189 protein-coding genes, 1 tRNA gene and 1 pseudogene (1 of these 191 cut by a window edge) are annotated in these 230,686 nt (G+C 65.7%); 99 read left to right on the top strand and 92 right to left on the bottom strand.

The window, feature by feature from the left end:
- From CFE35_RS08295 to CFE35_RS08320, 6 genes are all read left to right on the top strand, one after another.
- Nucleotides 1-3,099 (top strand): enoyl-CoA hydratase-related protein (locus CFE35_RS08295; RefSeq protein ID WP_292929922.1); only part of this gene is annotated, 3,099 nt, incomplete at its 5' end.
- Between the two features lie 108 nt (nucleotides 3,100-3,207).
- Entirely contained in the window at nucleotides 3,208-6,906 is a 3,699-nt protein-coding gene (locus CFE35_RS08300) for an SDR family NAD(P)-dependent oxidoreductase (protein WP_292929924.1), read from the top strand.
- Complete coding sequence (locus CFE35_RS08305; protein WP_292929926.1) at nucleotides 6,903-7,850, top strand: acetyl-CoA carboxylase carboxyltransferase subunit alpha; 948 nt, start codon at nucleotides 6,903-6,905, stop codon at nucleotides 7,848-7,850. Before CFE35_RS08300 ends, CFE35_RS08305 begins: the two co-directional genes overlap by 4 nt.
- A gap of 1 nt (nucleotide 7,851) precedes the next feature.
- Nucleotides 7,852-8,283 (top strand): cupin domain-containing protein, encoded by a 432-nt coding sequence (locus tag CFE35_RS08310; RefSeq protein ID WP_292929928.1) that lies wholly within the window; start codon nucleotides 7,852-7,854, stop codon nucleotides 8,281-8,283.
- A gap of 63 nt (nucleotides 8,284-8,346) precedes the next feature.
- Entirely contained in the window at nucleotides 8,347-9,423 is a 1,077-nt protein-coding gene (locus CFE35_RS08315) for a PLP-dependent cysteine synthase family protein (protein WP_292929930.1), read from the top strand.
- Nucleotides 9,420-13,010 carry a hydantoinase B/oxoprolinase family protein gene (locus CFE35_RS08320; RefSeq protein WP_292929932.1) on the top strand — a complete coding sequence of 1,197 codons (3,591 nt, stop codon included), beginning with the start codon at nucleotides 9,420-9,422 and terminating at the stop codon, nucleotides 13,008-13,010. The genes CFE35_RS08315 and CFE35_RS08320 overlap by 4 nt, the downstream gene beginning before the upstream one ends.
- Here CFE35_RS08320 and CFE35_RS08325 read toward each other — a convergent pair.
- Nucleotides 12,997-13,521, bottom strand: a complete 525-nt coding sequence (locus CFE35_RS08325; protein WP_292929934.1) for a VOC family protein — start codon at nucleotides 13,519-13,521, stop codon at nucleotides 12,997-12,999. The two genes, CFE35_RS08320 and CFE35_RS08325, sit on opposite strands and share 14 nt — an antisense overlap.
- A gap of 157 nt (nucleotides 13,522-13,678) precedes the next feature.
- Between CFE35_RS08325 and CFE35_RS08330 the strand changes: the two genes are divergently transcribed.
- The 9 genes from CFE35_RS08330 to CFE35_RS08370 all read left to right on the top strand — a co-directional run bounded on the left by CFE35_RS08330 (nucleotide 13,679) and on the right by CFE35_RS08370 (nucleotide 24,162).
- Nucleotides 13,679-14,623 (top strand): alpha/beta hydrolase, encoded by a 945-nt coding sequence (locus CFE35_RS08330; RefSeq protein ID WP_292929936.1) that lies wholly within the window; start codon nucleotides 13,679-13,681, stop codon nucleotides 14,621-14,623.
- Nucleotides 14,624-14,737: 114 nt separating this feature from the next.
- Complete coding sequence (locus CFE35_RS08335) at nucleotides 14,738-15,628, top strand: 3-keto-5-aminohexanoate cleavage protein (RefSeq protein WP_292929938.1); 891 nt, start codon at nucleotides 14,738-14,740, stop codon at nucleotides 15,626-15,628.
- Between the two features lie 13 nt (nucleotides 15,629-15,641).
- Complete coding sequence (locus tag CFE35_RS08340; protein ID WP_292929940.1) at nucleotides 15,642-17,129, top strand: carnitine 3-dehydrogenase; 1,488 nt, start codon at nucleotides 15,642-15,644, stop codon at nucleotides 17,127-17,129.
- A 34-nt stretch (nucleotides 17,130-17,163) separates the two neighbouring features.
- Nucleotides 17,164-18,570, top strand: a complete 1,407-nt coding sequence (locus CFE35_RS08345) for a cytosine permease (protein WP_292929942.1) — start codon at nucleotides 17,164-17,166, stop codon at nucleotides 18,568-18,570.
- A complete protein-coding gene (locus CFE35_RS08350) occupies nucleotides 18,567-19,622 on the top strand; it encodes an alpha/beta hydrolase (protein ID WP_292929944.1) in 1,056 nt (351 codons plus the stop codon). Before CFE35_RS08345 ends, CFE35_RS08350 begins: the two co-directional genes overlap by 4 nt.
- Nucleotides 19,606-20,172 carry a thioesterase family protein gene (locus CFE35_RS08355; protein WP_292929946.1) on the top strand — a complete coding sequence of 189 codons (567 nt, stop codon included), beginning with the start codon at nucleotides 19,606-19,608 and terminating at the stop codon, nucleotides 20,170-20,172. Before CFE35_RS08350 ends, CFE35_RS08355 begins: the two co-directional genes overlap by 17 nt.
- Nucleotides 20,172-21,320 (top strand): acyl-CoA dehydrogenase family protein, encoded by a 1,149-nt coding sequence (locus tag CFE35_RS08360; RefSeq protein ID WP_292929948.1) that lies wholly within the window; start codon nucleotides 20,172-20,174, stop codon nucleotides 21,318-21,320. Before CFE35_RS08355 ends, CFE35_RS08360 begins: the two co-directional genes overlap by 1 nt.
- Nucleotides 21,317-23,386, top strand: a complete 2,070-nt coding sequence (locus tag CFE35_RS08365) for an acetate--CoA ligase family protein (RefSeq protein WP_292929950.1) — start codon at nucleotides 21,317-21,319, stop codon at nucleotides 23,384-23,386. The genes CFE35_RS08360 and CFE35_RS08365 overlap by 4 nt, the downstream gene beginning before the upstream one ends.
- Complete coding sequence (locus tag CFE35_RS08370; RefSeq protein ID WP_292929952.1) at nucleotides 23,383-24,162, top strand: enoyl-CoA hydratase-related protein; 780 nt, start codon at nucleotides 23,383-23,385, stop codon at nucleotides 24,160-24,162. The genes CFE35_RS08365 and CFE35_RS08370 overlap by 4 nt, the downstream gene beginning before the upstream one ends.
- Nucleotides 24,163-24,289: 127 nt before the next feature.
- On the opposite strand, the gene CFE35_RS08375 is transcribed toward CFE35_RS08370, so the two are convergent.
- From CFE35_RS08375 to CFE35_RS08395, 5 genes are all read right to left on the bottom strand, one after another.
- Nucleotides 24,290-25,654 carry a peptide MFS transporter gene (locus tag CFE35_RS08375; protein ID WP_292929954.1) on the bottom strand — a complete coding sequence of 455 codons (1,365 nt, stop codon included), beginning with the start codon at nucleotides 25,652-25,654 and terminating at the stop codon, nucleotides 24,290-24,292.
- Nucleotides 25,655-25,722: 68 nt separating this feature from the next.
- On the bottom strand, nucleotides 25,723-26,706 hold the full coding sequence (locus CFE35_RS08380; protein WP_292929956.1) for an NADPH:quinone reductase: 984 nt from the start codon (nucleotides 26,704-26,706) through the stop codon (nucleotides 25,723-25,725).
- 38 nt (nucleotides 26,707-26,744) lie between these two features.
- Nucleotides 26,745-26,861 carry a cytochrome bd-I oxidase subunit CydX gene (gene cydX / locus CFE35_RS08385; RefSeq protein WP_292929958.1) on the bottom strand — a complete coding sequence of 39 codons (117 nt, stop codon included), beginning with the start codon at nucleotides 26,859-26,861 and terminating at the stop codon, nucleotides 26,745-26,747.
- A 15-nt stretch (nucleotides 26,862-26,876) separates the two neighbouring features.
- Nucleotides 26,877-28,025: a cytochrome d ubiquinol oxidase subunit II gene (cydB, locus tag CFE35_RS08390; RefSeq protein ID WP_292929960.1), complete on the bottom strand. Its 1,149-nt coding sequence runs from the start codon at nucleotides 28,023-28,025 to the stop codon at nucleotides 26,877-26,879.
- Between the two features lie 12 nt (nucleotides 28,026-28,037).
- The gene (locus CFE35_RS08395; RefSeq protein WP_292929961.1) at nucleotides 28,038-29,627 is read right to left on the bottom strand and encodes a cytochrome ubiquinol oxidase subunit I; all 1,590 of its coding nucleotides are present in this window, start codon (nucleotides 29,625-29,627) and stop codon (nucleotides 28,038-28,040) included.
- A 108-nt stretch (nucleotides 29,628-29,735) separates the two neighbouring features.
- Here CFE35_RS08395 and CFE35_RS08400 point away from each other — a divergent pair, with 108 nt between their 5' ends.
- From CFE35_RS08400 to CFE35_RS08415, 4 genes are all read left to right on the top strand, one after another.
- Complete coding sequence (locus CFE35_RS08400) at nucleotides 29,736-31,250, top strand: ATP-binding cassette domain-containing protein (RefSeq protein WP_292929963.1); 1,515 nt, start codon at nucleotides 29,736-29,738, stop codon at nucleotides 31,248-31,250.
- A gap of 35 nt (nucleotides 31,251-31,285) precedes the next feature.
- Nucleotides 31,286-32,854, top strand: coding sequence for an ATP-binding cassette domain-containing protein (locus CFE35_RS08405; protein ID WP_292929965.1), 1,569 nt, complete (start codon nucleotides 31,286-31,288; stop codon nucleotides 32,852-32,854).
- Nucleotides 32,855-33,251: 397 nt separating this feature from the next.
- A complete protein-coding gene (locus CFE35_RS08410; protein ID WP_292929967.1) occupies nucleotides 33,252-37,310 on the top strand; it encodes a cadherin-like domain-containing protein in 4,059 nt (1,352 codons plus the stop codon).
- Between the two features lie 50 nt (nucleotides 37,311-37,360).
- Entirely contained in the window at nucleotides 37,361-39,703 is a 2,343-nt protein-coding gene (locus CFE35_RS08415) for a hypothetical protein (protein ID WP_292929969.1), read from the top strand.
- Nucleotides 39,704-39,725: 22 nt separating this feature from the next.
- On the opposite strand, the gene CFE35_RS08420 is transcribed toward CFE35_RS08415, so the two are convergent.
- Together CFE35_RS08420 and CFE35_RS08425 are read right to left on the bottom strand one after the other, a co-directional pair.
- Nucleotides 39,726-40,316 carry a TetR/AcrR family transcriptional regulator gene (locus tag CFE35_RS08420; RefSeq protein WP_292929971.1) on the bottom strand — a complete coding sequence of 197 codons (591 nt, stop codon included), beginning with the start codon at nucleotides 40,314-40,316 and terminating at the stop codon, nucleotides 39,726-39,728.
- A complete protein-coding gene (locus CFE35_RS08425; RefSeq protein WP_292929973.1) occupies nucleotides 40,301-41,560 on the bottom strand; it encodes an aromatic ring-hydroxylating dioxygenase subunit alpha in 1,260 nt (419 codons plus the stop codon). The genes CFE35_RS08420 and CFE35_RS08425 overlap by 16 nt, the downstream gene beginning before the upstream one ends.
- 190 nt (nucleotides 41,561-41,750) lie before the next feature.
- Here CFE35_RS08425 and CFE35_RS08430 point away from each other — a divergent pair, with 190 nt between their 5' ends.
- From CFE35_RS08430 to CFE35_RS08440, 3 genes are read left to right on the top strand one after another with little or no spacing between them, the layout of a single operon-like run.
- On the top strand, nucleotides 41,751-42,101 hold the full coding sequence (locus tag CFE35_RS08430; protein ID WP_292929975.1) for a Rieske (2Fe-2S) protein: 351 nt from the start codon (nucleotides 41,751-41,753) through the stop codon (nucleotides 42,099-42,101).
- Nucleotides 42,102-42,114: 13 nt separating this feature from the next.
- Entirely contained in the window at nucleotides 42,115-43,305 is a 1,191-nt protein-coding gene (locus CFE35_RS08435) for an SRPBCC family protein (protein WP_292929977.1), read from the top strand.
- A 2-nt stretch (nucleotides 43,306-43,307) separates the two neighbouring features.
- On the top strand, nucleotides 43,308-43,667 hold the full coding sequence (locus tag CFE35_RS08440) for an EthD domain-containing protein (RefSeq protein ID WP_292929979.1): 360 nt from the start codon (nucleotides 43,308-43,310) through the stop codon (nucleotides 43,665-43,667).
- 9 nt (nucleotides 43,668-43,676) lie between these two features.
- Here CFE35_RS08440 and CFE35_RS08445 read toward each other — a convergent pair whose 3' ends face one another.
- Both CFE35_RS08445 and CFE35_RS08450 read right to left on the bottom strand, forming a co-directional pair.
- Nucleotides 43,677-44,111 (bottom strand): nuclear transport factor 2 family protein, encoded by a 435-nt coding sequence (locus CFE35_RS08445; protein WP_292929981.1) that lies wholly within the window; start codon nucleotides 44,109-44,111, stop codon nucleotides 43,677-43,679.
- Nucleotides 44,112-44,221: 110 nt separating this feature from the next.
- Nucleotides 44,222-44,884 (bottom strand): TetR/AcrR family transcriptional regulator, encoded by a 663-nt coding sequence (locus tag CFE35_RS08450; protein WP_292929983.1) that lies wholly within the window; start codon nucleotides 44,882-44,884, stop codon nucleotides 44,222-44,224.
- Nucleotides 44,885-45,143: 259 nt separating this feature from the next.
- Between CFE35_RS08450 and CFE35_RS08455 the strand changes: the two genes are divergently transcribed.
- The 9 genes from CFE35_RS08455 to CFE35_RS08495 all read left to right on the top strand — a co-directional run bounded on the left by CFE35_RS08455 (nucleotide 45,144) and on the right by CFE35_RS08495 (nucleotide 54,732).
- Complete coding sequence (locus tag CFE35_RS08455) at nucleotides 45,144-47,438, top strand: TonB-dependent receptor (protein ID WP_292929985.1); 2,295 nt, start codon at nucleotides 45,144-45,146, stop codon at nucleotides 47,436-47,438.
- A 73-nt stretch (nucleotides 47,439-47,511) separates the two neighbouring features.
- The gene (locus CFE35_RS08460) at nucleotides 47,512-48,585 is read left to right on the top strand and encodes a nuclear transport factor 2 family protein (RefSeq protein WP_292929987.1); all 1,074 of its coding nucleotides are present in this window, start codon (nucleotides 47,512-47,514) and stop codon (nucleotides 48,583-48,585) included.
- Between the two features lie 10 nt (nucleotides 48,586-48,595).
- Entirely contained in the window at nucleotides 48,596-49,342 is a 747-nt protein-coding gene (locus tag CFE35_RS08465; protein ID WP_292929989.1) for an SDR family oxidoreductase, read from the top strand.
- A gap of 102 nt (nucleotides 49,343-49,444) precedes the next feature.
- Nucleotides 49,445-50,872 carry an aromatic ring-hydroxylating dioxygenase subunit alpha gene (locus CFE35_RS08470; protein WP_292929991.1) on the top strand — a complete coding sequence of 476 codons (1,428 nt, stop codon included), beginning with the start codon at nucleotides 49,445-49,447 and terminating at the stop codon, nucleotides 50,870-50,872.
- 5 nt (nucleotides 50,873-50,877) lie between these two features.
- Complete coding sequence (locus tag CFE35_RS08475) at nucleotides 50,878-51,396, top strand: nuclear transport factor 2 family protein (protein WP_292929993.1); 519 nt, start codon at nucleotides 50,878-50,880, stop codon at nucleotides 51,394-51,396.
- Nucleotides 51,397-51,407: 11 nt separating this feature from the next.
- Nucleotides 51,408-51,962, top strand: coding sequence for a VOC family protein (locus CFE35_RS08480; RefSeq protein ID WP_292929995.1), 555 nt, complete (start codon nucleotides 51,408-51,410; stop codon nucleotides 51,960-51,962).
- Nucleotides 51,963-51,979: 17 nt separating this feature from the next.
- Nucleotides 51,980-52,420, top strand: coding sequence for a nuclear transport factor 2 family protein (locus CFE35_RS08485; RefSeq protein ID WP_292929997.1), 441 nt, complete (start codon nucleotides 51,980-51,982; stop codon nucleotides 52,418-52,420).
- 15 nt (nucleotides 52,421-52,435) lie between these two features.
- Complete coding sequence (locus tag CFE35_RS08490) at nucleotides 52,436-53,779, top strand: aromatic ring-hydroxylating dioxygenase subunit alpha (RefSeq protein ID WP_292929999.1); 1,344 nt, start codon at nucleotides 52,436-52,438, stop codon at nucleotides 53,777-53,779.
- 83 nt (nucleotides 53,780-53,862) lie between these two features.
- A complete protein-coding gene (locus CFE35_RS08495) occupies nucleotides 53,863-54,732 on the top strand; it encodes a LuxR C-terminal-related transcriptional regulator (RefSeq protein ID WP_292930001.1) in 870 nt (289 codons plus the stop codon).
- Here the strand turns inward: CFE35_RS08495 and CFE35_RS08500 are convergent.
- Entirely contained in the window at nucleotides 54,711-56,609 is a 1,899-nt protein-coding gene (locus tag CFE35_RS08500; protein WP_292930003.1) for a beta-galactosidase, read from the bottom strand. The two genes, CFE35_RS08495 and CFE35_RS08500, sit on opposite strands and share 22 nt — an antisense overlap.
- 68 nt (nucleotides 56,610-56,677) lie before the next feature.
- Between CFE35_RS08500 and CFE35_RS08505 the strand changes: the two genes are divergently transcribed.
- Nucleotides 56,678-58,087 carry an SLC5 family protein gene (locus tag CFE35_RS08505; protein ID WP_292930005.1) on the top strand — a complete coding sequence of 470 codons (1,410 nt, stop codon included), beginning with the start codon at nucleotides 56,678-56,680 and terminating at the stop codon, nucleotides 58,085-58,087.
- 439 nt (nucleotides 58,088-58,526) lie between these two features.
- On the opposite strand, the gene CFE35_RS08510 is transcribed toward CFE35_RS08505, so the two are convergent.
- Nucleotides 58,527-61,469 carry a TonB-dependent receptor gene (locus CFE35_RS08510; RefSeq protein WP_366557132.1) on the bottom strand — a complete coding sequence of 981 codons (2,943 nt, stop codon included), beginning with the start codon at nucleotides 61,467-61,469 and terminating at the stop codon, nucleotides 58,527-58,529.
- Between the two features lie 289 nt (nucleotides 61,470-61,758).
- Between CFE35_RS08510 and ribB the strand changes: the two genes are divergently transcribed.
- From ribB to CFE35_RS08550, 8 genes are all read left to right on the top strand, one after another.
- Nucleotides 61,759-63,027: a 3,4-dihydroxy-2-butanone-4-phosphate synthase gene (ribB, locus tag CFE35_RS08515; RefSeq protein WP_292930009.1), complete on the top strand. Its 1,269-nt coding sequence runs from the start codon at nucleotides 61,759-61,761 to the stop codon at nucleotides 63,025-63,027.
- A gap of 6 nt (nucleotides 63,028-63,033) precedes the next feature.
- Nucleotides 63,034-63,453 carry a 6,7-dimethyl-8-ribityllumazine synthase gene (gene ribH, locus CFE35_RS08520; protein ID WP_292930011.1) on the top strand — a complete coding sequence of 140 codons (420 nt, stop codon included), beginning with the start codon at nucleotides 63,034-63,036 and terminating at the stop codon, nucleotides 63,451-63,453.
- Between the two features lie 213 nt (nucleotides 63,454-63,666).
- Complete coding sequence (locus CFE35_RS08525; RefSeq protein ID WP_292930013.1) at nucleotides 63,667-65,418, top strand: methyl-accepting chemotaxis protein; 1,752 nt, start codon at nucleotides 63,667-63,669, stop codon at nucleotides 65,416-65,418.
- 222 nt (nucleotides 65,419-65,640) lie between these two features.
- Complete coding sequence (rpsA, locus tag CFE35_RS08530; protein ID WP_292930015.1) at nucleotides 65,641-67,347, top strand: 30S ribosomal protein S1; 1,707 nt, start codon at nucleotides 65,641-65,643, stop codon at nucleotides 67,345-67,347.
- Between the two features lie 114 nt (nucleotides 67,348-67,461).
- Nucleotides 67,462-68,226, top strand: coding sequence for a hydroxyacylglutathione hydrolase (gene gloB, locus CFE35_RS08535; RefSeq protein WP_292930017.1), 765 nt, complete (start codon nucleotides 67,462-67,464; stop codon nucleotides 68,224-68,226).
- Nucleotides 68,227-69,279 (top strand): LacI family DNA-binding transcriptional regulator, encoded by a 1,053-nt coding sequence (locus CFE35_RS08540; protein WP_292930019.1) that lies wholly within the window; start codon nucleotides 68,227-68,229, stop codon nucleotides 69,277-69,279. It begins immediately after the preceding gene.
- 37 nt (nucleotides 69,280-69,316) lie between these two features.
- Entirely contained in the window at nucleotides 69,317-69,571 is a 255-nt protein-coding gene (locus CFE35_RS08545; protein WP_292930021.1) for a hypothetical protein, read from the top strand.
- Between the two features lie 31 nt (nucleotides 69,572-69,602).
- Nucleotides 69,603-70,496, top strand: coding sequence for a hypothetical protein (locus CFE35_RS08550; protein ID WP_292930023.1), 894 nt, complete (start codon nucleotides 69,603-69,605; stop codon nucleotides 70,494-70,496).
- Here the strand turns inward: CFE35_RS08550 and CFE35_RS08555 are convergent.
- The 9 genes from CFE35_RS08555 to CFE35_RS08595 form a co-directional block, all read right to left on the bottom strand.
- Nucleotides 70,477-72,375 carry a hypothetical protein gene (locus CFE35_RS08555; RefSeq protein WP_292930025.1) on the bottom strand — a complete coding sequence of 633 codons (1,899 nt, stop codon included), beginning with the start codon at nucleotides 72,373-72,375 and terminating at the stop codon, nucleotides 70,477-70,479. The two genes, CFE35_RS08550 and CFE35_RS08555, sit on opposite strands and share 20 nt — an antisense overlap.
- Before the next feature lie 88 nt (nucleotides 72,376-72,463).
- Nucleotides 72,464-73,024: a hypothetical protein gene (locus CFE35_RS08560; RefSeq protein ID WP_292930026.1), complete on the bottom strand. Its 561-nt coding sequence runs from the start codon at nucleotides 73,022-73,024 to the stop codon at nucleotides 72,464-72,466.
- Complete coding sequence (locus tag CFE35_RS08565) at nucleotides 73,017-73,508, bottom strand: ATPase (RefSeq protein WP_292930028.1); 492 nt, start codon at nucleotides 73,506-73,508, stop codon at nucleotides 73,017-73,019. Before CFE35_RS08565 ends, CFE35_RS08560 begins: the two co-directional genes overlap by 8 nt.
- Nucleotides 73,509-73,618: 110 nt before the next feature.
- A complete protein-coding gene (locus tag CFE35_RS08570) occupies nucleotides 73,619-73,846 on the bottom strand; it encodes a F0F1 ATP synthase subunit C (protein WP_054122335.1) in 228 nt (75 codons plus the stop codon).
- Between the two features lie 70 nt (nucleotides 73,847-73,916).
- Nucleotides 73,917-74,702 carry a F0F1 ATP synthase subunit A gene (locus tag CFE35_RS08575; RefSeq protein WP_292930030.1) on the bottom strand — a complete coding sequence of 262 codons (786 nt, stop codon included), beginning with the start codon at nucleotides 74,700-74,702 and terminating at the stop codon, nucleotides 73,917-73,919.
- Nucleotides 74,703-74,786: 84 nt separating this feature from the next.
- Nucleotides 74,787-75,104, bottom strand: a complete 318-nt coding sequence (locus CFE35_RS08580) for an AtpZ/AtpI family protein (RefSeq protein ID WP_292930032.1) — start codon at nucleotides 75,102-75,104, stop codon at nucleotides 74,787-74,789.
- Between the two features lie 202 nt (nucleotides 75,105-75,306).
- Complete coding sequence (locus CFE35_RS08585) at nucleotides 75,307-75,696, bottom strand: DUF1318 domain-containing protein (protein ID WP_292930034.1); 390 nt, start codon at nucleotides 75,694-75,696, stop codon at nucleotides 75,307-75,309.
- Between the two features lies 1 nt (nucleotide 75,697).
- Nucleotides 75,698-75,964, bottom strand: coding sequence for a YnbE family lipoprotein (locus tag CFE35_RS08590; protein WP_292930036.1), 267 nt, complete (start codon nucleotides 75,962-75,964; stop codon nucleotides 75,698-75,700).
- 11 nt (nucleotides 75,965-75,975) lie between these two features.
- On the bottom strand, nucleotides 75,976-79,161 hold the full coding sequence (locus tag CFE35_RS08595) for a YdbH domain-containing protein (protein WP_292930038.1): 3,186 nt from the start codon (nucleotides 79,159-79,161) through the stop codon (nucleotides 75,976-75,978).
- A gap of 85 nt (nucleotides 79,162-79,246) precedes the next feature.
- Between CFE35_RS08595 and radC the strand changes: the two genes are divergently transcribed.
- The 12 genes from radC to CFE35_RS08655 all read left to right on the top strand — a co-directional run bounded on the left by radC (nucleotide 79,247) and on the right by CFE35_RS08655 (nucleotide 89,588).
- Entirely contained in the window at nucleotides 79,247-79,999 is a 753-nt protein-coding gene (gene radC, locus CFE35_RS08600; protein ID WP_292930415.1) for a DNA repair protein RadC, read from the top strand.
- 1 nt (nucleotide 80,000) lies between these two features.
- A complete protein-coding gene (locus CFE35_RS08605; protein WP_292930040.1) occupies nucleotides 80,001-80,705 on the top strand; it encodes an NRDE family protein in 705 nt (234 codons plus the stop codon).
- Between the two features lie 74 nt (nucleotides 80,706-80,779).
- On the top strand, nucleotides 80,780-82,093 hold the full coding sequence (gene purB, locus CFE35_RS08610) for an adenylosuccinate lyase (RefSeq protein WP_292930042.1): 1,314 nt from the start codon (nucleotides 80,780-80,782) through the stop codon (nucleotides 82,091-82,093).
- Nucleotides 82,094-82,158: 65 nt separating this feature from the next.
- A complete protein-coding gene (locus tag CFE35_RS08615) occupies nucleotides 82,159-82,455 on the top strand; it encodes a DUF1049 domain-containing protein (RefSeq protein ID WP_292930044.1) in 297 nt (98 codons plus the stop codon).
- Nucleotides 82,452-83,126, top strand: a complete 675-nt coding sequence (gene pyrF, locus CFE35_RS08620; RefSeq protein WP_292930046.1) for an orotidine-5'-phosphate decarboxylase — start codon at nucleotides 82,452-82,454, stop codon at nucleotides 83,124-83,126. The genes CFE35_RS08615 and pyrF overlap by 4 nt, the downstream gene beginning before the upstream one ends.
- An 8-nt stretch (nucleotides 83,127-83,134) precedes the next feature.
- Nucleotides 83,135-83,641 carry a GNAT family N-acetyltransferase gene (locus CFE35_RS08625; protein WP_292930048.1) on the top strand — a complete coding sequence of 169 codons (507 nt, stop codon included), beginning with the start codon at nucleotides 83,135-83,137 and terminating at the stop codon, nucleotides 83,639-83,641.
- Nucleotides 83,642-83,720: 79 nt separating this feature from the next.
- Nucleotides 83,721-84,476 (top strand): SIMPL domain-containing protein, encoded by a 756-nt coding sequence (locus CFE35_RS08630; protein ID WP_292930050.1) that lies wholly within the window; start codon nucleotides 83,721-83,723, stop codon nucleotides 84,474-84,476.
- A 94-nt stretch (nucleotides 84,477-84,570) separates the two neighbouring features.
- Nucleotides 84,571-85,215, top strand: coding sequence for a phosphoribosylanthranilate isomerase (locus tag CFE35_RS08635; RefSeq protein WP_292930052.1), 645 nt, complete (start codon nucleotides 84,571-84,573; stop codon nucleotides 85,213-85,215).
- A 58-nt stretch (nucleotides 85,216-85,273) separates the two neighbouring features.
- On the top strand, nucleotides 85,274-86,488 hold the full coding sequence (gene trpB / locus CFE35_RS08640; RefSeq protein WP_292930054.1) for a tryptophan synthase subunit beta: 1,215 nt from the start codon (nucleotides 85,274-85,276) through the stop codon (nucleotides 86,486-86,488).
- A complete protein-coding gene (gene trpA / locus CFE35_RS08645) occupies nucleotides 86,485-87,285 on the top strand; it encodes a tryptophan synthase subunit alpha (protein WP_292930056.1) in 801 nt (266 codons plus the stop codon). The genes trpB and trpA overlap by 4 nt, the downstream gene beginning before the upstream one ends.
- The gene (accD, locus tag CFE35_RS08650) at nucleotides 87,282-88,130 is read left to right on the top strand and encodes an acetyl-CoA carboxylase, carboxyltransferase subunit beta (RefSeq protein ID WP_292930058.1); all 849 of its coding nucleotides are present in this window, start codon (nucleotides 87,282-87,284) and stop codon (nucleotides 88,128-88,130) included. Before trpA ends, accD begins: the two co-directional genes overlap by 4 nt.
- Before the next feature lie 150 nt (nucleotides 88,131-88,280).
- Complete coding sequence (locus tag CFE35_RS08655) at nucleotides 88,281-89,588, top strand: folylpolyglutamate synthase/dihydrofolate synthase family protein (RefSeq protein WP_292930060.1); 1,308 nt, start codon at nucleotides 88,281-88,283, stop codon at nucleotides 89,586-89,588.
- Here the strand turns inward: CFE35_RS08655 and CFE35_RS08660 are convergent.
- Complete coding sequence (locus CFE35_RS08660) at nucleotides 89,585-91,297, bottom strand: MFS transporter (RefSeq protein WP_292930062.1); 1,713 nt, start codon at nucleotides 91,295-91,297, stop codon at nucleotides 89,585-89,587. The two genes, CFE35_RS08655 and CFE35_RS08660, sit on opposite strands and share 4 nt — an antisense overlap.
- Nucleotides 91,298-91,396: 99 nt before the next feature.
- On the opposite strand from CFE35_RS08660, the gene CFE35_RS08665 reads away from it, so the two are divergent.
- The 3 genes and pseudogenes from CFE35_RS08665 (at nucleotide 91,397) to rsmD (ending at nucleotide 94,457) form a co-directional block, all read left to right on the top strand.
- On the top strand, nucleotides 91,397-92,569 hold the full coding sequence (locus CFE35_RS08665; protein ID WP_292930064.1) for an aromatic ring-hydroxylating dioxygenase subunit alpha: 1,173 nt from the start codon (nucleotides 91,397-91,399) through the stop codon (nucleotides 92,567-92,569).
- Between the two features lie 32 nt (nucleotides 92,570-92,601).
- Nucleotides 92,602-93,522, top strand: a pseudogene (locus CFE35_RS08670) (pseudouridine synthase); the annotation flags it as partial.
- Between the two features lie 386 nt (nucleotides 93,523-93,908).
- A complete protein-coding gene (gene rsmD, locus CFE35_RS08675; RefSeq protein WP_292930066.1) occupies nucleotides 93,909-94,457 on the top strand; it encodes a 16S rRNA (guanine(966)-N(2))-methyltransferase RsmD in 549 nt (182 codons plus the stop codon).
- 151 nt (nucleotides 94,458-94,608) lie between these two features.
- Here rsmD and CFE35_RS08680 read toward each other — a convergent pair whose 3' ends face one another.
- On the bottom strand, nucleotides 94,609-95,880 hold the full coding sequence (locus tag CFE35_RS08680; RefSeq protein WP_292930068.1) for an MFS transporter: 1,272 nt from the start codon (nucleotides 95,878-95,880) through the stop codon (nucleotides 94,609-94,611).
- A gap of 149 nt (nucleotides 95,881-96,029) precedes the next feature.
- On the opposite strand from CFE35_RS08680, the gene CFE35_RS08685 reads away from it, so the two are divergent.
- The 3 genes from CFE35_RS08685 to CFE35_RS08695 all read left to right on the top strand — a co-directional run bounded on the left by CFE35_RS08685 (nucleotide 96,030) and on the right by CFE35_RS08695 (nucleotide 100,271).
- Complete coding sequence (locus tag CFE35_RS08685) at nucleotides 96,030-97,424, top strand: methyl-accepting chemotaxis protein (RefSeq protein WP_292930070.1); 1,395 nt, start codon at nucleotides 96,030-96,032, stop codon at nucleotides 97,422-97,424.
- A 66-nt stretch (nucleotides 97,425-97,490) separates the two neighbouring features.
- Nucleotides 97,491-97,925, top strand: a complete 435-nt coding sequence (locus tag CFE35_RS08690; RefSeq protein WP_292930072.1) for a hypothetical protein — start codon at nucleotides 97,491-97,493, stop codon at nucleotides 97,923-97,925.
- 63 nt (nucleotides 97,926-97,988) lie between these two features.
- On the top strand, nucleotides 97,989-100,271 hold the full coding sequence (locus tag CFE35_RS08695) for an ATP-dependent helicase (protein ID WP_292930074.1): 2,283 nt from the start codon (nucleotides 97,989-97,991) through the stop codon (nucleotides 100,269-100,271).
- Nucleotides 100,272-101,043: 772 nt separating this feature from the next.
- Here CFE35_RS08695 and CFE35_RS08700 read toward each other — a convergent pair.
- On the bottom strand, nucleotides 101,044-102,459 hold the full coding sequence (locus CFE35_RS08700; RefSeq protein WP_292930076.1) for a DEAD/DEAH box helicase: 1,416 nt from the start codon (nucleotides 102,457-102,459) through the stop codon (nucleotides 101,044-101,046).
- 150 nt (nucleotides 102,460-102,609) lie between these two features.
- Nucleotides 102,610-103,242, bottom strand: a complete 633-nt coding sequence (locus tag CFE35_RS08705; RefSeq protein WP_292930078.1) for a hypothetical protein — start codon at nucleotides 103,240-103,242, stop codon at nucleotides 102,610-102,612.
- A 186-nt stretch (nucleotides 103,243-103,428) separates the two neighbouring features.
- Between CFE35_RS08705 and CFE35_RS08710 the strand changes: the two genes are divergently transcribed.
- Entirely contained in the window at nucleotides 103,429-104,859 is a 1,431-nt protein-coding gene (locus tag CFE35_RS08710; RefSeq protein ID WP_292930080.1) for an FAD-binding oxidoreductase, read from the top strand.
- 151 nt (nucleotides 104,860-105,010) lie between these two features.
- A complete protein-coding gene (locus CFE35_RS08715; protein WP_292930081.1) occupies nucleotides 105,011-105,781 on the top strand; it encodes a SapC family protein in 771 nt (256 codons plus the stop codon).
- A 239-nt stretch (nucleotides 105,782-106,020) separates the two neighbouring features.
- Here CFE35_RS08715 and CFE35_RS08720 read toward each other — a convergent pair whose 3' ends face one another.
- Nucleotides 106,021-106,995 carry an N-formylglutamate amidohydrolase gene (locus CFE35_RS08720; protein WP_292930082.1) on the bottom strand — a complete coding sequence of 325 codons (975 nt, stop codon included), beginning with the start codon at nucleotides 106,993-106,995 and terminating at the stop codon, nucleotides 106,021-106,023.
- 183 nt (nucleotides 106,996-107,178) lie between these two features.
- On the opposite strand from CFE35_RS08720, the gene cpdR reads away from it, so the two are divergent.
- Together cpdR and CFE35_RS08730 are read left to right on the top strand one after the other, a co-directional pair.
- The gene (cpdR, locus tag CFE35_RS08725) at nucleotides 107,179-107,559 is read left to right on the top strand and encodes a cell cycle two-component system response regulator CpdR (RefSeq protein ID WP_292930083.1); all 381 of its coding nucleotides are present in this window, start codon (nucleotides 107,179-107,181) and stop codon (nucleotides 107,557-107,559) included.
- Nucleotides 107,560-107,651: 92 nt separating this feature from the next.
- Nucleotides 107,652-107,726: transfer RNA gene (locus CFE35_RS08730), tRNA-Val, on the top strand.
- Nucleotides 107,727-107,759: 33 nt separating this feature from the next.
- On the opposite strand, the gene CFE35_RS08735 is transcribed toward CFE35_RS08730, so the two are convergent.
- Nucleotides 107,760-108,119: a hypothetical protein gene (locus tag CFE35_RS08735; RefSeq protein ID WP_292930084.1), complete on the bottom strand. Its 360-nt coding sequence runs from the start codon at nucleotides 108,117-108,119 to the stop codon at nucleotides 107,760-107,762.
- A 256-nt stretch (nucleotides 108,120-108,375) separates the two neighbouring features.
- On the opposite strand from CFE35_RS08735, the gene CFE35_RS08740 reads away from it, so the two are divergent.
- The gene (locus CFE35_RS08740; protein ID WP_292930085.1) at nucleotides 108,376-108,930 is read left to right on the top strand and encodes a hypothetical protein; all 555 of its coding nucleotides are present in this window, start codon (nucleotides 108,376-108,378) and stop codon (nucleotides 108,928-108,930) included.
- Between the two features lie 391 nt (nucleotides 108,931-109,321).
- Here the strand turns inward: CFE35_RS08740 and CFE35_RS08745 are convergent, their stop codons facing one another.
- Both CFE35_RS08745 and CFE35_RS08750 read right to left on the bottom strand, forming a co-directional pair.
- Nucleotides 109,322-110,320 (bottom strand): hypothetical protein, encoded by a 999-nt coding sequence (locus CFE35_RS08745; protein WP_292930086.1) that lies wholly within the window; start codon nucleotides 110,318-110,320, stop codon nucleotides 109,322-109,324.
- Nucleotides 110,321-110,397: 77 nt separating this feature from the next.
- Nucleotides 110,398-111,165, bottom strand: a complete 768-nt coding sequence (locus CFE35_RS08750; RefSeq protein ID WP_292930087.1) for a crotonase/enoyl-CoA hydratase family protein — start codon at nucleotides 111,163-111,165, stop codon at nucleotides 110,398-110,400.
- 192 nt (nucleotides 111,166-111,357) lie between these two features.
- Between CFE35_RS08750 and CFE35_RS08755 the strand changes: the two genes are divergently transcribed.
- Together CFE35_RS08755 and CFE35_RS08760 are read left to right on the top strand one after the other, a co-directional pair.
- Nucleotides 111,358-112,581, top strand: a complete 1,224-nt coding sequence (locus CFE35_RS08755; RefSeq protein ID WP_292930088.1) for an NADP-dependent isocitrate dehydrogenase — start codon at nucleotides 111,358-111,360, stop codon at nucleotides 112,579-112,581.
- Nucleotides 112,582-112,708: 127 nt separating this feature from the next.
- The gene (locus CFE35_RS08760; protein ID WP_292930089.1) at nucleotides 112,709-114,244 is read left to right on the top strand and encodes a DUF1963 domain-containing protein; all 1,536 of its coding nucleotides are present in this window, start codon (nucleotides 112,709-112,711) and stop codon (nucleotides 114,242-114,244) included.
- A gap of 434 nt (nucleotides 114,245-114,678) precedes the next feature.
- On the opposite strand, the gene CFE35_RS08765 is transcribed toward CFE35_RS08760, so the two are convergent.
- Entirely contained in the window at nucleotides 114,679-115,461 is a 783-nt protein-coding gene (locus CFE35_RS08765; RefSeq protein ID WP_292930090.1) for a tyrosine-protein phosphatase, read from the bottom strand.
- 41 nt (nucleotides 115,462-115,502) lie between these two features.
- On the bottom strand, nucleotides 115,503-116,702 hold the full coding sequence (locus tag CFE35_RS08770; protein ID WP_292930091.1) for a M20 family metallopeptidase: 1,200 nt from the start codon (nucleotides 116,700-116,702) through the stop codon (nucleotides 115,503-115,505).
- 125 nt (nucleotides 116,703-116,827) lie between these two features.
- On the opposite strand from CFE35_RS08770, the gene CFE35_RS08775 reads away from it, so the two are divergent.
- From CFE35_RS08775 to CFE35_RS08785, 3 genes are all read left to right on the top strand, one after another.
- On the top strand, nucleotides 116,828-118,078 hold the full coding sequence (locus CFE35_RS08775; protein ID WP_292930092.1) for an acetyl-CoA C-acetyltransferase: 1,251 nt from the start codon (nucleotides 116,828-116,830) through the stop codon (nucleotides 118,076-118,078).
- Between the two features lie 119 nt (nucleotides 118,079-118,197).
- Nucleotides 118,198-119,871 carry an energy-dependent translational throttle protein EttA gene (ettA, locus tag CFE35_RS08780; protein WP_292930093.1) on the top strand — a complete coding sequence of 558 codons (1,674 nt, stop codon included), beginning with the start codon at nucleotides 118,198-118,200 and terminating at the stop codon, nucleotides 119,869-119,871.
- 146 nt (nucleotides 119,872-120,017) lie between these two features.
- On the top strand, nucleotides 120,018-121,166 hold the full coding sequence (locus CFE35_RS08785) for an RcnB family protein (RefSeq protein ID WP_292930094.1): 1,149 nt from the start codon (nucleotides 120,018-120,020) through the stop codon (nucleotides 121,164-121,166).
- Nucleotides 121,167-121,191: 25 nt separating this feature from the next.
- Here CFE35_RS08785 and CFE35_RS08790 read toward each other — a convergent pair whose 3' ends face one another.
- Nucleotides 121,192-122,715, bottom strand: coding sequence for a M28 family peptidase (locus CFE35_RS08790; RefSeq protein WP_292930095.1), 1,524 nt, complete (start codon nucleotides 122,713-122,715; stop codon nucleotides 121,192-121,194).
- A gap of 113 nt (nucleotides 122,716-122,828) precedes the next feature.
- Here CFE35_RS08790 and CFE35_RS08795 point away from each other — a divergent pair, with 113 nt between their 5' ends.
- The gene (locus tag CFE35_RS08795) at nucleotides 122,829-124,202 is read left to right on the top strand and encodes an SRPBCC family protein (RefSeq protein ID WP_292930096.1); all 1,374 of its coding nucleotides are present in this window, start codon (nucleotides 122,829-122,831) and stop codon (nucleotides 124,200-124,202) included.
- 231 nt (nucleotides 124,203-124,433) lie between these two features.
- Here the strand turns inward: CFE35_RS08795 and CFE35_RS08800 are convergent, their stop codons facing one another.
- Together CFE35_RS08800 and CFE35_RS08805 are read right to left on the bottom strand one after the other, a co-directional pair.
- Nucleotides 124,434-124,778 carry a hypothetical protein gene (locus tag CFE35_RS08800; protein ID WP_292930097.1) on the bottom strand — a complete coding sequence of 115 codons (345 nt, stop codon included), beginning with the start codon at nucleotides 124,776-124,778 and terminating at the stop codon, nucleotides 124,434-124,436.
- 77 nt (nucleotides 124,779-124,855) lie between these two features.
- Complete coding sequence (locus CFE35_RS08805) at nucleotides 124,856-126,946, bottom strand: bifunctional (p)ppGpp synthetase/guanosine-3',5'-bis(diphosphate) 3'-pyrophosphohydrolase (protein ID WP_292930098.1); 2,091 nt, start codon at nucleotides 126,944-126,946, stop codon at nucleotides 124,856-124,858.
- Nucleotides 126,947-127,060: 114 nt separating this feature from the next.
- On the opposite strand from CFE35_RS08805, the gene CFE35_RS08810 reads away from it, so the two are divergent.
- Nucleotides 127,061-128,257 (top strand): glycosyltransferase family 87 protein, encoded by a 1,197-nt coding sequence (locus tag CFE35_RS08810; protein ID WP_292930099.1) that lies wholly within the window; start codon nucleotides 127,061-127,063, stop codon nucleotides 128,255-128,257.
- A gap of 81 nt (nucleotides 128,258-128,338) precedes the next feature.
- On the opposite strand, the gene hemF is transcribed toward CFE35_RS08810, so the two are convergent.
- A complete protein-coding gene (gene hemF, locus CFE35_RS08815; protein ID WP_292930100.1) occupies nucleotides 128,339-129,238 on the bottom strand; it encodes an oxygen-dependent coproporphyrinogen oxidase in 900 nt (299 codons plus the stop codon).
- A 44-nt stretch (nucleotides 129,239-129,282) separates the two neighbouring features.
- On the opposite strand from hemF, the gene pdeM reads away from it, so the two are divergent.
- From pdeM to CFE35_RS08845, 6 genes are all read left to right on the top strand, one after another.
- On the top strand, nucleotides 129,283-129,990 hold the full coding sequence (gene pdeM / locus CFE35_RS08820; protein WP_292930101.1) for a ligase-associated DNA damage response endonuclease PdeM: 708 nt from the start codon (nucleotides 129,283-129,285) through the stop codon (nucleotides 129,988-129,990).
- 126 nt (nucleotides 129,991-130,116) lie between these two features.
- Nucleotides 130,117-130,638, top strand: a complete 522-nt coding sequence (gene infC / locus CFE35_RS08825) for a translation initiation factor IF-3 (RefSeq protein ID WP_292930102.1) — start codon at nucleotides 130,117-130,119, stop codon at nucleotides 130,636-130,638.
- A 300-nt stretch (nucleotides 130,639-130,938) separates the two neighbouring features.
- Nucleotides 130,939-132,174 (top strand): calcium-binding protein, encoded by a 1,236-nt coding sequence (locus CFE35_RS08830; protein ID WP_292930104.1) that lies wholly within the window; start codon nucleotides 130,939-130,941, stop codon nucleotides 132,172-132,174.
- 314 nt (nucleotides 132,175-132,488) lie between these two features.
- Nucleotides 132,489-133,880 carry a calcium-binding protein gene (locus CFE35_RS08835; RefSeq protein ID WP_292930106.1) on the top strand — a complete coding sequence of 464 codons (1,392 nt, stop codon included), beginning with the start codon at nucleotides 132,489-132,491 and terminating at the stop codon, nucleotides 133,878-133,880.
- Nucleotides 133,881-134,098: 218 nt separating this feature from the next.
- Nucleotides 134,099-135,517 (top strand): DASS family sodium-coupled anion symporter, encoded by a 1,419-nt coding sequence (locus tag CFE35_RS08840; protein WP_292930108.1) that lies wholly within the window; start codon nucleotides 134,099-134,101, stop codon nucleotides 135,515-135,517.
- A gap of 9 nt (nucleotides 135,518-135,526) precedes the next feature.
- The gene (locus tag CFE35_RS08845) at nucleotides 135,527-136,627 is read left to right on the top strand and encodes a TrkA family potassium uptake protein (RefSeq protein ID WP_292930110.1); all 1,101 of its coding nucleotides are present in this window, start codon (nucleotides 135,527-135,529) and stop codon (nucleotides 136,625-136,627) included.
- 12 nt (nucleotides 136,628-136,639) lie between these two features.
- Here CFE35_RS08845 and CFE35_RS08850 read toward each other — a convergent pair whose 3' ends face one another.
- From CFE35_RS08850 to ccoN, 12 genes are all read right to left on the bottom strand, one after another.
- The gene (locus CFE35_RS08850; RefSeq protein WP_292930112.1) at nucleotides 136,640-139,444 is read right to left on the bottom strand and encodes a phosphoenolpyruvate carboxylase; all 2,805 of its coding nucleotides are present in this window, start codon (nucleotides 139,442-139,444) and stop codon (nucleotides 136,640-136,642) included.
- A gap of 40 nt (nucleotides 139,445-139,484) precedes the next feature.
- Nucleotides 139,485-140,114, bottom strand: coding sequence for a bifunctional 4-hydroxy-2-oxoglutarate aldolase/2-dehydro-3-deoxy-phosphogluconate aldolase (eda, locus tag CFE35_RS08855; RefSeq protein WP_292930114.1), 630 nt, complete (start codon nucleotides 140,112-140,114; stop codon nucleotides 139,485-139,487).
- Between the two features lie 116 nt (nucleotides 140,115-140,230).
- Nucleotides 140,231-141,574 (bottom strand): oxygen-independent coproporphyrinogen III oxidase, encoded by a 1,344-nt coding sequence (hemN, locus tag CFE35_RS08860; RefSeq protein ID WP_292930116.1) that lies wholly within the window; start codon nucleotides 141,572-141,574, stop codon nucleotides 140,231-140,233.
- Nucleotides 141,571-141,813, bottom strand: coding sequence for a hypothetical protein (locus tag CFE35_RS08865; protein ID WP_292930118.1), 243 nt, complete (start codon nucleotides 141,811-141,813; stop codon nucleotides 141,571-141,573). Before CFE35_RS08865 ends, hemN begins: the two co-directional genes overlap by 4 nt.
- Nucleotides 141,810-141,959 carry a cbb3-type cytochrome oxidase assembly protein CcoS gene (gene ccoS, locus CFE35_RS08870; RefSeq protein WP_292930120.1) on the bottom strand — a complete coding sequence of 50 codons (150 nt, stop codon included), beginning with the start codon at nucleotides 141,957-141,959 and terminating at the stop codon, nucleotides 141,810-141,812. Before ccoS ends, CFE35_RS08865 begins: the two co-directional genes overlap by 4 nt.
- Nucleotides 141,956-144,037, bottom strand: coding sequence for a heavy metal translocating P-type ATPase (locus CFE35_RS08875; RefSeq protein ID WP_292930416.1), 2,082 nt, complete (start codon nucleotides 144,035-144,037; stop codon nucleotides 141,956-141,958). The genes ccoS and CFE35_RS08875 overlap by 4 nt, the downstream gene beginning before the upstream one ends.
- Before the next feature lie 32 nt (nucleotides 144,038-144,069).
- On the bottom strand, nucleotides 144,070-144,543 hold the full coding sequence (locus tag CFE35_RS08880; protein ID WP_292930122.1) for a FixH family protein: 474 nt from the start codon (nucleotides 144,541-144,543) through the stop codon (nucleotides 144,070-144,072).
- Nucleotides 144,543-146,012: a cytochrome c oxidase accessory protein CcoG gene (ccoG, locus tag CFE35_RS08885; protein WP_292930124.1), complete on the bottom strand. Its 1,470-nt coding sequence runs from the start codon at nucleotides 146,010-146,012 to the stop codon at nucleotides 144,543-144,545. The genes CFE35_RS08880 and ccoG overlap by 1 nt, the downstream gene beginning before the upstream one ends.
- A 5-nt stretch (nucleotides 146,013-146,017) precedes the next feature.
- A complete protein-coding gene (ccoP, locus tag CFE35_RS08890) occupies nucleotides 146,018-146,950 on the bottom strand; it encodes a cytochrome-c oxidase, cbb3-type subunit III (protein WP_292930126.1) in 933 nt (310 codons plus the stop codon).
- Nucleotides 146,940-147,128 (bottom strand): cbb3-type cytochrome c oxidase subunit 3, encoded by a 189-nt coding sequence (locus CFE35_RS08895; protein ID WP_292930128.1) that lies wholly within the window; start codon nucleotides 147,126-147,128, stop codon nucleotides 146,940-146,942. The genes ccoP and CFE35_RS08895 overlap by 11 nt, the downstream gene beginning before the upstream one ends.
- Entirely contained in the window at nucleotides 147,125-147,874 is a 750-nt protein-coding gene (gene ccoO, locus CFE35_RS08900; RefSeq protein WP_292930130.1) for a cytochrome-c oxidase, cbb3-type subunit II, read from the bottom strand. The genes CFE35_RS08895 and ccoO overlap by 4 nt, the downstream gene beginning before the upstream one ends.
- 24 nt (nucleotides 147,875-147,898) lie before the next feature.
- On the bottom strand, nucleotides 147,899-149,542 hold the full coding sequence (gene ccoN, locus CFE35_RS08905; RefSeq protein WP_292930132.1) for a cytochrome-c oxidase, cbb3-type subunit I: 1,644 nt from the start codon (nucleotides 149,540-149,542) through the stop codon (nucleotides 147,899-147,901).
- Between the two features lie 262 nt (nucleotides 149,543-149,804).
- On the opposite strand from ccoN, the gene CFE35_RS08910 reads away from it, so the two are divergent.
- Nucleotides 149,805-150,497 (top strand): OmpW family outer membrane protein, encoded by a 693-nt coding sequence (locus CFE35_RS08910; RefSeq protein ID WP_366557134.1) that lies wholly within the window; start codon nucleotides 149,805-149,807, stop codon nucleotides 150,495-150,497.
- A 46-nt stretch (nucleotides 150,498-150,543) separates the two neighbouring features.
- Entirely contained in the window at nucleotides 150,544-151,548 is a 1,005-nt protein-coding gene (locus CFE35_RS08915) for a proline iminopeptidase-family hydrolase (protein WP_292930134.1), read from the top strand.
- Nucleotides 151,549-151,551: 3 nt separating this feature from the next.
- Here the strand turns inward: CFE35_RS08915 and CFE35_RS08920 are convergent, their stop codons facing one another.
- The 6 genes from CFE35_RS08920 to CFE35_RS08945 form a co-directional block, all read right to left on the bottom strand.
- Nucleotides 151,552-152,247, bottom strand: a complete 696-nt coding sequence (locus tag CFE35_RS08920) for a Crp/Fnr family transcriptional regulator (RefSeq protein WP_292930136.1) — start codon at nucleotides 152,245-152,247, stop codon at nucleotides 151,552-151,554.
- Nucleotides 152,248-152,668: 421 nt separating this feature from the next.
- Nucleotides 152,669-153,154: a flavin reductase family protein gene (locus tag CFE35_RS08925; RefSeq protein ID WP_292930138.1), complete on the bottom strand. Its 486-nt coding sequence runs from the start codon at nucleotides 153,152-153,154 to the stop codon at nucleotides 152,669-152,671.
- A gap of 31 nt (nucleotides 153,155-153,185) precedes the next feature.
- Nucleotides 153,186-153,935: a 3'(2'),5'-bisphosphate nucleotidase CysQ gene (locus tag CFE35_RS08930; RefSeq protein WP_292930140.1), complete on the bottom strand. Its 750-nt coding sequence runs from the start codon at nucleotides 153,933-153,935 to the stop codon at nucleotides 153,186-153,188.
- 64 nt (nucleotides 153,936-153,999) lie between these two features.
- Nucleotides 154,000-154,908, bottom strand: coding sequence for a CmcJ/NvfI family oxidoreductase (locus tag CFE35_RS08935; protein WP_292930142.1), 909 nt, complete (start codon nucleotides 154,906-154,908; stop codon nucleotides 154,000-154,002).
- Between the two features lie 31 nt (nucleotides 154,909-154,939).
- Nucleotides 154,940-156,235, bottom strand: coding sequence for an MFS transporter (locus CFE35_RS08940; protein ID WP_292930144.1), 1,296 nt, complete (start codon nucleotides 156,233-156,235; stop codon nucleotides 154,940-154,942).
- A 65-nt stretch (nucleotides 156,236-156,300) separates the two neighbouring features.
- On the bottom strand, nucleotides 156,301-156,591 hold the full coding sequence (locus tag CFE35_RS08945) for a DUF1330 domain-containing protein (protein ID WP_292930146.1): 291 nt from the start codon (nucleotides 156,589-156,591) through the stop codon (nucleotides 156,301-156,303).
- Between the two features lie 193 nt (nucleotides 156,592-156,784).
- On the opposite strand from CFE35_RS08945, the gene CFE35_RS08950 reads away from it, so the two are divergent.
- Nucleotides 156,785-157,558 (top strand): glucose 1-dehydrogenase, encoded by a 774-nt coding sequence (locus CFE35_RS08950; protein ID WP_292930148.1) that lies wholly within the window; start codon nucleotides 156,785-156,787, stop codon nucleotides 157,556-157,558.
- A gap of 179 nt (nucleotides 157,559-157,737) precedes the next feature.
- Entirely contained in the window at nucleotides 157,738-158,439 is a 702-nt protein-coding gene (locus CFE35_RS08955; protein ID WP_292930150.1) for a hypothetical protein, read from the top strand.
- A gap of 109 nt (nucleotides 158,440-158,548) precedes the next feature.
- Here the strand turns inward: CFE35_RS08955 and CFE35_RS08960 are convergent, their stop codons facing one another.
- From CFE35_RS08960 to lepA, 3 genes are all read right to left on the bottom strand, one after another.
- Complete coding sequence (locus CFE35_RS08960) at nucleotides 158,549-158,917, bottom strand: endonuclease domain-containing protein (protein ID WP_292930418.1); 369 nt, start codon at nucleotides 158,915-158,917, stop codon at nucleotides 158,549-158,551.
- Between the two features lie 218 nt (nucleotides 158,918-159,135).
- Nucleotides 159,136-160,008: an HNH endonuclease gene (locus tag CFE35_RS08965; protein ID WP_292930152.1), complete on the bottom strand. Its 873-nt coding sequence runs from the start codon at nucleotides 160,006-160,008 to the stop codon at nucleotides 159,136-159,138.
- A gap of 322 nt (nucleotides 160,009-160,330) precedes the next feature.
- The gene (lepA, locus tag CFE35_RS08970) at nucleotides 160,331-162,133 is read right to left on the bottom strand and encodes a translation elongation factor 4 (RefSeq protein WP_292930154.1); all 1,803 of its coding nucleotides are present in this window, start codon (nucleotides 162,131-162,133) and stop codon (nucleotides 160,331-160,333) included.
- Nucleotides 162,134-162,481: 348 nt separating this feature from the next.
- On the opposite strand from lepA, the gene CFE35_RS08975 reads away from it, so the two are divergent.
- On the top strand, nucleotides 162,482-164,728 hold the full coding sequence (locus CFE35_RS08975) for a TonB-dependent receptor (protein ID WP_292930156.1): 2,247 nt from the start codon (nucleotides 162,482-162,484) through the stop codon (nucleotides 164,726-164,728).
- Nucleotides 164,729-164,795: 67 nt separating this feature from the next.
- On the opposite strand, the gene CFE35_RS08980 is transcribed toward CFE35_RS08975, so the two are convergent.
- On the bottom strand, nucleotides 164,796-165,419 hold the full coding sequence (locus tag CFE35_RS08980; RefSeq protein WP_292930158.1) for a glutathione S-transferase family protein: 624 nt from the start codon (nucleotides 165,417-165,419) through the stop codon (nucleotides 164,796-164,798).
- A gap of 4 nt (nucleotides 165,420-165,423) precedes the next feature.
- A complete protein-coding gene (locus CFE35_RS08985) occupies nucleotides 165,424-167,298 on the bottom strand; it encodes an NAD(P)-binding protein (protein ID WP_292930160.1) in 1,875 nt (624 codons plus the stop codon).
- Between the two features lie 113 nt (nucleotides 167,299-167,411).
- Here CFE35_RS08985 and CFE35_RS08990 point away from each other — a divergent pair, with 113 nt between their 5' ends.
- The 3 genes from CFE35_RS08990 (at nucleotide 167,412) to CFE35_RS09000 (ending at nucleotide 171,190) form a co-directional block, all read left to right on the top strand.
- Entirely contained in the window at nucleotides 167,412-167,924 is a 513-nt protein-coding gene (locus CFE35_RS08990; protein WP_292930162.1) for a hypothetical protein, read from the top strand.
- A gap of 124 nt (nucleotides 167,925-168,048) precedes the next feature.
- Nucleotides 168,049-169,500 (top strand): M20/M25/M40 family metallo-hydrolase, encoded by a 1,452-nt coding sequence (locus tag CFE35_RS08995; RefSeq protein ID WP_292930164.1) that lies wholly within the window; start codon nucleotides 168,049-168,051, stop codon nucleotides 169,498-169,500.
- Between the two features lie 232 nt (nucleotides 169,501-169,732).
- The gene (locus CFE35_RS09000) at nucleotides 169,733-171,190 is read left to right on the top strand and encodes a M20/M25/M40 family metallo-hydrolase (protein WP_292930166.1); all 1,458 of its coding nucleotides are present in this window, start codon (nucleotides 169,733-169,735) and stop codon (nucleotides 171,188-171,190) included.
- A gap of 50 nt (nucleotides 171,191-171,240) precedes the next feature.
- On the opposite strand, the gene CFE35_RS09005 is transcribed toward CFE35_RS09000, so the two are convergent.
- Entirely contained in the window at nucleotides 171,241-172,248 is a 1,008-nt protein-coding gene (locus tag CFE35_RS09005) for an NADP-dependent oxidoreductase (protein ID WP_292930168.1), read from the bottom strand.
- A gap of 217 nt (nucleotides 172,249-172,465) precedes the next feature.
- On the opposite strand from CFE35_RS09005, the gene CFE35_RS09010 reads away from it, so the two are divergent.
- Nucleotides 172,466-173,245, top strand: a complete 780-nt coding sequence (locus CFE35_RS09010; protein WP_292930170.1) for a DUF4197 domain-containing protein — start codon at nucleotides 172,466-172,468, stop codon at nucleotides 173,243-173,245.
- 3 nt (nucleotides 173,246-173,248) lie between these two features.
- Here CFE35_RS09010 and CFE35_RS09015 read toward each other — a convergent pair whose 3' ends face one another.
- Nucleotides 173,249-175,951: an EAL domain-containing protein gene (locus tag CFE35_RS09015; protein ID WP_292930172.1), complete on the bottom strand. Its 2,703-nt coding sequence runs from the start codon at nucleotides 175,949-175,951 to the stop codon at nucleotides 173,249-173,251.
- A 158-nt stretch (nucleotides 175,952-176,109) separates the two neighbouring features.
- Here CFE35_RS09015 and CFE35_RS09020 point away from each other — a divergent pair, with 158 nt between their 5' ends.
- The 3 genes from CFE35_RS09020 to CFE35_RS09030 all read left to right on the top strand — a co-directional run bounded on the left by CFE35_RS09020 (nucleotide 176,110) and on the right by CFE35_RS09030 (nucleotide 179,806).
- Complete coding sequence (locus tag CFE35_RS09020; RefSeq protein WP_292930174.1) at nucleotides 176,110-176,931, top strand: alpha/beta hydrolase; 822 nt, start codon at nucleotides 176,110-176,112, stop codon at nucleotides 176,929-176,931.
- 116 nt (nucleotides 176,932-177,047) lie between these two features.
- Entirely contained in the window at nucleotides 177,048-178,796 is a 1,749-nt protein-coding gene (locus CFE35_RS09025) for a D-aminoacylase (RefSeq protein ID WP_292930176.1), read from the top strand.
- Nucleotides 178,793-179,806, top strand: a complete 1,014-nt coding sequence (locus CFE35_RS09030) for an NAD(P)-dependent alcohol dehydrogenase (protein ID WP_292930178.1) — start codon at nucleotides 178,793-178,795, stop codon at nucleotides 179,804-179,806. Before CFE35_RS09025 ends, CFE35_RS09030 begins: the two co-directional genes overlap by 4 nt.
- Before the next feature lie 3 nt (nucleotides 179,807-179,809).
- On the opposite strand, the gene CFE35_RS09035 is transcribed toward CFE35_RS09030, so the two are convergent.
- The 6 genes from CFE35_RS09035 to CFE35_RS09060 all read right to left on the bottom strand — a co-directional run bounded on the left by CFE35_RS09035 (nucleotide 179,810) and on the right by CFE35_RS09060 (nucleotide 185,967).
- Nucleotides 179,810-181,225, bottom strand: coding sequence for a methyl-accepting chemotaxis protein (locus CFE35_RS09035; protein WP_292930180.1), 1,416 nt, complete (start codon nucleotides 181,223-181,225; stop codon nucleotides 179,810-179,812).
- Nucleotides 181,226-181,526: 301 nt separating this feature from the next.
- Entirely contained in the window at nucleotides 181,527-182,654 is a 1,128-nt protein-coding gene (dnaN, locus tag CFE35_RS09040; RefSeq protein ID WP_292930182.1) for a DNA polymerase III subunit beta, read from the bottom strand.
- A 216-nt stretch (nucleotides 182,655-182,870) separates the two neighbouring features.
- A complete protein-coding gene (locus CFE35_RS09045) occupies nucleotides 182,871-183,392 on the bottom strand; it encodes a hypothetical protein (RefSeq protein WP_292930184.1) in 522 nt (173 codons plus the stop codon).
- 5 nt (nucleotides 183,393-183,397) lie between these two features.
- On the bottom strand, nucleotides 183,398-184,162 hold the full coding sequence (gene fabG, locus CFE35_RS09050) for a 3-oxoacyl-[acyl-carrier-protein] reductase (RefSeq protein WP_292930186.1): 765 nt from the start codon (nucleotides 184,160-184,162) through the stop codon (nucleotides 183,398-183,400).
- A 3-nt stretch (nucleotides 184,163-184,165) separates the two neighbouring features.
- Complete coding sequence (fabD, locus tag CFE35_RS09055) at nucleotides 184,166-185,101, bottom strand: ACP S-malonyltransferase (RefSeq protein ID WP_292930188.1); 936 nt, start codon at nucleotides 185,099-185,101, stop codon at nucleotides 184,166-184,168.
- Between the two features lie 29 nt (nucleotides 185,102-185,130).
- On the bottom strand, nucleotides 185,131-185,967 hold the full coding sequence (locus tag CFE35_RS09060; RefSeq protein ID WP_292930190.1) for an LD-carboxypeptidase: 837 nt from the start codon (nucleotides 185,965-185,967) through the stop codon (nucleotides 185,131-185,133).
- Between the two features lie 60 nt (nucleotides 185,968-186,027).
- On the opposite strand from CFE35_RS09060, the gene CFE35_RS09065 reads away from it, so the two are divergent.
- On the top strand, nucleotides 186,028-187,452 hold the full coding sequence (locus tag CFE35_RS09065) for a Mur ligase family protein (protein ID WP_292930419.1): 1,425 nt from the start codon (nucleotides 186,028-186,030) through the stop codon (nucleotides 187,450-187,452).
- Between the two features lie 23 nt (nucleotides 187,453-187,475).
- Here CFE35_RS09065 and CFE35_RS09070 read toward each other — a convergent pair whose 3' ends face one another.
- Nucleotides 187,476-187,838 carry a winged helix DNA-binding protein gene (locus CFE35_RS09070; RefSeq protein WP_292930192.1) on the bottom strand — a complete coding sequence of 121 codons (363 nt, stop codon included), beginning with the start codon at nucleotides 187,836-187,838 and terminating at the stop codon, nucleotides 187,476-187,478.
- 356 nt (nucleotides 187,839-188,194) lie between these two features.
- Between CFE35_RS09070 and CFE35_RS09075 the strand changes: the two genes are divergently transcribed.
- The gene (locus CFE35_RS09075) at nucleotides 188,195-188,869 is read left to right on the top strand and encodes a 2OG-Fe(II) oxygenase (protein WP_292930194.1); all 675 of its coding nucleotides are present in this window, start codon (nucleotides 188,195-188,197) and stop codon (nucleotides 188,867-188,869) included.
- Nucleotides 188,870-189,508: 639 nt separating this feature from the next.
- On the opposite strand, the gene CFE35_RS09080 is transcribed toward CFE35_RS09075, so the two are convergent.
- A complete protein-coding gene (locus CFE35_RS09080; RefSeq protein WP_292930196.1) occupies nucleotides 189,509-191,167 on the bottom strand; it encodes a lysine--tRNA ligase in 1,659 nt (552 codons plus the stop codon).
- A gap of 103 nt (nucleotides 191,168-191,270) precedes the next feature.
- Here CFE35_RS09080 and CFE35_RS09085 point away from each other — a divergent pair, with 103 nt between their 5' ends.
- Complete coding sequence (locus CFE35_RS09085; RefSeq protein WP_292930198.1) at nucleotides 191,271-191,951, top strand: nitroreductase; 681 nt, start codon at nucleotides 191,271-191,273, stop codon at nucleotides 191,949-191,951.
- A 34-nt stretch (nucleotides 191,952-191,985) separates the two neighbouring features.
- Entirely contained in the window at nucleotides 191,986-192,567 is a 582-nt protein-coding gene (locus CFE35_RS09090; RefSeq protein WP_292930200.1) for a hypothetical protein, read from the top strand.
- A 39-nt stretch (nucleotides 192,568-192,606) separates the two neighbouring features.
- Here CFE35_RS09090 and CFE35_RS09095 read toward each other — a convergent pair whose 3' ends face one another.
- Nucleotides 192,607-193,488 carry a flagellin gene (locus tag CFE35_RS09095; RefSeq protein WP_292930202.1) on the bottom strand — a complete coding sequence of 294 codons (882 nt, stop codon included), beginning with the start codon at nucleotides 193,486-193,488 and terminating at the stop codon, nucleotides 192,607-192,609.
- 178 nt (nucleotides 193,489-193,666) lie between these two features.
- Here CFE35_RS09095 and CFE35_RS09100 point away from each other — a divergent pair, with 178 nt between their 5' ends.
- Nucleotides 193,667-196,444, top strand: a complete 2,778-nt coding sequence (locus CFE35_RS09100) for an ATP-dependent DNA helicase (RefSeq protein WP_292930204.1) — start codon at nucleotides 193,667-193,669, stop codon at nucleotides 196,442-196,444.
- Nucleotides 196,441-196,986, top strand: coding sequence for a histidine phosphatase family protein (locus CFE35_RS09105; RefSeq protein WP_292930206.1), 546 nt, complete (start codon nucleotides 196,441-196,443; stop codon nucleotides 196,984-196,986). The genes CFE35_RS09100 and CFE35_RS09105 overlap by 4 nt, the downstream gene beginning before the upstream one ends.
- A gap of 44 nt (nucleotides 196,987-197,030) precedes the next feature.
- On the opposite strand, the gene CFE35_RS09110 is transcribed toward CFE35_RS09105, so the two are convergent.
- The 6 genes from CFE35_RS09110 to rpmF all read right to left on the bottom strand — a co-directional run bounded on the left by CFE35_RS09110 (nucleotide 197,031) and on the right by rpmF (nucleotide 201,249).
- On the bottom strand, nucleotides 197,031-197,921 hold the full coding sequence (locus CFE35_RS09110; RefSeq protein ID WP_292930208.1) for an alpha/beta hydrolase: 891 nt from the start codon (nucleotides 197,919-197,921) through the stop codon (nucleotides 197,031-197,033).
- A gap of 175 nt (nucleotides 197,922-198,096) precedes the next feature.
- On the bottom strand, nucleotides 198,097-198,468 hold the full coding sequence (locus CFE35_RS09115; protein ID WP_292930210.1) for a MerR family transcriptional regulator: 372 nt from the start codon (nucleotides 198,466-198,468) through the stop codon (nucleotides 198,097-198,099).
- Nucleotides 198,469-198,529: 61 nt separating this feature from the next.
- On the bottom strand, nucleotides 198,530-198,829 hold the full coding sequence (locus CFE35_RS09120; protein ID WP_292930212.1) for an integration host factor subunit alpha: 300 nt from the start codon (nucleotides 198,827-198,829) through the stop codon (nucleotides 198,530-198,532).
- 149 nt (nucleotides 198,830-198,978) lie between these two features.
- On the bottom strand, nucleotides 198,979-199,959 hold the full coding sequence (locus CFE35_RS09125) for a beta-ketoacyl-ACP synthase III (protein ID WP_292930214.1): 981 nt from the start codon (nucleotides 199,957-199,959) through the stop codon (nucleotides 198,979-198,981).
- The gene (plsX, locus tag CFE35_RS09130) at nucleotides 199,956-201,041 is read right to left on the bottom strand and encodes a phosphate acyltransferase PlsX (RefSeq protein ID WP_292930216.1); all 1,086 of its coding nucleotides are present in this window, start codon (nucleotides 201,039-201,041) and stop codon (nucleotides 199,956-199,958) included. The genes CFE35_RS09125 and plsX overlap by 4 nt, the downstream gene beginning before the upstream one ends.
- A 28-nt stretch (nucleotides 201,042-201,069) precedes the next feature.
- Nucleotides 201,070-201,249, bottom strand: coding sequence for a 50S ribosomal protein L32 (gene rpmF, locus CFE35_RS09135; RefSeq protein WP_292930218.1), 180 nt, complete (start codon nucleotides 201,247-201,249; stop codon nucleotides 201,070-201,072).
- Nucleotides 201,250-201,493: 244 nt separating this feature from the next.
- Here rpmF and CFE35_RS09140 point away from each other — a divergent pair, with 244 nt between their 5' ends.
- The gene (locus CFE35_RS09140; protein ID WP_292930220.1) at nucleotides 201,494-201,880 is read left to right on the top strand and encodes an MAPEG family protein; all 387 of its coding nucleotides are present in this window, start codon (nucleotides 201,494-201,496) and stop codon (nucleotides 201,878-201,880) included.
- A gap of 4 nt (nucleotides 201,881-201,884) precedes the next feature.
- Here CFE35_RS09140 and CFE35_RS09145 read toward each other — a convergent pair whose 3' ends face one another.
- Complete coding sequence (locus CFE35_RS09145; RefSeq protein ID WP_292930222.1) at nucleotides 201,885-202,556, bottom strand: MBL fold metallo-hydrolase; 672 nt, start codon at nucleotides 202,554-202,556, stop codon at nucleotides 201,885-201,887.
- Nucleotides 202,557-202,745: 189 nt separating this feature from the next.
- Nucleotides 202,746-203,441, bottom strand: coding sequence for a LexA family transcriptional regulator (locus CFE35_RS09150; RefSeq protein WP_292930224.1), 696 nt, complete (start codon nucleotides 203,439-203,441; stop codon nucleotides 202,746-202,748).
- A 98-nt stretch (nucleotides 203,442-203,539) separates the two neighbouring features.
- Here CFE35_RS09150 and CFE35_RS09155 point away from each other — a divergent pair, with 98 nt between their 5' ends.
- Nucleotides 203,540-203,728 carry a hypothetical protein gene (locus CFE35_RS09155; RefSeq protein WP_292930226.1) on the top strand — a complete coding sequence of 63 codons (189 nt, stop codon included), beginning with the start codon at nucleotides 203,540-203,542 and terminating at the stop codon, nucleotides 203,726-203,728.
- The gene (locus CFE35_RS09160) at nucleotides 203,718-204,134 is read left to right on the top strand and encodes a hypothetical protein (protein WP_292930228.1); all 417 of its coding nucleotides are present in this window, start codon (nucleotides 203,718-203,720) and stop codon (nucleotides 204,132-204,134) included. The genes CFE35_RS09155 and CFE35_RS09160 overlap by 11 nt, the downstream gene beginning before the upstream one ends.
- Nucleotides 204,135-204,155: 21 nt before the next feature.
- On the opposite strand, the gene CFE35_RS09165 is transcribed toward CFE35_RS09160, so the two are convergent.
- The 14 genes from CFE35_RS09165 to fsa form a co-directional block, all read right to left on the bottom strand.
- On the bottom strand, nucleotides 204,156-208,706 hold the full coding sequence (locus tag CFE35_RS09165) for a multiheme c-type cytochrome (protein ID WP_292930230.1): 4,551 nt from the start codon (nucleotides 208,704-208,706) through the stop codon (nucleotides 204,156-204,158).
- A 17-nt stretch (nucleotides 208,707-208,723) separates the two neighbouring features.
- Complete coding sequence (locus CFE35_RS09170; protein ID WP_292930232.1) at nucleotides 208,724-210,640, bottom strand: hypothetical protein; 1,917 nt, start codon at nucleotides 210,638-210,640, stop codon at nucleotides 208,724-208,726.
- Between the two features lie 26 nt (nucleotides 210,641-210,666).
- Nucleotides 210,667-212,550, bottom strand: coding sequence for a heme-binding protein (locus tag CFE35_RS09175; RefSeq protein WP_292930234.1), 1,884 nt, complete (start codon nucleotides 212,548-212,550; stop codon nucleotides 210,667-210,669).
- Entirely contained in the window at nucleotides 212,550-213,908 is a 1,359-nt protein-coding gene (locus CFE35_RS09180; protein WP_292930236.1) for a multiheme c-type cytochrome, read from the bottom strand. Before CFE35_RS09180 ends, CFE35_RS09175 begins: the two co-directional genes overlap by 1 nt.
- 236 nt (nucleotides 213,909-214,144) lie before the next feature.
- Complete coding sequence (locus CFE35_RS09185) at nucleotides 214,145-215,581, bottom strand: aldehyde dehydrogenase family protein (RefSeq protein ID WP_292930238.1); 1,437 nt, start codon at nucleotides 215,579-215,581, stop codon at nucleotides 214,145-214,147.
- Nucleotides 215,582-215,625: 44 nt separating this feature from the next.
- Nucleotides 215,626-217,296, bottom strand: coding sequence for an acetolactate synthase large subunit (locus CFE35_RS09190; RefSeq protein ID WP_292930240.1), 1,671 nt, complete (start codon nucleotides 217,294-217,296; stop codon nucleotides 215,626-215,628).
- 174 nt (nucleotides 217,297-217,470) lie between these two features.
- Complete coding sequence (locus tag CFE35_RS09195; protein WP_292930241.1) at nucleotides 217,471-218,409, bottom strand: D-2-hydroxyacid dehydrogenase; 939 nt, start codon at nucleotides 218,407-218,409, stop codon at nucleotides 217,471-217,473.
- A gap of 22 nt (nucleotides 218,410-218,431) precedes the next feature.
- On the bottom strand, nucleotides 218,432-218,905 hold the full coding sequence (locus CFE35_RS09200; RefSeq protein ID WP_292930243.1) for a DUF3828 domain-containing protein: 474 nt from the start codon (nucleotides 218,903-218,905) through the stop codon (nucleotides 218,432-218,434).
- Nucleotides 218,902-220,368 (bottom strand): cysteine--tRNA ligase, encoded by a 1,467-nt coding sequence (gene cysS, locus CFE35_RS09205; RefSeq protein ID WP_292930245.1) that lies wholly within the window; start codon nucleotides 220,366-220,368, stop codon nucleotides 218,902-218,904. The genes CFE35_RS09200 and cysS overlap by 4 nt, the downstream gene beginning before the upstream one ends.
- Nucleotides 220,369-220,415: 47 nt before the next feature.
- The gene (locus CFE35_RS09210) at nucleotides 220,416-221,159 is read right to left on the bottom strand and encodes a hypothetical protein (RefSeq protein ID WP_292930247.1); all 744 of its coding nucleotides are present in this window, start codon (nucleotides 221,157-221,159) and stop codon (nucleotides 220,416-220,418) included.
- A complete protein-coding gene (locus CFE35_RS09215) occupies nucleotides 221,146-223,194 on the bottom strand; it encodes an adenylate/guanylate cyclase domain-containing protein (RefSeq protein WP_292930249.1) in 2,049 nt (682 codons plus the stop codon). The genes CFE35_RS09210 and CFE35_RS09215 overlap by 14 nt, the downstream gene beginning before the upstream one ends.
- Nucleotides 223,195-223,290: 96 nt before the next feature.
- The gene (locus CFE35_RS09220; protein WP_366557135.1) at nucleotides 223,291-223,956 is read right to left on the bottom strand and encodes a nitroreductase; all 666 of its coding nucleotides are present in this window, start codon (nucleotides 223,954-223,956) and stop codon (nucleotides 223,291-223,293) included.
- 44 nt (nucleotides 223,957-224,000) lie between these two features.
- On the bottom strand, nucleotides 224,001-225,821 hold the full coding sequence (gene cobT / locus CFE35_RS09225; RefSeq protein ID WP_292930251.1) for a cobaltochelatase subunit CobT: 1,821 nt from the start codon (nucleotides 225,819-225,821) through the stop codon (nucleotides 224,001-224,003).
- A 49-nt stretch (nucleotides 225,822-225,870) separates the two neighbouring features.
- Nucleotides 225,871-226,524 carry a fructose-6-phosphate aldolase gene (fsa, locus tag CFE35_RS09230; RefSeq protein WP_292930253.1) on the bottom strand — a complete coding sequence of 218 codons (654 nt, stop codon included), beginning with the start codon at nucleotides 226,522-226,524 and terminating at the stop codon, nucleotides 225,871-225,873.
- A gap of 132 nt (nucleotides 226,525-226,656) precedes the next feature.
- Here fsa and CFE35_RS09235 point away from each other — a divergent pair, with 132 nt between their 5' ends.
- Nucleotides 226,657-228,822, top strand: a complete 2,166-nt coding sequence (locus CFE35_RS09235) for a primosomal protein N' (protein WP_292930255.1) — start codon at nucleotides 226,657-226,659, stop codon at nucleotides 228,820-228,822.
- Here the strand turns inward: CFE35_RS09235 and CFE35_RS09240 are convergent.
- Entirely contained in the window at nucleotides 228,807-229,712 is a 906-nt protein-coding gene (locus tag CFE35_RS09240; RefSeq protein WP_292930257.1) for a kinase, read from the bottom strand. The two genes, CFE35_RS09235 and CFE35_RS09240, sit on opposite strands and share 16 nt — an antisense overlap.
- Before the next feature lie 131 nt (nucleotides 229,713-229,843).
- Between CFE35_RS09240 and CFE35_RS09245 the strand changes: the two genes are divergently transcribed.
- Nucleotides 229,844-230,686 carry the 5' portion of a carboxyl transferase domain-containing protein gene (locus CFE35_RS09245; protein ID WP_292930259.1) on the top strand. Its footprint extends 681 nt past the window's final position, so 843 of the gene's 1,524 nt are visible here — the first part of the coding sequence; the start codon lies at nucleotides 229,844-229,846; the stop codon falls past the right edge of the window.

Consider the following 230,686-nt stretch of genomic DNA (forward strand, 5'->3'; position numbering starts at 1 on the left):
TTCATCGAAGTCAGCCAGTTCCCTGAAACCCGCTCGGGCAAGTACATGCGCCGCATGGTCCGTGCGCTGGTAGAGGGCGGCGAGCTGGGTGACGTCACCACCTTGCGCAACCCGGAAAGCCTGACCGAACTCAAGACCGCGATCGATGCGTGGCAGCGTCAGCAGCGCCTCTCCGAAGAGCAATCGCTGTTCGAACGCTATCGTTACTTCCTCATCCAATACAACGCCGTAGCCCCCGGCAAGCGCGTCGCCACCGTCACCGTCACTAACGCTCCGGTCAACGCGCTTAACGAACGCGCCATCGATGAACTGGTCATCGTGGTCGAGCACCTTTCCCGCAAGGACGATGTCGTCGCGGTCGTTTTCACTGGCGAAGGCACAAGCTCGTTCGTCGCGGGCGCGGATATCCGGCAGATGCTGGAGGAAATCCACAGCCACGATGAAGCGCTGGTCCTGCCCAACAACGCGCAGCTCGCCTTCCGCAAGATCGAGACGATGGGCAAGCCTTGCATTGCCGCAGTGCAAGGCGTGGCGCTGGGCGGCGGTATGGAATTTGCGCTGGCGTGCCATGTGCGCGTGGCGGAAACCACCGCGCGCTTTGGCCAGCCCGAAATCCGCCTGCGCCTTCTGCCCGGCTACGGCGGCACGCAGCGCCTGCCGCGCCTGCTGGCAGACCGCCACGGCGAGGCCGGCGTGCGCGATGCGCTCGATCTCATCCTTGGCGGGCGCAGTATCGATGCTGCGCAGGCCCACGCCATCGGGCTGGTCGATGCCCTCGCCGATGGGCACCGCGATGCCCTCGCCGAAGCGCACGCCATGGTGCGCGATTGGGTGAAGCGCGGCGACGCCAGCCCGCTGGGCCAAGCATTTGCCGCGCGCGAAGAGGCTACTGCGCAATGGGAAGAACCCGCCGCAGTCGACCTTGACGCAGTACTGCAGGACGATTTCCTCCAGCGCATCCTGCGCCAGCTCGATTGGGCCGGTCGCGGCACGGCTGGCGCGCGCGCGCTCGATGCCGTGCGCACCGGCCTCACCTCCGGAATGGCCGCCGGTCTCGCCCGCGAAGCCGCGCTGTTTGCCGAGGCGATCATCGATCCCGAAGGCGGCAAGACCGGCATCCGCCAGTTCATGGACAAAGTCGCGCCCCCGCTCCCCGTCCGCCGCGACGGCGTGTGGATCGATGCCGAGCATGAACCGCGCGGCAAAGCGCTCGAAGCCAGCGGCGATCTGCTCCCCGTTGGCGCGCCGTTCTATCCCGGCGTCACCGCGATTCCCGATTGGCAATATGCCTTCGGCATCGCCCGCGATCCCGATACCGGCGCCCCGCGCTTCGGCCCGCCCGCGACGCATGAGCGCGAGTTGATCGTAAAAGTGCCAGAGCCCGCGCCCAACGAAGCGCTGCTTTACATGCTGACCAGCGAGGTCAACTTCAACGACATCTGGGCGCTGACCGGCATTCCCGTCTCGCCGTTCGACAGCCATGAAGAAGACGTCCAGATCACCGGCTCGGGCGGCATCGCGCTCGTGGCGGCGCTGGGCAGCGAAACGCGCAGCGAAGGCCGGGTCAAAGTTGGCGATCTCGTCACGGTCTATTCCGGCACCAACGATCTCCTCTCGCCCGCCGTCGGCAACGATCCGATGTATGCGGATTTCTCGATCCAGGGGTACGAGACCGAAACCGGCAGCCACGCGCAGTTCCTGACCGTGCAGGCGCCCCAGATGCACAAGGTTCCGCCGAACCTCACGCTGGAGCAGGCGGGCAGCTATGTGCTCAATCTCGGCACGATCTCGCGCTGCCTGTTCACCACCCTGCAGATTGCGCCGGGTCGCACCCTCTTCGTCGAAGGCGCGGCCACCGGCACCGGGCTCGATGCGCTGCGTTCTTCGGTGCGCACGGGCCTGCAGGTCACGGGCCTCGTTTCCAGCCCTGACCGTGCCGCGTTCATCACCGGCCAGCAAGGGGCCGTCGGCGCGATCAACCGCAAGGACCCGCGCTTTGCGGACCTTTACACCACCGTTCCCGAAAACGCCGAAGCCGCCCGCAACTGGGAAGCCGCAGGCCAGCCGCTGGTGGAGGAATACAAGGCGCTGAACGGCGGCAAGCTGGCTGACTATGTCGTCAGTCACGCTGGCGAAACCGCCTTCCCGCGCAGCTTCCAGCTCCTTGCCGAGAACGGCACGCTGGCGTTCTATGGCGCATCCTCGGGCTATCATTTCAGCTTCATGGGCAAGCCCGGCAAGGCCAGTCCCGAGGACATGCTGCGCCGCGCGGCCCTGCGCGGCGGTGAGGCGGTGCTGATCTACTACGGCCCCGGCTCGGACGCGCTGCTCGATGACATGGGCCTCGAAATCATCGAGGCCGCACGCCGCTTCAACGCCCGCAGCGTGGTTGCCACCACCACCGACGGCCAGCGCGAGTTCCTCGGCTCGCTGGGTCTGGAAGACGCCATCGAAGGCATCGTCAGCCTTGAAGCGATCCGGCGGCGCGAGGGGGATAACTTCCTCTGGCCCGATACGATGCCGCGCCTGCCCGATGCCAAGGCCGATATCGAGGTCTTCAAGGCCGCGGTGCGCGATTATCAGGACCGCGTGATGAAGCCGTTCGGTTCCGCCGTCGGCAAGATCCTGCGCTCGGCAGACAATCCGCGCGGCGCGCCCGATCTGGTGTTCGAACGGACCGGGCAGGATAAGCTGGGCGTCTCGACCTCGCTGGTAAAGCCCTTCACCGGGCGGGTTGTTTTCTCCGAAGACTGCGCGGGCAGCCGCTTCACCTTCTATGCGCCGCAAGTCTGGACCCGCCAGCGCAAGATCCTGATGCCCACCGCTGCGATCCTCGGCACGCACCTGTGCAATGCCTACGAAGTCGCGCGGATGAACGACATGATCGCGGCCGGTTTGCTCGAAGTGACCGAGCCCGAAGTGGTCGGCTGGGACGGCCTGCCCGAAGCGCATCAGGCGATGTGGGACAACCGCCACTCCGGCTCGACCTATGTCGTCAACCACGCCCTCCCCGCGATGGGCCTGCGCAGCCGCGATGCCCTGCTGGAGGCATGGGCAGTCATCGGGGCGATTCAGGAAGCGGGGGCCGCAGATGCATAAGTCACCCGCACCGCACTAGCGCGGTTCCCACTCCCAGCTGCCCTCCCCAGGCCGAGTGCCCCCTCAGACAGCGCAAGACGTGCGCGTGAATTTTCGCAGGAGAGTGACATGGCCAAGGCAAAGACGACCACTGCGGCGCCCGCGGCACCGGCCGCAACCGGCGGCAGGCTTGCAGGCAAGATCGCGCTGGTGACCGGCGCGGCAGGCAATATCGGCGGCTATATCGTGCGCCACTACCTTGCCGAAGGCGCGACCGTGGTGATGACCGGCCGCACGGCAGAGCGCCTCGAAGCCGCCGCCAAGGCGATGCGCGAGGCCGCAGGCGTGGATGACACGCGCCTTGCCACCGTGATCCTCGATGGCGGGGACGCGCAATCGGTGCGCGACGGCGTGGCCGATGTGGTGGAGCGGTTCGGCAAGATCGACATTCTCGTCAACAATGCCGGGTCCGCTGGCCCCAAGCAGCCGATCGAGGCCCTGCCCTTTGATGCCGAGGAACTAGCCGCCCTGCAGAAGCGCGGCGCGACCGACACCGAGACCGTGCCCGGCGCGATGCGCAACATCTTCGGCGTCGCGTGGAATCTGGCCCGCACCGTCGCCCCGGCGATGCCCGAGGGTAGCTCGATCATCAACGTCTCGACCATCTTTTCGCGCACGCCCTATTATGCGCGCGCCGCCTATGTCGTCCCCAAGGCGGCAATGAACGCGTGGTCGCGCGAACTCTCGCTCGAACTTGGCCCCAAGGGCATCCGCGTCAATCTCGTCTTCCCCGGCCCCATCGAAAGCGAGCGCATCCGCACCGTCTTCGCCGCGATGGACACCATGCGCGGCGACGAGCAGGGCACCACTGCGAACACCTTCTTCGACATGATGTCGCTGGAGCGCAGCACCGGCGGCGCGCCGAAGGCCAAGACCTTCCCGGTGCCGGACGATATCGCGACGACCTGCGTGTTCCTCGGCAGCGACGAATCCGCCGCGTTCAACGGCCACGATTTCGAAGTCACCCACGGCATGACCGTGCGCAAGGAAGAGCGCGCCACGTATCTGGCGCGCCCGACCATGCGCTCGATGGACGGCGCAGGCCTCGCCATCCTCATCGCGGCGGGCGACGGCTGGGAAGAAGCGCTGGAAATTGCCAAGATCCAGATCGCCTGCGGCACCAGCGTCCTCCTCGGCCTGCCGCGCCAAGCCGACGTTGCCATCGCGCAGGCCCGCGCCAAGGCGGAGGGCATTGGTGAAGCACTGACCATCGTGCGTTTCAACCGCACGGAACCGGCCACCATCGAAGCCGCGCTGACGGCCTACACCGATAGCAACACGCCGATCACCGGCGCGATCTTCCTGCCGGTTCATGGACCGGGCGAATTCACCGGCAGACTGGTCGATGCGACCGACGAGACGATCGATACGTTCATGGACGTCGAACTTGTCGGCGCGATGGCGCTCGCCCGCACCCTCAGCCGCTACTGGAAGCGCCACGGCTCACTGCTGCAGGCGCCGCGCTTCATCTTCATGTCCAACGCCAGCGACGGCAAGGACAACGTCTATGCCAACGTGCTGCGCGCCGCGATCGAGCAGCTGATCCGCATCTGGCGCGACGAGAGCGAGATCGACGTTGCCCATGGCCGCCGCCGTCAGGGCGAATGGGGCAACCAGATCGTGCGCTTCTCCAATGCGGAAGGCGAAAACACCCGCTTTGCCGCAGGCCACGCAGCGCGCGTGCTGATCAAGGAAAGCAAGATCGGCGAAGTCACGCTCTACGTGCCGCGCAGCATTGGCGAGGCAACCGGCGCGCGGAAAGCGATGGCGGGGTTCAGCGAGAACATCACCGGCCTGCATCTGGGCAAGGTCGCGCTGATCACCGGCGGCTCGGCAGGTATCGGCGGGCAAGTCGCGCGCCTCCTCGCGCTCGCGGGCGGCAAAGTGATGATGGTCGCGCGGCGCGAGAGCGAACTCGCCGTTGCCCGCGCGCGGATCGTCAGCGAATTGGAGGACATCGGCTTCGCCGGGGTCGAACGCCGCGTGCAGACGATGGCGGGCATGGACGTCAGCAATCTCGCCAGCCTGAAAGCCGCCGTCGATGCCACGATCAAGGCGTTCGGGCGGATCGACTACCTCATCAACAACGCCGGCGTTGCGGGCGCGGAAGAGATGGTCGTCGACATGAGCGTGGACGCGTGGAACTACACGCTCGACGCGAACCTCATTTCCAACTTCACGCTGATGCACCACGTCGTGCCGATCATGAAGGCGCAAGGCTCGGGCTATGTGCTCAACGTCTCGTCCTACTTCGGCGGCGAGAAATACCTCGCGGTCGCCTATCCCAATCGCGCCGACTATGCCGCGTCCAAGTCCGGCCAGCGCGCAATGGTGGAATCGATGGCGCGCTATCTCGGGCCTGAAGTGCAGTTCAACGCCATCGCGCCCGGCCCGGTCGATGGCGACCGTCTGGCGGGCACCGGCGGCAAGCCCGGCCTGTTCGAGCGGCGCGGCAAGCTGATCCTTGCCAACAAGCGGCTCAATGCGATCCATGCCGCCGCGGTCAAATCGCTGCGCCGGGGCGTGCGCGTGGAGGCGCTGCTCAGCCGCCTTGCCCGCAACGATACTGTCCGCATGTCGCACGATACCAACAACCCCCGCGAAATCCGCGAGCTGGCGCTGGCCTGCGCGCGCGAGGGTGACGGCCTGTGCACCTGGGACCGCTACCTGATGACGCCGGACATCGCGGCCAAGCTCGTCGGCCGCCTGCGCGGCGCGGGCTATTTCCTCGATAGCCCCGAATGGGCCGAACGCCCCGATACCCCCGAGGCCAACCGCGACTGGCTCTTGAAGACCCCGCCCGAAGACGAGCCTTTCCTGCCTGCCGACAAGATCGCGGTAGAGGCCAAGAAAGTCGGCACCGGGGTGCTTTCGCAGTTGTTCCTCGGCAAGATGCCGACCGAGACCGACGTGGCGCAGGCGACCGTGTTCTTCCTCGCCGACCGCGCGGTTTCGGGCGAGACGTTCATGCCCTCGGGCGGTCTCAGCGTCGAACGTTCGACCACCGAGCGCGAATTGTTTGGCAGCCCCAAACAGGAACGGCTCGACCAGATGCGCGGCCGCACGGTGTGGATCATCGGCGAGCACCTGACCGACTACCTCGCCGAAACCGCCCGCGCCTTCATCAGCGAATGCCATGTCGCGCGCGTGGTGCTGATGAGCGGGACGGCAGATGCCTATGCCGCGTTTGCCGCGCAGCTCGATGACATCACGGATGCTCCGATCGAGCATGTCTCGCTCGAAGGCGGTGTCGAAGCGGCGATGGACGAGAGCCTGACGCGCTGGGGCCATCCCACCACCATCGTCTCCACCCCGCTGCAGCCCCTGCCGAACCGGCTGTTCGCCACCGATGCGCTGCTCACGCCTGAGGAGTTCCGCACGCTGGTGGATGACAACCTCACCACGCACTTCCGCGTGGCGCGCAAGGCTTCGCTCTATGACGATTGCCAGCTGGTGCTCGTCTCGCCCGATGTGCCGATGGGCGACAAGAGCCCGGCCTTCGCGCTCGCCAACTTCATCAAGACCACGCTGCACTCCTTCACCGCCACGCTGGCAGTGGAAAACGAGCGGCTGGTCCACGGAGCGCCGGTCAACCAGATCAATCTCACGCGCCGCGTCCGTTCGGAAGAGCCGCGCGATCTCGATGAACATCTGGAAGAAGTGAAGCGGTTTGCCCGCGCCGTGCTGCTCGTCGGCACCCCCCTCCCCGATGCCGAAGATTCGCGCTATCGTGCGCGCATCTATCGCGGGATGTCGATGACGGTTTGATGGAATACTTATCGTTCGAAAAGCCGATCGAAGCTCTCGCGAAGCGCGCCGCCGCGCTTCGTGAAGGCAAAGGGGGCGAGGGCCAAGGCGGCGAGGCCGAAGCCCTGATGCTCGACGAGCGGGCGCACCGCCAGCTCGGCGATATCTACGCGCGCCTCACCCCGTGGCAGCGCACGCAAGTGGCGCGGCACCCGCAGCGGCCCCACTTCGTGCATTACGTGCAAGGGCTGTTCGAGGATTTCCTGCCGCTGGGCGGGGACCGGCTTTACGGCAACGATCAGGCGATCATCGGCGGGTTTGCGCGGCTCGGCGGGCGTCCGGTCATGGTCATCGGGCATGCCAAGGGCGAGGACACGACGACCCGGCTCAAGCACAATTTCGGCATGGCGCGGCCCGAAGGCTACCGCAAGGCGATCCGGCTGATGGACATTGCCGACCGCTTCGGCCTGCCCGTCATCACGCTGGTCGATACGCCGGGCGCGTTCCCTGGCGTCGATGCCGAAGCGCGCGGACAGGCCGAGGCCATCGCGCGCAGCACCGAAAAGTGCCTTGAAATCGGCGTACCGCTTGTCGCCGCAATCGTCGGCGAAGGCGGCTCGGGCGGCGCGGTGGCGCTGGCCAGCGCCAACCGCGTGCTGATGCTCGAACATTCGGTCTATTCGGTCATCTCGCCCGAAGGCTGCGCTTCGATCCTGTGGCGCGGAGGCGACCGCGCGCCCGAGGCGGCCGAGGCGATGAAGATGACCGCGCCCGATCTCATGCAGCTCGGCATCATTCACCGCGTGATCTACGAACCGGTCGGCGGTGCCCACCGCAACCATGCCGAGACGATCAAGCGCCTCGGCACCGCGCTGCGCGCCGAACTGGCCGATCTGGCCCCGCTCACGGCGGATGAACTGCGCGCCGAGCGCTGGTCGTTCTTCATGAAGCTGGGCTCGGTGTGACGTGATCGAGAACGAGCGTGAGGACCGCGAAGTGCTGGAAGCCATGCGCGGCGGGCCGGGCAGCGTCACCGTCCGGCACTTCCGGTTCGCCGGCAAAGGCGCGCCCACCCGCTTCCTGATCCTCGAAATTCCGCCCGGCGCGGCAGAAGGCAGCCATGTCCACTATGCCGATGATCGCAACGGCATCGGGGCCTACGAAGAGTTCTACTACGTGATCGCCGGGCGCGGCCTTGCCACGCTGGGCGATGAAACGATCCCGGTTGGCCCCGGCGATTACTGGCATGCCCCGCTCGATCTGGCGCGCGGCCTCGCCAATGCCGATACCGAGGCTATGCTCAAGGTGCACCTCACCGTCGTGCTGCGCGATCCGGAAACGCAGCGCGCGCGGGGGAAAACCGCAAGCGGCCTTGAGCCGCCCCCGCCCCTCGCCTAAGCGGAACGCGGCGCAATCTTTGCCAGAAGGGCACTGGCCGGGCCGCAAGGGAGCAGGACGGGAATGCAGGCGCAGCAGGATCAGAACTGGGTCCACTGGGCGATCCAGCGGATCGAGGCGGACTATGCCCGCTCGGCCGATACGCACCTTCTGCCCGTGCCGCTCCCCGCGCTGCCCGGCATTGCGATCTACCTCAAGGATGAAAGCAGCCACCCCACCGGCAGCCTCAAACACCGCCTCGCGCGCTCGCTGTTTCTCCACGCGCTGTGCAGCGGCTGGATCGGGCCGGAAACCACGGTGGTCGAAGCCTCCTCCGGCTCCACCGCCGTGTCCGAGGCCTATTTCGCGCGGATGCTCGGCCTGCCGTTCGTGGCCGTGATCCCCCAGCGCACCGCGCGCGAAAAGATCGCGGCGATCGAGGCGCTGGGCGGCACCTGTCATCCGGTCGTGGATCCCGGCACCGTGCAGGCAGTTGCCGCGCGCATAGCCGCCGAATGCGGCGGGCACCATATCGACCAGTTCACCTTTGCCGAGCGCGCGACCGACTGGCGCGGCAACAACAACATCGCCGAAAGCATCTTCACGCAAATGCGGCGCGAACCGCATCCCGTGCCGACCTGGATCGTCTGCGGCGCAGGCACGGGGGGCACTTCGGCCACGATGGGCCGGTTCCTGCGCTACTATCGCCACCCCACGCAGCTCTGCCTCGCCGATCCGGAAAGCTCGTCGTTCCATCGCCACTGGCATGACCGGACGCAGCGCAGCGGCAGCGGCGCGCCGTGCCACATCGAAGGCATTGGCCGCCCCCGCGTCGAGCCTTCGTTCGTCCCCTCGGTAATCGACCGCGCCGAAGTCGTGCGCGATGCAGCCTCCATCGGGGCGGCCCGCGCGCTTTCGCGCCATCTTGGCCGCCGCGTGGGCGGGTCTACCGGCACCAACCTCGTCGCCTGCGCGCGCATTGCCAGCGAAATGGCAGCGCGCGGGGAAGACGGGGCCATTGTCTCGATCCTCTGCGATTCAGGCGAGCGCTATGCCTCGACGCTCTACAACGACGACTGGCTGGCGGCGCAGGGCCTCGATGCGAGCGCGGACGAAGCCCGCATGGCGCGTTTCCTCAGCGAAGGCTGCTGGGCCGAGTGACAAGCGCGGGCTGGCATTTCTGGATAGACCGGGGCGGCACGTTCACCGATATCGTCGCGCGCGCGCCGGATGGCGGGCTCCACACGGCCAAGCTGCTGAGCGACAATCCCGGCCACTATGCCGATGCCGCCACCGCCGGCATCCGCCGCATTCTGGGCATCGCCCCCGCCGCCACCATCCCGCCCGGCAGTATCGCCGAAGTGCGCATGGGCACCACGGTCGCCACCAATGCCCTGCTGGAGCGCAAGGGCGAGCCGGTGCTGCTGCTGATCACGCGCGGGTTTGCCGATCTCCTTGCGATGGGCCACACCGCAAGGCCCCGCCTGTTCGATCTCGACGTGCGGCTGCCAGCTCCGCTCTTCAGCGCGGTGGAAGAAGTGGGCGGGCGCGTCGCGGCGGATGGCGCAGTGCTTGCCCCGCTGAACGAGGACGCGGTGCGCGCTGCGCTCGCCCGCCACCGCGCGGCGGGGCTTAACGCCTGCGCCATCGCGCTGATCCACGGCTGGCGCTATCCGGAAATGGAAGCGCGGATTGCCGCCCTCGCGGTGGAAGCAGGCTTCACGCAAGTGACCGCCAGCCACGCCGCAAGCAGCGCCATTGGCCTTGTCGCGCGCGGGCGCACCGCGCTGGTCGATGCGTATCTCTCGCCCGTGCTGCGCGAATACACGGGCCGCGTCACCGCCGATCTTGGCGCGCAGACCCCGCTCGCGTTCATGCGCTCGGACGGCGGGCTCAGCGCAGCGGCGGATTTTCATGGCCGCGATGCCATCCTGTCCGGCCCGGCTGGCGGCATCGTCGGCGCGGCGCGCACGGCTGAAAGTGCCGGTTTCCCGCGCATCGTCGCGTTCGACATGGGCGGCACCTCGACCGACATCGCGCTCTATTCCGGCGCGTTCGAGCGCACGTTCGAGGCGCAGATCGCCGGAGCCGATATCCGCGCGCCGATGCTGGCCATCGATACCATCGCGGCAGGCGGCGGCTCGATCCTCAGCTTCGATGGCGCGCGCATCCGCGTCGGTCCGGAAAGCGCGGGCGCGGACCCCGGCCCGGCCTGCTACCGGCGCGGCGGCCCGCTCACGCTGACCGATGCCAATGTCATGCTCGGCAAGATCAGCCCGGCGCATTTCCCGGCGATCTTCGGTCCCGGCGGCGACCAGCCGCTCGATGGCGAGGTGGTGGCTGCGCGCTTTGCCGATCTGGCCGCGCAGATGGGCGGTGAGCGCACGGCCAGCGAGGTGGCGGAAGGCTTCCTCGCGGTCGGCGTCGCCGCGATGGCCGCCGCGATCCGCCGCCTGGCGCTGGGGCGCGGGGTCGATGTACGCGGCCACGTGCTGCAATGCTTCGGCGGCGCGGGCGGGCAGCACGCCTGCCTTGTCGCGGCAGAGCTTGGGATGCGCGAAGTGCTGATCCACCCCTTGGCGGGCGTCCTCTCCGCGCTCGGCATGGGCCTTGCCCGCCGCAGCGCGCTGCGCACCGCGATGGTGGAGCAGCCGCTGGGCGATGCCGCCGAAGCCCGGATTGCTGCACAATGCGCGGCGCTGGGCGAAGAAGCGCAGGCCGAGCTCGCCGCTGGCGAAACGGAAACCACCTGCACGGTCCGCCTGCGCTATGCAGGAACCGATACCGCGCTCGGCGTTCCGCATGGCCCCATCGCGGCCATGCGCACAGCGTTCGAGCGCGAGCATATGGCCCGCTTCGGCTATAGCGAGGCGGGCCGGGATCTGATCGTGGCCGAACTCGTGGTCGAAGTCGTGGCGGCGCAGGATACGCCGTTCGCCATGCCGCACGTGGCAAACCGCGCACCGGCTGCTCCTATTGCCCACACCCTGCTCTGGAGCGGCGGCAAGGCGCATCAGACCCCCGTCTGGGACCGCGCGAACCTTGGCGTCGGCACCGAGATCACTGGCCCCGCAATGATCCGCGAAGGTCTCGCCACGACCATCGTCGAACCCGGCTGGACGGCCCGCGTGCTGCCGCAGGGTGAACTGCTGCTGACCGCCGATGCGCCTGGAGCGGCGAGCGCTTTGGCGGTATCCGCGCAAACCCGCCCCGATCCCGTTCTCCTGGAACTCTATGCCGCGCGCTTCATGGCGCTGGCCGAGCAGATGGGCGAAGTGCTGCGCAGCACCGCCACCAGCGTCAACATGCGCGAACGGCTCGATTTTTCCTGCGCGGTGTTCGATGGCACCGGCCAGCTGATCGCCAATGCGCCGCATGTGCCGGTCCACCTCGGCGCGATGGGCCAGAGTGTGCGCGCGATCATGGCGGCGCGGGGCAGTGACTTGCAGGCAGGCGATGCCTTGGTGCTCAACAACCCCTATAACGGTGGCACCCACCTGCCGGACGTCACCGTCATCACCCCTGTCTTCGCACCCGGTCACGCCGCCCCCATCGCTTTCGTCGCCAATCGCGGCCACCATGCGGATATCGGCGGCACCACCCCCGGATCCAGCCCCCCGCACGCGACCACACTGGAAGAAGAAGGCGTGGTGCTGGACAACGTCCTCCTTGTGCGCAGCGGCGTGCTGGATGAGGCGGGGATGCGCCGCCTGCTGGCCGATGCCCCTTGGCCTGCGCGCAATCCTGATGCGAACCTTGCGGACCTCAAGGCGCAAGTCGCTGCCAACATGGCCGGCGCGCGCGATTTCGGCGCGCTGGTCGAACGCCACGGCCTGCCCGAAGTCAGCGCCTTTATGGGACACGTGCTCGATAACGGCGAAGCGGCCGTGCGCGCGGTGCTGGCAACTCTTGCAGGCGGCACGTTCGAAACCCGGCTGGATGATGGCCGCCCACTCAAGGTCATCGTCAACGTCGATCAGGCCGAACGCTCGGCGCGCATCGATTTCACCGGCACCGGCGCGCAGGATAGCGGCAATTTCAATGCACCCGCTGCCGTCACCCGCGCGGTCGTGCTCTATGCGCTGCGCGCGCTGGTAGGCCGGGATATTCCGCTCAACGATGGCTGCCTGCGGCCGGTCGAACTCGTCATTCCCAAAGGCTCGCTGCTCGATCCGGAGCCGGGCCGCGCGGTCGTTGCGGGCAATACCGAGATCAGCCAGCAGGCGCTGAATGCCGTGCTCGCCGCTTTCGGGGCCTGCGCCGCCGCGCAAGGCACGATGAACAACTTCCTCTTCGGCAATGCCCGCCACCAGTATTACGAAACCATCGGCGGCGGCATGGGTGCCGGGCCGGGCTGGCACGGCGCGGGGCCGGTGCAGTGCCACATGACCAACACCCGCATCACCGATCCCGAAGTCCTCGAAACCCGCCTGCCCGTGCGCCTCGAACGCTTCGGCGTGCGGCATTGCTCGGGCGGCGCAGGCCAATGGCGCGGCGGCAACGGGGCGGTGCGCGCCATCCGCGCGCTGGAGCCGATGGTCGCGACGCTCGTCTCCTCGTCGCGCGAAGTGCAGCCCTTCGGCATGGCAGGCGGCAAGGCTGGTGCACCGGGCCGCCAATGGATCGAACGCGCCGATGGCCGGATCGAGGCCATCGTAGGCCGCGCCGAAGCGGCGCTTGAGACGGGCGACGTCCTGACGATCGAAACGCCTGGCGGAGGCGGTTGGGGTCAGCCTACCAGGGAATGATCAGCTGCTTGCCGTCCCAGTTCTCCGCCTCGTGCCGCGCGCGGGCGTACATGCTGCGGATGATGTCGCTCTCCGGGTAAAGCTCGATCATGTGCCCCATCGTTTCGCGCGCATCGATGTAGCAGATCTGCGCGCCGAAGCTGACCACGAACTCGCTCGCCACCGGCATCCCGGCAGCGACATAGCGGTCCCGCGTGCCTTCGTAATCCGCGCAGAACATCGCCATGTGGTGGATGCCCTGCTGGCCGCTGGGATACATGTCGTGAAACGCGCTCGGCCCGCTGGAAACCAGCTCGACCAGTTCGATATTGAGATCGCCGCTCTGCACGAACACGCCGCGGATGCGGATCGGATCAGCCGGCTGGCCGCGATAGACGTGGTTGTCCAGCACCCCGTTGCCGCCGCCGATGAACGGCCCCATGCCGAACAGCTGGTTATAGCGCGCGCAAGCCGCCTCGAGGTTGTCCACCACGTGGCAGACCTGAATGAACGCGCCGCTGGGTATGGTCATGGCCGGTGCTCTCCCTAGTGCTTTGCAAGGGTTCTGCGCTGCCGCCCCGCCAAACACAACCGCCGCCGTGCCCCCGAAATTGAGGCTTGCGGCTTGGCCCCCTTCCGCCCGATGAAGGGCGCAGAGGCGCAAAGCCCGCCACCTGAGGATGCCAAACATGACCACCCGCCATCTCGTCGATCCCGACTTCCTGCCGCTGATCGATCTGCTGCCCGGCAACGCCTTCACCCGCGAAGCCCTGCCCGCCATCCGCGTCGAATCCGAGAACCGCTTCGCCTTCGTCGGCGCGCCGCCCATCGCGCCGGAGATCAAGGTGATCGAAGGCGAAGGCGGCCCGCTCGAAGTCTACTGGTACGATCCTTCCCCGGGAACGTCTGGCTGCGCTGCCCTGCTCCATGTCCACGGCGGCGGCATGGTGATCGGATCGGCCCGATCGATGCAGCAAGGGCCATCGGGCATGGCGGCGGCGCTAGGCATTCCGGTCGCCTCGGTCGAATACCGGCTCGCGCCCGAAGCACCCTTCCCCGCCCAGCAGAACGATTGCTACGCGGCGCTGAAGTGGCTGGCCGCAAACGCCGAAGCCCTAGGGGTTGATCCAGCGCGCATCGGCATCACCGGCGAAAGCGCGGGCGGCGGCCTCGCTGCCGCCACCGCGCTGATGGCGCGCGATCTGGGCGGCCCGGCGCTGGCCGCACAGTTTCTCACCTATCCCATGCTCGATCACCGCACCGGCAACGAGGCTTGCCCTTACGCCAATCCCGTGACCGGCGAATTTGTCTGGACCCGCGCGCACAACCGCTTCGGCTGGGAAGCTCTGCGCGGCGACTATGCGGCCGACGACGCGCGCAAGGGCTGGTTCTCCCCCTCGCTCGCCGAAGACCTTGCCGGCCTGCCGCCGACATGGATCGGCACCGGCAGCCTCGACCTGTTCCTTGACGAAGACCTCGATTACGCGCTGCGACTGGTCAAGGCAGGCGTGCCGGTGGAACTGCATTCCTATCCCGGCGCGATCCATGCCTTCAACGCGATGACCGAGGCCACGACCGCCAAGGCTTTCACCCGCGACCTGCTGGGCGCGATGGCCCGAATGCTGCGCATCTAGACTAGCATTACGAAAACTGGGGCCTGCCCCGATTTTCAGAAATCGGCACAATTCGTCATTTCAATCCGGCCCGGCGCAACTAAGCTCCTCCTCGCCGGGCCGAGAGGGAGAGCCATGAATTTCGAGACGTTCATCACCTGCGCCGTCACCGGCTCGGGCAATACTGCCGACAAGCATCCGGGCCTGCCCGTCACGCCTGCGCAAATCGCTGACGCCGCGATCGAAGCCGCGAAGGCCGGTGCCGCCATCGCGCATATCCACGTGCGCGATCCCGAAACCGGAAAGGGCAGCCGCGATGTCGCGCTCTACCGTGAAGTGGTCGAACGCATCCGCGCGAGCGATACCGATGTGGTGATCAACCTGACCGCAGGCATGGGCGGCGATATCGTGTTCGGCGCGGGCGAAAACCCCTTCCCGCTCGATCCGGCGGGTACCGACATGGTCGGCCCGATGGAGCGGCTGCTGCACGTGCAGGAATTGCTGCCCGAAATCTGCACGCTCGATTGCGGCACGATGAACTTTGCCGAAGCCGATTACGTGATGACCAACACCCCCGGCATGCTGCGCACGATGGCCGCCGAAGTGCAGCGCCTCGGCGTGCGGCCCGAACTCGAAGTGTTCGATACCGGGCACCTCGTGTTCGTGAAGGAGATGATCCGCGACGGGCTGCTCGATGATCCCGTGATGATCCAGCTGTGCATGGGCATCCCCTATGGCGCGCCGGACGATCCGCTCACCACGATGGCGATGGTCCACCAGTTGCCGCCGGGCGCAGTGTTCAGCGGCTTCTCCATTGGCCGCAATCAGCTGCCGTTCGTGGCAATGGCGGCGCTTGCGGGCGGCAACGTGCGCGTGGGGCTGGAGGACAATCTCTATATCGGGCGCGGCCAGCTTGCCACCAACGGGCAGCTCACTGAACGCGCGGTGCAGATCCTGACTGGCATGGGGGCGCGCATCCTGACGCCTGCTGAAGTGCGCACCAAACTGAAACTCATCAAGCGCTGAGAGGCCTGCCAGAATGAAACCAGACATCCGTAAGGTCGGCATCGTCGGCGGCGGCGTGATCGGCGCAGGCTGGGCTGCGCGCTTTGTGCTCAATGGGATCGACGTTTCGATCTACGATCCCGATCCCGAGGTGGAGCGCAAGACCGCCGCCGTCATCGCCAACGCCCGCCGCGCGCTCACGCGCCTGTTCGGCAATGCGCTGCCGCCCGAAGGCCAGATCACCTTCGCAGCCAGCTTGGCAGAAGCAGTGCGAGAGGCTGATTTCATTCAGGAAAGCCTGCCCGAGCGCGAGGACCTCAAGATCCGCCTGCTTGCCGAAATGGATGCGGCCATGCCCGCCCATGCGGTGATCGGCTCGTCCACCTCCGGCCTGCTACCAACCAAGCTCCAGTCCGGCATGGCCCGGCCCGACCGGCTCGTTGTCGGCCACCCGTTCAATCCGGTCTATCTCCTCCCGCTCGTCGAAGTGTGCGGCGGCGATCAGACCAGCCAGCAGGCCAAGGATATCGCCGCCGCCGTCTACGAACGGATCGGCATGAAGGTGCTGCGCGTCCAGAAGGAAATCGACGGTTTCATCGCAGACCGCCTGATGGAAGCCGTGTGGCGCGAGGCGCTGTGGCTGATCAACGACGGGATCGCGACGGCCTCCGAAATCGACGATGCGATCCGCTTCGGTGCGGGCATGCGCTGGTCGTTCATGGGCACGTTCCTGGTCTACCGCCTCGCGGGCGGCGAGGATGGCATGCGCCATTTCCTTCATCAGTTCGGCCCCTCGATGGAATGGCCGTGGACCAAGCTTATCGGCCCCAAGCTGACCGACGAACTCATCGACACGATTTCCCGCCAATCCGATGAGCAGGCGGGCGGCATCGACTTGCGCACCTATGAAAAGCTGCGCGACGATTGCCTTGTCGACCTGACCCACGCGCTGGAACGCAACGATTTCGCCGCTGGGCGGATCGCCCGCGCGCACCGGTCGCGGCTCGCGGCAACGGGCGAAAGCGATGGCCCCGCGATCGGCAGCGTGATGGATGACGGGCGGATGCTCACCATCGCCACGCCGGTCCAGCCCGAATGGATCGACTACAACGAGCACCTCACCGAATATTGCTACCTCAAGCTGTTCGGCGATGGCACCGACGTTGTCCTCGCCGCTATCGGCGCGGGGGCGGACTACGTCGCGGCGGGCCATTCGTGGTACACGGTCGAGACGCATATCCGCCACTTGGGACAGGCGCGGCTGGGTGATAGCGTCACCGTGCGCACGCGCGTGCTGGCCTGCGATGGCAAGCGGCTCCACGTGTTCCACGAAATGGTGCGCGGGGCTGAAGAAGCGGTGATCGCAACGGCCGAACACATGCTCGTCCATGTCGATGCGGCGGCCGAGAAATCGGCCCCCGCGCCCGATACGATGCGCGCCGCCGCTGCGGTCCTCGTGGCCGGGCAGGCCCATCTGCCGCCGCCGGACGGCGCGGGCCGCCAGATCAGGATGCCGGGCTAGCAGCGCAGGCTTCAAGGGGGGAAACGCATACCACATGGCCTTGGTTGAAAGCCGCTCGATCGATTACGTCCCGCTGGCCGAACGGCGCGGCAAGGTGCATCATCTCTGGCCGGTGTGGTTCATGGGCGACGCGCACCTTGCCACGCTCGCCACCGGAGCAATCAGCGTGGTCGGCGGGCTGGACTTGTTCTGGTCGAGCCTTGCGGTCATTGGCGGCTGCGCGCTGGGCACGGTGCTGATGGCGCTGCACTGCACCCAAGGGCCGCATCTGGGCCTGCCGCAGATGATCCAGTCGCGCCCGCAGTTCGGCTATATCGGCGCGCTCTTGGTGTGGATCGTGGCGCTGTTCACCTACATCGGCTTCAACGCGCTCAACCAATCGCTCGCCGCCAGCACTTTGCACGAACTCGTCGGCCTGCCCGAAGTGCCCGCGATCATCGGCTTCGGCCTTCTCGCGGCGCTGGTCGCGGGGATCGGCTATGACGTGATCCACCGTACCCAGCGCGTCCTCGCCTACATCATGCTGGCGGCGCTGGCGGTCTATACCGTGGGCTTCTTCACCGCATTCGATCTGGGTGCGCTGCTGCAGCCGGGCGAATTCAAGTCCACGCTGTTCCTCGTCCAGTTCTTTGCGGCGGCGGGATACCAGCTCAGCTGGTCGATCTATGTCTCTGACTATTCGCGCTATCTCCCGCGCGAAGTCGGCATCAAATCGGCCTTCCTGTGGACATTCTGCGGCGCGTTCATCGGCGGCACGTGGATGATGCTGGTGGGCGCCTTCGCAGGCGCGACGTTCACCGATCCCGATATCGTCGTCGCCTTGCGCCGCAGCGCGGATGCGATGTTCGGCGGGTTCGGCCTCGTCATGCTCGCCAGCAGTTTCTTCGGCCTCATCACGATTACCTCGCTCAATCTCTATGGCTCCTCGCTCACCCTGCTCAGCGTGATCGACAGCGTGCGCCCCATCCGGCTCGGCGCGCCTGCCCGCATTTCCGCGCTGATCGTCTGCCTCGTCGCCTCGCTGTCACTCTCGCTCGCGATGGGGGACAACGTGCTGCACAGCTTCGAGGCGTTCCTCGGCGTGCTGATCTACCTCTTCACGCCCTGGACTGCGATCAACCTCGCGGACTTCTTCTTCGTGCGAAAGGGCCGCTATTCGATCCGCGCGATGTTCATGGCGGACGGCATCTATGGCCGCTGGAACTGGCGCGGGCTGGCCGCCTATGCGCTGGGCTTCATCGCGATGATCCCCTTCTTCAAGACGGCGCTCTATATCGGCCCGGTGGCGCGCGGCCTTGGCGGGGCGGATATCTCGATGCTGGTGGGCCTGCCGGTTTCGGCGGCGGTCTATCTCCTGCTGTGCCGCAACCTCGATCTTTCGGCAGAACTGGCGATGATCCCCGAACTGGACCGCAATCTGGAAACGGAACCGGTGCGATGATCCGCCGATTTCTGCCGTTATTGCTGCTCGCGCTCGCTGCGCCTGTTCAAGCCAAACCGATCGCCTTCCCGGACAAGTTCGATCCCATCGGCACGCCGGTGCAGAGCCTGACGACCACAGAAGGCCGCACGGTGCATTTCACCGATACCGGGGAAGCAGGCTGGCGGCCCATGCTGTTCATCGGCGGCGTCGGCACCAGCGCCCGCGCGCCCGAACTCGTCGCCTTCCTCGATACCCTGCGCCGCCGCTTGAATGTCCGCATCATCGCGGTGGAGCGCAATGGGCTGGGCGATACGGCATTCGATCCAGCGTGGACGTTCGCGGACTACACCAGCGAAGTGCGGCAGGTTCTCGCCCGCCTGGGCGTGGAGAAATTCGCGCTCGTCGCGATCTCGGGCGGCGGGGCCTATGCCGGGCATATCGCCGCCGCCATGCCGCAGCGCATCGCCTCGTGGCACATGCTCGCCGCCATTGCGCAGGCCCCGGCACAGAGCCCGGTCTGCAAGGCCGATCCCGCCGCGCTCGAAGCCATGCTGGCCAAGCAGGTCGGCGCCCCGCGCGAATTCTGGGCGATGCCAGCCGGAGGCGTCACCGCCAAAGTCCCCGGCTTTGCCGACCGCGCGGCGGATGAAGGCGCGCACGCCTATTTCATCGCGGGCCAGCACGGCGATGCGCGCGCCGTCGCCCGCGAATACCGCCGCTTCTGCGATGCCCCCGCAGCTGTCGCCGCCTTCCCCGCCCCGGCCTTTTTCACGTATGGCGAGGCGGACAAGCTCGTCCCGCCCGCGCAGGGCGAATACTGGGCCAGCAAAGTGGCCGGCAAAGTCACCTTCCGCCGCTATCCCGGCGAGGGCCACGACGTCCAATATCGCCACTGGGATCAGGTTCTGCTCGATGTGGCGGGGCACGGTGACAAGACGCTGGCCTGCGTGAAGGGCCGCGCAAAGCTGCTTCCCGGCCTTGTTATCCCCTCCGGCGCCACGCCCGGCCTTTGCGCTTGGCAGAGCCGCCCGACCGACCTTAGAGAGCGCCCCGATGCCGCCCGAAAATGAACCCCTGAGCCACGGCCTCACCACGCCGCTCGAAGGCGTGGCCGCCCAGCCCTTCCAGCCCGGCGAGCCAATCCCGGCCCCCTTGCGCCTCATCTGCCCCACCGTCCCGCGCGAATGGGTCGATTACAACGGGCACATGAGCGAATCGTGCTATCTGCTTGTTTTCGGTGACCAATCCGACGCGTTCTTCCGCAAGATCGGCATCGACGAAGCTTACCGCGCAACCGGTCATTCGCTGTTCACCGTGCAGACGATGATCTTCAACCTCGCCGAAGCGCACCTCGGCGATCCGCTCGATCTGGCGCTCCAACTGATCGACGCCGACGACAAGCGCCTGCACATCTTCCACACCATGCACCACGGCGAGACGGGCGAACTCCTCGCCACCGGCGAGCAGATGCTGGTGCATGTCGACATGACAGCGGGCCGCTCCGCCCTCATGCCGCCAGAGCTTCACGCGCGCGTTCATGCGGTGCTTGCCGCACACGCTGCGCTGGAACGCCCGGCCCAAGTCGGCCGCGCCATTGGAATCAGACGGGACACGAAGTGATGCATTTCGAACTTTCCTCCGAACAGCAGATGCTGGTCGATACGGTCCGCCGCTTTGTCGAGACCGAGCTCTATCCGCACGAAAAGATGGTCGAGGACACTGACAGCGTGCCCGACGATCTGGCCGCAGAAATCCGCCGCAAGGCCAAGGAACTTGGTCTCTACGCGGTCAACATGCCTGCCGAACTCGGCGGCGGGGGCCTCGGCACGTTCGATACCACGCTGATGGAGCGCGAGCTTGGCCGCGCCAGCTACGGCCTGCAGATGATGATCGCGCGGCCCAGCAATATCCTGCGCGGCTGCACCGGCAGCCAGATCGAGGACTATCTCCTCCCCACGATCCGGGGCGAGCGCCACGATTGCCTCGCCATGACCGAGCCTGATGCCGGCTCCGACGTCCGCTCGATGCGCACGTTCGCGCGCCGGGATGGGGACAACTTCGTCATCAACGGCAGCAAGCACTTCATCAGCCACGCCGATGTGGCCGATTTCGTGATCCTCTGCGCCGCCACGGGTGAAGCGGGCGGCAAGAAGACGATCAGCTGCTTCCTCGTCGATTTCGATACCCCCGGCCTCACCCGCCGCCGCGGCCCCAAGTGCGTCTCGCATCGCGGCTACCACCAGTGCGAGCTGATCTTCGAGGATTGCCGCGTCCCCGCCTCGGCCTTGCTGGGCGAACTCGACAAGGGCTTCGAACTGATGGGTCAGTGGCTCGGCTCGACCCGACTTCAGGTCGCCACCACCTCGGTCGGGCGCGGCCAGCGCGTGCTCGAAATGGCGACGCAGTGGGCAGCAACGCGCAAGCAGTTCGGCCAGGCCATCGGCAAGTTCCAGGGCACCGGCTTCAAGCTGGCGGACATGAAGACCGAGCTGGAAGCGGCTGAACTCCTCACCTTCCGCGCCGCGTGGAAGGACGATCAGGGCACGATGACCGATACCGATGCCGCCATGGCCAAGCTCTTCGCCTCCGAAGCCCTCGCCCGCGTGACCGACAATGCGCTCCAGATCTTCGGCGGCATGGGTCTGATGGATGAACTGCCCATCGAACGCTTCTGGCGCGACGCGCGCGTCGAGCGCATCTGGGACGGCACCAGCGAGATCCAGCGCCACATCATCAGCCGCGCCCTGCTGCGTCCGCTGGAGGCATGACTTCTGATCGACTGACCCGCCTGCTGCGCCCACGCAGTCTGGCGATTGTTGGCGGCAAGGCGGCGGAAGAAGCCGCGCGCCAGTGCCGCGCGCTGGGCTTTGCCGGGCCAATCTGGCCGGTGAACCCGAAGCGCGCGGAGATGGGCGGGCTGCCCTGCTTTGCCGACATGGCCTCGCTCCCTGAAGCCCCGGACGCGGTGTTCATCGCGGCCCCGGCCCCTGCCACCATCGCGCTGGCGGGAGAGCTGGCGGGAACAGGCGGCGCGATCTGCTATGCCGCAGACTTTGCCGAGAGCGGCGAGGAAGGCCGGGAACGGCAGGCCGCGCTGCTCGAAGCGGCAAACGGCGTGCCGCTGATTGGCCCCAATTGCTACGGCATGCTCAATCTGTTCGACCGCGTGGCACTCTGGCCGGACCAGCACGGCTGCCTGCCAATCGATTCCGGACGCGGCGTCGCCATCGTCAGCCAGAGCGGCAACCTTGCGCTCAATCTCACCATGCAGGCGCGCGGCCTGCCCATCGGCTATGTCATATCGGTCGGCAACTGCGCCGATGTGACGCCCGCCGATCTGATCGAAGCACTGATCGCGGATGATCGCGTCAGCGCCATCGGCCTCCACCTTGAAGGCCTCGGTTCGGTCGCTCGCTTTTCCGAAGCCTGCCTTGTCGCGCGCGCAGCAGGCGTTCCGATTGTCGCGCTCAAGACCGGCGCTTCGGCCAAGGGCGCGGCGCTCACGATGTCGCACACCAGTTCGCTCGCCGGGGCCGATGCGCTCGTCGATGCGCTGTTCGCGCGGCTCGGCGTCGCCCGCGCGCACGATCCCGCGACGTTCCTTGAAACGCTGAAATTGCTCCACGTGGCAGGCCCCTTGCGCGCCCGGCGGATCACCAGCGCCAGCTGCTCGGGCGGCGAAGCCTCGCTCACCGCCGATCTGGCGGAGGCGGCGGGCCTTGAAACGCCGGACTTCCCGCCGCCCACGCAGGCGGCGCTGGAAGCGGTGCTCGGCCCCCGCGTCAACGTGGCGAACCCGCTCGATTACCACACCTATATCTGGGGCGATCTCGCCGCGACGACCGCGTGCTTCGCCGCGATGCTGGGGGCCGATTTCGAAGCCTCGCTGCTCATCCTCGATTTCCCCCGCGCCGACCGCTGCACGGCGGCGGACTGGGACGTAACCCTCGATGCCTTCCGGGCTGCCGTCCGCAAGCATCCCGCCGCGCCCGGCACCGTCCACATGGTCGTCAGCTCTCTGGCTGAAACGATGCCTGAGGCCGTCGCCGCCGCGCTGATCGCAGAAGGCATCGTCCCCGCCGGAGGGCTTGCCGAAGCCCTGCGCGCCATCGCGGCGGCGGCCCATATCGGCGAGGCCTGGGCGCGCCCTGCCCCCGTGGCGCTATTGCAGCAACCCCAACCCGGAACGGGCGAAGCCCATGTCTGGGACGAAGTGCGCAGCAAGGCCGCGCTCGTCGCAGCGGGCGTGCCAGTGCCGCAAGGGCGCGTAGTCAGCCGCGCCGACCTTGCGGATGCCGCCTTGCCCGCTCCTTTTCCGCTTGTTTGCAAAGCCATAGGCGCTGATCTTGCGCACAAGACCGAAGTGGGTGGTGTGGCGCTGGGCCTCACCAGCCGCGAGGCGCTGCTGGCCGCTGCCGATGGCATGGCTGCCCTGTCGGACTGGTTCCTGATCGAGGAAATGGCCAGCGGCACCATTGCCGAGCTGATCGTCGGCGTTGGCCGTGATCCGCAGTTCGGCCTGTTCCTCACCCTCGGCGCGGGCGGCATTTTCGTCGAACTGCTGCGCCAGACCGAGCAGGTTCTGCTCCCGGCCAGCCGCAGCGATATTGCGGAAGCGCTCGCCCGCCTGCCGCTGCACAAGGTGCTGACGGGCTATCGCGGCAAGCCCGGTTGCGACATGCCCGCACTGGTGGACGCGATCACGGCCATTGCCGCGTGGGCAATGGCCCATGCCGACCGGCTCGAAGAAATGGACGTCAATCCGCTGCTCGCGCTGCCCACCGGCGCGATGGCCGTGGACGCGCTGATCCGCATGAGGGAACCGCAAGCATGAGCGCCGTGAAACTGGAAAACCGCGATGGCATCCTCGTCATCACGCTAGACCGGCCCAAGGCCAATGCCATCGACGTCGCGACCAGCCTCGAACTCCATGCCGCGTTCAAGACGCTCAGCGACGACCCCGCCCTGCGCGTCGGCGTGATCACCGGCACGGGCCGCTTCTTCTCCGCCGGATGGGATCTGGGTGCGGCGAACGATGGCGAGGCAGTCGATGCCGATCACGGCCCCGGCGGTTTCGCGGGCCTCACCGAGTATTTCAGCCTGACCAAGCCGGTCATCGCAGCCGTCAATGGCCTCGCGGTCGGTGGCGGGTTCGAACTCGCGCTGGCGGCGGACCTGATCGTGGCGAGCGACACGGCGAAGTTCTGGCTGCCCGAAGCGCAGCTGGGGATGCTGCCCGATTCCGGCGGCCTGCTGCGCCTGCCCAAGGCGATCCCGGCGCGGCTCGCGCGCGAAATGATCCTCACCGGACGACGCATGGACGCGGCGGAGGCGGCAGCCTTGCACCTCGTCAGCCGCGTGGTGCCGGGCGAAGAGCTGCTGGCCAGCGCCCTCGATCTGGCGCGCACCATCGCCAAATCGGCCCCGCTCGCGATCACCGCCGCGCGCGATATCCTGCGCCAAACCGAAGCGCTGGAAGTCGAGGCGGGCTACCAGCACATGCGCAGCGGGGCCATCCCTTCCTATCAGGCGATGCTGCAATCGGACGACGCACTCGAAGGCCCGCGCGCTTTCGCCGAAGGCCGTGCGCCGGAGTGGAAGGGCCGCTAGGGCAAGACGACATGTAATGAACTCGTCGGCCCGGACTTGATCCGGGCCTTGGCTTTTCTTTTCCACGCTGCGCCAGAAGAACAGCCCAGCCCCGTGTCGAGCACGGGGCGACGGGAAAGAGCAGGCGCTAGCCCCGCGCGTCCACCGGCCCGTCCAGCTCGCGGATCAGCGGCTTTCTGAGCAGCAGGATCACCGCCGCGCCGACCACGCCAATGGCCGCGTCCATCGTCCAGAACAGCGACGGGCTCATCGTGTCGAAATAGCTGCCGACCCAGCCTGCCGTGACATGCGCGGCAAACGGCGAGAGGAACGCGACGCCCATCAGCGTCGAGGCAACCCGCGGCGGCGCGGCCTTGCTCACGATCGCCATCGTGGTCGGCCAGTAGTACATCCAGCCCAGCCCCATGATCAGCCAGCCCGCAATGGCCCAGAATGCGCCGACGCTGTGCTGCTCCGTCACGCCGAAGTTGGCAAAGGCGAACAGCAGCGCCGCGAAGGAGACGATGGCCGTGCCGATGCCCTGCTTGGTGACGTTGGCCGGTTCCTGCCCGCGCTGCGCCTGCCAGCTCCACAGCGCAACGAGGATCGGCGCGGCGAGGATCGAGCCGAACGAATCCATGCCCGCAAACCAGCTGGACGGCACGGTGCCCAGCGGCGTGGCGAGATTGACCCATTGGTCGACCCACAGGATGCCGATGCTCCACACCATCGGATAGGTGATCTCGGCCGGGAACGTCAGCGCGATGACGAAGATCAGCACGGCGACGCGGCGGCGCTCCGCAGCGGTCAGCGGCGGCGCCTTTTCGCGCGCTGCGCCAACAGGCTTGAAATCGGGCAAATGGCGCTGGCCCATGATGTAGCCTACCATGGCCACCAGCATCAGCACCGCAGCCACCGCGAACCCAGCGTGGAAACCCCAGATCGCGGCGATCAGGCCGGTCACCACCGGGCCGCTGGCCGCGCCGATGTTGATGCCAGTCGCAAACACCGTGTAGCCCTGCGAACGGCGCGATTCATCCTCGCGCGGGTAGAGCGTGCCGACTTGCGCCGAGATATTGCCCTTGAGGAAGCCCGAACCCACGATGAGCAGCGCCAGCGCGAGCACGAACGTCTCGTAGAACGACATCGCCGCGTGCCCTGCGGCCATGAACAGCACGCCGATCAGCACGGTCTTCTTGGGGCCAAGCAGCCGGTCGGCCACCCAGCCGCCGATGATCGGCGTGAAGTAGACCAGCCCCGCATACCAGCCATAGATGATCGACGCGAAAGCCACATCGCTCATCGCGCCATTGAAGCTCAGCCCATGGCGCAACGCGGCCAGCCCGATCACTTGCCCGCCGTGAAGCGGCAGCAGTTCCTTTACCATGTAGAGCGTGAGCAGCGCCGACATCCCGTAGAACGAGAAGCGCTCCCACATTTCAGTGAAGGCGAGGTAGTAGACACCCTTGGGATGGCCGGCGAACTGTTCGAATTGCTGCTCTTCGGCCGCCATCTGCTTCCCTTGCCCTGTATCTTGCGATGAGAGTGGGCGATTGGCCGCCCACCCGTCAATCGGCAAAGTCATCCGATGCTGATCACCGCATTGCCGATGAGCGTGCCCGATTCCACCGCCTCATGCGCCTGCACCGTCTCGGCCAGATCGAACCGCGCGGCAATGGCGTGCTGCAAGGCCCCTGCCTCCACCGCAGCCGTCAGACGCGCGACAACATCGGCGCGGTCGCGCTGCGAAAGCAGATAAACCAGCAACATGCGCAGCGTGGTATGCCGCAGCATCAGCGGATAAAACGGCAGCTTCGGCTCGGTATCGCCCATCGAACCATAGGCCGCAATTGCGCCGCCTTCGCCCAGCACCGCCATCGTAACGGGCAAATTGCCGCCAAATTCCACCTCGACCACGCGGTCCACCGGCTTGCCCTGATTGGCCGCAAGGATCGCCGCGGCCACACCGCCGTCGCGGTAGTTGATCACGGCATGAGCGCCCGCCGCTTCGGCCGCGCGCGCCTTTTCCGGCCCGCTCACCGTGGTGATCACCCGCGCGCCGCCCCAGCGCGCGAGCTGGATGGCATAGTGCCCCACCGCGCCTGCGCCGCCCGTAACGAGCACGGTCTGCCCGGTCACGTCGCCATCGGCAAACACCGCATGGCACGCGGTCGATGCCGGAATGCCAAGGCAGGCCCCGGCCTCAAAGCTGGTATTCTGCGGCAAGCGCACCGCCTGCACTTCGGGCAGGCAGATGTACTCCGCGCACGTGCCGAAGGGCCGCCGCCACGCCGCGTTCCACACCCACACGCGCTCCCCGATACGGGCCGCCGAAACGCCCGCACCCACCGCGTCGATTTCACCCGCGCCGTCGGAATGGGGGATCACGCGCGGAAAGGCGATCGGCGCGCGCGCGCCGATCCGGGTCTTCACGTCCGAAGGATTGACGCCCGATGCATGGAGGCGAACGCGCACTTCGCCCGGCTCCGGCTGCGGCGTTTCCATTTCGCCAAACCGCAGGACGTCAACAGCAGAACCAATCGTCTCGTACCAGACCGCGCGCATCAGGCTTCCCTTGTTGAAAGCCAGACACCGGGCCGCACTCAATCGTGCACGGTGCGGTCGCTGGCCGGATCAGAATGGAACTCGTGCCAGATACCGTTGAGGATCGCCACACTGACAGCAAGGCCAAGGCCGAGTATCCACGCAAAATACCACATCAGGCCCGGTTCCTTTCAATACATGTCAGGGTTGAGGCGCACTTCATCGCCCGTGATCCGGCCAAACATCACCCGGTAGGCCCAGGTCGTGTAGGCCAGCACGATCGGCAGGAACACCACCACCACCACCAGCATGATGAACAGCGTGAGGTGGCTGGACGAGGCATTCCACACCGTGAGGCTGGAGGCGGGATCAATCGCGCTCGGCAGGATGAACGGGAACATCGCCAGCCCCACTGTGGCAATGACCCCCAGCACCGCCAGCGCCGAACCGGCAAAGGCAACCAGATCGCGCCGCGTGCGCAGGCCCGCAAGCGCGACAAACGGGCCGAACAGACCGATAATCGGCGCGGCGATCATCCAGTGATGGGCCGCAAAGTTGCCCAGCCACGCACCCGGTGCCGCCACCGCGCGCGCCAGATGCGGATTGGAGGGACCGGCGGTATCCACCACTTCCGCCATGCGGAAGCCCAGCCCGCCCCAAGCGACAAACGCTCCGCCAGCTGCGAAGAGAAGAAATGTCGCCACTGCCGCCGCACTGCCATAGTGCCGCGCGCGGTGCTGCACCGGCCCCGGCTCCAGCTTCATCGCCAGCCAGCCTGCACCGTGCAGCACCAGCATCGCCACGGAAAGCAGCCCCGCCAGCAGGCTGAACGGGGTAAACAGGCCGAGCAGCGTGCCTTCATAGAACGCGCGCAAATCGCCATCGAGACGGAATGGCGCGCCCAGCAGCACGTTGCCCACCGCCACGCCAAACACCAGCGCCGGGACCAGTCCGCCCGTAAACAGCGCCCAGTCCCACCGCGCGCGCCACGCCGGGTCCGCATGCTTCGAGCGATACTTGAACCCCACTGGCCGCAGGATCAGCGCCGCCAGCACGAGGAACATCGCAAGGTAGAAGCCCGAAAAGCTGACCGCATAGACATAAGGCCAAGCCGCAAAGATCGCCCCGCCGCCAAGGATGAACCACACCTGGTTGCCTTCCCAGGTTGCGCTCACGGTGTTGATCACCATGCGGCGTTCCAGATCATTGCGTGCCACGAACGGCAGCAGCGCCATCGCGCCCAGATCGAACCCGTCGGTGAGTGCAAAGCCGATCAGCAACACACCGATCAGCGCCCACCAGATCAGCCGCAAAGTCTCGTAATCAAGCGGCAGGGCCATCGCGGCGCTCCTTCATTCTGCGGGGACGCTGTGCGGCGAGGTCGGCGTAGCGGGCGGCGGCACGGCATCGCGGCGCGGCTGCCACGGGGTGTAGCCTTCCGGTCCCTTGCGGATCGCGGCCAGCATCAGCCGCACCTCGATCACGGCCAGCACGCTGTAGAGCAGCGTGAAGCCCGCAATCGTCGTCCATATCTGCGCCGTCGTCAGGCTCGATGCGCCAAGGAATGTCGGCAGCACGCCATCGACTGCCCACGGCTGCCGCCCGATTTCGGCCACCATCCAGCCCAGTTCGATGCCAATCCACGGCAGCGGGATCATCAGCACCGCGCCGCGCAGGAACCACTTGGCATCGAACCGCCGCGTGTTGGCGAGCAGCAGCGCAGTCGCGAAAAAGCCGATGAACAGGAAGCCCAGCCCGGCCATGCCGCGGAACATCCAGAACAGCGCGGGCACATTGGGCACGGTGGACCACGCCGCCTTGTCGAGTGCCGCCGCGTCTGCCTTGCGCGGGTCCGCCACAAAGCGCTTCAGCAGCATGGCATAGCCGAGATCATCCTTCGCGGTCTCGAACTGCGCGCGGGCGGCCAAGTCCTTCGGGTTCGCCTTCAGCTTCTCCACCGCATCATAGGCGATGATGCCATGCTCGATGCGCGTGCGCGCGTGGGCGACGAGCGGGTAGATCCCCTCGACTTGCCCGGTCAGGCTGCGCGTGCCGATAATGCCGAGGACATAAGGAATCTTCACCTCGTAGAGCGTCTCGCGCCCCGTGCTCGAAGGCAGGCCGAACACCGCGATCCCGGCAGGCGCAGGCTCGGTGTGCCATTCGGCCTCCACCGCCGCGAGCTTCATCTTCTGGTTGTCGGTCAGCGTATAGCCGCTCTCGTCCCCCAGCACGACCACCGACAGCGCCGAGGCAAGGCCGAACGCGGCAGCCACGGCAAAGCTGCGCTTCGCCAGTTCCAGATGCCGCCCCTTGAGGAGATACCAAGAGGAGACGCCCAGCACGAACACGCTCGCCGCGGCATAGCCTGCGCTGACGGTGTGGACAAACTTGGCCTGCGCCACCGGATTGAACACGACATCGTAGAAGCTTGTCACTTCCATGCGCATTGTCAGCGGATTGAACGCCGCGCCCACCGGGTGCTGCATCCAGCCGTTGGCAATCAGAATCCACAGCGCCGAGAAGTTGGACCCCAGCGCGACCATGAACGTGGCAAACAAGTGCTGGCGCGCGCTCAGCTTGTCCCAGCCGAAGAACATCAGCCCCACGAACGTCGCCTCGAGGAAGAAGGCCATCAGCCCCTCGATCGCCAGCGGCGCGCCGAAAATGTCGCCGACATAATGCGAGTAGTAGGACCAGTTCGTGCCGAACTCGAACTCCATCGTCAGGCCCGTCGCGACCCCAAGCACGAAGTTGATGCCGAACAGTTTGCCCCAGAAACGGGTGATATCCCGCCAGATCGGGCGGTCGGTCATCACATAGACACTTTCCATGATGACCAGAATGAACGACAAGCCGAGCGTGAGCGGCACGAACAGGAAATGGTACAGCGCGGTCAATGCGAACTGCAGCCGGGAAAGTTCCACCACTGCCATGTCCATCGCTCATGCCCTTTCAAGGCTGGGGCTGCGCCGCGCCGCTGAGTCTCGCGCTTGCGTCGGCCTCCCGATAAACGATCCTCGATCATGCGCATAGCCAAAGCAGCAGGCATGGCCTGGACTTCCGACATTGCCGGTGCAGCGGTCTTCGCCTGGGGCCTTGCCATGGCGCTGGATGCCGCGCTGGACGGCGGGAGCCGCGGGGCGTCTGCGGTGCTCGGCGGGGCCGTGCTGATGGTGCTGGGCGGCCTCATGCGGTTCGCCAGCCAGTGCGGCGCTGCCGTGCTCGGCTTCGATGAAGGCCGCGCGCTCGCCCGCGTGCGCCGTGCCGCGCTCTATCCCCGCCTCTTCGGCATCGCCGGGCCAACCGCGCCCGCGCTGGGTGCCACTGCAACGCTGGGCATAGATCACGTCGCCGCAGAGCAAGCCCGCGCCGCGCGGTTCGCGCCGGTGCGCAAGGCCGCCTCGCTCGGCCCGGTCCTCGTGGCTCTTGTGGTCGCGCTGGAAAGCCGCGTTGCCGCGCTGATCCTGCTGGCCACGCTGGTTCCCTTCATCATCGGGATGATCCTGGCGGGCGGCGCAGCGCGCCACGCGGCAGACCGGCAAATGGCCGCGATCACTGCGCTTTCGGCGCTCTATGTCGACCGGCTGCGCCACTTGCCGATCATCCGCCATTTCGCCGCTGAAGACCGCATCGCGCGGGCCGCGGGCGATGCGGCGCAGGACGTGGCGGCGCGCACTATCGCGGTGCTGCGCGCGGCATTCCTCTCCAGCGCAATCCTCGAGTTTTTCGCCGCGCTCAGCGTCGCGCTCGTCGCGGTCTATTGCGGGTTCAGCCTGCTCGGCATCCTGCCCTTCCCCGCGCCCGAACAGCTTGATTACCGCGCGGCCTTCTTCGTGCTGGTGATGGCACCCGAATTCTATCTGCCGATGCGCCGCCTTGCCGCCGCCTATCACGAAAAGCAGCTCGGTGAGGCTGCGGAGAAGGCGCTGGCCGAAGTGCCCGAATTACAAGACATTTCCGGCATTTTTGGCGCGCTTTCACTGCGCGGCGCAGTGGTAGAATGGCCGGGGCACCGCATCGGGCCGGTCGATCTCGAACTCGGTTCGCACGGCCTTGTCTGCATCACCGGGCCGACCGGCAGCGGAAAGACGAGCCTGCTTGCCGCCATCGCCGGGCAAGTCGCGCCGAGCGAGGGCGTGATCGAGACCTTGCCCGCTGCCGCCATCGCCTGGGCCGGGCAAGTGCCGCTGCTCCTGCCCACCACGCTGGAGGACAACTTGCGCCTTGGCCGCCCCGATACGAGCGATCAGGCTGTGGCCGAAGCCGTGCAAGCCGCTGGGCTCGATGCGCTCGTTGCCAGCCGGGCAGAGGGCCTTGCCACGGCAATCGACCACCACGGCGCATGGCTTTCGGGCGGCGAACGGCGGCGGCTCGGCCTTGCGCGCGCGCTTATCGCTGATCGGCCGCTGCTGCTGGCGGACGAGCCGACCGCCGATCTCGATGCGCCGAGCGCCGAACGGATCATCGCGCTGCTGGTCGCCGAAGCGCGCCGCCGCGCGGTCATCGTCGCCACGCATGATGAACGCCTTGCCGCAGTGGCAGACACGGTAATCGCGCTGTGATCGGATTTCGCTTCCCCGTGCCGCTGCCCTCCTCCGTGCGAAATCGGATCACGCTGGGCTTCCTCGCGGCGTTCGCCGCGGGCGCGGGCGGGCTCGTGCTCCTCGCGCTCTCGGGCTGGTTCCTCACCGCCGCCGCGCTGGCCGGGGCGAGCGGCGCTGCGGCCATTGCCGCGTTCAACTATCTCATCCCCAGCGCCGCGATCCGGGGACTTGCCGTGGTCCGCACCGCTGCGCGCTATGGCGAACGGCTGTGGAGCCACGAAGCCGCGCTGCACGCGCTGGCGGACCTGCGCAGCGCGCTGTTCACGCGGCTTGCCCACGCCGATGGCCGCACCGCGCCCGATCTTTCGGGCGGCGATGCCAGCGCGCGGCTGATCGGCGATATCGCCGCGCTCGAAGATCTCGTGGTCCGCCGCCCGGGCATGCCGGCGGCGGCTCTCACCATGCTCGTGGGCCTTGGCGCGGTGGCGCTGGCCGGATGGCAGGCCGCGCTGCTGCTGGCCGCGCTTCTCGCGCTGCTGCTGGCCGCGCTCGCCCTGCTCCCGCAGCGCCTCAGCGCCGCGCCCGCCGCGGCGGCAGCGGCGGCCACGGCAGAGCTGCGCCAGATGCTGGTGGACTACGCCGCCGCCCGCAGCGAGATCATCACCTATGGCCTCGCCCCCCGCGTGAGCGCGCTGTTACAGGCCGAAGCGGACCGGCTCGATGCCGCACAGCGCCAGCTGGCGCGGATCGAGGCGGCAAGCGGCGGCCTGCTGATCATCGGCACGGGGCTCGCGGCGGCGGCCACCCTGCTCACCAGCACGGCCGCCGCGCCGCTGACCGCGCTGGCGGTGCTGGCGGCCACCGCCACCATCGAAGCCGTGGCCGTGATCGCCCGCTCCGCCGCGCGCGAGGCGGCGGTGGCAGAAGGCACCGAGCGGCTGCGCGTGCTGCTCACCCTCTCCCCGCCTGAGGCCGCGGCCCCTCTGCAAGCCGCGCCGCTATCCATCGCGCTTGGTACGGCGCGCCATGCACCAGGCAGCCGCATCGCGCTGATCGGGCCATCCGGTTCGGGCAAGACGCGCGTGATCGAGGCGCTGGCGGGCCTGCGCGCACCGGCCCATGACCTCTCCCTTGGCGATACCACGCTGGCATCGCTGCCTGCCGCGCAGATCCGCGCGCAAATCGCGCTCGCCCCGCAGGAGCCGATGCTGATTGCCGGCAGCGTGGCCGACAACTTGCGCCTTGCCCGCCCCGGCATCGATGCCGCCGCAATGGAAGAAGCGCTGCGCACGGCGCAACTGTGGGACCGCATCGCACGCATGCCGCAAGGGCTGGATACCGTGCTCGGCGAAGATGGCGGCATTCTCTCGGGCGGAGAGCGCAAGCGGCTTGCGATTGCCCGCGCCTTACTGGCACGGCGGGCGTGGCTGCTGCTGGATGAACCGAGCGAGGGGCTCGACACCGCGACCGAGGCCGCGCTGGTCGCCGCTCTAGAGGCGTGGATTACCGCAAACGGTATCGGCCTGCTGATCGCCTCACACCGCCCCGCCCCTCTCGCACTGGCCCGCGTGCAGATCGCAGCGGATACGATCCCGCTTCTGCCGCCGCTTTCGGCAAGGTGATTCGGTTCACCCGGCCCTGAGCGGAGCCGGCTTCCCTTCCGCGTCCTCATCAAGGTTCTGAAATAGTTGCGATTCGCCGCAATCCGCAGCCACTGTGGGGGTGAAAATATCGCGTTAACCCGGCGCCACCGCTGACGCCGCCGAACAGCGACATATGTCGAAGTGATCAGCACCAATGCAGCGAAAAAGAAATGTCCCAAGATAGGACAGATTGCGCATTTTATAACTACATCTACGTAAACGATCATAACAAAATCTAGCGCTAGGTGCGTATTGATACGGTAAATGAATTGTGTCAAAACGTTAACGTTAGTCGGCTGCATTTTTGGTTTATATTCTTAAATATATTCACTAAAGTTTTTGCGGCCTTCTTTGGTTTTACCCTAGGGGGCCGAAAATGAGCACGTTTTTCGAACAGACATCGCCGCTCGACTTCATTAACACTTTGCCCAATCCGACTGTCGTCTCGGCCCTTGCCGGTGGACGCTTCGGCCTCAAGGCCGTGCAGACCCAGCTCGACGTCGGCCTCGGCTTCGGTGCGTCCACCACGATGTGGGTCTATGAACTGGTCGATCCCGTGACGGGTGAACCGGTCGACGCCCTCACCGGCCAGCCAACCACGACTCCGGTCTACAACCCGACCATCCTTGCCCAAAGCAACACCCCGATCTCGGTGGTCTGGAGCAATGGCCTGCCCGCTGGGCCGCACATCCTGCCGGTCGATCCCACGCTGCTCATGGCGATGGGTCCGAATTCCGCCGCTAACACGTTCCTGCCGCAGCTCGTCGCGCACTTGCATGGCGGCCACACCGCTGCGATCTATGACGGCTTTCCGAACTTCGTCACGGTGCCCGGCGAGAGCACGACTTATCGCTACGACAATTCGCAGCAGGGTTCGCTGATCTGGTATCACGATCACACGATGGGTCTGACCCGGCTCAACGTCTACGCCGGGCTTGCAGGCGGCTACCAGCTGACCGACATGAACCACGCACGGCTGGTCGAGATGGGCGTTCTCCCCGCAGTGCTCGGCGCGAATGACACCACGCTGTTCGTGGCCGACAAGGCCTTCACCAACACCGGCGAGCTCTATTACCCCGCTGGCGGCGGAGATGTGCTGCCGGGCACGACGGATACCGTCGATGCCGTGCTGCCGCCGGATTATGCGACGCTGGGCGGGCAGTTCCCCACCGCCGTGCCCGAGTTCTACGGCAACGTCATCCTCGTCAACAATGTAGCCTGGCCGCATGTCAACGTGGCCAAGGGCGATGTCGAATTCGAGATGCTCAATGCCTCGGATTCGCGCATGTATGTGCTCCAGCTCGATGATCCCAACGTCAAGGTGACCCTGCTCGGTGTCGACGGCGGGCTGTTGGACAAGCCCGTCGTGCTGATGGACGGCGACGGCATCCAGGAAGCGGGCGAGCAGTTCGTGTTCGCCCCGGCCGACCGCTACCAGCTGATGTTCAATTTCGACAACGTGGCTGCCGGTTCGGCAGTCCACTTGCTCAACACCAGCGCCGCCTATGAACCGTTCAAGGGTTTCAACCCCGATGGTAGCCTTGCCGGCGGCGCAGTGCAGGCAACGATCGCCGATCCGGTCGGCCAGATCATGGAATTCCGCGTCGACGCGGCGCTGCCTGCGTTCCACACCACGCTGACGGCCGATACCGTGCTCAACCCCGGCTTCACGCCGATTCTGGAATCCTCCGCCACCGCGACGAAGAAGGTCGGCCTGTTCGAATATGCGGACGAGTTCGGCCGGATCATGCCGCTGGTCGGCACGGCTGAAAACACCGTCGATCAGTACGGCAATGCTGTCGCGGCTGGCGGGCTCGGCTACATGACCCCGGCGACCGAGATCGTGAACCTGACCGGCGGGACCGGCCCGGTCACCGAGGTCTGGGAATTCTACAACGTGACCGCCGACGCGCACCCGATCCACCTGCATCAGGTCGAATTCCAGGTGCTCGGTCGCTACATGCTGACCGAGAACGACGGAACGGGCGCGGGCGACACCAACAACGACGGCGTGATCCTGCGCGGCGAGGCGAACTACAACAACGATTTCGGCGCAGCACTGCCGCTGGAATCAACCGACATGGGCCCGCAGGACACCGTGTGGCTCGCGCCCGGCCAGGGCATCAAGGTGATCGCCACGTTCGATCGGCCCGGCGATTATGTGTGGCACTGCCACATCCTGAGCCACGAAGATCACGACATGATGCGCCCGATCAAGGTCATCGGCCTTGGCGGCGATCTCAGCGGCAGGATGGTCGAAAACGGTGCCGCCGCCACGGGGCTCATCGAAATCGGCCGCCTCGATCCGATGAAGCAGGGCTTCGTGGCCGGATCGTTCACCGGCACGGCCGGGGTCGGCACGCTGACCATGGCGGGCAACCTCGTGATGCCCGACGGCATGGCGATGCCTTCGGACAACAACGGTGAATGGAGCTACACGACCAACGCCGCCGCAGATGCGCTGGCGCAAGGCGAGCATGTCAGCGACGTCGTCACCATCTCCGAAATCGACGGGACCACGCACGCCGTGACCATCGACGTGGTCGGCGTGAACGATGCGCCGGTGGTGGCCGGGGCTGTGGCCATTGCCAGCCAATTCACCGGCGCGCGCCTGATCACTGCGGCAGAGTTGCTGGCAAACGCGACCGACATCGATCACGGCGCGGTGCTGAGCGTGACCGGGCTGACCGCCAGTTCAGGCCAGCTCGTCGATCAGGGCGACGGCACGTGGATCTACTATGCCGTGCCCGGCGCACCGGCGAACGTGACGCTGAGCTATCAGGTAAGCGACGGCATCGCCTCGGCCGCAGGCAGCGCCACGCTGGCGCTCAGCGGTGCGGCGCAGACCCAGCTCACCGGCACGGCGGCGGCAGACAAGCTGACGCTGGCCGCATCCGGAACCGTGAGCGGCCTTGCCGGCAACGACACCCTCACCGGCAGCGCCGGAGCCGACACGCTCAATGGCGGTGCCGGGGCTGACACCGTGAAGGGCCAGGCCGGAGCCGACCGCTTCGTTGCGGCTGCCACCGATGGCAACGACAGCTACAATGGCGGCACCGAGATCGACACGTATGATCTTTCCGCGACCACAGCGGCGGCCACGGTCAACCTTGCGCTGGGCGTATCGACAAGCACGCAGACGGGGGCAGATATCCTCACCGGGATCGAAAACGTGACTGGGAGCGCAGGCAACGACAGCCTGACGGGTGATGCGAATGCCAACCGGCTTGTCGGCCTTGCCGGCAACGACACGCTGGTGGGCGCTGCGGGCAACGACACGCTGATCGGCGGATTGGGCAACGACACGCTGAACGGCGGCGCGGGCACCAACACCATGATGGGCGGCCTCGGCAACGACACCTATATCGTCACCAGCGCCACCGACGTGCTGAACGAAAACGGCGGCGACGGCATCGATCTCGTGCAGGCCAGTGTCACGTGGACGCTTGGCGCGGGCACCGAGAACCTCACCCTTTCCGGCACCGCCGCGATCAACGGCACCGGCAACGCTGCTGCCAACGTGCTCGTTGGCAATGCGGCCGCCAATATCATCACCGGCGGTGCGGGTGATGACACGCTGAGCGGCGAGGCGGGCAACGATACGCTCGATGGCGGCGCGGGGATCGATGCGGCAGTCTATGCCAGCGCCACGAAGGCTGTTGTGGTCAACCTTGCCACCGGCACGGCCACGGGCGGTTCCGGTACGGACAAGCTGATCGGCATCGAGAATGCCGTCGGCGGGGCCGGTGCAGATACGCTGACCGGCGATGCCAACGCCAACTTCCTTAGCGGCGGGGCGGCGAACGACGTGCTGAACGGCGGCCTCGGCGACGATCTCCTGCTCGGCGGCCTTGGCAACGACAAGCTCGCCGGCGGCGCGGGGATCGACACCGCGAGCTTCGAGACCGCGACCATGGCGGTGACGGTCAACCTCGTCACCGGTCTCGCCACCGGCGGCGCGGGGAGCGACACCCTTTCGCTGATCGAGAACGTGATCGGCGGCGCGGGCGCCGACGTGCTGACCGGCGATGCCAACGCCAACACGCTGCTGGGCGGCGCAGGCGCGGACCGTCTGATCAGCGGCGGCGGGGCCGACATTCTGGCCGGTGGTCTCGGCGCGGATGTGTTCGTGCTGGCCGCAGGTGCTGCCAATGCGCAGCCGGTGGTGATCGCCGATTTTGCCAGCATCGAACTGGACAAGATCCAGCTCTCTGCCACCCTGCTGCCGGGGCTCGGCACGGCAGGCCAGCCGCTGAGCGCCGCCGCCTTCGCGATCGGCAACCAGGCGCTGCAGGCCGATGACCGGATCATCTATGATCACTTCACCGGCGCGCTGCTGTTCGATGCGGATGGTTCGGGCACGGGGGCCGCAGTACTCATCGCGCAGATCGCCAATCAGACGGCGTTGACGGCGGCGGACTTCGTCCTCGTCTGATCCGCCCTCCCCCCCTGCCTGATCCCCGTCACACCCTCCAGGACAATCCCGTGAACCTGCAACTCGCCGGCACTGAATTCGATATCAGCGCAATCACCGCCTTCGACCAGATCAATCCGGCCGTGGCCTGGGGTGATGGCGGCTATGGCCTTGCCGTGTGGCAGGACTGGAGCGGAACGCAGGGGGATTCGGGCGGCACCAGTGTCAAAGGCCAGCTGGTGCGGATCGACGGGACACAGATCGGCGAGCCGTTCCTGATCAACACCCAGACGGCCAAGAGCCAGGGCTGGCCGAGCGTGGCGCTGCTCGACGGCGGCGGGTTCGTGGTCATCTGGCAGGATCTCAGCCGCGGACCGGGCGATACCTTCGGCGCGAGCATCAGGGGCCAGTTGCTGGGGCCAGACGGCGCGAAGATCGGCGGCGAATTCGTCGTTAACTCCAGTGTGAACGGTGACCAGTTCCTGCCGCAAGTCTGCGCGCTGAATGGCGGTGGCTTTGCCGTTTCTTGGAACGATGCTGGGTCTTCTGCGGCAGACCCCAGCGGCCTTGCGGTGCGTGCGCAAGTTTTCGATGCACACGCAGGCAAGCTGGGCGGGGAAATCCTCGTCAACAGCCAGACGGCGGGGAACCAGTCGGCCCCAGTCATGGCGCGCCTTGCCGGCGGCGGCTTTGCCGTTGCGTGGCAGGATGCCAGCGGCACGCTCGGCGATGCCGACGGAGCAAGCATCAAGCTCCAGCTGTTCGCGGGGAACGGGACGCCGGTCGGCAGCGAAACGCTGGTCAACACAGCGGCGGCCGGCAACCAGATGCTTCCGGCGCTGGTTGCGCTGGCTGGCGGCGGACTGGTGGTAGCGTGGGAAGATCGCAGCGGCACGCACGGTGACGCAGCAGGATCCAGCATTGCGGCGCAGATCTTCGGGGCTGACGGCGCACGCAGCGGCAGCCAGCTGCGGCTCAACGCCGAAACGGCCGGAGACCAGACCGCGCCAAGCCTTGCCGCGCTGGCTGATGGCGGGTTCATCGCGGCATGGACCGATCGTAGCGCGACGCTCGGCGATATCGAGGGCACCGCGATCAAGGCGCGCGCGTTCGATGCGGCAGGCGCGGCAACTGGCGAGGAGCGGCTGATCAACACCGCCATCGAAGGCAACCAGAGCAATGCGGCGCTGGCCACCCTGGGCAGTTCCGGCGTGATCGCGCTGTGGGAGGATCGCGGCCCCCGCAGCGGCGCGGCGCTCAATAATGCTGCCGACATCCGGGGACAGGTGCTGCTGAACGCCGGGTCCGCGCCGGTCTTCATGGTGGATCCGGCCAATCTCGGCGGGTTTCATGTGGCCGAGAACGGCCGCAGCACCGCGACCATCGCGGCCTATGATGCAGACCCGCTGCATGTCCTCTCCTACCGGATTGCAGGCGGCGCGGACGCCGCCCTGTTTCGCATTGATGCCGCCACCGGCACGCTGCGCTTTCGCGCTGCGCCCGATCATGAAAACCCGTTCGATGCCAATGGGGACAACGTCTATGTCGTGAGGGTCGCGGTCTCGAACGGCAGTGATACCGCGTCGAAGGTCATTCGCGTCGTGGTCGATGACGTGCTCCACGAGACGATCTCCGGCACGGCGCAGGCAGACTTCCTGTTGGGCGCGGTCGGTGATGATGTGCTCAAGGGCCGCGAAGGTAACGATGACCTGTTCGGCCAGGCAGGCAACGACCGGCTCGATGGCGGCGCAGGCGTAGATCACATGGAAGGGGGCGTAGGCAACGACGTCTACATCGTCGACAACGCACTCGATCACACCCACGAAAAGGCAGGCGAAGGCACCGATACCGTGCGCGCTTCAGTCAGCTTCGTGCTCGATGATGATGTCGAACGTCTCGTCCTGACGGGATCGGCGGCGATCGGCGGCACCGGCAACGCGCTGGACAATCACCTCTTCGGCAACAGCGCCGGCAACCTGCTGCGCGGCGGCGATGGCAACGATCGGCTGATCGGCGGCGGCGGCGATGATGCGCTGGCGGGCGGCGCGGGGCATGACGTTCTCGTCGGCGGGACAGGCCGGGATACCTTCGTGTTCAACCACTTCCCGGCCAGCAACGCCGAGGCAGATCGGATCGCCGATTTCTCACACACCGAGCACGATGTGCTGCGCTTCTCGCGCAATGTGTTCGGCGGTTCCGCCCAGACCGGCATGCTGGGTGCGGACGCCTTCTACAGCGCGACCGGCGCGCATGCGGCGCACGACAGCACTGACCGGGTGATCTACGATCCGGCTTCGGGCAAGCTGTTCTACGACAGCGACGGCACCGGCGCGGCGGGGGCCGTGCTGGTGGCCATTCTGGGCGATGGCGTTCACCCGGGCCTCGTCCATCAGGATCTGCTGATCACGGTTTGATGGCGGCGCGGCGGCGCGGGGTTCAGCCTGCGCGGCCCACCATCCGCGCCAGTGCCAAGTCGATCGCTTCGGCCTGCCGCGCGGCGGGCCATGCGGCGGGATCGAAGATCGCCTGCGTCGCGATCCCCACCAGCGCCGCGAACAAGGCGCTGGCGGTGGCCGGGCGCTCCGCCGCCGCGACATGGGCGCAGGCCGGATCCTGCGCGAGGCTATCGGCGATCCGGCTGGTGAATTCACGCATCCGGTCCCGCTGTTCGGCGGCATATTCGGGGTCCGCCATCGCCAGCCCCCAGAACGAGAACCACACCCGCCAATTGCGCAGGGCACCCGGTTCGGTCGGTAGCAGTGCGTGCAGCAGCGCGGCGACATCCGCGCCTTCCGCAGGCTGCGAGGCAGCGGTGCGCGCCGCCGAACTCAGCGCCGCATGGCGATAAGTCAGCAGCATCAGTGCGCGCTTGTCGGCGAAATAGTGCGTGACCGACTTGGTGCTGAACCCCGCCGCCTCGGCCACTGCCCGCACCGTCGCCGCATCCGCGCCGCCCGCCGCGACGAGATCGGCGGCCACTTCCGCCAAAGCAATGCGCCGCGCGGCGTGGTCTATCGCGGCAGGCATGATGCGGAAAGGAGCGCGGGGAGATCGGTGTCCCCGGCCGCGATCAGGCGGTCCAGCCAGCCGTGGAAGTGCTGGAGGCCACCCTCATTGCGGCCAAAGCGCACGTCACCGACCAGCCCGGTGCCAAACACCTGCTGCTGGAAGGCAGACGTCGGCAAGTCCTCATCGCCCACGACATGCGCCAGGAACGCGCCGAGATCGTCCATCATTCCCCGCGTTACCTCGTCCGGCGCGGTCTCGGCAAGGAAAGTCTGCGTGGTTGTCGAAGTGCCCACTTCTGCCCCCGGAACGACCACCGAGAGCAGCACCCCGCGCTGTCCATTGGGATAGAACGTGTTGATCGAAACGCCCGGAAACAGGATCCATTCGCCCATCAGCAGCGGATCGACGGGCTCGTCCGCGCCGGGCACGCGGCCCAGCGCATAGAGATCGTCGCGCGATGCCATGCCGGGGCGGCTCTGCGGCGCGATCACCCGCTGGTGGGCCCCCTGCGCGAAATAGAACGCGCGGTTGCTGCGGTCCGGGCCGAACGTTTCGCGGTGCAGGACGGGCACGTGATAGAATTCAAGGTGCGCATCGAACGCCAGCTTCCAGTTGGGGCCATGCAGGACGCGCGTGCCGGCATGAGTCCAGCTTTCCAGCCCGAAGCCTGCGATCAGATCATCGATCCCGCCCAGCAGATCGCCCGGATCGTGCGGACTGGCAGGATCGAGGATCGCCCAGACCAGCCCTGCCCGCTCCGCCACCGGAAAGCGCTTCATCGCCAGCGCCGCCTTGTCCACCGCGCCGAAATCGGCGGCGCTGGCAATGCCGATGAGCGCGCCGTCCTGCGCAAAGGTCCAGCCGTGATAGGGGCAGGTAAACCGCGCCGCCGCGCCGCAACCGCTCGCCACTGCCGCGCCGCGATGCGTGCAGCTGTTGAGCAGCGCATGGACCGCGCCATGCCGATCCCGCACAAGCAGGATCGAAATGCCCGCCACCTCCAACGTCTTGTAGTCGCCCGGCCCCGGCACTTCGCACGATGCGGCAAGAACTAGCGGCACCCGCTTGAAGATACGCTGCTTTTCCTGCGCGAACCGGTCCGGGCAGGTATAATGCGCAGCGTCCAGCGCCATGACCTCGTCCGCCAGCGGAAAGGTCTGCTCGGCGGTATGGCGCAGCAAGGCAGCCGCATGGTGTTCAAGGATAGTGCGTGCGCCGGGCGCAAGTGCAGCCTCCGGCTGGCGTGTGGTCACCAAGTTCATCGCCGAACTCTCCCGATGGACAAGAACACTGGCATAAGCGCGTCAGCCCCTTTATGCAACATACGTTGCACATCCGGTGATTGCTCATGACCTAGCCCTTTGGCCAGCCGCAGAGCCAATCCTGATCGGATAGGCAAACCGAACAAGGCCGCGGGCGCGCGCGCCTGCCGACCGAAGGAACCCTGCCGCCGTGAGCGAAAGCTGGCACCCCCTGATCGCCGAAACCGCCTTCCCCGCCGAGGGCAAGCTCGCCGCACGGATTGCCGGCTGGCACGTGCTGGCCGTGCGTGATGATAGCGGCACCTACTGCGCGGTGAACGATCGCTGCACGCATCAGGCCGCGCTGCTTTCGGGCGGGCGCGTGCGCCGCGGGGCGATCATGTGCCCGCTCCACGGCGCGCGCTTCGATGTCGGCAGCGGCAAGTGCCTCGGCGGCGCCTATCCGGACTTGCGCGCATTTCCCGTGCGCGTGACGGACGGCCAGATCGAGGTCTGCCTGCCAGACACGCCGCCCGGCCCGTCCGAAAGCCCCATCCATTGAGGACCCCAAGCCCATGAATCGAAACGAGCGGATCGGTGCGGCAGCCGCGAAGATGCGCGGCTATGTCGAGCAGAAGCAGACTTTCCTGACCAGCGCGGTGAAGCGCGTGCCGGCGCGCAGCTATACCGATCCCGACCAGTGGAAGGCCGAGATGGAACTGGTGTTCCGCCGCCTGCCGCTGATGCTGGCGTTCACGGCGGAACTACCAAAACCCGGCGATTACAAGGCGATGGACGTGATCGGCCTGCCGGTGCTGATCAATCGCGACAAGGCAGGCACCGTGCGCGCCTTCCTCAACGTCTGCCCGCATCGCGGCGCGCCGGTGGCGGGCGAAGGCCACGGCAATTGTCCGCGCTTCACCTGCAAGTACCACGGCTGGACCTTCGGGCCGGATGGCCGCCTGATCGGCGTTTCCGAAGCCAGCAAGTTCGGCACGGTCGACAAGGCCGACCTCGCCTTGCGCGAACTGCCCGCCGCCGAACGCGCGGGGATGATCTTCGTCTCGCTCACCCCCGGCGCGCCGATGGATATCGAGGATTTCACGCGCGGCTATCTGGAGGATTTCGAAGGCCTCGGCCTCGCAGACTGGACCTATCTGGGCAACCGCGTGATCGAAGGCGCCAACTGGAAGGTGGCCATCGACGGCTATCTCGAAGGCTACCACTTCGCCTCGCTCCACCCGCAGACGATCTATCCGCGCACCCCTTCGAACTGCGCGCATTACGAAGCTTTCGGGCCGCACATGCGCATCGGTTTTCCCCAGCACCGCATCGTCGAAACGCTGCCAGCCGTTCCGCGTGAGGAATGGGGCGCGCAGGAAAACAACGGCTTCGATTTCGCGCGGATCCTGTTTCCCAACGTCTCGATGTTCATCGCGCCCGAAATCACGCAAGTCGCGCAGTTGTTTCCCGGGCCGACACCAGATCGCAACCGCACCGTGCTCACCTACCTGCGGCGCGAACCGATCCGCGACGAGGCCGACCGGGAGCAGGCCGAGGCGGCGATGAACTTCTTCCGCGACGTGACTTACACCGAGGACTACCTCATCGGCATGGACGTGCAGCAGGGCCTCCAGTCCGGCGCGCACGACGAGTTCCTGTTCGGCCGCAACGAACCCGGAAACCAGTATTTTCATGAATGGCTCGATTGGTATCTTCAGGACGATACCGAGATACCCGAACCGGTGCTGCAAGCGGAGGACTGATGATGAGCATAACCGTGCTGACCCTGCTCAAGCGCCGCGCGGATATGACCAAGTCCGATTTCATCGCCTATTACGAAACCCACCACCGCCGGATCGGCGAGAAGGTGCTCGGCCCCTGGGCGATCCGGTACGAACGCAAGCACCTCCACCCGCTCGACGGCGCGGACATGGACTTCGATGCCGACGTCGTGATGGAAATCGAATTTCCGGATGAGGCGGCCATGGCCGAATGCTTCGCCGCGATGGCCGATGCCGATACTCGGCGCCTGATCACCGAGGACGAGGAGCGGTTGTTCGACCGCTCCCGCATCCGCACCTTCCGCGTGGAGCGGCACGTTTCGGACATGCCGCAGAAGAGCTGACCTTCCTGTTCAGTGCGCGAAGACGATCCGGTAGGCGCGCCGGGTGAATTTCCATTGCCCGCCGATCTTCCGCAGTTCATCGTCATAGCGCCCGGTGGTGTGCACCCGCGCGCCGGTTTCGGGATCGTCGTAAAGCTCGATGGTATAGGCGACCGCCTTCGCGTGATCCCCCTCCACTTCGATCGAGCCGGGCTGCATGAAATAGAGCATCGGCTTGGTGCAGCCCGCAAGGCCGTAGTGCTTCATCGATTCCGACCACGCCGCGACGATGGCCGTCTTGCCGTCGAACCCGCCCAGATCGGGATATTCGGGCAGTTCCCAATAGGCGTCCTCCGCCCAGATCGAACCCCACAGTTCGGGGTCGCGCGTCATCACGCCGTGGGCATGGGTGTCCATCAATTCGCGGATAGCGAGGCGGTCTTCGGCGGGGCCGGTAAAGGGCATGGGCTTTTCCTCCGCCCGGCCGGGCACCGGGGCTGGAGCATCATGTCCGGGGGAACCGGGGGCCGACTACTGGTACAAAGGCGGGTATTTCCGGCACCATCGCCGGTTTTCTAGACGCCAACCTTGTTGGCATAAATCAGGCGCAGGACCTCATTGGTCAGATTGTGAATCCGCTCGGTGCGGGCATCGCCATAGACCGGGTGTTGCAGCAGCATGCCCATGTGCACGGTGCTGACGAGATCGCTCGCCAGTTTCATCTGCTCCCACTGGTCGCGCCATTGCGGGAAGGATTCGATCATCTCGGCGATCCACACGTCGTCATACCGCCGCGCGACAGGGCCGAAGAACTGGTCGAGCTCCGTATCGGTGCGGGCCGCGACGGCCAGTTCGAGATAAGCCGAATACTCGCGCGAGTGCACGCTGCGCCAGTGCGCGGCGCTCGCAATCTCCAGCATCTCGGCTTCGGAACTGCGCGCGAGGTTCGACAGATAATCGTCTAGAAACAGCCGCATGCGCTGATAGAACACGTGTTCGACAACCGCTTCGACGAGATCCATGCGGGTCGGGAAATGGTGGTGCATCGAACCGCGCGAGGCGCCGGTGCGCTCCGCCACGGCCTGCGTGGTAAGGCCCGCATAGCCGCCCTCGACCAGGCAATCGATCGCCGCCTCCACCAGCCTGAGCCGCGTGCGCGCGCTCTTCTGCTGCTGCCAGCGCACGGGCTCTTCCCCCAACCCGGCAGGCAGCATCGCATGGAGCATGCGCGTCTTCATTGTCGATCCGGTCACTGGCGTCCTTTCGCCCATTATCTGGCCTTCGCCCGTCATCTGGGCACCTTGATGGCACATTTCCCGTCAATATTGACCCCGTATCGCATGTTTTCCCCCTGACCAAAGTTTCAGGTTCGGCGCTCCCCTGAACCCGGCATAAAACAGGCACCAGTGCCGGTTAATGACGAATCGCGCCGAAGCGATGTCCTGCCAGCCTGCCACTAGCCAAGCCGGGTACACCGGCGAGAGGGGAGTAGGACATATGAAGACGAACACCGCACCGCGCTTGCTGGCGGGCCTTTCGCTGCTGGCGCTGAGCGCAAGCCCCGCCTTCGCGCGGGAAGCCGCCCCCGCTGGCGAGGCCGACACCGGCATTCAGGAAATCGTCGTCACCGCGCAGAAGAAGGCGGAAAACATTCAGTCGGTGCCGATCTCGATCGCGGCCGTGGGCGGCGAAACGCTGAAGGCCTACAACGTCACGACGCTGCAGGCGCTGCAGGGCACGGTGCCCAATGTCCAGATCGACAACTTCGCCAACACCCCCAACAACGCGGTGTTCACGATCCGCGGCATCGGCGTGATCGAGCCAGATCCCTATGCCGGCAACACCGTGTCGATCGTGGTCGATGGCGTGCCCCAGTTCTTCTCGATGGGCGCGCTGCTCGATACCTATGACACCGGCCGGGTCGAGATCCTGCGCGGTCCGCAGGGCACGCTGTTCGGCGCGAACACCACCGGCGGCGTGGTCAACGTGGTCACCAACCAGCCCACCGGCGAATTCGGCGGCGAAGTCCGCGCGACATATGGCAACTGGGACCGCTTCGACATCAACGGCTCGATCGAGGCGCCCATCGTCAGGGACAAGCTCAGCCTCAAGGTTTCGGGCATCCACACGCAGCGCAAGGGTTGGGTCACGAACGTGTGGAACGGCGAGGACATGGGCCGCAAGAACGTGAACGCGGTGCGCGGCCAGCTGATGTTCACCCCCAATTCCGATGTAAAGATCACGCTGCAGGGCGAATATGTCGGCGCGCGCAATGGCGCTCCGGTGGTGGTCAATGGCGGCCTTCCGGGCGAGGCGAACTATGTGCCCGCAGGCACGTTCTGGAACGGCGCGGTCCTGCCGATGTACACCAGCCCCTGCGCCGTGCCGAACGCGCCGTGCAAGGCACCGGACGAGTACTTCTCGGGCAACAACGAAGTGCCCGACAAGTCGAACATGACGACCCGCTTCGGCATTGCGACGATCCAGTACAACAACACCCCGCTGGGCGATATCACCGCGATCACCGGCTACAAGAACTTCACGCTGTTTGAATATACCGATCAGGACGGCACGGCGAAGACCAACAACGCGACCCGCCGCCGCACCCACGGCTGGCAGTTCAGCCAGGAAATCCGCAGCGCCTTCAACGTGGGCGATAGCTTCAACGCAGTGGCGGGCCTGTTCTTCCTCAAGACCAATTACCACCACTACCAGATGTACCATCTGGACTTCGCGCTGCCCGGCCTGATCCAGTACAACGTGCAGGATCAGGGCACCAAGTCGTTCTCGGCCTTCGTGCAGAGCTACACGAAGCTGGCCGACGGCCTGAAGCTCTCCGCCGGCGTGCGCTTTACGCATGACAGCATCGATGCGCGCTCCACGCTCGATCTGGGCTTCGGCAGCAAGCCGCTCACCTCGAAGAACTGGGACAAGTTCGACGTCAAGTTCCCCGGAAGCCTCGATGTCGGCGGCAAGAAGAGCTGGGACAACGTGGGCTGGAAGCTGGGCCTCGATTACGAGCTTGGCCGGGGCCAGCTCGTCTATGCCAGCTGGGCGCGCGGCTTCAAGTCGGGCGGCTTCACCGGCCGCATCGGCGTGGCGGCGGACGGCGACACGCCCTACAACCCGGAAAAGGTCGATACCTTCGAAGTGGGCCTCAAGGCCGATTTCCTCGACCGGCATCTGCGCCTGAACCTCGCGGCCTTCACCACCAACTACCGCGACATGCAGGTGGCGCAGATCTATTTCGATCCGGCTACCAACGTGCAGGGCAACCGCATCCTCAATGCCGCCGCCTCGCGCATCAAGGGCTTCGAGCTCGAAGCGCAGGCGATCCCGGTCGAAGGCCTGACACTGCGCGGCTCGCTCGCCTACCTCGATGCGAAGTACAAGGAATTCCTCTACTTCGATCCGGTCAGCGCCAAGTTCACGCAGCTTGCCGGGCGCGATCTGCAGAACGCCCCGCGCTGGTCCTCCACCCTCGGCGCGAACTACACCTACAAGCTGGCGGGTGGCGCGAAAGTCGTGGCGGACGTGAGCTGGCTCTACACCGCGCAGAAGTTCTACACGGCGGTGACCAACACCCCGCGTTCCAGCGTGCAGCCGACCTACTACCTCGATGCGCTGCTGACCTTCACCGGCGCGGATGACCGCTACTCGATCGGCCTGTGGGGCAAGAACCTGCTCGACAAGCGTTACATTTCAACCGTCTACGACTCGCCCGGCTACATGGGCCTCGTCGGCTACGCGCCGCCGCGCCAGTTCGGGGTGACCGCCGGCTACAAGTTCTGACCCCTCCTCCCTGCCCCCGGCTGGCCTGCCTCACACGCAGCGGCCAGTCGGGGACTTTTTCGAGGAGACCCGAATGCTGACACCCCATGATCTTGCCGCCCGCCACGGCATCCTGAACGCGCTCGCGCTTCACAGCCGGGGCGTCGACCGGGGCGATGCCGCCCTCCTCGGCAGCGCCTATCACCCCGGTGCCACGGTGGATTACGGCTTCTTTGCGGGCCCCGCCGAAACGCTCGTCGCCATTCTCGGCGAAGCGCAAAAGGCCGCACCGCCATCCACGCACCGCACGTCCAACAGCTGGATCAAGGTGTCCGGCAATGAGGCCATCAGCGAATCCTACGTCATCGCCCATGTCGAAGATGCCGAGACGCAGCGCATGGTGCTGGGCCGCTATCTCGACACGCTCGCCCGGCGCGGCGGGGAATGGCGCATCACGCACCGCCAGTATGTGATCGAAGGCAATACCAACCGCACGGGCACCGCCGCGCGCGGCGATGGCAGCCTCGATCTTGCGCATTACGTGCCCCAGGGCGGCAAGCAGGCCGCCGATCCGGGCCGCGCGCTGCTCGCCTTCCACGCCGCCGAAATCGCTGCAAACGCAACGGGAAGCCAGACCATGTCCCATCCCTCCGAAACAGCCCTCGCCGATGCTTTGGCCCGCGCCGAAATCCACGACTTGTGCATGGCATATGCCCGCGGCGTGGACCGGGCCGACCGCGCGCTGCTCGCCGCGATCTTCAGCGAGGACTCCGTCGTCGTCAGCGGCGCGGTCAACGCCAGCGGCGCGGAATTCGCGCGCGCGATCTGCGATTTCGTCGAAGGCGCGCTCCAGATGTGCTTCCACTCGGTCGCCAACGAATGGATCGAGGTGCACGGCGACGAGGCCATCGGCGAGCACTATGCCCTCGCCCATATGGTGATGGACGGGCAGGACGTCACCACCGGCGGCCGCTATATCGACCGCTATGTGAAGCGCGGCGGCAAGTGGCTGATCCGCAGCCGCACCTTCGTCTGCGACTGGAACACTTCGCACCCCTCCACGCTCGATCGCGGCGGCTTCTATGCCGCGCTGACCAATTGGGGCTGCTTCGGCAAGGCCGATCCCGTTTACGCGCACTGGGCCTCGCTCGGCAGCGCACAGACCTGAAAGGACAACCATGGGCAAGTTGAACGGGCGCGTTGCGCTCATTACCGGCGGGGCTTCGGGCCTCGGCGCGGAAGATGCGCGGGTGCTGGCGCGCGAAGGTGCGAAGGTGGTCATCACCGACATGAACGTTGATCTGGGCGAAGCGGTCGCTGCCGAAATCCCCGGCGCGCTGTTCCTCCAGCAGGACGTGCGCGATGAAGCCCGCTGGCGCGCAGTCGTGGCCGAGACGGTCAGCCGCTTCGGCAGGCTCGACACGCTGGTCAACAACGCCGGCCTCGTCCGCTTCGCCGATATCGAGGCGATGTCCTACGAAGAGTTCCGCCTGCAAGTCGATGTCATGCTCGGCGGCACGTTCCTCGGCTGCCGCGCCGCACTTCCGCTGATGAGCCGCGATGGATCGGGTTCGATCATCAACATGGCTTCGGTCGCGGGCCTCAAGGGGATCAGCGCGATCCCGGCTTATACCGCCGCCAAGGCCGGGATCATCGGCATGACCCGCTCCATCGCGGTCCATTGCCAGGAAGCGAAAAACCGCATCCGCGTGAACGCCATCGCGCCGGGCGGCATCGTCACCCCGATGACCGCGCAGGCGCTGGCCGAATTGCCCGCCGATCATGCCGGGCTCGATCAGGCGAGCAACCACGGCATGGGCCAGCCCAGCGATATCGCCAACATGGTGCTCTACCTCGCCAGCGACGATGGCCGCCACATCACCGGCACCACGATCACCATCGACAACGGCGAAACCGCAAGCTGATCCCTATTCATTTCAGTAGGCCAAAGGGGGACACAGTGGACGAGCGCTAAAACAGGCAATAATGCCTGTTTTAGCGAACTGGCCCAACAGGAGAGTGCATCAATGCTCGAAATGATCCGCGAGCACGGCCTACCGGACTCCGGCGCGGCTGATCCGGCGCAGCGCTGCCCCGATGCGCCCAGCGTGCAGCAGATCGTGGCGGCGGACCTGATCCCCCCGCCCCCCGTGCTCACGTTCGAACAGCCCGCCGATCTCGGCACCGCGCCTATCGCGGTGAACCGCTATTTCGATCCGGAGATCTTCAAAGCCGAGATCGAGAAGATCTGGAAGCGCACCTGGCAATGGGTCTGCCGCGAGGATCACATCCCCGAACCCGGCGACTTCTACACTTACGAGGTCGCGCACCTCTCCTATGTCGTCGTGCGGCAGGAAGACGGCAGCGTGAAAGGCTTCGTGAATTCGTGCCTCCACCGCTCGACCAAGTTCAAGCGCGGCGAAGGCGTCGGTTCGGGCAATGATCTGCGCTGCCCCTATCACGGCTGGACCTGGGAGAACGACGGCGCGCTGAAGGCCGTGCCTTGCGCGTGGGATTTTGCCCATATCGATCCCGCCAAGACCAGCCTGCCCGAAGTGCGCGTCGGCCATTGGGGCGGCTTCGTGTTCATCAACCCTTCGCCGGAAGGGCCGAGCCTCGAAGAATTCCTCGCCCCCCTGCCCGAGCATTTCAAGAACTGGGACATCGCGAACCGCCACGTCTCGGTCCACGTGGCGAAGGAACTGCCCTGCAACTGGAAGACCGCGCAGGAAGCCTTCCTCGAATCCTACCACGTGCTCGAAACCCACCCGCAGCTGCTCAAAGGCGTGGGCGATGCGAACGTCCAGTATGATTGCCATTCGGATCACGTGACGCGCTTCTACGCCGCCAGCGGGGTCAACTCCCCCCACCTCGCCCAGCCGCTGAGCGAGGAAGAACTGCTCGCCACGATGATCCTTGGCGACAGCGATTCCCGCGGCGAAGCGCTCACCGTACCGCCGGGGGAAACCGCACGCACGGTCATGGCCCGCCACCTGCGCGGCGTGCTCGGCCAGCAATACGGCGCCGATCTCTCGTCCGTCTCGGACAGCGAGATGATCGACACCATCGAATACCACGTGTTCCCCAACATGGTGCTGTTCCCCGGCCTCTCGCTGCCGATGGCCTACCGCTTCCGCCCGATCGGCAGCGATCCGGAACGCACGCTGTTCGAAATCCTGTTCCTGCGCCCCAATCCGGCGGATGGCCGCGCGCCCGAACCGCCCGAGCCGTACCATGTCGCCGAACGCGAGAGTTACGCCAGCGCCCCCGGCTTCGATGCGGCGATGGGCCACGTCTACGATCAGGACACCGACAACTTGCGCGCCCAGCAGCAGGGCTTCCGCGCCAGCGCGACCGGCGTCCAGCAGCTCGGCAACTATCAGGAAACGCGCATTCGCCACTTCCAGATGGTGATCGACAAGTACCTGGCTGCCAAAGAAGATAGGGCGGAGTGAGGAGGATGGCGTTCGATCTCGAAGCGGAAGTCCGCGATCTCGCCGCCCGGCGCGATATCCACGATTGCCTGTGCCGCTACATGCGCGGGCAGGACCGGCTCGATCCCGTGCTCCACCGCAGCGCGTTCCACGATGACGCGTGGGTGGACTGCGGATTGATGAACGGCAGCGCGGACGCGTTCGTCGCCTTCGCGCAAGGCTTCCTCGGCGATATCGAGGGCAGCCAGCACATCATCGGGCAAGTCCAGCTCACCGTGAACGGCGATGCCGCCTCGGGTGAAGTCTACTTCTTCGCCTGGCACCGCCTGCACGAAGAAGGCGTCCCCACCGACCTCCTCGTCGCGGGCCGCTACATCGACGAATATGCCTGCCGGGGTGGCGACTGGCGCATCGTGCGCCGCCGCGAACTGGTCGACTGGGCCAAGAGCACCCCTGCCGCCGACCAGTTCCTGAAAGACAACGCCCTCCCCATGGGCGCGCGCCGCGGCGCCGACTTCAGCGAAACCCGCAACTGGCCAGTGTGAGTATCCCCAACATGCTTCCCATTTCCGTCACCCCCGGCCAAGTCGGCCCCCACTTCATGCAGGCCGCCTTTATCGTCGAAGACGTCGAGAAAGCCGCGCTCGCATGGGTCGCGGCAACCGGCATCGGCCCGTTTTTCCTCGTGCCACACATCCAGCTCAATGAAGCACGCTATCGCGGCGCACTGGTCGACGGGATCGATTTCACCGTCGCCATCGCGCAATCGGGCGGCGTGCAGGTGGAGCTGATCCAGCAGCACTGCGACAACCCCAGCGCCTACCGCGACACCGTGCCCAAGGGCCAAGAGGGATTCCACCACTTCTGCATCTACACCGATGACTACGACGCGGTGGTCCAGCGCTACACCGATCAGGGCTTCGCCGTCGCGGTCGCGGGCCAGTTCGGCGAAATGCGCTTCTGCTACATCGATACTGCCCCCGCGCTCGGCTGCATGATGGAGATCGTCGAGCAGGACGAGGCCCAGACCGCCGCCTTCACCCGCATCGCCGAGGGCGCGCAAGGCTGGGACGGCGTGACCGACCCGATCCGCCCCCTCTTCCCCGCCTGACCAAGGAAGCTTGCCTCATGTCCATTCCCTGCCCCATCGAAGACCGTCTCGCCATTCAGGACGTGCTGATCGCCTATGCCCACGCGGTCGATAACATCGGCAATATCGAAGGCGTGCTCGATGTGTTCACGCCTGATGCCGTGTTCGATCTTTCCGGCATCGGCCTCGCGCCAGTGAACGGCCACGAAGGCATCCGCGCGTTCTTCACCAATGTCTTCGCCAACATGGCGCACCACGCGCACTACCTCACCAACTTCGCGATCACCGCCTATGCCGGCGATACCGCCTCGATCCGCGCTTATGTGATCGGCATGGGCGTGGGCAAGGACGGCCAGGGCGTGACGGTCAACGGCCGCTACTACTTCGACGTCGTGCGCACTGCCGCTGGCTGGAAGGCCGCGCACTACACGATGGACTTCCTGATGCCGCTCAGCGGCTCGCTGGAAAACGCCAAGTAATTCCGGAGAGCTGCGATGGCCGACTACATCACCATTCCCGATCCTGCCGCGAACTATCCCACCAGCCCGGACGCGGAATTCCCCCGCGCACGCGGTGATGCGATCACCGGCGAGCGTTACACGTCAAAGGCGTTTGCTGAGGCCGAGTGGCAGAAGATGTGGACCCGCGTGTGGCACCTCGGCGGCCGCGTCTCGCAGCTTGAGGAAGCGGGCGACTTCGTCACGCACAACTTCCTGCGCCAGTCGGTGATCATGGTGAAGCAGCAGGACGGCTCCATCCGCGCGTTCCACAACGTGTGCCGCCACCGCGGCAACCGGCTGGTCGGCACGGCGGAAGGCGGCGTCAACGGGCACTTCACCTGCCCCTACCACGGCTGGAAGTGGGGCATCGATGGCGGTCTGGACTGGGTTCAGGACGAAGAAGACTTCGCCGAAGGTTCGCCCTGCGGCAAGCTGCGGCTGAAAGAAGTGCCCTGCGAGACCTGGGGCGGCTTCATCTTCTACAGCTTCGATCCCAACGCGGTGCCGCTGCTCGAATACCTCCACCCCATCCCCACGCTGCTGGCGGGCCGCGATCTGGCTTCTTGGAAGCGCGTCGTGTGGCGCACGCTGCGCGTCAACACCAACTGGAAGTTCGCCTCGGACAACTTCAACGAGGCCTATCACATCCCGGCGGTGCATCCGCAGTTCGAAGGGATGATCGACGATCACTATTCGACCACCGTGTTCGAGATGTACCCCACCGGGCACAACCGCATGATCGAGAAGCTCCAGCCCTCCAGCCGCTATCCCGATGCGCAGCAAGTGAAGCCGCTGTGGGCCGATGTGCTGAAGGAATGGGGCCTTGATCCCGCCGAGTTCGAAGGCCGCGCGCAGGAAGGGCGGATCGCCTTGCAGCAGGCGCGGCGCAAGCTGGGGCCAGCACGCGGGTTCGTCCACTTCGATACGCTTAGCGATGCGGAGCTGACCGACCAGTTCCACCACACCTGCTTCCCGAACCTGACGATCACCGGCACACCCGAAGGGCTGCACGTGTTCCGCACCGAACCCGATATGGAAGACCCCAACTGGTCGACGTTCGACTACTGGTATCTCTCCCCCGAAGTGAAGGGGCAGGACATTCCGACGCTCTACGGCATGCGCACCTGGGCCGATGCCGAGCACCAGACCGGCGAATTCGCGGCTTATCAGGCGGAGATCAAGCAGGGCGATTTCCTGATCCAGGACCTCGAAGTGGCGGTCAGCCAGCAGCAGGGCCTGCATTCGCTCGGCTTCGACAAGGCGTACCTCGCGGGGCAGGAAACCCGCGTCCACCGCTTCCACGAAGTGCTCAACGACTACATCGAAGGGCGGCGCTGAGCCGCAAGTCTGCCCCTGCCCGGCACCCGCCGGGCAGGCATGGTCCGACCCGGTAGCCGGGCGTGACGAAGGAGGAGGATGACATGATCTCGCTCAAAGGCGCCACCACTCTGCCCGTCCGCGCAGAAGCTGCATCCCTGCCCGCGCTCACACGCCGCGAGGCACCGACCCGCGCCGCGCGCGCTGGCGCCTTTCCGGTTTCCACCATCGACAGCGTGCGCATCCGCTGTCCGGAGGACGTGCGCCGCGCGGCAGAGGCGCTCAATGCCCTCGCGCTCCAGCACGGCATGCGCGCCGCGCCCGCGCACAACATAGCGGACAAGCGCACGCCCATCGATGCCGAGGGCAATATCCTTGCGCGCGATGTGTTCGGGTGGACCGGCGGCAAGGCATGGTGGCGCAATTCGCGCATTGCGCTCGATTCCCCCATCGCGTCGGCCTGCCGCTTTGAAAGCGAGCCGTTCTGGGTCAACGCCGATGGCTTCCGCACCCGCCAGCCGAACCACTACCTTGCCGCCATCGACCTCGCCAATTTCGAGGCGCGCGCGATGACCCGCGCGGCCATCGTCGTGCCCGTCCACCTCCCCTTCGGCCAGATTGGTGCGGTCAGCTTCAATCCGCTCGATCCGGACACGACCGACCTCGAAGACCTGTTCCAGCGCCACGGCGATGCGTTCGGGACTTATGCCCGCACGTTCATCACCAGCTATGTCCACGCGATGGGGTCGGTGCAGGCGCTGCCCCCCGGCACGCGCCTTTCGAAGCGAGAGGTGGAATGCCTGCGCTGGGCCGCCATCGGCAAGACCGACATGGAAATCAGCATGATCATGGAGCGCAGCCGTGCCACGGTCCGCTTCCACATCTACAACGCCTCGGTAAAGCTCAACGCGGTCAACCGCAGCCAGACCGTCTTCAAGGCGGCGCAGCTTGGCTACATCTCGCTGACGACCTGAACGCCGACCACGACGCCGGCGGGCGGCAGCGTGGCCTCGCCGATCAGCGGCGCGCCTATCAGGCCTTCGGGCAAGCCCTGCGGATGCGCGGCATAGTTGAACACAAACACGAGGCTTCCGGCGCGCCGCACGCGCAGGCCTTCGGGCAGCGGCATCACGGCAAGGCCCGCCGCCTCCGCCGCCTGCCGCAGCATCGCCGCGCGCGTAGCCTCGGCCGGATAGCGCGCCAGGTAATGCAAGCGGCCGTGTATGAAATGGCCGGGTGCCGCTTCGGGCAGCGCGGTTTCCACCGTCTCGATCCATTCGCACGGCGCGCCGCGCAACGTTTCCACCCGCGTGACACGCAGCGGCAGGATCTGTTGCAGCGGCCCCGGTGCCAGCTGCGCCGGGATGCTGAAATCGGCAGTCTTGCCCCCGCTCCCTGCGCCGATCACGACCACCGCGCCGCTGGCTGCCAGCCGCTGCACGAAGGCCTCATCCATGATCGGCTGGCACGGGATCACCACCAGCGCATAGCCGCCAAGGTCTGCCGCGCTGGACACGATATCGATATCCAGCCCCAGTTGCCGCAGCGCCGAGTAGTACTCGAACGCAATGCGCAGCGCCGAAAAGCCCTGCCCCTGCGGCATGATCCCGGTCACCCAGTCGCTCGCATAATCGAACACCAGCGCCACCGGGCTGCGGACTTTCCCCACTGGCGCAAGCGCCGCGATATCGCGCGCCGCCGCCCGCGCCTCGCCCGCGCCTTCGGCTTCGGTGCTATCGGGCCGCAGCAGGCCCGCATGCATCTGCTCCTGCGCAAACGGGGCCTGCCGCCAGCGGAAATAGCTCACCAGTTCCGCCCCGTGCGCCATCGCTTCCAGCGTCCACAGCCGCACCATGCCCGGCAGCGGCGCGGGATTATAGCGCGCCCAGTTCACCGGCCCCGGCTGCTGCTCCATCACCCACCAGCGGCCATCGCGCTGGCAGCCGCGATAGAGATCATGGTGAAACGCGGCGATATCGGGATGGCCTTGCCGTGCATAGGCCTGCTTCTCCTCCGGGCTGAACCAGAACTGCTCCAGAAACCCCAGCGGATAGGAATCCCAGCTCGCCACATCGAGGTCCGCGCCCACTGCATGGTGATCGAACTGGGTGAAGAAGCCCATGAAGTTGTGCACCACATCCCGCCCCGGTGAGAGCCGCCGCAGGATCGCCACTTGCCGCCGGTTGAACGCGGCCACCTGATCCGAAGAGAACCGCCGGAAATCAAGATCATGCGCCGGATTGGGCACAGTCACTGTCAAGTTTGGCAGATCGATCTCATCAAAGCTGCGATACTCCATCGACCAGAACACATTGCCCCACGCCGCATTCAGCGCCGCCACATCGCCATATTTCGCCGCCAGCCAGCGACGGAAGCCATCGCACGCCGCCTCTGACCAGCTCCACGCCGTATCGTGGCAGCCATACTCGTTGTCGGTCTGCCACGCCGCCACCGCCGGATGCTGGCCATAGCGCGCCGCCATCACCGCCACGATCCGCTCGCATTCGCGGGCATAGCCTTCGTGGCTGAAGCAATAGTGCCGCCGCGATCCGAACCGGCGCGCCCGGCCCTGTTGATCCAGCGCGATCATGTCCGGCATCCGGTCGACCAGCCACTTGGGCGGCGTAGCGGTGGGCGTGCCCATCACGATTTTCAGCCCCGCCGCCGCCAGCGTCTCCACCGCGCGGTCGAGCCACTCCCACGCATAGTGGCCCGGCTCAGGCTCGATCCGGCTCCACGCAAATTCGCCGATGCGCACGTGGCTGATGCCGATCTCCGCCATGCGCCGCGCGTCTTCGGCCCACAGGTCCTCGAGCCAGTGTTCGGGATAGTAGCAGACGCCAAGTTTCATGGGTTTTCAGCCGCGTTTGATCGGTTAAGACACGTAACAAGCCCGCAAGAGGCTAAGGGAGAGACCGGTTGATAGTCCAGCTTTGTGTTGCGCTGCTGATCAGCGCGCTGATCGGGTATGCCACATGGGCCAAAGTGCGCAGTGCGCATGCCGCGCATGATGGCTCCGGGCGCGACGTGTTCCTGGCGGGCGGCGGGCTCTCGTGGCTGTTCGTCGCCGGCTCGATCACGCTTACCAATCTCTCCACCGAACAGCTCGTCGGCAACAACGGCAACCAGATGCTGCTGCTGGCGTGGTGGGAACTGGCGGGCTTCATCGGCCTCCTCATCCTCGCCTTCGTGTTCGTGCCGATCTACTACCGCCACGGCTGCACCACCGTCACCGAACTGCTCGACCGGCGCTATCAGGGCGGCAGCGTGCGCACCTTGGTCGCGGGGATTTTCCTCGTCGGCTCGGTGCTGATTTATATTCCCGCCGCGCTCTATTCGGGCAGTCTGTTCCTGAAGACGATGCTCGGTTTCGAAGGCTCGCTGCTGGTCTTCGCCGCGCCCATGGCCGCTGTCGCCGCGCTCTACACCATCCTCGGCGGCCTGCGCGCCGTCGCGGTGATGGACACTTACGCGGGCATCGGCGTGCTCGCCATCGCCATGCTGGTCGTCGTGCTCGCCCTGAACGCCATTGGCTGGGATTTTTCGGGCGTCCCCGCCGACCGCCTGACTCTCATCGGCTCCAACGCATCGCCGATCCCGTTCCACACGCTGTTCACCGGCATGATCTTCATCCAGATCTTCTACTGGTCGACGAACCAGAACATCACGCAAAAAGCGATGACGGCCCCCACCGTGCAAGAGGCGCAGCGCGGCGTGCTGGCGGCTGCCGTGGTGCGCATCCTCATCATTCCGCTGATCGTGGTCGTGCCCGGCGTTGCGGCCTTCAAGCTGTTCGGCCCGCTGGGCGATGCCGCCTATGGCCGGATCGTCGCGCATGTCCTGCCCGGCTGGCTGATCGGCTCGTTCGCCGCGCTGATGGCCGCCGCGGTCATCGCGCATACCGCCGCGATCCTCAACGGCGCAGTCGCGCTCTATTCGATGGACTTTCACGACCGCTTCATCGCCCGGATCTCCGATCACTGGAAGATCGCCACCCGCGCCACCTTGGCCATGGCGGTGATCGGCGTAGCGCTCGTACCGATGTTCCAGAATGCGCAGAACATCATCAACTTGCTGCAGCAATTGAACGGCCTCACCTCGATGCCGATCCTCGCGGCCTTCATTGTCGGCCTGCTGTTCAAGGGCGTGCGCGCCGAAGCCGCCAGCCTCGCGATCCTGTTCGGCGTGGCGTTCTACGGCTGGCTCTCATTCGCCCCGCCCGCGTTCCTGCCCGGCTGGTTCCACTATATCGATGCAATGCTGGTCACGCTGCTGGCCTGCGTGGGCGTAGCGCTGGGCGTGAATCGCCTGATCGGGGCGCGCGCCTAAAGGCAGCTGGCTCGCCGCTGATCTGTTTGCGTCGGCCCGTGCCTGACACGGTTCTTCTCGCCTATGACCAGGAAAGAAAAGCCAAGGCCCGGATCAGGTTCGGGCCGACGGGTCCATTTGATACCAATTGACCCAAGGCATTTTGATCAGGAGGTCATAGCCCACGGAATCTCTTCGTCGCCCCGTGCTTGACACGGGGCTGGGCTAGCCTTTGCCGTAAAGCCAAGGCGGGTGGCAATCACGGGCCGATGAAAGCCGCTTGAAGAAGAAACCGAACTTCCGTTCCATGCACTGCCTCGCCCCCTACCCTTCCATGCGCAATCTGACGGCGGCTCGGGCTGCCTGCGCATCCCAAACAGCAAGACGCCGGAGGTTTCCCCCCGGCGTCCGCTTTTACCGGCCGAGCGCGTGAGCGCTCAGGCCGGTTCCCCCCAATCGATCAGAACTTGAAGCCAGCCGCGATACCATAGCGGCGCGGTTCAAGCGTGAAGACGTTGGTGAAGTTACCCGAGGACTGGTCGGTCACGTAGAGACCAGTCACCGAGTTGTTGTCGGTGATGTTCTGGATGAAGCCGCGGATGAACCACTTCTTGTCCGGACCATCGAGCTGAAGCTGCGCATTCAGCTGCGTAAACGCCGGAACCCGGTCAATCACGCCGTTGAAGATCGTGCCGTCGGAAGCGCCGTTAAACGTAAGATCGACGCGCGGCGTCAGGGTCAGCGCACCGACCGGGGCTGCATACTGCACACCGGCCGCGAACTTGAGGCTCGGCGCGTTGGGCAGCTTGTTGCCGCGGATGTTGACCGGGAGGCCCGATGCTTCAACCGTCACGCCGCCGAACGGCGCACCGCCGCCAGTTGCCGCCGCCACCGACTGCAGCACCGAGCAGATGCTGTAGGCGCCGGTCGAGGCAATACCACCGCCAGCAGGGAAGGAAGTCGTTCCTTGCAGGTTGGCGCCCGGCGAAACCAAGAACTTGCCAGGGTTTGCCGGATCGGGGATGCCAGCGTTGATCAGCTGGTTGGCCGTGTTGACGAAGGCATTCACACCGGCAACGTTGCCCGAGGTCGAGGCCACCGCGCAGTTTGCCGCGTTGGTGATGTCCTTGATGATCACGGCATCCTTGCGGCCCGCGCCGAAATCACGCGGGTTCGAAAGGAACTTGTCCTGCGACACTTCGGTGTGAAGGTAGCTGAAGTTCATGTTGATCGTCAGTTCGCGGACCGGACGAACGATGGCTTCTGCTTCGACACCGTAGATCGTGGCATCGACGTTGTCGTTGACCGAAGTACGCGCCACGATGCGGGAGAGCTGCAGGCCCTTGTACTTGTAGTAGAACCCGGTGAGGTTCAGCTGCAGCGCACCATTCCCGAAGCTGTTCTTCGAACCGATTTCGAAGGCATTGACGAACTCGGGGTTGAAGTTTTCCGGCACCGCAAAGATCGGCGACAGCGGCGGGTTGATACCGCCCGACTTGTAGCCGCGCGAGTACGAGGCATAGAGCAGGTTGTCGGGCGTGACCTGGAAGTCCAGCACGGCACGGCCCGTCCATTCCCCGAACTTGCTCTGGCGCTGCTGCACCAGCTGGTTGCCGGCAAGGCCCGGATCGGCGTCATACGAACCCACATACGGGGAGTCGAAGACGTCGGCCGTGCCGTAGGGCACCAGGAAGCTGGCGAGCGTCGTGCGCGCCGTGATGCTCTTCTTGTCGTTGTTGTAGCGCAGGCCGACCGTCAGCTTCAGGCGATCGTTCATCTTCCAGTAGGCTTCACCGAAGATGCCGAACGTGGTCAGCTTGTAGCCATCGTTCATCGCGCCGTTGTTGCGGTAGAACGGTGTGCCGAGGTACGCAGGCGGCAGGCCGGCACCGAGCGCCGAGAACGCTCCGACCACGCCGTTGAAGTAGTCCAGACCGAACGAGTTCACGTAGTAGCTGTTCTCGCTGACCTTGAACTGGCCGTAGATACCGCCGAGCAGGAAGTTGAACGGACCGTCGAACTTGGTCGTCAACACGCCTTCTGCCGTCCAGGAAGACTGCGTCTGGTTCGAACGGTCGAAGTCGAGCGGCGTGCTGGCACAAGTGCTGTGGCCGCCGAAGATACCCGTACCCGACGGTTCGGACAGCGAGGTGCAGAGCGGACCGGCAGGGCCCTGCGGAATGAGCGCGGAGGCTGCCGGCTTCAGGTAGGCCTGCAGACCCGGCCCAAGCAGACCAGCACCGGCAGCGCCAAGCGCGCCAAGCCCGGCGGCATAGCTCGTGCGGTCAGATACGGCGAGGTTGTAGTCCTGCTGCGAATCCACCTTGGTGCGCTGATAGTTACCGGTAACGCGCAAGTTGAACTTTTCGCCGATATCCTGACGCCACACACCCTGCAGCACCGTTTCCGACGTAGCATACGTCGGCCGGAAGTCGGTGTTGACCACGCGCGGATCGGCCGGGTTCACGACATTGCCATAAACGCTGGGGCCGTAGATGCTGCCCAGCGCAAACGCGGTGGGCAGGCCGCGGATCGCGAAGAATTCCTTCGAGGTCAGGATATTCGCCAGCAGCGCGTTGCTGTTGGTGGTGCTGGTGCCACGCGTGGTGTTGAGGCAGCCCAGAATGCCGGTGGGATCCTCCTGGCAATACTGCTTCTGGATACGCATGCGGCTGTCCTTCTCGTGGAAGTACTGGCCCATGAGTTCGATCGTGGTCGAAGACGACGGCTGCCAGGTCAGCGACCCGCGCAGACCGTACATGTCACGGTCGTCGATCTTCGAATTGTCGAACAGGTTCTTGGTGTAGCCGTCGCGCTTCAGATAGAAGCCTGCTGCGCGCACTGCCAGCGTATCGCCCAGCGGCACGTTGACCATGCCACGCACGCGCACCGAATTGTAGTTGCCGTATTCGGCATCGCCCGAAGCCGAGAAACCGTTGAGATCAGCCTTGGCGGTGCGGAAGTTGACCACGCCCGAAGTCGCGTTGCGGCCAAACAGCGTGCCCTGCGGACCGCGCAGCACTTCGACCTGCTGCAGATCGTAGAATTCACCTTCGAACAGGCGCGAGGCAAACAGCGGTGCGTCGTTGATGTGAATGGCGGTCGCGCTGTCGCAGGTGACGCCGGTGCAAAGGTCACCGATGCCGCGAATGGTGAAGCTCGACGACGTGAAGTTCGTCTTGGTGAAAGTGATGTTCGGCAGCGAGAGCTGGAGATCCGAAGGGTTGCGGATCTGCTGCTTGTCGAGTCCATCCTTGGTGAACGCGCTGATCGCGATCGGCACCGATTGCAGGCGCTGCGACTGGCGCTGCGCGGTCACGATGATTTCCTGGACACCCGGGCCGGTATCCGCGCTCTGCGCATTCTGCGCGAACGACGGCGTGGCAACGGCTGCTGCGCACACACCAGCCAACAGGGTAAGTTTGCCCCTCATATCAATGTCCTCTCTCTTCAGCGGGTGCCCATCATTTTTGAGGGTCGACCATCTGCCTACAGAACATAGCGGAACACTTGCATTGTCAACCGCTCAGTTAAATTTTGCCGGTGCCGTAGCGGCAGGTAGCACCAAGGTGTGTCTCTGCAGACACCTTTTGCATCATTTAGTGACTGGAATCGCGAATCATTCCAGTTTTCCGCATCGCAATGTGAACACCCCTGTTGCACCTCACATTATGATGTGAGATAAGCTGCTCATGTCCAGTGAACTCATCGATCGCATCCGCCGCCTCATCGTCGATGGCGGCATGTCCCGTTCGGGCCTCGCCCGCGCTGCGGGGCTTCACGCCAACACCCTGCGCGATGCAGGCCTGCCCGGCTGGAACCCTACCGCCGACACGCTCGCCAAGCTGGAGCGCGTGCTCGATGAAAACGATGACACGCCCGCGCTGGTCCCGATCGAGGAAATCATCGACGAGGCGCGCAACGGGCGTATGTTCATCCTCGTCGACGACGAAGACCGCGAAAACGAGGGCGATCTCGTCATCCCCGCGCAGATGGCCACACCCGATGCGGTCAACTTCATGGCCACGCATGGCCGCGGCCTGATCTGCCTTACGCTCACCCGCACCCGCACCGAACAGCTCGGGCTCGAGCTGATGGCGCGCAACAACGGCACCCGCCACGAAACCGCCTTCACCGTCTCGATCGAAGCGCGCGAAGGCGTGACCACCGGGATTTCCGCTGCCGACCGGGCACGCACCGTGGCGGTCGCCATCGATGCCGCCAAAACGAAGGACGACATCGTTACCCCCGGCCATGTGTTCCCGCTGATCGCACGCGATGGCGGTGTGCTGGTTCGCGCCGGGCACACCGAAGCCGCGGTCGATATCTCGCGCCTTGCCGGGCTCAATCCTTCGGGCGTGATCTGCGAGATCATGAAGGACGACGGCACGATGGCGCGGATGGACGATCTCGTCCCCTTCGCGCGGCGCCACGGCCTCAAGATGGGCACGATCCGCGATCTCATCGAATATCGCCGCCGCCACGATCACCTTGTCGAATGCACTGACCAGCAGCCGTTCCATTCGGACTACGGCGGCGACTGGACGATCAAGACCTATCGCAACAAGATCGATGGCGTCGTCCACCTTGTCCTCCAGAAGGGCGCAGTGCAACCCGATCAGCCGACGCTGGTGCGCATGCACGGCATCTCGATCCTGTCCGACGTGCTCGGCCAGCCCGGCCCGCGCAAGCGCAGCCTGCAGCGCGCGATGAGCGAGATCGGCAAGGCCGGCTCGGGCGTGATCGTGCTGCTCATGCCCGGCGGCAGCGAAGGGCTGCAGGCCGAGATCGCGGGCCGCGCCGGGGATATGGACTTGCGCAGTTATGGTATTGGCGCGCAGATCCTCGCGGACCTTGGCATCCACGACATGATCCTGCTGACCAATTCGCATCGCAACATCGTTGCCATCGAGGGCTACGGCCTCAACATCGTCGGCGAACAGCCGATCACGGCGGAGTAAGCGCGCATGGCAAAGTTCCTGATCGTCGAGGCCCGTTTCTACGACCACCTCAACGACATGCTCGTGGCAGGGGCCCGCGCTGCGCTCGAAGCCGAAGGTCATGCGGTCGAGGTGGTCACTGTCCCCGGCGCGCTGGAACTTCCCGGCGCGATCGTGCTGGCGGACCAATCCGGTCACTATGACGGTTATGTCGCGATCGGCGTGGTGATCCGGGGCGAGACCTATCACTTCGAAATCGTGGCGGGCGAAAGCGCGCGCGGCGTGATGGCGCTGACGATGGACGGTATGGCCGTCGGCAACGGCATCCTTACGGTCGAAAACGAAGCGCAGGCGCTCGTCCGCGCGGACCCGGCGCAGAAGGACAAGGGCGGCGAGGCTGCCAAAGCCGCGCTCGCGCTGCTCGCCCTGCGCAACCGCTACAGTTGATTCGGCCCAGAATGCCCGCAGGTCTTGCCGGATCGTAAACCCTGCACCTTTGGGCACGATTTGATCCTGCAATCGTTAACACCGCTGTTTCCCCACCTAGGCAAACCACCTTCCAGCCCGCGCAAGCCTTTGGTCTGGATAGCGGTACTAAGCCCCCGTCGCACTGGCCGGCATAATCAACGCGCCGCCATCGAATACGGGGAGCAGACGACCATGAGCATCCGGACCCAAAGCCGCCGGGGCGGCCAGATTCTTGCAGGCACCGTTACCGCGGTCCTCCTGCTGATCGGGCTGGCCGTGCAGCATATCCGGGTGGGCGGGGCCGTGGACAGCCGCAACGACGTGGTCAGCGGCTTCACTGCCGATATCATGCCCCCGCCGCTCTATGTCGTCGAGCCGATGCTGAAGGCGCGGCAGGCGGCCGATGATCCTGCGCACCTCGCGCAGAACCGCGCGGACCTTGCTGCGCTTGAGAAGCAGTACCGCGCCAGCCTCGTGCGGTGGACGGCGAACGATGTCGATCCGGCGCTGGCGGACGAACTGCGCGGTGCGGCCGCCAAGGAAGCGGACGCCTTCTGGCGCGAAGTGAGCACAGCGCTGCTGCCCGCACTCGAACGCGGTGACACGGCCGCCGCCGATGCCAGCACCCAGCGACTCGATGACATTTTCAAGCGCCAGCGCAGCGCCATCGTGCAGCTCACCGAACATGCCCTCTCCGCGCGCGATGCGCTCGTCGCGACCAGCACGAGCACGGTCTGGGTCTTGCTCTCGGTCATGGCCCTCGCCGGGCTCGCCACTGTCGGCCTCATACTCACCGCGATGCGCCTTCTTGGCCGCCACGTGCTCGATCCCCTCGCCGGGACCGCTGATGTCATGTCCGCCATGGCGGCGGGCGATCTCGATGCGGGCCGCACCAGCACTCACCGCAGCGACGAGATCGGCGACATGACCCGCGCCATCGAGGTGTTCCGCAGCGCCGCACAGGCACAGCGCAATGATGCCGAAAAGCAGGCCCGCGTGGTCGCCACGATGGACACGGCGCTGGGCGAACTGGCCAACGGCAATCTCGTCCACCGCATCGAACCGGCCTTCCCCGCCGAATACGAAGGGCTGCGCGGGGCCTACAACGCAGCTGCCACGCAGCTTGACCGCGTCATCGCCCGCGTCGGCGGCAGCGCGGCCAATGTGAACAACGGCGCCGCTGAAATCCGCTCCGCATCGGCGGATCTTGCCACCCGCAACCAGAGCCAGGCCGCCAGCGTCGAGGAATCGAGCGCCGCCATGCGCCATGTCGCCTCGCTGGTTTCCGGCACCGCCACACGCACCCGCGAAGTGGAGGAGGAAATCGGCCTGGCCACGCAGGACGCGCAAGCCGGCGGCGCGCTGGTGAATGAAGCCATGACCGCCATGGGCGCGATCGAACGCAGTTCGCAGGAGATCGACCGGATCGTCAGCCTGATCGATGGCATTGCCTTCCAGACCAATCTCCTCGCGCTCAATGCCGGGGTGGAGGCAGCGCGCGCCGGAGAAGCAGGGCGCGGGTTTGCCGTCGTCGCCACCGAAGTGCGCGCGCTCGCGCAGCGCAGCGCCGATGCCGCAAGCGAGATCCGCACCCTCATCGCCACCAGCTCGCGCGAAGTGGCAGGCGGCGTCAGCCTCGTCAGCAGCACGGGCGAGGCGATTGCCGCGATGGTCGGCCGCGTCGAACGGCTGACCACGTTGGTGAGCGAGATTGCGCAGGCGACGCAGGGCCAGTCCGCCAGCCTCGAACAGGTCAGCGCCTCGGTTTCGGGCATGGATTCGATGACCCAGCGCAACGCCGCCCTGGTGGAAGAAACCGCCGCCGCCGCACGCTCGCTGGCAGAAGAGGCCGGTACGCTCGCCAGTGCGGTCACCACTTTCCGAACCTCGGCCAGCACTTCGGCGCATAGCGCGTACCCGCAGCCCCGCGCACTGGCGGCCTGATAGCTGCCGGATGCAGCGGTTTCGCTTGCTTTTTACCCCGCGCTGACCTAGCGGCACCCTCGTTCGTGCGGGGGGTCTGCCTTCCTCGCGGATATCTGCCACGGCATCCGGCCCGGCAGATGGTTCGGCCCTTTGGCCCGGGTCCGCATGGTGCGGTATCCGGTGAAAGACCGGCGGAGACAACCGCCTGGCCGGAAACAGCGACAACAGGAACTACCAGCAATGGCATCTCATCCCACGCGCGACGATTTCGCCGCGATGCTCGACGAAACCCTCGGCGGCGCCGCAAACGGCGGCTTTGAAGGCCGGGTCGTCAAGGGCACCGTCACCGCCATCGAAAACGACAAGGCCGTCATCGACGTCGGTCTGAAGAGCGAGGGCCGCGTTGCGCTGCGCGAATTCGCCATGCCCGGCCAGCCCCACGGCCTGTCGGTCGGCGATGAAGTCGAAGTCTATGTCGACCGCGTCGAGAACGCCGACGGCGAAGCGATGCTGTCGCGCGACCGCGCCCGCCGCGAAGCCGCTTGGGACAAGCTCGAAAACGAATTCGGCGAAGGCAAGCGCGTCGAAGGCGTGATCTTCGGCCGCGTCAAGGGCGGCTTCACGGTCGATCTCGATGGCGCCGTGGCCTTCCTCCCCGGCTCGCAGGTCGATATCCGCCCGGTGCGCGATGTCACCCCGCTGATGGACATGCCGCAGCCCTTCCAGATCCTCAAGATGGACCGCCGCCGCGGCAACATCGTGGTCTCGCGCCGTGCCGTTCTCGAAGAAACCCGCGCCGAGCAGCGTTCGGGCCTCATCCAGAACCTCAAGGAAGCGCAGATCATCGACGGCGTGGTCAAGAACATCACCGATTACGGTGCGTTCGTTGACCTCGGCGGCATCGACGGCCTGCTCCATGTCACGGACATGAGCTACAAGCGCGTCAATCACCCCAGCGAAGTCATCGCCATCGGCGATACCGTGAAGGTGCAGATCATCCGCATCAACCAGGATACGCAGCGCATCAGCCTCGGCATGAAGCAGCTTGAAAGCGATCCGTGGGATGGCGTGGCCGCCAAGTACCCGGTCGGCGCGAAGCTGCACGGCGTTGTCACCAACATCACCGAATACGGCGCGTTCGTCGAACTGGAAGCGGGCATCGAAGGCCTCGTCCACGTTTCGGAAATGTCGTGGACCAAGAAGAACGTCCACCCCGGCAAGATCGTCTCGACCTCGCAGGAAGTCGATGTGCTCGTGCTCGAAGTCGATTCGGACAAGCGCCGCATCAGCCTCGGCCTGAAGCAGGCCCAGCAGAACCCGTGGGAGGCCTTCGCGGAAACGCACCCCGTCGGCTCGACCGTCGAGGGCGAAGTCAAGAACGCAACCGAATTCGGCCTGTTCATCGGTCTCGATGGCGACGTCGACGGCATGGTCCACATGTCGGACATCGCATGGGGCATCTCGGGCGAAGACGCGCTGGCGCTGCACCGCAAGGGCGAGCAGGTTTCGGCCATCGTGCTCGACGTCGATGTCGAGAAGGAGCGCATCTCGCTCGGCATGAAGCAGCTTGAAAAGGGCGCTCCGGCAGCCGGCGGCGTTTCGGCCAGCGGCGCAGGCTCGCTCCGCCGCGGCGAAGTCGTCACCGTCACGGTCCTCGAAGTCCGCGATGGCGGCCTCGAAGTGCAGGCTGGCGAAGACGGCGCAACCGGCTTCATCAAGCGCACCGATCTCGGCCGCGACCGCGACGAACAGCGTCCGGACCGCTTCCAGGTCGGCCAGAAGCTCGATGCCATGGTCATCGGCTTCGACCGTTCGAAGAAGCCCAACTTCTCGGTCAAGGCGCGCCAGCTCGCCGAAGAGAAGGAAGCCGTGGAACAGTACGGTTCGTCGGAAGCCGGCGCTTCGCTCGGCGACATCCTCGGCGCCGCGCTGAAGGCCAAGCAGTAAGCCTAGCTTTCTGCCACAAGGCAAACCAAAGGCCCGTCCGGAGCAATCCGGGCGGGCTTTTGCATTGCTGCGCGCACTCGGCTAGGCTCCCTTCAAAGACGCCCGAGAGGACCCATGACGCTCGAAGTCCACCAGTTTGCCTGCCTGTCAGACAATTACGGCTATCTGCTGCACGACAGCGCCAGCGGCGAAACCGCCTGCATCGACACGCCCGATGCCGAGTCCTACTTGCGCGAAGCAGCCGCGAAGGGCTGGACGATCACGCAGATCTGGAACACCCACTGGCACCCCGATCACGCGGGCGGGAACGAAGCGATCAAGGCCGCGACGGGTTGCACGATCATCGCCCCCGCTGCTGATGCCGCGCGCATCGCCGGGATCGATCGCGCGGTCGCGCAAGGTGATACGGTCTCCTTCGGCGCCTATACCGCGCATGTGATCGACGTCGGCGGCCACACCCTCGGCCACTGCGCCTACCACCTCCCCAAAGCCGCCCTCGCCTTCGTTGGCGATGCTGTCTTTGCGCTGGGCTGCGGCCGCATGTTCGAAGGCACGCCCGATCAGTTCTGGGCCAGCCTCAGCCGCGTGAAGGCGCTGCCGGGTGAAACCACGCTCTATTGCGCGCACGAATACACCGCCTCCAACGCAAAGTTCGCTCTCCACGCCGATCCGGACAACGCCGCGCTCGCCGCCTATGCGGACGAGATTGCGGACAAGCGCAGCCGCAGCGAGTGGACCGTACCCACCCGGCTGGACCGCGAACTGGCCACCAACCCCTTCCTGCGCGCCGACGATCCGGCCTTGCAGGCCCGCTGGGGAGGCGGAACAGCCATCGAAACATTCGCCGCCCTGCGCAGCGCCAAGGACAATTTCCGCTAGATGCCGCAAGCCACCGACACCACATCGGCCGCTGGGCGCCGGATCACCCGCGTCACGTCCTTCGATGTGGCGGAAGAAGCCGGCGTCAGCCAGTCCACCGTCAGCCGCGCGCTGGCAGGCGATACCTCGATCAGCGAACCCACCCGCCAGCGCGTGATCGCCGCTGCCGCGCGGCTCAATTATCAGGTCAATGAAAACGCCGCCCGCTTGCGCCGGGGCAAGACCGGAACACTGGCCGTCGTGATGATCTGCCGCGCCGGGCAGGACCGCAAGGACTTGAACCCGTTCTACTTCGCGCTGCTCGGCAGCACCTGCGCCGCTGCCTCCGCGCGCGGCTACGAAGTGCTCGTCTCCTTCCAGGACAGCGCGGAAAACTTCTGGGGCCACTATGAGGAACGCCGCAAGGCCGATGGCATGATCGTCATCGGCACGAGCGAAAACACACCCGCGTGGGACTATTTCGGCCAGCTTGATCCCGCCACCAACTGGGTCTGCTGGGGCGCACCGAGCGATGCCTTCCCGTGGGTGCGCAGCGACAACGAGGCCGGGGCCGCGCTGGCCGTGCGCCACATGCTGGTGCGCGGCTACGAGAAGATCGTGTGCATCGGCTCCGAAACCTCGCCCCAGCGCCAGTTCAAGGAACGCTACGACGGCTATGCCGCCGCCATGCGCGATGCGGGCCGCGAGCCGGTGCTCCAGCGCATCGAACGCGGCCTCCCACGCGAAGAACAGGGCCGCCTCGCCGCCGCCGCGCTGGCGGAAAGCGGCCAGCCCTTCGATGCGATCTTTGCGGTGAGCGACGAGATCGCGCTCGGCGCGCTCAAGGAACTCGACCGGCGCGGCTACCGCATTCCGGACCAGATCGGCGTGGTCGGCTTCGACGGCGTGCGCGCGGGCGCGTGGTCCACCCCGCCGCTGACCACGATCGAATCCGATTTCGAAACTGCCGGTGCCCGCCTTGTCGAACGCCTGCTGGCGGCGATGGCGGGTGAACCCGAAACCCCGCGCCGCGTACCCGTGCGCCTCGTCGTGCGCGGCTCCACGCGGCCTTGATCCGCAGCAGCGGGCCCAACAGAAGCATCACCACCCCGTGCTCGGCATCATCAGGCTAGTCGTCTATACGCTGCTGTTCGGCGGCATTCTCACCGTGCTCGGTGCCTACCCGGAAACCATCGCGCGGCTGCAATTCCAGATCGTGTTGTTCCTCGCGGTGGGCAGCTACATGCTCGTCCTGATCCGCCGGGGCAAGCGCGTGAATCTCGGGGTTGTCCCGGAAGTGCTCTACCTGCTCGCCAGCGCCTATGTCGTGCTGGTATCCACTCTTCGGCTGTCCGCATTCCACTGATCGGCACGGCTCCAGCAATGTCAGGACGTTCATGAACATCGCCTTCCTCGCTTGCAGCACCACGCTGCCCGGCGCGCCCAATCGCCGCGCCGATGCTTTCGAACACGATCAGCAGATGGCCGCCCTCGTCGCCGCGCTGCGCCCGGGCGAAAGCGTTACCGATATCGATTGGCAGGCCCCGCTGGACCAGTTCGCCGGGTTCGACGCCGCGTTGATTGGCACGCCGTGGGACTATTGGGACAACCGCGAGGCGTTCCTCGCCAAGCTCGATGCCATCGCCGCGCTGGGCGTTCCCGTCTACAACTCCCCCGAAGTCGTGCGCTGGAACATCGACAAGGGCTACCTTGCGCAGCTCGGCGCGCGCGGCGTCGCCACGATCCCCACGCTGCTGCTCGACAATCCCGGCCGCGCCGACATCATCGCCGCATTCGATCATTTCGCCTGCGACCGCCTCGTGGTGAAGCGCCGCGTCGGCGCGGGCGCGGAAGGTCAGTTCGATTTCACGCGCGACAATCCGCCCGCCGCCGATTGGCGCATGGGCCACGCCGCGCTCGTCCAGCCCTTCCTGCCGGGCATCGTGGAGGAAGGCGAACACTCGCTGATCTTCATCGACGGCCAATTCAGCCACGGCCTGATCAAACGCCCCGCCCCCGGCGATTACCGCGTCCAATCGCTCTACGGCGGGTGGGACACGGCTGTAACGCCAGCCCCCGTCGATCTCGCCGCCGCACAGAAGGTGATCGCAGGCCTACCCTTCCCTGCCCCGCTCTACGCGCGCATCGATCTCGTACGCGGTCCCGATGGCACGCTGCTGCTGATGGAAGCCGAACTGATCGAGCCGTTCCTCTATCCGCTGCAAGGCCCCGAACTCGGCCCGCGCATGCTGGCAGGTCTTCGCCGTCTGCTTACTGCATCTGCGTCCTGAACGAGATCGTGAAGTTCGGCGGAGTGCCGGTCGAACCCGCCATCGTCCCCTTCGGATTGATGCAGATGAACTTCACCGCAGCGTCATAGGCGCTGGTCGGCGTATACGTGCATCCGGCATACGTCGTCGGCGCGGATGCCGCGTTCGAATAGCGGATGTCATTGGTCGCATTGAAGGTCAGCCCGCTCGTCGGCGTGCCCTGCGTGAAGGTTGGCGTCGCTGCCGTCCCAACGCGCATCTGAACGGGCATCGAATCGATCAACAGCACCGAATTGCTGTCGACCGCCGTCGGCCCGGTGTTCGAAACGAGGATGGAATACTGCACGATCGCGCCGGGGATCATCTTCGGGTTGGTCCCGCCGTTGACCGGATCGGACAGCACCGTCGAAGTCTTCACCAGAGTGAGCGTCGCATTTGTCGCTCGGCGCGTGTTGGTGATCGTGCAGGAAATCACATCGCCCATCTGCGGCGTCACCGTGCCGCCCACCGTCGTCGGCAGCGCAGTCGATGATCCCGTGAACGCATTGGTGCAGGTCATCGCCGAGGTATACTGCGTCAGGCTCGTCGTGCCTGAACCCACCTCGGTAAAGGCATAAGCCGTGCCCGCCGCGCCCATCACTTGCGGTGTCGTGCCGTTCGTCACCGTTGCGCCCGTACCGGTCGTGGTCGTGGTCGCAATCGTGGTCGAACCCTGGTTGATATTCATCACGAACTGATCGGTGTTGAACCGCCGCCCGCTCGTCGCCAGTGCCTTGGTCAGCTGCATATGCGGAAACACGGTGTTGGTGAACGTGCAGGTGACGAGATCGCCAAACTGCAATGCGCCAAAGCTGAAACTCGTGGTGATCACCCCGCTCGGCAAGGGCGTGCTCGAACTCGTGGTGTTGGTGCAAGTCAGGCTCGAACGGTAATCGGTCAGCGGGTTCACGCTGCCAGCCGCCATCGTCTGCGCCAGCGTCAGCGGCAGCGCCGAAGCGGTGGTCAGCGAAGCGGCCGTGAACGGGCCGTTTCCGGTGCCGGTCGACGTGCCGCTGGCGAGCGTACTGCCACCGTTGGTCGCATTGATCGCGAAGGTAAACTGGTCCGCCGCCGCCGCGCGCGCGCCGGTCAGCTGGAGGTTGAGCCGGATCGAGGCGAATCGTACCGCGAACATGACACCCTGCAGGCCGCCACCGACAATCGTGGTATTGAGCGAAGTCGCCGTGCTCGACCCCACGATGTTAGCTCCGACCGTGCCGCCAACGCCAGTCACTGTGAAAGTCTGCGTCCCCAGCCCCGAAGTCGTTGGATAGAGCGAACCGCTGGTCGGCCCCGCAGTATCGAGCGCAACCCAGTTGCCACCGTTGGTCTGAAAACTCAGCGATTCGCCCTCGTTCGAGGATTCGCCGTCCGCCGCAACAAACATGTAGCTGGTGATCTGCGAGACACCTGCGGGAGGGGTCATCACGATATTGGTGATCGAAGCAGTCGTGGTGCCTGCCGCTGTCTGATAGAGGATCGGACGCCCGCCAATGCCGATGAAAGCGGTGTTGCCAATGGCGGCGCCACTCCACGATGGCGAGGTTGCGCCATTGATCCCCGCACCGCTGATCTTGAGCGTGAAGGTCATCACGGTGCCATCGGGCAGCGTGTACGACATCGCCTGCCCCGCGCCGGATCGCGCGGCGGTATCGTTGTAGCCCGAGAAATCGAGCCAGCAGTAGGAATTCCAGTTGGTTGGCCCGGTGGAGCCCTGCGATGTCGCGTAGAAGCAGCTGGCCGCCTGCGCGTGCCCGCCGCCAAAGACCAGCATGAGCAGCGCAAGGAACAGCGCCGCAACGTGCCGAAAGCTCCCCCGCGTCATGCCGCGCACCCGGTCCCAATCCTGTTCATGGATCAAAGACCTAGGCGAAAACCCTTAGGAGATGCTTAACCAAACTCCGCCGCGAACGGCAGAGAATGGTCCATCTCGGTCCTGTTTATCGTGCTTAGTTGGCGAGACCGGCAATCGCGCTGTCGACCAGCCCGCGGTCGGCGCTTGCGCCGTGGTGCTGGGCGATGAGCTGTCCGGCAGCTGCAGCAGCCGCAGCAGCAGCGCGGGCGCGCAGTTCGTCGACCGCAGCGCGTTCGGCAGCGGCGATCTTGTCGGTCGCCATCTTTTCGCGGCGCGCGATCATCGCCGTCGTGTCCGCTTCGGCCTTGGCGATGATCGCCTGGGCTTCATGGCGGGCATGTTCGACCATCGCAGCGGCGTCGGCTTCGGCACCGGCGATCTTCTTGGCATATTCCGCACGCAGCGCTTCGGCTTCGGCGCGCAGTGCCTTGGCGGCATCGAGCTGTTCGCGGATCGCGGCAATCTTGGCATCGAGCCCGCCAGCAATCGCGCCGGGGACCTTCTTCCAGATCACGATGGCAAGGAACGCGCTCATCGACAGCGCAACCCACATGCCGGGCGTCACGAAGCCGAACGCCATCGGCTCGGCGTGTTCTGCGCCATGTTCGGCCACGTGCTCGGCGGCGGCGGCAGCGAGCGACAGAAAATCAGCCATGGAGCACGTCCTTCACCGCCGCGCGTGCGGCATCGCCAGCAACCGCCAGCCCGGCGACGCGGGCAGCGATTTCGGCAGCGGCTTCAGCCGCCACGGTTTCGATTTCGGCCAGCGCACCTTCACGGGCGGCGGCAATCCGGGTTTCGGCCTCGGCTACGCGGGCATCGCCCTGCGCAGTCGCGGCTGCGATCCGGGTTTCGGTGGCCTTGGCCGCTTCGGCCTTGGCAGCAGCGATCAGCGCCTGGGCTTCACCACGCTGCTTCGACGCGGCAGAGCGCCATGCTTCGTCCTGCGCATCCGCATCGCGGCGCGCGGCTTCAGCTGCGGCGAGGTCCGCGGCAATCTTCTGGTCGCGGCCTTCCATGGTGTCGAGAACCTTGGGCGCCATGCCCCGGCCGACGAGAAAGAAGACGGCGCCGAAAATGACCAGCATCCAGAAAATCTGGCTGGAGTAGGTCGCGGCAAGCTGCGAAATCTGGGGCATTGGGGTTCCCGGGCGATCGGTTTTGTTGGCTGGTCGCTGAAAATCGGTGGACAAGGCTGGCTCTCCATTCCCGCGACAGCAGGACGGGAAGGCCAGCCTTTTCCGAAAGATCAGGCGACGAAGATCAGGATCATCGCCACGACGAACGAGAGCAGACCGAGAAGTTCGGCGGCCGCGAAGCCGATGAACAGGCGGCCCTGCTGGCCGTCGGCAGCGCCCGGATTGCGCAGCGCGCTCTCGAGGAACGAACCGAAGACGTTACCCACGCCGATGGCGGCCATGCCGGCGCCGATCGCAGCGAGACCCGCACCGATGAGCTTGGCGCTTGCAGGTTCCATGATTTAAACTCCCTTTTCTCTTAAAATCAGATGGATGGATACGATACTCAAGAAACGCGTCTAAAATCACTCAGTGCAGATGCTCGGCGTCGTTGATGTAGAGCGACGTGAGCAGTGCAAATACGTAGGCCTGAATGCCGGCGACGAGGATCTCGAGCGCACAGATGGCAACCATCAGGATGAAGCTGGGGATCGAGACGAGCCCCATGAAGAAGGCCCCCGCATTGGCGCCGCCGATCACGAAGCTCGACAGCACTTCGAGCAGCACGTGCCCGGCCATCATCGCCACGAAAAGACGCAGGCCAAGGCTGAACGGGCGCACGAGGAACGAGACCAGCTCGATCACGAAGATCAGCGGGATCATCGGCAGCGGCGTACCGTGCGGCACGAACAGCGAGAAGAAGTGGAAGCCGTGCTTCCAGAAGCCGACCACCAGCACGATCGCGAACGACAGGATCGCCAGCACGCCGGTTGCGGTGAAGTGGCTGGTGAACGTGAAGGGGTGAATGCCGACAAGGCCCAGCGGCAGCAGGCCGAGCAGGTTCGCGAAGAGGATGAACATGAACAGCGAGAACACGTAAGGCAGGTACTTGCGCCCTTCCTTGCCGACGTTCGCCGACAGCATGTTCTCGATGAACCCGGTCATGCTCTCGACCATCATCTGCCAGCGGCCGGGGACGAGCTCGCGCTTCATCCCGCCCAGCATGAAGGCATAGAGCACCACTGCGGAGATCAGCATCCACAGCGCCGAATTGGTGAACGCTACGTTGAATCCGCCAAGGGCCCAGTGATCGGTGCCGAACAGCGGCTCGATCGTGAACTGGTGCATCGGATCAACTTTGGCTTCAGCTGCCACGCGCAAAATCCCGTTTAACGAAGAATACCAAAACCTTATGCCAAAACGGCCTCCCGATGCGGGCCTCCACCATGCAGGCAAGGCTCAATCGGAACGCCGGTTCGCAATCCGGATTATGTTTCTGAAGGCGACCCCAATTCCGAGGAACAGCATCACTATCAGGCCCCAGTGGCCGCGTCCGACAAGCCAGTCAATGGCCACGCCAACCGCTGCACCTCCGATCATTCCCCCCAGCAGCTCGGCCAGAACCTGGTTGCCGAGGCGGTAGCCCGCATCGGCGCCTTGCTGGCCACTGCGTGTCCGCTCCGCTTCGCTCGCCTTCGCCGCGGCAAGCCGCGCTTCAAGCGATGCAATCCGGGCGTCCACGCCGGTGGGGTCCTCACGGTCAGAGTCGTCAACCATGCCAGCTCTCTATCGCGTTGTTGCAGCGCAAAGGGCGTGGCGCGGGAAACGGTCCCCCGTCAAGGGCACCGGCCCTTTAGGAAGGGGGCGCTGCCAAGTCAACCGCAGCGCAAGGGCCCGTAACTCGCGGATTTGCGGCAGATACGAAGACGCGCGCCGGGTTCTTGCCCCGGCGCGCGCCGCATTTCGTCTCGATTTGACCTCAGGGGCAGCGCGAATCGCGAAGCGGCGGTGTGGCACCGCGCGTCTGCCAGCTGCCGTCCGGGCCCTGATACTTTTCCCCTGGCTTGGTCTGCGAAATCAGCAGACAGCCCGAAGTCAGCGCGTATTCCTCCACCGTCGCCTTCGCAGCGGCAGCCTTCTCGGCGTAGACCGCCTTGCGCTTGATGTTGAGCTCGTTGATCATCGCCTTGAGCGCGGGCGCGGGCGGCGTGACGAAGCCGAGGTAGCCATCGACCTTTTCGCCCACCTCACCGGCGGCCCGCGCCGCGGCATAGGCCGGATCGCGCTGCGCCAGTGCTGCGGCGGGGATCATGCCAGCAACAGCCAGCGCTGCGGCGGCGAGCCCGAAATGTCCAAAAGTCCGTGCCATCTCAGAAAATGTCCTTGTTGCTGTCGATCGTCTGGCTGGCGTCTCCGGCCAGGCGATAGACCACTTCCTGCTTGATGTTGATGTTGAGCTCGATGACGATCGGTTTGTCAGGCGCTTTCACGGTTATGCAGCCTGCCGTCAGCATCGAGCCTGCCACCAACACGGTCGCAAGGCGCAATTGCGTCGTTCGCTTAGCTATTCCCGCCATTCCGACATGCCCCTCGTTCTTCAGGGGCCACTTGGTTGCAGGCTTGCTGACCAACGTCAATTGCTGGCTCCTTATGGTTTGGTGCTGCTTGCCGGGGGCTGAACGCCGCTGGCAGGTTCTGTAAATCCGGGAAGGCCATTAAGTGCACCCGGCGGCGGCTGCGGGTTCATCGAACTGATCAGGCTATAGAACGGCGCGTGGATATTGACGTTGAACTTCACCGGAATCTTGCCGATCTGCCGCGTCACGAAGTTCTGCTTGGTATCTTTGCCTTGCTTGATCCCGGTGAACTCCACCCGCGTGACGACATCGCCCGCCAGATTGCCGTCCATGCCGATGGTCATGGAGGAATAATCGAGCGATTTCAGCGCATCGAACGCGAAGTTTGCCATGGCCGAAAGGTCTTTGTACGATAGCGCGCCAACATAGGAAACCGTGCCCCCCGGCGGCCGCGAGATCAGCTGCCCGCCGGTGATCCGCCCGCCGTTCGCATCGAACTCCAGCGGCAGGCGCCCATCGAACGTGCCTGTAGCGGAAAGGTTAGCCAGCTCCATCCGTTCCAGGAACTTCGCGGCATCGATGCCTTCGATCTCGATGCGGAACCGGCGCGGCTCGTTCACCGTCAGCCTGAGATCACCCTGCGCAAGCTTCAGCCTGCCGCCAAGAAACGGCCAGAGCCCGCTGTTGATGCGGACCACTTGCCCGGCCAGCAGCTCGATATCGACCACGCCATCCGTCACCTCGATCCCTGGATTGGCCGAGGCGACGCGCAAGGTCTGGTGCGGCGCGGTGACCATGCCGATGAGGTCGGTGAATTCGAGCGTGCCCGAAACGCCGTGAACCAGGCCGAAGGCTGCGGAGAAATCGAGCTTGTCGGTGCCGAACGCGCCCGAACTGGTTACGGTCTCGGCGCTCCAGTCCACCACGCCCTTGCCGCGCACGGTGCCTTCGGCATCCGCGATCACGCCCTGAAACTGCGGGGCCAGCGTCTTGGGCTGCAAGCCGCCGACTTTGCCGGGCACGATCTTGCCTTTGTCGAACACGAGGCCATCGACCGTGAGATCGGCATGGCCGCGCGCGGTGGCGAGATCGTGGCGCAAGCTCACGCGCATCACGTCGCGCCGCGAATCGGGTTCGCGCACCAGCGCCTCGGCGGTCACGCGGTTGTCCTTGAGAGTCAGGACCGCATCCTCACCGGCCAGCGTCTTGAACCGCGCCGGCTGCAGGCGGTCGGCCGCGGCAAAGCGCACGCCGCTCAGCGTCAGCACCCCGCCGGCATAGCGCCAATCGCCCGCCGCGCCGGTGATGTCGAGCGGCACCGCAGCGAGCTTCGCGTCCACCCCGTCGAACGTACCGGTGAAATCCTTGCCCAGCCGCGCTACCAGATTGGTCAGCCGCATCCGCGTCGCGGTGTCCTGCGGCCCCAGCACCACATCGGCCCCGCGCACGGTCAGCGTCCCCGGCCATGCCAGCCCGACCGGCCCGGTGGTCAGCACCAGCGGCGTCTCACCCATCCGCCCGCTGAGGGCGAGCGCGCTGATCCCCAGCGCTGCCGAAAGCCCGCGCGGCCCGCTTTGGACGATTGCGCGTCCGCCTGCCGGGCAAATGGTCAGCCGCCGCTCGTCAAGCGTGACCGCGCCGACTGCGAGGCTGGCGAACGAGGGTGTCACGCAGCGCGGCCACAGCGCCAGATCGCCGCGCGGGCTGAGCGTGCCCGCAATCGGCAGCACGGCCCCGCGCACCGCGCCGCCGGGAAGCGCGCCCGATGCCTGCACCGTGCCGCTGAACGTGAGCGCCCCGCCCGGTCCTTGCGCCACCTCCAGCAGCGGCAGGGCAAGGCGGTCAGCGCCCACGCGGTAGTCCGCCATGCGCAGCCGCAGCGCCGGACGTCCGCCCGCGCCGGGCTCCATGCGGCCCGAAATCGGCGGCAGGCCATCGCCCGCCATCACGAAATTGCCGGTGAGCCGGGGCAGCTTGCCCGGCTGCGCCGCCACTTGCAGCCGCGAAACCGCCAGCAGCGCCGCGCCGCTACCGCCGCGCAGCACGGCGCTCGGAGCAACAAGGGTCCACTGCGCGCCCTCGCGCCGCAGCACCACATCGCCGGTCAACCGGCTGCCGCGTTCCTCCCGCGCCAGAGCGCCGCGCAGCCGCGCAATCAGCGGTGCCACCAGCGTTCCCGCTGCGGCGGCCTGCGCGCCTGCCAGCGCCTGCTCGCTCGCCGCCCCGCGCGCCAGCCCCCGGCCGGAAATCCCGCCACGAAACACCAGCGAATCCGCGCCGCGCCCGGCATCGAATCTGGCATCCAGATCGCCATCGACGCCAAGCGTTCCGGCAACGAGCCCAGCCGTGCGCACACCGCCCGCTTCGCCGGTCAGATGCCCGCGCAGCCCGCCTGCCTTCAGCGCCAGTTCGCCGCCAAGCCCGAGCCGCGCCGCCGCCAGCCCCGGCACGGCAAGTTTCCCCGCCTCCAGCTTTGCCTTCGCCGCCGCGCCGCCGAAGTCCTTATCGCCGGTCACATCCAGCGCAAGCGCCGCTGGCCCCGCCGCGACGGTCTTGCCGCAGACCAGCCCCGCCAGCCGCACCGGCCCGGCAAAGCGCGGCTTGCCGCTGCTCACCGAAACCTTGCCATAGGCGGAAAGGCCCTCGCCCGCGCAGCCGCCCGCCGCCACCGTGGGCATCACCGCTGCCAGCTTGCCGGCAAAGCCACCCGCCAGATTGCCCGCGCCCTCGGCCTTCACCGCGAGGCGGCCATACTCACTTTCCAGCAGCGCGCGCCCGTCGATCAGCTGAAGATCGAGATCCGGCAGGCCCGCTGGCGCGGTCGAATCTTTGGGAAACAGCAGCGAATCCAGCGCGCCAAAGCTCAACTTACCTTGGCGGTATGTTCCATAAAGCCTTGGTTTGTCGAGAATGATCTGGCCGATACGCGGCCCCAGCAGACCATACGACAAGCGCAGTTCGGCGCGCGCGATGGTGAGATCGGGGTGCGCCGGATCGCCGATCACCAGATCGCGCAGCACTTGCCGGTCCGCGCCGATGGTCTGGATCGCATAGCGCCCCGGCAGGCCCATCTGCGTCAGCTGGCGATCGATCAGCCTTTGCGCAATCTGCTCGCGCGCCGACCACAGCCCCGCCGCCAGCGCCGCAAACGCCCCGGCCGAGATCAGCGCGGTCTTGCGGTACTTGCGCTTGCTCCGGCGCGGAGCTGCCGCTGCTTCGTCCGGCGATTCGGTCACAGGCTCGGATTCGTCGGGCATCATACGCCTTGTTGCCTAGCAGGCGCGCCGAAGCAATGCCGCCGCTTGCGCCGCCCGGCCAACCTAGGCAAAGTCCGCCTTGATCATGGATGAACCGCCCAGCCTTTTCCCCCAGCCCGCGCGCGGTTCTGCGGGTTCGTCGGAAAAGGACCGCGTGCGCGAAGCCGGGCTTGATCCCTCCGGCCACCGCGGCCGCCTGCGCAAACGCCTGCTCGAAGGCGGCGACGATGCGCTCGGTGATCACGAAGTCATCGAATATCTGCTGATGACCGCGATCCCCCGGCAGGACGTGAAGCCCCACGCGCGCATGCTGCTCCAGCGCTTCGGCAGCCTTGCAGGCGTGCTCAATGCCGATGCACAGACGCTGATGGGCGTGCCCGGCATCAAGGACGCCGCCGCCGCCGCGCTCAAGATCGTTGGCATTTCCGCCCGGCGGCTGGCCCGCCAGACGGTGCGCGAAGAGCCGGTCCTCTCCAGTTGGCAGGCCCTGCTCGATTACCTCCATATCGATATGGCGCACCTCAACCACGAACGCGTGCGCGTGCTCTATCTCAACACGCAGAACCGGCTGATCCTCGATCAGATCGTCAGCGACGGCACGCTCGACGAATCGGCGATCTACACGCGCGAGATCATCGCCAAAGCCATGGCCATCGGCGCTGCCGCGCTGATTCTCGTCCACAACCACCCCTCCGGCAGCCCCGAACCCAGCCGCGCCGATATCCAGATCACGCAAAAGATCATGGAGGCAGGACGGCTGCTCGGCGTCGTTGTCCACGATCACGTGATCATCGGGCGGCAGGGCCATGTCAGCCTGAAGGCGAAGGGCCTGATCTGAGATGTGCGTCGCTGCCGCCGCCTTCCGCGCGCATCCGCGCTGGCGCCTGGTCGTCATCGGCAACCGCGACGAATTCCACGAACGCCCCACCGCGCCGCTTGCCCGCTGGCCGAATGGCGCAATCGCAGGGCGTGATCTGAAAGCGGGCGGCACGTGGCTCGGCGTCAACGACGCGGGCCGCTTCGCCCTCGTCACCAACTTGCGCGTCGATGGCTACCCCCTTCCCCACCTCGCCTCACGCGGCGCGCTGGTGACGGACTGGCTGGCCGGACAAGAACCTTCCGCACCTGAAACCATGAACCCTTTCAATCTGTTCATGGCCGATGCTCAGGCGGCATGGCACCTTACCAACCACCCCGCAGTCCGCCGCCTCCCACTCGCCCCCGGCATCCACGGCCTCTCCAACGGCCCGCACGAGGAGCCCTGGGCGAAGACCCGCGCGCTCGAATCCACGCTCGCCCGCTGGCTGGCCGAAGACAGCGCCGATCCCGCCCCGCTCTTCGCCGCGCTGGCAGACCGCACCGCACTTCCCGGCCCCGGCCCCGAGCCGCGCTTCTCCCCCGTGTTCATCCGCAACGCGCTTTATGGCACGCGCTGCTCCACCGTGCTGCTGATCGGCGCCGATGGAGCCGCGCGGATCATCGAACGCCGCTTCGATGCAGGCGGCCAGACCACCGGCGAAACCGAGATCGCCTTCAGGGCCTGAAGCGCGCACCCCCTTGCCATCGCGGCCCCCTCCCCCTAGCGGCACCGGCATATTCCCGCCTTCAGGAGTCGCCCATGGTCCCCCGTTATGCCCGCCCCGCGATGACCGCGATCTGGGAGCCGGAAGCGCGCTATCGCATCTGGTTCGAGATCGAGGCCCACGCCACCGAAAAGCTCGGTGAGCTCGGCGTCGTCCCGCCGTCTGCCGCCAAGGCACTGTGGGACTGGTGGGCCACCAGCCCCAAGATCGACGTCGCCGCGATCGACGCGATCGAAGCCGTGACCAAGCACGACGTCATCGCCTTCCTCGATTGGGTGGCCAAGGAAGTCGGCCCCGAAGCCCGCTTCATGCACCAGGGCATGACCAGCTCCGACGTTCTCGACACCACGCTCAACGTCCAGCTGACGCAGGCCGCCGATATCCTCATCGCCGATCTCGATGGGCTGCTGGAGGCGATCAAGCGCCGCGCGGTGGAGCACAAGCACACCCCCACCATCGGCCGCAGCCACGGCATCCACGCCGAGCCGACCACTTTCGGCCTCAAGCTCGCGCAGGCCTATGCCGAATTCGCCCGCTGCCGCGCCCGCCTCGTCGCCGCGCGCGCCGAAGTCGCGACGTGCGCCATCTCGGGCGCAGTCGGCACGTTCGCCAATATCGACCCGGCGGTCGAAGCCCATGTCGCGGAAAAGCTCGGCCTCGCGGTCGAGCCTGTCTCCACGCAGGTGATCCCGCGTGATCGCCACGCGATGTTCTTCGCCGTCCTCGGCGTGATCGCCAGCAGCATCGAGCGCCTTGCCACCGAAGTGCGCCACCTGCAGCGCACCGAAGTGCTGGAAGCGGAGGAATACTTCTCGCCCGGCCAGAAGGGCTCGTCGGCCATGCCGCACAAGCGCAACCCGGTGCTGACCGAAAACCTCACCGGCCTCGCCCGCGTGGTCCGCTCCGCCGTCACCCCCGCGCTCGAAAACGTCGCGCTCTGGCACGAGCGCGATATCTCGCACTCCTCGGTCGAACGCTATATCGGCCCGGACGCGACGATCACGCTCGATTTCGCGCTCGCCCGCCTCACCTCGGTGATCGACAAGCTCCTCGTCTATCCTGAGCGGATGCAGAAGAACCTCGACCGCATGGGCGGCCTCGTCCACTCGCAGCGCGTCCTCCTCGCGCTCACGCAGGCGGGCCTTACGCGCGACGATTCCTACCGGCTCGTCCAGAAGAACGCGATGCAGGTCTGGCAGTCCGATGGCCAGCTTTCGCTGCTCGAACTGCTGAAAGCCGATCCCGAAGTCAGCGCGGTGATGTCCGCGCAGGAGCTCGAAGACAAGTTCAACCTCGATTACCACTTCAAGGCGGTCGACACGATCTTCGCGCGGGTGTTCGGGGAATAAGCGCAGGACTCGCCTTGCGCGCCAAAGCGGACTAGCTTGGCGCGCAAGAACGGGAGGGACCTCGCATGAAATCGCTGCGCTCGATCCTGTGGTTGGTGATTGTGGCCACGCTGGCCGCGTTTTCCGCCGCGAACTGGCAGCCGGTCGAGCTTACCGTGTGGCAGGATCTCAAGCTCGATACCAAGCTTCCCGCGCTCGTCATCGCCGCCTTCCTCCTTGGCCTCGTGCCGATGTGGCTGATCCACCGCACCGTGCGCTGGCGGCTCCAGCGCCGCATAACCAATCTTGAAACCATGCTGGCCGGAAGCGCCTCGCTCTCCTCCACCCAGCTCGAAGCCCGGAAAGCAAGCGAAGCCCCATGAGCAATCCCGTCTATCTCGCGCTCGATCTGCCCCGCCTCGATGCCGGGCTCGCGCTGGTCCAGAAGGTCAAGGGCCACATCGGCGGGGTGAAGCTCGGCCTCGAATTCTTCTGCGCGCATGGCCACCACGGCGTGCACGAAGTCGCCAAGCTCGGCCTGCCGATCTTCCTCGACCTCAAGCTGCACGACATTCCCAACACCGTCGCCGCAGCCATGCAGTCGATCCACGTGCTCGAACCCGCCATCGTCACCGTCCACGCCAGCGGCGGCCGCGCGATGATGGAAGACGCGAAGGCCGCTGCGGGCGAACACTGCAAGGTTGTCGCCGTCACCGTGCTCACCAGCCTCGATGATGCCGATCTCGCCTCGGTCGGCGTGCCCGCAAGTGCCCACGATCAAGCCTTGCGCCTTGCCGATCTGGCGCAGGAAGCCGGGCTCGACGGCATCGTCTGCTCGGGCCACGAAGTCGGCGCGATCCACAAGCGCTGGAAAAACGGCTTCTTCGTCGTGCCAGGCCTGCGGCCCGATACGGGGCATATGGCAGACCAGAAGCGCATCGTCACGCCCGCCGCCGCGCGCCGTGATGGCGCCAGCGTCCTCGTCATCGGCCGCCCGATCAGCCGCGCCGAAGATCCCGTTGCCGCCGCGCGCGCCATCGAAGCCACGCTCTGAACCTTGGCATGACGACGACCTACCGCATCGCGCAAGGCACCGACGCGCCTGCCCTGCGCGCGCTCATCGAAAGCGGCTACCGGGGCGACAGCGCGCGCCAAGGCTGGACCAATGAAGCCGATCTCCTCAGCGGCGACCGCACGAGCCTTGCGGAAGTCGCGGCCATGATCGCTGCGCCCGAAAAGCGCGTGCTCCTTGCGGAACGCGATGGCGCGCTGGTGGGTACGGTCACCGCCACCGATCTCGGGCAGGGCCTTGCCTATATGGGCCTGCTCTGCGTCTCCCCCGCCTTGCAGGCCGGCGGCCTCGGCCGCGCGCTCGTCGGCGAGGTCGAAGCGCTTGCGGTGCGCGCATTCGGCGCGGTGCGCATGGAACTCATCGTGGTCGACGTCCGCGCCGAACTGATCGCGTGGTACGAGCGGCGCGGCTACGCTCGCACCGGCGAACTGCGCCCCTTCCCGCTCCCGATGGACGTGCCCTACCAGATGGTCGTGCTCGAACGCGCCATTTCCTGAAGCCCGTCTGTCACCACGGTTCAGCCCCGCGAAAGCCGCCGCGCCCCAGATGGGCCGCACATTCGAAGGGGACCAACCGATGACCAACGCTTCCACCTCGCTCCTGCTGGCCGCAGCCCTTGCCGCCACCAGCGCCACCTCCGCCACTGCGCAGACCGTTTCCCCCGGCCCCGTCGTCGCCCCCGGCAATGCCGTGCTCACCGTCAGCGCCGATGGCAAATCGACCCGCACTCCCGATCTCGCTGTATTCAGCGCAGGCGTCACCACGCAGGCCAAGACTGCCTCTGCCGCGCTTTCCGAAAATGCCGAGCGCATGAACGCGGTGATCGCCGCACTCAAGGCCTCGGGCATTGCCGAGCGCGACATCCAGACCAGCAACCTCTCGGTCAATCCGGTCTACGGCCAGCCGCGCGCGGACGAGAACGGCAATGTCACGGGCGATCCCGTCATCATCGGCTATCAGGCCACCAACCAGGTCGAGGTGAAGCAGCGCAAGATCGGCAATTACGGCAAGACCATCGACACGCTGGTCAATGCCGGGGCCAATCAGGTCAGCGGTCCTTCGTTCCAGCTCGACGAGCCCGATGCGGCCAGCGACGAAGCCCGCATCGAAGCCATGAAAAAGGCCCGCGCCCGCGCTGAACTTTATGCCAAGGCCGCTGGCCTCACGGTCAAGCGCATCCTCACCATCAGCGAAAGCGGCGGCTATGCCCCGCAGCCGATGGTGATGTTTGCCCGCGCCGAAAAGATGATGGCGGGTGCGCCCAGCCCGGTTTCCGCCGGCGAAGTGCAAGTGGCTGCGAACGTGACGGTAACGTTCGAGCTGGGGCAGTAAGCGGCAACACACTCCCGACCCTTCCCACTTGCGGGAGGGGTCGGGGTGGGTCGTCTTGTTTGACCAACGCTACGCCCCGCCCTATCCGCTCCTCATGCCTGCCCCCCTGATCAAGATCTGCGGCCTCACCACCCCCGCCGCCATCGATGCCGCCATCGCCGCCCGCGCGGACTACATCGGCCTCGTCTCCTTTCCGCGCTCCCCCCGCCACCTTTCGCCCGCCGATGCCGCCGCGCTCGGCGCGCGCGCTGCGGGCCGAGCCAAGGTCGTCGGCCTGTTCGTCGATCCGGCTGACAGCTTGCTTGCCGAACTCGTCGCCGCTGCGAAACTCGATGTGATCCAGCTGCACGGCGAGGAAGACCCGGCGCGCGTCTCCGCCGTGCGCGCCATGTTCGGCCTGCCCGTTTGGAAAGCCCTCCCCGTCGCCACCAAGGCCGATGTGGAGCGCGCCGCCGCCTTCACTGGCGCCGCCGATCTCGTGCTGTTCGATGCCAAGGCCCCGAAGGACGCCGCAATGCCCGGCGGCCTCGGCCTTGTGTTCGATTGGACGCTGCTCGCCGCGCACAAGGCACCGCTCGCGTGGGGCCTCGCAGGCGGTCTCTCCCCCGCCAACGTCGCCGAAGCCGTCCGCATGACCAAGGCCCCGCTGGTAGACGTCTCCTCCGGCGTCGAAAGCGCGCCCGGCATAAAGGATGCCGCCCTAATCGCGGAATTCTGCAAAGCCACGCGCTCGGTCTGACCTTCCCTTTAGCCCGCGAATCTGGACAAGCGCGCAGGGCTCTGCCAAGCGAATCCGCATGAACGCGCCCATCCCCAACAGCTTCCGCAACCAGCCCGACGCACAGGGCCATTTTGGCCAGTTCGGCGGCCGCTACGTCGCCGAAACGCTGATGCCGCTGATCCTTGATCTGGAAGCAGAATATCGCAAGGCCAAGGCCGATCCCGCCTTCCATGCCGAGTTCGACGACCTGCTCGAACACTACGTCGGCCGCCCCAGCCCGCTCTATTTCGCACCGCGCCTCACCGAGGAACTCGGCGGCGCACAAGTCTGGTTCAAGCGCGACGAATTGAATCACACCGGCGCGCACAAGATCAACAACTGCATCGGCCAGATCCTGCTTGCCATCCGCATGGGCAAGACGCGGATCATCGCCGAAACCGGCGCGGGCCAGCACGGCGTCGCAACCGCCACCGTCTGCGCGCGCTTTGGCCTCCCTTGCACGATCTTCATGGGCGCGACCGATGTGGCGCGCCAGGCGCCCAACGTGTTCCGCATGAAGCTGCTCGGCGCCGAAGTCGTGCCCGTCACCGCCGGTGCCGCCACGCTGAAAGATGCAATGAACGAGGCGCTGCGCGACTGGGTCGCGAATGTGCACGACACGTTCTACATCATCGGCACCGCCGCCGGCCCGCACCCCTATCCGGAACTCGTCCGCGATTTTCAGAGCGTGATCGGCAAGGAAGCCCGCGCCCAGATGCTCGCCCGCGTTGGCCGCCTCCCCGATCTCCTCGTCGCGGCCATCGGCGGCGGCAGCAATGCCATCGGCCTGTTCCACCCCTTCCTCGATGATCCCAGCGTCAGGATGATGGGCGTGGAAGCCGCCGGCCACGGGCTCGACCAGCTCCACGCCGCCAGCCTTGCCGGCGGCCGCCCCGGCGTGCTCCATGGCAACAAGACCTACCTGCTGCAGGACGAGGACGGCCAGATCCTCGAAGGCCACTCGATCTCGGCGGGCCTCGATTATCCCGGCATCGGCCCCGAACACGCTTGGCTCAAGGAAACCGGCCGCGTGCAATATACTTCGGTGACCGACACCGAAGCGCTCGACGGCTTCCAGCTGCTCTGCCGCACAGAAGGCATCATCCCCGCACTGGAACCCGCCCACGCCATCGCCGCAGTCAAGAAGATCGCGCCGACCATGGACAAGGACGCGATCATCCTCGCCAACTTGTGCGGCCGCGGCGACAAGGACATCTTCTCGGTCGCGGAACACCTGGGGGTGAAGCTTTGACCCGCCTTTCAGCCGCCTTCGCCAAGGGCCATCCCGCCCTCGTCTGCTTCGTAACCGCCGGTGATCCGACGCCAGGCGCAACCCCCGCGATCCTCGATGCGCTCGTCGAGGGCGGCGCGGATGTGATCGAACTGGGCATGCCCTTCACCGATCCGATGGCCGATGGCCCGGCGATCCAGCGCGCCAATCTGCGCAGCCTTGCCGCTGGCACCAAGACCGCCGACATCCTGCAGATGGCCGCCGATTTCCGCGCGCGCCACCCGGATGTGCCGCTGGTCCTCATGGGCTATGCCAACCCGATGATCACGCGCGGGCCGGAATGGTTCGCGGCAGAGGCTGCCAAGGCCGGAGTCGACGGCGTGATCTGCGTCGATATCCCGCCCGAGGAAGACGGCGAACTCGGTCCATACCTGCGCGCCCACGGCATTTCGCCGATCCGCCTCGCCACGCCGACAACCGACGCCGCGCGCCTGCCCGCCGTGCTCGAAGGCTCCTCCGGCTTTCTCTACTACGTCTCGGTCGCGGGCATCACCGGCAAGCAGTCCGCCGCGCTCGACTCCATTGAGGAAGCCGTCACCCGCATCAAGCAGACGGCCGAGATCCCCGTCGCCGTCGGCTTCGGCGTGCGCACGCCCGAGCAGGCAGGCCCCATCGCCCGCGTGGCAGACGGCGTCGTGGTCGGCTCGGCCCTCATCGACATCATCGCCGAATACGGCGAAAACGCCGCAGGCCCGGTCCGCGAACTCGTCTCCGCGCTCGCCAATGCGGTTCACAATGCAAGAAAGGTAGAAGCATGAGCTGGCTGACCCGCGTCCGCAATTCTCTGCCTTTCGCGCCCAAGCGCGACACGCCGGACAATCTCTGGATCAAGTGCCCTTCGTGCAGCGAAATGCTGTTCACCAAGGAGTACGAGGACAACCTCTCGGTCTGCCCGCGCTGCGATCACCATGGCCGCATCGGCGCAACGGAGCGGCTCTCGCAACTGCTCGACGCTGGCTTTGAAATCCTCCCCGCCCCCAAGGTGCGTGAAGACCCGCTCAAGTTCCGCGACACCAAGCGCTATACTGATCGCCTCAAGGCCGCCCGCGCGGCCAACCCGCTGCCCGATGCGCTGACCGCAGCGGTCGGCAAGATCGATGGCCACAAGGCCGTCGTCGGCGTGCAGGATTTCGGCTTCATGGGCGGCTCGATGGGCATGGCCGTGGGCGATGCGTTCATCGCCGCGACCGAAGCCGCCATCGCCAACAAGTGCCCCTTCATTGCCGTGACCGCGGCAGGCGGCGCGCGCATGCAGGAGGGCATCCTCAGCCTCATGCAGATGCCGCGCACCACCGTGGCCATCAACCGCATGCGCGCGGCGGGCCTCCCGTATATCGTCGTCCTCACCGACCCCACCACCGGCGGCGTGACGGCCAGCTACGCGATGCTGGGTGATATCCAGATCGCCGAACCCGGCGCGCTTATCGGCTTTGCCGGCCAGCGCGTCATTCAGGATACGATCCGCGAAAAGCTCCCCGAAGGCTTCCAGCGCGCCGAATACCTCCACGCGCACGGCATGATCGACATGGTCATCGGCCGCCACCAGCTCAAGGCCACGCTCGCCCGCACCATCGGCTATCTGATGGCCGCGCAGGCGGCTTAGGCCCTCCGACCCGCTGACGCGGGCCACCTCCCCATTCGCCCAGCGGGAAAATGGGAAGGACCAGAACAAGACACGCTATCGAGATCCTCCCCATTTTCACGAAGTGAAAACGGGGAGGTGGCAGCCCGAAGCGCTGACGGAGGGGTAATCTTGCGCGACTTCGCCATTTCCGAAAACCCCCGCGTGCAGGCGCAGTTAGACCGCCTCGGCTCGCTGTCGCTCCCCCAAGGCCGCCTCGGCCTCGATACCGTGCGCGACATCTGCGCCCGCCTCGGCGATCCGCAGCGCCTCCTGCCGCCGGTGTTCCACGTCGCAGGCACCAACGGCAAAGGCTCGACTTGCGCGTACCTCCGCGCGATCCTCGAAGCGCAGGGCCTTGTTGTCCACACCGCCACCAAGCCGCACCTCGTGCGCTACAACGAACGCATCCGCGTGGCAGGCAAGCTCATCTCCGATGAAAGCCTCGCCGATCTGCTTGAACGCGTGCTCGATGCGTCCGAAGACCTCGGCCCCAGCTTCTTCGAAGTCACCACCGTCGCCACGTTCCTCGCTTTCGCGGAAACGCCTGCAGACGCCTGCGTGATCGAAACCGGCCTCGGCGGGCGGCTCGATGCCACCAACGTGCTCGAAAACCCCGCCGTCTGCGGCATTGCCACCTTGGGGATCGACCACGAGTCCTTCCTGCTCGTCCCCGAAGCCGGAACCCCCGAAGACCCGCTCGCCCGCATCGCCTTCGAAAAAGCGAGCATCGCCAAGCCCGGCGCGCCGCTGGTGGTGCAAAGCTACGCGGCCAGCCCACTCGCCAGCGTCCTCGCCACCGCCAGCCACATCGGCGCGCCCGTGGCGCTGCGGGGCCGTGACTGGTGGGCAGACGTCGGCGAAACGATCCAGTACCGTGACTCGCAGGGCACGCTCGAACTCCCGCTCCCCTCGCTGGTTGGCGCGCATCAGGCTGACAACGCCGCGCTCGCCATCGCCATGCTGCGCCACCAGAACGCCGTTCCGGTCACCCCCGAAGCCATGGCGCAGGGCATCCGCGCCGCCCGCTGGCCCGCCCGCCTCCAGCGCCTTGGTGCAGGCCCGCTCACTACGCTCGCCGGAAACCGCACCGTCTGGCTCGATGGCGGCCACAATCCCGATGCCGGTGAGGCCATCGCCCGCCACTTCGCCAATGCCGCGCCGCTTCACCTCGTGATGGGCATGCTCACCAGCAAAGACCCCAGCGCCATCCTGCGCCCCTTGGAAGGCAAGCTCGCCTCGGTCTCCATCGTCCCCGCCCCGGGCCACGACGCGCACACGCCCGAAGACTTCGCCCCCTTCACCGCGCTCCCCGTGGCGAGCTTCGCGAATGTGGCCGAAGCGCTAGCCGCGCTGCCGCCACAAGGCGACGTCCTGATCGCAGGCTCGCTTTACCTCGCGGGTGATGTGCTGAGGCGCAACGACGAAGCGCCGGACTAGGCGGCTTCCTCCGCAGGCTGCATCGCCTTGCCCCGCGCCACCCGCACCCATTCCGCGCACACGAACGCCACCGCCACCAGTCCCGCCGCCGCCGTCCAGCGGAACACCGTGGCATAGCCGTAGAGATCGAACGCCTCCCCCGCGATCCCGCGCCCCAGCGAGCCGATCAGGAACGTCAGCGACGACATCAGCGCATATTGCACCGCCGTGTACTGCTTCGAAACAATGCCGGAGAGATAGGCCACGAACGCCGCCCCCGCGATGCCGGTGGAAATGTTCTCGAACGAGATCGCCAGCAGCAGCCGGATCATGCGCGGATCGAAGCCGAACAGCGCAAACAGCCAGTGCAGCCCGATGGTCCGCCCCACTGCATCGATGGCCACCGCGCCTTCGGCCAGATCGGCATAAACGAAATTGCCCAGCATCGGCAGGATCGCGCCGATCAGGATCGTCGGCATCCGGCCCAGCCGCAGGAACAGATAGCCGCCCAGGCTGATCCCCGCGATGGTCATGAAGATGCCGAAGACCTTGGAGGCGAAGGCCACCTCGTCCTTGGTGTACTTGAGGTGCTCAAGGTAGAACGGGAAGGCGAAGCTCGACCACACGTTGTAGCACAGCGTGTACGTCAGGATCATGCCGATCACCACCAGCACACCCCAGCCCAGCCGCGCCACGAGTTCGGCCAGCGGCGAAATCAGCGCGACATAGAGGTGGTTCGCCGCCGTGCGCGCCGCCGAAACGCGGGTGTCCGGCGCGGTCAGCACCGCGCGGCCCTGCCGCTTGAGCAGGTTGGTGGTCGCCGCCACCACCAGCGGCACGGCCACCGTCGCCAGCACGATCAGCGGCGCATATTCGCGGGTGAAATCGCCCACCGAGGGGTGTTTCTCGCCCGGCCCGAGCGGGCTCAGCATCGTGATCATGAAGCGGATGATGGTGCCGATGGCCCAGGCCCAGCTGGTGCCCACGATCAGCAGCGCGAGGCCCCGCGCGCGCGGTTCCAGTTCGCCCGGCTGCGCCAGCGCTTCGTGCAACCGGCCCTGTTCGGGCCGGGGTGTATCGGGCGCGCGCAAGGTGACGATGCAGATCACCCCGATCAGCCCGGCCATCAGGCAATAGACCAGCGGCCACGACATCCGCCCCGCCAGCACCAGAGCCAGCGCGCCGCCGACGATCGAGGCAATCCGGTAGCCGAACTGGTAGATCGAGGAGAGCAGCTCGACCGGCGTATCCTCGTCCGCCACGTCGATCCGCCAGGCGTCCACCGCCACGTCCTGCGTGGCCGAGGCCAGCGCCGCCACGAAGGCAAACAGCGCGAACGTGCCGATGGACGTGGCCGGATCAGTCGCGGCAAGGCCCGCAAAGCCCAGCACCATCGCGATCTGGCAGAGCAGGATCCAGCTCTTGCGCCGCCCCAGCGCCTCCAGCCCCGGCAGCGCCATGCGGTCAACCAGCGGCGACCACAGGAACTTGAACGAATAGGACAGGCCGATCCACGAGAGCACGCCGATCGTCGCGAGATCGATCTTCACTTCGCCCAGCCACGCATTGAGCGTGCCGATCAGCAGCGCATAAGGCAGGCCAGAGGAAAATCCGAAGCCCAGCATCGTGGCCGATTTGCGCGCGGCGAGCGCCACCATCAGCAGCCGAAAGCCTTTTGGACGCGGCGGCTTTTCGGCCTCAGCGCCTGGTGATGCCCCGGTCGATGCCATTTCAAACCCTTGTTGCCACCCGAAATTACCCTGCATGCTTAGCGCCAAATTGCGCTATGCCTAGCACTGGAGAGTGATCAAGCCGGGGAGAGCCGCAAAATGGCCACCACTGAACGGGCGATGCGGCCCACCGATGGCCAGCTTGCGCTGGCCCGCCTCGTTGCCTCGGGCGCGGGCCGCAAGGCGGACAGCATCGCGCACGTCCCCGCCAGCGTCTATACCGATCCCGCGCACTGGGCGCGCGAGAAGGCCGCGTTGTTCGGCACACTGCCGCAAGTCCTCGCCCCGTCCGCACTTCTGCCGCAGCCGGGCATGGCCGTGCCGCATGACGCGACCGGCAGGCCGCTGCTCCTCACGCGCGATACCGCAGGCAAGGCGCACGTGTTCATGAACGTCTGCCGCCACCGGGGCACCCGCCTTGTAGAAAGCGTCGAAAGCTTCGAAGGCGGCGAAGCGGCCTGCACCAAGCGCCTCGTCTGCCCCTATCATGCGTGGACTTACGGCACCGACGGCAAGCTCCTCGCGCTTCCCCGCCCCGATACTTTCCCCAGCCTCGACCAGTCCGCGCTCGGTCTTGTCGAACTGCCCAGCCTCGAAGCGGGCGGCCTCATCTGGTTCGCGCCCAAGCCCGCCGATTTCACCAACGCCGCCCGGATCAGCGCCGATTTCGCCGCCGCAGACCTCGGCTCGCACCACCTCTATGCCCGCCGCACGCACCGGGTCGCGTCCAACTGGAAGCTGATCATGGACGCGTTCCTCGAAAGCTACCACGTCCAGCGCCTCCACGCCCGCACCATCGGACCCTATTTCAAGGACGGCATCACTGCGGGCGACGAGATCGGCCCGCATATGCGTTCGCTGGTCGGCCGCATGGCCGAACTCGAAGGGCTGGACCTTGCCGATTGGCCCGCGCTGCGCCGCGTCGCCACGTTCGCCTATCAGCTCTTCCCCGCCACCGTGATCGTGATCAGCCCGGACTATGTGAACCTGATGACGATCATGCCGCAGGCGCACGACCTCACGCTGGTCGAGGATTTCATGCTGATTGCCGAGGCACCACAAACCGAAAAGGCCGAAGACCACTGGCGGCGCAGCTGGGAACTGCTGGATGGGCAAGTGTTCGGCGCCGAGGATTTCCGCGCTGCCGAGCTTGGCCAGCAGGGCCTCGCCACCGGCGCGGTGCCGCAGCTCACCCTCGGCACGCTCGAAGGCGGGATCCGCCGTTTCCATGAGATCTGCCAGCAGGAAATCGCCAAATACGAAGAAGGGTGACGGCGCGCCCACTCCGGCGTAAGGGGCACGACATGGCATTCCCCCCCAAAGACAGGAGCGGCCGACCGGGACGGCCCGCGGCTCCTACCGGATCCGGCACTGGCTCGCGCCGACAGCCCGGCGCGCCCCAATCCCTTAAACCTGCGCCCTACAAGATCCCTGCGCCGCGCCTGCCAAAGGCACCCGCCGCGCCGCAAACCCGCGCGTTGGCCGATGATGGCACCGCGCGTGAAGGCGACCGCATCGCCAAGCTCCTCGCCCGCGCCGGGGTGGCCAGCCGCCGCGAGATCGAGCGCTACATCGCCGAAGGCCGCATCGCGCTCGATGGCGACGTGATCACCACACCCGCCACGATCCTGAAAAACCTCAAGGGCGTCACGGTCGACGGCAATCCCGTCGCCGCCGCCGAACCGCCGCGGCTGTTCATGTTCCACAAGCCTGCGGGCCTGATCACGGCAGAGCGCGATCCCACCGGGCGGCCCACGATCTATACCGCGCTGCGCAATGCCCTGCCGCCGGGCGCGGGCCGGGTGATGCCGGTCGGCCGGCTCGATATCAACACCGAAGGGCTGCTGCTTCTCACCAACGACGGCGAACTCAAGCGCGCGATGGAACTGCCCGCCAACGCCGTGCCGCGCACCTACCGCGCGCGCACGTTCGGCGATGTCACGCAGATCATGCTCGACGATCTGATGCAGGGGATCGAGATCGAAGGCATCCACTACGGCCCGATCAACGCCAACATGGAGCGCAGCGCGGGCCGCAACAAGTGGATCGAGCTGACCCTCACCGAAGGCAAGAACCGCGAAGTGCGCCGCGTGCTCGAACACCTCGGCCTCGAAGTCTCGCGCCTGCTGCGTCTGCGCTATGGCCCGTTCGATCTGGGCGAACTGCCGCGCGGCGGGGCGGAGGAAGTGCCGCAGATCGTGGTCGAACGCTTCCGCAAGGGCCTTGCGGGCGATCACGCCACGCGCGTGCAGCAGGCCGTCCACGCGGGAAAGGCCTATGCGCCGCGCGCGCCGAAACCCGCCGAAGAGGCAGCGGCCAAGCCTGCAAGGCCAGCCCGCCCGCAGCGCGAACCCGAGCGGCCTTCGCGCATGCGCGCAGAACCTGAGCGGCCTTCACGCGCGCGCGCCGAACGCATTCGGCCCTCCGCTGATGCCGGTCAGCTGGTCGCCAAGCCTTCAGCGCCCAGGCAGCCTGCAAAGACGTATCCCAACCGGCCTTATGCCAAGGCTCCTGCAGAGGCCCCCTCGCCCGGACCCGATGCCCGCGCGCCGAGCAAGACGCTGCGCAGTTCTCCCAAGAAGCCCGGCGGGCGGCCCGGAGCCAAACGCTGATGCTCAGGATCATTGCCGGCACCTGGCGCGGCCGCAAACTGCAGGCCCCGGCGGGCGACACCACCCGCCCCACGGCTGATCGCACGCGCGAAACGCTGTTCTCGATGCTCACCAGCCGCCTCGGCAGCTGGGAGGAACTCACCGTGGCAGACCTGTTCGCAGGCTCGGGCGCATTGGGCCTCGAAGCCCTCTCGCGCGGGGCGGCCAAGGCCGTGTTCGTGGAGCAGGATGCCGCCGCGATCCGCGCGCTGCGCGCCAATATCGCCGCGCTCCACGCGCAGGCGCAGTGCGACGTGCGCGCGGCCTCGGTCCTCGCGCTCGGCCCCGTGCCCGCGCCGCTTGATGTGGTGATGCTCGATCCGCCCTATGGTTCGGGCGCAGGCCCCGTTGCCATCGAACGGCTCAAACGCCTCGGCTGGATTGGCCCCGCCACATGGATCAGCCTCGAAACCCACGCCGATGAACCCGCCGGTGTGCGCAGCCTGACGGTGGATGCCGAACGCAAGGTCGGCAAGGCGCGGCTGACACTGATGCGGGTGGGCGAATAGACCCCTCCGACCTGCCTTCGGCAGCCCCCCCCCCCTCATTTGTGCTTCGCAAAATAGGGAGCACCTTCTCCCTCCCCATTTTCCCCTGAGCTTGTCGAAGGGGCAAATGGGGAGGTGGCAGCCCGCAGGGCTGACGGAGGGGTATTTCTTCCTATGCCTCTCGCGGCGCCATCAGCACACCCACCAGCGTCACGATCCCGGCCAGCACCAGCACCAGCCCCGTCCATACCACGCCGCCGTTCGTCGCCAGCCACGCAGCGCCCAGCGGCGCCAGCGCCCCGCCGACGATCCCGCCCATATTGAACGCCAGCGAAATGCCGGTGTAGCGCACCTCCACCGGATAGAGCGACGGCAGCCACGCGCCGATCGGGCCATAGCACAGCCCCATCACAAACAGCGCGGCAGAGAGCGTGAGGAACAGCACTAGCAGCGATCCCGCCGCCAGCCCCGCGCCGAACACGAAGCCGACCAGCGCGGTCAGCCCTGCCCCCACCGCCATCACCGTGCGCGGGCTTGTCGCATCAGACCACCAGCCCGAAACCACGATCCCGATGGCAAACACCACGTCCGCGCCCAGTTGGATCGCCAGCACCGTCTCGCGAGGGTAGCCCAGCTTGGTCGTGGCAAACGAAAGCGCGAAGGTCGTCGCGAGGTAGAACAGCGCAAAGCAAGCGATCACGCCCATCGTCCCGGCCAGCACCGCGCCGGGATACCGCGTCAGCAGCACGCCCAGCGGCACGCGCGGCGGCGGCGCGGCAGCCATCGCCTCCTTGAAGGCGGGCGTCTCGCCAATGCTCAGCCGGATCCACAGCCCGAGGATCACCAGCAGCGAACTTGCCAGAAAAGGCACGCGCCAGCCCCAGCTCAGAAAGTCTGAATCGGACAGGGTCAGGCCCAGGATCAGGAACAGGCCGTTGGCAAACAGGAACCCCAGCGGCGCCCCCAGCGGCGCGGCAATGCCGAAACGGGCCTCCATGCCCTTTGGTGCATTCTCCACCGCGAGCAGCGATGCGCCGCCCCATTCGCCGCCCAGACCAAAGCCCTGACCAAAGCGCAGCAGGCACAGCAGCGCGGGCGCGACCCACCCCGCCACGGCATAGCCCGGCAGGAAGGCCACCAGAAATGTCGAGACGCCCATCAGCAGCAGCGAAGCCACCAGCGTCGATTTGCGCCCGATCCTGTCCCCGAAATGGCCGAACGCTACAGCCCCCACCGGCCTAGCAAAAAAGGCGATGCCAAAGGTCATCAGCGCCAGCAGCGTCTGCGCCGCCTGGCTTTCCGCCGGGAAGAACAGCGGCCCGATCACGAGCGCCGCCGCCGTGCCGAAGATGTAGAAATCGTAGAACTCGACCGCCGTGCCAACAAGGCTCGCCATGAGCACGCGTGCATGGATCACGAACGGATTCGCCGAAGCGCCTGCCATAGCCTTACCGATCTCCCACCAGAAAAGGTTAAGCCACTGTGGCCGCCCTCCCCGCATGAGCCGCTATGGCAGCGTTTTCCATATCGTCAATCAGCGCAGCCTAGCCCTGTTGGTTGGGACAAATGCCTCTTGGGAAAGCGCGGGAAACAATGTCGGAATGGTTTGAAAAGCGGGCACCGATCCGCGCCAAGTTCACCGCGCTGTTGTGGGTCCACCTCGCGCTTGTCGCCAGCGCCGGGCTCGGCACCGCGCTCGCGCTCGCGGGGTTCGGCATGGCCGCATTCCTCGCCCCCGCGCTGGCGCTCGCCCTCACCGCCTTCGCCGTGCTCCAATCGCGCCGCATGATCTGCGATCCCTATGTCGCCACCGTGGTGCGCACCGAAGGGCTCGCGGCGGGCGATCTCGATAGCCCGGTGGCCTACACCGATTATGCCGATTGTGTCGGCCGCCTTTCCCGCGCGCTCGGCATTTTCCGCGATCAGGCCGCGGCGCTGCGCGAAGCCACCCGGATCGAGCGTGAGATCGTCTCGGGCGAGTTGACCCGCGCAATGGGCGAACTCGCGCGCGGCAACCTCGCTTACCGCATCACCAAGGTCTTCCCCGGTGAGACCGAGGGCCTGCGCGAAGATTTCAACAAGGCGCTCGCCGTGCTGGCCGGCGCGATGGGCGAAGTCACGACATCGGCGGCCTCGATCGATACCGGCGCCGCCGAGATCCGCGCCGCATCCGATGATCTCGCCGCGCGCACCGAACAGCAGGCCGCCCGGCTCGAAGAAGCCAGCGCCGCCATGCAGCAGGTCACCGCGCTCGTCAGCGAAAGCGCGGGCCGCGCCGCAGAGATCAACCGCGCCGTCTCCGATGCGCGCGGCGAAGCAGCCAATGGCGGCACGGTCGTCGAACGCGCGGTCACCGCGATGAACGCCATCCAGCAATCCTCGCAAGGTGTCGCGCAGATCATCAGCGTGATCGACGGCATCGCCTTCCAGACGAACCTTCTCGCGCTCAACGCCGGTGTAGAAGCCGCGCGTGCCGGAGAAGCCGGGCGCGGCTTTGCCGTCGTCGCCACCGAAGTGCGCGCGCTCGCCCAGCGCAGCGCCGATGCCGCGCGCGAGATCGGCCAGCTCATCACCACCTCCACCAGCCAGGTCGAACGCGGCGTCGCGCTTGTCGGCGAAACCGGCGATGTCCTGCGCCAGATCGTCGGCCGCGTCAGCGAAGTCAGTGTGCTGATCGAAGGCATCTCCGAAAGCGCCCAGCGCCAATCGGCCATGCTCGACGACGTCGCCGGGACGGTCAGCGAGCTTGACCGGATGACTCAGCAGAACGCCGCGATGGTGGAGGAAAGCACCGCCGCCGCGCGCACGCTGGCCAGCGTCGCGCAGCAGCTCACCGCGCAGACTGCGCGCTTCGAAACCGGCCGAGTCGTGGCCATCGCGCCGCCACACCGCACTGCCCAAAAACCTGCGCAAACATACAATGCGCCCCGCACCCAAGGCGCGCTGGCGCTCAAGCCGCAGCCGGATGCCGAATGGGCGGAATTCTGATTAGCGCGCGGTAAACCAGCCACTGCGGTCAAGCGCGTTGTCAAGCGAGGAGACTTCGTCAAATCCTTGCCGATACGTATCACCGCCTCCACCGCGCAAGTCGAACACGGCGTCACGCTCGTCGGCGAATCCGGCGAAGTCCTGCGCCAGATCGTGGGCCGCGTCGGCGGTGTCAGCGCGCTTGTTGCAGGGATTTCCGAAAGCGCTGAGCGCCAGTCCGCCATGCTCGCCGAAGTCGCCGCCACCGTCAGCGAGCTTGACCGCATGACCCAGCAAAACGCCGCGATGGTGGAGGAAAGCACTGCCGCCTCGCGCACGCTCGCCAGCGTGGCACAGCAGCTCTCCGGCCAGATGCAGCGCTTCACCATCGGCCAGGGTACGCGCCCGGCAGCCATTGCCGCCCCGCCCGTCCACCGCCCGGCCCCGAAAGCCGCCCCGCTCCCCGTCAGCGGCAACCTTGCGCTCAAACCCGCGCCGGACAGCGATTGGGCGGAGTTCTGAACCGGCGGACAATCCGCCGCATCGCAGTTGCGCGCCGGAACGAAGTTCCCTACTTGTTCTTGTGTGACTCTCGTAACCGCACCCGATTCCGCCTGGCTCGAAGGCCTCAACACTCCGCAGCGTGAGGCCGTGGTAACAACCGAAGGCCCCGTGCTGATGCTCGCGGGCGCGGGCACCGGCAAGACAGCCGCGCTCACCGCGCGGCTTGCGCACCTTTTGCGCTCGCGGCTCGCGTGGCCGTCAGAGATTCTCTGCGTCACCTTCACCAACAAGGCCGCGCGCGAAATGCGCGAGCGGGTCGGCGGGCTGATCGGCCCTTCGGTCGAAGGGATGCCCTGGCTCGGCACCTTCCACTCGGTCGCGGCCAAGATGCTGCGCCGCCATGCTGAACTCGTGGGCCTCAACAGCGCCTTCACGATCATCGACACCGACGACCAGCTGCGCCTCCTGAAACAGCTCATTCAGGCCGAAGGGATCGACGACAAGCGCTGGCCCCCGCGCCAATTGGCAGGTCTGATCGACCGTTGGAAGAACCGCGGCCTTGGCCCCAAGGACTTGGACGCGCTCGACAACGAGGCTTACGCGAACGGCAAGGGCGCGAAGTTCTATGCGCTCTATCAGGACCGCCTGCGCGCGCTCAACGCCTGCGATTTCGGCGATCTCACGCTGCACATGCTCACCATCTTCAAGCAGCACCGCGAAGTGCTGGAAAGCTGGCAGGCCCGCTTCAAATACGTGATGGTGGACGAGTATCAGGACACCAACGCCGTCCAATACCTCTGGCTCCGCCTCCTCGCGCAGACCCGCAAGAACATCTGCGTGGTGGGCGATGACGACCAGTCGATCTATTCATGGCGCGGCGCAGAAGTCGCCAATATCCTGCGCTTCGAAAAGGATTTTCCCGGCGCCAAGGTGATCCGGCTGGAGCAGAACTACCGCTCCACCCCGCACATCCTCGCCGCCGCCGGCGGGGTCATCGCGGAAAACAGCCAGCGCCTCGGCAAGACGCTGTGGACCGAGACCAATGGCGGCGACAAGGTCCGCGTCATCGGCGTGTGGGACGGGCCGGAGGAAGCCCGCCGCGTCGGCGAGGAGATCGAGCGGCTGGAGCGCGAAGGCGCGCCGCTCAATCGCATCGCCATCCTCGTGCGCGCCTCGTTCCAGACGCGCGAGTTCGAAGACCGCTTCATCCAGATCGGCCTGTCCTACAAGATCGTCGGCGGCTTCCGTTTCTACGAACGCGCCGAAGTGCGCGATGCGCTCGCGTACTTGCGCGTCATCGCCTCCCCGCAGGACGACCTCGCGTTCGAGCGCATCTACAACGCCCCCAAGCGCGGGCTGGGTGACAAGACGCTCGAAAAGCTCCACCGCCACGCCCGCGCGCGCGGCATTCCGCTGGCCGCCGCCGCCATCGAGCTGTGCGATACCGACGAGCTTCCGGCGCGCGCCCGCGCCACGCTCTCCAGCCTGATGCGCAGCTTCATCGGCTGGCGCGACGGGATCGCCACGCTCACCCCCGCCGAACTGATGCGCACCGTGCTCGATGAAAGCGGCTACACCGCCGCGCTGCAGGCGGAAAAGAGCACCGAAGCCTCGGGCCGCCTCGAAAACCTCACCGAACTCGCCCGCGCGATGGAGGAATACGAAACGCTCGGCGATTTCCTCGAACACGTCAGCCTCGTGATGGACAACGACGCGGCGGCGGACACCGAGAAGGTCACCGTGATGACCATCCACGCCGCCAAGGGGCTGGAATTCGACAACGTGTTCCTGCCCGGCTGGGAAGAAGGCGTGTTCCCCTCGCAGCGCGCGCTCGATGAAGGCGGCCTCGCCTCCCTGGAGGAAGAGCGCCGCCTAGCCTACGTCGCAATCACCCGCGCCCGCAAACGCTGCACGATCCTCCACGCCGCCAACCGCCGCATCTACGGCCAGTGGACCAGCTCGATCCCCAGCCGCTTCGTGGGCGAGCTGCCCGCCGATCACATCGAGGAAGAAACCACGATGAGCGGCGGCGCATCCCTGTGGCGCGCGCAGTGGTCCGAACACAGCGATCCCTTCGCGCACGTTGCCAGCGCCAACCCCGCGCGCAACCTCAGCCGAGGCCCCGGCTGGCAACGCGCCGCCGCCACGACCTACGACGCCACCCCCAAGCGCATCGCCGAACCCAGCCGCAGCGCCGCCAGCTTTGCCGCGAAGCCTCGCACCGACATCACCGTCGGCACCCGCGTGTTCCACGACAAGTTCGGCTACGGCGTGGTCGCGGCGCAGGAAGGCAACAAGCTGGAAATCGATTTCGAGACCGGGGACCGGAAGCGGGTGATTGATAGCTTTGTGAAGGCGGCTTGAGGGGGGCATTGTCGGTAGGTGTTCTTGGATGACCTAATTCGCCCAAAAGTGGACGTTCCGGACACGACAACATTGCGGACCCTGTCGAAGACGCTATCAATTGTCGGCCTATGCGCTCTGGATTCTCTCTTCTCCTTTGCCTTACGGCATTGATCGGATTTTCCCGGGCAGCCGAACAATCTCTTATTACTAATAAGGAAAAGCCGAGCGCCGAACTCGTCGACAAAATCGAAGCGAGGCTTTCGAGCGATCCATGCTTAAAAGATATTAAAGAAATGCGACGCGAGTATCGATTTTCTATTCGTTCTGGAAAACATATCCCTGGCTTTATTGACATAAGCGTGCGGCAAGGTGGGATTAATGGGCTGCCGACTGGGCGATTTATATTAGAGCCTACCACCTACGTCACTTTAGACGACGGGTCCTCGTTCGCAGCTGATGCCACATATTCTATTGGCGATGACAAGCTAGATGTGTGGCTTTGTGGTTCAGATGCTAGCACGAGTGTGCGACACAAACCCGTCATCTAAGTTTCCGCTAACCACCAATCACTGCCAGTCCGCAAATGTTGCGCTGATTTTTCTTCCGTCACCCCGTGCTTGACACGGGGTTAGGCTGTTCTTCCGGCACGGCGCTGAAAGAAGAAAAGCCAAGGCCCGGATCAAGTCCGGGCCGACGCTTCCTTTGGTTGTCATGCTGCTCTGGCCGGAACCCACACGGGGCCTCGGCGGTTACGCTGGGCGCAACCTCGCAGAAGGCAAGAGGGCGTTCCTCAGAGCGCCGAAACGCTGAGGAACCCCGGCACCGGCCCGTTCCACTCGCCCGGCTTCGACGGCAATTCCGTCAGCACGTCCTTGGGCGGACGCGGCTCGTCGCGCCGCGCGCGGGGGGCGCGCGCAGGAGCGGGGGCCGCTTCCTCCGCCAATTCGGTCGAAACCTCGATTTCATCCACCGGAGCCGCAGCCTTGGGCGCACGCTCGCGGCGCGGTGCCTTCTCGCCGCGCGGCGCGCGTTCAGCCCGCGGTGCCCGCTCGCGCTTCTCCGCCACCGGCGCCTCAGCCGCCGCATCCGCGCCATCGAACGTGAACACCGGGATCTTCATCCCCGTCAGCTTCTCGACATTGGCAATCGCTTCGGCATCGTCGTCGGTCACGAACGTGAACGCCCGGCCCGTCGCGCCCGCGCGGCCGGTGCGGCCGATGCGGTGGACGTAGTCGTCCGGATGCCACGGCGTGTCATAGTTGAACACGTGGCTCACGCCCTTCACGTCAAGCCCGCGCGCGGCGACGTCGGACGCCACGAGGATCGAGATCACGCCGTCCTTGAACTTCTGCAGCTCGGCATTGCGCGCGTTCTGGTCCATGTCGCCATGGATCTCGCCCGCCGAAAAACCGCTCTGCTGCAGGCTCTTGGCCAGCTCGCGCACCGTTGTCTTGCGGTTGGCGAAGATGATCGCGGTGCCGACATTGTCAGTGCGCAGCAGGTGCCGCAGCGCCTCGCGCTTGCCGCGCGTCGAAACCTGGATCTTGTGCTGGGCAATATTGGTGTTGTTCGAAGCGGGCCGCGCCACCTCGATGCTTTTCGGATTGCTGAGGAACTTGTCCGCCAGCTTCTTGATCACCGGCGGCATCGTCGCCGAAAACAGCAGCGTCTGGCGGTTCGGGGGAAGCTTGGAACAGATCGTCTCGATATCCGGGATGAACCCCATGTCGAGCATGCGGTCCGCCTCGTCGATCACCAGCAGGCTGCAGCCGTTGAGCATGATCTTGCCGCGCTCGAACAAGTCCATCAGGCGGCCCGGCGTCGCGATCAGCACGTCCACGCCGTCCTGCAGCGCCTTCACCTGATCGCCCATCTGCACGCCGCCGATCAGCAACGCCATCTTGAGATCATGGTTCTTGCCGTACTTCTCGAAGTTCTCCGCCACCTGCGCCGCCAGTTCGCGCGTCGGCTCAAGGATCAAGGAGCGCGGCATCAGCGCGCGGCGGCGGCCATGCGCCAGAATGTCGATCATCGGCAGCACGAAGCTGGCCGTCTTGCCCGTCCCCGTCTGCGCGATGCCGATGATGTCGCGCATCATCAGCACGGAGGGGATGGCCTGCGCCTGAATCGCAGTGGGCGTATCGTAGCCGGCGTCGAGAACCGACTGGAGCAATTCGTCAGACAGGCCGAGATCGGCAAATTTCATGAGGTTTGGTGATCCGATCAGCAGGTGCGCACTGGGATGGTCCGGCGCGCCGAAAGCCCGGCCTTGGAGGCCCGCCTTCGTGAGCCCGCGCCTAGTCCCAAACGAGCGCGAAAGTCAAGGAAAGTGGTTACGGACCCGCGCCGTTTCGGCTCAGTTGCCTTCCACCGGAACATATTCGCGCACGTCCTTCAGCTTGCAGGTCGTCCCCGCACGCGAATGGATCGCATCGCGGCCCACGCAAAGCTGCCCGTCCGGCGTCTTCGACATGTAGAAGCCAAGGTAGAAATCGCGCGCGCTGCAAGCCTTTTCCAGCCCTGCTGCCAGCATCCGCCGGTCGCGCATATAGAACATCAGCCGCCCGTCCGTCACCGGCTGCACGGCGGCGATGCCCGCTGCCGGCATGCATTTGCCCGCCTTGCGTTCGCGCACCCGCACCGATGTGCTGCGGGGCTGCGGCACCATGGGCTGCACGATGGGCTGCATCGGCTGCATCGGCATCACTTGCGGGGCCAGCGCATCGCGCCCCGGATCGCGCGGCGTCACGCGGATGATCACGCGCTGCTCGATCCGCACCTGATCCCACACATCGGGGCTGAACGGATTGATGCCCGCGGCCGTGCCTTGCGGGCTCACCAGCAGCGGCGCGCCGGAAGGAATCGCCGCCGCCGCCCACACCTCATCGCCGCCCGCCGCATCTTCCAGCGGCGCGAACGCGATGGAATCCGCAGGAAATCCCGGCAGGACAAGGGCGATGCTCGCAAAAAGATCGAGGAACGTCGTCATGGCGGCAGCTAATGCAGTTTGGTCCCTCGTTCCAGATCCCTGAAGCGTTCGTGTTGCCAGCCCCGCAAGCGGCCCGGCCAAGAATCGCTTTTCCCTGTTAACATTGGTGCTTGAACCCCCGCTTAACCCGCCTTCATGAAAAAATGAATTGCCCACAGCGCCCTGCCGGGATTAGCCCGATGCTTGATGCCTAGCCCTGATCATTCCGACTTCATCGCCGCCGCCACTGCGCTGCTCTCTCCGCGTGGGTTCACCGCCGATGCCGATCTGATGGCCCCGTGGCTGACGGACTGGCGCGGGCGCTTCACCGGCCGCGCGCTGGGCATGGCCTCGCCCGCTTCCACCGCCGAGGTTTCCGCACTGATGAAGCTGTGCGCGCAGCACCGCGTGCCCGTGGTGCCGCAGGGCGGCAACAGCGGCATGTCCGGCGGAGCCACGCCCGATACCGGCGGCGAGGCCCTGCTGCTCAGCCTGCGCCGCATGAACGCGATTCTCAGCCTCGATGCCGAAAACCGCATGGTCACCGCCGAAGCCGGCCTCGTCCTGCAAACCCTCCACGAAGCCGCCGCCAAGGCGGACTTGCGCTTCCCCCTCACGCTCGGCGGCAAGGGCTCGGCCACCATTGGCGGCCTCATCTCCACCAATGCCGGGGGCACGCAAGTCCTGCGCCACGGCACGATGCGCGCCTCGGTGCTCGGGCTCGAAGCGGTCATGGCCGATGGCGCCGTGCTGGATACGCTCACCCCGCTCAAGAAGGACAACCGCGGCTTCGATCTCAAGCAAGTGCTGATCGGCTCGGAAGGCACGATGGGCATCGTCACCGCCGCCACCTTGCGGCTGGAGCCGGCCATCGCGGGCCGCGCCGTGCTCTGGGCTGGCCTTGCCTCCCTGCCCGATGCCCGCGCGCTGCTGCTCCACGCCGAAGCGCATTCCGGTGCCGCGCTCGAAGGGTTCGAAGTCCTGCCCCAGCACTCGCTCGAAGCGGTCTGCGCCTATCTCCCTTCCGCCCGCCCCCCGCTGGCTGAGCCGCACGCCTGGCACGCCCTCATCGAACTCGTCGCCACCAGCGAGGCCGAAGCCGCCACCCTGCCCGAACGCGCCGAAGCCCTGCTCGCCTCCGCCTTCGAAGCGGGCCTCATCGCCGATGCCACCATCGCCGCGAGCGAAGCCTCGGCCGAAGCCTTCTGGACCCTGCGGGACAGCATCGCCCCTGCCGAACGCGCGCTCGGCCCCGCCGTGCAGCACGATATCAGCGTGCCCACGCAGCGCATGCCCGCCTTCGTCGAATCCACCATTCCGCTGATCGAGGCCGCGTGGCCCGGCACCCGCGCGGTCGGCTTCGGCCACCTTGGCGATGGCAACATCCACTTTCACGTGATCGCGCCTGAAGGCGTGCACCCGGCCACCTGGCAGTCCACCGATGCCAAGGCGATCAGCGCGCAAGTCCATGATCTCGTGACACAGTGGGGCGGCTCGATTTCCGCCGAACACGGCATCGGCCAACTCAAGCGCGACGAACTCGCCCGCCTCGGCGATCCGGTCGCGCTCGCGCTGCTGCGCCAGATCAAGGCCGCGCTCGATCCGCACGGCCTGCTGAACCCGGGGAAGTTGATCTAGGCACGGCGAGTGGCCGGGAACGTCGCGGACTATGACAACCGTGTTGCAGGTGCTCTTGCGCAGCACTCGCACAATCCCTAAACGGCCCGCTCCCGCCGCAATACCGCGCGTCATGGCGCGTCTGGGCGATCAGTCTGACGGAGAAGAGTCCATGGCCAGCGCGCCGCAATCCCTGCCCCTGTTCTACAACGATCTCGTGCCGCTCAACTTGCGCGATCACGCGAACTGGAAGGCCCGCGCGGCCGACAAGGCGACCTGGATGGTCGGCCAGCACGCCGTGCCGCTGACGGTCGAGGAATTTCCGCAGGCCGCGCGCCATTTCCCGATCATCTTCGCTTCGGGCGAAAACCCGGTGCCGCTGGCGCTGATGGGTCTGAACGAAGGCATCAACGTGTTCGTCGATGCGGAAGGCAATGTCGCGCCGGGCGCTTATGTCCCCGCTTATGCGCGCCGCTACCCCTTCCTCCTCGCCAAGCTGACGCCGGAGACCACCGACCTGTCGCTGTGCTTCGATCCCAGCTCGGGCCTGCTCGGCGATTTCGCCGAGGGCGAGGCAATGTTCGCTGGTGAAGAACCCTCCGAAGCCACCCGCAACGTGCTCCAGTTCTGCGAGCAGTTCGAGCAGGCGGGCCAGCGCACGCAGGCTTTCGTGGAAGAACTGACCAAGCACGATCTGCTGATGGACGGCGAAGCCGCGATCCAGCAGGCCGGTGTCGAACAGCCGTTCGTCTATCGCGGCTTCCAGATGGTCAATCAGGAAAAGCTGCGCGACATGCGCGGCGATGTCCTGCGCGGCTGGGCACAGAGCGGCCTGCTGCCGCTGCTCTATGCGCACGTGTTCTCGCTCGATCTGATGAGCACGATCTTCGGCAAGCAAGTGGAACAGGGCGTCGGCCCCACCCCGCAGCTGCCGACGTTCTGAAGCACCAGTAATACTGATTGGATAAGGGGATAGCGGGGTAGCACCATATCGGAGGGCAAAAGCCCTTGCGCTGGCGCGGCCTCCCCCTTATCTTCCGTAAGTCGCTCCGGTGCTCCCCTCATGGCCCGGCGCGGCAGGTGCACTTCGGTGCACCTCCTCCCTGAACCTTGGCCACCAGGAGCGTGCTCCTGGTGGTTTTTTCTTGATTTGAAAAGCTTAGCGCAGAAAAGCGGGCGTAATCACTCCGCCGCAGCGCGCCACAACCCGCGTTCGCGGCCCAGATCCGCCACCGCAATCGCCATGCGCTGAACCAGCGCGGCCACCACCTCGATCGTCGCACCAAGGCCCGGCCCGGGCTCTGCCATCGCCGCATCGAGATAGACGCGCCGGTCGATTTCCAGCTGCAGGCAATTGATTCCGGCGGTGCGCCGCGCGTGGCGCTCCAGCACATAGCCCCCGGCATAGGGCCGATTGTGCGCCGCCAGCCGCTGTGCCTGCCCCAACGCGGCAAAGGCTTCGGCCACCAGCGCGCCGTCGCACGCCGCGCCAAACCGGTCGCCCACCACGAACTGCGCCGAAGGTTCGCCCGCACGCGCGGGCAGCGGCGGCATCGAATGGAGATCGATCAGCAGCACCGCCCCCCAGCGCGCCCGCACGCCTTCCAGCAGCGCAGCGAGCGCCGAATGATAAGGCTCATGCACGCCGGCGATCCGTGCGGCGAGTTCGTGGTGCGCGATCGGCCGCTTCCACAGTTCGCCCAGCCCCGGCAGCCGTCGCGGCACGAGGCCCAGCCCGCTGCGCGCGCGCCGCCCGGATGATGGCGGCAGCACAGGCCCGGCATCGGGCGCGCCGCCGCCGATCATGTCCCAGTCGACATCGTCGCTCGCCCGGTTGAGATCGATCATCGCGCGCGGCGCATGGGCCACCAGCAGCGCCGCCCCGGTCCGCTCAGCCACCGCGCGGCCGACCAGATCGACCAGCCGGTCCTCCAGCCGTGGCGCGCTGAACGCGGGTTGGCGCATGTGCGAAACCAGCGCCTGCGGATAGCTGCGCCCCGCATGGGGCACCGCGATCACCACCGGCACCGGCGAGGGATCGTGGCCCCACACGGTGAACGCGGGCGTCCCTTCCAGCCCGGGGACAAACCCACCGCTGACGGGGACTGCACTGCCGTGCGCAGGCGATTCGCTCTGCGACGCGAAGGTTCGGTTCATGCGCAAAGGCTGCCGGGGTTTGGCGCGCATGTCAAAGTGCTCCATAAGACGCGGAAAGATAGGCGCCGATCTGGACGGAATCTTAACCTGCGCGGGTGTAGGCCCGCCGGGAGACAGGATGCCGAAAACGACGGCTGACGGGCGCAAAGACCAGGCAGACTGGCAAGACGAGCGAAGGTGACCATGATTCGAATCCTCCTGGCCGAAGACGAAGAAGCGATGCGCACCTACCTTGCTCGCGCGCTCGAAAACGCCGGTTATGAAGTCGTGTCCGTCGATCGCGGCACCGAAGCCGTGCCCCTGCTCGAAACACAGCACTTCGATCTGCTGCTGTCAGACATTGTCATGCCGGAAATGGACGGAATCGAGCTGGCGCAGCGCTGCGCGGAGATCAGCCCGACCACCAAGGTCATGTTCATCACCGGCTTCGCCGCAGTCACCCTCAAGGCCAACCGCGAAGCGCCGAGCGCGCGCGTGCTGTCGAAGCCCTTCCACTTGCGCGATCTCGTGCTCGAAGTGGAACGCGTGTTCGCCGATTCTCCGATGACTGGCAACTTGCGCTGAAGGTACGCCAAAACCCCCTTGCCAGCCCCGCCGCCCCCGGCTAATGGGCTGCCTCTCCGGACCGCTGACAGCTTCCGGAAAATCGATGGTGCGGGCGTATAGCTCAGTGGTAGAGCACTATGTTGACATCGTAGGGGTCGCAAGTTCAATCCTTGCTACGCCCACCATCGCTTAGAAAACCCCGCTTCGGCGGGGTTTTTTCATGCCGTCGCCGCAGCAGCCGCTTCAAGCGCTTTCCGGACTTGCTGCCGATAGGTCTTGGCCAGAGCGGTCGGCTCGACAAACTTTACCCGCCGGTCCGTCTGATCAACGCGAAGTTCGATCAACCCCTTGTCCCGCAAACCAATCAACCGGCGATAAGCCGTGGTTCCGGACGCGCCGGCCATGCCGTTCATGACCGCGCTTACGGGAATATCCTCGCCCGCGTGCCAAAGGATGATCAGGTTGCGAAGCAGGCATTCTTCGTCAGCGGACATTGCGTCGAAGGGCGAGAGGCCGCGAATGGCTTCGAGGAGGTTCAGGAGTTTGATGTCTGCGGGGAGTGTTCGCGGCATGCTCAAGCTCCGAAGGTCGTAAATCTGAACACCTGAGTCGCGTAGCGCGCCAGTCCGTTACGTAATGCAGCCATTCTCACTAGCTGAAAGGGCTTATTTTCAGAAATGAAATTATTTTGCATGGTGCACGGGGTCTGGTTACACGCTGACCCCGGACTGTCAATTATGCGCCATGCCTCCTGAAGCATGGCTGGGACGATCGGAAAATCTGACTTTCCCGTCCGCAGCCAGGCCTTTTGGCAAGAGAGGGTAAAGCCATATAATGCCGCTGAAATATGCTCAGATCCTGAAGAATTTGGGCATCGTTCTCCTCATATCGGTCGGCTGGCTTCTGATCACCGACTTCAACGATCAGATATTTGGCCGCTTTGCGCATTCGATCAGGGCGCATTGGATTTTCCTCCCGGCAGGTTTCCGGCCGATCATTATCCTGTTGTTTGATCAAGTGGGCGCGGTTGGGCTGGTCCTGGGCGGATATCTGACCGTGATGGACACCACCGGCGGTGATCAGGCCCACGCGGTGACGCTCTCGCTCATTCTTGGCATCACGCCTTGGCTTGCCGTCAGACTGGGCAAGCGCATGATGGCAATTCCGAACAATCTGGCCGGCCTGAAGCCAAGGCAAATCGTGACGATCTGCACCTTGTGTTCGGTTTTCAACGCCCTCACGTTGAATGGCTACCTCTGGTACGCCGGCAAGCTCAGCGGCGATTTTATCCAGATCGGGACTGTCTTTGTCGGCGACCTTGTCGGCTCAGCCATCGTCATGTTTGCGCTGTCGACGATCCTTGTGTTCGTCCTTCCCCGGCGGCCTTAGTGCGCGGTTCCGCAGAGGTTTTTTACGGCGTAATCGGCGCGTGAACAAAAAAACACCCGGCCCCGTTCAAGGGCCAGGTGTAAGTGTCTAGCAGCCAAAGCGCGGAGGATTTAGCTACCTAGGGTCGCCGACGAGCACTGCCAACGCTGCGAGGCGCTGTCAATATGTTTTCAAAAATGAAAATATATTGACAGCGCCTCGCGGGAAGGACTTGGTGCCCCGTGAGGAGATGGCCACGCCGGTCTGGCACCCAAAGCGCTTTCATTCTTGCAAATAATTTGTTCTGACCATTGCTCAACCGCGCTCGTGCGCATGAAGACGGCTCGGCGCCAATCCCGGCTGTAGGAAAGCTGGGCCTCACGTCACGCCCAGCATCACTTCAAAAACCCCGCTACGGCGAGGCTTTCTGCTGCCCTCGCTCCATTCCCGCGAGCAGTTCGTCCAGCGTTGGCCACAGCGTTCCTGCGCGCCCCATCGGCACTGCGTCGCGCGTGTAGTACCACCAGAAATAGCCGCCCACCCAGCGCGGACCCACTTTCGCCCGCAGCACCGGGTCCATCCGGTAATAGCGCCGGGCGATGCGCTGCTTCTCGGCCAGCCCCGGCTCCTTCGCCAGCCCATCCGCCACGCCTTGCGCGCCAATCTCGCCCATCCCAAGCTTCGCCTTGGGGAAAATCACCGCCAGTTCGCGGAATGCCGCCGCCAGATCGCGCGCGGCCGGTTGCTGCACCGGATCGCAGGCCGTCTCATACAGGCTGAGGAACACGTAATCGACGCCGACGCGCACCCGCTTGGGCATTGCCCGCGCATAGGCCAGCGTCGCTTCCCAGGGCTTGGCATAGCACTGCGGCCCCGCCCAGTAGTTCAGCGTCAGCGCCGTGGGCTTCCCCAATTCGCCGTGGATCACGTCGAACGCAGCCGCCACTTTGGCATCGATCTCGGCCTGGCTCTTGCCCAGCCACTCGCCGTTCACTTCGTTGCCGATTTCCCACAGGTCGACGCTATCCTTGAACGCCGCGCCAAACGTGCGCGCGCGCCGCGTCACGGCGGCCACGGAATATCCCGCCATCGCCTCGGAATCGATGAGTTCAGCCATCACATAAGCGGCGCCGCGCAAGTGGCTGATTGCGGCGGAATAGTCTCCCGGCGCCGTCCCGGGATCGAGCACCAACCGAACCGTCGGCACACTGGTATGCGCGCGCACCGCCGCGGTCAGCACCGCCAGCCGCGCGGTGGAATCGATGGTGATCCCGCGCATGGTGCCAGGTAGCGCGCGCCCCGCCGTCTTGGGCAGAGCCGCGTGGCCCCAGATCAGAGCCGCAGGGAGCGCAGCCGCACACAGCGAGAAGATCGCCGCCGCGCACCCGATCCGCCATATCAACCTGCCCATCCCGGCAGGCTACTCCCACATCAAGCCCGCCGCCAGACCGGCATCTGCACCGATCTGGCGGCAGTTTCAGCCTGAAGTTACTTGCCCTGCCAGTTCGGCTTGCGCTTCTCGGCAAACGCCAGCGCGCCCTCGCGCGCGTCGGACGAGGTGAACACCGGGGCGATATAGGCCTCCTGCTTGTCCCACATGTTTTCCTCGGTCCACTCATGCGAATCGCGCACGATGGCCTTGGAGGCGATCAGCGCCAGCGGGCCATTGGCCGCCACGCGCGCGGCCAGCGCCTTGGCCGCATCGAGCGAAGGCCCTTCGGTCAGTTCATTGATGAAGCCCAGCGCATAGGCGCGCTCAGCGTCGATGAAATCGCCGGTCAGCGCCAGTTCCATCGCGATGCGCGGCGGGATCTGGCGCGGCAGCTTGATCAGGCCGCCAGCCGCTGCCGCAAGGCCGCGCTTGGCTTCGGGAATGCCGAACTTCGAACCCTTGCTCGCCACGATGAGATCGCACGAAAGCGCCAGTTCCATGCCGCCCGCCAGCGCATAGCCATCGACCGCCGCGATGATCGGCTTCTTCGGCGTCCACTGCGAAAGCCCGCCGAAACCGCGACCCGGCACGCTCGGCCGCTCGCCGCGCAGAAAGCCCTTGAGGTCCATGCCGGAGCAGAACGTGCCGCCAGCGCCCGTCAGGATCGCACAGCGCAGATCGGTCTCGGCGTCGAGCCGGTCCATCGCGGCGGCAATGCCTTCGGCGGCGGCCTTGGTCATCGCATTCTTGGCATCGGGCCGGTTGATCGTGACGATCAGGACATTGCCATCGACTTCGGTCAGGACTTCAGGTGCATCGCTCACGGCATCTCTCCTCGCATGTGCGCTTAATCGCTTGGTTAAATGTCTAGAGCCCGCGCCTAGCCCCTGTCCAGACTGAAACCGCGCAAAATGCCGCTGCACCTGCCCTTTGGTGAAAGTCACCCGCTTGCGCACACGGAAGCGCCTGCTAAGGAACGGCAAATTTTGAACCCTCCCCGAGAAGGCACGCGAACCATGGCAAAGATCAAGGTGAAGAATCCTGTCGTCGAGCTCGACGGCGATGAAATGACGCGGATCATCTGGCAGTGGATCCGCGAACGCCTGATCCTTCCCTACCTCGATATCGATCTCAAGTACTACGACCTCTCGGTCGAGAAGCGCGACGAGACGGGTGACCAGATCACCATCGATTCGGCCAATGCGATCAAGCAGTACGGCGTCGGCGTGAAGTGCGCCACGATCACGCCGGACGAGCAGCGCGTCGAGGAATTCGGCCTCAAGAAGATGTGGAAGTCGCCCAACGGCACGATCCGCAACATCCTGGGCGGCGTCGTGTTCCGCGAACCCATCGTGATCCAGAACGTGCCGCGCCTCGTGCCCGGCTGGACCGATCCCATCGTCGTGGGCCGCCACGCGTTCGGCGATCAGTACAAGGCGACCGACACCCTGATCCCCGGCCCCGGCAAGCTGCGTCTGGTGTGGGACGGCGATGACGGCCAGAAGATCGATCTCGACGTGTTCGACTTCCCCTCGGCGGGCGTTGCCATGGCGATGTACAACCTCGACGATTCGATCCGCGATTTCGCCCGCGCTTCGCTGAACTACGGCCTCAACCTCGGCTGGCCGGTCTATCTCTCGACCAAGAACACCATCCTCAAGGCCTATGACGGCCGTTTCAAGGATCTGTTCCAGGAAGTGTTCGAAACCGAAGGCTTCAAGGAAAAGTTCGCCGCAGCCGATATCGTCTACGAACACCGCCTGATCGACGACATGGTCGCCTCGGCGCTCAAGTGGTCGGGCAAGTTCGTCTGGGCCTGCAAGAACTACGATGGCGACGTTCAGTCTGACACGGTGGCGCAGGGCTTCGGCTCGCTGGGCCTGATGACCTCGGTGCTGATGTCGCCCGACGGCAAGACCATCGAAGCGGAAGCTGCGCACGGCACCGTCACGCGTCACTACCGCCAGCACCAGCAGGGCAAGCAGACCTCGACCAACCCGATCGCCTCGATCTTCGCGTGGACGCGCGGCCTGATCTATCGCGGCAAGTTCGATGAGACGCCCGAAGTGGTGAAGTTCGCCGAAACGCTGGAGCGCGTGTGCATCGAAACCGTCGAAAGCGGCAAGATGACCAAGGATCTCGCGATCCTGATCGGCCCCAGCCAGCCCTGGCTGACGACCGAGAAGTTCTTCGAAGCCATCGTCGAAAACCTCGAAACCGCGATGGCTGCCAAAGCCTGACAAGTGCCGGGGGCGGGCCAGCCAGCCCGCCCCCGCTAGTTCGTAGGTCGGGGCGCTTCACCCCGATTTAACCAATTCTTGCGGAATTGCGCCGAATACGGCAGCGTAACACCGGAAAGGTGAACGCGTGTCGGCTTTAGTCGCGATTATCGCCATGTTCAGCGTCAGCGCGTTGGGGCTCCTCGCGCTGCTCGTCTACTGGCTGCGCCAGCGTGCGCAGCAGGCCCCGAAGCCGCGCAAGGCGAAAAAGCCGCGCCGCAGCAAGACCGCTGACAGCACCGCCGATGCCCTGCCGGAGCCTGAAGCAGACGCCGACGCAGCTCCGCTCAAACAAACCCGCAGCCGCCTGATCTCCGCCTCATCGCTTGCCGAAGCCGAAGCCGCCAACGCGCTGCCCGATCCGGACTATCCCGAAATCGAGCCCGAGCCAGCCGAACCGGAACTGCCCGCACCGATCACCGCCGCTGCCCGGCAGGCCATCGTGCTGCACCAGCATTTCCCCCCGCACCGCGCACCGCAGACGCGCAGCTGGTTTGGCGGCACACCCGTGCTCCCCGGCGCGGCGGACTGGCCCACGAATCCCGCCACCGGCAAGCCGCTGCACTTCCTCCTCCAGCTCGATCTCGCCGAAGTGCCGCCCGAAGCCGGTCTCGGCCTGCTCCCGCCAGAAGGCGCGCTTGCCGTGTTCCTCGACCTCGATTGGGGCGCGGGCGAGGTGTTCTGCGTGCTCCACGCCGCAGGCTATGCCGGAACCCCTTGGCGCGCGCTGGATGTGCCGCCTGCCCTCGCGATGGCCTATGGCGATGAAGCCGCGCTCGTCTGGCCCTGGGTGCTCACGCCCGAGCATGGGACGCAAGTCCTCCCCCGCTGGCCCTTCGCGCCCCGGCTGATCGCCCTGCCAGAAGCCGAAGCGCCCGAAGCAGAAGTGCGCGATTGGCCGCACCGCATCGAAACCGTGCGCGCCCTGCTCGATGCCCAAGGCGCCGAACCGCTCGCCCCCGCGCTCGACATTCCCGATTTCCACGGCGCCGACGGCCAAGGCTTCGAGCCGCTTTGGTACGGCTACCCGCAGGACTGGATCTCGGTCCAGATCGCCTGCGCCGCGCTGGTGCGTGAGGCAGACCGCGCCGCGCGCACCGTCCAGAATGATCCCTACCCCGGGCTGGATGAGGCCGAACGCGCTGCCCAGATTAAAACCGTGCGCGAGGAAGCGCAGGCCTGGTTCGATCACGCGCTAGCCAATCCTGCGCTCGCCCCGCTCGGCCCGCCGGTGCGCAAGGCCTTCTGGGACTGGCTTTCCACCCACCGCACGCTGGCCGAACGCGTGATGCCCGAAGCGGTCGAAGCCGCCATCGAAACCACGCTCCACGCCTCAGCCGAAGAAGCCGCCAAGCTGCCGGAAGACGTCATCGCCCGCGTGGCCTACCGCCACGCGCTGGCGATAGGCACCCCCGAAGGCGTGATCGCCCCGCCCCCGCCGCGCCTCCTCGCCCCCGCGAGCGGCACCAGCGACCTTGCGGCCACCCACCTCCTCCTGCTCGAACTGCCGGACAACCCCGCGCTCGGCCACCACTTCGGCGGCGGCGCGCTGCAATGGTGGATCACGCCGGACGATCTGGCGAACCGGCGGTTTGACGCCGTGGTGATGACGCGGGCGGGGTGAGAGGCTGGCTAGGCGGAACTCATGGGGCTGTATTTCATGTTCACCCTATTTGCGGACATGAACGTTATAGTTTACAACACGCTATGTTCGACCTCTTACTGATAGCATTCGCGCTCGCTGTTCCGGCCGGTTTTGCGGTTTTGGCCGTCAGATCTAGGTCATGGTTGACCCGCATCGCGCTTGTTGCAGTTAGCTTGTTGCCCCCAACTATCGAGTTCTATGCACTGATCTGGTATCGGCAGACTTTCGTCCAGCTGCCCCCGGGAGTGGAAGCTAAGACTCGTGCATTCACAGCCGGGATCTGCCAGTTGCAAACATTCGTCGCATTAGTAGTCGTGGTTATTATTCTCCTGATCGCGTCAATTCGATCTCTTGGGCGCAGAGGCAGCTAACCACCAAAAACGGCTACCTGATCCGCAACATTTAGCCGCCCCTCACACCACCAGCCGCTCTTCCAGCCGCGCCACCAGCGCCGCATCCGCGCCCAGCACCGCTTCGGCATAAGCCTCGAACGTCCCGTGCTCGCGCTCCATCGCGGCGAAGGCGCTTTCCAGAAACTCCGGCTGGACCGACATGATCGTGCGCAGCGCCGCATCGTCCATCTTCGGCCCAAAGCTCGCGCGCACGCTCACCGCCGCCGCCGCGATCCGCGCTTCGGAATTGCCCGCCGTGTTGGTCAGGAGGTAGTCCGCCATCACGTCATCGGGATGCACGCCCATCAGCCGGTGGACCACCGCTGCGCCCACGCCGGTGCGGTCCTTGCCCGCAAAGCAGTGCAGCAGGCTCGGCCCATGATCTTCGGCCAGCGTCTGGAGATAGAGCCGGTAGGTGCCCACCAGCACGGGGCGAAACGGCAGCCGCGCATAGAGCTTCACCATCGAGGCCCGCGCGTGCTCCGCCGTCCGCACCCCGTCGGCGGCCTCGTCGTGCACCGCTTTGCCGCGCTCGCTCGCGGTCTCGCCGGGGTGGAACACCACGTGCCCGGCAAATTCCTCGTGGCGCAGGCAGGGGTATTCCGCCCGCTCGCTATCACCGCGCAGGTCGATCACCTTGGCGATGCCCAGCGCGTGGACCGCCTCCAGATCATCCGCCGTCGCGCCGAAGTGATGGCCCGAACGCCACAGTTGCCCCGTGCGCAGCGTGCCGCCCCGCGCCTGATAGCCGCCATAATCGCGAAAGTTGTGAATGCCGCTCAGCGGCAGAACCCGGTTTTCCATGGGACGCGTCTTTGTCAGATCAGCCGCGCCATGGCCACACCTCACGCAAAGCCAGCGCTGAGAAACCGCTCCGCACAGCCCGCCAGCATGGCGCTGCCCAGCGGCATCACGCTTTCATCCAGCATCATCCGCGTCGAATGGATCGAACAGCAGCTTTTCCAGTCCGCCCCTTGCGGCGCCACGCCGAGGAAGAACATCGCCCCCGGCGTCTGCTCCAGCACATAGGCAAAGTCCTCCGCGCCCATGATCGGGTGCGCCAGCCGGTGGAAACGCCCCTCTCCTCCCAGTTCCTCGGCCACCATGGCCCCCAGATCGACCGCGCGCGCATCGCACACCGTCACCGGGAAGCCCGGCGTGATCACCGTCGTCGCGGTCAGCCCATGCGCCGCGGCAATATGCTCCGCCAGCTTCGGCAGCGCCTCATGCAGCTTCGCGCGGCTGGCTGCCGAAAGCGTGCGGATCGTGCCCAGCAGGTGCGCCGTATCGGGGATCACGTTGTAGGCCGTCCCCGCCGCGATCTTGGAAACCGTCGCCACCACCGGATCGGCCACGGAAAACTTGCGCGTCACCATCGCCTGAAGGGCGCTCACGATCTCGCAGGCCACCGGAATGGGGTCGAGCGTATCGTGCGGCATCGAGGCATGGCCGCCATCGCCCGCCACGGTGATCTCGAAGCGGTCCGCCGAAGCCAGCAGCGGCCCCGCCTTCCCCGCGATCATCCCGTGCGGGCTGTTGGGCATGATGTGCAGCGCAAAGGCCGCGTCCGCGCGCGGTTCCAGCAGTCCGTCGTCGATCATGAACCGCGCGCCGTGGTGCCCTTCCTCGCCCGGCTGGAACATGAACTGCACTTCGCCCGCCAATGTCTCCGCCCGCGCACAGAGCAGTTCCGCCGCCCCCGCCAGCATCGCGGTATGCGCATCGTGCCCGCAGGCATGCATCCGCCCGGCAAACTGCGAGGAAAATTCCAGCCCCGTCTCCTCGGGCATTTCCAGCGCGTCCATATCGCCCCGCAGCAGCACCCGTCGCCCGCTTCCCGCGCCGCCTTTCAGGGTCGCCACCAGCCCGGTCGTCGAAGACCCCTCGCGCCATGTCAGCGGCAGATGCGCCAGCGCGGCACGCACTTTTGCCGAAGTCAGCGGCGTGTGCAGCCCCAGCTCCGGCTCGGCATGGATCGCCCGCCGCAGTGCCGTGATCTGCGGCTCAAGGGTGCGGGCCTGCTCCAGCAGATCGGCATGCAGCATGGGGGGCTCCTGTCGGTTAAAGTGCGCATACCATAAGCCGCCCGCCGCACTGCTGTCGAGGTTCCCCCTTGCACAGGCGCGCGCAGGTGTTTAATCGCTCGATTAACGCATTTGGGAGAGAGTCCATGGCCGAAGCCTATATCATCGATGCCGTCCGCACCCCGCGCGGGGTTGGCAAGCCCGGCAAGGGCGCGCTGTCGCACCTGCACCCGCAGCACCTCGCCGCCACGGTCATGAAGGCCATCGCAGAGCGCAACAACCTCGATACCGGCACGGTGGACGACATCATCTGGTCGACCTCGTCGCAGGTCGGCAAGCAGGGCGGCGATCTCGGCCGCATGGCCGCGCTCGCAGCAGGCTTCAACATCACCGCCAGCGGCACCACGCTCGACCGGTTCTGCGGGGGCGGCATCACTTCGGTGAACCTTGCGGCGGCCACGGTCATGTCCGGCATGGAAGATTGCGTGATCGCCGGCGGCACCGAAATGATGAGCTTCACCGCCGCCAACGCTGCGGCCGAAGCCAACGCCGGCTTCCCGCCGCGCCTGATGGGTTCGGGCAACAAGGCGCTCGATGAACTGCACCCGCAATCGCACCAGGGCATCTGCGGCGATGCCATCGCCACCATCGAGGGCATCTCGCGTGAGGCGCTCGACGCCCTCGCCCTCGTCAGCCAGCAACGCGCCGACGTGGCGATCAAGGAAGGCCGCTTCAACAAGTCGGTCGTGCCCGTGCTCAATGAAGACGGCACCGTTGCGCTCGATCACGAAGAGTTCCCCCGCCCCGAAACCACCGCTGAAGGCCTCGCCAGCCTCAAGCCCGCGTTCACCGGGATGCTCGATTTCGATCTCGGCGGCGGGATGACCTTCCGGGGGCAGATCAACCGCCGCTACCCGGATGTGGACATCAAGCCCGTCCACCACGCGGGCAATTCCTCGGGCGTGGTCGATGGTGCCGCCGCGCTCCTCATCACTTCGCCCGCCTATGCCGAAAAGCATGGCCTGAAGCCGCGCGCGCGCATCGTCGCTTATGCCAATCAGGGCGATGATCCCACGCTGATGCTCAATGCGCCGGTCCCGGCCGCCAAGAAGGTCCTCGCCAAGGCGGGCCTGACCAAGGAAGACATCGACGTCTGGGAAATCAACGAAGCCTTCGCCGTCGTCGCTGAAAAGTTCATCCGCGATCTGGATCTCGACCGCGCCAAGGTGAACATCAACGGCGGCGCAATGGCGCTCGGCCACCCGATCGGCGCGACCGGCTCGATCCTCATCGGCACCGCGCTCGATGAACTCGAACGCTCAGGCGGCCGCTACGGCCTCGTCACGATGTGCGCCGCGGGCGGCATGGCCCCCGCGATCATCATCGAACGCATCTGATCCGATAAGGCCCCTGCGCAAGCGGGGGCCTCGTCCTCCCTAAGCCCGCTTGCCGACCCGCGCGCTCACCTGTAGAGCGCGCGGCTAATCCTGTTTGACTGCTTGCCCAAGGACCACCGATGGCCGCTCAATACGCCTACGTCATGAAGAACATGACCAAGACCTTCCCCGGCGCGCCCAAGCCGGTGCTGAGCAACATCAGCCTGCAGTTCTATCAGGGTGCCAAGATCGGCATCGTCGGCCCCAACGGCGCGGGCAAGTCCACGCTGATCAAGATCATGGCCGGGATCGACAAGGACTACACCGGCGAAGCCTGGCCGGGCGAAAACATCACGGTCGGCTATCTCGAGCAGGAACCCCAGCTCGACAACACCAAGACCGTGCTCGAAAACGTCAAGGACGGCGCGCGCGCCACGGCGGACATGGTCGAGCGGTTCAACCAGATCGGCATGGAAATGGCCGAGGAAGACGCCGACTTCGACGCGCTCGGCGCCGAGATGGCCGAACTGCAGGACAAGATCGACGCGGTCGATGGCTGGACGCTCGACAACCAGCTCGAAATCGCGATGGAAGCGCTGCGCTGCCCGCCGGGCGATTGGCCGGTGGACAACCTCTCGGGCGGTGAAAAGCGCCGCATCGCGCTCACCCGCCTGCTGATCCAGAAGCCCTCGATCCTGCTGCTCGACGAACCGACCAACCACCTCGATGCCGAAAGCGTCAACTGGCTGGAAAACCACCTCAAGGAATATGCCGGCGCGGTGCTGATGATCACCCACGACCGCTACTTCCTCGATAACGTCGTCGGCTGGATCCTCGAACTCGATCGCGGAAAGTACTTCCCCTACGAAGGCAACTACTCGACCTACCTCGAAGCCAAGGCCAAGCGGCTCGAACAGGAAGAGCGCGAGGACACCTCCAAGCAGAAGGCGATCAAGGACGAGCTCGACTGGATTCGTGCGGGCACCAAGGGCCGCCAGACCAAGAGCAAGGCGCGCATCAAGGCGTTCGACCAGCTGGTGGAATCGGCTGAAAGCCGCGTGATCAACAAGGCCCAGATCGTCATCCAGGTGCCCGAGCGCCTCGGCGGCAAGGTGATCGAGGCCAAGAACATCTCCAAGGCCTATGGCGACAAGCTCCTGTTCGAGAACCTCTCGTTCCTGCTCCCGCCGGGCGGCATTGTCGGCGTGATCGGACCGAACGGCGCGGGCAAGTCCACGCTGTTCAAGCTGATCACCGGGCAGGAACAGCCCGACAGCGGCACGATCGAGATCGGCCAGACTGTGCGCCTCGGCTATGTCGACCAGAGCCGCGACCACCTCGATCCGAAGAAGAACGTCTGGGAGGAAATCTCTGACGGGCTCGATTACATGAAGGTCAACAAGCAGGACATGAGCACCCGTGCTTATGTCGGCGCGTTCAACTTCAAGGGTCAGGACCAGCAGAAGAACGTCGGCAAGCTTTCGGGCGGTGAACGCAACCGCGTGCACATCGCCAAGATGCTGAAGCAGGGCGGCAACGTCCTCCTGCTTGACGAGCCGACCAACGACCTCGACGTCGAAACCCTACGCGCGCTCGAAGAAGCCATCGAGAACTTCGCGGGCTGCGCCGTGGTCATCAGCCACGACCGCTTCTTCCTCGATCGCCTCGCCACCCACATCCTCGCGTTCGAAGGCGACAGCCACGTCGAATGGTTCGAAGGCAACTTCGAAGCCTATGAAGAAGACAAGCGCCGCCGTCTGGGCGATGCCGCAGACCGCCCGACGCGTCTGGCCTACAAGAAGCTGACGCGCTGACGTCACGCCATTCGTTCATGTTCAAAGGCCTGAACATGAACGGATGATCCTGTCTTGGTTCAGCCATATGACAGGCCCCGTGGTATAGCCCGGTTGCATCGGAGCCCGCGAATGAGTCGCGGCCCAATGCAACCGGAGCCGGGACCATGGCCGCCAAGTTCATTCTGAAGAGCAGCGCTTCCGCCCTCATCGCCTTCGCGCTCGGCACAGCAGTCCTGCTGTCTAACGCCGCGAGCGCGCAGGAGCGCGATCAGCGCGGCCCCCGCGGGGGCGAACGCGTCGAACGTTCCGTCCCGGCACCGGCCCGAGCACAGGCCCCGGCATGGCAGGGCCGCTCCCCAGCCGCCAATCCTCAGCCGAGCTGGAACAACCGCCCCAATGGCAGCGGCTTCGGCGGCGGTTATCAGGCCAGCCAGACGCCGCGTCCTGCCAATCCGGGCAACTGGAACCGTGACCGCGAACGCGGTGATCGCGGCAACGGCGCCAGCCCCATCGGCCAGCCCACCAATAGCCGCCCGGCCTGGACCTACAACGGCGCGCAGGGCAGCTATCAAGGCAGTCAGGCTCCTCGGCCCGGCACCACCACTGGCACGGGCGCTGGCACTCCGGCATGGGGTGGGCGCAACCCCACCTACAGCGATCCCGCGCGCGGCCAGCAAGGCGGCCGCGACCGGGATGCGCGGGGCAACGACGGGCGCGGTAACGAAGGGCGCAGCTGGACCGACCGCGGCAACCGGGACCGCGATGGCAACTTGAACCGCGACCGTGATCGGGACCGAGACCGAGACCGAGACCGAGACCACGACTGGCGCCGCAACAACAACAGCCAGTGGGGCGGCAACTGGAACTCGAACGGCTCGCGCGATTGGCAGCGTGACCGCGATGGCTGGCGCGGAAACGGCTGGAACAACAACCGCTGGGCCAACAACGATTGGCGCGGCAATGACTGGCGCGGCAACCATTGGGGCAACAACGGCGGGCGCGGCTGGGACCGCGATGGCTGGCGCCGCAACAACCGCTACGACTGGTCCGGCTGGCGCAGCCGCAATCGCAGTTCCTTCAGCCTCGGGTTCTATTACGCGCCGTGGCAGGGCTACAACTACAGCCGCTTCGATATCGGCGTGGTCATCGGCCAGCCGTTCTACGAGCAACGCTACTGGCTGGCAGACCCCTGGGCCTATCGCCTGCCCCCGGCAGACGGCCCCTACCGCTGGGTGCGCTATTACAACGATGCGCTGCTCGTCGATATCTACTCGGGCGAAGTGGTCGACGCGGTCTACGACATCTTCTGGTAAATCGTGCGTCAGGCCGGGGGAGCGCTCAGCGCTTCCCCGGCCGCCCCTCGGCAGCCCACACGATCCGCCCGGAAGCATCCGCCGCCGCTTCGGTCAGCGCAATGAAGAAGCGGTTGAAATCAGCCGCCGCCTGCCAATCGACCGGGGTCGAAAGGTCGTCCGCCGGGTGGTGATACCGCCGCTCGTACCAGTCCCGGTACCTCGCCCTTGAACTCGCATCATACGTGGCGAACACAAAGCTCGCTCCCGGCACCCCCGCTTCCATCAGCGGCCAGTTGTCCGAACGGCGCAGCAGGTTGCGTTCCGGCTCGGGGTCTTCCTGCACCGCAATGCCGCGCGCGCTGGCCACCTGCCGCACCAAATCGCCCAGCGAGCTTTCCTTCAGGCCATGCACCGTCATCAATTTGAGCGGATAGAGCGGCCGCACCTGATCGAGATTGATCACCGCCGCCAGCGAAGCCAATGGCACGGTCGGATGATCCACAAACCAGCGCGAGCCCCACAGCCCCTTCTCCTCGCCCGTGAACACCGCAAACAGTACGGGCCGCTTCAGCCCCCTGCCCGCGCGCATCGCGGCAAACTGCTCCAGCAGCGCGACATAGGCCGCATCATCGAGCGTCCCGTTATAGAGCCCGTCGCCCGCCACCGGCTCGCCCCGGCCATAGCCATCGAGGTGCGCCGCGATCACGATCACCTGATCCGCCAGCGCCGGATCGGTGCCCGGCAACAGGCCCAGCACATTGGCCGATCGCGTTTCGCGCCGCACCACGGTGAGCCGCGCAGAGGCCGCGCCCAGTTCCACGCGCGGCAAGTCCGCCCCCGCCGCGCCTGCCTTCAGGATCTCCCCGGCCCGCGCGGTCAGCCGCGCCAGCGCATCGGGATTGAGCACGCCCTGCACAAACGGCGCGCCCACCTTGGCCTTCACCGCTTCTGCCAGCGGCATCACGCTGCGCGAATAGGCGAACGGCCAGCGGATCGGTTCGCCCGGCAGCCCGGGCGCGGCAATCAGCAGCAGCCCCGCCGCGCCTGCCGCCTGCAGCGCCTTCGCCCGGTCAAACCCGTTCAGCCGCGCGGGTGCCGGGCGGCCATAGCAGACCACCAGCTGCCCTCGCACATCGCCGATCTCGTCCGCGCCGCAATAGCCCCGAAACGTCACCGCCGCTGCCAGCGCGCCGGGCGTCGCGGCAGAGGGTGCAAGCTGCACCTCGCGGTTGAAGCGCAGCCGCGTGCCGCCGATCACCAGTCGCGAACGCGCCTCATCCAGCCGCAGGTCTTCGAACGCAATGCTCTGGAACCAGCTGCCGTTCTCCCCCGCAGGCTGCAGCCCGGCCTCGGCAAAGCGCTTCGCCACCACTGCCGCCGCGCGGTCATAGCCCGGCGATCCGGTATCGCGGCCCTCCATCGCATCGGAGGAAAGCTCCTCCGTCAGCGCCCACCATGCGCGCGTTTCAGCGTCGGGCGCGGCATCGCGGGCGAGAGCCGCCGCCCCGCCCAGCGCCAGCCATCCGGCTGCGAGCCATCCCAGCCATGTCAGACCCTTGCCGCGCATCCCTGTCTCCCCCGGCCTATGCAGCCCCGCCCAGCCTAAGAGAATGAGTAGTTCTGTCCACCGCGATTGCGTTCATACCTTCGCCCATTCACACGCACTGCCGGGAGCCGCCCATGCCCAAAGCCAGCCCGCAGCCCTCAGCCCCTCGTCCTCACGCCCCCGATACATCGCCGATCCCGATCCGCAATTTCACCAAGGACCGCTACGTCGCGCGCGAATGGATGGAGCGCGAGCGTGACCGCCTCTGGGCGCGGACCTGGCTCGTCGCCGGGATCGCCGCCGATGTCGCCGCGCCGGGGCAATACGTCACGTTCGAGATCGGCGCGGAAAGCCTGCTCATCGCGCGCGGCACCGATGGCAATTTGCGGGCCATGCACAATGCCTGCACGCACCGCGGCACGCGCCTTGTCAGCGAACCTCTCGGCAGCTTGCGCAAGTTCGTCTGCCCCTATCATGCCTGGGCCTATGGGCTGGACGGCGAACTGCAGGGCGTCCCCGGCGCGGCGCGCTTCTCGAACGGCGTGCCCAAGGCCGATCTCGCGCTGAAGGCGGTGGAAGTGGAGGAAGCCCTCGGCCTCGTCTTCGTCCGCCTCACCCCCGGCGGCCCCATGCTCAGCGAATTTCTCGCGCCCATCCGCGCTCTTATCGCGCCCTACCGGATCGAGGCGATGACCGTGACCGGCGATCAGACCGTCTCGCACACCTGCAACTGGAAGGCGATCCTCGACAATTTCGCCGAGCTTTACCACGTCCCCTTCATCCATCCGCTCCACCGCCGGATGTTCGAATGCGCCGCCGCCCCGTTCGAACTGTTCGATCATGGCCACACCGCCGTCTATGTCGAAGGCGGCACCACCGATTCCGGCTTTCCCGTGCCGGACGCGCCGACCGATCTCCTCGCGATGCAGCTCAAGGCCTTCGGCCTCGATCCGGCGGACTATCAGGGCCGCGTCGCGGATATCCGCCCCGCCCTGCAACGCGCCAAGCGCGCCGCCGCGAAGGAACAGGGCCTCGCTTACGATGGCTTCTCAGACGCACAGCTCACCGATGTCTGGCAGTTCAACCTCTTCCCCAACGTGATCCTCTCGATCACCCCCGAAAGCGCCTGGCTCATGCGCTCGCGCCCCGATGCCGAGGGTCCCGGCAAGAGCCATTTCGACATGATCACCCTCGTCCAGTTCCACGGCACCGAGGAGGATGCCGCCAAGGCCAAGGCCGCTGACGGCACCGAAGCCGGCACCCACTTCCGCCTCAACGGCCCCCGCCCCGCAGACTACCAGCGCCCCTCGCGTGACAGCTTCACCCACGAAGACATCATCGCCGGGCGCAAGACGATGACCGTCACCATTGACGAAGACATCTCCCTCCTCGCCCGCGTGCAGCAGGGCATGGCCTCAAGCGGGTTCCAGTCCGTCTGGCTGAGTGATGAGGAGGCAAGGGTGCAGCACTTCCACAATGCGCTGGATGCGGCGATGGCGGGGGAGTGACAGGCTGCGTGGACAGATCTGGGAGTGAGGGGAGCGGCTAAGATTGGTGGATTCCTGCCGGAGCAGCATGACACCAGATGGAATCGTCGGCCCGGACTTGATCCGGGCCTTGGCTTTTCTTTTGTGGGCGTAGCGCCAGAAGAACAGCCCAACCCCGTGTCAAGCACGGGGTGACGGAAGAAAAATCAGCGCAACATTTGCGGACTGGCAGTGATTGGTGGGAAGCCGACTTTATGGAAGTGGCAAAAAAGCGGTGCCTGTGCCCCATGCGGTCGTGACGAACTCGACTGATCGTTCACGGCGGCGGACTAACCTCATATATTCATGCACCCTCGATATGCGCTCAAGCGTCAAGCTCGATGGATCCAGGCGGGTCAAGACGTAGCCAGATTTCCAAAACCCGATCTTCCGCATTGGAATGAGTATCTTGCCTTCATAAAGTAGCGGTGAAGGATCGAACTTCTCGCCGACGATGGCATTGCCGTTGACGGCCAATGAACATGCCTCTGGTCCTCCCTGACCTACCTCCATGCAATCCGAGAACTCCAAGGTGAGGCCATCAAGTTCAATCTGCATGGTCGTGCTCTTACCCTGTTCTTAGAGCCTGTCACAACGTCCGCCTCCGGGCGAAAACCGCCATCCAATCCGGCCCCTCAAATCCGGTCCGCCTGCGCCACCGCATCGCTGGCCCGCAAGGCGCTGACGATCCGCGTCAGGTGCGCCAGATCGCGCACTTCCAGATCGACCTCATAGGTGTGGAACGGGTTCTCGCGCTGGGTCATCTCCAAGTTCACCACGTTGGCGTGGTTCTTGGCAAACACCCCCGCCATTTCCGCCAGCGTTCCCGGCCGGTTGTAAAGCTCCGCGCGCAGGCGCCCCACCGCGCCATCGGTGCGCGCGTCCCATGAAAGGTCGATCCAGTCGGCATCGACCCCGTTCGCGAGGCTCATGCAATCGATGGCGTGGACTTCGACGCCCTTGCCCATGCGCCGAAGGCCGACGATGCGGTCCCCCGGCACCGGGTGGCAGCAATCGGCCAGCTTGAACGCCATGCCCGGCGTCAGCCCGCGCACTGCAATCGCGCGCTGCTGGCTCGGCCAGGTGTCGCTCGCGGGCTGGTTCGCCGCGCTGCCGGGCACGAGCGCTTCCATCACCTGCCGGTCGTCGATCTTGGCGCTGCCGATGGCGACCATCAGCTCTTCCTCATTGGCAAATTTCAGCCGCTTGATCGCGTCGCTGAGTGCCTTCTTGCCGATCTTGCTCGGCAGGCGGTCGGCGATTTCCTCATAGAGCTTGCGCCCGATCTCTGCGATTTCGGCGCGTTCCTTCTGGCGCACCGCGCGGCGGATCGCGGCGCGCGCCTTGCCGGTGACGACAAACGCCAGCCACGAAAGCTGCGGTTCGCTGCTGCGGCTCTTGATGATCTCCACCACGTCGCCATTGTTCAGCGAAGTGCGCAGTGGCACGTGCCGCCCGTTGATCTTCGCGCCCACCGCCTGCGCGCCCAGATTGGTGTGCACGGCAAAGGCAAAGTCGATCGGCGTCGCGCCCTTGGGCAGCTGATAGAGCGCGCCCTTGGGAGTGAAGGCAAAGATGCGGTCCTGATAGATCGCCATCTTGGTGTTTTCGAGCAGTTCGTCGGCGTCGTTGCTCGCCTCGAGAATCTCGACGAGATCGCGCACCCAGCCGACTTGCCCATCGGGCAGCGCGCCCTGCTTGTAGGCCCAGTGCGCGGCCAGACCGAACTCGTTGATCCGGTGCATCTCCCGCGTCTTGATCTGAACTTCCACGCGCATCGCGTTGTTATAGATCAGCGAAGTGTGCAGCCCCTTGTAGCCGTTCATCTTGGGCGTGGAGATATAGTCCTTGAACCGGCCCGGGATCATCTGCCACGTGCGGTGCAGCAGCCCCAGCGCGGTATAGCAATCCTCCGCGCTCTCGGTCAGCACGCGAAACGCCATGATGTCGGTGATCTGCTCGAAGCTCACATGGCGCTCGGCCATCTTGCGCCAGATCGAGAACGGGTGCTTCTCCCGCCCCGAAACTTCCACCTTCAGCCCCGCTTCGGCCAGCGCCTGCTTGATCGAAAGCGCAATCGAATCGACTTGCGCGCCTTCCTCGCTGCGGATCGCCCCCAGCCGCCCGGTGATCGTGGCGTAGGCTTCCGGCTCCAGCTGCTCGAACGCCAGCAGCTGCATCTCGCGCATGTATTCATACATGCCCACGCGCTCGGCCAGCGGCGCGTAGATATCCATCGTCTCGCGCGCGATGCGGCGGCGCTTTTCCTCGCTCTTGATGTAGTGCAGCGTGCGCATGTTGTGCAGCCGGTCTGCCAGCTTGACCAGCAGCACGCGCAAGTCCTCGCTCATCGCCAGCAGGAACTTGCGCAAGTTCTCCGCCGCGCGCTCCTTGTCGCTCATCGTCTCGATCTTGGAGAGCTTGGTCACCCCATCGACCAGACGCGCCACTGCCGGGCCGAACAGGCGCTCCACTTCCTCCACCGTCGCCAGCGTATCTTCCACCGTATCGTGGAGCAGCGCGGTGATGATCGTCTCCTGATCGAGCTTCAGCTCGGTCATCAGGCCCGCCACTTCAACCGGATGCGAGAAGTACGGATCGCCCGAGGCACGCTTCTGCGAGCCGTGTTTCTGCACGGTATAGACATAGGCGCGGTTCAGCATCGCCTCGTCCGCATCCGGATCATAGGCGAGCACGCGTTCGACAAGTTCGTACTGACGCAGCATTTCCACCCTAGATGGCCCCGGCCCGGCGTTCCCGACAAGGGAAAATGCCGCCGATGCGCAAATCTTTCATGCCTGTGTTGCCATCGCGAGACCGCAGCGGCACGTATGGCAGCAATGAGCGACCACGATTTCAGCGCATGGCTCAAGGCCAATCTGCGCACTCTCACCTGGCTCGATGCGCCCCGCGTGCGCGTCTATGCCGCAATGATCCTCGTCGCCTACGTGCCCATGATGGTGAAAGTGTTCCGCGAGGCGACCGGCACCGTGGGCAGCGATTTCCTCGCGTTCTGGGGCGCGGGCCGCCTGCTCGCCACTGGCCCCGCGCCGCGCGTCTATGATCTCGCCGCCGAGCACGCGGCGCAGATGGCGGCGGGCACCGGCCAGATGGTCGCCTATGTCAATCCGCCGCCCTACCTGTTCCTCGCCGCGCCCTTGGGGCTGATGCCTTATGCCGCCGCGTGGGTGGTGTGGGCGCTGGCGGGCTGGGCTGTGTGGTTCCTCGTCGCCCGCCGCGCGCTGCCGAACGGCGGTGCAGCAGGCGCGCTCATCGTCCTTGCCTTCCCCGCCGCCTATCTCGCCGCCAGCCACGCGCAGAACGGCTTCGTCACCGGCGCGATCCTGATTGCAGCCGTGCTCAGCTTGCGCCGCTCGCAGACGCTGTCGGGCGCGCTGTTCGGGCTGCTCATCATCAAGCCGCACCTCGCGCTGCTGGTGCCCTTCTGGCTCGCCGCCGGGCGCAAGTGGACTGCCATGGCCGCTGCCGCCGCCAGCGCCGCCGCGCTCTGCCTCGCCTCGCTCGCAGTGTTCGGGGTCGAGACGTGGCGCGCCTATCCGCAAAGCTTCGAAGTCAGCCAGATCCTGATGAACCAGACGGGCAGCGAATTTTTCCTGCGCATGTGCACGCCGTTCGCCGCCTTGCGCGTCCTGTTCGGCCCCACCGCCGCGATGTATGGACAAGCGGTCATCACAGTGATCACCGGCGCGCTCGCCTGCCTCTACTGGCGCCGCGCGCCGTCAGACGAAGCGGCAGGCGCGATGCTCCTCGCCGCCACCGCGCTCGCCTCGCCCTATCTCTTCAGCTACGATCTGCCGTTCCTGATCATGCCGATCGCGTTCCTTGTGGGCATGGGCCGCAGCATGGGCTGGCGGCCTTGGGAAAAGACCCTGCTGGTGCTGATCTGGCTCTCCCCGCTGGCCACCCGTGCCGCCGCGCTGCCGCTGGGGCTGAACCTGATGCCAATCCCGGCCGCGATCCTCATCGGCCTCGTCTGGACCACCTGGGCACCCGCCACGCAGCAGGCACAAAAATAGGGGCCAAAAAAAAGGGCAGCCCCCATCTCCGGGAGACTGCCCCTGCGTTGCCCGTCACCCCGAATCCGGGGTCCGGCTACCTCAAACCCAGCTCGCCTCAGGCGGCAGGCTCATGAGGATCGCGTCGATATTGCCGCCGGTCTTGAGGCCGAACAGCGTCCCCCGGTCGTAGACCAGATTGAACTCGGCATAGCGCCCGCGCCAGGTCAGCTGCGTCAGCTTGTCCTCGGGCGTGAAGTCCATCCCCATCCGCCGCCGCACCAGCGCCGGATAGATGTTGAGAAACGCGTCCCCTACATCGCGGGTGAAGGCAAAGTTCGCCTCAAACCCGGCATCGTCCGCGCATTCCAGATGGTCGTAGAAGATCCCGCCCACACCCCGGTGCACCTTGCGGTGCGGAATGTAGAAGTAGTCGTCCGCCCAGGCCTTGAACTTGTCGTAATAGGCCGGATCATGCGCGTCGCAGGCCGCCTTGTAGCTGGCGTGGAAATCGGCCGTATCCTCGGCATAAGGGATCGGCGGGTTGAGATCGCCGCCGCCGCCGAACCACGCCTTGCGCGTCGTCAGAAAGCGGGTGTTCATATGCACGGCGGGCACATGCGGGTTCGCCATGTGCGCCACAAGGCTGATCCCCGTTGCTGTGAAACCGGGGTTCTCCGGGTCCGCACCGTTCATCGTCTTGGCAAATTCCGGGCTGAACGTGCCGCCCACGGTGGAAACGTTCACGCCCACCTTCTCGAACACCTTGCCCTTCATCAGCCCCTGTACGCCGCCCCCACCATCGGGAACCGGCTCGCCGTCATGCTCGCGCTTCCACGGCGCGTAGGCGAAGCTAGCGTCGCTGCCTGCCTCGCGCTCGATTGCCTCGAACTCGGCGCAGATCCGGTCCCGCAGGCTTTCGAACCATGTCCGCGCGCGGCCAGTTTCCGCGCTCCAATCCTCTTTAACGACGGCCTGACCGGCCTCTTGTGCAGTGCTCATGGCCAAGTCTTGCCAAGCCAAACGCAATCCGGCAAGGCCTGTCCATGGTTCCCGTTTCGTTCGCACCCTTCGGATTTGCCGGGCAGGAATTCGCGCTCGCCCCCAGCCGCGCGCTCTATTGGGCCGAGGAACGCGCCCTGCTGGTGGCCGATCTCCACCTCGAAAAGGCCAGCTGGTACGCCGCGCGCGGGTCGATGCTCCCGCCATACGACAGCCGCGAGACGCTGGGCCGATTCGCCGAAGCGATCCGCGAGACGGGTGCGGTTCGCGTGCTCTGCCTCGGCGACAATTTCCACGACAGCCACGGCCCAGCCCGCCTCGAACCCCACGCGGCCGGCATGCTCGATGCGCTGATGCGCGCGGTGGACTGGGTCTGGATCACGGGAAACCACGACATCAAGGACACCGCCGCCGCCGCGCCCGGCCTTCCCGAACTCACCGTGCGCGGCATCGCGCTGCGCCACGAAGCCCGCCCCGGCGAGACCGGGCCAGAGCTTTCCGGCCACTTCCACCCCAAGTTCAGCGTCACCGCGCGCGGCCGCCGCGTGGCGCGCCCTTGCGCGGTGGCCAGCGAGAACCGCCTCATCCTCCCCGCGTTCGGCGCTCTCACCGGCGGAATGAACGCGGCCGACCCGGCCATCCTCGCCGCCCTCCAGCCTGCCCGGGTGATCGATGCCCTCGTCGCGGTGGCGGGCTCTGGTGCCGGCAAACTCGCCCGCTTCCCCCTCTGGCGCGGCGGGCAAGCAGCTTAACCGCAAACCAACCTTCCCGCTTTATCTGCCGCCACATTGTGATATGAGCGCGCGGGGGTCCGGCTGAGCGGCCACCCCATCCGTGAAACTTCAGGAGCAAACACTATAGCCCCCCCACCCCGGCGCATGATGGCGCCCCCAGTGAAAACCGGCCCCCGCTACAACCATCTCATCCAGTCGCCCAAAGTGCGCGTGATTGATGAGAACGGTGAGAATCTGGGCGTCCTCTACACCCGCGAAGCGATCGAGCAGGCCGCCGAAGTCGGCCTCGACCTTGTCGAAGTCTCGCCCAACGCCGATCCGCCGGTGTGCAAGTTCCTCGATGTCGGCAAGTTCCGCTACGAAGCGCAGAAAAAGGCCAACCTCGCCCGCAAGAGCCAGAAGACGCAGGAGATCAAGGAGATCAAGATGCGTCCGAACATCGATGACCACGATTACGACACCAAGATGCGCAATGTCGTGAAGTTCATCGAAGAGGGCGACAAGGTCAAGATCACGCTGCGCTTCCGCGGCCGTGAGCTTTCGCACCAGCAGCTCGGCATGAATCTTCTGCGCAAGGTGCAGGATGATGTCGCCGAAGTCGCGAAGGTCGAAGCCTTCCCCCGCATGGAAGGTCGCCAGATGCTGATGGTGCTCGCACCCAAGTAACGCGCGTTTGGCCTTGGCACGCAAGGTCCGAACCGGGCCACAGGCCAAGCCATGCAAAAAAGGCGTGCCGCAAGGCGCGCCTTTTTTTGCGCTATGCGCCCCGTCACAGCCCCGCGCGCCGCGCAGCGGCATTGCGTCTCCACGGCGGCCCGCGCCGCGCGATTCCAGCTGTCCCGTTCCGGCAAAAACCGAGCTAGGCATAAGTGGCTATTTCGGTTGCATAGGCTTCGCGATCAGCCATACCTTGGCACAATTGTCGGATCACGCGGCCCCGCTGACCGTCCGGATGGGAGAGAGACTATGGCAAACTTCGTGGCAACCACAGCGTTCAATCTGGGCACACTCGATCTCAGCTCGCTCATCACCGACCAGACCGGCAGGACCTTCTTCGACAATATCAACGAAGTCACGGGCAGCAGCGTCGAACAGGATATTGCGGCCTTCCAGTATCTCGATGGCATCACCCGCACGGCCTATTTCGGTGGCTCGGGCATCACATTCGCAGCCGATGGCACCGCCACCGCAGGCACCGTGCGCGCCGTCTCGGTCTACAGCGGCCGGATCGCCGATTTCTCCAAGCCGAACTACATCCTCAGCCGCGTGACGATCAGCGCGCTCGAAATCGTCGGCATCGCCAACACGGCCAGCACGGCTGATGATTTGGCCCTGCTCACCAAAGTACTGGGCGGAGATGATCGGATCCTGCTTTCGGAATTCAAGGACACGATGAACGGCTTTGGTGGCAACGACAAGATCTTCGGCTTCGGCGACGCCGACGTCCTCAATGGCGGCGCGGGCAACGACGTGCTTTCGGGCGGAGACGGCAATGATGTGCTGAACGGCGATGCCGGCAACGACGAGTTGAGCGGCGGCAACGGCGATGACGTGCTCGATGGCGGCGCGGGTGACGATCAACTGCTCGGCAACCTCGGGATCGACATCGCCAGCTATGCCAAGGCCACCGCTGCCGTCACCGTCGATCTGCGCATCACCGTGGCACAGGCCACGGGCGGCGCGGGCCTCGATCTCGTGCTCGGTGTCGAATCGGTCACAGGCTCGAATCTCAACGACCTGCTCGATGGCAGCAAAGCCAACAATGGCCTGATCGGCGGCGGCGGCAACGATACGCTCAATGGCCATGAAGGTGCAGACAGCCTCTCCGGCGGCGCAGGTCAGGACCGGCTCACCGGCGGCACTGGTGCTGACCGCTTCGTATTTGATGCTCCGCTTGCCGGTACGGGCGATACGATCACCGATTTCAGCCACGCGCAGGGCGATCGCATCGTGCTCGACAAGTCGGTGTTCACCGGCCTCACCGGGGCTGCCAACACTGCCCTGGCCGATGCCGCATTCTTCGCCGGAGCAGGCGCCACCGCCGCGCAGGACGCAAGCGACCGCCTGATCTACAACACCTCCACCGGCGTGCTGCTGTATGATCGCGATGGAACCGGCAGCGCCGCCGCCGTGCAGATCGCGCTGATCGGCGAAGCCACCCATCCGGCGCTGGTAGCAGGCGATTTCCTGCTGATCGCCTGATCGGCATAACACTGCAAAAGAGAGGGGGCGCGGCGTTTATCCGCCGCGCCCCTGTTTGGCTGAAGGCCTTGGTCATTGTCGGCGCCGATCATGCGTGCGCCAGATTGGTCGGAAACCACTCTAAGATGTTTGAATTAAATCAGTTGCGGTTTTCAAAGAAGTTGGGCGGACAACTGCAGTGCGCCCACTTTCTGTTTGCGCCAAATTCTTATCAGGCCAGCACAATGGGTTGAAGTGTTGAATTTGTACAAGCGCAAGCCTGTTGCATATGTCATGCCCTGCTCATCCGGTTCCAGAGTTTGAGGGGATTTCAGATGGCGTTTCAAATTGCCGTAAACAGCTCCAGCAACGGCGTCCAATACGCGGTCGATGCGCTGAACGGGCTTCTGATCCCGACGGGGATCACTGTGGTGAGCTCCGAAGATGCTGCCGTTTATGCCAACGGTGGCGGCGCCTCGGTCCAGGTCTTTGGCTTCGTGGGTGGTTATCAGGGCCTCAAGCTCGGCAATGACGGCACGCCCGGAGACGTGATCACCATCGGCAGCAGCGGCACGATCGCCAGCCTGCGTGAAGCGGTAATGCTGAAATCGACCAACGCGGTGCTGACCAATTATGGCCAGATCCATGCGAGTACCTCGGCGGCTGTGGTTTTGAACTCGGCCTCGGGCGGGTTGGCTGGCCGCATCCTCAACTACGGCATGATCCAGGGCAACGGGGGCATCTATGCCGCGACCGGCACGGGCGAGGTCCGCATCATCAACTACGGCACGATCTCGTCCATCGGGTCAAAGGCCATCTACACCGATCTGGGCAATGATCGCCTGATCAATCGCGGACAGATCGAAGGCGATGTCGATCTCTATTCGGGCAACGACACTTTGCTCAATCGCGGCCTGATGACCGGCGATGTGACGACAGGCTCAGGCAGCGATGTTGTAGATAATCGCTCCGGCACGATCGATGGCTCTATCGACCTTGGCTCAAACGCCGATACCTTCATGCCCGGCGCTGGCGCTGAAACCGTCGACGGCGGGGCTGATATCGACACGCTCGATTTCAGCCGATCCTCGGGCGTGACCGTTGCGCTTGATGCCAGCATCGATGGCACCGGCTGGGCCAAAGACGATATCTACATCGGATTCGAATCGATCATCGGCTCAAACAGCGGAAACGATACGTTGATCGGCGGTAATGCCAGCAACATCCTTTCTGGATACGGCGGCAACGATATTCTGAACGGGCTGGCAGGTGCCGACACGCTTTATGGCGGGCGCGGTGCCGATAGATTGGATGGCGGCGCCAACAACGACGAACTCAATGGCGAGGCTGGCCGGGATACCCTGATCGGCGGCGCGGGTTTTGACAAACTCACTGGCGGGGCCGACGCAGACAAGTTCGTCTTCGCGCTCGCCGACGTTGCCGGCAGCGCCAAAAACGGCAGCTTTGACAAGATCTTCGATTTCAAACACGCCGAGGGTGATAAAATCGATCTTTCCGCGATCGACGCCAACACGAATCTGGCTCAGAATCAGGCATTTACTTTCATCGGCACAAAAGCTTTCCACAATGTGACGGGCGAACTCAAGATAGAGGCAGTCGTGGCCGGCTACCTCTTGCAAGGCGATACCAACGGCGATGGCGTCGCTGATTTCACCATTGCCGTACAGCCCGATGCCGTGCTCGTGGCAGCCGATTTCGTGCTCTGAAGCCGCCTGTTTCGGCGAAACCGTTTTCCTACCCCACCCCTCATCGCCTATGGCGGTGAGGTTGGTGCGGCGCGCGCTGGCACTAGCTTGAAGGGGTGGCGGGGCGTGATCGAAGGCAGCGGCTGGCATTTGATCGAAAAATGCGATCAAATCTGCCAAACTGATCGAATGCAAATATCCCTCAGGACCGTGTCAACATGTTCCAGAGATGGGACACAATGACCGCCCGCTCCATCGCCCTCGCACTCGGCCCGCTCGGCCTCCTCGCCACGCTGCTCATCGCCGCGCCTGCCGGGATGCCGCCCACCGCGTGGCACACCGCCGGGCTCGTGTGGTGGATGGCGGTGTGGTGGATGACCGAGGCGATGCCGCTTTCGGCCACCGCCATGCTTCCGTTCATCGTCCTCCCGCTCACCGGGGTAACGGACGCGAACAAGACCGCCTCGGCCTATTATTCGCCGATCATGTTCCTGTTCGTCGGCGGTGCGTTCCTTGCGCTCGCGATCGAGCGCACCGGCCTGCACCGCCGCCTCGCGCTCACCATGCTCGCCCATGCCGGCACCAGCCCGGTGCGCCTGCTGCTCGCGGTCATGGCCGCCACCGCGTCGATCTCGATGTTCATTTCCAACACCTCCACCGCGCTCATCATGATGCCGATGGCGCTCGCCATCCTCACCTCGGGCGGGGTCGAGGAAGGCGAGACCGACGGCATGGCAGGCGCGCTGCCGATGGGCGTTGCCTTCGCGGCCACCTTGGGCGGCTATGGCACCATTGTCGGCACGCCCACCAATGCCATCGCGGCGGGGCTGCTGGATCGGACGCTGGGCGTGAAGATCAGCTTCCTCGAATGGTCCGCCTTCGGCCTCCCCATCGTGCTCATCGGCGTGCCGCTGGCCGCCTTCATCATCGCGCGCGTCCACCGCATCGGCCCTGGCAGCTTCGATCCCGCCGCCGCGCGAAATGCCATCGAACATTCGGTGAAATGGACCGTGCCCGAACGCCGCCTCGTGCCGCTGTTCCTGCTCACCGTCCTCGCGTGGGTCACGCTCCCCCTCACCGAAAGCCTGTTTCCCAAAGGCGGGCTGACAGACGGCACCATCGCCGCCATCGCCGGGCTCACGCTTTTCGTCCTCCCCGATGGCACGGGCCGCGCGATGCTGACGTGGAAGGAAGCCAACCGGATGCCCTGGGACGTGATCCTGATGTTCGGCGGCGGCCTCAGCCTCGCGATGGGGATGGACGCCTCGGGCCTCAGCGATTGGCTCGGCACCGCGATGCTCCCGCTGCGCAGCGTGCCGCTGCCCGTCGTCGCGCTCGTCCTCGTCGGCTTTGTCATCATCGTCACCGAATTTGCCAGCAACATCGCCGCCGCCAGCGGGATCATGCCTGTCGTCGCTGCGCTGTGCGGCGCGCTGGGGGCAGACCCGATCCTCCTCGCCCTTCCCGCCGCGCTAGCGGCCAGCTGGGGCTTCATGCTGCCTGCGGGCACCGGGCCGAACGCGCTGGCCTGGGGCACTGGCCATATCGCCATGCCCCGCGTGCTGCGCGCCGGTTTCCTGCTCGATCTGGCGGGCGTGCTGCTCATCGTCGGCACGGTCTGGGGCATGGCCGCGCTGCTGCGCCTCGGCGGCGGCTGAACCGGGGCGATGGACGAGCTCGCCACCCTCTCCAAAGGCGCAGGCCGCGTGCTCGCATCGCCGCTGCGGCTGCTGATCGGCACGCTGCTCTATGTCGCGGTGGTCTTCGCCGTCTCCACCATCGGCTATATCGCCAGCGGCTGGCCCCCCGGCGATGCGGCCTACATGGTGCTCCTCACCATCTTCTCGGTCGGCTACGGCGAAGTCCGCCCGATCGACACGAACTTCCTGCGCCTGTGGACCACGGCCACGATCGTGCTCGGCTGCACCGGCATGATCGTGCTCACCTCCGCGCTCGTGCAGGTGTTCACCCTGTTCCAGTTCCGCCAGCTCCTGGGGGCAAACAAGATGCAGACCGAAATCGATCGCCTGAAGGACCACGCCGTGATTTGCGGCATGGGCCGCATCGGCCTCCAGCTCGCCAAGGCGCTGACCGAAGCGCGCCATCCCTTCGTGATCATCGAACGCAACCCCGATCTGGCAGACGAAGCCCGCGCCGCAGGCTGGCTGGTGCTGGTGGGCGAAGCGACGCAGGAGGAAACCCTGCGCGCCGCCGGGATCATGCACGCCCGCGTGCTCGCCTCGGTCCTGCCGGATGATGCCGCCAACGTGTTCATCACGCTCTCGGCGCGCAGCCTCAACCCCGCCGTCCAGATCATCGCGCGCGGCGAAGCGCCCACCACTGAACGCAAGCTGTTCCACGCAGGTGCAGACAAAGTAGTGCTCCCCACCCACATCGGCGCGGAACGCATCACCGAACTGATCCTCTACCCCGCGACGGACACCCGCATCCAGGAAGCCGAACACATGGCCGATGCGCGCCGCTTCCTCCACGATCTCGGCCTCGATGTCGAAGTCGTCACCGCCGTCCACAAAGGTGCCCTCACCGGCGCGACCGTGGGCGAAGCAGAGCGCCGCGGCGCGGGCGCGTTCTTCATCGTGCAGATCGACCGCATCAACGGCCAATCCATCCAGCACCCCGGCGAAGACGTGAACATCGAGGAAGGCGACACGCTGGTGCTGGTCGTGCGCGGCACCCGGCTGAGCGCAGGCGCAATCTTCGGCCTGCCCGCCAAACCGGTGAAGCAGGGGCGGACGTTTGTGGGGTGAGGTGTCAGGCCCTCACCCATGCGCCCCAAAGTGGTTCGCAATCGCCGCTGAAATCCGCAGGTTCAGCGCGTGCGCGCGCTCGATGGGATCAATGAACCGCGTGCGGATCGCGCCATATCCCTCCGCGCGGTTGTCCGGGTAGTCGGTCGGTTCGTTCACCGGGAAGTCCTCGATTTCGGGCTCGACCACCGGATAGGCGCGCCGCAGCTGCGCCAGTGCTTCGTCAACCCGCAGCGAGAGGACCATTTCGAGCACATCCTCGCGGCTCACGTCGTTGGAGCGGCTGAACGGCGGCACCTGCACCGCGCGCAGGAACATGTGCATCAGGAGCGCCAGCCGCAGCGACTGCAACAGCGCGATGGTGCGGCGCTGCTTCTCGGTCGCGGTGTTGCGGGCCTCACCCCCCACTGGCTCGTGGGGGATCATCGCCAGCAGCCGGTGCAGCTTCATCCAGTCCACGCGCAACCGCGAGGCGAGCCGACGAAACACGCCCGCACGGTCGTCCTTGGTGAGGTATTCCGCCAGCGCAAGGCAGGCGTCCTCAAGGCTCGTTTCGGTGCCGCGATAGGGCCGGCTTGCCCAGTAGGCGGAGTTGAACAGCTCGCCAAAGCAGGCCACCGTCTTGATCGAGGCAAGGCCGTTGGCCGCGCGCAGCAGCCGCACCAGCTGCCGCCCGCGTGCCGAACGGCCCAGCAGTTCGGCCACCGCCTCGGTCTCCTCGCCCGCCGCGATCCCGGCGCCCGCAATCACGTTCACCGGATAGCCGATTTGCTGCAGGATCGCGTTGTGCGGGATCGCGCGGATTTGCCGCAGGCTCATCGTGCGGTCGCTGGCGATATCCGATTGCCGCCGCGAAACCCGGCTGCCGGTGGTCTTGAGCATCCCCAGCCCGAACGCGGTGACCGCGCGGGCATAGGTCACGCTTTCCAGCTGCTCGCGCTGCACGCGCCGGATCGCGCGGTAGAAATCGAGGGAGAGGTCGGTGCGGTCATAGAACGGATCGGCCTCCGCTTCCCCGCGCAAGGCCTCTTCCGCCTCGATGATCCGCGTCAGCGTGGCGAGCGCCAGTTCGTCCGAGCGGAAGAACAGATAGCCATCCCCGCCCTGAAAGCTCGCCTCCGCCTCCAGCGCGATGTCCGCCTTGGCAAAGCGCCCGCGCGCCCAGCGGCTGAGCGGCCATGTCAGCCGGTCCTCCAGCCCCGAAGGATGCGCCCCGCGCCCCATGCTCTCGCCGTGGGTGTTGAACACCAGCGCCGCCACATCGGTCAGCCCAGCCGCCTTCATCGCCGCCGCGAGCCGCCCCTGCAGGCGCTCGATCGCCAACGCCGCCGGGATCTGCCCCATGAACCGTCCGGCATCCGAGAACCCCGTCTGGATCGCCAGCCGCCCGCGCTGGCGGATATAATCGCGGTAGGCAGGCTCGGCCAGCAGCGCCTCGATAAACCGCCCGCCATGCTCCAGCGCCGCTTCGGTTTCGAACAGCGGCGAGACATCGACCTTGCCATCGATCCCCAGCAGCCGCGCGAAATAGAGCGCCGCGAGCACCGTCTGCGGCTGCTCGCATTCGGCGATCAGCATCCGGATGGGCGCATCGGCATCCACGTGGTGCAGGATCTGCGCCATCACCAGGAACTGGCGCATCGCGGTCGATGTTTCGATGGCCAGCGCGGCGAAATTCGCGCGCAGCGGCTTCACCTCGGCCAGCAGCTCGCGCAGCTTCGAAAGCGCGCTCTTGCTGGCAAGATCCATCGTGCCTTCGGGATCGATCCGCCGCCGCAGCGCGTTCAGCAGCTGCGAGGCGTTCACCCGGAAATGGATCCAGCCCATCCCCAGCCCGTCCGCCCGCATCGCGCCCGCCAGCACGGCGAGCGCAATCGCATCATCGCCGTCCGCTGCCTTTGCTTCGGCCTCCAGTGCGGCGATCACGGGCGTGAGCGAGAGCAGCTTGTCCGGATGCTCCGCTGTCAGCGCATTGGCCGCCGCCGCCAGCGCATCTGGCTCCGCGCCCAGCCCGGTGAAGCGCACCGCCATGTCTGCCGCATGCGCCGCCGCGCCGCGCAAGGTGGCAATCAGCGCGTGTCCGGGCCGCACTGCCGCCAGCTGCGCGCCGTAGCTTTCCAGCCGCCGCGCCTTTTCCATGAGGCGGTAGGCCACCGACGTGGACCACGAAATGTCGGTCCGTCCGTCCATGTCATAGCCGACCCAGCTGGCAAACCGGAACGGCAGCGGGCGGAAATCAAGCCAGCGCCCCGGCCAGCGCGCCCGCGCATGGGCCAGCAGTGCCGCATTGATCCGGTCACGCGCCGCGCCCGCGCGCTCGATGGCGGCCAGCGCTTCATCATGCTCATAGTCCAGCGTCACCTTGGGCGCAGCGCCCGGCACCTGGCACACGGTTGCCGCCATCGGATCATCCGCCAGCGCAGCTTCGGCCACGGCATCGGATTCGGCGGGGCTGAGCAGGAAGGTCGGGTGCGCGGTGAACACGGCGTGGAGCAGCGGCCGTTCCCAGCGGCGGCGGAATTCGGAAAGGCCGTCCTCCTCGTTCAGCAGCGCCGCGATCCGCGCGAGGTTTTCCGCAGGATCGGTCGGCGCGATCAGCCCGCGCAGCTTGGACGCGCGCGCCTGCAACCCCTCGCACTCCAGCGCCGCGACCAGCGCTTCCATCGCGCCCAGATCGAGCGCGCCGCTTTCCAGCTGGCGCGAAAGATCATGGCTCAGCTGAAACACCGGATTGAACAGCGGGGTCTCGGCGGTCTGCGCGTGCAGCTGCTGCAACCGGTCTCTCAGCGAATCGACCCCAAAAGAACTATCCGCCATCGGCTTCGCCTTCCCCGGTTTGCGCCTCACTCCAAATGGCTCAGTTGCGCGTCAGTGCCGCGGCCGCGCGCGCTGCAGCTTCAATGGCCGCGCTATCAGGATCCCCCCCAGAGGCGGTCTGGCCGACCACCCACGAGCCGCCGACGCACAGCACAGGCCCAAAGCCCAACCAGTCCGGCGCAGATTCCAGCGTGATCCCGCCCGTCGGGCAAAACTGGCACTGATGAAACGGCCCGGCAAGCGCCTTCAATGCAGGCAAACCGCCCGACGTGGCAGCCGGGAAGAACTTGAAATGCGTCAGCCCCAGATCAAGCCCGCGCATGATATCGCCCGCATTGGCGATGCCGGGCAGATAGGGAATGCCGGAAGACACCGCCGCCGCGCCCAGCCGCTCGGTAAGGCCGGGCGAAACGATGAATTCCGCGCCCGCATCGATCGAGGCCTTGAGCGTGGCCGGATCGGTCACCGTGCCCGCGCCGACAATCGCGCCTTCGACGCTGCGCATCGCGCGGATCACATCGAGCGCAACCGGCGTGCGCAGCGTGACTTCAAGCACGCGCAGCCCGCCCGCTACCAGCGCGCGCGCCACGGGCACGGCGTGGGCCACGTCCTCGATCACCAGCACCGGAATGACCGGAGCCGTGCGCATGATGGTTTCAATAGGCTTCATGGGAACTCGCGTGGCTGGTTGGATGAGCACCAGACCTACCGCGCGCAGGGCCGCCATGCAGCCTGCAATCGCCCATCCGCATAGCTATTCTTCGGTTTGAAGGTGCTGTCCCCGCCTCAGATCGCCGAACTGAAGCTGCGCTCTTCGGTGCGATAGGCATCGAAAACCGAGGCAATCGCCCGCGCATAAGGCGCCGCACTGCGCTCCAGCCGCAGCCAGCCACGCTCGGTGGTGATCAGCCCCGCCGCGGCAAACGGCTCCAGCCGCGCGCGCGCCGCGTTCAGCAGGTCAGGTTCGATCCATGCCGCGCCCTTGCACAGCAGCGCCTCGATCACGCCGGCGCGCCGCGCGTCCTCGGCGGTGGTCTCCAGCCCCTTGCGTCCCGAGAGTTGGTCCGCGCCGATCAACATGCGATAACGTCCGGGGTTCTTCTCGTTCTGCACCATCACGCCCGGCAATTCGCTGATCGCCGAAGCGCCAAGCCCGATCAGAACCGACGCGGGATCGCTGGTAAAGCCCTGGAAATTGCGCCGCAGCTTGCCCTCGCGCGCCGCCACGGCAAGGCTGTCGTCGGGCAGTGCAAAGTGATCGAAGCCCACCGCCTGATAGCCAGCGTCCATCAATTGCCGCGCGCCCATTGCCGCCATGCGGAAGCGCCCGCGCTGGTCCGGCAAGTCCGAGGCATCGATCCGGCGCTGGCGCGGGATCATGTGCGGCACGTGGGCATAGCCGAACAGCGCGATCCGCTCGGGCGCCATCGCCGCCGTCTGCGCCAGCGTTTCCGCCAGCACGTCATCGGTCTGGTGCGGCAGGCCGTACATGAGGTCGAAATTGATCGAGCCGACCTTGGCCGCGCGCAGCCCTTCGACCGCGCGCTCGATCATCTCGATCGGCTGCACCCGCCCGATGGCGGCCTGCACGGCGGGGTTCAGCGTCTGCACGCCAAGGCTCACGCGCGTCACGCCGATGCCCCGGATCGCGGTGAGCCAATCGCGCGTTAGGGTGCGGGGATCGAGCTCTACCGAAAGCGCAGGCCGCACGAAGCGGAACGCCAGCACCAGCGCATCGATCAGCCGCACGAATTCGGTCGGCGGCACGGCATTGGGGCTGCCCCCGCCGAATGCGATATGTTCGATCCGCACCGAGGGGTCGAGCATCTCCGCCACCAGCGCAATCTCGCGGTGCAGCGCCTCCAGATAGGCAGTCAGGCGGTGGCGCTTGTTGGCCGCGCCCGTGTTGCAGCCGCAGTACCAGCAGATCTCTTCGCAATAAGGAATGTGGAGATAGATCGAAACTGGGCCGCTCAGCCGTTCGAGCGCCGCACGCTGCCGGGCCTCGAAGCTTTCCTCGACGAACTCCGCCGCCGTGGGATAGCTGGTATACCGCGGCACGGGCCGCGCGAGCAGCGCCGGGTGATAGGTCCAATCGGCGAATGTCTCGGCTGCGGTCGGTTCGCTCATGGCCCGGGATCCTCCTCCTCGTCGTTATCCCCGCAGCAATTGCCACCCGCAAAGCGGCCCCGCATTGCGCTATGGCAAATCTTGCAACTCTGCTTTTCCGGATCGTGCTTTTTTGTTGGCAGCCGGATCGGCGCGCCGTCGCCGCAGATCGCGATCATCACCGGGCGCGGGGCCGCCTGCGCCGGGATCGCCAGTTGCAGCACCGCCAGCGTGCTGAGCAGGGCAAAGGTGCGCTTCATAGGGGCTCATCCTCATCGATCAGGATGCGCGCCGCCGCGCCATCAAGATCGCTGAACTGCCCGCCCCGCAGCGCCCAGAAAAAGGCGGCAAGGCCAGTGAGGCCCATGCCGAGCGCGATGGGGATCAGGACAAGTATGGAGGTCATTTCGCGGCTCCCGCAAGGCGCAGCGAATTGCCCACCACGATCAGCGAGGATGTCGCCATGGCAATCGCGGCCACCAGCGGGGTGACCATGCCCGCCATCGCCAGCGGCACCGCCAGCACGTTGTAGACGATCGCAGCTGCGAAGTTTTCGCGCACCACCCGCATCGTGCTGCGTGCTGCCCGTACCGTGCGCGGCAGGGCGAGCAGCGAATCCCCGGTGAACACGAAGTCCGCCGCCTGCCGCCCCACATCGCTGGCACTGCCCGGCGCGATGGAAGCATCCGCCGCCGCAAGCGCGGGGCCATCGTTGATCCCGTCGCCCACCATCAGCACGCGCTTGCCCGCGCGTTGCAGCCGCTGGATCGCATCGAGCTTGTCCGTCGGCAGCGCCGCAGCCTGGCCCGTCAGCCCCGTCTCGCGCGCGGTGAGCGCCACGGCCGCCGGAACATCGCCCGAAAGGATCGAGGCCTGCACGCCCAGCGCCCCCAGCTCCGCCAGCGCCGCGCGCGTATCGGGCCGCAGCCGGTCGGCAAAGCCGATCACGCGCACCGGTCCCGCGCCAATTGCCAGCGCCGCTGCCGTGCCGCCGCTTTGCGAAGGCCGCCCGAGCGCGACCGCCTGACCATTCCACGTTCCCGAAACCCCGCGCCCCGCCGTCTCGCGCACGTGCTCCAGGCTTGCCGCGCGCACGCCGCGCGCCGCCAGTGCCAAGGCCAGCGCCTGCGAGAGCGGATGGCGGCTGTGGCTCGCCAGCGCGAGCGCGACTGCGGCTTCCACTTCAGAAAGCGCGTCCAGCACCGCCGGATCGGGCACCGGGCGGCCCATCGTCAGCGTGCCCGTCTTGTCGAGCAGCACACGGTCCACCCGCGCCAGCCGCTCGATCGCGCTGCCGTCCTTGACCATCACGCCCTGCTTGAGCAGCGCGCCCGCCGCCACCACTTGCGCCACCGGCACCGCGAGGCCCAGCGCGCAAGGGCAGGTGATGATCAGCACCGCGATCCCCACCACCAGCGCCTGATGAAACGAAGCGCCCGCGATCAGCCACCCGGCAAAGCTCAGCGCCGCCAGCGTATGCACCGCCGGGGCATAGAGCCGCGAGGCACGGTCCGCGATGCGCACGAAGGCGCTCCGCCCCTGCCCCGCCGCTTCCATCGCCTGCGCGATCTCCGCCAGCGCCGTGCCCTGCCCCGCTGCGGTCACCACCACATCGACCGGCCCATCCAGATTGAGCATCCCCGCCAGCACGCACTGCCCCGGCCCGGCAGGCACGGGCGCGGTCTCGCCGGTCAGCAGCGATTGGTCGAACCGGCCGGTTCCGCTGGCAATCTCGCCATCCGCCGCCAGCCGCTCGCCCACGCCCACGCGCATCAGCATCCCCGGCGCGAGCATAGCCGCCGCCGTCCAGTGCAGCGCGCCCTCTGCGCCGACCACCATCGCCCCGCTGGCGGCCTGCCGCAGCAGCGCCGCCACCCCGGCGCGCGCGCGGTCGCGCATCATCGCATCGAGCGCGCGGCCTGCCAGCAGGAACAGCAGCAGCATCAGCGTGCCATCGAACCACGCTTCCGCGCCGCCGGTCACCGTCTCGTAGCAGGAAAGCCCCGTCGCCAGCGTCACGCCGATGGAAATCGGCACGTCCATGTTGGTGCGCCCACGCTTCAGCGCGCCGAGCGCCGAGCGGAAGAACGGCTGCCCGGCATAGAGGATCGCGGGCACCCCGATCAGCGCCGAAAGCCAGTGAAACAGATCGCGCGTGCTGCCATCCGCGCCAGACCAGACGCTGACCGAAAGCAGCATCACGTTCATGCAGGCAAACGCCGCCACCGCCAGCGGCGCGAGCAATTCGCGCGAGGCCGAGGGCGGCTCCAGCGCATCCTCGCGCGGCTCTGCCGCGAAGCCCGCGCCCGCCAGCGCGGCCACCAGTGCGGGGATTTCCACTTGCGCCGCATGATCGACCGCAATGGTCCGCGCGGTCAGGTTCGCCCGCGCCGAAGCCACCCCCGGCACCGCGCCCAGCGCGCGCTCCACCTTCCCCATGCAGCCCGCGCAGTGCATCCCCGGCACCGCCAGCACGCTGCGCATGACCTCAGGGGCGAGCCTTGCTGGCGCCGCGTTCACAGCGCGTCATCCTCGGCATGCCACACATGGCCACCCGCGCGCACTTCAACCGCCACGTGCCAGCGGCCCGCAGGCAGCGCTGCCTCGTAAACCCCCGGTGCCACTTCGCGCGGGGTCAGAACCACCGCCGCCTTTGCGCCGAGCGGATGGTCCGCCTCAGCCCGCACCGCCGCGCCCGTCAGCGGCCGTCCGTTGGCGTCGCTCAGTTGCAGGCGCACGGTGCCGTGCTCGGTCCGCCCGAGCGCCAGCTTCCACCCCAACGCCTTGTCCGCCGCCGCCGCGCCCAGCAGGCGGTTGAACCCCTGACTGGCGACATAGGAGTTCTCCACCACCGTCCCGCTGAACGTCGCCACCGCAAGGTTGGCGAGAAGCATGTTCACGCCGATCACCACGCCGAAGAAGCCGATCATCACCAGCGCCATGTGCCGCCCGGTAAACGGCTTGGCGGTTCGTGCTGCAAGCGGTGCCATCAGTCGTGCTCCTCTTCTTCATGCTCGCTACCGGGTGCGGCGAAATGGGTTTCGCGGCGCACCGCCTGGCCATCCTTGTCCAGCGCAGTCGCGCGCAAGGTAAAGTCGTGCGACCGCGCCTTGTCTGCGGGCACCACGGCATAGAGCCGCACTTTGGCCGTGCTGTCCGCCGGCACCGCCACATCGATAGTCGCCCGCGCCGCGCCCGGTGCCATCTCGTCGGTATAGAGCGCCGCTCCGGGCAGCCCTTCGGCGGCAATGCGCAGGGTGCGCGGGCGGTCTTCCATGTTGCGCAGCGCCAGCGTGAAGGCATTACGCACCGCCCCGCCTGAAAGCTGCACGAACTCGGGATTGCGTTCACGCGCCACCGAAAGCGTCAGCCGCTCGCGCGCGCCAAGCAGGAACAGCAGCGCCACGCCAATCCCGCCCCACACCGCGAAATAGGCCAGGATACGCGGGCGCAGCAGCACCTTGATGGCCGGACGCGCCGCCTCACCCTTGATCTCGCGTTCGGCATCGATCAGCGTGCAATAGTCGATCAACCCGCGCGGACGGCCAATCGAGGCCATCGCCTTGTCGCAGGCATCGACGCACAGCGCGCAGGTGATGCAGCCGATCTGCGGCCCCTCGCGGATGTCGATGCCCGTTGGGCACACCGCCACGCACTGCTTGCAATCGATGCAGTCACCCAGCGGGCTCGCAGCCCCTTTCGCTTCCTTGAGCGAACCGCGCGGCTCGCCCCGCCAGTGCTTGTAGGTCACCGTCAGCGAATTCTCGTCCAGCATCGCGGTCTGGATGCGCGGCCAGGGGCACATGTAGATGCACACCTGCTCGCGCATGAAGCCGCCGAGCCAGAAGGTCGTGAACGTCAGGATGCCCGTGCAGGCATAAGCCACCGGGGCCGCCGTCCCGGTCCAGAACTCGCGCTGCAAGGTCGGCGCATCGGCAAAGTAGAAGATCCACGCGCCGCCAGTCACGAACGCGATGCCAAGGTAGACGCTCCACTTGAACATCCGCCGCACGAACTTGGCCGGGGTCCAGGGCGCGGCATTCAGCCGCATCTGCGCATTGCGATCCCCGTCGATCAGGCGGTCGACATGCTGGTAAAGGTCGGTCCACACCGTCTGCGGGCAGGCATAGCCGCACCATGCGCGGCCCACCGCGCTCGTCACGAGGAACAGCCCGATCCCCGCCATGATGAGCAGCCCGGCCACGAAGTAGAACTCCTGCGGCCAGATCTCGATGGCGAACATGTAGAACCGGCGGTGCGCCAGATCGACCAGCACCGCCTGCCCGGGGGCATGTGGCCCCCGGTCCCAGCGGATCCACGGCGTGCCCCAGTAGACCGCAAGGCACACCGCCATGACCAGCCACTTGAAGCGGCGGAACGGCCCGTCAACCTTGCGGGGGAACACTGCCGTCCGCTTGGCATAGAGCGGTGCGGGCTTATTGGGATCAAGCGCGTTCATGGTGGTTACTGCGCTGCCCCCGCTTCTGGAGCAGGAGCCGCCACAGGCGCCGCCTCGCCGCCGCCCAGCGAGTGGACATAGACCGCCAGCATCTTGATCGTGACTGCATCGAGCCGCCCGTTCCACGCGGGCATCACCCCGGCATGGGCATTGGTCACCGTCTCGGTCAGCGCGGCACGGTCTCCGCCATAGAGCCAGATCTTGTCGCTCAGCTTGGGCGCGCCAAGACCCCGGTTCCCCTCGCCCGCCGCGCCGTGGCACACCGCGCAGTTGTTGGCGAAGATCTGCGCCCCGCGCCGCGCGGCTGCGCCTGCAGGCTCCTGCTTGCTCAGCGCGCGCACGTGGCTCACCACATCCTGCACTTCAGACGCCTTGAGGATACCGTCGCGGCCAAAGCTGGGCATCAGGCTGGTGCGGGTTGCATCATCGCCGGGATGGCGAATGCCATGCACCAGCGTCTGCTGGATCGTTTCCAGATCGCCGCCCCACAGCCAGTCGTCGTCGTTGAGGTTGGGATAGCCTTTTGCCCCCGCTGCGCCCGAACCGTGGCACTGCACGCAGTTCACCTTGAACGCCGCGTGCCCGCCTTCGATGGCCGCGCGCTGCAGCGCCGGATTGGCGGCCAGCGCAGTGATCGGCGTTGCCGCAATGGCATCCTGCACAGCTTTGTGCTCGGCCTTCTGGTGCGCCATGTCCTCGGCCAGCAGGCCCCGGCTGCTCCAGCCAAGCGTGCCCTTGCTTGCCGAATGGAGCATCGGGATCGCCGGATAGAGCACGACATAGACGAGCGCGAACACGATCGAGGCGTAGAAGGTCCACAGCCACCAGCGCGGCAGCGGCGTATCCAGTTCCTCGATCCCGTCCCATTCATGGCCGACCTTGGCCGTGCCCGTCGCCGCGTCGATCACCTTTCCATGGTGCGTGTTGTCATGCGTCATTGGAGTCATCCTCGAAGATCGAGAGGGCCGCATCGCGGCTCGCCGTGCGCCCGCCCGGGCGGAACGGCCAGAGGCACAGCGCCACGAAGATCAGCGCCATGATCGCCAGCCCCCAGCTGTCGGCCAGATGCCGCAGCTGGTCATAAGTCGAATGGGTGGAAAGCTGCAGGAAGGTCACCGGCCCTTCTCCTTCGCCAGATGTTCCTGCGCCGCCGGGGCGTTCACATCGACCATCGTGCCCAGCACCTGCAGATAGGCGACCAGCGCATCCATCTCGGTCAGGCGCTTCGGATCGCCATCGAAATCGCGCACGACCGCCTTGGGATAATGCTTCAGGAAGGCAGCGTGATCGGCTTCGGGATCGGCCTGCGCCTTGAGGTCGTCATTGGCGGCGGCAATCTCTTCCTTGGTATAGGGCACGCCCACCCGCTCCAGCGTCTGCAGCGCGGGCACCATGTCGCCCTGATCGAGCGGCTGCACCTTGAGGAAGGCATAGTTCGGCATGATCGATTCCGGCACCAGTTCGCGCGGGGCGGAAAGGTGCTGGACATGCCATTCATCCGAATACTTGCCGCCCACGCGCGCCAGATCCGGACCCGTCCGCTTCGATCCCCACTGGAACGGGTGATCGTACATCGATTCCGCCGCCAGGCTGTAGTGGCCGTAGCGTTCCACTTCGTCGCGGAATGGGCGGATCATCTGGCTGTGGCAGGTATAGCAGCCCTCGCGCACGTAGATATCGCGCCCGGCCTGTTCGAGCGGGGTGTAGGGACGCATCCCCTGCACCTTTTCGATCGTGTTATCGATCCAGAACAGCGGCGCGATCTCCACGATCCCGCCCACCGTCACCGCCGCGAAGGCAAGCACGCCCAGCAGGGTGACGTTGCGTTCCAGCTTCCGGTGGCGTTCCATGAAAGTAGCCATGTTGGTATCTCCTGTCCGGGCTGGTCAGATGGCGGTCGCAGGCGCGAGCGGAACGTCGCGCGCCGGGTCGAAGGCGGCCGAATGCATCGGCGCTTCGCTGCGATAGTGGCCAAGGATGGTCCGGGTGATGTTGGTGGCCATGACGGCCGCGCCCGAGAGGTAGAGCAGACCGCCCACCACGCGCAGCGCATACATCGGGTGGAGCGCGGCGACGGTATCGGCGAACGAGTTCACCAGATAGCCGTCCGGCCCGTATTCGCGCCACATCAGGCCCTGGGTGATCCCCGCCACCCACATCGCGGCGGTGTAGAAAACGATCCCCAGCGTCGCGAGCCAGAAGTGCCAGTTCACCATGCGCAAGGAGTAGAGCCGTTCACGGCCCCACAAACGCGGCGCAAGGTAGTAGAGGCAGCTGAACGTGATCATCCCGTTCCAGCCCAGCGCGCCCGAATGCACGTGGCCAATGGTCCAGTCGGTATAGTGCGAAAGCGAGTTGACCGACTTGATGCTCATCATCGGCCCCTCGAACGTGCTCATCCCGTAGAAGGCGAGCGCGAGGACCATCATGCGCAGGATCGGATCGGTGCGGATCTTGTCCCACGCGCCGTTGAGCGTCATCAGGCCGTTGATCATCCCGCCCCAGCTCGGCATCCACAGCATGACCGAGAAGACCATGCCCAGCGTCTGCGCCCAATCGGGCAGCGCGGTGTAGTGCAAGTGGTGCGGACCCGCCCAGATATAGAGGAAGATCAGCGCCCAGAAGTGGATGATCGAAAGCCGGTAGGAATAGACCGGGCGTTCGGCCTGCTTCGGCACGAAGTAGTACATCATCGCGAGGAAGCCGGCGGTGAGGAAGAAGCCCACCGCGTTGTGGCCATACCACCACTGCACCAGCGCGCCCTGCACCCCGCCGAACAGCGGATAGCTGCGCGAGCCGAAGAAGCTGACCGGCACGTTGAGGTTGTTCACCAGATGCAGCATCGCCACGGTCAGGATGAACGAGAGGTAGAACCAGTTGGCGACGTAGATATGCGGTTCAGACCGCTTCAGCAGCGTGGCGACGAAGACCGCGAGATAGGCGACCCAGACCACCGTGAGCCACAGATCGACGTACCATTCCGGTTCAGCGTACTCCTTGCCCTGCGAAATGCCCATCAGGTAGCCGGTTGCCGCCAGCACGATGAACAGCTGGTAGCCCCAGAACACGAAGGTCGCGAGGCCCGGCAGCGCGAGCCGCGTGCGGCAGGTGCGCTGGACCACGTAGAACGAAGTCGCGATTAGCGCGTTTCCGCCGAAGGCAAAGATGACCGCCGATGTGTGCAGCGGGCGCAGCCGCCCGAAATTGATCCATTGCAGCCCCAGATTGAGCTGCGGAAACGCCAGTTCCAGCGCGATCCACAGCCCCGCCAGAAACCCCGCCATGCCCCAAAACACCGTGGCGATGACGCCCAGCCGGATCAGGTCGTCGTCATAACGTTCTGTATCGACCGGGCGAATCGCCGCTGCCGGATCCCAGCCGCGCACCGTGGCGACAAGCCCGATCAACGCGGCAAGACCGCAGATCATCATATGGATGGCAAAGCCGCTATCGGCCGCCAGCGCGGTGGCGATCACCGCGAAAAATAACGCGCCAAGCCAAATGCCAGTACGCGGGAGTACGGAATCCATGGGAAGTACCCTTCCATGTCGGGTTTCTGGTTCAAGTCCTGGAACCGTCCCTGCCCGTCCTTCGCCCTTGCAACATTGACCCGTGTCAATTTGCAGCGCGCGCCTGAAAATGACCTGAAATCATTGTCCTTTCCGGTTACAATTTTCCTTCGCAATTTGCGCTCCATCAATGTCGGCAGCAGGGTCCCGAGGCATCTGGCCCCTGTGCTGCGGTCCACATGCAGTCCTGCGAGGGGCAGGACAGCCGCAGCCTACGAAAGCCATGCTCATGAAGACCCTGCATAGAGCCGCCATCGGTGCGGCGCTCGCCTCCACCGCCCTTGTTGCCGCCCCTGCCCACGCCGGTTCGAGCGAAGGCAAGTGGCAGATCAAGGTGCTCGGCTCTGCCGTCCTGCCCGATGGCAAGATCAGCCGTGTCGAAAAGGACCTCATCGGCCTGCCCGCAGGTTCGCAGACCAAGGCGAGCGACAATGTCGTGCCCACGCTCGCGGTCGAATACTTCTTCACGCCCAACATTTCGGCCGAAACGATCTGCTGCACGTCCTCACACCACGTTACCGGTGCGGGCGCGCTGGCCGGTGCGGCCATCGTCGATCACGCGGTGCTGATCCCGGCCACGCTCACGGTGAAGTATCACCTGCCGCTCAGCGGTGGGATCAAGCCGTATATCGGCGCAGGCCCGGCGCTCTACCTTTGGCTGGGTGAACGCCCCGGCGCGGCAGCGGCAGGCCTTGGCGCGGCGCGCGTGCGCCTCTCCAACGAAGTGGGTGCCGCCGTGCAGGCCGGTGTCGATATCGCGCTGGGCAACAAGGGCTACGGCCTCAGCCTCGATGCCAAAAAGTATTGGGTCAACACCACCGCCCACTTCACCACCGCTGGCGGAGTGGAAGCGCTGACCACGCGCCACAAGATCGACGCATGGATCCTCAGCGCGGGCGTGTCCTACCGCTTCTGACCGATTGGCGCTTGCCTCGCAGCGCACAGCAGGCAGGATGGCGGCCATGTCGCCATCCTGCCCTGCGTTCACGCGCCGCCACCTGCTCGGCGCTGGCCTTGCCGCCCTTGCGGCTCCGGCGCTTTCACCCCGCGCCGCTCCTTTGCCGGAGCTGCGGCTCAAGCCGGACCGCGAGCTCATGGTCCCGGTCGAGGGCGGTCGCATCTATGTCCGCGTCAACGGCGATCTCTCCGGCCCGTGCCTGCCGCTGGTCTATCTTCACGGCGGCCCCGGCAGCGGCCACGCGGGGCTGCTCCCGCTTACTGCGCTGGCAGACGAGCGCGCGGTGATCCTTTACGACCAGCTCGACAGCGGCCGCTCCGATGCCCCCGGCGATCCGCGCAACTGGCGCGTCGAACGCTTTGTCGACGAGATCGAGGCCGTGCGCCGCGCCCTTGGCATCGAACGCTGGCACCTTGGCGGCGGCAGCTGGGGCGGCACCCTCGCGCTCGAATACGGCGCGCGCCGCCCTGCCGCGCTCGCGGGCCTCATTATCCAGTCACCGCTGGTTTCCACGCGCAGCTGGATCGCGGATGCCAATGCCCTGCGCCGCCGCCTGCCCGGCCAGTGGCAGGCCACGCTCGCTGCCTGTGAAGGCGCAGCACCGCCTAGCCTTGCCCAGTGCGCCGCCGCAGACGAGGCATACTTCAGCCGCCACGTCTGGCGCGCCCCGCGCGATCCGCGCATCACCGCCTATCGCGCGGCCTTGCCTGCCTATGCAGGTAACACGGTCTACAACGGCATGTGGGGTCCGACAGAGTTCCGCGCCACCGGCACCTTACGCGAATACGACGGCGAGTCGTTGCTTGCCCGGCTCGAGGGCCGCCGCACCCTGTTCGTGGCCGGAGAGCATGACGAAGCCCGGCCCGAAACCGTCAGCGCCTTCGCCCGCCGTGTCACCCATGCACTTTACCGCACCATTCCCGGCGCCGCGCACGCAATCCTGAGCGACGCACCGGGCGCCTATCTTCCCGTCATCAGGGAATGGTGCCGCCGCAACGAGGGCGGCTGAAGGTCACCCCGCCAGCGCCACCAGCGCGCTGCGATCCAGGATTTCGACATCACGCCGTCCCGGCAGCGCCACCACGCCGTCGCTTTTCAGCTTGGTGAACTGGCGGCTCACCGTCTCGATCGTCAGGCCCAGCAGGTCTGCCACTTGCTGCCGCGAAAACGGAAGGGTAAAGTGGCGTGCAGGACCGGTGTGCGTCATGCAGCCGTTGTCCGCCAACCGGTCCGACATATCGAGCAGAAACGTCGCGATCTTTTCCGGCGCGCTCTTGCGGCCCAGCAGCATCATCCACGCGCGCGTGCGGTCCAGCTCGGCCAGCGTGCGTTCGAGCAGCTTGTGCTCCAGTTCGGGGTGCTCGCGCGCGAAGCGGTCGAAATCGTTGCGCGCAAACACGCAGACGCGCGCGTCCGTCAGCGCTACCACGCTGGCGGCGCTGGTCTGGCCGAACGGGCGGCCAATGAAATCCGAAGGATAAGCGACGCCCACGATCTGCTCGCGACCATCAGCCGTGCTGGTCGTCAGCTTCAGCACGCCTTCGATCACATTGGCGACAAGCAGCGAGTCGTCGTCTTCCCAGATCAGGGGTTCACCTGCGGCAACGGTGCGGCGGCGGCCCATAGAACTGAGGGCCGTAATCTCGTGGTGCTCGAGACCGGCGCAAATCGCACGATTGCGTACGATGCAAGTATCACAGGCGCTCATCCGCTCCGGTTCTATCAGCCGGACGGGCCTGCGGCAATCATGCATCAGATCTAGCCTACTAAAAAGTATAACGAAAAGTGGGCGGCCAGGGGTTCTGGCCGCCCGAAGTCGGGGAGAAATCGGCGGAAGGGGGAAAACCCAGAACTTGAGGGCCGGTCCTTCCGCGCCCCATCTTTCTGGCAGCGGCGGACCCCGCGATCCTTGACCGAGATCAAACCATGCGCCCAGCATGAAAAATTTCTACCGACTGGTAGAATGAAACGCTGCAAAGCGCCGCTCAGGGTTCGTGGGAATTTGGCTCAGGCCGGAGCGAGAACTGCTGATTTCGAGAACCCGCGCGCAGCGTACTTCCTGTACGTGAGCACCGGAAGCGCAGAAAGCGGCGGTTCGCAGCCCGGCCTGGGCCAAATACCCGCGTACCCTAGTCGGCCAGCAGCGCGAGATCGTGATATTGCCCGCGGAAGAACAAGAGCGGGTTGCCCTCGCCTGCCTTGCCCAGCGCTTCCACCGCGCCGACCACCAGCCAGTGATCGCCCACTTCGGTGACCCGCTCGATCGTGCAATCGATCCACGCGATGGCATTGTCGAGCACCGGAAGCCCCGCCGGGCTCTGGCCATGCGCCAGCTCGGCAAACTTGTCGTCCGCCCGCGCGGCAAAGCGGCGGCACAGCGCCAGCTGGTCAGCGCCCAGCACGTTGACGCAAAACCGCCCTGTCTCCGCGATCTTCGGCCAGGTGCCCGAACGCTTGTCCGGGAAGAAGCCCACCAGCGGGGGATCGAGCGAAATCGAGGTAAACGAACCGACGACAAGGCCGTGGCGCGCACCATCATCTGCCTGCGCGGTCACCACGCAGACCCCGGTCGGGTAGGCACCAAGCACATCGCGAAACAGGCGGGGATCGATCATGCCCGATCCGTGTCTGCAAAGCCGCAGCCGGTCAAGTCTCGATTGCCGCTACGGCGTCCAGTACCCTTTTTGCCCATTCAGCGCGGCAGATCAGCAAGTCCGGCACATAAGTATCGCGGTTGTTGTAGACCAGCGGCGCGCCATCGATGCGCGAGACATGCAGACCCGCCGCCGCCGCGACCGCCACGGGCGCGCAATTGTCCCATTCATACTGTCCGCCCGAATGAACGTAGATTTCCGCCTCACCGCGCACCACTGCCATGGCCTTTGCCCCGGCAGACCCCATCGCGATGAGTTCGCCGCCCAGCACCCTCGCCGCTTCCACCGCCTCACGCGCGGGCCGCGTGCGGCTCACCAGCAAGCGTGGGCGCGCGACCATCGGCAGCAGGGGCAGCGGCGCGCCGCTATCGAGCACCACGCCCAGCACAGGCAGCGCCACTGCGCCAAGCGTGGCCGTGCCGTCCACCGCCAGCCCAACATGCACCGCCCAATCGCTGCGCCCCTCGCCATATTCGCGCGTGCCGTCCAGCGGATCGATGATCCACACGCGCGATTTGGCCAGACGCGCGGGCGTATCCTGCGTTTCTTCGGAAAGCACGCCATCGTCCGCACGGTGGACCGCCAGTTGCGCCATCAGCCAGTCATTCGCGCGCAAATCGCCCTCAGCGCCAAGCGCCTTCTGATCGTGGATCGCGCCTTCAGCCGTCGCAGCGCTGCGCAGCGCCATCAGGATGCGCGCCGCACCGTGCGCCAGATGCCGGGCCAGTTCGATATCGTCCATCGTTTGTCCAGCCCTTCGCTACCCCGCTCGGCTTGCCTTGGGCCCGGCTTACTCCAAGCCCGCCTTACTCGAAGAACGCCACCCCGCGAACTTCGATGCTTTCACGCACATTCGTATCAGCCAAGCTGGTATCGTGAAACGCGGTGTGCGGGCAGCGCCACGTGACCGAATGATCGCTGTCCTGAAACTTGAACAGCAGTACGTCGTCTGCCGCCATGTTCGAAAAATACCACCAGCGGTGCTGCTCGCGATAGCGGAAGATCGTGGCCGCGATCATCTCGTCCTCGCCCGCCACCGGCGCGGTCAGCGCATCGCCAACCGGGAATTCATCGACCACGAACAGCGTGTTGGAAGCCGTCTCCGCGTCCGAAACGGTGCGCCCGTCGCACACCGCCAGCGGCCAGTCCTGCGGGCCGGGTGAAAACGTGCGCCACAGCGAAAAGCAGATGTATCGCTTGTATCCCGGCCCATCGGGAAACGCCTGACCATAGACCCGCGCCGCCGCGTGCTTGCCCGTCAGTTCGTTATAGTCGACATGCGCCTCGCCCGCCGGGGGCTGGATGCCGCCCGAATGGACATAGCCTTCGACCTTTTCCTGCACGCGCGCCGAAAGATCGCCCGAAGTGCGGATCATCCACCCTTGCGTCGCCACTTTGTCCGCGCCCGTCAGCCGCGCAACCAGTGCTTCCACTTCGCGCTGGTACGCCGCATCCACTGCCGACTTGTCATGGAAATCGGCAATCGCGGTCGCGTGCTTCACGATCACGAAGCCATGCGTATCGAGGCTGAAATGATCGCGCAGCGGCATCCCGTCGCGCACCACCACGGGATAGTCGCGGTAATCGCCGGTGTTGATCTCCGCGCCCTGGCTCACATAGCGCCGGGTGACGAACTCGCCTTCGTCCAGATAGCGGATCAGCGCAGGGGCCTTGCGCGCGGTTTCCTCGATATTGTCCGTCATCACACTGGCCACGGCACTCTCCGATTATAGTTAGGCACACGAACTATATCGGCTGCGGCTGCGCTGTCCAGCCTGCGCGCGGTGCGGTTTCGGGAATGCGCCACAGCACCGGCAGGATCGCCAGCGCCACCACCGCGATCATCGCGCCAGGCACCCCCGGCCAGCCGGTTGCTTCCAGCAGCATCTGCGCCGCCAGCGGGGTCAGCCCGCCAAACACCGCCGTCGCGCTCGTCACCCCCAGCGCGAGGCCCGAAAGCCGCGCCTCGCCGGAAAACTGCTCCGCCGTCGCCACCGCGCCCACCGCGCTCACCGCCCCGCCAAGGCACGCCAGCAGCACCGCACCGACCAGCGCGGGCCACACCCCGCCGCTCGCCATCAGCGCAAACAGCGTGATCGGCCCTGCCGCGCAGGCCGCCGCCACGCCGATCAGCACCGGCCGCCGCCCCACCCGATCAGACAGCGCGCCGACCAGCGGCGTCACCGCGATCACCACAAAGGCCGCCACGGTCGAAAGCCCCAGCGCCGAACTCTCCCCCGCCGCGCCTTCGCCCACTGCGCCCACCGAAGCGAGGAACGCGGGCACATACGTGATCCCCACGTAATAGCTGATCGAACCCAGCGCAGAGATCGCAAAGCCGCGCGCGATCCCTGCGCGCTGGTGCTTCACGGCATGGCGCAGCGGCGCCTTGGGCACCGTGCCTGCCGCGCGCTGGCGTTCATATTCCGGGCTTTCGTCCATCGCCGCGCGCGCCAGCAGCACGCCGCCCGCCAGCACCGCGCCCACGAAGAAGGGAATGCGCCAGCCCCACGCATCGAGCGCGTCCGGCGGCAGCGCCCATGCCGTCAGCGCCGCCACGCCCACCGCCAGCAGCGCCCCCACTTCGCTCGCCGCCGAAGCGCAGCTGGTGATGAGGCCGCGCCGCTCGGGCCGTGCGCCTTCGAGCAGATAGGCGACCACGCCGGTATATTCGCCGCCCACCGCAAACGCCATCACGCAGCGCAAGGCCAGCAGCATCATGCCCGCCGCCGGGCCGATCTGCGCATAAGTCGGCAGCACCGCGCAGCCCAGCATCGCCGCCGTCATCACCGCCATGGAAAGCAGCATCGCCCGCCGCCGCCCATGCCGGTCGCCATAATGCCCCATCGCCAGCGCGCCCAGCGGCCGCATCAGATAGGCAACGGCAAAGCCCGCCAGCACCACCGCCAGCGAGCCCTTCCCGCCGCCGAACACCACGCGCGAAAGGATCGTCGCAACATAGATATACAGCGTGAAATCATACCATTCGACCACGGTCGAAAAGCCCGCGATCAGCATCGACCGGCGCGAGATTGCGCGCATCACAGGGGGGTGGGCGGAAGCCATCAGCGCATCATGCCGCAGTGGCTCCCGCCTGGGAACCGCTTTCAGCCGACCCCTTCGGTCACCATCACGCGGTAGCTCGCGCCCGCCAGCCGGTGCACTTTCGCCTCCTGATAGGCCGGGCTGTTATACCACGCCTTCGCCGCGTCGATGTCCGGAAACTCGATGATCACGAGGCCCTCGGCGGTCGGCCCTTCCCACGTCTCGTTCGGCCCATAAAACGCCAGCGGCTTCAGCGGATGCCCCGCAATCGAAGCCCCTGCCTTGGCGTTATACTGATCCAGCTCCGCCTGATCGTTCACGCCATCCTTGATGAACACAACATAGGCCGTCATTCGAAACATCCTCTCCAGCAGCCCCGCCGCGCAGGGCCATCCTCCCCTGTGTAGCCGCCCGGCCTGCCGTGGCAAGGCCGCAGCCCGCGACACGGCTCGCCCCGCGCCGTTCGTGATGACGGATTCTGTCCAGTGGCCATCGGCGAAATCGGCGCTAGGATGCTGCGCAAACAGAACCGATGGAGAGAGACCCATGACTGAACTGGCCGGCCGCATTGCCCTCGTCACCGGCGCCTCGCGCGGCATCGGAGAGGCGTCTGCCCGCGCCCTCGCCGCCCTTGGCGCGCGCGTCATCGTCACCGATCTGGCCGCGCCCGAAGCCCTCGCGGAAGAACTCGGCGGCCTCGCCCGCGCGCATGACGTGACCGATGAACAAAGCTGGATCGACACGATGGCCTTCGCCCGCGAAGCGGCTGGCGGGCTGGATATCCTCGTCAACAACGCCGGGCTGTTCCTCGCCAAACCCCTCACCGAAACCACGCTCGAAGATTGGCGCCGCCTCCACAGCGTCAATGTCGAAGGCGTGTTCCTCGGGTGCAAGCACGCCGTCCCGCTGCTGGCGGAGCGCGCAAACCAATGGACCGGCGGCGCCTCGATCATCAACCTCTCCTCGGTCGCCGGCCTCGTCGGCACCGCGCTGGTCAGCTGCTACAACGCCAGCAAGGGCGCGGTCCGCCTCTTCACCAAGGGCGTCGCGATGGAAGTCGCGCCCTTGCGCATCCGCTGCAATTCGGTCCACCCCGGCGTGATCGAAACCGATATGGGCCGCGATCTCGTCTCCCAGTTCGCCGCCGCCACCGGCACCGGCGAAAACGACACCCGCGCCAGCTTCTCCAACCTCCACCCGCTGGGCCACTTCGGCGTGCCCCAAAACATCGCCGACGCCGTCGCCTTCCTCGCCTCAGACCGCGCCGCCTTCATGACCGGCTCGGAACTGGTGGTAGATGGCGGCTTCACAGCAAGCTGAACGCCAGGCCGCGACCACTTCCAATTGCCCCTCCCCCGTTCGGGGGAGGCTGGGTGGGGGTAACTACCGCTAGCCGGAAGAGCCCCCCTTCGCCCCACAAGTTCCCATTTCGTTCTGTCCTACACGCCCACCATCATGGCATAACCGCGCCCGCTTTCCGCAACGAACCGAGGCCGCGCATGAAAGACCGCTCCCGCCAGCCCGCCGCCAAAGGCACGCTCCCCGCATTCACTCCTGTCCCCCGCCACTACAACCGCTTTGATGGCTGGACGCCCGAACGCCAGCGCGGCTTCATCGAAGCGCTTGCCGATACCGGCAGCGTCAAACGCGCCGCCCATGCAGTAAACATGACCCCCGAAGGCGCCTACCTCCTGCGCCGCCCCCCCGAGGCGCAGGAGTTCCGCAAGGCGTGGGAAGCCGCCCTCGCGCTCGGCATTCAGCGGCTGGAAGACGTCGCGATGGACCGCGCGCTCCATGGCATCGAAGTCCCGGTCTATCACTACGGCGCCGTCGTCGGCAGCCGCCGTGTCTACAATGATCGGCTGCTGATGTTCCTGCTCAGAAACCGCGCCTCCAAGCGCTTCAAGGCCGTGGGCCGCCATGATGCCCCGACCCGCGCCGAAATCGCCAAGCTGAAAAAGCAGTGGCAAGCCGAATATGAGCAAGACGAAGAAGCCGCCCGCGCCAAAGCCGCCAAAGCTGCGCCCGATATCCTCTCCCGCTTCACCGCCGCCAACCGCCAGTGGTACGAAGCCCTCCCCGCCCCCGCGCGCGAAGCCTACGATGCGTTCCTCATCGCCGAAGCCGAAGCCAGAGCCGCCGGGAAAGCCCCCAACATGCCCAACTGGCTGGCGCTGCCCCCGCCGAAGGACGGGGAGTGAGGCCGCACCTTCCTAGGTCCTCCCGATTTATGCGGGCCGCACAAATGGGGAGGTGGCAGCGCGCAGCGCTGACGGAGGGGTAACGCGCGAAGCGCTGACGGAAGGGCCATCAACGCCGACAAAACCGCACCACACTCTCCGCCACCGCCTCCGGCGAGCGCAGCACATCCCCCGCCGCGATCCGCACCACCGCAATCCCAAGCGCCCCCAGCGCCGCATCCCGCCGCTGGTCCCGCAAAGGCCTGTCGCCCATATCATGGGCTATGCCATCAATCTCGAAAGCAACCTTCGTGGCCGCACAGTAAAAATCCAGCACCCAATCCCCAACCGGATGCTGGCGGCGGATTTTCACGCCATCAGGCTGAAGCCGTAGATGCCGCCAGAGCAGCGCTTCCGGCAGACTCGCTTCCGCGCGGAGCCTACGCGCCAAAGGTACGTTGCGTGGTTGCTTTGGCCTCGGCAAGAACCCCTCCGTCATTGGCTGCGCCAATGCCACCTCCCCGTTTGTGCTGCGCAAAAACGGGGAGGACCAGAAGGAGATAGCGCCGATTTGGCAAGGTCCTCCCCATTCTCCACCAACAAGCAGGTCTAACGGGTTTCACCCACCTCGCCCCGCCAAAGACCCTCCCTATTTTCACGAAGTGCAAATGGGGAGGTGGCAGCGCGAAGCGCTGACGGAGGGGTAACTGGCGCAACCTACGGCTTCAGACAGTTCTCCCGGTGCCACCGCAAGAACACGGGATGCGGCCGAAGCCCGGGTCGGTCGGGAGCAAGCGCCCTGCCGGATGGATTGATCATCGCCTCAACGCTGCTGCGATCATTCACCTGCCGCGAAATGAGAATATCCAGTTCATCGGAGAAGCCGATTAGCCCACGGTCGAACATCCAATGCAGCGTACCACTCAGGGCTATGCCATTTTGCACGCTATCCGGACCACCTTTCTCAACCGGCCTGATATGGGCAGCCTCGGCTTCAGCCCGTCCCCCGCCATTGATAAGCTTCCACCCGGTGACGGCGCAGCGACTGTCATAGGCAGCGAGAACTGCGCGCCTAAAAAGATAGTCACGCTTCGGCCGGGACAGCAGCGACTGGACGATAGTCCGTTCCACCTCAAAGGGAACGCGCGGCTCTTGCAAGCGACCATCGGGAACATCGCCCACACGCGGTAGGAAATCCTCCTGCTCCGGCAGTCCAAGTGAGGTTATCCGCCGGAAATCCTCTGGCGAGAGGTCGCGAACGGCCCATTGCGCGCGTCCGCCCAGCCCGCGTTCATTGCGTTGACCGTCAGGCGCATTCAACGGAACCGGCGTGACAAAATCGAGGTATGTCTCTGGTTCAATCTCAGCGACGAACATGTCGTCTATCGTGCGGTCAGGAACAATTCTGGCAACTTTCGCCACCGCGAAATAGCCGCGTGATTGCGGCACCTTTGATGGTTCGTAATATACGACCCATCCACCCTCAAGCGGCTTGGCGCGGCCCAGATAAGGCTTTGGAAATTGATACCGCGATGACGGCGCATCATCATAGATCGAGTCCGCGCGGTGAACGAAGATGCCAAATGCCATGACAGGAGGTTATCGGGTGTACGCCGCCTGCACCAGGGGCAAAGCGGTGCGCCTTGGCGATCCGTGTGCGTCCTCCCCATTTTCCCCTGAGCTTGTCGAAGGGGCAAATGGGGAGGTGGCCCGCCGCAGGCGGGTCGGAGGGGTAGCATTCTCTGCAGTAAGGCTTGAAGAACAAGCAAGGAAGCCAACGCGGCAAAGCCGCGTCGTCGAAGGGCTCGGTTCGCTTAAGGCTCCCGGCCCCCGGCCGAAATAGCCGCTCGCCTGCGGCGACCAGCTTCCAAGCTACCGTTTGCTCACGCAAACGTCGCTTGGGCGCTTGCGGCTATTCTTCACCCATCCTCAATGCAGCAATAAACGCCTCCTGCGGGATAGTCACATTGCCATATTCCCGCATGCGCTTCTTGCCCTCTTTCTGCTTTTCCAGCAGCTTCTTCTTGCGGCTGATGTCGCCGCCATAGCACTTGGCAGTCACGTCCTTGCGCATCGCGCTGATCGTTTCGCGCGCGATCACCTTTGCACCGATGGCGGCCTGAATGGGGATCTTGAACATGTGGCGCGGGATCAGGTCTTTCAGGCGTTCGACCAGATGGCGGCCGCGCGGGTCGGCCTGGCTGCGGTGGACGACCATGCTCAGCGCATCGACCGGTTCGTTGTTGACGAGGATGTTCATCATCACGAGGTCGCCTTCGCGCAGGCCGATCTGTTCGTAATCGAAGCTGGCATAGCCCCGGCTGATTGATTTCAGGCGATCATAGAAATCGAACACCACTTCGTTGAGCGGCAGTTCATAGCTCACCTGCGCGCGCCCGCCGACATACGTCAGGCCGGTCTGGATGCCGCGCCTGTCCTGGCACAGCTTGAGGATCGAGCCGAGATATTCATCCGGCGTGTAGATCGTCGCCTTGATCCACGGCTCTTCCATTTCCGCGATCTTGACCGGATCGGGCATGTCGGAAGGATTGTGCAGTTCCTTCACCGTGCCGTCGGTCATCGTCAGGCGGTAGACCACCGAGGGCGCGGTGGTGATAAGGTCGAGGTCGTATTCGCGGCTGAGGCGTTCCTGGATGATTTCCAGATGCAGCAGGCCGAGGAAGCCGCAGCGGAAGCCGAAGCCGAGTGCGGCAGAGCTTTCCATCTCGAACGAGAAGCTGGCATCATTCAGCCGCAGCTTGCCGATGCTTTCGCGCAGCTTTTCGAAGTCCGCCGCATCGACCGGGAACAGGCCGCAGAACACCACGGGCTGCACTTCCTTGAAGCCCGCCAGCGCCTGCGTCGCGCCCTGCTTGACCGTGGTGATCGTGTCACCCACGCGGGCCTGCGCCACTTCCTTGATCTGCGCGGTGATGATGCCGATTTCGCCCGGCCCCAGTTCGTCGAGCACTTGCAGCTTGGGCCGCATGCAGCCGACGCGGTCGATCAGGTGTTCGGTGCCGCCGGCCATGAACTTGACCTGGAGGCCCTTCTTGATGACGCCGTCGATCACGCGCACCAGAATGACGACGCCGAGATACGGGTCGTACCAGCTATCCACCAGCATCGCCTTCAAGGGCGCGCTGCGATCACCGCCCGGCGGGGGAATGCGCGCGACGATGGCGTCGAGCACTTCCTCGATGCCGATGCCGGACTTGGCGCTGGTCATCACCGCCTGACTGGCGTCGATCCCGATCACTTCCTCGATCTCGGCCCGCACCTTTTCCGGCTCGGCGGCGGGCAGATCGATCTTGTTGATCACCGGCACGATCTCGTGGTCGTGCTCGATCGACTGATAGACGTTGGCGAGGGTCTGCGCCTCCACGCCCTGCGCCGCATCGACCACCAGCAGCGCGCCTTCGCACGCGGCGAGGCTGCGGCTGACTTCATACGCGAAGTCGACATGGCCCGGCGTGTCCATCAGGTTGAGCTGATAGGTCTTGCCGTCCTTGGCCGGGTATTCCAGTCGCACCGTCTGCGCCTTGATGGTGATCCCGCGCTCGCGCTCGATGTCCATGTTATCAAGGACTTGCTCACTCATCTCGCGCGCAGAGAGGCCGCCAGTGAACTGGATCAGCCGGTCAGCCAGCGTCGATTTGCCGTGGTCAATGTGAGCAATAATGCTAAAATTACGGATGAGAGCGAGTTCAGTCATGCGCCGCCGTTAGCAGCGCGCGCGCGCGGTGTCATCAGGCCCGGTTGGGCGGCAGGGAATCGGCAGGTTGACGCAGTCGACACTGGCCCGAGGAATACCTGCATTCGATCAATCATGGCCGATTGATCGAAGCAGAAGGGCCATCCGCGCATCATGACAGCCGGGCCCGTGTCGGACAGCGTTGCTGCGCTGCACTTCCCCTCTTCCTCCTGACCCACTCTCATGCCCCGTGGCCGACCGACTTGACGTCCGTTTTGGAAACTCATATTAGAATGATCATTATTAATCTAATATTCTCAAAAGATTCCAATTCGACCAAAAGACTTCAATTCAAGGGGAGAAATGTCCATGAAGGCCACCACCGCCGGTTCATTCCTGCTGGGCGCCAGCCTGTTTGCCCTCACCGCGCCCGCACAGGCGCAGGTTGCTGCCGATGCCGCCAAGCCAGCAGAGGGCCTTGGCGAAATCGTCGTGACCGCGAACCGCGTGGCCTCAAGCGCACAGGACACGCCGATTGCGCTCAACGTCTATAGCGGCGCTGCGCTTGCCGATCAGGGCGTCAACACCGTGCGCGATCTGGCGCAGATCGACCCCAGCGTGAACGTGACCAACTCGACCGGCTCGGCCTATGTCGCGGTGCGCGGCATTGCCTCGACCGACGTGACCGAAATCGGCGATCCTTCGGTGCCGATCACCCGCGACGGGTTCTTCACCAACCGCTCGTTCGCGATCAGCTCCTCGTTCTATGACGTGGCGCGCATCGAAGTGCTCAAGGGTCCGCAGGGCACGCTTCAGGGCCGCAATTCGACCGGCGGCCTTGTCAGCATCATCACCGTGCGCCCCGAAATGCGCAATGGCGGCTTTGCCAGCGCCGAGGCGGGCAACTACAAGACCTTCAACGGCGAGGCCGGGGTCAACGTGCAGCTGGCGGAAAGCTTTGCCGTCCGCGCCTCGGGCACCGCGCTCAGCCACAAGGGCTACCGCACTTCGGCCGGTCCCGCGCTTGACGGCGATGACGAGAACTTCAAGTCGGGCCGAATTCAGGCGCTCTACAAGGGCGATAATGGCCTTTCCGCATGGGTTTCGTATCAGCATGACAACCGCGATGTGAACGGCGACGCGCAGTTTCGCGGGCCGCTGGGCGGTCCGACACCTGTGTTCGGCAAGGCGAAGACGTTTACCAGCAGCGCGCCGACCGGCACCAAGCTGGAGAGCGACCGCGTGCGCTGGGAACTGGCCTACAACGCGGACATGGGCCTGAACTTCATCTACTCGGGCGGGTATGACAGCGCGAACTGGCGCAACCAGCTCGATGCCACTGGCGGCTATCCGGCCAACCGCCAGTTTCGCCAACAGGAAACCCCCAAGACCTGGAACCACGAAATCCGCGTGAGCAACAACAAGGGCGGCAAGCTGTTTTTCCAGGCCGGGTATTTCTATTTTCAGGAAAAGAACGTCGTCAATTCGGGGATCTTCAACCTCGACATGACTGGGCCGTTCGCACCCGGCGGTCCGCTCTCGTTCGTGCCCAATGCCGACCAGTCGAACCGCTATGGCATCAAGTTCGATTACGACATCCTGACCCGTTCGCAGGCGCTGTTCGGCCAGATCGAATATGACCTCACCGACCAGCTCCAGCTCAGCCTTGGCGGGCGCTACACGTGGGACAAGAAGGTGCGCACCGGCAATGCCGTGCTCAGCCTGCCCGCGCTGGCGTTTCCGCTATGCGGCAACGGCTTCCCCGCGCCGGGCACGTGCCCGCCCTTCCCGCTGACGACGCCGGGCAACGGCAACCTCAGCCAGAGCGAGCCGACCTGGCATGCGGGGCTGAACTACCGCCCTGCCCCGGGTTCGCTGATCTTTGCCAAGTATGACCGCGGCTACAAATCGGGCGGGTTCAATTCGAACGGCAGCGCGCCTTCGGTCGATTACGGCCCGGAGCGGCTGGATTCGTTCGAACTGGGCACCAAGAACTCGCTGATGGGCAATACGCTCCAGCTCAACGCTTCGGTGTTCTACTTCAACTACAAGGGCTATCAGGGCAGCCAGTTCACCGCCGCGACGAGCAGCGGTTCGGGGGTGTTCAACGTGGGCAGCGCCAAGGTGTTCGGCATCGAGGGCAGCGCCACCGCGCTGGTGGGCCAGGGCACGCGCCTGAGCTTCAACGCCACTTATTTGCACACCAAGTTTGGCGAGGGGATCAAGATCAACAATGGCGGCACCCCGCCGGTTGCGATCGACATCGGCGGCAACCGCCTGCCCAACGCGCCCGGTTTCACGGCATCCGGCGCGATCGAGCAGGAAATTCCGGTCTCGTTCGGCAAGTTCACCGCGCGGGTGGACGCCAAGTATTCCTCGGCGTTCTACTATTCGGTGTTCAACACCCCGGATACGCGTTCGTGGGACTATGTGCTGGCCAACGCGAGCCTCAAGTTCGCGCCGGAAAACAGCTTCTGGGAAGTCTCCGCGTTCGTGCGCAACGTGTTTGACAAGCAGGTGCTGGCCTATGCCACGCAGAACTTCAACGCGGGCGCCAATACCTATCAGTTCCAGGCTCCGCGCACGTTCGGCGTGCGTGGTAGCGTGAAGTTCTGATCGGCTGAAAACCGGTGAACGCAAGCGGGGCGGTGGCTGGAAAGCCGCCGCCCCTTTGCGTTGCGCGTCAGCTGGCTTGTTGCGCTACTTTTGCCGCGAGGAAAGCGGGGCGCGCGCTTGCCCGCTCCCAGTAGGCGGCGATTTCAGGGCTGAACTTGTAATCGAGCCCCAAGTCCTTCGCGAGGAGCAGCGCGTAGGCCGTGCACACATCCGCCATCGTGAAGCGCCCGGCGCAGAGCCATTCGCGGCCATCCTCCAGCGCGCGCGTCAGGTGTTTGAGGCGCGAGAAGAACCACTGGGTGTAGTCGTCCGCAGCCTGTTGCAGCTTGCGCTCGTCGGGCTCGAAGCGGGTGTAGCGCAGCACGATGGTCTGCGGGAAGGTGAGCGTCGCCTCGCTGCGGTGCATCCAATCGAGCCAGAGGCCGTAGTCAGGCTCTTCCGGGGAGACGGCAAGCGGCGTCGGGCCATAGCGCGTGGCGAGATATTGCGGGATCGCGCTGGATTCGGTCATCCGCGTGGTGCCATCGACCATCAGCGGGATTGTGCCGAGGGGGTTCTGCGCGAGGTATTCCGGCACAGCAAAGCGCGGGGGAAACGGCATGGTGTGGAGCGTGTAGGGCAGGCCCAGTTCTTCGAGCGCCCAGAGCGCGCGGAAGGAACGGGCATCGCGGCAGTGGTACAGTTCGATCATTGGCTCAGATAAGTCCCCGGCTGATCAGGCATTCCTGCACGGCGCGCTCGCCCATGTCGATGGCCGTATTGGTGAAGGCGCTGCCCGAAGCATCCGCATTGGCAATCGCGATGCGGCCGAACGTCTGGCGGCCGATCACGTGGGGGCGCTGCTCGTCGGGCACGTCGGGATCGCCCAGCGTATCGTATGTATAGGCATAGCCGTGGGGCCAGCGGTTGACGGTGATGGCGGCGATATCGCGTGCGGCGCTGAAGCCTGCGCTGCCCAGCATACGCTGGAGTTGCGAGCGGATCTCGCGCTCGATGGCGGGGTATTCCTCTGCCTGCATGGCCGCACGGCCTAGGCGGTTCTGCTCCTTGCGCGGCAGGCCGGGCTGGTTGGGATTGCGCACCATGTGGATCACCACCGGCTCATCGGGCGTCAGCGCGCTGGCATAGCCGCCGATGTTCATGGGCGTGTCGAGCGAAGCGCCGATATGATAGCCGTTGGGCGCACTGATGGATTTGACGCCGAGCTTGGCCCAGGGGCGCCAGTTCTTCACGAGCACATTGGTGTATTGCATCGGCACCTTGGAGGCATAGTGCAGCGCCTCCTTCTGCGCCTGCGGCAAGGCGGGGACGATGAACGGGATCACCATGTTGAAGCAGGCCATGATGACGTTTGCGCCCGTGACGGCAACGCGCTTGCCATCCTTCACATAGACGACGCGCACGGCCTTTTCGGTCTGGCGCGCGGGCTTGCCGATATGTTCGGCACGGATGACCATGCTGGAGAGGCGGATGCGGGTGGGGTTGGCCGGATTATCCAGCGCACCGTAGCGCGCGGGCGCGAGGACGACGCTTTCCTGATCGAGCGTGGCGGACGGGAAAACGCCGGGGACAAGGCGGCTGACGAGGAGGCGCGCGACGGTGGCGTTGCCATCGGGCCAGTGGAAGTGCTGCGCTTCGGCGGTGATCTGCTGCGGCAGGTCCATGCCCGCAAAGCCCGGCATCCGCCCGCCGAGCGCAGCTTCCCATGCCGGGAGCGTATCGACGCGCTTGTTGTTGCGGAAATAGTGGCCGAGGAAATAGGGCAGGCTTTCGGGCAGCATTTTCGCGTGTTTCAGCAGGTAATCCTGATAGCTGATGTGGCGCAGATATTCCGCGCGCGCATCGGGCGTCAGGTCCGGCAGGTAGTTGACCTTTTCGGTGTAGAGCCGGGTGAGATCGGCGCGCACCGCGCCGGTCAGCGGGGCTTCGGCGAAGAACTGCGGCCAGGGTTTGGCGCCGGTTCCGGTAACGAGCTTGTCGGCAAGGAAGTGCTCCCTGTCGAAGAAGGTGGCCGAGCCGAGGCCTTCGTAGGCCTTGGTTTCGTAGCGGTGGTAGCTGGTCAGGTCGACGCCGAGATCGGCCAGCAGCTTTTTGGAGGTGAAGCTGTAGGGGAACGGCGATTCAATGCTCATCGTGCCGCCGTAGGCGAGGATCGTGCGGCCTTCGTAAGTGAACTCGTTGCGCTTGGCGTGGCCGCCGAAATCGTCGTGGTTGTCGAGGATCAGGATCTTGCGGTCATCGCCCAGTGCCTGCCGGTAGAAGTGCGCGGCGGCGAGGCCCGAGATGCCGCCGCCAACCACGACGAGATCGTAGTGCTCGCCGCTGTCTTCGGCAGGAAGCGCGCCGCCAAATTCGCCGTCGCGCGCCATGTGCGCGGCCTCGAACGAGCCGGGATACTGGCCGCGCAGGCCCGTAAAGCGGGGGGGATAGTCCGCCGCTGGGGCAGGGGCCGCCTGCGCCAGCGCGCCTGGGGCCGCCGCCAGTGCCGCGCCTGCAGCGACACCGCCGATGAAATCGCGCCGGGCGATGGGCAAGTGCAAGCCCAGTTCCTTATCCGACCATTCGCTCACCGCCCTGCCCCCGTTCCAGATCGCCGCTTCAGCTTGAAGTGTAATGGCAATGCCGCCTTGCGCAATCGCCCAAATTGCGGCCTCATGGCGGTGATCTGCTCAGGAGACCGCCGATGCACCGCCCGCTGATTGCTGCTGCTCTTTTCGCGTTTGCCGCCCCCGCCGCGGCCCAGACCGCCGACACCTGCCGCAACGACCCCAAGTTCCGCGAGCAGGATTTCACCGTGGGCAGCTGGGACGTCTACACCGGGGACAAGAAGACCGACGAAGTGACGATGAAGCTGATCCTCAACGATTGCGCGATCGAGGAGCACTGGAGGAAGACCGATGGCCGCCCAACCGGCAACGGCATCGGCCTTTTCAACTATTCGCGGCTGCTGGGATCGTGGGGTTATACCTGGGCAACCGACGACGGCGCTGCCACGGTATTTCGCGGCAATCTCGTGAAGCCGGGCGAGATTCGTTACGTAACCGAAAGACCCCTGCCCGGAGGAAAGGTGCGCCTGCGCCATTGGACGCTTTACGCCATGCCGGATGGCACGGTGCGCGAATTGGCCGTGGGCACCGAGGACGGCGGCGCGACGTGGACGACCGACTACGACCTCAAGTGGGTGCGCCGGAGATAGGGCGGCCCGCGCGGCGGACTGTCTGCGTGAACGCCTGAAAATTGTTCAAGGTCAATGCGGCTCGCATTCAGACTTCTAGGCGGCCTCATAGGTATTAACCATGATGCTCACCGGAGCTTGCATGATGAGAAATGGAAGTATCTGGCGCGCAGCGCTGGCACTGGCCGTTGTCGCAAGCGGGACGCTTGCCGCAAACGCGGCCCTGGCGGCCGAGCCGGCCCTTCCAGCGGCGGGATCGGACGCCGGCCAGACGGCCTTCCGCGAACTCTTCCGCGAGATGATCGAGACCGACACATCGGTGAGCACAGGGAACTGCAGCGCGCTGGCAGAAAAGATTGCCGCGCGGTTTCGCAACGCAGGCTTTGCCGCCGACCAGATCACGCTGTTTCGCGATCCGGCCATCGCGCTCGATGGCGGCGTGGTCATCACTGTGCCGGGCAGATCAAAAAAAGCGAGACCGATGCTGCTGCTCGGCCATATCGATGTTTCCAGTGCCAATCCCTGGCACTGGAAGACCGACCCGTTCAAACTCATCGAGCGGGACGGCTATTTCTACGGGCGCGGCGTGGCGGACATGAAAGCGCTCGATGCGATCTGGGTGGACACGCTGCTCCGCCTGCGCGCCGAGGGATTCAAGCCGAAACGCACGATCAAGCTGGCGCTGACCTGCGGGCATGAATCCAGCGCGCAGGCCAATGGTGCCGAATGGTTGGTGCGCCGCCGACCCGACTTGCTGGATGCGCAATTCGCTCTGACCGAGGGCGGCGGCGGCCAGATAATCGGGAGCGGCAAAGCGGCCATCCAGACCATCGCCATTGGTGAAATGACGACGGCGACGTTCGATATCGAGACATTCAGCGCGGGCGGCCCCAGTTCGATCCCGACCGATGACAACGCCATCTCCAAGATGATCGATGCGCTGTGGAAGGTTCGGGCGTTCAAATTTCCGCTGCACCTCAACACAGCGACGCGCAGCTATTTGGCAGCAGTAGGAGCCCACCGCAGCGATGCCCTGGGCTCGGCCATGGTGCGGCTTGCCGCCGATCCATCAGACGCTGCGGCCCATACCCTGGTTTCAGCAGACCGATTTCTCAACCCTCTGGTGCACACCACCTGCCTCACCACTCTGATTCAGGGTGGTTTTCTTGTGACGGCGATTCCGCAGACCGCCAAGGCGACGATCAGTTGCTACATCTTGCCCGGCGAGGATGCCGAAGGAACGCGCACCGCGCTGTTCAACGCCATCGGTGATCCCAATCTCGTCATGTCCCGCGTTGGCCGGGTAAGTCCGGCGCCAGCGGAGCCGCCGCAAGACCCCCGCATCCTGCGCCCGGCGGCAAAACTGATCGCCCGCTATTTTCAGGGCATGGAACTGGTGCCAGCGACCAGCCTGCTTGCTACCGACGGGGCGTATCTCGCGAAGCTTGGCGTGCCGGTCTATGGCGTGCCGGGCCTGTCGTTTGAGCCTGATGGCAACAGCGCCCATGGCCACGATGAGCGGCTTGCCGTGCGATCAACCTACATCGCGCGGAATTTTCTCCACGATTTGGTGAAAGTCTACGCTGCGCAGAAGTAAGCTAGGGCTCGGATCAACGCAGCGTCACGCGGACCGGTTGCCGAGCGTCGGCCGATTGCCCGCAACACGCTCGTGCTCCCCACCACAGGCCTCCATCGAATGGCTGTGCGCGCAGGCGCAACGGGATTGCCGGTCTCAGCCCGACATTTGCGGGAAATCAAAGCAACGCATTGCTCATCGACTAGGGTTGCGCCAATATTTTAACTATAATGCTTAACCGGAGCCGAACAAGATGACTACGTGGACCGCATGGGGTGCTGCACTGGCACTTGCACTCGTTCCGGGTGGAGTTCTTGCAGCAGACGCGAAGGCTGGGGAGAAGGCTGATGCAACCGCTCCAGCATCTCGGCAAAGCGCCGGGCAGCTCGCGTTCCGGGATCTGTTTCGCGAGATGGTCGAGACCGACACTTCGGTGAGCACCGGTAGCTGCACCGCGCTGGCTCAGAAGATCGCGGCGCGGTTTCGAGCTGCGGGATTTGACGAAGGCCAGATCACGCTGTTTCGCGATGAGACCTTGCCGCTCGATGGCGGGATTGTCGTCAGCCTCCCGGGCACATCGGGCAAGGCGAAACCGATGCTGCTGCTCGGCCATCTCGATGTCGTCAACGCCAAGGCGCAGCACTGGAAGAGCAATCCCTACGTACTCACCGAGCGAGACGGATACTTCTACGGACGCGGCGTGGCCGACATGAAAGCGCTTGATGCGATCTGGATCGACACGCTGCTGCGCTTGCGGGCAGAGGGCTACAAGCCGAAGCGCACCATCAAGCTGGCGCTTACGTGCGGTGAGGAAACCGGCGGCCGGATGAACGGTGTGGAATGGCTCACGCGGCACCGGCCCGAACTGCTCGCAGCTGAATTTGCGCTCAACGAAGGCGGCGGCGGCATGACCGACGGGCGGGGCAAAGTGCTCAGCCAATCGATCGTGATCGGCGAGAAGGCCAATCGCAACTTCGACCTCGAAGCATTCAGCGAGGGCGGCCACAGTTCGATACCGAACGACGACAACGCCATCTACAAACTGGCCGATGCGCTGGTAAAAGTGCGTGCAATCAAGTTCCCGGTGCGGTTCAACGACACGACCCGCAGCTATTTCGCCAATATCGGCTCGAGGCGCGGCGATGCGCTGGGTGCCGCAATGGTCCGCCTTGCCGCCAATCCTGCCGACGCTGACGCGGAGAAGACGGTCTCTGCCGACCGCACGATGAATGCGATGCTCCGCACCACCTGTGTCGTCACGCTGGTTCAGGGGGGCTACCTGCTCAATGCGCTGCCCCAGACGGCAAAGGCTTCGATCAACTGCCGCATCCTCCCCGGCGAGGATGCCGAGACGACCCGCGACACAATGTACATGGCGATCGGCGATCCGCAGATGGTCCTTTCCCCTGTGGGCCGGGTGCGCCCATTGGCGGTCCCGCCGCCACTCTCCGCCAAAATCCTTCAGCCCGCGAAAAAGCTGATCGAGCGCTACTACCCCGGCGTCCCGCTGGAGCCAGGGATAATGACCGGCGCGACCGACGCGACCTACCTTGGGCCGATCGGCATCCCGACTTACGGCGTCCCCGGTCTCTATACCGACCCTGATGGCAACAATGTCCACGGCCACGATGAACGGATCGCGGTGCAATCAGTCTGTCGGGCGCGTGATTACCTGTACGATCTGGTCAGGGCTTACGCTGCGCAGGAGTAGGCTGCCGACAAACCGGCTGCCTGTGGGGCAGCAAGGTCAGGGCTGATCAATCAAGGGCGCACCAGCAGGTTTCCGGTGTGTCCGCCCGCGAACAGCAGAAGCAGCGCCTCGGCGAAATGTTCGATGCCATCGACGACGTGTTCGGGCAGGTTCACTTTGCCTTCACGCATCAGGGCGGCGATTTCTGATTTCGCCTCTGGGAAGCGAGCGGCGTGGTGCGTCACGACGAAGCCTTTCATCGCCGCGTTGCGTTCGGCAAGCTTCAGGTAATTCTTGGGCCCGCGCACGTTGGTAAGATCGGAATATTGCGAGATGGCGCCGCAGATGGCGATGCGCGCATCCGCCGGTGCGAGGTTGGCGAGCGCGACATCGAGGATTTCGCCGCCGACATTATCGAAGAACACGTTGATCCCGTCGGGCGCTGCAGCCGCGACTTCGGCGGCGAGATCGGCGTTCTTGTAATCCACCGCGACATCCGCGCCGAGCCGTTCGATGAGGTAGCGGCACTTTTCCGGTCCGCCCGCGATGCCGATGACCCGCGCGCCGCGCGCCTTGGCCAGTTGCACCACCATAGAGCCGACTGCACCCGCAGCGCCCGAGACGAGCACGGTATCGCCCGCCGCAACTTCGGCCACAGCAATCAGGCCGACCCATGCGGTGAGCCCGGTGGTGAGGCCGAGCGGCCCCACATAATCGCGCGGCTGGATGCTGTTGGAAAGATCGAGCTTGGTCAGCGCCGCTTCGGGCATCAGCGCATGGGTCTGGGCCGAGAGCAGGCCATAGACCCAATCGCCGGTGGCCAGCGCATCGCTCGCGCTCGCGACCACCTTGCCCACGCCGAACGCGCGGATCGTGGCGCCGAGGCCTGCGGTTTCGTGGAAGCTGCCGGGGGTGAGCGTGGTGCGGATCCACGCGTCCATCGAGAGCGTATCGACCGCGACCACGACATGACCGGCAGGCACGTCCGCGATTTCGGCTTCCTCGATGCCGAAATCTTCGATCAGCGGCAGACCTTCGCGGTAGTGCCGCAAGAAAACGCGGCGGTTGGTGTGCGGCATGGCAGAAATCCTTGCGGCGATGATACGCAGACCCGACGCTATGCCAGCGGAGCCCGGGCCGGCCATTGCCTAATTGATTAGCGGGCGGCTGCGCGGGGCCGGTCCATTCTGGCGGACTGGCCCCTTGTCGAGCGCGACTGGGCAGCGCAATCTACCGATAATTACGGACTGGGCAGGAACTCTGGCTGGCAAACATCACACGGGAAGGAACAAGGCCATGCGCACGAAGGCACTCTGGCTGGCGGCGGGGATCACACTGCTCGCAGCGGGAACGGCCACCGCCCAATCCGCGCAAGATGCCGGAGCGCTGCTTGGGCGGATCCTGGGTTCGGGTACGCCAGCCCCCACGACCACACCCTCCCCGGCCGCGGCCCCTGCGGCCCCCGTGGGCGTGACCAATCGGCAGGCATCGGGCGGGCTGAAACTGGCGCTGGGCAAGGCGGCCGAGCGGGTGGTGGCGCAATTGGGCCAGCCCGGCGGGTTTGCCAATGATCCGCGCGTGCGGATCGGGCTGCCGGGGGCGCTGGGGCGGCTTGACGGGCTGTTTTCCACGCTTGACCGCGCAGGGGTGACTGATGGCCTTTCCGGCAAGCTCAATGCCGCTGCCGAAGGCGCAGTGGGGCAGGCGCTGCCGCTGCTCAAGACCGCGATCACGCGCATGACCATGACCGACGCGCTCGGGATCGTGACCGGCGGCGATACCTCTGCCACCGACTATTTTCGCCGCACCATGGGGCCAGACCTGCAAGCGCGGATGAACCCGGTGGTGAGCAAGTCGCTATCGGGCGTGAAGGCGTTTCAGGCGCTCGACAGCTTTACCGCGAAGAACAGCATGATCGCAGGCCAGTTCGGAGCGAGAGACCTGACAGGCTATGTCACGCAGAAGGCGAGCGACGGGGTATTTCTCTACCTTGGCGAGCAGGAGCGCGAGATCCGGCGCAATCCGCTGGGCACCGGCAGCAAGCTGATCGCAAAGATCTTCGGCAAAGTGCTTTAACCTTCACCCGACCTTGCGCTGGTTTGCGGCGGGATCGGGAAACGGGATCGTCGACTTGATCGCCACCGCGGCGATGCGGCCATCCTCGTCAAGCCGCAGGGGCTGCGAGAACTCGACCCCCATCCGGTCATCGCTTGCCCAGCGGCAAGTGGCGGTGACGGTGTGGCCATCGGTAAGCTGGATGCGGAAGATCGTGCCCGGCGGGACATTCCACAGCCCTTCGACGAGGGCGCCCGTCAACGACATGTTGCGCACGGTGCCGTTGTAGCGGTGCCCGCCGTGATCGAGCACCACGCGGCGCAGCATGGCCTGGCGCGAGGCGCGGGCTGAACGGGGGCCGCGGGCGATGGCGATGAGGCCGGTGGCAAGGCGCGTCTGCGTGGCGGCGGCGGATAGCGGGCGTTCGTAGATATAGCCCTGCACGTGGCTGCAACCGAGCATGCGGACGAGATCGAGCTCGTCGAGTGTTTCCACGCCTTCCGCGGTCGTTTCCATGCCGAGCGCTTCGGCAAGGCTGACGATCGAGGCGATGATCGCGCCGTTGCGGCTACCTGCCTGCGTGGCGCCGCGCACGAAGGACTGGTCGATCTTGATCTTGTCGAACGGCGCGCGCTTGAGATAGCCGAGCGAGGAATAGCCGGTGCCGAAATCATCGAGCGCAAGGCGCACGCCGATCCCCTTGAGCGCGCGGAACATGGATTCGGTGGCGATATCATCGCCCAGAAACACGCTTTCGGTGATTTCCAGTTCGAGCCGATCCGCCGCGACACCGGCCGCAGCAAGCGCGCTGGTGATCATGGCGGGGAGCGCGGGATTGGCAAATTGCAGCGGCGAGACGTTGACCGCGACGCGCACATCGGACGGCCACTGCGCAAGGTGCTGGCAGGCGGTGCGCAGCGCCCATTCACCGATTGTAACGATGAGCCCGGCATCCTCTGCGATGGGCACGAACTTGGCCGGTGAGATGAAGCCGTGCTGCGGGTGGTTCCATCGCAGCAGCGCCTCGAAGCCGGTGATCCGCTCTGTCGCGGTCTGCACCACGGGCTGGTAATAGAGTTCGAGATTGCCGTGGGTGATCGCGTCGCGCAGATCTTCTTCAAGCTGGCGGCGCTCTTCGGCATCGCTGTGGAGATCGGCGGCGTAGAAATGGAAGCGCCCGCGCCCGGCGTCCTTGGCGGCATAGAGCGCAAGGTCGGCATTGCGGATCAGCGCCTCGCTGGTCACCCCGTCATCGGGCGCGAGCGCGATGCCTAGCGAGGCACCGATCATCACGCGGCTGCCCTCGATCGAATAGGCCTGGGAAAGCTGCTCGATGATCCGTTCGGCGAGATGTGCGAGCTGTTCGCGCGCGATCTTGCCCGCAAGAATGACCTGGAATTCGTCACCGCCCAGCCGACCGACCCGGCCGACCGTGCCGATGACCCGCTCCAGCCGCTGCGCGACCTGCTTGAGCAGGGCATCGCCAGCGGGGTGGCCCAGCGTATCGTTGACCTGCTTGAAGCGATCGAGATCGAGCAGGAACACGGCGCAGGCGCGGTGCTGCTCGCTCGGCGCGGTGAGGATCTTCTCCAGCGTCTGCGACATCTGGAAGCGGTTCGACAGGCCGGTCAGCGAATCGAAATGTGCAAGCCGCGAGGCGTGTTCCTGCGAGCGGCGCTTTTCGGTGAGATCAGTGCCCGAGCCGCGGAAGCCCTGGAAGTTGTTGAACGCGTCATACGTCGGGCGGCCCGTGACGGACCACCAGCGTTCTTCATCCGTGACCGCCGCGCGCACGGCGAGTTCGCTGAAGCTGGAACGAGCCGAGAGATGGAACGCCAGTGTACGTTCGCCCTCGCCCGATTGTTCCGAAAGGTTGAACAATTCGGCGAAGGGCCGGCCGATGAAGTATTCGGCATCGCGGCCCAGCGCTTCGGCGACCGGGCGCGAAAGATACGTGATAAGGCCGCGCCGGTCGGTCTCCCAGAACCAGCCCTGCCCGGTCTCCTCGTAATCGGCGAGGATTTCCTCGGCGCGGGTCTGGAGGCGCACGCCTTCTTCCGCCACGAGGCGCAACTTGAGGTCGATCTCGCGCTGGCGCAGATAGGCCGCCACCGCGATAACGCCGCCAATCAGCAGCGAGGTGATCCCGCCCGCGAGGTTCGTGACCCAGGTAACGCCCGACCACATCGCCACTTCGGCGGTGAGCATGCCCGCGAGGCGGCCTGATTCGGTGACCGTGGCGAGCAGCGAGATGGTGACGAGCAGCGCCAGCGCCTGCACCCACGGCACCACGCCGCTATGAGCCCACATACCGATGGCGAAGCCATAGATGAACAGCGGAATGCCAATGGAGGCGCCCATCAGCGCCATGCGCACCGCGGTCGAGTGATCCTTGCTTTCCTCGTACGCCGAGGTGAAGCGCGCGACGAACAGCAGCGCGGAAGCGAGCAGCGCAAGGAGCGGCGCGATGATCGGGCGCACCGAGAAATTGGCAATCGCGAGGCCGAACACGCCAAGCACCATCGGCAGCGCCATGTGCGGCCATTCGCGCGCGATCAGCCCGCGCCCCGGGCCGGTGCCAAACAGGAACGCAGCCCCCGCCACATCGGACCGGCTGACCTGGGAACTCGGCACACGTTCGCGCCGCCGGTGCGTACGCGCGAAATCGCGCGTGGCACGCACAGGTTCGGCCAGCGATGCAGCAATGTCCCCGGAGGATTGGCTCATTCCCGCCAAATGCGCTTAACTGCTTTGAGAAACCGTTAAGGCTGCTGCCAGACCGGACCTTTTTTCCGCAGTTTTCCGAAGGTTTTCTTTTGCTGACGGCACCGGAATGCTAGGGGGCGCAGCAACGCTTTGTTTTACATGATTGCCAAGGATTTCTCGTGGCCACGACTGCCAGCTTCACAATGATCGGCGTGGCCGGACGTCGGCTGCGCGTGGGGCAGTGGCATCCCACGGGGGGGCCTGCGCGGCCGGGCGCGCCCGCAGCGAACCCACTGGTGATCCTGGGCGGGATCGGCATGAACATGGAGATGCTGGAGCCGATCGCCAGCCGCCTGCCAGACCGCCGCATCCTGAGCTTCGATATGCCCGGCATCGGCGGCTCGCCCGATCCGATCTTCCCCTACACAATCCCGCACATGGCGCTGACGCTCGCCGCGCTGCTCGACCGGCTGCATATCGAGACGGTCGATCTGCTCGGCATCAGCTGGGGCGGCGCGGTGGTGCAGCAGTTCGCCTTCCAGCACCGTGCGCGCACCGGCAAGCTTGTCCTCGCGGCGACTTCAGCGGGCGGCACGATGATCCCCGGCAATCCCTCGATGATCAGCAAGATGCTGGATCCCATGGAATATTCGGCCGAGAAGGCGCTGCGCCGCAACCTTGCCATGTTCTATAATGGCGGCGGGGCAGACCGCGTTTCGCTGAATGCCGCAACCGCCCCCTCGCCGCTGGGATGGAGCTGCCAGCTGGCCGCTTTCGCCGGCTGGAGCAGCGCCGCGTTCCTGCCGCTGCTGGGTATGCCGGTGCTGATCATGGCCGATGAGGATGACCAGCTGATCCCGCCCGCCAATGCGCATTTCCTGCACAATGCCGTGCCGGGTAGCCAGCTGGAGATGAGCGAGGGCGGCGGGCACTTGTTCATGCTCGCCCGGCCCGATCCGTTCATCGCGCGGCTGAGCGGTTTCCTGACCGGGACCGCCTGAAGGTCCCCGATCACGCCTGCGATTGACCGCAGGCCAAAGCTCTGACTTAATCGCCCAGTTAAACGCGAGGGCCGTCCACGACGAATCGGCTCCGCACGGGAACAGGAGCCTGCTGCATGCCGACTTACGACCTCATCCTCCGGGGCGGAACCATTGTCGACGGCACCGGCCGGCCGCGCTTTACCGGCGACGTTGCGGTGCAAGGCGGGCTGATCGCGGCTGTCGGCAAGGTTTCCGGCACCGCCAAGCGCGAGATCGATGCGAGCGGCAAAGTCGTCGCGCCGGGCTGGGTTGACGTGCACACGCATTATGATGGGCAGGCCACCTGGGATCAGGAAATGGCGCCCAGCTCGTGGCACGGCGTGACGACGGTGGTCATGGGCAACTGCGGCGTGGGCTTCGCGCCCGCCGCGCCGGACCGGCACGAGTGGCTGATCGGCCTGATGGAAGGCGTAGAGGACATCCCCGGCACCGCGCTGGCCGAGGGCCTCAAGTGGGATTGGGAGAGCTTCCCCGAATACCTCGACGCGCTGGAGCGCCTGCCGCGCAGCGTGGACGTGGCAACGCATGTGCCCCACGGCGCGGTGCGCGCCTATGTGCTGGGGGACCGCGAGCGGCCGGGCGCTGTGCCGACCGACGAAGACATTGAAGCAATGGCAAAAATCGTCGAGGAAGGCGTGCGCGCGGGCGCGCTCGGCTTTTCCAGCAGCCGCACCATCATCCACAAGTCGATCGATGGCGAAGTGGTGCCGGGCACCACGGCTACGGCGGACGAACTGATCCGCATCGGCCGCGCCATGGGCCGCGTGGGCCACGGCGTGTTCGAGATCGCCAGCGACATGAAGCGCGAATGGGACGAGTTCGGCTGGATGGGCGCGCTGAGCCGCGAGACGGGCCTGCCCGTCACGTTCGCCGCGCTGCAATCCATCGCCAAGGAACTGCCGCTTTCCGAGCAGATCGAGGAAATGACGCGGCAGAACGCGAACGGCGCCAATATCGTCGCGCAGATCGCGCTGCGGGGCAACGGCATCGTGATGAACTGGCGCGGGACCGTGCATCCGTTCCTGTTCCGCCCTTCGTGGGCCGCGCTTGCCGCGATGCCCTGGGAAGACCAACTCGCGCATCTCGCCGATCCGGTGTTCAAGAAGATCCTGCTTTCGGAAAGCAACGTCTATCCCGACACCGATATCGTCCACCTCTACCACGTGATCGGCGAAGGCTGGGCCAACCAGTACGAGATGGACGGCGAGTTTGATTACGAGCCGCAGGCCGATGCCAGCATTGCCGCGCGCGCGGCGGCGGCGGGCGTCTCGCCCGAAAGCTATGCCTATGATCTGATGCTGGCCGATGGCGGCACCGGTTTCATCTACCTGCCGATCCTCAACTATGCCGACGGAAACCTTGATTTTCTTGAGGAATTGCAGTCGCGCGACGATTGCGTAAACTCGCTTTCGGATGGCGGCGCGCATTGCGGCACGATCTGCGATGCGGCCTCGCCCACGTTCATGCTCCAGCACTGGGTGCGTGATCGCAAGCGTGGGCAGCGGCTTTCTCTGGAGCAGGCGGTGAAGCGCCAATGCCACGATACCGCGCGGCTCTATGGCATGAACGACCGCGGCGTGATCGCGCCGGGGGCGCTGGCCGATCTCAACGTGATCGACATGGACGCGCTGAAGCTGGGCAAGCCGTGGCTGGCGTTCGATCTGCCGGCAGGCGGCAAGCGCCTGCTGCAGAAGGCGGACGGCTATCTCTACACGATCAAATCGGGCGAAGTGACCTTCGAGAACGGCACCTGGACCGGCGCAGTGCCGGGGGGCCTCGTGCGCGGGCCGCAGCAAGCCGAAATGCTGGAGGCCGCAGAATGAGCAATTCCGCCATCCGCATCGGCGCACCGGCAACGCTGGACAGCCTGCACCTTGATCTGCTGCCGGACTGCGGCAATCCCGGTCCGGGCCAAATCCGCGTCCGCCTGCGCGCGTCCTCGCTCAATTTCCACGATTTCGCGGTGGTGACGGGCATGATGCCCGCCGCTGCTGGCCGCATTCCGATGTCGGACGGCGCTGGTGAAGTCGTGGCCGTGGGCGAAGGGGTGACGGGCTATGCGCCCGGCGATCTCGTCGTCTCCACCTTCTTCACCAACTGGGACGACGGCGCGCCGCCCGCGACCGCCTTCAGCACGGTGCCGGGCGACGGCATCGACGGCTATGCGCGCGAGGAAATCGTCGCCCCGGCGAACTGGTTCACCCGGGCGCCCAAGGGCTATTCGGCGGCCGAAGCGGCGACGCTGACCTGCGCGGGGCTGACCGCATGGCGCGCGCTGTTTGCGGATGGATCGGTCAAGCCCGGCTCGACCGTGCTGGTGCAAGGGACCGGCGGCGTTTCAGTCTTCGCGCTGCAATTTGCCAAGGCAGCGGGCGCGCGGGTGATCGCGACGAGCTCTTCAGACGCCAAGCTGGAGCGGATGCGCGCGCTGGGGGCCGATGAGCTGATCAACTACAAAAGCGTGACGGAGTGGGGCGTCAAGGCGCTGGAACTGACCGGCGGTGTGGGTGTCGACTGCGTGGTCGAGATCGGCGGCGCAGGTACGCTCGATCAATCGATGACGGCGGCCCGCGTGGGTGGCCATGTCGCGCTGATCGGCGTTCTGGCGGGGTTTGCCGGGCCGGTGCAGACAGCGGCTCTGATGTTCAAGAACTTGCGCGTGCAGGGCCTGACCGTCGGCAGCCGGGCGATGCAGCTCGACATGATCGCCGGCATCGAAGCCAATGGCCTCCGCCCGGTGATCGACAGCCATTTCCCGCTGGCGGGCCTCACCGATGCCTTCCGGCATCAGGCGAGCAATACCCACTTCGGCAAGATCGTCGTCGATATCTGACCCTCAGGCGGCGCGGCGCAGCGGCGCCTCGCCGCCCATGGTCGGCTGGGCCAGCGCGAAGCGGCCGACGAGCGCAGCCATGCGGTCGGCCTCGCCCGCCAGATTGCGCGAGGCGGCGGTCGCTTCCTCGACCATCGCGGCGTTCTGCTGCGTCATGACGTCAAGTTCTCGCACGGTTTCACGCACCTGGCCGATATTGGTGGCCTGCGCGCTGGCGGCCGAAGCGATATTGCTCGCCAACCCCGCGATTTCGCCGACTTTGCCAACGATCCGCGCGAAAGTATCGCCGGTCTGGCCGACAAGCGCGACCCCGCGTTCGACCTGAACCGAGCTCTGGCCGATCAGCGTCTTGATATCGAGCGCGGCTTCGGCGGAGCGCTGGGCGAGCGCGCGCACTTCGTTGGCGACCACGGCAAAGCCGCGCCCGGCATCCCCGGCGCGGGCGGCTTCCACTCCAGCGTTGAGCGCAAGGAGATTGGTCTGGAAGGCAATGCCATCGATCGTGGCAATGATCTTGCCGATTTCCAGCGCGGAATCGTGAATGTCGGTCATCGCCTGGACGGCTTCATCGACCACGCCGCCGCCCGCTTGCGCATCGCCGTGGGCGGCCTGCACGGAATCGTGGAGGTGTGCGGCATCGCCTGCGGTGCTGCCGACGCTGGCGGCCAGCGCCGTCATCGCCGCCGAGGCTTCTTCGAGGCTCGCGGCCTGCTGTTCGGTGCGGCGCGCGAGATCATCCGATGCCTGGCGGATTTCCTGCGCGCCGACATCGACCGCGCGCGAGGTTTGCGCCACATCGCCGAGCGCGGTGCCGACTTGCGAGCGCATCTTTTCGAAATCGCTATGGATCGCGGCAAATTCATCGGGCAGGTTTTCGAGCGGCGTGCTGAAATCGCCGTCGGTCATGCGCTGGAGCGCAGCGCCGAGCGCGCTGATGACATTGCTGCGGCGCTCCTCTTCGACCGCGAAATAGGTTTCGACCGCGATTTCCATATCGAGCAGCGCCATCTTGACGAGCGTCGCGATGCGGCGCGCCTTGCGCTGCGCCAGAGGGCCGGCGAGCTCCTTGATGATCGGTTCGAGCACGCTGGCATAAGCGCCGATATACCATTGCGGTGAGAGGCCGATGCGGGCGTGGACTTTGCCGACTCTCTCGGCGCGTTCGAAATAGGCGGCATTGGCGCCATGGGCGAACAAGGCCTGCCAATGCGCGATCTGCTTGGACTTGGCCGATGCCATGGCCGAAGTGGAGGAAAAGAAGCCTGCCGTTTCAGAGGTGGCGGCGATCCGATCATAGAGCTTGTCCAGAGCGGAAGAACCTGCGTTGGCGATCGCTTTGCTCAAGTGTGGCAGCTGAGACTTGTCTTCCGCACGGAGCGCAAAAAAGTCCAATTTTCCTGAGATGTTGCGATTGTCCATCGTCGTGCTTCCATCCGATTTGTGTCCGAATCGGATACGCCCACACCAATTGGCAACGGCGAAATGGTCTATACGCGTCGATCCGTAGTCGGCGCGCAACGATTACGCTGGGCACTTTGGAGATCGCGCAAGGATTTCAGAAGCTTCGCAGCTTTCCGATCAACACGGACAAGGAGGCCTGCCCTTTGGGGCAATTCGAGCACCTGAACAGATTGTCCGCAGACTGCGGCATTGGTGACACTGTGAAGGTGCTTTGAACCCAGCAATGTCCGCTGCTCACAGCCCCGAACAGAAGCCCCGCTTACACCCGCATCGGCATCAGCACATAGAGCGCGGCAGACTTGTCGTCCTTGCGGATCAGGGTCGGCGCACCGGCATCGGCGAGGTGCAGTTCGACCATGTCGCCGTCGATCTGGCTGAGGATGTCCTTCAGGTAGTTGGCGTTGAAGCCGATCTCGAAGCCCGCAGCGCGGTACTCCGCCGCGATTTCTTCCGCCGCCGTGCCGTTTTCCGGGCTGGTGACCGAGAGCGTGACCTTGTCGTTTTCCAGCGCCATCTTGACCGCGCGGGTCTTTTCCGTGGCGATGGTGGCGACGCGGTCAACGCCTTCGAAGAAGCTGCGCGGATCAAGCCGCAGCAGCTTGTCGTTGCCGGTGGGGATCACGCGGCTGTAATCCGGGAAAGTGCCGTCGATCAGCTTGCTGGTGAGCACGACGCCGTGTTCACCGCCGAGGGTGAAGCGCACCTTGCTGGCGGAAAGATCCACCAGCACGGCCGTATCGAGCACATCTTCGAGCAGCTTGCGCAGCTCGGCCACGCATTTGCGCGGCACGATCACATCGGGCATGCCTTCGGCGCCATCCGGGCGGGCGATGGTATAGCGCGCGAGGCGGTGTCCGTCGGTCGCGGCGGCCTTGAGCACCGGCTGGGCTTCATCGGCCACATGCAGGAAGATGCCGTTAAGGTAGTAGCGCGTTTCCTCGGTCGAGATCGCGAAGCGGGTGCGGTCGATCAGTTCGGCGAGGAGGCGTGCGGGAATCTCGAAGCTCGTCGGCAGATCGCCTTCGACGATCACCGGGAAATCATCGCGCGGCAGGGTGGGCAGCTGGAAGCGGCTGCGCCCGGCCTTCACGACCATCCGGCTATCGGCGCAATCGAGGCTGACCTGGCTGCCATCGGGCAGCTTGCGCGCGATATCGAACAGGAGGTGCGCGGATACGGTAATCGCGCCAGGCCGCTCAACCTCACGCGCGGGCATGATTTCCACGATCTGGAGATCGAGATCGGTCGCCATCACGCGCACCGAGCCATCGGGCGATGCCTCGATCAGCACGTTGGAGAGGATCGGGATGGTGTTGCGCCGCTCCACCACCGATTGCACGTGGGACAGGCAGCGTAGCAAGGTCGCGCGTTCGATCGTGGCCTTCATTCTCGTCTCGTGTCCCCCGCCCTGCCGGCCTGCACGGAGCAGACTGTTCAGGGCCGTGTCGCTGGCGTTGCCGCACGTATGGAATCACGCACGGAAACGCGGTGTTGCTGGACTGCCTTCCTTAACGCGCGCCCCGGCGCGGGCAAGCGCAAGCGGCTTTCCGGACCCCGAAGCTGTGCATAAATGCGGCGAAAACGGCGGGGTTGCCCCCTCCGGTCAGTCCAGCACGCGCAAGGCATCGAACATCTGCGCGGTGGCGGCGATCCACGCGGTGATCAGGCCCCAGCCAACCGGGGTAACCTTGGCCGGATCCTTGCCCGCTTCGCTGAGCGCGGTGGACACACGGCGCAGATCGCCCTGCGTGACCTGCGTGGCCGGATTGTTGGCATTGCCGGGACCGATATCGAGCGCTTTGTCGATCAACGCGGACGGGATGCCCTCACCCGCCAGCCGCGCATCCAGCCCATCGCGCGCCATGCGGCCAAGCACGTAACCGAAATAGGCCTCGCGCTCCTTGTCGCCGAGGAACTGATCGGCGGCGCAGCGATCGACGAGGGCGCGCAGGGTATCGAGCGCGGGCCTGTTCTTCGTCTCGTCGAGCGTGAGCGTGGTTTCGGCGAGCTGGACATCGAGCCCCTCAGGCGCAGCGATGACCGCGCAGGCGAGTGCCTGCGGCGCGCGGGCATGCGCCACGCCGGGCAGCGCGGCCAAAGCCAGCAGCAGCAAGGCGCGCCGCATGGCGATCAGGACAGCATCGCCATGCCGCCGTTGACGTGCAGCGTCTGCCCCGTGACATAGCCCGCATCACGGCTGGCGAGATAAGCGACCGCCGCGCCGATATCGCCGCCCTCACCCATGCGGCCCATCGGGATGCGCGCATTGAGCGCGTCCTTCTGCGCATCGGGCAGCACGTCGGTCATCGCGGTACGGATGAAGCCGGGGGCAACACAGTTCACCGTGATTCCGCGCGTGGCGAGTTCCTGCGCGAGGCTCTTCGACATGCCGACGAGGCCCGCCTTGGCGGCGGCATAATTGACCTGCCCCGGATTGCCGGTGGCGCCCACCACGCTGGTGATGGTGATGATGCGGCCGAAGCGCGCCTTCATCATCGGCTTGGAGGCCGCGCGCATCAAGCGGAAGGCGGCTTCGAGATTGACGCGGATGACCGCGTCCCATTCCTCGTCCTTCATCCGCATCGCGAGGTTGTCGCGCGTGATCCCGGCGTTGTTCACCAGAATGTCGACCTTGCCGAGCGTGTCGATCGCGGCGGGGACGAGATGCTCGACCTGCTCGGTGTTCGAGAGATCGCACGTGATCTCGACATGGTCGTGACCATAGGTGTCGTTCAGTTCCTCACGGAACGAACGCAGCTTGGACGGGTTGGTGCCGGACAGCGCAAGGCGCGCGCCCTGCTTTGCCAGCGCGTGGCTGATGGCCGAACCGATGCCGCCAGCGGCGCCGGTGACGAGAGCGGTCATGCCGGTGAGATCGAAGAGGCGGTTTTCCATAGCTCAGAGTTCCTTCGCGAAGGCTTCGATATCGGCCATGCCGACGAGGCTGGCAACCGCCACGTCAGCCACGGTTCGGGTGATCATCGGGCCGACGACCTTGCCGCCGAGTTCGACGAAATGCGTGACGCCTGCCGCGCCCAGCGCGATCATGCTTTCGCGCCAGCGGACGCGGCCCGTGACTTGCTCGACCAGCAGGCGGCGCACTTCGGCGGGATCGGTGACAGGGGCAGCGGTGACGTTGGCCATGAGCGTGACTCGCAGCGGCCCCGGCGGGGTGTGCTCCAGCGCCTCGGCCATGGCATCGGCGGCGGGCTGCATCAGCGGGCAGTGGAAGGGGGCGGAGACGGGCAGCAGCATCCCGCGCTTGATGCCGTGGTCTTTCGCACCGGCGATGGCGCGTTCAATCGCGCCGGTGTGGCCCGAAAGCACGACCTGGCCGGGCGCGTTGTCGTTGGCAACGGTGCAGACTTCACCCTGCGCGGAGGCTTCGGCGAGCGCGGCAGCCTGATCGATTTCAGCCCCGAGCAGCGCGCACATTGCGCCCTCGCCCACCGGCACGGCGGCCTGCATGGCGGACCCGCGCAGGCGCAGCAAGCGGGCGGTATCGGAAAGGCTGAACGCCCCGGCAGCACACAGCGCGGTATATTCGCCCAGGCTGTGCCCCGCCACGAACTGCGCCTTGTCGGCCAGCACGAGACCGCATTCCTTTTCCAGCACGCGCAGCACCGCAATGGCATTGGCCATGATCGCGGGCTGGGCATTGGCGGTCAGCGTGAGTTCGTCTTCCGGCCCCTGCGTCATCAGCGCAAACAGCTTCTGGCCGAGCGCGTCATCGACTTCCTCGAACACCTCGCGCGCAGCGGCGCTGGCGGCGGCAAGCTCTGCGCCCATGCCCAGCTTCTGGCTGCCCTGCCCCGGAAAAACGAATGCCCGCATCAACAAACTCCTGCTGTGAAGCAGCGCGCCTAGTGATTCGGAAGGGTCGCCTCAAGCCCGAATGCGACAATCTTGTTATCAATATCGTGGCCGATATCGGCGCGGCCGAGGTAGGGAATGCCGCTGCGCGCGCACCAATCGCGGGCGATGGCTTCTTCATCCGCGCCGAAGGGCACATCGTTTTCAGGCACATCGCCGATCCGGCCGAGGCGCAGGCCCGCCACCCCGCCAAGGTGCGCGGTGATGTGGAAGAACAAGCGGTCGACCGCGTAGAGGTGTTCGGAAACCTCCTCGACCAGTACGACATGGCCGGTGAGATCGGGCATCAAGGGCGTGCCGCAGAGCATGGCGAGCGTGGTGAGATTGAAGGCGGCGCGGGGGTGGCCGTCGGCGGCAGGTTCTTCATCCCAGCGCTCTCCCGCCAGCCAGCGCAAGGCGCGGCGCACTGCCTCTGCCCCGCCTTCGCGGCGGATATCGCCCGGCATCGGCGCATGGGCGGGCTGGCCGATCCCGGCGCGGTAGAGCCCGCCCAGCAGGTAGCCGGTATCGGAATAGCCAAGGAAGGCCTTGGTGCGGGCGGCATCGTTCATGCCTGCGATGGCGGCCTCGGCAATGCGGTTCGAGCCATAGCCGCCGCGGGCAAACCACACCGCATCGAACGCCGGATCGTTGGCGCATTCGAGCAGGGCCGCGAGGCGCTGGGCGTCGGTTCCTGCGAAATGCCCTGCTTTGGCAAAGCACTGCGGGTGAAACATCAAATCCAGCTGCGGCATATCCGCCGCCAGCGCGGTGACGGCGGCGGCATCGGCGGGCGTGATCGGGCGGGCAGGCGCGCAGATGGCAACACGAACGGCGTGGTGAGGCATGGCGCACCCTAACCCGGTTGCGCTGCGCGGCAAGGGCGCATACCGAATTGGGCCATGAGCATGGACGACACCACAAGCCTTACGGCGCAGCCCTGGTTCTTTTGCGGCATCGGCGGTTCGGGGATGCTGCCGCTCGCACTGATCCTGAAGGGCAAGGGCGCCGACGTGGCGGGATCGGACCGCAGCCGCGATCAGGGGCGCACGCCGGAAAAGTTCGCGTGGCTGGAAAGTCTGGGCTTCGCGCTCCATCCGCAGGACGGGAGCGGGATCACTTCGGCGCAGCAGATCCTGGTGGCTTCGGCGGCGGTGGAAGACACGGTGCCCGAAATGGTGCGCGCGGGCGAACTGGGTTGCCAGCGGATGCGGCGCGCGGAACTGCTTTCGGCCTTGTTCAACGCGGCAGGCACCAGCATCGGCATTGCCGGGACCAGCGGCAAATCGACCGTGACAGGCATGCTGGGGTGGATCCTGACGGCCTGCGGGCGTGATCCGACGATCATGAACGGCGCGGTGATGAAGAACTTCGTGCGCGCCGACGCGCCCTTTGCCAGCGCGCGCGTGGGCGGGCCTGCGGGGCCGTTCGTTTCCGAAGTGGACGAAAGCGACGGTTCGATCGCAGCCTATGTGCCGACCATCGCCGTGCTCAACAACGTGAGCCTTGATCACAAGAGCCTTGAGGAACTGCGCAGCCTGTTTGGCGATTTCCTGAACCGGGCAGGCACGGCGGTGGTCAATCTTGATGATGCGGAAAGCGCGGCCCTTGCCGCTACGGCTCGGGCGCCTCTGCTAACTTTTGGCATAAGGCAGAGCGAAGCCGATATCGGGGTCCTACCCGGCAGTATTGCCGAATCGCACCTAGGCATTTTTGCCGAAGTCGAGCATCGCCGCATTGGCGAGCGCCATCGGCTGAGCCTGAACGTACCTGGGCGGCACAACCTCTCCAACGCACTTGCCGCGCTGGCGGCGGCCCATGCGGCGGGTGTGCCGCTGGGCGATGCGGTGCAGGCGCTGGCAGGCTATGCCGGTCTGGCGCGGCGGTTCGATGTGGTGGGAACCAGCCCTGCGGGCGTGACGGTGATCGACGATTTCGGGCACAATCCGGAGAAAGTGGCGGCCACGCTGGCTACATTGAAGGCGCATCCGGGCCGGGTGATCGCGTTCTTCCAGCCGCACGGCTATGGGCCGCTGCGCCAGATGGGGGCGGAACTGGCCGAAGTGCTTGCCACGCGGCTGGGCGCGGAAGACACCGCGATCCTGTGCGATCCGGTCTATTTCGGCGGGACGGTGGACCGTTCGGTGGGCAGCGAGCGGATTGTCCAGCTGATCCGGGCGCACGGCGGCACGGCGGAGCATATCCCCGCCCGCGCCGATTGCGGCGCGCGGATGGCGGAATTGGCGCGGAGCGGCGACCGCATCGTGATCATGGGGGCGCGCGATGACACCCTATCGGCCTTCGCGCGGGATGTGCTGGCCCGGCTGCCCTGAAGCGCCGGGCCAATCCGGGGTGTTCAGCCGATGGAGCCGATCGCATCCAGCAGGGATGTGGTGAGCCGCAGACCGCGGGTGGTGAGGCTGACGTAGCGGCGGCGGGCGTCTTCCTGATCGGCCACGCGCACGATCAGGCCTTCGCGTTCCAGCCGGGCGATCCAGCGCAAAACCGTGGTGGAAGGCAGGCCCGCACCGGCGCAAACGCTGGAAACCTGCAGCGCCGTGCGGGTTTTGCGGGCGATGAACAAGTCCAGCAGGATATCCCAGCCCGGCTCTCCGAAAAGGCCTTTGACCGAGCTTGCTGCATCGCGGCGGCGGCGCGCTTCATACAGCAATTTGGCGATGCGGAGGGTTTCCGCATCCAAGTCGACATGCCCGTCCAAGACCAACTCCTCATTTTCCAAGGAATCGCCTGACCCGTTTCGGCCCTGACCTGCCATGCCGATCACCTGGTTCGCCCCGCCGCTGGGCTGCCGGAGATATGGCAGTGGCTTTTGCATGGTCAGTCTTTTCGGCTTGGCGACCCAAGGGTTTTCATGATCGATCAACTGTCAATCGCGGGATATATGTAACCATATTGCGCAATATAGGTAAGCCCAGCGTATGAGAATATAGTCCAGTTCGGTTGTAACTTTAGTTACCATTCTACTGACAAGCCTCAGGTCGTTCACATTTCGCAAGGTCCGGGCCTTACCTCCTGCCACTTGGCAGCGGCGGACGGCTGCGGCATGACCGCGCGATGATGAAGTTCCGCCGCACCTCCACCGATCAGGATGCGCCCTTGCTGGCCAAAGTGGGCGAACGGGTGCGCGCGCGGCTGGAAGCGGATCCCAGCGCCTATCGCCTGCCGGTGGATGGCATCGAGCTTTACGGCGTGGCCGATTTCTTCAGTGCCGAGGAATGCACGCGGCTGATCGCGATGGTTGATGCGGTAGCGCGCCCTTCCCCCACCTATCATGGCAATGCCGATAGCGGGCGAACGAGCTACACCGGCGACGTTGACAGCAGCGATCCGTTCATCCGCATGATCGAGCGTCGGATCGACGATTTCCTCGGCATCGATCCGGACTTTGGCGAAGTGGTTCAGGGCCAGCGCTATGAACCGGGCCAGCAGTTTCGCGCGCACTTCGATTATTTCGATACATCAGCCGCCTATTGGCCAACCGAAGTGAAGCGCGGCGGGCAGCGCAGCTGGACCGCGATGGGCTATCTGAGCGCGGTGGAGGCAGGCGGGGCGACCGAGTTTCCCAAAGTGCCGATCTCGGTGCCGCCGCAGAAGGGCGCGCTGCTGGTGTGGAACAACATGGGGCCGGGCGGGAAGCCCAACCCGCTGACCTTGCACGCCGGGATGCCGGTGGAGCGGGGCGTCAAGTATATCGTGACGAAGTGGTACCGCGCGCGGCCTTGGTTTTAGGCGGGGATACCAGAGATATGCGGAAATCCGGTATCCTTCTGATTTTCCTCGCATTTTTTCTGGCTTCCTGCAAAGAAACAGAAAAATCGAAACCAGCTTATGATTGGACCACAAAATCAGTCAGGTTTCATTGCATTATCACAACAGTGATGGGCGAGGGGTCGTTTGCGAATATTGACGGCCGGATCACTGACGTTGTTACCACATCAAGAGCAGACGCAAACAGGCTGGGACAAGCCGTTTCCAAAATCCCTGAACGAAATGCGCTATATGGACGAGTGTGTATTCGAGGTACTTTTACTTACAAAACCGGAATCATCGGACATGTGCAAACCGCACCACGCACATTCATTGAGCTCTCCGATTTTCAGATAATTTCATCTGACAACAACTTGGACGAGCTTCGTGCGATCACGCATGGCCGCCCCGTGCCTCCGAAGGAGGAACAGTTTTGATGACCTTGGCTTCCGCACGACTCCACATGTGGACGAGCGCGTTGATCAGGGCCGATAATCCCGATTGGGTGTACCTGCTGGACTAGCGGTATGCGGCGAAAGGCAGCCCGGCCCCGTGTCGAGCACGGGGCGACGAAGTAGAGACTGTGTGGAGTCGCGCGAAGATGGCACTCCCAGCCTTGTCTCACTCCGTCGGCAGTTCGACGCCCTCCAGCGCTTCCGCAATCAACCGCCGCGTGCCTTCGATCCCGTAGAGCGCGATGAAGCTGCCCATGCGGGGGCCTTGGGCCGAACCCAGCAGCGTTTCGTAAAGCGCCTTGAACCAATCACGCAGCGCGCCGATGCCGTAGTGCGGATCCTTGCCGATTTCGTAGACCATGGTCTGGAGGTCTTCGGCGCTGGCGCCATCTTCGGTCGCGGCGAGTTCGGCATCGAGCGCGGCGAGGGCTGCGGCCTCGTTCGGTTCGGGCTTGCGGCGCTTGAGCGTCGGGGCGACGAAATCGCGGTTGTAGGCGAGCGCCGAGGTGACCAGCGTATCGAGCGCGGGATGCGCCGCGGGATCGGCGTTTTCGACATAGTTGGCGAGGTACGACCAGACCTGCCCCCGCGTCGCCTGCGCGCCCAGCACGCCGACGAGGTTGAGCAGGAGGCCGTAAGTGACGGGAAGCGTATCACCGTCACCGCCGTGATAGCCATTGGCGCGCAGCAAGTGCCATACCGGGTTGCCGAGCTGCTGCTCGACCGGCTGGCTGGGCAGCTTCTCGCGGAACTGCCAGTATTCATCGACCGCGCGGGGGATGATCCCGGCGTGGAGCGACTTGGCGCTCTTTGGCTCGCGGAACAGGTAGAAGCCGAGGCTTTCCTCGCTGCCGTATTCCAGCCACTGCTCGATGGTGAGGCCGTTGCCCTTGGACTTGGATATCTTCTCGCCGTTCTCATCGAGGAACAGCTCGTAGATCAAGCCTTCGGGGCGCTTGCCGCCGAGGACTTGCGTGATGCGGCCGGACTGGGTGACGCTGTCGGTCAGGTCCTTGCCGCACATCTCGTAATCGACGCCGAGCGCGCACCAGCGCATCGCCCAATCGACCTTCCATTGCAGCTTGGACTTGCCGCCGAGGATCGACTGGACGACCATTTCGCCCTGATCCTCAAACCGCACGAGGCCCGCCTGCGCATCGACGACTTCGATGGGCACTTGCAGCACTTCGCCGTTCTTCTCGCTGATCGGCAGGACCGGCGAATAAGTGCGGCGGCGCTCCTCGCGCAGAGTAGGGAGCATGATGGCCATGATCGCGTCGTACTTGGCGAGCACGTTCTTCAGCGCATCGTCAAACTGCCCGGAATTGTAGCGATCGCTGGCCGAGACGAATTCGTACTCGAAGCCGAACTGGTCGAGGAAGGTGCAGAGCATCGCATTGTTGTGGTGCGCGAAGCTTTCGTGCGTGCCGAAGGGATCGGGAATGCGGGTGAGCGGGTGGCCGAGCTTTTCGGCCAGCACAGCCTTGTTGGGCACGTTGTCCGGCACCTTGCGCAGGCCGTCCATGTCATCCGAAAAAGCGATCAGGCGCGTCGGGTGGCCACCGGTGAGCGTTTCATAGGCGCGGCGCACGAGGGTGGTGCGCAGCACTTCCTGGAAGGTGCCGATATGCGGCAGGCCCGAGGGACCGTAGCCCGTCTCGAACAAGACGGGGACGAGATCACCGTTCGCATCGCGCTTGCCGCCGGGGAAGCGTTTGACCAGCTTGCGCGCTTCCTCGAACGGCCAGGCCTTGGAGGCCAAGGCAGCTTCCGTCACTCTGGCGGTGAGAAGATCAAGCGGTGCGGGGTTTTCTGCGTTTTCCATAGTGCTGACCCTTTTGCGGATGGCCCCCTTCAGCGCAAGGAAAAGCTTGTGCGCGGGGGCACGGGGTCGCTACCGATTGGGCAAAGAAGGATTGGGAGAGGTTATGAAATTCGATGAGGTCATGCTCGGGCGGCGCAGCATACGGGGGTATAAGCCCGATCCGGTGCCGCAGAAGCTAATCGAGGAAGTGCTGCATATCGCGATGCGCGCGCCGACTTCGATGAACACGCAGCCGTGGAATTTCTACGTGATCACCGGCGAGCCGCTGGCCCGCATCCGGCAGGGCAATACCGAGCGCATTCTGGCGGGCGTGCCGGATAGCCGCGAGTTTCGCCGGGGTGAGGCGTTTGCGGGCGTGCACCGTGAGCGGCAGATCGGCGTGGCCAAGCAGCTGTTTTCCGCGATGGGCATCGCGCGCGACAACGCCGAGCAGCGGCAGGACTGGGTGCTGCGCGGTTTCCGCCAGTTCGATGCGCCGGTCTGCGTGATCGTGACCTATGACCAAGTGCTTTCGGGCAGCGACGATACTCCGTTCGATTGCGGCGGCGTGGTCAATGCGCTGGTCAATGCAGCATGGTCGCGCGGGCTGGGCACGGTGATCAACAGCCAGGGCATCATGCAATCGCCCGTGGTGCGCGAACATGCCGGGATCGCGGATGATCAGGTGATCATGAAGAGCATCGCGCTGGGCTGGCCGGACGAGAGCTTCCCGGCCAATGCCGTGGTTTCCGAGCGCAAGTCGGTGGCCGAGGCGGCGACGTTCGTGGGGTTTGAAGAGGCGTAACGCGGGAATAACCGGTGCGTGGCATGGTCAGCTGATGATCATGCCAGACCCCTCGCAAGACCTCGATTCGATCCTGCGGCGCGAACTGATGCCGGGCGAGCGCCTGCTGTGGAGCGGCAGGCCCGATCCCGCACGGCTGCGCGCACCGTTCGCGATCTGGTTTTTCGCCGTGCCGTGGACGGCGTTTGCGCTGTTCTGGGAGGCGATGGCCTTGCTGCCGTGGCTGGGCAGCACGCATACGCCGCTTGGCATTCAATGGAGCTTCGGGATCATTTTCCCGCTGTTCGGCCTGCCGTTTATCGGCATCGGCCTGAAAATGCTTTCGTTGCCGTTCAAGGCGCGGAGTAAGGCCGCGCAGACGATCTTCGGCCTGACCGACCGGCGCATTGTGCGCGTGACGGCGGGCAGGAAGCGCGAGAGCGCGAGTGTGCTGTTTGCGCAGATGGGGCCGATCGATGTGACCGCCGATGCGGACGGCTATGGCAGCTTGCGGATCCAGACCGGTACTCGCACCGATAGCGACGGCGACAAGGTGATCGAGCGGTTCGAAGTGTTTGCCGTGCCGGACGTGGGGCGGCTCGAAGGCTTGCTGCTGGAGCGCAAGGCCGAGGCCTGAGGCCTCCGGCCCCTCCCGCAAGCGGGAGGGGAGAGAGCCTTACTTGAGCAACGAGAGGACGTTCTGCTGGGCCTGGTTGGCCTGCGCGATCATCGCCGTAGACGCCTGGCTCAGAATCTGAGCCTTGGCCATCGCGGTCGTTTCCGCCGAATAATCGGTATCGAGAATACGGCTGCGCGCGTCCGAGAGGTTGGTGACGTTGTCCGTCAGGTTGTTGACCACCGATTCAAGCCGGTTCTGGCCCGAGCCGAATTCGGCGCGCGCCGCGTTGATCGACGTGAGCGAGGCATCGACGTTGTCCATCGTGGTGCCAGCCAGCACGGCGGTGCTGACGTCGATGGCCTGCGGGGCGGTCGCCGAATTGTAGGTGGTGTTGGTGCCGCCAAACAGCTTGGTGCCATCAATCGCCTTGCTGCGCAGGTCCACGGTGTCGGTGGTGTTGCTGCCTGTCTGGATCGAGAACGTGGCATCGTCCGCACCGTTGGCCGCAGGCGCTGCGCCGACGACGGTGAACAGCTTGGTGCCGTTGAACGTGGTCTTTTCCAGCACTTCGCTGACTTGCGCGGTGAGGTTGGCGACTTCGGACTGCATCGAGGTGCGATCAGTATCGGTATAGGTCGCCGACTTGGCCTGAATCGCGAGTTCGCGGATGCGCTGCAGCATCGCGGTCACTTCGTTCAGCGCGCCATCGGCGGTCTGCGCGAAGCTGATGCCATCGTTGGCGTTGCGAATCCCCTGCCCCATGCCCTTGATCTGCGAGGTCATGGTGGTGGTGATCGCAAGGCCGGCGGCATCGTCCTTGGCGCCGTTGATGCGCTTGCCGGTCGACAGGCGCTCCATTGCGACACCGGCCATCTTCGAGGCGCTGTTAGACGCGTTCGAGGCGCGGATCGCACTGATATTCGTATTGATAACTGCCATGATCCCATTCTCCACTATGGGCGAGGCGTGGGGCCCCGTTCATGTCCCGAAAGGCCAGGACGGCCATACCTTGCCGGATTTAAGGCAAGCGCCCTGCAACTCGGTGTGAAGTGCATGGGGGAAAGCACGTAGGGGTGCGCCTTGCCCCCTGCCCGGCTTTCCTCTTTAGTGCCGGACGATGAGTGACACGCCCCTCCCCTCAACCCCTTTGGCCGCACTCCACGCCAGCCACAGCGGTTGCTGGCTGCGGGACCACGTGGGCACGCGCCCCGTGGGCAAGGGTGAGGCGATCATGGCGGCGGCCGATACGCCGCTGCTGATGCTCAATGCGCCGCTGGTGGCGAGCCGGCTGGGCTATCCGGACTTGTCCGGGCTCGATCTGCTGGAGCTTTACGCGTTCATCCACCCCGCGCGGTTCATGGTGCCGACGCCCAAGGGGCTGGCGCAGGCGCTGGGACTGGCGGAACCGGCCAGCGACGACGGCGTGCCCGCGCTGCTGCAAGCGGCGGCAGCGGCCTTGCTCGCAATGTGCGAGAACCCCGCCTGGCCCGAGCGCGAAGGGGCATGGAGCGCGCTGCAATCGCTGGTGCGGATGCGCTGGCCCTGGGCTGGGCTGCTCAGCCCGCGCATTGCCCAGCCGCAGCGTGCCGAGCGCTGGCTGTTTGCACGCCTGCCCGAATGGGAAGAAGCGCCCGAGCCGCCCCAGCCTGCGCAGATCGTGCTTGAGGACGAAGCCATCACCGCCCGGCTTGCGCAGTTGACCGGGGCAGACGCAGAGAGCCGCCCGGCGCAGCAGGCCTATGCGCGGGCGGCAGGCGCAATGTTCGGCCCGCGCGGCCAGCAGCGCCAGCCGCATATGGTGCTGGCGCAAGCAGGCACCGGCACCGGCAAGACCTTCGGCTACCTCGCGCCCGCCTCGCTGTGGGCAGAGCGTTCTGGCGGGACGGTCTGGGTTTCGACCTATACCAAGGCGCTGCAACGGCAGCTGCGGCGCGAGAGCCGCGCGGCGTTTCCTCCCGAGCGCAGCGGCCGTCCCGGCCCGCCAGTGGTGGTGCGCAAGGGGCGCGAGAATTACTTGTGCCTGCTCAATCTGGAAGACGCGCTGCAGGGCGGCTTTACCGGGCGGCCCGCGATCATGGCGCAGCTGGTGGCGCGCTGGGCGGCATATAGCCAGGACGGCGACATGATCGGCGGCGATCTGCCCGGCTGGCTCGGCACGCTGTTTCGCAAGCGGGGGATCACGGCGCTGACCGATCAGCGCGGCGAATGCGTCTATGCCGGGTGCCCGCATTTCCGCAAATGCTTCATCGAACGCGCGGCGCGGGCCTCGGCGGGCGCGGAGCTGGTGATTGCCAATCATGCGCTGGTGATGATCAACGCCGCCCGCGCGCGCGAACCGGCGCAGCGCCCCACGCGGATCGTGTTCGACGAAGGGCACCACGTGTTCGATGCCGCAGACAGCACCTTTGCTGCGGCGCTGACCGGCGCGGAAACGGTGGAGCTGCGGCGCTGGGTGATCGGCCCCGAAGGCACGTCGCGCGGGCGGCGGCGGGGCCTTGCGGCGCGGCTGGCCGATGTGTCGAGCTATGACGACGAGGGCGCGCGCGCGATTGCCGATGCGCGCGAGGCAGCCAGCACCTTGCCCGGCGATGGCTGGCTGGCACGGATCGTGGATGGTGCGCCCTTTGGCCCGATCGAAGACCTGCTGGCCGAGACGCGCGCGCTGGTCTTCGCGCGGGACGAAAGCGGCGGGCAGGAAGCGGGCTACGGGCTGGAGACCGAGGCGGCGCAACTGGGCGGCGCGTTCATCGAAGTGGCAGGCCGCGCGCAGGAAGCGCTGGAAGGGCTGCGCCAGCCGCTGATGCGCCTAGCGCTGCGGCTGGAGGCGCTGATCGAGGACGGGCCGGACTGGCTCGACGGCCCGGCGCGCGCGCGGATCGAAGGCGCGCGCGGGGCCATCGGCTGGCGCACGGACCTGCTGGCGGGCTGGATCAGCCTGCTCGCGCGGCTGGGCGGTCCTAGCGATCCGGAATTTGTCGACTGGCTGGCGCTGGAACGGTCCGAGGGCCGCGAATGGGATATTGGGCTGCACCGGCGCTATCTCGATCCGATGAAGCCGTTTGCCGAAACCGTGCTGGCGGGCGCGCACGGCGTCATGCTGACGTCCGCCACGCTGTCTGACGGGGCGGAGACGCAGAGCGGCGACTGGTCGGGCGCGGTGGAGCGCAGCGGCGCGCCGCAACTGGGCGTGCGACCCCATGTGTTCGCCGCGCCCAGCCCGTTCGATTATGCGCGCAATGCCGAAGTCCTCATCGTCACCGACGTGCCGCGCGGCGATATCCCGGCGCTGGCCAATGCCTATGGCCGCCTCATCGAAGCTTCGGGCGGCGGCGCGCTGGGGCTGTTTACCGCGATCCGGCGGCTGCGCGCGGTCTATGGCCGGATTGCCGACCGGCTGGCGCGCGGCGGGCTGCCGCTGTTTGCCCAGCATGTCGATCCGATCGATACCGGCACGCTGGTCGACATTTTCCGCGACGATCCGCGCGCCTCGCTGCTCGGCACTGATGCGCTACGTGACGGGGTGGACGTGCCGGGCCATTCGCTGCGGCTGGTGGTGATGGAGCAAGTGCCCTGGCCCAAGCCCTCGATCCTCCACCGCGCGCGGCGGCTGGCCCATGCGGAGAAGTTTGGCGGGGGCGGCCAAGCACACGACGACCGCATCATCCGCGCGCGGCTGGCGCAGGCGTTCGGTCGGCTGATCCGCACCGGAACCGACAAGGGGCATTTCGTGGTGCTGTCGTCCGCCTTCCCCTCACGGCTCCTCAGTGCTTTTCCCGCAGGCACGCCAGTGCGCCGCGTGACACTCGATGCGGCTTTACAAAGCGTGGCGGGCAGTGTTTCTGAAGGTGTGAACACGCCTCTGCCGCTCAGCAAGATCGACGAGAACCGCGCTTGAAGACGCTCGCTCTTTTGCGCCATGCGAAGTCCGACTGGTCCGACGCGCGGGCGCGGGATTTTGATCGGCCGCTCAATGCGCGTGGGGTGCGCGGGGCGCAGGCGATGGGCGAATACATCAAGAACACGTGCCTGCGCTTCGACCGAATCATCGCCTCGCCCGCCGTGCGCGTGGCCGAAACGATCGAGGAAGCCTGCAAGGCCTGGGGACACACGTTCCCGGTCGAGTGGGATCGGCGGATCTACTTGGCGAGTTCCGCCACACTGATCGACCTGCTGCGCGAGCTATCGGGCGAGCCGGAAAGCGTGCTGATGATCGGCCACAATCCGGGGCTGGAAGACCTGATCTTCGATCTCGTGCCCGACGACGGCAACAGCCCGCTGCGCGAGGAAGTGGAAGTGAAGTTCCCGACCGCGACTTTCGCGGTGATGGAACTCGCCATCGAACGCTGGGCGGACCTTGACGAGCGCTGCGGCAAGCTGATTTCGCTGATGCGGCCGCGCGATCTGGACCCGGATCTGGGGCCTACGCTCAACGATTGAGGCTTCGAGGTTTTGCGCCGGGGCGCAAGGACATTGGCCCGGTTTCAGGGCAATCGCAGTGCGCCAAGATCAGTCTCGACAAAAGCGCGCAACGCCGCATCCACCTCCTCGCGGTGTTCAATAAGACCGTGGCCGGTGCCCTGGACCGTCACAAGCGTGCCGCCGAAGAACGACCGATAACGCTCGGCACTGCTGGCCGGTATGAAATCGCACGTCCCCCGAATGATCAAGGTCGGGACGTGGGTCGCGCTCTCTGGCGGGAGTTTCACGCGCTTCAGATCACGAGAAATTGCACGTGCGGCATAAAGGTTGCCGCCACCCGGCAGAACCGGTGGGCGAATGGATGCGCCCTTGCACACAACCCCGTCCAGCAGTTCCTCGCTCACAATCTGGTCGAACAACTGGCCAGCCGCGACTTGGGATATCTGCTTTTCCGCTTCGGGCGCGGATCGGTCGATCCGGCCCATCGCATCGCGTATGGCTGGGCTGTATTCAACTTTGTCACGCGCGGTCACGCTATAGTCTCGCCTCGCATCGAGCCCGGGAAACATGCCGGGGGAGGTCAGGATCAATGCCGCGACGCGGCCGGGGAACTGCTGAGCATAGACTGCAGCAAGTGCAGCGCCATAGGAATTGCCCCAGAGAATGACGCGGTCCTGACCGAGCGAAACGCGCAAGGATTCCAGATCGGCAACCGCCCGGGCAAACGAATACTCCGCAACCGGCAAGCGATCAGAGCGGCCACCGCCCGCTTGATCGAAGTAGATGGTCGCAAAGCCGAGCTGCCGAAAAACCGCGCCTTCCTCCAGCCGTCGATCTTCGACGTAGAGGCCTGGCCCGCCATGAAGGAATATGATCGGGGTCTGATGCTTGCGATCAGAGGCCGCTGGAAGGGTCCACGTGGCAACACGCGAACCGGACGGCAGGTTCACCATCACGGGTTCGGGCGCTGCGACTGCCGCACATGGCATAGCCACGGCAGCCAGAGCAGCAAACACGCGCGGAAATTCTGATGAGAATTTCATGCACCATCCCGCTTTCCGTATCTGCGCCAATCCGTGCTCGCCAGGAGCTGTCGATCAGCCATCCTTGTGCAGCACGACGAGCCGCTCAATCGTCCAAGGCCGCCGCCAGCTTGCCCCGGATCGTTTCAAGGTGGCGGCGCAGGATACGCAAGGCCGAGATGATCTCGGCTTGCTCGGGCATAGCCGAGCTGGACGCAGGCGGTGCAGGAGCAGGCGCGGCTGCGGCAGGCGCTTCCTCACCCTTCCCCACAAGCGCCAGCTTCGCGCCGCGGATGGTGTAGCCTTCGCGGTGGAGCAGCTGGTCGATGCGGGCGAGGAGCGCGATGTCTTCGGCGCGGTAATAGCGGCGGCCGCCTGCGCGGGTGAGCGGCCTCAGCGTCGGAAACTGCTCTTCCCAATAGCGCAGGACATGCTGCTTGAGGCCGAGCGCCTTGGCTACCTCACCGATCGTGCGCAAGGCGTCTGGCGCCTTGCCGTCCTGAAAGACAGGAACGGCAATCGGCGCGGATCCCGGGGTATCAACTGCTGGCAGCGATCCGATCCTTCAACATCTGGCTCGCGCGGAAGGTCATGACCCGGCGCGAGGTGATCGGCACTTCCACGCCGGTCTTGGGGTTGCGGCCAATCCGCTCCGCCTTATCGCGTAGCAGAAAGGTACCGAACCCGGAAATCTTTACATTCTCACCCTCTGCCAGGGCTTCGCACATGTGATCGAGGATCGCCTCGACCAGCCCGAGCGAGTCTGCACGCGACAGACCGACGCGGCGATTGATGCTTTCTGCAAGATCTGCGCGCGTAAGAGTCCCCACTGAACGCATCCCCGATTCCCCCGATACCAAAGCGACAAGTCAGCTTGACACAATACAGTGTCTGCCAAGCTTTACAATCCGGTTTCTAAGGTATTTTATCGGCCAATGCATTGGTCTGCAACGAAAACTGCGAGGCATTGCAATCTTCGCTGGGGAAATCACAAGCGGACGAGGCTGGCCCCCCAGGTGAATCCGCCGCCCATCGCCTCGAACATGACAAGGTCGCCGGGCTTGATCCGCCCGTCCCGCACCGCAGTATCGAAGGCCAGCGGAACCGATGCCGCGCTGGTGTTGGCGTGGGTGTCGACCGTGATCACCACCTTTTCCGGTGGCAGGCCGAGCTTGCGCGCGGTGGCATCGAGAATGCGGGCATTGGCCTGATGCGGCACCACCCAATCGACATCGGTTGCAGCACAGTCCGCCGCCTCCAGCACCTCTTCAAGCACCGACGCCAGATTGACCACGGCGTGGCGGAAAACCTCGCGGCCCTTCATGCGCACTTTGCCCACGGTGCCGGTGCTCGATGGTCCGCCGTCCATGTAGAGCAGATCGTGCTGCGCGCCATCGGCGTGAAGGCGTGTTTCCAGAATGCCGGGCGCGCGGGGATCGCTGGCATCGACTTCGGCCGCTTCGAGCACGACAGCGCCCGCGCCATCGCCGAACAGCACGCAAGTCGTGCGGTCTTCCCAATCGAGCAGGCGGCTCATGGTTTCAGCGCCGATCACCAGCGCGCACTTGGCCGCGCCCGTGCGCAGCAGCGCATCCGCCGTGGCCAGGCCATAGAGGAAGCCGGAGCAGACCGCCGCGACATCAAACGCGATCCCGCCCGGACGGCAGCCCAGCGCGTGCTGCACCATGGTGGCCGTGGCGGGGAAGGTCTGATCCGGGCTGCAGGTGCCCAGCACGATCAGGTCGATATCACCCGGTGCCATGCCAGCAGCATCGAGCGCCTTGCGCGCGGCCTCGGTCGCCAGCGTGGCGGTGGTTTCGCCCTCACCCGCGATATAGCGGTTGCGGATGCCGGTACGCTCGACGATCCACTCGTCGGTCGTATCGATCATGGTCGCCAGATCGGCGTTGGAAACGGCGCGGGCGGGCAATGCAGAACCGCTGCCGCGAATGACCGAACGCAGCGTCATGCCGAAGCTCCAGGAGTTTGAGGTGCTGTGCGCCCGCGCGTGGCGGCGCCGCGCACTGCATCGTGACCGGCATCGGCAAGGTCTGCCGCGATCCGTTCGGTCAGCCGTTCGGACAGCAGCCGCGCGGTGACGGCCACCGCATGCGCCACGCCGAGAGCGGAAGCATTGCCATGGCTTTTCACGACAACGCCGTTGAGGCCGAGGAACACGGCACCGTTGTGATTGTTGGGATCGAGATGATGCTTGAGCAGTTCTGTCGCGGGCTTCGAGATCAGGAAGCCGAACTTGGAACGCAGCGAACTGGAGAAGCTACGGCGCAAGAGGTCTGCCACGAAGCGTGCCGCGCCTTCCATTGCCTTCAACGCAATGTTGCCGGTGAACCCATCGGTAACGACGACGTCGATATCGCCGCGCGAAAGCTTGTCCGCTTCGGTGAAGCCATCAAAACGGAAGGCGAGCGACTCGCCTGCCTGCTTGAGCATGGCGGCGGCATCGCGCAGTTCATCGGTGCCCTTGATATCTTCGGTGCCGATATTGAGCAGGCGCACGCGCGGTTCGGCAAGGCCATGCACGATGCGGGCATAGGCCGAGCCCATGATCGCAAACTGCACAAGGTTGCGCGCATCGCACTCGGTGTTCGCGCCGAGATCGAGCATGACGAGATCGTGATCGCCCAGCGTCGGCACGAGTGCGGCCAGCGCGGGTCGGTCGATCCCAGGGATCATGCGCAGCGCGACTTTGGACATCGCCATGAGCGCGCCGGTATTGCCCGCGCTGACGGCAGCGCCGGCCTCACCGCGCTTCACCGCATCGATGGCGAGGCCCATCGATGTCGTGCGCGCACGGCGAAGAGCCAGCGTGGGCCTTTCATCGCCCGCGACAACATCGGGTGCATGGAGGATTTCGGAGGCTGCACGCAGATTGGGATGCGGCGCAAGCGCCTGCTTGATGGCGGTTTCATCACCAACCAGCAGGAACTTGAACTGATCGTGCTGGCGACGCGCGAGTGCGGCGCCCTCGATCATGACGCGCACGCCCACATCGCCGCCCATCGCATCTACAGCGATACGCGGCAGTGCCATAACCCGGCTGTCTCCCCCTCAGCCGAAATCAGAGGCCGACGGCGATGATCTCGCGGCCGTTGTAGTGCCCGCAGGCACCGCACAGCATGTGCGGGCGCTTCAGCTCACCACAGTTGGAGCATTCGTGGAAGGCATCAACCTTCAGCGCATCGTGGCTACGACGCATGCCCCGGCGGGAGGGCGAGGTCTTTCTTTTGGGGACGGCCATTGCGGCACCTGTTCCTGATCTTGAAGTCGTCTACGGGCTAGCGCGATAGGCAATCCCGGCCCCATGCACAACCCCTGTCCAAGCGCGTTTTCATCGCGGCCCGGCTGAAGTTCGGCAGCAAGCTGGAATCGCCAATCGCGGGCGAAGGCGCGCCTATACGGAATTCTGGATGCTTTGCAAGCTCCGGGCGGCTACGAGAGGCGCAGGGTGCAACAACAAGACCCAAAGGGGAGATGACCTGCTCATGACTTTGCCCATCACACTCAGCGCCGTTGCCGCAGCCGCGCTGATCAATATCTGGCTTTCGATCCGCTGCGGTCAGGTCCGTACCGCCGAAAAGGTTTCGGTCGGCGATGGCGGCAACGACAAGCTGATCCGGCGCATGCGCGCCCATGCCAACTTCAATGAAAACACGCCGATCGTGCTGGTGATGATCGCCGCGCTCGAATTCGCGCATACCGGCAGCACCGCGCTGGCGGCCGTGGCAGGCCTGTTCATGCTGGGCCGTGTGGCACACGGGCTGGGCATGGAAGGCGGCAGCCTTGGCGTGGGCCGGATGATCGGCACGATCATCACGCTGCTTACCCAGCTTGGCCTTGCCATCTGGGCGATAATGAGCGCGATGAGCTGAAAAACTACTGCATCAGATTGTAATCGCTGACGAAGCTGTTGGTCTGACGTTCCCGGCCGAAGGTGCTGTTCGGCCCGTGGCCGGGAACGAACATAATATCATTGCCGAGCGGCCAAAGCTTTTCGGTGATCGAAGCGATCAATTCGGCATGGTTGCCCATCGGGAAATCGGTACGCCCGATCGAGCCCTGGAAGATCACATCGCCCACCACGGCAAAGCGTGAGGGCTGGTGGACGAACACGACATGGCCGGGCGTGTGGCCGGGGCAATGGATCACGTCGAGCTCAACCTCGCCCACGGTGACAGTGTCGCCATCGTTCAGCCAGCGTGTCGGCTCGAACACTTCGCCCTGAATACCCCAGCGCTTGCCATCTTCATCGAGCCGCGAAATCCAGAAGCGGTCCGCCTCGTGCGGGCCTTCGATGGGCACGCCGAGTTCCTTCGCCAGCACGCCGGTGATCCCGCAGTGATCGATATGGCCGTGGGTTACGAGCAGCTTTTCGATGGTGACGCCGGACTTTTCAATCGCCGCGCGGAGCCGTTCGATATCCCCGCCCGCATCGATGAACGCGCCGCGCATGGTCTTGGTGCACCAGATCAGCGTGCAGTTCTGCTGGAGCGGCGTGACGGGGATGATGGCGGCCTTGAGCGGCGCTTGCGGGGCGGTTTCGGTCATGGCGTTCTAGTTGGCGCTTGGACGCGAGCAAGGCAACCCCTCCGTCACGCGCTTCGCGCGCGCCACCTCCCCATTTGTGCTCTGCAAAAATGGGGAGGATCAGGAAGGCCCTCCCCATTTTCCCCTGAGCTTGTCGAAGGGGCAAATGGGGAGGTGGCCTGCCGAAGGCAGGTCGGAGGGGGAAAAATCCTAGATGCGCCCGCCTTTCCACACGACGCGGCCCAGCACCGCCACATCGGCGCGCGCGCGTTCCATGCGCGGGTAGGCCGGGTTGTCGCTGATCACGAGGAGCGTGCCCGCCGAGCCGGGTTCGAGCCGCTTCACCAGCAGCACATCATCGAGCCGGATCACGTGGAGCCCGCTGCGCAAGGGGCGCGGGGCGCGGTCCACCAGGATCTCGTCACCATCGCGCAAGGTCGGCTCCATCGAATCGCCCTCGACCTCGATCACGCTGAGCATGCCGGGTTCGAGGCCCTGCTGGCGCAGCCAGCGGCCGGAAAAGCGCAGGCGGTCAATCGGCGCAGGATCGAGCGCCACGGTGCCGGGGCCAGCGGAAGCGCCGAGCGGCAGGCGCGGAATATCGGCCCAATCGGCGGCTTTTGGTGGAGCGCCCGCCCCAACCACCTGCACCGTCTCCCGCGTGGGTGCGCCAAGCTCGCCTTCATCCACGCCGAAGAACTCAGCCAGCGTGCGGCGGTCGTTTTCCTCCAGCTTGCGCGGGGAGCCCTTGCGCACGAACTGCTGGAGATAGGCCGCGTTGCGCCCCAGCAGGCCTGAGAGCGCGGAGAGGCTGACCCCGCGCTCTGCCGCGAGCGCGACGAGGCGCTGGCGGGCCGGATCCATCGGCGATTCACCCTGTTGTTGCGTCTCGATTCGGGAATCCATTCCCTACCTCCATATTCGAAGGATTTTTCCTAGATCTGTAGGATTAATCCGTCAACATAAGAAAAATCCTATTTCGACTCGTTACGGAGACCGAGGCCATGCTGATACGCAAGATCGAGAGGTTCCTGTCCCTCCACGACATGCCGCGCACCAAGTTTGGCCGGCTGGCCACGCACGATCCGCGCTTTGTCGATGATTTGCGCAATGGCCGCGAACCCCGTCCCGCGACAGCAGCACGTGTAGAACATTTCATGAACACTTACCGGAGTAACCGCCATGTGGCTTGATCGCTTGTTCCCCGCCCAGCTCTTCCCCCAACCGGCCTTCGAGCGCAAGTCCGAGCCGGAAGCGCCTGCCACACAGCCCCATCCGCGCGTGCGGATCAGCCCCGGAGAGCGCCTGCTGCGCGCTGTCCTTGCGCTGGCCGGGCCGCAGGCGGACCTCATGGAGCACAGCGAAGCGCCGTGGGCGAGCGTGACCTTTGCCGGCACCCGCCACACCATCGTGCTGCGCTATGAAGGCTGGGAAGCCTGCGACGCGGCAGAGACGCTGATGGCGGCGCTGCCCGATCACGAGTTCACGATTGCGCGCACGCTGGTGGCCGACGCGGCCGTGGTGCGGCTGGATCAGGTGCTGCTGCCCGAACCGGCGATGACGCTGGAACTGGCGCTGCTGCTGCTGGATGATGCCTGAGACGCGCTTGGTCCCCAAGCCTCAGGGCCGCGCCGCCATCAGTTGCGGCGCGGTCTTCGCGCCCACCCACATCGCCATGTCCACCGCGTTGCTCACCTTGAACGGCACGCCCGCCTTGTTGAGGAACAACTCCTCCATTTCCTGCCGGTTGAACGGGCGCGAGCCGAGGCGGCCGAAGATCGCGATCTGGCCGCCGGTCTCGTCCACGCCGCGATCCCGGTCGAGGCCCTTGGAGAGCGCCAGCGCCGGGCTCGGCGTCTTCGCCCAGGCGATCAGTTCGGGCTTGGGTTCCGGCGAGAAGCCGTAGAAATTGGGCTGGCTTGAGGGCGAGGTCAGTTGCAGCACTTTCACGCCGCCCACCCCGTCCGCCACGTAAGCAAACAGCGAGGCGTTGGTGGAGGCGACGATCACATCCTCCGCGTCGGTCAACTGGCCGCCCGCCGTGAAGGCCTGATAGATCGACGGACGCGTGGGGGCCGTCACATCGACGATGACGAGCCCCTGCTTCTTCGCGGCGACATAAGCATACGTGCGGCTGAGATAGACGCGGCGGGCATCATCGAGCGCCACTGTCGCGCCCGGCACCGGCTGGGGCTTGGCGAGATTGGTGACGTCCATCAGTTCGAGGCCGTTGGCCGTCGTCACCCAGAGGTAGCGGAACTGCACTGCCGTCGCGCGCGGATCGCGCAAGGGGACGACCGAGGTCACCTTCGGATCGAGGCAGGTCTCGCCGCCCTTCCTGTCGGAGACCTCGCAAGGGGCAGCGGGCGACCATGGTTTTGTCAGGTGCACGGTCACGAGCGCCTTGTCGGTAAGAATATAGGCGTAATCGCCCGCGAGCGTGATGTGCCGCGCGCCCGAAAGCACGCCGTCCGGATTGAAGGTGACGGCGCGGCGGAAGAAGTTGTTGCGGAACTCGCCATCGGCCAGCGTATCGACGTTGACCGCGATCAGGCCTTCCACAGCATCGGTGATGAAGGCGTAGTGGTAGATCGGCGAGAATGGCTGCTCCTGGTTTGCCTCACGCATTTCGGGCGTGTTGCGGGTGGGTGCGATGGACTGGTTGGTGGGCAGCGCCATGCAGGTGGCGTTCGGCGTGTCGATATGCGTGTCGTGCCCCAGCGGCGAGAACGGCGCGGTCACGATGCGTTCGGAGAAGCCCTTGTCGCCAATCGCGGCGATATCATAGGCCCGGAAACCACCCTTCCCTTCAGCGACGAACATGTATTCACCGCGCATCTGCAGGCAGCGCACCGCATCCGAAGTGCCCTTGGTGATGTTCGTGAATTCCTCGCGGCCGGTCGTCTCGCCAGCCAGTTTCTTGTCGAAGATCGCCCCGCGGGTCCAGTTCTTGAGCTCGCGGCCATTCTTCTCGACATGCTGCTTGTAGAAATCAGGATAGGCGTAGCGGTGGAGGTAGCTGCCGATAACCGCTTGCGGCTCGTCCCATTCGGTGACGCGGACGGCTTCGAACCCGCCGTCCAGCCCGAACCACGCGTTCATGCCAACGAAGTTGACGTAGTTCGTGCCGAGCAGGAGCAGCTGCGCCATGATCGCGTTGTTGTCGTCATCCTTGCTCAGGTGGCAATCGGTGCACTGCTTGGTTTCCTGCGTGCGCACCGTGTGCGGGAAGTGCGGCGCGAAGGCCTGTGACGAATAGCCCGGCGAGGAAATCGGCGGCTGCTGCACGTAGATCCGCTCGCGGTTGATGTTCGTCGAGGACAGGATCAGCGCCGAAGTCGAGCGGATCGGCGCGGTGATCGCTTTTCCGCTTATCGGATTGCCCGAGGCATCGAACTGCACCGGATCGGAGCCCGACGACTTGTTGCGCTGGTGCTTGCCGAGCTGGAACATGTCATCGCGCGCGACTTGCGGGTTATAAGTCGCGTAGTTGCGGGTGTAGTCCTCGTCGTACTTGTGCGTCGCAGACTTCCAGTTGGCCTCGATCGGCAAGTGGCAGCCCGCACACGATGTGGTCCACGAGAGGTGGCAGGTGAAGCAGGCCATGTCGTCGTCGCCATGCGCGCGTTCGGCCTTGGGCACGCCGAGGCCGAAGCGGAACATCCCGTCCTCCGCACCCGATTTGCCCATGAGCTTGGCCCGCGCGGCCTTGGGGTTGAACACCGGCTTGCCGCTGGGTTCGGTCACGCCCTGATACTGCGGATCGACCGATTCCTTCACGAGGCTGACGCGCCAGGCGAGCTTGGGGTCGATGATCGAGCGCTGGATCAGCACGCGGCGGCCGTTCTCGGTGCTCCATTCAAAGCGGCGCTGGCCGTCCATGTTGCGCAGCAGGGCGAGGTTTTCACCCTTTTCCGGCGCGGCTAGGTTCGAGGTCATCAGCGTGGGATAGGCATCGGGCGTGCCGTGGCAGTCCTTGCAGCCGATGGAAACGGCATTGGCGACTTCGCCATAGATCAGGCCATTGCCGTGGCTGTCTGCCGCGAAGTGGCAATCGGCGCACTGCATACCCAGTTGCGCGTGGATATCCATCATGTGGACCGACTTGCCCGGATTGTCCGGCCCGGCTTCGACGAACTTGCCTTCGCTGCCCTTGCGCCACTTCTCCGGATCATCGGGCGAGACGATGTGCGCCTTGTCCGTGCCGTAAGTCGTCATGTCACCCTGATCGTCGAGCAGGTTGCCGCGCCGATCACGCTTGAGGATCGCGCGGAAGTTCCAGCCGTGGCCGTGGTAGTCGGCGAACTGGGTGTCCTTGTTGTCCTTGTTGAGATCGTAGACGTTGCGCAGGAATTCCACATCGCGCCACAGCCCGTGGGTGCTTGCGCCCTCGGGGTTGCGGTCGAGCACTTCGCGCGCTTCAGCCATGTTGGGGTGGAACTGCTTCTTGAACGCGCGGTTCCAGTCCGCGTCCGAAACGCCTTCGGGCCGGGGTGCGGTGTTTTCAGGTCCGGGCCACATGCGCGGCGCGTCTGACTCATAGTCCCACATCGTGTAGCCGAGGAACGAATTCAGGAAGATATTGGGCTGGTGCATGTGGCAATTCATGCACTGCGCGGTGGGGATCGCGCGGGTGAAGGCGTGGACCAGCGGGTGGCCGCGTTCGCGCTGCTCCATCGGGACGGGGCCATCGGACGCGGGGTGCCCATCATGGCCCAGCCCGGCAGCCGCGTGGGCTTCGGCCTGGCTCAGCTTGTGCTCGTCCATCGTGCCGTGCGGCGCGGCGCCCGTGGCGGGCGAATAGACGAGCTGTTCGGCAGATTCGATGGCGCGCGCGCAATCGCCTGCGCGGTCATGCGATTCCTCGGGGTCGGTTGCGTCGCCGCCCATATACTTGCCGCGCCCGCCGAGCACGGTGCCGCGCACCTTATCGTGGCTTTCGTGCTTGGCCGCATCATAGGTGCCATAGGTGCCGCTGCGGTGTTCGCCTTCGCGCAGGCTATTGATCGTGGGATCGGCGGTGATCGTCTGCCCGTCGCGTCCGCACTTCGCGTAGTTCATGCTGTGGCGCGGTTCGCGGTCGTTCGCGTAGATCACGTGGCACGAAGCGCAGCCCGAAGAGCGATAGTCGCCCGGCTGGTCGTTGGTGCCCATCTGGAACAGGAACGGATCGTTGAGGCGGGTCTTGTGGATGTTGAGCACCGGGATCGCGACGCGCAGGCCGGTGGCGGGGCCGCGGTTCGATTGCTTGAGGTCCGGGCGGCCCGGTTCTTCGAGGCGCTGGATCAGGCCGGTGGAATTGGGCAGGCCGATTTCGGGGAACTGCGGGTTGATCGTGCGCCCACCGTCCTCGAACACGCGGAAGATGTCGCCCGGCGGGATCGTGTGCCACTTGGGCAGGGGATATAGGATGGGCAGCGCGCCGCGCGCCTTTTCAGCCGGCGTCACGGTGCCCCACATCGGTTTGCCATCGGGGCCGATCTGCTTCGATGCAGACTTCAGCAGCGCCGGTTCGCCTTGCCGGGTAAAGCTCTCGCCGAACATGTAGTTTTTGAACGGCACGATGCCGTTGTTATAAGCCGCGCCGCCCCACAGCATCGCGCCGGTGCTCATGAGCGAGCGTTCCGAGGCCTCGATGATCGACATGTGGCAGGCCCCGCAGGAATCGCGCGCGACGCGGTAGTCCGAGGGGTTCACGAAGCGGATGAACTCAGGGCTTTCCTTGGCGAGGAGGGCATAGGACCGCTTGGGGTTCGCCGAGCTGGGCCAGTTCCACCCCGCCGGGAACTTCGGCAGGACATGCGCGTCCTTCATCGCCGCGACATAGTCCATCGAATGGCGGTTCCAGCTGCGGTCTGCCACGATCTTCGTGTTGCCGCCGTGGCAATCCGCGCAGGAAAGCACGACCGCCGGGCTCGCGTGCATCGTGCGGTGATCGCTCTTGGTGTGGCAGCTGACGCACCCGGCGTTCTGCTTGTCGACATAGGCCCATTGCTCGGCCGCCGTATCCCCGGGCTGGCCGCGCGGGGCGGGCGGCGCGCGCGTGTGCGTGATCTTCTGCGCCACTTCCTCACCCGAAGCCCAGAGCGCACTCGGCACGCCGAGCGCGGCCAGCAGCAGCGCCAGCCATACAGCCAACGACTTGGAGGTTGAGCGGGGGCCGGTGTGCATGGTCGGTCGATTGCCCATCAGTATGCCAGCGTCAGGTTGGCGAGCACGGAATAGAATTGCCGCCCGTGGCCGCGCTTGTCGAACAGATCACGAAAGCCCTGCCCGGCTTCCAGCATCGCGCCGGACAGGCGGAACACCACGTTCTGCGCCGCCTTGGGCCGCCAGATCGTGGCGACCGACAAGTCCCACCCGATTGCCTTGGGGATCGAGCCTTCGTTGCGCAGCACTTGCAGCACTTTGGTATTGGCGAACCACAAGTGGTTGGCATTGGTGGAGACGCGCAAGTTGGGCGTGAGATCGAAATCGCCGCCCAGCCCGGCCAGCGCCGTGCCCGGATTGATGAAGTTCGATTGGCCCTGCTCTTTCGAGGAGCGCAGCGAATTGAGGATGCCGTTGCGGCCATTCACGGAAATGACGCGCCCGCCGCCCGCGAACGGGATCGTCTGGCGGATCCAGTAAGACGTGTCCGCCCCGGCAAACTGCGGGTTTTCAAAGATCGCGTCAAAGCCGGTTTCGGTGCGGCTGTAGGGATCCTTGTCGCCGCTGGCATAGAGGCCGGAGGCGCGGATGCGCGCCCAGTCGCGATCATAGCTCAGTTCGGCGGCGGCGAAGAACGCGCGGATCTTGGCGGGTTCGCTCGTCAGGTAGTTGTTACGGTCTTTGCCAAACGCGCCATAGATCTGCCCCGTGAGATTGAGGCGGCCGATGTGCCCGTCCACCCCGTAGCCGAGATAGAGCACGTCATACTTGCGCGGGCGCAGATCGCCGAGCAGCGCGGGGCGCACGGGAAAGCCGTTGGCATCGGTGATGATCCGCGTGTCGCGGTTGATGTTCCAGGTTGCGGAAATCTGGCTGGTGAGGCCGACCACCGGGAAATCCTGCCGATAGAGGTTCGCGGTCAGGATCCAGTCACGCCGCAGCGGCGCGGCGATGTTGTTGAGCCCGGAATTGGTTTCCTTCTCGATCCGCCAGAACGCGGCGAGATTGAACTGCACGCGGTTGTTGTCGCGGTTGCCGAACAGGCGCACGCCCAGCTGGTTGTCGTTGAACAGGAAGCCGCGGAAATCCGACTGGAACGGCTGAATACCAACGCGCAGGGACACGAAATCGAACCGCTTCGTATCGAACCGGCCGATATGGTAATCCACGAAAGCTTCCTGCAGGCCGATGAAGCCATCGGTGCGCTTGGTGCCCTTCGAAGGTTCGACAAACAGCACGCGCCTCTCGGGCACACTCACGTGGTTGATATTGCCCGCAATCGCGATGCGGTATTCGACCACCGGCGGCTTGAACGCGGTTTCGCCCTTGAGCAGCGAGAACCCGGCGATGAACGTCTGCGAGAGGACGAGGCTGTGGCTGCGGCCGAAGGTATCATTGGAATCGGGATTGGTCGTCGTCTGGTTGCCGACCGGAATAGGGAAACTGCGCGGCTCGATCACCGTATCCGACACGCCATTGGCGATGAAGAACCAGTCGTCGCCGTTGAGGAAGCCCGGCCGCTTGCCATCGGCCAGCGGGCGATCCCCTTTCAGCGTGTTGTGGTGGAAGGGATCAAGCTGCGAATGGCACATGTAGGCCAGGCGCGGGAACAGCGTGTAGAGCGCGGTGTTGATCTTGCCGGTCGCGCTGTCCTTCTTCGGGCAGAGCGAGGAGGTGATGCGCCAGCGGTCCGGCACGCCGGTATCGAGCACGAGATCGGACGGGCTGCCCTCTCCGGCCCACTTGTCGTAGAAGGCTTCGGGCGGCGGCGCATTGACCGCGCCGGGATTGTCCTGCTCCACCCGGTCCGGCAGCACTTTCTGATAGCCGGGGCGGCGGCGGCCATCGATCAGGGCTTCATCGGCGGTGATCGGGTCCGCTGCGGGCGCTTGCTCTGCCGCAGCCGGGGTTGCCGGAGGGGCAGCCTCACCCGCTGCCGGGGTCAGGCTCAACATCGGAGCGACAAGGGAGGCCAGAACGTTCACAGGCCCTCGCACACGTTCTGGGCGGACGTATCGAGGAACGGCGCGAACGGACAGTTCACATAGCGCAGGCGCACGCCCGATGTGCCCACATTGACCACGATGCGATCGGACCGCACCGACTTGGGCGCATTGCCAATCCCGCCACCCGCTTTCTTGCCGCCGTTGTTCGCGCCAAGGAACGAGATCATGTCGTCCTGATCGATGCCATCACCCGAAACGCCAATCGCGCCGACCAGCATGGTGCCGCGATAGATCGGCACCGAACCGGGGAAGATCTGGATGCCGTTCGCCAGCCGCTGCTGGCCATTGGGGGCCTTGGGCACATTGGTGCAAGTTCCCGAACCCAGCGTCTGCGCGATCAGCGTGGTCTGCAGCCCCGTGGCGAACGGGCTGAACTTTGCGATGGGAACCGAGAGCGGGCCATTGGGGCGGCCCACTTCGCCATCGGGGAAATAGGGCCGCGCCAGATTGCCGATGGCGCGCGCGCTGAACGCGGACTTGCCCGTTAGAGCGGCGCTATCGCCAAGGAACGTGCGCGTTGCCGCCACTGTGCTCGCCGTGCCCGGATCGGGATCGGCGAACAGCAGTGCGCCAGCCTTTCGATTGGAGAAGAACGCCGTGGTGCGCGCCTTTTGCAGCGAAACGTCGGTGCCGAAGATCGGCGCATCGGGGCTGCGAACGAGGCCCAGCACCGTGCCCCAGCTATCGACCACCGAGATCGTCACTTGCGCCGGGGCATCGAGCGGGCGGCGGATCTGCGCGCGCGCACGGCTCATCACCGTGAACGCTTCTTCCAGCACCGCACGCACTTCCGCCGGGCTCAGCGCCGTGCCGACTTCGGCCGCATCGGCCCCGCCGCGAATGGGAAAGCGGTTCACGCCCTTGCCATTGGTCAGCACGAACGCTTGGGGATTACTGAACTCGCTCGCTTTGGCGAAGCGGATGCCGCTGCGTTCGGTGCCATAGGCAGCGCCGGGCAGAATGGCCGTACCGGCATAGAACCCCACCACTGCGATCAGCGCGCCAGCGCTCGCGCCCAGCGCGGCGAAACTGGATTGCAAGGGGTGCAGTTGGCTGGTCGTGGCATCGGAAAAGCGCAAGGTCGAGCCATCGACCGGTATGCGATCCGCCCGGACCGCCACCGGCGGCGCAAAGCCCTGCAGGCCCGCGAACGCGATCACTTCATCCAGATCATTGTCGAAATCGAGCACGTTCGGATCGAACCCGTAGACCCCATCGGCCATCACGCCGATGCCGCCGACCACGACGCCGTTCTTGTAGAGCGGAAAGCCGCCCGGATCCGCCGCCAGCCCGAGCGGCGAGCGCTTCGGGCCGATCATCGCATCGATCGCGGCCGAGCCGGGGAAGCGCGTGTTGAGATCGGAGCAGGGCAGCTGGCTGAACTGCACGCCGAACAGTGGCCCGCTTTCAAGGCCGGGCGTGCTGGGCGCGGGCGGGAAATGCTGCTGCACGATCATGCTGGCCGTGCGCGTGGAAAAGGCATTGCCGCCCGAGGACAGATAAGCGCCCGTGATGGCCTTGGCGATGGCACCGGCTTCGGACGGAAAGGTCGTGGCGGGAAGCTGGGTCGGCGCAGGGATGCGCATCGTAGTCTTCGCGCCGGTCATCCGGTAGACCGCGAGCACGTTGCCCACGCGGTCGACCACCGCGATGGTGGCCTTGGCACCGCGCGCCTTGGCCTCGCCAGCGGCCTGCGCAATCACGCGCTGGACATTGGCGATGGTCAGCGCCTGCTGCGAGGGCGCGGTATAGACCGCTGCCGCCGCGCTGCTCGCCGCCACTGGAACCAGCCCCGCGAGCACCATGCCCAGCAGTGCCAGCCATGCCGCCACATGCCCGCCGAGGCTGCGACCCCGCATCAGCGCAAGCTCCGGATCGAGCGGACCGCGCTGCCGAACGCGCGGCGGAAGGCGATGGGCTGGAAGCCGTTGGGATCGCGCACCGCCGCATAGGCCTGATTGATCTGCAGGCGCAGCCCGCTTGCCCCGCCAGCGGAGACCATCCCTGCGTTGACCATGCCGTTCAGCAAGGTGTCGAGCGCCATGACCGACTGGACCGAGCCTTCATAATCGGTGAAGCGTTCGGAAATGGCGTCGCTGGCGATGGTGTCGATCACCGTGAAGGCCTGATCGCGGTTGAACGCGGTGGCCGCGAAACGGGCCGAGAGCGCATCGGCAGCCTGCCGCAGCGCCTGCGCCGCCGCCACTGTTTCGGACCGTCCCACGCCCATCGCACGGTGGAAGGCCTTGCTCCGCGCATCGAACGTGGCCGCCTCGCCGGGCGCGACGACGCGCGCGGCTGCCAGCAGCAGGATGATGTTCTCGTCGTTGTACGGCGGCATACCGGCGTGGATCGGGCGGCCCGGATTGGGCACCGCACTGACGTTCGCCTCATCGCCATCATAAATGCGGCGGTGGCACGAATGGCAATCGTAGAAGGTGAATTCGGGGAACACGCCGTCGTTCGCCTTGGCCGGCTGGCTATAGAGCGCAAGGCCGCGCTTCACCGCTTCGGCTTGCCCGATCGCCCACATCTGCATCGAATTGGTCTTGTGGCCCTTGCGGGTCACGTAGTCCGCATCCTCATCGTGATGCTGCTGCAGCGTGCTGAACAGATCGAGTTCGAACGAAATGCGCGGATGGCCCGCCGCCATGATGCGGTGTGCGATGAACTGGCCCTGCCCGTCGCCCGAAAGGTGGCAATCGAGGCAGACCCCGGCGCGGACGCGGGGGCTGGTCAGGTCGGTCATCCCTTGCGCGACATTGCGCGCGTGGCTGGTGCCAACGGTGTAGTGCGCAGCGAGCCAGCCGCCGCCCGCCCCAGCGCCCGAAGCACCGTGACAAGCTTCGCAATCGACGCCGTCCGCCAGCCTGGCCGCACCTTGCGAGGCGTGGCAGCCCGCGCATTCGCGCACCGTCCCGGCGCTATCGAGCCCGAGGCGGCGGGCAATCGCCTGACCCCGCGGTTCGCCGACCACACGCCAGGCGCGGCTGTGTGCACCAGTGGGGGAGCTTTCTTCCTGCCAGCGCAAAAGCTCGTCCTGCCGGACCGGGGTGCCGCTGGCGACGCTGCGGCCATGGCAGGTGGAGCCTGCGCAGCTGGCAACGCCCATATGCGCGCGCAGCGATCCGGCGCCCTCCGCCTCGGCGCGCAGCGGTGCGGGCCTCAGCACGAGCGATCCGCCAAGCACGGCAAACGCCAGCGCCAGACATGCCATGCCTGCCAGAAACGGAGCCCTAACCCCGCTGCGAAGGGCAGCCACAAGCGGCCGCGCCAGTGTCGAAATGCCCCGCATTGCCCCTCGTTTCATACGCCCGGACACACTATGCGGCGGAACCATTTCGGTCCTTGCCGCGTGCCGGGCGGGAAAACATCAAGGCGACCCTTTGCCTTGGTTACGCCAGAGACCACCTGCCGTTCAAGCGCCGAATCGCCGCCCATCGAACCTGTGTGCTACACCCGCCTGATGACGAGATTGCGGATCTCGCTCATGTCCTCCATCGCGAAGCGCACGCCTTCGCGCCCCAGCCCGGAATCCTTGACCCCGCCATAAGGCATGTTGTCCACCCGGTAGCTCGACACGTCATTCACGACGACGCCGCCGACATCGAGCCCGTCCCACGCATCGAGCACTTTGTGGATGTCGCGCGTGAAGATGCCTGCCTGCAGGCCGAACTTGCTGTCGTTCACTTCTTCAAGCGCCCCCTGCCAATCGCTGAACTTCGAGAGGATGACGACCGGGCCGAACGCTTCCTCGGTATAGACTTCCATGTCGCGGTTGCAGCCTTCGAGCAACGTCGCCTCCAGCATCGCCCCTTCGCAGCCGCCGCCTGCCAGCAGCTTTGCGCCGCCCGCCACGGCGCTGTCGATCCAGCCCTTCAAGCGCTGCGCTTCCTTGGCCGAGATCATCGGACCGATGAAGGTATCGCGCTTCTTGGGATCGCCGGATATCAGCATTTTAACCTTTTTCGCCAACATGTTGCGGAAGATTTCGTAGATGTTTTCGTGGATGATCACGCGCTGCACGTGGATGCACGATTGGCCCGACTGGTAATACCCGCCGAACACGATCCGAGCGAGCGCATGATCGAGATCGGCATCGGCATCGACGATCACCGCCGCATTGCCGCCGAGTTCGAGCACGACCTTCTTCTTGCCCGCCTTGGCCTTCAGTTCCCAGCCCACGCCCGGCGAACCGGTGAAGGAAAGCAGCTTGAGCCGTTCATCGGTGGTGAACAGGTCTGCGCCCGCGCGCGCTGCGGGAAGGATCGAGAACGCGCCGTCGGGCAGGATATCGCACTCCGCCAGCACTTCCCCCATGATGATCGCGCCCAGCGGCGTGAGGCTGGCAGGCTTCATCACGAACGGACAGCCCATCGCGATGGCCGGCGCGATCTTGTGCGCGGCGAGGTTGAGCGGGAAGTTGAATGGCGAGATGAAGCTGCATGGGCCGATGGGAACCCGCTTCCACATCCCCATGTAACCCTTTGCCCGCGCTGAGATATCGAGCGGCTGGACTTCGCCGTAATTGCGCGTCGCTTCCTCGCTGGCGATGCGGAACGTGTCGATCAGGCGGGTCACTTCACCTTCGGCGTCGGCAATCGGCTTTCCGGCTTCCACGCAGAGCGAATAGGCCAGTTCATCAAAGCGTTCCGCGAACCGCTTCACGCAATGCGCGAGGACGTCGCGCTTCTCGAAGCTCGCCAGCCGGGCCATCGGCTCCGCCGCGCGCACCGCGCCCGCGATGGCTTCGTCGATCACATCGGGCGTGGCGAGCGCGGTGCGGAACGCGATCTCGCCGGTGAACTTGTCGGTCACGGCGAGATCGGTGTTGGGCTGCACCGCCTTGTTGTTGAGATAGAGCGGGTAGACGTCTTTGAGCTTGGTCATAGGTTACTCCCCCCTCCCGGTGTGCGGGAGGGGTCTGGGCCAAATCACAGTGCCTTCGACAGCGCCTTGATATCCTTGTTCAAGATCTGATCGTTCTCCGAATAATCGACCGGGCAATCGATCAGGTGGACACCGGGCGTGCTGTTGCAATGCGCAAGCAGTTCCTTGAGGTGCGCCGCGCTTTCCACCCGGTGGCCCTTCGCGCCGTAAGCCTCGGCATATTTCACGAAATCGGGGTTGCCATAAGTCAGCCCGAAGTCTTCAAAGCCCATGTTGGCCTGCTTCCAGCGGATCATGCCATAGCTGCTGTCATTGAGGATCAGCACCGTGAGATTGAGGCCGAGGCGCACCGCGGTTTCCATCTCCTGGCTGTTCATCATGAAGCCGCCATCACCGCAGACCGCCATGACCTTGCGTTCAGGATATAGCATCGCGCTCATCATCGCGGACGGCAGCCCCGCGCCCATCGTGGCGAGCGCGTTGTCGAGCAGCACGGTGTTGGGCCGATACGCCGTATAGCCCCGCGCGAACCAGATCTTGTAGACGCCGTTGTCCAGACAGATGATCCCGTCATCCGGCATGGCATCGCGGATCTGCTGCACCAGATGCGGCGGGAAGATCGGGAAGCGCGCGTCTGCCGCCAGCGGCGCGGTGTGCGCCACTTCGGCAGCGCGATAGGCGAGCAGCTTCTCGCAGCTCCAGCTGCCGGAGGGGACAATGTCCTCCTTCATCTGCCAGATCGCGTTGGCGATATCGCCGATCACTTCGATATGCGGGAAATAGACCGGATCGACTTCGGCGGTCTTGGACGAAACGTGGATGACCGTCGGCCCGCCTTCGCGCATAAAGAACGGCGGCTTTTCAATAACATCGTGACCAATGTTCACAATGCAGTCGGAGTCTTCGATGGCACGGTGGACGAAATCGCCCGCCGACAGCGCCGCGCAGCCGAGGAACTTGGGGTGCCGCTCATCGATCACACCCTTGCCGAGCTGGGTCGTGAGGAAGGGAATGCCGGTCTTTTCGATGAACTGGAGCAGCATCCGCCCGGTCATCGTCCGGTTCGCACCCGCGCCGATCACGAGCACCGGGGCCTTTGCGCCTTCGAGCGCCTGTACCGCCTGCCGCACTGATTTGGGATCGGCGCTGGGGCGGCGAACCACGGACCGCTGGAGCGGGCGCGAATCGGTGTGTTCGTCGGCAATGTCCTCGGGCAATTCGATATGGGTCGCGCCGGGCTTTTCCTCCTCGGCCAGACGATAGGCCTCGCGCACCCGGCTCGGGATATTGTCCGAACTCGCCATCTGGTGGGTGAACTTGGTGATCGGCCCCATCATCGAGACGACGTCGAGGATCTGGAAGCGGCCCTGCTTCGATTTCTTGATCGGCTTCTGGCCGGTGATCATCAGCATCGGCATCCCGCCGAGAGTGGCATAGGCCGCCGCGGTGACGAAATTGGTCGCTCCCGGCCCCAGCGTGGCAATGCACACGCCGGTCTTGCCGGTGTGGCGACCATAGGTCGCGGCCATGAAGCCTGCGCCCTGTTCGTGGCGCGTCAGGATCAGCTTGATCTTGGTGGAGCGGGACAGCGAATCGAGGAAATCGAGATTTTCCTCGCCGGGCACGCCGAAGATGTATTCGCAGCCTTCTTCTTCAAGGCATTCGATAAACAGATCGGAAGCCTTCTTGCCCCCGGAAACAGTGCCTTCGCTCATGTGATCGCTCCCCACGCGGGAGCGCGCGCCTCTGCGCCACCCCCCCTGCCTATTCGGTCGCGACCATATGGACATTTCGGCGCACACGATGTGCTGCGCCGCACAGCCTTGGCTGCAAGAGGTAACAAAGCCCCGCGCGCGAGTCACCCCCTCCCTGCAACCGGCCTGGTGGGATCAATACCCCCGCGCGAGGTCGACCTGATGCGCCAGCGGCTCGCCCCGGCCATAGCGCGCTAGGTTTTCAAGGAACCGCGCGCCGGAGCGGCGGAACATCGCGGTCTGCGCCCGGCCCGAAAGGTGCATGGTCACATGCGCGTTCGGCTCGCTCCACAGCGGATGATCGGCGGGCAAGGGTTCGGGCGAGGTCACATCGAGGAACGCGCCGCCGATCCGCTTTTCAGCCAGCGCCGCCACCAGCGCGTCCTGATCGATCACGCTGCCGCGCGCCACGTTCACCAGCACGGCGCTGTCCTTCATCGCCGCCAGTTCGCCTGCACCGATCATGCCATCGGTTTCCGGCGTGGCGGGCACGGCGAGGATCACCCAGTCGAACTCGCCCAGCCGCGCGCGCCATTGATCGGGGAGCAACGTCCCCTCACCCGGAGAGCGGCGCACCTTGGTCACGTCCACTTCGAACGCCGAAAGAATGCGGTCCACCCGCTGCCCGATCGCGCCGTGGCCCAGAACCAGCGCCTTGCTGCCAGCCAGTTCGACCTTGCCCGGCGAATCGCCCAGCCACTCGTGCCGATCCTGCGCGCGCACGACCTCGCGGTACCCCTTCGCCACATTGAGCATGCCCATCACGACATATTCGGCAATGGTGACCGCGTTGATGCCCACGCCATTGGTGAACACCACCCCGCGCTGCGCCATCAGCTCCAGCGGGAAGCCATCGACACCCGCGTATATGCTCGAAAGCCACTTGAGGTTTATGGCAGAAGTAATTGCTTCTACCATCTTTCCCTTGTCATCGAGATCGAACCAGCCAATCTCGGCCTCGGGCGCCATTTCCAAAAGCTCTGCCGTGTGGCGGAAGAAGCGCGGGCTCACCCAGTCCGGCAAATGCGGCTGGATCAGCGGCGCAGCGAGCGCGGGCATCACGAGAATGGTCATCGCTCGGTCCTTTTCGGGTTGGTCAGCGGCGGCGGCGCAGCGCGGTATCGGCGGCGGTCGTGCGGATCAGACTCGCCCGCAACCCGCCCCGGAAGCCACTCGCAAAAATGTCATCCACCAGCCATTGCCCGCCGATGCGCGCAAAGGCGAAGCGCAGCCGCTCGCGGTGGCCGGGCGCCTTGCCGAGGGTCACGCTGAGGAGCAGCCGCCCCGGCCCGAGCGCGCGGCGGGCGGTGATACGTTCGTGCAGGCCCCCGGCCTCCCAGTCCTGACACTGGCAGAGCCAGTCGAAGTCCGAGAGGTCGTCCACCTCGTCCGTGGGCGTAACCGCGCGCCAGCGGGCAATCAGCGCCTTGAGGCGCGGCGTGAAGATCGGCCGCTCCCATGCCGCCTCGGTCGTGTCAGGCTTGCGGAACGGCGCATAGATCGCCGCGACGGCCGCTTCGGGTGTGGCGACGGGCGTAGCAGCGGCGAGCGCGAGTGCGGTGAGGATCATGCGAGTTTCCATTCCCAGCCAAGCGGATCGCCGTCCATCACTTCGGCGCCCTTGGCCGCGAGTTCATCGCGCAGCGCATCGGAGCGGGCGAAGTCCTTGGCGGCGCGCGCTTCCTTGCGGGCGGCGAGAGTGGCTTCGATTTCGGCTTCGGTGATCTCGGCGGACTTGGGGCGGATGCGCAGGTCGGCGCGGGTGAGGTTCAGGAGATCGAGGCCGAGGACGGCGTCCATGGCTTCGAGCACGGCCAGCTTTTCCGCCGGATCGGCTTTCTTGAGCGCCGCGACCTCTTCCAGCACGGTCAGCGCGACCGAGGTGTTGAGATCATCGGAGACGGCTGAAGCAAAGCGCTCGAGATGCGGCGCGAACACACGGCCCGGCGTGGTCGGACCGCCCTCTCCGGCGGGAATGCGGGCCTTCAGCTGTTCGACGGCCATAACCAGCCGCTTCAACCGTGTCAGCGCAGCGGCCAGCCCTTCCCAGCTGAACTCCAGTTCACTGCGATAGTGCGCCTGCAGGCAAAGCAGGCGATAAGCCAACGGGTGGTAGCCCTTGTCGATCAGCAATTGCAGCCGCAGAAATTCGCCCGAAGACTTCGACATCTTGCCGCTGCGTTCGACCAGAAAATTGTTGTGCATCCAAATCTTGGCACCCGAATTGGTAGGCTCGTCGAGGCCATTCGTGCAGCAATGCGCCTGGTTCTGCGCGATCTCGTTGGGGTGGTGGATTTCGCGGTGGTCGATCCCGCCGGTGTGGATATCGAAGGGAAAGCCCAGCACCGCGCCCGACATGACCGAGCATTCCAGATGCCAGCCCGGCGCGCCCTTGCCCCACGGGCTGTCCCATTCCATCTGCCGCGTCTCGCCCGACGGGGTCTTGCGCCAGATCGCGAAGTCGGCCGCGTTGCGCTTGCCTTCCACCGCCTCGATCCGGCCCTCTCCGTTCTCGGTCTGCGCGCGCGCCAGACGGCCATAGTCAGCGACGGTCGAAACGTCGAAATAGAGCCCGCTGTCCAGCTCGTAGCAGTGCTTTTCCGCGATCCCCTTCGCAAATTCGATCATCTGCGGCACATAGTCCGTCGCCACGGTCCACTGCGCGGGCTGGCGGATATTGAGCGCGCGAATGTCGGCCCAGTAGGCCTGCTTGTAATGCTCGGCGATGTCCCAGATCGACTGCTTCTGAGCCGCCGCCATGCGCTCCATCTTGTCCTCGCCGTCATCCGCGTCGTCGGTCAGGTGGCCGACATCGGTGATGTTGATAACATGGGTGAGCTTGTAGCCCTTGAAGCTGAGCGTGCGGCCCAGCACATCAGCAAACACATAGGCGCGCATGTTGCCGATGTGGGGGTAGTTGTAGACCGTCGGCCCGCAAGTATAGACGCGCGCTTCCCCGGGATGGACCGGGGTGAAGGGTTCGGCGCGGCGGGTCAGGCTGTTGAACAGGGTCAGCGGAGCGGTTGTTTCCATGCCCCTCGCTCTGCCAGCCTGCCTATCCGCCGGTCAAGGGTGGGCCGTCACTCCGCCGGAGCGGCCTGCGCGCTGGAGAGGACTTCGAGCTGTTCGGCGCAGCCCTTTTCCGCCAGCAGCGCGGCCACGGCGACGGGGTCTTCCGGCACATCGACGAGCAGCCGCGTGGTGATCTTCACCGTCTGCCCCACCGGGCTGGTGAAGCGGTAAGTCTGCCCATCGACCACCGGCATGGTCGCCACCGGCCAGAGCTTGATCGCGCTGCCGGCGCGGAAAGTCACTTCAGCAGGGGTGTTGTCTGCGCCGTAGAGCGTGCCGTTGCCGGTTTCCGCGCGGTTCGGCCGCCACAGCACGACTTGCGCCGGGTCCGCGATGCACACCGTGCCGCCGCGGCTGACATCGACATACCAGGCGTTTTCGGGCCGCAAGGCTTCGGTCGGCACTTCGGTATCGCCGCGCACGGCCCCCGTGCGGGTGCGCGCCGCACCGCGCGCCACCAGCGCGGCCAGCGCGGTGTTCGCGCCGCCTGCGCCCCGGTTCACCGCGCTATCCAGCTTGAAGCTGCCCGGCCCGGACAGCACGCGCGAGCCTGCCTGATCGATCACGGTGATCTGATCGCCTGCCTTCAGCGTCACCGCCGCGCCTGCGGGCAGCTTGCGCCCCATCGGATAGGCCGCCGCCGAAGGCCCGGTGGACCGGATGACCACCGCCTGCGCCTGTGCCGCAGCGCTCCAGCCCAGATTGGCACCGATCAGCGCCGCCGCAGCAAAAGTGCACTTAGCCAAGGACATAGCTCTCTCCATCATCCAGTTCCGCAAGGCGCCGCGCCAGATTGGCCAACGCGAGATCCTTGTGGCCGCTTGCATCGATTCGCGCTGTGAGCGTGGCCACAGCTGCGCGATTTCCGGCAACATGCGCGGCGACAAGCGCCTCGGCAAGCGCGCGCGCTTCGGGTGCGGCATCGGGCACCGGCTCGAACACCTCCACCGGCGTGGCGCGGCCGCGCAAGTTCACCGTGCCCATCGGACGGAAACCATCCAGCCCAGACCGCTCCATCGCCTCTCGGCTGACCAGCACCGTCGTATCAAGCGGCTTGTTCGCGCTTTCGAGCCGCGCCGCCGTGTTCATCGCATCGCCCAGCGCGGTATACTGAATGCGCCCGTCGCCGCCGAAATTGCCGACAATCGCCTCGCCATAATGCACTCCGACGCGGGTGCGCCCGATGGGCGGCACGCCGGGCGGCGCATTGCGGCGAAACTCCTCGCCCGCATGATACATGGCGATGGCGGCCTTCACCGCGCGCTCCCCATCGTCAGGATAAGCAATCGGCGCGCCCCAGAACGCCACGACCGCATCGCCGACGAACTTGTCGAGCGTGCCGCCATGGTCGAGGACGACGGCGGACAGCTTGTCGAGATACTCGTTGAGCAGGCGCGCAATCATTTCCGCCTCGACCGCGTGGGTGAGCTTGGTGAAGCCTTCGAGATCGCTGAACAGGCAGAAGATCGCGCGCTTTTCGCCGTGGAGCCGCAGCCGTTCGGGATTGCGCAGGATTTCGGCGGCGACCGAACGCGGGAGGTATTTGCCCAGCGCGCCTTGCGCAAATTCGCGCTGCGCCGCGTTGATCGCGCGCAGTGCCGCGCTGATCGCGGTATAGGCGACGAGCCAGCCGACCGCCCAGCCGACCGCGGGAAAGCCTAGCGTATCGAACCCGGCGCGCTCGGCCAGAAACGGGCCGACAGCGAAAATCGCGAGCTGCGCCAGCACCGCCAGCGCCAGCTGCCAGGGCCGCGCCTGCGCGGCCGCCGTCGCCACGCCAAGGCCGATGGCGAGGAGACTGCCGAGCCACAGCGTCCAAGGCGGCACCACGCGCGGCAGCGCATGATCGAGCAATTGCGCCAGCATCGAGGCGTGGACTTCCACCCCGATCATCCGCGACTGGCCATCATTGAGCCGCGCGGACACGCCGGTGCGCGTCAGGGGCGTATCGAACTGGTCGAAATCGGCAAAATCGCCGCCGATCAGCACGTAGCGTCCCCGGATCGTTTCGGCCACGAGCGACGCGGTGGCGGGATCGGCGAGCATGTCGATGGGGATCTTGTCGAACACCGGACGCTGCGGATCGGCCGGCACGCGGTAGCGAATGCGGCCGGTGAAATGGGTGAAGCTGGCGTCAGCATCCGGCGTGCGGCTGGTCAGCGCAACCGAAAGCAGCGGCGGCAGACCGTCATACTGGCGCGGCCAGCGCCGGGCGACACGGTCGCTATCGGTTTCGAGGAGAATGCTGGCGGGACCGACCTCATTCGTGCGCACTTCGCCGATATAGCGCTTGAGATCCTGCTCCTGCTCGAAGGTAATCGCCTCGGGGTTGGTGCGCTTGTCGGCATAGGCGAGGAATACCGGCGTGGTCATCCCGCGCAGCGCGCCTTGCAGCAGCGGATCATCGTCCTGCGGACTATCGAACAGGACGTCGATGCCGACGCCTTTCGCGCCCTGCCCGGTGGCCTTCAGCGCTTCAATCTGGGCGAGGGCCTGCGCCAGCACGGTGCGGTCTACCGGCGAAATCTGCCCCGTATTGCGGTTGGTATCGGCGGTGTAGACCACCAGAACCACGCGCTTGTCGGTATCGGTGTGCGGCGCGAAATAGGCCGCGCGAATATCGTAGAGGACGCTTTCGGCATCGCCCAGCAAGGGCAATTGCCAGCTGCGCAGCGCGGTGAACAGCGCAAGGACCAGCAGCAATGCGGCAACCGCAAGGCGCTGCCAGCCAAGCTGGCGCAAGCCCTGCCGCACCATCTGCGCCGATGCGCCTTTGGAATCAGGCATCCTCGAACCCCCGCATGATGGCCAGCCAAGACTGGCAATCATGCGGAGAGTAACGAGTCCGTGCGCTGCTGCCTATGCCGCAGCGCACTTGATTCCTCAGAAACCGAGGAACTTGACGTTATTGTCGATCGGCTCACGCTCACGCTCGAACGCATTGACCGGATCTTCCGCGCGGTAGCCAATGGCGATGCCGCAGAAGAAGATATGCGTTTCATCAGAAACGCCAAGGAAGTCCTTGATCAGCTTGGCATGAAGCGAAAGCGCTTCCTGCGGGCAGCTGTCCAGCCCCTCGCCGCGCAGCAGCAGCATGATCGTCTGCAACCACATGCCCACATCCGACCACTGCGGCGGGCCCATGCGGCGATCAAAATAGCAGAACAGCACGGCGGGCGCGCCGAACGATTCGAAATTGCTCGCCATGAACTTGTTGCGCGCATCGACATCATCGCGCCCGATGCCCATCGCGCCGTACATCGCCTTGCCCACGCCGTGCAGACGCGCGAGGCATTCGGGGATCACTTCGGGATCGTCCCAGTTGTATTCGCGCGGATCCTGCGGCGGGGTGGTGAGCATCTTGGACTGCAGCGCCTTGAGCGGCTCGCCGGTCAGGATGCTGGCTTCCCACGGCTGGAAATTGCAGCCCGAAGGCGACCAGCGCGCGGTGTCCATCACTCGGCGCAGCACATCGAGCGGCACGGGCTTGTCCTGAAACGCGCGGACCGAACGGCGCGAAAGAACGGCTTCGGCAACATCCATTGGCATCGAATTCCCCCAGTTTTTCAATCTTTAGTGTTTGAGTGGTGCGTTCAATCGTCGTCTTCGAACAGGCCCGCCAGCTGCTCGACCATCGTGCCGCCGAGCTGCTCGACATCCATGATCGTAACCGCGCGGCGATAATATCGCGTCACATCGTGGCCGATGCCGATGGCGACAAGCTGGACCGGCGACTGCTTTTCGATCCAGTCGATCACGCGGCGCAGGTGCTGTTCTAGATAGCCCGCCGAATTGACCGAAAGCGTTGAATCGTCGACCGGGGCGCCGTCCGAAATGACCATCAGGATGCGGCGGTCTTCGGGCCGCGCCAGCAGGCGGGTATGCGCCCAGAGCAGCGCCTCGCCGTCGATGTTTTCCTTGAGCAGCCCTTCGCGCATCATCAGGCCGAGGTTCTTGCGCGCGCGGCGCCAAGGCTCGTCCGCCTTCTTGTAGACGATGTGGCGCAGGTCATTGAGGCGGCCGGGATGTGCGGGCTTGCCGCCCGAAAGCCACGCCTCGCGCGATTGTCCGCCCTTCCACGCGCGGGTGGTGAAGCCAAGCACTTCGGTCTTGACCCCGCAGCGCTCCAGCGTGCGCGCCATGATGTCGGCGCTGATCGCCGCGATGGAGATCGGCCGCCCGCGCATCGAACCCGAATTGTCGATCAGCAGGGTGACGACGGTGTCCTTGAACTCGACGTCGCGCTCGATCTTGTAGGACAGCGAATGGCCGGGCGAAATGACCACGCGGGCAAGGCGCGCGGCATCGAGCAGGCCTTCTTCCTGATCGAAATCCCAGCTGCGGTTCTGCTGCGCCATGAGGCGGCGCTGCAGCCGGTTGGCGAGGCGCGTGACGATGCCCTGCAGGCCCTTCAATTGCGCATCGAGATAGGCGCGCAGGCGGGTCAGCTCTTCCTCGTCGCACAGCTCGGCGGCAGAGACGACTTCATCGAACTGCGTGGTGTAGGCCTTGTATTCCCAGCTTTCCGGCAGATCGGTCCACGGCCGGTTAGGGCGCGTGGGCAACATACCCTCCTCGCCCTCGTCGGCCATGTCGGCGTCGGCGCTGTCTTCCGACGTTTCGGTTTGTTCCTGGTCCTCGCCCTCTTCGTCGCCTTCGGTGGGATCTCCGGCGACTTCGCTGGGCTGCTGTTCGGCGCCTTCGTCCGATGCGTCGGGCTGTTCCTCCGCCTGATCGTCGGCCTGCTCGCCCTCGTCCTCGTCGCCGCCTTCGTCCGCCTCCTCCGGGGCCTTGGTGAGATCGAGGTGGCCCAGCATTTCAAGCGCTAGGTTCTGGAACGCCTTCTGGTCGTCCAGCAGATCGGCGAACGCTTCGAGATCCGCACCTGCGCGGGCTTCGATCCAGCTGCGCACCATGGCGGTGCCCACTTCGGCGGCGGCGGGCACGGCCTGCCCGGTCAGCTTTTCGCGCAGCAGCATGGCGAGCGCGGTGGGCAGCGGCACTTCTTCGGGCCGGCTCGCGCGGGCGATGGGATCAGAGGCGATGCGCATCGTCGTCGCCGCATCAAGGTTGCCGCGAATGCCCGCATAGCCATCGGAGCCGAGCGCCTCATAGCGCACTTGCTCGATCGCATCATAGCAGGCGCGCGCCAGCGGCTCGGTCGGCGCGCCCCGGCCATGCAGCCCCTCGTTGTGGAGCCGCAATTTCAGCGCCATGCCATCGGCAAATCCGCGCGCTTCGGCCACTTGCGCGGCAGGCAGGGCGCGGCCCGGCATCGGCAGGCGCAAGTTCGTCCCCGTCTGGCTCGGCGCGTCGGCCGTCCAGGCGACTTCGAGTTCGGGCACATCGGACACAGCGCGCGCGGTGCCCGCAAGCACGGAGCGGAACTGGTCGAGAGGGCTTTCGTCAGGCAAGGTCTGTCTTCATCCGTCGATAAGGCCAGCGATCAACCAATTGGCTGGGTCAGCCAATGGACTGCCCGGTCTTGGCCCAGTCTGCAAGGAAGCCTTCGATGCCCTTTTCGGTCAGGACATGCTTGAACAGGCCCTTGATCACGGCAGGCGGCGCGGTGATCACGTCCGCGCCGATCTTCGCGCTTTCGAGCACGTGGACCCCGTGGCGGATCGAGGCGGCGAGGATTTCCGTGCCGAACGCGTAGTTGTCGTAAATCAAACGGATGTCGCGGATCAGGTCCATGCCATCGAAACCGTTGTCATCGTGACGGCCGACGAAGGGCGAGACGAACGTCGCGCCCGCCTTGGCCGCGAGCAGCGCCTGATTGGCCGAGAAGCACAGCGTGACGTTGACCATCGAGCCATCGCCCGTCAGCGCCTTGCACGTCTTGAGCCCGTCGATGGTCAGCGGTACCTTGATGCACACGTTGTCCGCGATTTTGCGCAGGATTTCCGCCTCGCGCATCATGCCTTCGTGATCCAGTGCCACGACTTCGGCGGAAACGGGGCCGCTGGTGAGGCCGCAGATCTCGCGCGTCACTTCGATGAAGTCGCGCCCTGCCTTGGCGATCAGCGAGGGGTTGGTGGTCACGCCATCGAGCAGGCCGGTCGAGGCGAGGTCTGCGATTTCGGCGGTGTCGGCGGTGTCGACGAAAAACTTCATGGGAGGAGCGTCCTGTATCCGATTCTGCAAACCCTATAGCGCGCGCAGGGCGGCTGTGTAGCCTGTCATTCTTCCCCAGACGGCTGGCGGTGAGGCTTTGCCCCCAAGGGCTCTAGTCCCTAGATGGGATACATGTCGCGCGTCCGCTGCCTCGTCTTCAACGCCGCCCTCGGCGCGCTCGACTACCGGGTGCCCGCCGGCATGGATGCGCCGCCAGGGAGCGTGGTGGTGGTGCCGCTCGGGCCGCGCCAGATCATCGGCGTGGTGTGGGACGAAGGCGAACTGCCCGGCGATGAATACCCGGAACACAAGCTGCGCAGCGTGCTGGAAGTGCTGCCGGTGCCGCCGCTGCCCGCCCCGCTGCGGCGGTTGATCGCGTGGACCGCAGACTATTACCTCGCGCCGCTGTCCGCCGTGGCGCGCATGGCGCTTTCGAGCAGTGCGGCCTTGAAGGGCGGCGGGACGGTGACGGAATACCGCCTGACCGGCGAGGAGCCTGCGCGGATGACGCCGCAGCGGCTGCAAGCGCTCGATCTGCTGCACGGCGAGCAGGCCACGATGCGCGAACTGGCCGAGATCGCCGGGGTTTCCGAAGGCGTGCTGCGCGGGATGCTGGGCCAAGGGCTGCTGGAACCGGTCACGGTCGATAGCGACCGGCCCTACCCCGCGCCCGATCCGCACTTTGCCGCGCCCGATCTGGCCGAACAGCAGGCCGAAGCCGCAGCAGAAATGGTGGCAGCGGTGGCAGCGCACCGGTTTCAGCCCTTCCTCCTCGATGGCGTGACCGGTTCGGGCAAGACCGAGACCTATTTCGAAGCCGTGGCGGCAGCGCTGGAGGCGGGGCGGCAAGTGCTCGTCCTCCTGCCCGAAATCGCGCTGACGGCGGCGTTTCTGGCGCGGTTCGAGGCGCGGTTCGGCGTGGCTCCGGTGACGTGGCATTCCTCGCTCAAGGCTTCGGAGCGGCGGCGGGCGTGGCGGCAGGTGGCGTTTGGCGGGGCAAAAGTCGTGGTCGGCGCGCGCTCGGCGCTGTTTCTGCCGTTTGCCGATCTCGGGCTGATCGTGGTCGATGAAGCGCACGAGATCGCGTTCAAGCAGGACGACGGGGTGCGCTATAATGCCCGCGACGTGGCGGTGATGCGCGGGCACTTCGAACAGGTTCCGGTAGTGCTGGCGAGCGCGACCCCCGCACTGGAAAGCCTGCAAATGGCCGAGGCCGGGCGCTACAAGCGGCTGGTGCTGCCCAGCCGGTTTGGCGGGGCGACGCTGCCCAGGATCGAGATCATCAACCTGACCGAGATGCAGCCGCCGCGCGGGCGCTGGCTGGCACCGCCGCTGATGGAGGCGCTGACTGACCGGCTGGCCAAGGGCGAGCAGAGCCTGCTGTTCCTCAACCGCCGGGGCTATGCGCCGCTCACGCTGTGCCGGCACTGCGGGTTTCGCTTCAAGTGCCCCAATTGTTCGGCCTGGCTGGTGGAGCACCGGCTTTCGCAGCGGCTGGCCTGCCATCACTGCGGACATGAAGTGCCGCCGCCGCCAACGTGCCCGGAATGCGGGGAGCCGGATTGCCTTGTGGCGTGCGGCCCCGGCGTGGAGCGGATTGCCGACGAAGTGAGCGAACTTCTGCCCGGCGCACGGGTAGCGGTCGTTACGTCAGACACGCTGGCGAGCCCGGCGGCTGCCGCCGAGTTCGTGGCGCAGGCGGAAGGCGGCGCGATCGATGTGATCGTGGGGACGCAGCTCGTCACCAAGGGGTTCCACTTTCCGGAGCTTACGTTTGTGGGCGTGGTCGATGCCGACATGGGGCTGGACGGCGGGGACTTGCGCGCGGCAGAGCGGACCTACCAGCAGATCGCGCAAGTCGCGGGCCGCGCCGGGCGCGGAGCCAAGGCGGGCGAAGTGCTGATCCAGACGCGGCACCCCAAGGCGGCGGTGATCGCCGCGCTGGCGAGCGGGGAGCGCGATGCGTTCTACGCCGCCGAGACCGAGGCACGGCGCGAAGCGGGCGCGCCGCCGTTTGGCCGGTGGGCAGCGATCATCGTATCGAGCGAGGACGAAGCCGAAGCACGCGATGCGGCGCGCGCCATCGGCGGATCGCGGCCCGATGAGCCGGGGGTGCTGATCCTCGGCCCCGCCCCTGCCCCGCTATCGCTGCTGCGCGGGCGCTACCGCTACCGGCTGCTGATCGCAGCGCGGCGGTCTGCGGAAGTGCAGAAACTGATCCGCGCGTGGCTTGCCCCGCTGCGGATGCCGCCGGGGGTGCGGGTGGCAGTGGATATCGATCCCTACTCGTTCGTCTGAGCGGCATAGCGCACCGCGCCAACGGCGTGATCCGCCCCAAGCGGGATGACGACATCGGCGCGCGGCGGCAGATCGGCGAGGAGGTGCCGGGTCAGGCGTTCGTAATGCATCACGAAGCGCGCGAGTTCGGCATCGGTCATGCCCGCGCCGGTACGCGCACGCAGTTTCTCTTCCTGCAGGCGCCGCCAGCCGAGAACGGTCTCGAAGCCGGGGGCCTGCAGCATCACGGTAAGATCGGGGGCACCGAACAGCGCGCGATAGGGACCGGCGAGCGCGGCGTTGACATGGGTGCGCCAGATGCCTGCGGCGTCCTCTTCCGCTTCCAGCCGGTTGATGGGCTGGGCAAGGTCAGCATCTACCTGCGGGCGGGCGCCCATGCACCAGCCATCGAAGAGGAGCACCGCCACCGGCGCGGCGAGCCGCTGCCATGCGCTTTGCGGCGCGCGGTCGTCTTTGGCCTTGTCAAAGCGCGGAAGGGTGAGGCCGGCCTGCCCTGCCCGCACCCCGGCGAGCAGCGAGAGGCCGAGCGCCACATCGTGCGTACCCGGCACGCCGCGCGTGGCGAACAGCGGGTGAACATCGCAGGCCAGTTCGGCGCGTTCGCGGCGGGTGAGATAGAGATCATCGAGCGAGAGCGTGGCCGCATGAAGGCCGTGTTCGCGGGCCAGCAGCGCTTCGAGCATACGGCAGAGCGTGGACTTGCCGCTGCCCTGCGAGCCGCTGATACACACGATGAGCGGTCCGCCCTGCGCTGACGCGCGCGCTGCGATATGCGCGGCGAGCGGGCACCAGTGCGCTGCGATGATGGCGAGGTAGCTGGCAGGGAGGCCTTCGGTGGCGGTCAGGGCGGAAAGTGCCTCAGCCTGTATTGCCCGGTCAGATGATGGCATGCCCCGCTCCTTCTGATGCACGCGATAGCACAGCCCGGGGGAAGCCTGCACCCGGCTTTCCGGCCTGCACGGCTCGCCCCTTTCATCGCGCGGCATGGCGTGCCACATCGTTGGACAGGAGAGCGAACGCGATGACCTGGCAAGCCGAAATCGATGAACTGCGCCGCCGCGAGGCAATGGCCGAAGCCATGGGGGGCGCGGACAAAGTGGCGCGCCAGCACGGGCGCGGCAAGCTCGATGCGCGGGCGCGGGTTGCCGGGCTGGTCGATGCCGGATCGTTTCGCGAGATCGGCAAGATCGCGGGCAAGGGGCACTATGATGCGGCGGGCGATCTCACCGATCTCAACGCCTCCAACCTGATCTTCGGCCGCGCCAATATCGAGGGGCGGCCGGTGGTGGCCTCGGCCGATGATTTCACCGTGCGCGGCGGGGCGGCGGATGCGGCGATCCACCGCAAGTTCACCCAATGCGAGAAGATGGCGCATACGCTGGGCATCCCGATCATCCGCATGATCGACGGGACCGGCGGCGGCGGATCGGTGCGCACGCTGGAGGAGATCGGCGCGACTTATGTGCCCGCCGTGCCGGGCTGGTCGGACGTGATTCGCAACCTCGACAGCGTGCCGGTGGTGGCGCTGGCGCTGGGGCCGACGGCAGGACTTGGCGCGGCGCGGGTGGTGGCGAGCCATTATTCGCTGATGGTGAAGGGACTTTCCCAGCTCTTCGCCGCCGGGCCAGCGGTGGTGGAAGCATTGGGTGAGGCGAGCGACAAGGAAAGCCTTGGCGGCAGCGTGATCCACACCCGCAACGGCGTGGTGGACGAGGAAGTGGCGAGCGAGGCCGAAGCGTTCGCGCGGGCGCGGCGATTCCTATCCTACCTGCCGAGCCGCGTGGGCCAGACGGCACCGCGCACCGCGCCGCACGACAGCGTGGATCGGCGCGAGGAGTTCCTCCTGTCCGCCGTGCCGCGCGAT

Source organism: Novosphingobium sp. PASSN1 (assembly GCF_002278815.1).

Bases quoted from the DNA above. Each gene is read 5' to 3' on its own strand.
- CFE35_RS09015 (WP_292930172.1), bottom strand. From the start codon at position 175,951: ATGAGCCAATCCTCCGGGGACATTGCTGCATCGCTGGCCGAACCTGTG.
- CFE35_RS08980 (WP_292930158.1), bottom strand. From the start codon at position 165,419: ATGATCGAACTGTACCACTGCCGCGATGCCCGTTCCTTCCGCGCGCTC.
- CFE35_RS08720 (WP_292930082.1), bottom strand. From the start codon at position 106,995: ATGAACCGAACCTTCGCGTCGCAGAGCGAATCGCCTGCGCACGGCAGT.
- CFE35_RS08950 (WP_292930148.1), top strand. From the start codon at position 156,785: ATGACTGAACTGGCCGGCCGCATTGCCCTCGTCACCGGCGCCTCGCGC.
- dnaN (WP_292930182.1), bottom strand. From the start codon at position 182,654: ATGAAGGCCACGATCGAACGCGCGACCTTGCTACGCTGCCTGTCCCAC.
- purB (WP_292930042.1), top strand. From the start codon at position 80,780: ATGGTCCCCCGTTATGCCCGCCCCGCGATGACCGCGATCTGGGAGCCG.
- CFE35_RS08580 (WP_292930032.1), bottom strand. From the start codon at position 75,104: ATGGTTGACGACTCTGACCGTGAGGACCCCACCGGCGTGGACGCCCGG.
- CFE35_RS08990 (WP_292930162.1), top strand. From the start codon at position 167,412: ATGCACCGCCCGCTGATTGCTGCTGCTCTTTTCGCGTTTGCCGCCCCC.
- CFE35_RS08420 (WP_292929971.1), bottom strand. From the start codon at position 40,316: ATGCCTGCCGCGATAGACCACGCCGCGCGGCGCATTGCTTTGGCGGAA.
- CFE35_RS08665 (WP_292930064.1), top strand. From the start codon at position 91,397: ATGGCCACCACTGAACGGGCGATGCGGCCCACCGATGGCCAGCTTGCG.
- CFE35_RS08800 (WP_292930097.1), bottom strand. From the start codon at position 124,778: ATGCAGATTGAACTTGATGGCCTCACCTTGGAGTTCTCGGATTGCATG.
- CFE35_RS08975 (WP_292930156.1), top strand. From the start codon at position 162,482: ATGAAGGCCACCACCGCCGGTTCATTCCTGCTGGGCGCCAGCCTGTTT.
- pdeM (WP_292930101.1), top strand. From the start codon at position 129,283: ATGGTTCCCGTTTCGTTCGCACCCTTCGGATTTGCCGGGCAGGAATTC.
- CFE35_RS08805 (WP_292930098.1), bottom strand. From the start codon at position 126,946: ATGCTGCGTCAGTACGAACTTGTCGAACGCGTGCTCGCCTATGATCCG.
- hemN (WP_292930116.1), bottom strand. From the start codon at position 141,574: ATGAGCGAACCGACCGCAGCCGAGACATTCGCCGATTGGACCTATCAC.
- CFE35_RS08710 (WP_292930080.1), top strand. From the start codon at position 103,429: ATGCCTAGCCCTGATCATTCCGACTTCATCGCCGCCGCCACTGCGCTG.
- CFE35_RS08325 (WP_292929934.1), bottom strand. From the start codon at position 13,521: ATGACCATACCCAGCGGCGCGTTCATTCAGGTCTGCCACGTGGTGGAC.
- rsmD (WP_292930066.1), top strand. From the start codon at position 93,909: ATGCTCAGGATCATTGCCGGCACCTGGCGCGGCCGCAAACTGCAGGCC.
- CFE35_RS09185 (WP_292930238.1), bottom strand. From the start codon at position 215,581: ATGACCAAGCTCAAAGACGTCTACCCGCTCTATCTCAACAACAAGGCG.
- CFE35_RS08680 (WP_292930068.1), bottom strand. From the start codon at position 95,880: ATGGCAGGCGCTTCGGCGAATCCGTTCGTGATCCATGCACGCGTGCTC.
- CFE35_RS08765 (WP_292930090.1), bottom strand. From the start codon at position 115,461: ATGGAAAACCGGGTTCTGCCGCTGAGCGGCATTCACAACTTTCGCGAT.
- plsX (WP_292930216.1), bottom strand. From the start codon at position 201,041: ATGGCACTGCCGCGTATCGCTGTAGATGCGATGGGCGGCGATGTGGGC.
- CFE35_RS08625 (WP_292930048.1), top strand. From the start codon at position 83,135: ATGACGACGACCTACCGCATCGCGCAAGGCACCGACGCGCCTGCCCTG.
- CFE35_RS08835 (WP_292930106.1), top strand. From the start codon at position 132,489: ATGGCGTTTCAAATTGCCGTAAACAGCTCCAGCAACGGCGTCCAATAC.
- CFE35_RS09170 (WP_292930232.1), bottom strand. From the start codon at position 210,640: ATGTTGAGCCTGACCCCGGCAGCGGGTGAGGCTGCCCCTCCGGCAACC.
- CFE35_RS08330 (WP_292929936.1), top strand. From the start codon at position 13,679: ATGACCACCCGCCATCTCGTCGATCCCGACTTCCTGCCGCTGATCGAT.
- trpB (WP_292930054.1), top strand. From the start codon at position 85,274: ATGAACGCGCCCATCCCCAACAGCTTCCGCAACCAGCCCGACGCACAG.
- CFE35_RS08465 (WP_292929989.1), top strand. From the start codon at position 48,596: ATGGGCAAGTTGAACGGGCGCGTTGCGCTCATTACCGGCGGGGCTTCG.
- ccoS (WP_292930120.1), bottom strand. From the start codon at position 141,959: ATGACCTCCATACTTGTCCTGATCCCCATCGCGCTCGGCATGGGCCTC.
- CFE35_RS08335 (WP_292929938.1), top strand. From the start codon at position 14,738: ATGAATTTCGAGACGTTCATCACCTGCGCCGTCACCGGCTCGGGCAAT.
- CFE35_RS09045 (WP_292930184.1), bottom strand. From the start codon at position 183,392: ATGCGGCGCGCCTTGCTGCTGCTGGCTTTGGCCGCGCTGCCCGGCGTG.
- CFE35_RS08910 (WP_366557134.1), top strand. From the start codon at position 149,805: ATGCTCATGAAGACCCTGCATAGAGCCGCCATCGGTGCGGCGCTCGCC.
- cydB (WP_292929960.1), bottom strand. From the start codon at position 28,025: ATGGCCCTGCCGCTTGATTACGAGACTTTGCGGCTGATCTGGTGGGCG.
- CFE35_RS08785 (WP_292930094.1), top strand. From the start codon at position 120,018: ATGGCCGCCAAGTTCATTCTGAAGAGCAGCGCTTCCGCCCTCATCGCC.
- CFE35_RS08455 (WP_292929985.1), top strand. From the start codon at position 45,144: ATGAAGACGAACACCGCACCGCGCTTGCTGGCGGGCCTTTCGCTGCTG.
- CFE35_RS08375 (WP_292929954.1), bottom strand. From the start codon at position 25,654: ATGGCGGCCGAAGAGCAGCAATTCGAACAGTTCGCCGGCCATCCCAAG.
- CFE35_RS09095 (WP_292930202.1), bottom strand. From the start codon at position 193,488: ATGGCAGTTATCAATACGAATATCAGTGCGATCCGCGCCTCGAACGCG.
- radC (WP_292930415.1), top strand. From the start codon at position 79,247: ATGGATGAACCGCCCAGCCTTTTCCCCCAGCCCGCGCGCGGTTCTGCG.
- CFE35_RS08920 (WP_292930136.1), bottom strand. From the start codon at position 152,247: ATGAGCGCCTGTGATACTTGCATCGTACGCAATCGTGCGATTTGCGCC.
- CFE35_RS09175 (WP_292930234.1), bottom strand. From the start codon at position 212,550: ATGCGGGGTCGCAGCCTCGGCGGGCATGTGGCGGCATGGCTGGCACTG.
- CFE35_RS08485 (WP_292929997.1), top strand. From the start codon at position 51,980: ATGTCCATTCCCTGCCCCATCGAAGACCGTCTCGCCATTCAGGACGTG.
- eda (WP_292930114.1), bottom strand. From the start codon at position 140,114: ATGAAGCCTATTGAAACCATCATGCGCACGGCTCCGGTCATTCCGGTG.
- CFE35_RS08500 (WP_292930003.1), bottom strand. From the start codon at position 56,609: ATGAAACTTGGCGTCTGCTACTATCCCGAACACTGGCTCGAGGACCTG.
- CFE35_RS08925 (WP_292930138.1), bottom strand. From the start codon at position 153,154: ATGATCGATCCCCGCCTGTTTCGCGATGTGCTTGGTGCCTACCCGACC.
- CFE35_RS08540 (WP_292930019.1), top strand. From the start codon at position 68,227: ATGCCGCAAGCCACCGACACCACATCGGCCGCTGGGCGCCGGATCACC.
- CFE35_RS08435 (WP_292929977.1), top strand. From the start codon at position 42,115: ATGAATCGAAACGAGCGGATCGGTGCGGCAGCCGCGAAGATGCGCGGC.
- CFE35_RS08775 (WP_292930092.1), top strand. From the start codon at position 116,828: ATGGCCGAAGCCTATATCATCGATGCCGTCCGCACCCCGCGCGGGGTT.
- CFE35_RS09125 (WP_292930214.1), bottom strand. From the start codon at position 199,959: ATGACGCTGCGTTCGGTCATTCGCGGCAGCGGTTCTGCATTGCCCGCC.
- CFE35_RS08685 (WP_292930070.1), top strand. From the start codon at position 96,030: ATGTCGGAATGGTTTGAAAAGCGGGCACCGATCCGCGCCAAGTTCACC.
- ccoP (WP_292930126.1), bottom strand. From the start codon at position 146,950: ATGACGCATGACAACACGCACCATGGAAAGGTGATCGACGCGGCGACG.
- infC (WP_292930102.1), top strand. From the start codon at position 130,117: ATGATGGCGCCCCCAGTGAAAACCGGCCCCCGCTACAACCATCTCATC.
- lepA (WP_292930154.1), bottom strand. From the start codon at position 162,133: ATGACTGAACTCGCTCTCATCCGTAATTTTAGCATTATTGCTCACATT.
- ccoN (WP_292930132.1), bottom strand. From the start codon at position 149,542: ATGGATTCCGTACTCCCGCGTACTGGCATTTGGCTTGGCGCGTTATTT.
- CFE35_RS09120 (WP_292930212.1), bottom strand. From the start codon at position 198,829: ATGCGTTCAGTGGGGACTCTTACGCGCGCAGATCTTGCAGAAAGCATC.
- CFE35_RS08880 (WP_292930122.1), bottom strand. From the start codon at position 144,543: ATGGCACCGCTTGCAGCACGAACCGCCAAGCCGTTTACCGGGCGGCAC.
- cpdR (WP_292930083.1), top strand. From the start codon at position 107,179: ATGATTCGAATCCTCCTGGCCGAAGACGAAGAAGCGATGCGCACCTAC.
- CFE35_RS08700 (WP_292930076.1), bottom strand. From the start codon at position 102,459: ATGAAATTTGCCGATCTCGGCCTGTCTGACGAATTGCTCCAGTCGGTT.
- CFE35_RS08480 (WP_292929995.1), top strand. From the start codon at position 51,408: ATGCTTCCCATTTCCGTCACCCCCGGCCAAGTCGGCCCCCACTTCATG.
- CFE35_RS09100 (WP_292930204.1), top strand. From the start codon at position 193,667: ATGAGTGACACGCCCCTCCCCTCAACCCCTTTGGCCGCACTCCACGCC.
- CFE35_RS08915 (WP_292930134.1), top strand. From the start codon at position 150,544: ATGTCGCCATCCTGCCCTGCGTTCACGCGCCGCCACCTGCTCGGCGCT.
- ettA (WP_292930093.1), top strand. From the start codon at position 118,198: ATGGCCGCTCAATACGCCTACGTCATGAAGAACATGACCAAGACCTTC.
- CFE35_RS08370 (WP_292929952.1), top strand. From the start codon at position 23,383: ATGAGCGCCGTGAAACTGGAAAACCGCGATGGCATCCTCGTCATCACG.
- CFE35_RS08930 (WP_292930140.1), bottom strand. From the start codon at position 153,935: ATGGACGATATCGAACTGGCCCGGCATCTGGCGCACGGTGCGGCGCGC.
- CFE35_RS09000 (WP_292930166.1), top strand. From the start codon at position 169,733: ATGACTACGTGGACCGCATGGGGTGCTGCACTGGCACTTGCACTCGTT.
- CFE35_RS08740 (WP_292930085.1), top strand. From the start codon at position 108,376: ATGCCGCTGAAATATGCTCAGATCCTGAAGAATTTGGGCATCGTTCTC.
- CFE35_RS08445 (WP_292929981.1), bottom strand. From the start codon at position 44,111: ATGCCCTTTACCGGCCCCGCCGAAGACCGCCTCGCTATCCGCGAATTG.
- CFE35_RS08360 (WP_292929948.1), top strand. From the start codon at position 20,172: ATGCATTTCGAACTTTCCTCCGAACAGCAGATGCTGGTCGATACGGTC.
- CFE35_RS09215 (WP_292930249.1), bottom strand. From the start codon at position 223,194: ATGCCTGATTCCAAAGGCGCATCGGCGCAGATGGTGCGGCAGGGCTTG.
- CFE35_RS09240 (WP_292930257.1), bottom strand. From the start codon at position 229,712: ATGCCATCATCTGACCGGGCAATACAGGCTGAGGCACTTTCCGCCCTG.
- CFE35_RS08865 (WP_292930118.1), bottom strand. From the start codon at position 141,813: ATGAAGCGCACCTTTGCCCTGCTCAGCACGCTGGCGGTGCTGCAACTG.
- CFE35_RS08945 (WP_292930146.1), bottom strand. From the start codon at position 156,591: ATGACGGCCTATGTTGTGTTCATCAAGGATGGCGTGAACGATCAGGCG.
- CFE35_RS09090 (WP_292930200.1), top strand. From the start codon at position 191,986: ATGATCATGCCAGACCCCTCGCAAGACCTCGATTCGATCCTGCGGCGC.
- CFE35_RS08605 (WP_292930040.1), top strand. From the start codon at position 80,001: ATGTGCGTCGCTGCCGCCGCCTTCCGCGCGCATCCGCGCTGGCGCCTG.
- CFE35_RS08790 (WP_292930095.1), bottom strand. From the start codon at position 122,715: ATGCGCGGCAAGGGTCTGACATGGCTGGGATGGCTCGCAGCCGGATGG.
- CFE35_RS09060 (WP_292930190.1), bottom strand. From the start codon at position 185,967: ATGCCTCACCACGCCGTTCGTGTTGCCATCTGCGCGCCTGCCCGCCCG.
- CFE35_RS08400 (WP_292929963.1), top strand. From the start codon at position 29,736: ATGGCCTGGACTTCCGACATTGCCGGTGCAGCGGTCTTCGCCTGGGGC.
- CFE35_RS08840 (WP_292930108.1), top strand. From the start codon at position 134,099: ATGACCGCCCGCTCCATCGCCCTCGCACTCGGCCCGCTCGGCCTCCTC.
- CFE35_RS08475 (WP_292929993.1), top strand. From the start codon at position 50,878: ATGGCGTTCGATCTCGAAGCGGAAGTCCGCGATCTCGCCGCCCGGCGC.
- CFE35_RS09005 (WP_292930168.1), bottom strand. From the start codon at position 172,248: ATGCCGCACACCAACCGCCGCGTTTTCTTGCGGCACTACCGCGAAGGT.
- CFE35_RS08440 (WP_292929979.1), top strand. From the start codon at position 43,308: ATGAGCATAACCGTGCTGACCCTGCTCAAGCGCCGCGCGGATATGACC.
- CFE35_RS08560 (WP_292930026.1), bottom strand. From the start codon at position 73,024: ATGGCTGATTTTCTGTCGCTCGCTGCCGCCGCCGCCGAGCACGTGGCC.
- CFE35_RS08745 (WP_292930086.1), bottom strand. From the start codon at position 110,320: ATGGGCAGGTTGATATGGCGGATCGGGTGCGCGGCGGCGATCTTCTCG.
- CFE35_RS09075 (WP_292930194.1), top strand. From the start codon at position 188,195: ATGATGAAGTTCCGCCGCACCTCCACCGATCAGGATGCGCCCTTGCTG.
- CFE35_RS08300 (WP_292929924.1), top strand. From the start codon at position 3,208: ATGGCCAAGGCAAAGACGACCACTGCGGCGCCCGCGGCACCGGCCGCA.
- CFE35_RS08460 (WP_292929987.1), top strand. From the start codon at position 47,512: ATGCTGACACCCCATGATCTTGCCGCCCGCCACGGCATCCTGAACGCG.
- CFE35_RS08770 (WP_292930091.1), bottom strand. From the start codon at position 116,702: ATGCTGCATGCCGATCTGCTGGAGCAGGCCCGCACCCTTGAGCCGCAG.
- CFE35_RS08350 (WP_292929944.1), top strand. From the start codon at position 18,567: ATGATCCGCCGATTTCTGCCGTTATTGCTGCTCGCGCTCGCTGCGCCT.
- CFE35_RS08850 (WP_292930112.1), bottom strand. From the start codon at position 139,444: ATGGCGGATAGTTCTTTTGGGGTCGATTCGCTGAGAGACCGGTTGCAG.
- CFE35_RS08570 (WP_054122335.1), bottom strand. From the start codon at position 73,846: ATGGAACCTGCAAGCGCCAAGCTCATCGGTGCGGGTCTCGCTGCGATC.
- CFE35_RS09235 (WP_292930255.1), top strand. From the start codon at position 226,657: ATGTCGCGCGTCCGCTGCCTCGTCTTCAACGCCGCCCTCGGCGCGCTC.
- rpsA (WP_292930015.1), top strand. From the start codon at position 65,641: ATGGCATCTCATCCCACGCGCGACGATTTCGCCGCGATGCTCGACGAA.
- CFE35_RS08595 (WP_292930038.1), bottom strand. From the start codon at position 79,161: ATGCCCGACGAATCCGAGCCTGTGACCGAATCGCCGGACGAAGCAGCG.
- cysS (WP_292930245.1), bottom strand. From the start codon at position 220,368: ATGGAAACAACCGCTCCGCTGACCCTGTTCAACAGCCTGACCCGCCGC.
- CFE35_RS09220 (WP_366557135.1), bottom strand. From the start codon at position 223,956: ATGCCAATGGATGTTGCCGAAGCCGTTCTTTCGCGCCGTTCGGTCCGC.
- ribH (WP_292930011.1), top strand. From the start codon at position 63,034: ATGGCAAAGTTCCTGATCGTCGAGGCCCGTTTCTACGACCACCTCAAC.
- CFE35_RS08660 (WP_292930062.1), bottom strand. From the start codon at position 91,297: ATGGCATCGACCGGGGCATCACCAGGCGCTGAGGCCGAAAAGCCGCCG.
- CFE35_RS08615 (WP_292930044.1), top strand. From the start codon at position 82,159: ATGAAATCGCTGCGCTCGATCCTGTGGTTGGTGATTGTGGCCACGCTG.
- CFE35_RS08425 (WP_292929973.1), bottom strand. From the start codon at position 41,560: ATGAACTTGGTGACCACACGCCAGCCGGAGGCTGCACTTGCGCCCGGC.
- CFE35_RS09180 (WP_292930236.1), bottom strand. From the start codon at position 213,908: ATGGCATGTCTGGCGCTGGCGTTTGCCGTGCTTGGCGGATCGCTCGTG.
- CFE35_RS08315 (WP_292929930.1), top strand. From the start codon at position 8,347: ATGCAGGCGCAGCAGGATCAGAACTGGGTCCACTGGGCGATCCAGCGG.
- pyrF (WP_292930046.1), top strand. From the start codon at position 82,452: ATGAGCAATCCCGTCTATCTCGCGCTCGATCTGCCCCGCCTCGATGCC.
- CFE35_RS08365 (WP_292929950.1), top strand. From the start codon at position 21,317: ATGACTTCTGATCGACTGACCCGCCTGCTGCGCCCACGCAGTCTGGCG.
- CFE35_RS08490 (WP_292929999.1), top strand. From the start codon at position 52,436: ATGGCCGACTACATCACCATTCCCGATCCTGCCGCGAACTATCCCACC.
- CFE35_RS08875 (WP_292930416.1), bottom strand. From the start codon at position 144,037: ATGCGCAGCGTGCTGGCGGTGCCGGGGATGCACTGCGCGGGCTGCATG.
- CFE35_RS08635 (WP_292930052.1), top strand. From the start codon at position 84,571: ATGCCTGCCCCCCTGATCAAGATCTGCGGCCTCACCACCCCCGCCGCC.
- CFE35_RS09035 (WP_292930180.1), bottom strand. From the start codon at position 181,225: ATGGACAATCGCAACATCTCAGGAAAATTGGACTTTTTTGCGCTCCGT.
- ccoO (WP_292930130.1), bottom strand. From the start codon at position 147,874: ATGGCTACTTTCATGGAACGCCACCGGAAGCTGGAACGCAACGTCACC.
- CFE35_RS09065 (WP_292930419.1), top strand. From the start codon at position 186,028: ATGGACGACACCACAAGCCTTACGGCGCAGCCCTGGTTCTTTTGCGGC.
- CFE35_RS08550 (WP_292930023.1), top strand. From the start codon at position 69,603: ATGAACATCGCCTTCCTCGCTTGCAGCACCACGCTGCCCGGCGCGCCC.
- CFE35_RS08795 (WP_292930096.1), top strand. From the start codon at position 122,829: ATGCCCAAAGCCAGCCCGCAGCCCTCAGCCCCTCGTCCTCACGCCCCC.
- CFE35_RS08630 (WP_292930050.1), top strand. From the start codon at position 83,721: ATGACCAACGCTTCCACCTCGCTCCTGCTGGCCGCAGCCCTTGCCGCC.
- CFE35_RS09085 (WP_292930198.1), top strand. From the start codon at position 191,271: ATGAAATTCGATGAGGTCATGCTCGGGCGGCGCAGCATACGGGGGTAT.
- CFE35_RS08960 (WP_292930418.1), bottom strand. From the start codon at position 158,917: ATGACGGAGGGGTTCTTGCCGAGGCCAAAGCAACCACGCAACGTACCT.
- CFE35_RS08340 (WP_292929940.1), top strand. From the start codon at position 15,642: ATGAAACCAGACATCCGTAAGGTCGGCATCGTCGGCGGCGGCGTGATC.
- CFE35_RS08585 (WP_292930034.1), bottom strand. From the start codon at position 75,696: ATGGCACGGACTTTTGGACATTTCGGGCTCGCCGCCGCAGCGCTGGCT.
- CFE35_RS08810 (WP_292930099.1), top strand. From the start codon at position 127,061: ATGAGCGACCACGATTTCAGCGCATGGCTCAAGGCCAATCTGCGCACT.
- CFE35_RS08470 (WP_292929991.1), top strand. From the start codon at position 49,445: ATGCTCGAAATGATCCGCGAGCACGGCCTACCGGACTCCGGCGCGGCT.
- CFE35_RS09165 (WP_292930230.1), bottom strand. From the start codon at position 208,706: ATGCACACCGGCCCCCGCTCAACCTCCAAGTCGTTGGCTGTATGGCTG.
- CFE35_RS09145 (WP_292930222.1), bottom strand. From the start codon at position 202,556: ATGACCGAAACCGCCCCGCAAGCGCCGCTCAAGGCCGCCATCATCCCC.
- ccoG (WP_292930124.1), bottom strand. From the start codon at position 146,012: ATGAACGCGCTTGATCCCAATAAGCCCGCACCGCTCTATGCCAAGCGG.
- CFE35_RS09025 (WP_292930176.1), top strand. From the start codon at position 177,048: ATGCCGACTTACGACCTCATCCTCCGGGGCGGAACCATTGTCGACGGC.
- CFE35_RS09030 (WP_292930178.1), top strand. From the start codon at position 178,793: ATGAGCAATTCCGCCATCCGCATCGGCGCACCGGCAACGCTGGACAGC.
- CFE35_RS09080 (WP_292930196.1), bottom strand. From the start codon at position 191,167: ATGGAAAACGCAGAAAACCCCGCACCGCTTGATCTTCTCACCGCCAGA.
- CFE35_RS08395 (WP_292929961.1), bottom strand. From the start codon at position 29,627: ATGGACATGGCAGTGGTGGAACTTTCCCGGCTGCAGTTCGCATTGACC.
- CFE35_RS08940 (WP_292930144.1), bottom strand. From the start codon at position 156,235: ATGCGCGCAATCTCGCGCCGGTCGATGCTGATCGCGGGCTTTTCGACC.
- CFE35_RS08755 (WP_292930088.1), top strand. From the start codon at position 111,358: ATGGCAAAGATCAAGGTGAAGAATCCTGTCGTCGAGCTCGACGGCGAT.
- fabG (WP_292930186.1), bottom strand. From the start codon at position 184,162: ATGGAAAACCGCCTCTTCGATCTCACCGGCATGACCGCTCTCGTCACC.
- CFE35_RS09200 (WP_292930243.1), bottom strand. From the start codon at position 218,905: ATGATCCTCACCGCACTCGCGCTCGCCGCTGCTACGCCCGTCGCCACA.
- CFE35_RS08450 (WP_292929983.1), bottom strand. From the start codon at position 44,884: ATGAAGACGCGCATGCTCCATGCGATGCTGCCTGCCGGGTTGGGGGAA.
- CFE35_RS08380 (WP_292929956.1), bottom strand. From the start codon at position 26,706: ATGCGCGCGGTCTGGTACGAGACGATTGGTTCTGCTGTTGACGTCCTG.
- CFE35_RS08410 (WP_292929967.1), top strand. From the start codon at position 33,252: ATGAGCACGTTTTTCGAACAGACATCGCCGCTCGACTTCATTAACACT.
- CFE35_RS08565 (WP_292930028.1), bottom strand. From the start codon at position 73,508: ATGCCCCAGATTTCGCAGCTTGCCGCGACCTACTCCAGCCAGATTTTC.
- CFE35_RS08955 (WP_292930150.1), top strand. From the start codon at position 157,738: ATGAAAGACCGCTCCCGCCAGCCCGCCGCCAAAGGCACGCTCCCCGCA.
- hemF (WP_292930100.1), bottom strand. From the start codon at position 129,238: ATGAGCACTGCACAAGAGGCCGGTCAGGCCGTCGTTAAAGAGGATTGG.
- ribB (WP_292930009.1), top strand. From the start codon at position 61,759: ATGTCCAGTGAACTCATCGATCGCATCCGCCGCCTCATCGTCGATGGC.
- fsa (WP_292930253.1), bottom strand. From the start codon at position 226,524: ATGAAGTTTTTCGTCGACACCGCCGACACCGCCGAAATCGCAGACCTC.
- fabD (WP_292930188.1), bottom strand. From the start codon at position 185,101: ATGCGGGCATTCGTTTTTCCGGGGCAGGGCAGCCAGAAGCTGGGCATG.
- CFE35_RS08345 (WP_292929942.1), top strand. From the start codon at position 17,164: ATGGCCTTGGTTGAAAGCCGCTCGATCGATTACGTCCCGCTGGCCGAA.
- rpmF (WP_292930218.1), bottom strand. From the start codon at position 201,249: ATGGCCGTCCCCAAAAGAAAGACCTCGCCCTCCCGCCGGGGCATGCGT.
- CFE35_RS08715 (WP_292930081.1), top strand. From the start codon at position 105,011: ATGGCCAGCGCGCCGCAATCCCTGCCCCTGTTCTACAACGATCTCGTG.
- CFE35_RS08525 (WP_292930013.1), top strand. From the start codon at position 63,667: ATGAGCATCCGGACCCAAAGCCGCCGGGGCGGCCAGATTCTTGCAGGC.
- accD (WP_292930058.1), top strand. From the start codon at position 87,282: ATGAGCTGGCTGACCCGCGTCCGCAATTCTCTGCCTTTCGCGCCCAAG.
- CFE35_RS09160 (WP_292930228.1), top strand. From the start codon at position 203,718: ATGTGGCTTGATCGCTTGTTCCCCGCCCAGCTCTTCCCCCAACCGGCC.
- CFE35_RS08495 (WP_292930001.1), top strand. From the start codon at position 53,863: ATGATCTCGCTCAAAGGCGCCACCACTCTGCCCGTCCGCGCAGAAGCT.
- CFE35_RS09190 (WP_292930240.1), bottom strand. From the start codon at position 217,296: ATGAGCGAAGGCACTGTTTCCGGGGGCAAGAAGGCTTCCGATCTGTTT.
- cydX (WP_292929958.1), bottom strand. From the start codon at position 26,861: ATGTGGTATTTTGCGTGGATACTCGGCCTTGGCCTTGCTGTCAGTGTG.
- CFE35_RS09150 (WP_292930224.1), bottom strand. From the start codon at position 203,441: ATGGATTCCCGAATCGAGACGCAACAACAGGGTGAATCGCCGATGGAT.
- CFE35_RS09110 (WP_292930208.1), bottom strand. From the start codon at position 197,921: ATGGTGAACCTGCCGTCCGGTTCGCGTGTTGCCACGTGGACCCTTCCA.
- CFE35_RS09195 (WP_292930241.1), bottom strand. From the start codon at position 218,409: ATGACCATTCTCGTGATGCCCGCGCTCGCTGCGCCGCTGATCCAGCCG.
- CFE35_RS08995 (WP_292930164.1), top strand. From the start codon at position 168,049: ATGAGAAATGGAAGTATCTGGCGCGCAGCGCTGGCACTGGCCGTTGTC.
- CFE35_RS08830 (WP_292930104.1), top strand. From the start codon at position 130,939: ATGGCAAACTTCGTGGCAACCACAGCGTTCAATCTGGGCACACTCGAT.
- CFE35_RS08355 (WP_292929946.1), top strand. From the start codon at position 19,606: ATGCCGCCCGAAAATGAACCCCTGAGCCACGGCCTCACCACGCCGCTC.
- CFE35_RS08705 (WP_292930078.1), bottom strand. From the start codon at position 103,242: ATGACGACGTTCCTCGATCTTTTTGCGAGCATCGCCCTTGTCCTGCCG.
- gloB (WP_292930017.1), top strand. From the start codon at position 67,462: ATGACGCTCGAAGTCCACCAGTTTGCCTGCCTGTCAGACAATTACGGC.
- CFE35_RS09010 (WP_292930170.1), top strand. From the start codon at position 172,466: ATGCGCACGAAGGCACTCTGGCTGGCGGCGGGGATCACACTGCTCGCA.
- CFE35_RS08845 (WP_292930110.1), top strand. From the start codon at position 135,527: ATGGACGAGCTCGCCACCCTCTCCAAAGGCGCAGGCCGCGTGCTCGCA.
- CFE35_RS09210 (WP_292930247.1), bottom strand. From the start codon at position 221,159: ATGTCCTTGGCTAAGTGCACTTTTGCTGCGGCGGCGCTGATCGGTGCC.
- CFE35_RS09140 (WP_292930220.1), top strand. From the start codon at position 201,494: ATGACTTTGCCCATCACACTCAGCGCCGTTGCCGCAGCCGCGCTGATC.
- CFE35_RS08965 (WP_292930152.1), bottom strand. From the start codon at position 160,008: ATGGCATTTGGCATCTTCGTTCACCGCGCGGACTCGATCTATGATGAT.
- CFE35_RS09155 (WP_292930226.1), top strand. From the start codon at position 203,540: ATGCTGATACGCAAGATCGAGAGGTTCCTGTCCCTCCACGACATGCCG.